This is a genomic window from Marinobacter caseinilyticus, from assembly GCF_011074955.1.
GTDB classification, from domain to species: domain Bacteria; phylum Pseudomonadota; class Gammaproteobacteria; order Pseudomonadales; family Oleiphilaceae; genus Marinobacter; species Marinobacter caseinilyticus.
Map to the genome: position 1 here is coordinate 1 of NZ_WUQJ01000004.1, position 230,686 is coordinate 230,686.

The following is a 230,686-nucleotide window of genomic DNA, read 5'->3' on the forward strand; positions in this document are numbered from 1 at the left end:
GGGTTCTACCCCGTTACTGCGGACATTCCTGAAAAGAGGCACACTGTGCCAAAGGAGTGTTCATGTCCAGACGCAGAAAATATAGCCCAGAGTTCAAACGCGAAGCCATTGCTTTAACCCGGCAACCCGGTGTGAGTTGTCGCCAGATAGCTCTGGAGGTTGGAATTAATCCCAACCTGCTATCTCGTTGGCGCAGAGAAGCGGATGAGGAGACGGACAAGGCCTTCAAGGGCTCTGGTTCCCCCAGAGATGAGGAGGTTGCCCGTCTCAAGCGAGAGTTAGCCCGAGTGAAGAAGGAGCGTGATTTTTTGCGCGAAGCGGCAGTGTTCTTCGCAAAGGAGTCGTCCTGAGGTATCAGGCGATTCAACGTTGTCGCAATCATTTCCCCATACGTCTTATGTGCCGATGCCTGAAGGTGTCGGCCAGCGGTTATTACGCTTGGGTATCTCGCCCTGAGTCCGCCAGGGCAAAGGCGAATCAGCACTTGCTGTCGCGCATCAGAGAGATTCATGACGATAGCGGTGGCATGATTGGCTCACCCCGCATGCACGAGGACCTGGTTGCCGAGGGTGCTTCAACCAGTCTGAACCGTGTTGCGCGATTGATGGCCAAACACGGCATTCAGGGTTGGCCACGGAAGAAGCGCGGACGCTTGGGACGTCAATCTTATCGGCCACCGGGTATCCGGAATCATCTGGAGCGGAATTTCTCCGCTCTGGAGCCGGACACCAAGTGGGTGACGGATATAACAGAAATAACCACGCAGGAAGGAAAACTCTTTCTCTGCGTGGTCCTCGACCTGTTCAGCAAGCTGGTCGTTGGTTGGTCCATGCATCACCGGCAGGATCGGTATATGGTGATCAGAGCGGTTGAGATGGCCGTTTGGCAGCGACAGGGGAATATCCCTGTGATCCTGCATTCAGATCGAGGCAGCCAATTCACCAGCGGAGACTATCAACGATATCTCGGCAGTAATCGCTTGGTGAGTAGCATGAGTGCAGTTGGTCATTGTGGCGATAATGCCGCCTGCGAGGGATTCTTCGGGATGCTCAAGCGGGAGCGAATTCACCACCGGCGCTACCGAACTCAGAACGAAGCGCGAGCTGATGTATTCGACTACATTGAGCGGTTCCATAATCCCAGGATGCGACGTAGAGTTGCCGCTCAGGATCTGAAGTTGTCAGCCGTTTTAAAACCGTCCGTGGAAACGGGGTAGAACCCCCCACGAGTATTGTGCGCGAAGTGATCAACTCGACCTACCATGCAATGCCTGGCGATCAAGGGAAGATCACACCCAGGACACTTGCAGCCACACTTAGCGCCACCGGGAACATCCCGAACGTCCACGTACTTTTTCAGTTCAATGTGAAACCCGAATGGTATCTTTGTCTCACTCACGAAAAATCTCCAATTCGAGTGATGTTGGCTGTTGATAGCTAATCGAAATGGGCATTGAGTGTCAACAAAGTATCCAGACTCTTTGTGATCACATATCTGGGGGAGTAGCAATAAATTGATTTTGAGCACCACCTGTTTGCTAGCAAGGTGAAACTCTACGTTCCGAGAATTGGGTTCGAGGCCTATCTTCGGCAAGTTTGTTTAGCGGGTCCTTCCTAAAGTTAATCAAGCACCGGGGGGGTCGCTGAGCGTGGTTTTCACGTGTTTTCACATTTCCCTAGACGCCACAACTTCAGGAATTATCACCAGTGTGGGTCAGTTCGTTTCGCAAGTTCGGTACCCCTAAAGGGGGGTACACCGAGCGAACTTGCAAGACTACCGAACCACCGAACCGAACAAAAAATACCAACGGTGCTAAAACCCTTGGGGTACAAGGGCTCCCGGTTATTCGCTTTTCCGAATTATCGAACCGAACTTGACTGAACTTCCAGACGGGAGAAAAAGATAGTTCGGCTGGATTTCCGAACTATCAGGAGGTTTTTTAACCGAATTCGGGGTCTTTCCGGTAGATTTTTATCGCTTTGCCGTCCTTGCCCACGGTGATTAAATCCTGAACTTCAAAATGTTTTCTGGCTTCACTTACCCGGGCTCTATTGATTCCCTCGTTTTTGCATAATTCGACCAGCGTTTTGTTGTGCAGTATTTCACCACCGGTATTATCCATTGCATGAACCAGGACTTCCCAGATTTTATTCTGTTGTGGTGTCATCCGGGGTTCCGGATCGTCAACAAACTCATCACCCTGAACCACTACAGCACTATTTCCGATTTTCCCCAGATCCACACTGTGAAGCTTCAACAAAACAGCTTCAGGTATTTCCGCATCCTTCATTTTAGTAGTCTGTAATGCGATTGTTCCGCCAGCCCTCGCCTCCACCCGGTGCTCAATGTCTACCGCACCCTTCAGGGCACTGGCACCACGGGCGCGATCTTTATTGCCCTGCCCAGTATGGTGAACAATTAGAACCGTGGTTTGCAATTCGTGTTTTAGCCGGTCCATGTGCTGAACGAAAAGCCCCATGTCTTTGTTGCTGTTCTCATCAAGGCCACCGAAATTTCTAGCCAGGGTATCAACAACAATCAAAGCCGGTGCACCATGATCATTAATCATCTTTATCACTAGCTGCACGGCTTCCCATTCCGTCAGTGGTGCAGCGGTAGTACTGACGTAAATGTTCTCAAGCTTCACTCCTCTATACTTGCACCAGGCTCTGAGCCTGCGGCCTATACCAGCGTGCCCCTCACCGGCTATATAAAACACCGCCCCTTGTTTCACCGGAAAACCCTGCCAAACCTCACCAGTGGCAATACAACAGGCAATGTCCAGAGCAATGAATGATTTGCCCACACCGGGCTCACCAAACATGATCACCATGGTGTTAGCTTCAATGTACCGCTCTACCAGCCACTGAACGGGCTCAATATTGGCTATCAACTCAGCACCAGAAATAAAGCGGAAACCGCGTCGAATCGGTGCCCTCCTTATCGGTTCCAGCGGTGGCAGGTCATCAAACAGGCTAACAACGTTCTGATAGTCCGCCAGCACTTTGGCCAGGGTGTGTTTCCACAACCAGTCCGCTGCCGATTTCCTGTCCCCCCTCCGATCCAGGGCAGCACCGGCCAGAAAGTGTTCTTTATCGGTGAGTACCGTCAGGATTGATTCAACGTTCACACCGGCGCTTTTCATTTCCTGGCACACAACAAGCAGGGCAGCAGAACGGTCCACCTCGTTTGAACCCTGTTTCGGATAGTCCTTTGCCAGCGGTCCTTCACCGTCTCGTATCAGGGCTTTCCAGCGCTCCCCTATTTGCATATCATCCAATGACACCAACGGTGCTTCCGAGTCCCATTCCAGATCACCCACGGTGAGATTTGCGTCAGTGCTGGCGGATTGTCTGAACCAATCCTGATAAAGCGTATTGAGGGCGGCACCGGCTGCTTTAACCGTGCCATGCCCTCCCACCACGTCCGCAGTGATCGTGAAAAACCGGCCATCCTGATACATTTCCCGGCCTGCCTTGTTGTCGCAGTGACCAGCGCCGGGCAACTCTCCTTTGCAGATAATGTGCAGCCCTTTACCGGACGGTGACCTTTCGGTGAATGATTGCAGTTCATCCACTGCCCGCCGGGCGTCATCCCGCAGGTTCCCGGATTCATCAAAGCAGTTATCCAGGTCTACCCCTACAAACGGATCACCAGCGGTGAAAACGAACCCTATACCAGTGTGGCCGTCCATAAGGTACGCTTCGCAAGCTTCATCAAATGTTCCCCAGTCTCCCCGCCTTTTCGTGCTGGCGGGCTTCCCAGTTTTCGGGTTATGCGGAACCTTAGTCACTTTTACGGTGCCGTCCCGCTTTGTCTTTTCCACCGCTTTCCAGACTACCCATTGGGCGCATTCCTGAAGCTCACCGGGAACCCGATCAAAGTTTGGCTGTAGAAGTCCCGGTAATATAGCCGGGGGCTCCTGTTCAATGTTCACTGTAGACATCGGGCACCCCTCCGATGAAAAATTCAGCAGTGCTATCGCTTCCCCTTACTAGCTTGGCAAGCCCTACGTATAACTGCCCGTACGCTGTAGCAGCAACAACCCTATCTACCTCAAAAACTGTCCTGGATGGTTTAAAATTCGCAACCAACCATTCCAAGTCGGCAAAAGACTCTCCATCAATGGTGCAATACGTGGCTTCATAGTCATTCATGTGCAATACACTTGAGATCTGCAATCCCATCAGCAAGGGGTCAACAAACCATTTACCCATTGCATCTTGCACAACGCGGTTGGACGCCTTGGAGAGTGAGTGCGGTAAGAAAATCTCATAAACTTTGATTCGTCGCTTTTCCATGTTCATAACCTACTCCCTCACGCCTTCTGGCTTCCAGTCGGTGCACCAGCCAGCAATTGATCAACAACATCAGCGGGCCAAGCTAAAAAGCGGTTTGGGAGCTTAATTGGACGGATACCACACCAGTGGCCTTTCCGGCATAGAGATGCACGGATTGATCCAGGCTGGACACCGTAACGCATGGCGACTTCTTCGGTGGAATACGCCGAAACAGCCTCGCGGGCAATCTTTAAGATTTCACATTGATGGTTTTCAGTTCGCATGGCTATACCCCTTCATGTTGGTCATTGTTGAACCGTGAAGTGGATATGATCGGCGATACCGGTTTCACCAAGTCAAAGGGTTACTTTGGGTTAGGTGTTTTGGGTTGGGTCTAACTATCGACGCAAGGGTGATTTATTCGGCGACTCTTTGAAAGCCACCCCCAAGCTCGATCAAAAGCCTTGTTGAACTTTTTTTCGTCACCGGACGGAGCAAAGTCTTTAAGAGCTTCCCTGCGAACCTCTTTGCGAGTCTTAACTTTCACTTCGCTCTCGGTGCCCCTCCTGTATGGGGGCAGATTTTCAGGGTCGAAATTCATTTTTTGAAGAACTCGTAAGATGATCTTGCCCCGTTTTTCATTAACTAAAACACGTGGCGCCTTATCCGAGCCTACCTCTCCACCGGCAGCCACTGAAACACTCTCATCAACCACCACGCCATATGGACGCAGGTATCTAGCCAGATCTCGCACCTTCAGCCTATCAGTACCCCTAAACTCGACTCTTCCATCATCAGGAGTAATAGGTTTAGCACCGTAGGGGGTGCGATCAATCAGCGTAATCTCACCGTCACCGACTGCCTTTGATAGCAGCCGAATATGCATACCCGCCAGATAAAGTTGATAGAAATTGTTTCCTGATAATTTGGGCAACACAGCTAATACCGACGGTTCACCCTGGCTTTCCAGAATCGAACGAACCCCTCTTGCCGCGTCAACTTCACTCTGAAAATCCCAACTCATCCGATGCCAAATCCTAGCCGCCAACTGGTAAAAAAGGGCGTCCCTGCCCTCCCATAAATCCCAGTTCTTCGGATGCATAGCTTTTGCCACCATGGCCGGCACTTCAGCAACAGGAACAGACACTTGGTTTACAGGCAAGGGAATCAGATAGACCGCTTCCATAGCCTCACCTCCGCATCCCTTCAAACCGGCTCACCGCTGTTTCCATCAAGCCAATTACCCGCCGGTTGTGCTTCCAAGGCTTCCCGCATACCCGCCAGCGAGTCAGAAACGTAAAGAGGGTCATGTTTTAACTCTTCCTGAACATCATCGTCTGACAGCATCATTAAATCAAAAGCGCCAAGCCTGCCGGATCGCGTTTCCTCTAATGACTGTTCAAGCTGGCAGGCTTCCCATTCGGTGATCACACCGGTGGCTGCTACGTTGTTTTGATTCATGGTCATCATCTCCTATAGTCCCGACTATCGGGTTTCAGTTACACCGCGCGTAGACGCTTACCCGCCACCGGTGGTTCAAACTGAATTCCGGCCTGTTCCAGAATCCACCCTTCAATTTTCTCGTGCCACTGTCGCAACAGGTCTAGCGGGCGCCGGCGGTAATGTTTCTCTACGGTGGCACTAGGCTTGTGCCCTTGGATTTGTGCGACGATACCGGCGGGCACTTCTACCCATTCAGACAAGGTGCCGAACGTCCGCCTCAGACCGTGCAGGGTCAACCCTTCTATAGCGGCAACCGTTAGTGCCCGCTGGTGTTGTGCCCGTGGTTCTACCAGGTGCCCACGCTTTGCAGTAGGGCTAGAGAATACCCATTCATTCCGGCGCGGTAGTGAGTCGATCAGGAAGGCGACATAAGGGGTCAACGGAATAATCCGCTCCCCTTCTACTTTGTCCCGAATCGAAAGACTCTCCCAACGAAAATCAACGTCTGACCATCGCAGGGTTGCCAGTTCGCCGCGTCTTGCACCGGTGAACATCAAGATTTGAAGGTAAGCAGAAATAACGGGATTTTGAATTTGCTGAACGCCCTTGAACCAGGCGGGCAACTGTTCACGCTGCAAGCAATCTGCTTTCACCCCTTTGCGGGGCAACGTCTGCTTAGCAATTCGTTTAGAACAAGCGTCAGTGGTGCATAAGTCCTGATAGCGGGGGTCATCGTCGCACCAGTTCAGGAAGGCTCGAAACAGGGCGAATGCTAACCGGGCACGTGTGGGGCGGGTTTCTACTTCCTTCGCCAGCCACTGTCCCACGATGCCCCCGTTTATGTCCGCCAGCTTCATTTTCATCAGTGGGGCTAATGCTCCGGGTTGTGTCTTTCCCTTTCCACGCTGGCGGGGTAAACCACCAGCCTGACTCATCTTATGATGATCCTTCAGGTGCAACTCACTCCACCGGGGCTTTCTCGACTCGATATAATCATCCCAAGCATCAGCAACGGTGGCATCAGCTCGCTTTGATTCGTTCTGTTCCTGCTTAAGATCATCAAGGCGCTGTTTCTTTTCAAGCCTGGGATCAATCCCTTGATCTAGCAGCGTACCCAGCCTACGAGCTTCCGCGCGGGCCTCGTCGATTCCCCACGTGCGGATGTCACCAATGGTTAACCGGATTGCCTTGGTATCAACCCTCCCCTGATAGATAAAAGCCTTTGCATTGGCGGTGGCACGAACCCCCAAACCCGGCACCGTGGAATCCCAAAGAAAGCATTGCTTGCCATCGGCACCACACTTGAAGCCATCAACCCTTCCGGCTGTCAGATTAACCCGCACTGTGAACCCATCCCTAAATATGAAAGCGCCGTGTAAGCACTATGTAAGCAGATTCAGAGAATACCGGTGCATACGGGTCAATGTAAAGAAGTGTCTTTGTTGTCAACTATTAGTTGAAAATCATAGTTTTACTTACTTTCTGATAGTTCAGGTCAACGCCAAAAAACGTGGACATTTAAGGATTGAAAATCCTCGTGTCGGTGGTTCGATTCCGCCTCCGGGCACCATGATTACTCAACAAAGCTCGCCTTGTGCGGGCTTTGTTGTATCTGACGACTTCTCCCCGCCGAATGCTCAGTAATCACCCACTGGCATCGCCTCACGTGGCGAAGCAGCAAGCCGACCAAACCCCCTTAGCGAATTATCAGGGTCGGCAGCCAACGGCTTTTCAGATTAATCCCGGTCACATCGTATTCGCCAAACGGCGGTACAGTGAGATCGTCGGGCGGCGCCGCCAGATTATTGAGATCCACCGCATGAGCCTCACCGAGGATGGCATCGTCGGTGACGGTCATCCGGTAGTAAATGCCGTTCCAGAAATTGGCACCGAACTCGGTCGGCTTTTTAAACATAAACAGCAGGTCGTGCTCCAGCCAGCGCAGGTCCGAAGCGGTTACGGTTCGGGGATTGTCGTACGGATAGGGAATCCGGCACATGAGCTCCTTCCCTTCCAGGCACTTCATTTCTTTCATCGACAGAAAATGATCACTGAAGTGCTCGGTCTCCACGTTTAACGTATACGCCACTGCTCCGGAATCCGTTGGCTGGGAAAAAGACACCGTGCCAATCCTGTGTTCTTTTTGTCCGGCATCCAACAGGTAAATGGCACGATGCCCCAGTGGAACACCGGCCGACCAGGCTGAGGATTCAACGAGCAACAGCCACCCAATGACAGCGCTCAGCTGCCCCAATCGTCTCAAAACCATTATTACCACTCCACCATGAGGCGCTACACGAGCGCATCCATTCAGTTTAGGGGTGGCGCCATGGCTCTCAATGGTACTTGAGTACCCTTTTCAGGCCTGCGACGCACCCATCACAAGGCGGCCACACAGCCATCACTGCGGGGATCGGCGGCGCCTTCCAGAACTCCATCCGGACGTCGCACCAATGCGCCGGCGTGCCCCATCGTGTCACTGAATGCCTCATCCAGCAGCTCAACCTGGTGACCTGCAGTCCTGAGTTGTTCAACCAGCTCAGGGGCGAAGCGGCTTTCCAGTTTCAAGCTGGTACTGACATCGCCCCAGGTGCGGCCCAACAGCCAGCGGGGTGCGGTTACGGATTGCTGAAGTGATTGGTTGAACATCGCATAGCGGCTGAACACCATTGCCTGCGTTTGCGGCTGGCCTTCACCGCCCATGGTGCCATAGCTCATCACGCGGCCATCGTCGAAATGCGCCAATGCCGGGTTGAGGGTATGAAAGGGTTTGCGGCCGGGGGCCAGGGCCTGCAGTGCGTTTGGATCAAGGGCAAAGCTGATACCTCTGTTCTGCCAGTTCACTCCAGTGTTCCGAAGTACCACGCCAGAACCAAACTCCCAAAATATACTCTGTATAAAACTGACAGCCCGACCATCGCGATCAATACAGCCCATCCAGATTGTGTCTCCCGGGGCGGCCGGATTGGGCCAGGGCATGGCACGGGCCGGGTCAACGTCTTGTGCCAATGCAGCCAGACGTTCCTCCGTCAGATAGTCATCCGGGTTTTCCGGCACCCGATCCGGGTCCGTGACGATCCGGTCCCGGACCCGGAAGGCCCGCTTGGTGGCCTCTACCAGGCCGTGTACGTAGTCGAAACCCTCAGCGTCTTTGATGCCCAGCTTATCGGCAATTCCAAGAATCATGAGCGATGCCAGACCCTGGGTGGGCGGCGGCAGGTTAAAGATACGCGCTCCGGCCACCTTTACCTGTAACGGCGTCACCCGCATTGCCCGGTAGTCCGCCAGATCCGCCGCGGTGAGCGGGCTTCCCAGACTTTGCAGCTCGTCACCCATGGCACGGCCCAGTTCGCCGCGGTAAAAATCATCCAGTCCGGCCCTGGCCAGTTGCTCGAACGTCGTTGCCAGCGTGGACTGTTTGAGGCATGAACCTGGTTCCGGCACGTTGTCACCGGGCATAAAGGCATCAAAAAACCCGGGCGCATTGGTCATTTGACCACTTTTATCACGGGTCAACTGAGACTGGCTCTGCGTCACTACGATGCCGGACTGCGCCTGATCCGTAGCAGGTGCCAACAATCGCGATAAGGGCAGAGGTTTCCCCCACGACGCCGCCACCGCCAGCGCTTCCTGCCAGCCGGCAATGGTGCCCGCCGTGGTTAATGCCGCCAGTGGGCCACGAGACGGAATCTGATCGTAACCCTGGTAGAATTCTGGCGTCGCCGCTTTTGCTGCCCGGCCGCAGGCATCAATGGCAACCGGTGTTTTGCCGGGCTCGTGAATCAGCCAGAAGCCATCACCACCGATGGAATTCATGTGGGGATAAACGGTGGCAATGGATGCGGCTGCGGCCACCATGGCCTCAACCGCGTTGCCGCCGTCGCGCAGCACATCACGACCGGCCTGGGCCGCAAGATGGTGGGGCGCAACAAACATGCCGTTCGCTGCATAGACGGTTTTAAGCATGATCTTTTTCTCCGGAATAGGTCACGACATCGATCTTGTAGGGAGGGCACTGAAAGCTTATCAGCTCATTAATCCATAGAACATCCGCAAGGATGTCATGAAGAGGAACAGCGCGAACAATTGCTTGAGCAAGGTGGCGTTAATGGCATGAGCAACCCGAGCGCCCACCGGCGCCATCAGCATGGTCGCCGGAACAATCAGCGCCAGGCCGATGAGGTTAATGTACCCCACCGTAAGCGGGGGCCGCGACTCAACACCCATGCCGTTGATGAGAAAGCCTATGGCGCCCGGCACACTGATTACAAACCCCAAGGCAGCGCCGGTACCGACGGCCGTAATCATTGGCACGCGCATGGCACTGAGGATCGGCACGCTGAGGGTACCACCCCCGATGCCCATCAGGGTCGAAATGCCACCAATAAACACACCCAGCAGCCCTGAGCCAGAAGCGCCAGGCAGGCCCTCGCGAACCGAGAAGCTGTCTTTCTTGAAGGCCATATTCAACGCAACCAACAAGGCGATGGTGGCGAATACGGCCGTCAGGCCCTGGTCGTCCATAAAACCACTGACGATGGCACCGATGACCACGCCCACGACCACGCCCGGTATCAGTTTCCTGAGAATCTCCGCATCCAGACTTCCTCGTTTGAAATGGGCGCGGGAGGAAATAATAGACGTGGGAATGATCGTTGCCAGCGATGTGCCCACCGCCACATGCATTCGGACGGCTTCATCAATACCCAAAAAGGTAAACAGATGATAAAGCACCGGCACAATCACAATGCCACCGCCAACGCCCAGCAACCCGGCCATCAAGCCAGCGACAATGCCTGTCACCAGCAGGGATAATGCCAATCCGATCAGCCATCCCATGGAATAGTCAGCAAAAAAATCCATATAACAACTCCTGAATGAGGGTTACCAGCCAATGGCTTCCGGCAACCAGGTCACCAGTTCGGGAAACTGAAAGAGCACCACCAACGCCACCAGTTGCAGCGCCACAAATGGCAAAACGCCCACATAGATGTCCCGAGTGCTGATGCCTTTTGGCGCAACGCCTTTCAGAAAGAACAGTGCCCAGCCAAAGGGCGGAGTGAGAAATGACATCTGCAAGTTCATGGCCACCATGATCGCCAGCCACACCATGTCGGTGCCATAGTTCATAAACACGGGCAAGAACATGGGCAGGGCAATATAAGAAATTTCAATCCATTCCAGAAAGAAACCCAACACAAACAACAGCGCCATCAGAAACAGAATCGCCCCGAGCTCGCCACCCGGCAGCAGTTCGAACATGGCATGGACCATCTGTTCGCCTCCCAGCCCCCGAAACGCCAGTGAAAACGGCTGCGCACAGAGCAGGATGAAGAACACCATGGCAGAGATCACCAGCGTGCCATGCAAGGTTTCTCTGAGCATTGCGGAACTGAAGCCTCGGGCTGCAACGGCGATGAGCAATGCACCCAGTGCGCCCATGGAAGCCGCTTCTGTCGGCGCTGCAACGCCCCCGACAATTGACCCCAGCACTGCAAACACCAGCAGCAGGGGTGGCATCACATGAGCAAAGAGGTCTTTGGCAAGCTGTTGGCCACTGATTGCCGCTCGCTCTTCTGCAGGGATTGCCGGTACCAACTCTTTTTTGAACACGCCCAACAGCACCAGGTACAGCATGTAGATCCCGGCCAGGATCAGGCCCGGTATAAAGGCCGCGGCAAACAACGCACCCACCGACTCACCCACTATATCCGACAGCAGGATAAGCACGAGACTGGGAGGAATAATCTGACCCAATGTACCGGAGGCGCAGATGGTCCCGCAGGACACACTCGGCGAATAACCTCGCCGCATCAACGCCGGCAATGTCAGTAAACCGACGGTCACGACCGTCGCACCGACGATGCCGGTGGACGCCCCCATCAACACTCCGACCAGGATGATCGCCAGCCCCATGCCACCATTCAGGCCACCCATGGCCTTGCCTATGGTTTCCAGCATGTTCTCAGCGACTTTCGATTTCTCCAGCATGACCCCCATGAACACAAACAGGGGAATCGCCAATAACGTGTAATTGGTTACGACCCCAAAGAGTCGGGCCGGCATCAGATTGAACAATGTTGTTCCGAAACCGAAATAGCCGGCCACAAAACCGGATACCGCCAACGAGATGGCCACTGGCACGCCGATGATTATCAACGCCAGGAACCCGGCAATCATGCCAATCACCAACCCCTCATTGCCGCTCATGCTGCACCTTCGGCGGTCAACTGTGCCGCGACAGGCAACGCATTGTCAGGATCACGAAACTGGATAAAGGCGCGGAAACAGTCAGCTAACCCCTGCAACAGCAGCAGCCCGAATCCCAGCGGTAGAAAGGCTTTCAATAGATAGCGAAAAGTCAGGCCACCCGGATCTGGCGAGCCTTCATTGAGATTGTACGACTGGATCACGTAGAACATCGCCAGCCAGGTAATGACGCCGCCGATTGCCACTGTGAGCAGCGACGACAGCATATCGACCACCGCCTGCATACGCAGGGAAAAACGCTCATACAGAAAGTCAATCCGCACATCGGCGCGGTGCTTCATCGAATAAGACAGCCCCAACAAGGCAATGGGCGACACCAGATGCCACTCCAGCTCCTGCAGGGACACCGGCCCGATGGAAAACAAATACCGCAATATCACATTGGTCGCCACCAGCAGAACGAGGGCGAGCACGCACAAGCGTGCCAGCCCCCCCATATGCTCCACCAGCCACTCCAGACTCTTGACGCACATCTTCATGGCTTGGCTCCCGTTACAGGTTCAGCAGAGGCTTTTCACTCAGCGCGGCCCAGGAGGCATGCTTGTCCTTAAACGCCATGTAGGAGTCGTAAACCTTTTTCATCTGCTCATCGGCGTTCGCCATGGTCGACAGCGTATCGCTGGTGACTTCCTTGAGGCGGCTGACAATCGGCGCTGGTAGCGGCTTAGCAATAACTCCCTCGTTTTCCACCAGGTCTTTCAAGGCATCGGCATTATTGGCTTCTGACCAGGACAGACTGTCCAGTACGGACGCCTGCGCCGCCATTTTAATGATCATTTGCAGGTCTTTGGGCAGGCTGTCCCAGAGCTTCTTGTTAATCAGCAGTTCCGTGACGTTGGTGGGCTCATGCCAGCCGGTGGTGTAATAGTTTTTGGCCGCCTTGTGCAGACCCAGGCGGCGATCCTGATAGGGGCCGACAAACTCCGCAGCGTCTATCACACCCCGCTCCAAGGCCGGAAAAATTTCACCACCGGGTAGCAGGCGAACAGTGACACCAAGCTCGCTGTAGACTTTGCCCGCCAGACCCGGAATGCGCATTTTCAAGCCATCCAGATCGCTGATGGATTCAACTGGATCACGGAACCAGCCGGTCATCTGCACACCGGTATTACCCATCGGGAACGCGATCAGGCCATAGGGCTCATAGAGTTCGTGCCACAATTCAAGACCGCCACCCTGATAGAGCCAGGACATCATGCCCTGGGTATTCAGTCCGAAAGGCACGGTGGTGAAAAACTGCGCGGCCGGAATTTTACCCGCCCAGAAATAAGCATTCGCCGCATTCATCTCGACCGTGCCTTCGGCCACTGCGTTAAACCCTTCCAGGGCCGGAATCAGTTCACCTGCCGCGAAATGGGAAATATTCAGACGACCGCCAGACATCTCACCCACTTTCTTACAGAAATCCATGGGACTGCCCGGCCCCTGAACATAAAAAGGGGAGCCCGGCGGATAGGCATTGGTCATCTTGAGGCTGAAGGTTTCCTTTGAGGCTGCCGCACTCGCAATGGCCGGCGCGCCAAGCGCAATACCTGCGGTAGTGGATGCCAGAGCTGCACCCAAAAATTTGCGTCGGTTAATAGTCATATCGAAAACTCCTGTGAAATCGTTTTGAGAAAGAACAGCGCCATTCTCGATCACCGTCGTCACAGGGAATTGCAGGTCTTGTGCCATATCGTGGGAACAATATAACTACATGTTTTAAATGTATTATTTTTTTATAATCGCGAATTTCATGTTGGACCGGGATGTATCGCGAAGAAGCACAGAATAAAAAAGGCGGCGACACGTTCGGTATCAACTCGACGGCAGAAAGGCAAAAATAAATGCATTAGGTACTTAATGCGCGGTGCAAAATTAACAAACGGACGTAAAAGGCGATCCGTCCGTACAATTGTCATTTATGCACCAGATCAACACACCCGCCCCAGCCTGGAGCGAAAGCCAATGACCGCGCTCATGCTCAGAGACGAGCACCACCCCGGCGATGTTTAACGCGTTTCAGCAGCGCACTGGATTCAATAGAGAGGATTTCCGGGCGAGCGAACAGATTCTGATTGACGAACGCGTTGAAGGTTTCGTAACTGTCCGTGAGGGTATGAATATGAAGGCTTTTGAGATCGGTCATGATGTACAGACTGACGACTTCTGGCTTGGATGCCAGTTCCTCCGCAATCGCTTCTATCGCATTGGGCGCGACCTTGAGGTCAATAAAGGTGGAAATCACCTTGCCCAGCTTTTCTGGGTTAATCACTGCGGTAAACTGCTCAATGACTCCGGCCTCAACCATCGCCTGAACCCGGGCTCTGGCATGGGCCCTGGAAACATCAAGCTGGCGCGCAATGTCCGCGAAGGAGGCACGTCCATCCTTAATCAGAAGATTCAAAAGTGCCGTATCCAGCTTGTTCATAAGATCAGTTCCGCTTCAGATTCGGTCTTATCATAAATACAAGTTCAACCAGAAGCGACTGCTGTCAATCGAAAACGAGCGGCTTGAATGCGGCTGGCTAATTGGTTACGGGAGCAACCATATCGAGGAACTGGGTGGCCTCGTCCAGAGAGGTAAACGTGTGCAGAACTTCCTGGCCCTCAATTTCGACGTCATAAATGATTTCGCTGGTGGTGAAGTCTCCCTGCCTTTCACTCACCCGGCGAGCCACCACGCAAATCAACCCGCGTTTCACCACAACGTCTTGCGATAGAACCATGAACGCAACCTTATTATCATTGTTAGTTTGTTGAGGATGGGTTTAGTCCGCCCGCCAATGTCAATCGCCGAAGCAAGTGTGCCATAAATTGACCGTCAGAATGTGATCCTTACCTAACGGTCACCATTTTTTACAATGATCAACAATTGACCCATCAGGCCGGGCAATCCAAGTCGTTAACGCCAACTATTGATTTCCAGCGCCACAGTCCGTACAACATTGCGCTTTGGCGTTAGCCTGGAGCGTGGATTCTCCCGAACCGAGTTCGGTCGCTAACCGAGTTACTGGATGATCAAATTCGTGTATGACGCCGATTAACGCTATCTTTAACATTAGAAAAACGTAATCAGTCAATGACGGGTACCCCACGACAGCCCAGGAGTAATACATGGCGGACAATGCGCCTCTGATTTGTAGGGACATCCATAAGAAATTCGATGAATTGGAAGTGCTGAAAGGTGTCTCACTTGAAACCTGCAAAGGTGACGTCGTCTCAATGATCGGCAGTTCCGGTTCTGGCAAAAGCACCTTCTTACGGTGCATCAACCTGCTGGAAACCCCGACGTCGGGCGACGTTATTGTGCACGGCGACCCAATTCGGTTCAAAACCAACCGCAAAGGTGAACGGGTACCGGCAGACAACCGTCAGGTTGAGCTCATCCGAGCCAAGCTTTCCATGGTGTTTCAAAGCTTCAACATGTGGTCCCACATGACGGTGCTGGAGAACATCATCGAAGCCCCGATCCATGTCCTGAAGGTTCCCCGCAAGGAAGCCATCGAGCGCGCTGAGAATTACCTGCATAAGGTGGGTATCTATGAGCGCAAGGATTACTACCCGGCCCAGATGTCAGGCGGCCAGCAGCAGCGTGCGGCCATTGCCCGGGCACTTGCCATGGAGCCTGAGGTCATGTTGTTTGATGAACCTACCTCCGCACTGGATCCCGAGTTGGTCGGCGAGGTTCTCAAGGTCATGCAGGGTCTTGCGGAAGAAGGTCGTACCATGATTGTGGTCACCCACGAAATGGCTTTTGCTCGTGATGTCTCAACACAGGTCCTATTCTTGCATCAAGGCGTCATTGAGGAACAGGGCACCCCAGACAAGGTCTTTGATAACCCGGACTCCGAACGCATGAAGCAGTTTCTAGCCCCTAATTTCTGACGGGGGCGACGAGTGGAACGTCCAATGCTATCTTGATCACATGCCTGGCAGGCTGACCCGTCCACAAAGGTTCACTGTGGAATCCTTGCAAGGTAAATCCATACGGCAGTTAAAACATGCCCATAATAAAGCCATCAGGCTAATAACCGGAGAAGTGACACATGAATAAACTGATTGTTGCAGCAAGCTGCGCACTCGCCCTGGCCGCTGGAAGCGTTCATGCCAAAGAATGGAAAGACATCCGCATTGCATTCGACGTTCCTTATGAGCCGTTCGAATACCGCACACCGGATGGTGAGCTGACAGGCTTTGAAGTCGAGCTGGCGACAGCTATGTGTGCAGAAATGGAAGCCAACTGCGAGTTTGTTGAGCAAGCATGGGATGGGATGATTCCCGGCCTGTTGGCAAGAAAATTCGACGCCATCATGTCTTCCATGTCCATCACACCGGAGCGCGCTGAGCGCGTCCTGTTCTCAAAAGCTTACTACAACACGCCCGGCGGATGGTTTGGCCGGGAAGGCATGGACGTAGACGTCACCGACATGGCGGCCATGAAAGGTAAAATCGTCGGCGTTCAACGCGGCACCACCATGGACACCTACGTAACCGAAAACATGAGCGGTACCGTGACTGTGAAGCGTTATACCACGGCCGACGACATGGTTCTGGACCTCGAAGGCGAGCGCCTGGACCTGGTGTTTGTTGATTACCCGGTTGGCGAACAGACCATTCTTACCCGTGATGGCTTTAAGGAAGTTGGCGACACGGTCAAGCTTGGCGAAGGCGTAGGCGTAGCGATGCGCAAGCGTGATGCGGATCTGGCAGAGCAGGTCAACGCCGCCCTCGAAACGCTGAAAAACGATGGCACGTACGACACCATCATGAAGAAATACTTCAAGTACGACATTAAGATGTAAACCCCGGTCGCCACCGGTGACCCAGGGTTGCCGGTGGCCACTGCACCTGGACCTGGACCTCTCTCCATGCTTGACCTGAAAGGCTACGGCCCGTCGTTGCTCGACGGCGCGGTCATTACCATTGAACTGGCCTTCCTGTCCCTTGCCCTGTCACTTGTGCTCGGGTTAGTGGGGGCATCATCCAAGCTGTCTAACAGCCGCTTTCTGCGGATTACGGCGACGACCTATACAACGCTCATCCGGGGTGTCCCTGATCTCGTCATGATGCTGTTGCTCTATTACGGCGGCCAAGTAGCCGTAAACAATATTTCTGATTACCTCTACAAAGTGTATGAGGTGGACTTCTTCTTCCAGTTTGACCCGTTTATTTCCGGTGTGCTGACCATTGGATTGATTTTTGGCGCCTACATGACCGAAACCTTTCGCGGCGCCTTCCTCGCAGTGGACAATGGACAAATTGAGGCCGCCAAAGCCTATGGCTTTAATCGCTGGCACACGTTCCGCCGAATTATCATCCCGCAAATGCTTCGTCACGCGTTACCCGGGCTTGGCAACAACTGGCAGGTATTGCTGAAAACCACAGCGCTGGTATCCATCATCGGCTTGACCGATATGGTGCGAGTGGCAGAACAGGCGGCCAAGGCCGAACGCTCCCCCTTCCTGTTCTTTATTCCGGTCGCCCTGATGTATCTCCTGGTCACCGCAGGTTCGGAAATTCTTATCAAGTGGCTCAACAAACGAGCCAACGTCGGCGTGATAAGGGGAGACTGACGCCATGACAGAACTGATTACACAATGGCTTGACCAGCATGACATTTTCACCACCACGACCATGCTGCATTACTGGGGCGGGCTGGTCACCACGGTTCAACTGGTCTTCCTGTCACTGGTGCTCGGCCTGGTGCTTGCGCTGCCACTGGCCATCATGCGGACATCGAGAAACCCTCTGATCAATGGCCCGGTGTGGCTGTACACCTATCTGTTCCGCGGCACGCCTCTTCTGATCCAGCTTTACGTCATTTATTACGGCATTGCGCAGGTCGAAGGCATTCAGGACACTTTTTGGTGGGATATTTTCAAGGCCCCGTTCTACCCGGCCCTGCTGGCCTTCACGCTGAACACCGCGGCCTACACCACGGAAATAATCCGGGGCGCCATCATTGCGACACCGCAAGGTGAGATAGAAGCCGCGAAAGCCTACGGTATGTCCTGGGCGCTTCGGGTTCGGCGCATACTGCTGCCAAGCGCCGCACGCCGCGCGGTTCAGGCTTACTCCAATGAAGTGATTTTCATGCTTCATGCCAGCGCCATTGCGAGCGTCGTCACCATTGTCGACCTGACCGGTGCGGCACGGGATATTTACTCACGATTTTACGCTCCGTTCGATGCGTTTATTGCCGTTGCACTGATCTATATGGCATTGACCTTTTCTCTGGTCTACGGTTTCAAGCGCCTCGAGAAGCACCTGCTAAAACACCTTAAACCCGCAAATGGCTGATCAGCATGACCCCTCACGAGCAATTGTTTGGAGCGTATCCGGACTGGCTCAGCCATACCCTCGCGCTCGCTGGCCAGGAATCGAAAGCCGCTTCAGCCACCCTTGTTGACGGCACTCAAATCGAACGCTTGGGTACTGGAGTGCTCGCACTCACACCGAGCCAGGACACATCAGACCATCGCCTGATTGTGTCCGCCGGTGTCCATGGCAATGAAACCGCGCCAATAGAAGTCCTGAACCATCTGGTGACCGAACTTCTGGATGCTCGCTGGCAGGTGCGGCGACCAACTCTGTTGATCCTTGGCAACCCGCCGGCCATGGTCGCAGGCTCGCGGTTTATTGAGCACAACCTGAACAGATTATTCAGCGGCGCGCACCAAAGCCCCCCCCATGCAGGGAGTGCCGAGGCGGCACGCGCGAGCTGGATTGAGCGCACCTGCAAACGCTTTACCGGCCAGGCGCAGGTCGTGCATTACGACTTACACACCGCCATCAGGCCATCCATGCGGGAAAAATTTGCCCTGTACCCCTATATCCCGGACCGCGAAGTATCCCGCGACCAACTGGAGTTCTTGCTGGCCTCAGAGGTGCCCACACTGCTGCTCCAGCATAAAGCAGGCACCACCTTTGCGTCGTTTTCGTCCACCGAACTGGGCGCGGAGAGCTTTACCATTGAACTCGGCCAGGTGCACCCGTTTGGCGAAAATGACCTGAGCCGTTTTGCGGGCATTCAGGACAGCTTGAGGCAGCTCATGCGCAATCAGCCACCGGCAGCGGCTGGCAAGTACGATGTTAGCGAAATGGTTGTGTTTGAGGTGGTGGAAGAAATCATCAAAACCGACCATCACTTCCAATTCCATGTTCCGGACGATGTCGCCAACTTTACCGAATACGCACCGGGCGAAATCATCTGGCAGGACGATCATCGCTGCTACCGGGTTGGTAACCAACCCGAAGCCATCGTGTTTCCCAATCGCGACGTACCTGTCGGGCAGCGTGTGGGATTACTGGTGCGCAAACGGCAGCCGTAGCAAGAGGAGCTTCCCTGCCCCGGTGCCTGCTATAGCCGCGGTTCGGGGAGATCGGCTGCCAACTCAAACGCGACCGAAGCCGTATTTACAAGCACCTTGAACCCCGAAGCTGAGAGCTCTGGCACCTGGGCGCCCTGCTCAACATCCTTACCCACGTGACGTGGGAACCGGTTCTACTGCGGGGACATCGTCGTGCACAACACCGGGTGTCTTGATCACCAGTCGACAGAGCGCGGGCACAACCAGTAACGTCAGTACTGTCGAAGCCAGCAGGCCGGAAATAATGGCCCAGGCCATGGGCGGCCAGAGAGTTGAACTGGAGAACGCCAACGGTAAAAGACCGGCCACGGTGGTGGCGGTGGTCAGCAGGATAGGACGTGTGCGTTGCTCCACGGCAATGCGTACGGAGTCGGCAATGCTGGCGCCCCCGGCGAGCTGACGATCCATTACGTCGAGCAATACAATGGCGTTATTCACCACGATCCCCACCAGGGCAATCACGCCGAGCAACGACTGAAAACCAAAAGGCGAGCCCGACAGCACCAGCCCAGGGATAATGCCCACCGTTGCCAGTGGTACAGTCAGCAGGACAATACCGACACGGCGGAAGGAGTTGAATTGCAGCAACAGGAAGAACAGCAGCAACAGTATGCCAATCGGCGCAGTGGTCAGGATCGCGCTGTTAGCGTTCTCGGAACCTTGGGCGTCACCGCCGTACTCAATGCGGGTACCTTCCGGTAATGGATTTTCAGCAAGACGAGTCTCAAGACTGCCAAGCACGTCACTGAAGCTGTGCCCACCCTGGAGATTCGACGTCACTGTGTTGACCAGAACACCGTTGCGAAGGTAGCGGGCCGCCGGCTCCCACGTCGTCTCGCTAGTCGCCAAGGCAGACAGTGGCACAGCATCGCCCCGACTGTTGTAGATATTGATCGACAGCAACCGAGCTAATGACAGCTCAGTGCCCTCCCGGGATCTCAGCACCATCGGTATCGGGTCGGCTTCCTGGCGGTACTGCTCGGCCACCACACCAAAACTCTGACCGTAGAGACTTTGTGCCACATCGGAGCGATTGATACCGTAACGGGCCGCAACGCCATCATCGACATTGATCGCCACGCTTGGTACGCCCAGGTCTTTATCATGGCGGACATCCACGGCGCCCGGGCTCAATCTGAGCGCACTGTAGACAAGCCCGGTCGCCTCGGCGCGCATTTCATCATTGGGGTGATAGACCCGCACTTCAATCGGCGCAGCACGGGGCGGCCCCTGACCCAGAATTCCGACCGTCAGGTCCAGCTCTGGCATCTCGGTGACGCCATAATGTCGCACCCAGCGAATCAGCCCTGCGGTGGCGGCCAGGTCGGGAGTTTCCACCACCAAACGGCCGCGATTCGGCGCTTGTGGCGCCCGCATCAGGTTGTAATAGAAACTGGGGCCGGTGAACCCCACAAAACGGTGTACCTTTACCGTCTCGGGCTGAGTCCGCAGTGCCCGTTCAAGCCGCTCGGCCACCGCGGATGTCCTGGCCTGGTCGGTACCTTCCGGCATGAACAGCTCGATAACCACCTGCGGCCGATCGGCGTTGGGAAAGAACTGAAGCTTCATGAATGACGCCAGCGCGATACTGCCTGCGACCATAAACAGGCTGACCACCACCAACGTTCGCGGTGCCCTGGAGACCAGATTGCCCAAAAGCTTGGCAAGCCCAGCAATGCGGTCCCGGGCACTGACCTTTCGAGGCTTTAGAAAACGCGAGGCCAGCAAAGGAACGACCGAGATCGCCAGCAGGTAACTGACTGATAGCGTCAGCATGATCATCACCGGGATTCCACGGGTAAAATCGGCGGTGCCGCCCTTGGATAACAACAACGGCGCAAAGGCCGCCAAAGTGGTACCGGTCGACGCACCCAACGGACCGGCCAGCTCCTTGATCGCGCCCACCAACGCTTCCCGCCGCTGGTGGCCGCCGTCCAATCGGGTTTGAATATTTTCGACCACCACAATGGCGTTATCGATCAGGATACCGAGGGAAATCACCATGCCAATGACGGCAATCTGATGCAGAACCCCCCCCCCCAGATCATAGAAACCAATACTGATCAGGGTTACCATCGGCAGGATCGAAGCAACCAATACACCCATTCGCAGGCCCATACCAACGAACACAACGGCGACAATGATCGCCACGCTCGCCAGCAGACTCCAGGCCAGATTGTCCAGCCGGGCCGACACCTGGTCGGGCTGGAAGAACATCTCCTCCACTGTGTAGGGCGCCAACTCAGGCCTTACCGTCTGCAGGCGCTCACGGACACGCTCCCCGAACCGGATAGCATCCGTTGTCCCCTCCTGCATGGTGATTGAAACCAGGACCACCCGCTCACCATCCGCCCAGGTCTCCGGCTCTCTTGGCTCGGCTGGCCCGCGCCAAATTTGCGCTGCCGCCGCCAGCGGCACCTGACTGCCATCCGGCAGTTCGATGGGGGTCGCTCGAATGGCGTCCAGGTCCTTGAATTCGCTGTTGGGCAGAATCGATAGGCGTCGCCCATCCGACACCACAAATCCGCCAGGTGTGACCTGATTGCGACTTGCCAAGGTATTAAGGATTGCGGCGGGTGGTATGCCCAATCGGTAAAGCGCGGCGTTATCCAGCGCCAGGGTGATTTGCTCCGTAACGTCGCCTTCGAGCTCAATCCGCGACACGCCCGCGATGTCTGCAAGTTCGTATTTCAAGCGTTCAGCGGCACTCGACAAGTCCGTCACCGATGGTGAGCCACCAACGGCCAGCACAATAGCCGGTATATCAATCAAACGATCATCCAGCGCCATCTGGCCAACGCCATCGGGGAACTCCAAACGGGCGCGATCCATCGCTTGTCGCACCCGGTCCCAGGCCGCGTCGGTATCGTAGATGGTGTCCTCCAGCCGAATACGCACCAGCGCCACGCCCGTTCGGGCTGTGCCTGAGGCGGTATCCACCTCTTCCACCTGCTGCAGTTCGTCCGCCAGGGGTCTGAGCACCAATCGCTCCACCGCATCGGCACTGGCGCCGGGGTAACTGACACTGACCAGACCGGCACGCTGAGGAAAGGAAGGGTCCTCCTGGCGAGGCATAGTGTTGTACGCCGCGATGCCCAGCAGGCACAGCATGACCACCACCATGCCCAGCAACCGGCGGCAGCCAAGGAGGTAACGGATCATGGCAGCAGCTCCACCGGATCACCGTCGGCCAGACGGGTTAAGCCGGCATACACGACCTGGTCACCTTGTCCCAGGTGATCGGACGACACCACCACCCGCTCACCCACAATACGATGCACCGTCACCGGCACCTGCTCCACTGTTTGGCCGGACACCCGGAACACACTGTTACCACCGGTGGCGCGCATAATGGCCAATACCGGCACACTGAGCTGACCACGAATCCGGGGCACGATGCCCACCTCAACGGGTTCTCCGGGCTCAAGTGTATCGTCCGGCAACCCGACCAGTACCGGGTGCAATTCGCCGCGAATGGCGCTGGCCTGGGCAATTTCATTGACCGTACCCATGACCGCCTCGCCCTGATGGTATTGCACCGACCAAACCGGTAGCGATTGCGTCAGGGCGACCTGGCTCAACAAGAATGCCGGTACCCTGACCTCCACTTCACGACCCTCGGGCGATGACAGCCGAAGGACTGGCCGGCCGGCGGTCACAAATTCATCCCGCTCGACCAGCAGGGCTTCAACCCGACCGGCAAACGGAGCCTTGAGCACGCTTTCCTGGAGCATCTGGCTGGCCTGCGCCAGCGACGCTTGTGCGGTGGCAACACTGGCCCGCAAACCATCCCGGCGCGCGGCCAGTTGTTCCAGTGCCTGCTCCGACACCACGCCTTTCTTGCGCAGGCTACTGGCGCGCTCCCATTCCCGTTGCGCCTGATCGAGTTGCGTCCCAAGTTCAGCCAAACGGGCTTTGGCCGAGGCTTTTGCCGGTTCCAACCCTGGATTGTAGAGTTTGGCCAAAACCTGCCCGGCTTCAACCCGCGCCCCTAATTCGACCTCTCGCTCGGTCAGGGTGCCGCTGACCTGAAAGGTCAGGGTTGCCCGTTGTTGGGCCTGGACGATGCCGGAAAACCGGAGCGGTTCGGCTACCTGATCCCCCATGACGACCGAAGCGGCCCTGACCGTCACTGGCGACTGAACCGGCATCGGTGCCGATTCGCTCGGACTGCAGCCTGACAAGCCAAGTGCCAGCACAACCCCCAGCACCAGCAGTGAACTTTGTTTCAAGGTTGTCATAGCCATGGTCTCCCTTTCATCCCTAAGGAACCTCTGATCAAGTCCATCCAGTGGTCGTTGGTTCGAGTGTATTTCGACATCATGTCACTCTTTGACATTTTGTCAATGACAAATCATGGAAGTGGTGTAAACTATCCACAAATGCTGTTACTGGAACGATCCGCGAAACATGGAAAACGATCTTAAGTCACGTCGCGAGCAGGAAAAGCTCGCTCGCCATGCCGCCATTCTTGATGCGGCGGAACAGGTGTTTTCCGAAAAGGGGTACGAGCGTACTTCAATGGATGACATTGCCCGCACCGCCAATTTGAGCCGTGCGCTGCTTTATGTTTACTTCAAAGACAAGTCAGCAATTCAGAGGGGCATCATGCTGCGGGCGGGCGAGAGCCTCCGACAGCGCTTTGCTGAGGCCTGCAGCACAGCAACCACCGGTCTCGGCAAGGTCAGTGCGATTGGCCAGGCCTATTACAGCTTCTATCAGGAACAGCCCGATTATTTTGCCGCCCTTACCCAGGCCGCCACGGCCATGCAGGACGCCGACGACGTTCAGGCCGAACAAATGTCGTGCTGTGAAGGCAAAACAATGGAACTCATGGTGCAGGCAATTCGTGATGGACTTGACGACGGCTCGCTCTGTCGTGAGCGAATTCACGACCCACTGCAGACCGCGCTGTACCTCAGGGGCGCATTGCATGGTGTGGTTATGTTGTGCCAGCAAGAAATGGCTGAGCCCGGACCTCTGGCCAATTACCCCAGTCAGAGCTTGATCGAACACACCATGGTGATGCTGATGTCGTCGATTGCTGCCTGACGTAACCCGGTCAACACTGACAGTACCGATCTTGCGGGCACAACAACTGAAGAGGCACCACTAACGCTGGAAATCGTAAATGGAGCCGAGCCCGAGAATCCCGGTTAACTCATCCAACGCGTGTCGGCTCTCATCCAGTAACATCGGATCGGCCAGGTCGGCCTGGCTAAGCTCATCCCTGTAATGGCCTTCCACCCAAATGTTAAGCCGCTCAAACAGCCCGTCGCTCAGCAGCACGCCGGGATGCATGGCACCCAGTTCCTCGTCTGTCAGCGCGACCCGAAGCCTGAGACAGGCCGGCCCGCCGCCATTGCGCATCGATTGTTTTACATCGAAGACTTCAACCGCTTTAATTGGACCACCCGACGCCACCAGCCTGTCGAGGAAATGACTGACCGACGCGATCTCCCGGCACTCCCCTGGCACGGCCAGCAACATGTCACCCTGCGGGGTCGTCAGAAGCTGACTGTTGAACAAATAGGAGGCCACAGCATCGGTCAGCGGCACATCAGATTCCATCACTTTGATGGCCTCAAGTTGTGTTCCTTTGAGTTTTGATCGCACATCTGACAGCAAGCGCTGCTCATCCAGGAAGGCCTGCTCGTGATAGAACAGCACGTTGCCATTGCCCACTGCGATCACATCGTTATGGAACACGCCGAAGTCAATGGCGGCCGGGTTTTGCTGGGCGAACACCCGGTGATCGTCGGTCAGTCCATGAAGCCGGGCAATGGCCTGGGAGGCTTCCAGCGTCTGTCGCGCGGGGAACCGCACCGGTGCCGGCAGGGACTCGTCAAACGCCGCCTGGCCGTAAACAAACAGTTCGACGCCAGGCTCACCATGGGCCGAACACAAGCGGGTGTGATTGGCCGCCCCTTCATCGCCAAACTGACTCACGGACGGAAGGGCATGGTGATGCGCAAAATAGGCCTCGTCAGTGAAAATGGATTTCAGGGCGCGGCCGGTCACTTCATGCTCGATCGACCGGTGAAACTTGGCGCTCAGGTTTGCCGGTGTAAAGTGCACGCGACGATCGGCGGTATCCGCGCTCGGTGATACCGTTGCCGCGTTTGCCGTCCACATGCAGGATGCCGAGGCGATGGCCGCCAGCACCACGGGATTCTCCGCCGCAACGGCCTTGAGAATGTCTGCATCCGACCCGCTGAAACCCAGCGCTTTGAGCGTGGGAATATGGGGGCGTTCATGCGGTGGCAGAATGCCCTGCACATAACCCCGGTCCGCCAGCCGTTTCATCTTCTGCAAGCCTTGCAGCGCAGCCTCTTTGGGATTTGATACGGCATTGACGTTGGATTTTGACGCCACATTGCCCCAGGACAGACCCGCATAATTATGAGTGGGCCCAACCAATCCGTCGAAGTTAGCTTCAATTGCGTGCCTTGACATGACAGCTCTCATTGTTGTGTGTCGAATTTCACCTTCATTCGCGTCGGCCTCACCCCGGCAGGACTCAATCGAACGTCAGACCTGGTGCCAAACTTGGGGGTAACTCGCTTTTGTCGGCTTCCAGCGACGCCATCGGCCAGGCGCAGTAATCCGCGGCATAATAGGCACTGGCACGATGGTTACCGCTGGCCCCAACGCCGCCAAACGGCGCAGCACTGCTGGCGCCGGTAAGCGGTCGGTTCCAGTTCACAATACCGGCACGCACTTCTTCCACCAATCGCTCATACAGTGCCCGGTCGTCGGTCAGAATGCCGGCAGAGAGGCCATAGCGAGTGTCATTGGCCAGCGCCAGCGCTTCATCGAAATCCTGGTAGCGATAAACGGTCAGCAAGGGGCCAAAAAATTCTTCGTCGACAGTCTCAACGCCGGTTGCATCGATAATGCCCGGTGACAGCAACGCGGTCCCGTCTTCAACACGCTTCATCTCCAACAGGCTCTTACCTCCGGAGCTCACCAGATTCGCCTGCGCTTCGAGCAGTTTGTCTGCGGCCGCAACAGACACCACCGACCCCATAAAGGGCTGGGGCTCGGCATCGAAGGGACCCACCTGAATCTTACCGGCAACTTCGACCAGGCGATTCAGGAAGCGGTCGCCCTGCTCGCCATTCGGCACCAGCAAGCGGCGCGCGCAGGTACAGCGCTGGCCGGCCGACAGAAAAGCCGACTGCAGTGCGTGGTGAACGGCTCCGTCAATATCCGAAACATCCTGCACAATTAATGGGTTATTACCGCCCATTTCAAGCGCCAGAATTTTTTCTGGCTGGCCGCCGAACTGCTGATGCAGCATATGACCCACCGTCGAGCTGCCGGTGAAGAACAGCCCGTCGATCCCCGGGTGCCCCGCCAACGCAACGCCGGTATCCCGCGCGCCCTGCACCAGGTTGATAACCCCATTGGGCAACCCGGCCCGCTGCCATAGCTGAACCGTCAGCTCCGCAACACCCGGCGTCAGTTCGCTGGGTTTGTAGACGACGGTATTGCCCGCCAGTAGTGCCGGGACAATGTGACCATTCGGTAGGTGCCCCGGGAAATTGTAGGGGCCGAATACACCAACCACGCCATGGGGCCGGTGCCTGAGCACGGCGTGCCCTGCCGCCACATCGGATTCCGAGTGGCCGGTACGCTCATCGTAAGCTTTGACGGAAATTCCGATCTTACCGATCATGGCGCCCACCTCGGTCCGGGACTCCCACAAGGGCTTACCGGTTTCCAGCCCAATCTGGTGGGCCAACGTTTCTTTTTCCTGCTCCAGCAGCGTCCCGAAGGATTCAATTATCGTGCGGCGCTCCGCAAGACTTAACCGACGCCAGGCAGGAAAAGCATCCCGGGCAGCGCGAACCGCCGCATCGACGTCCGCCAGGCTGGCACTGTCGCCCTGCCACACAATCTTGCCGGTCACGGGCTGGATGGATTCAATCTCGGGGCCATGACCTTCCAGCCACATCCCGTTAATCATCAGTTCGCCGGTTAATTTTTCGGACATCATTGCACCTCCCGGGCACTTGAAAATAGAGTTTGCCGCGCTCAGGCGGAACGGCTTGCCATAGACTGGATGGGGGAGTGGCCGCCGTCTTTCAGGGGCGCTAAACGGACCACGTCTCCCGATGTCACCTGCAAGGCCTCAGCCACCTCCGCCGGCACACTCACGGTATCCGGATTGATACAGTGCATGGGCAGGGTGGTGACACGGAAATCCCGGAAGGACCGGTTCGAGACCATCACCCGCTCCTCTGATGGCACATCCAGATCCACGGATTTACGGCTGATCAGCACGTGCCGGTTGAGGCTTTCCCGAACGGTACGAACGTTGTGGATAAACGCTTCCACAACGGGGCCGCCGTCAAAAATATCGACCTGCCCGTTAAAGTTAAACCCTTCCGCCTGTAACATCCGCAAAGCCGGCGCGGTGTTGTCATGGACACAGCCGATCACCGCCCGGGCATCGGCGGGCAAGAGCGGTAAATAAATAGGAAACTTCGGCATCAGCTCGGCGATGAACGATTTGTTCCCGACACCCGACAGGTAATCGGCCTCACTGAATTCCATGTCGAAGAAGCGTCGACCCAACGCATCCCAAAGCGGGCTTTGGCCGTTGGCATCCGAGACGCCCCGCATTTCGGCAAAGACCTTTTCCGAGAAGTGACGGCCAAAATCATCAAGGTACATAAACCGACTGCGGGACAGCAACAGACCGTTGCCCCCTTTGCGATGGGTGTCCGACAGCAGCAGCGAACATATTTCCGTGGTGTCGGTCATATCGTTGTTGAGGTTAAGCGTCGGCGTGCGGACATGCACCCCCAATTCACGGGATGCGTTCACGGTCGTGCTCAGGCGGTAGTTGTAGAACACTTCCTCTAGTCCGACCCGCGCCTCAATGCCGCTGATTCCCACGCACTTCTTTAATACAGTGTCTTCCAGCGCAAACAGGTACATGCCGGCTTCCGGCGCGCTGCGCTGATTGAACGACTCGGTCGCTCTGCGGATTTTTTTCGCCAGCAGTTCCCGGTTCGCAGGCAGCGATGTCAGCCCCTTGCCGGCGCCTTGGGCCATCACGTACAGATCCTCGAGATCACTGTCCTGAATGGGGCGGATTACCAGCATATAACGTCTCCCCGGTCTGCCCCTGAGCAAGGACTTATCATCGTGAATGTCATAATGGTGCCACCAATAACTCATCGCCCTGAGCACAGGCCAGCAGCTTCTGGTTGGCCCTGGTCATCTTTACGGTTTCGTCCAGGCCTTCATCCAGCGTCACCAAACCGCAACGGAAATGCAGCCCCTCACCGGCCCCCGCAAGATAACTATCGCCGTCCACGTCTTCTTCTGAGCGCACCGTCTTCCTGAGGCTGCTGACAATGGTTTTCAACATGTCGGTGCGGGCCTCCAGAACCGGCCCTCCGTCAAAGATGTCCACGTAGGCGCCACTCTGGAAGCCCTCACGCTCAAGCAACTCAAACGTCTTCCTGGCCAGATCGTGAGGTTGCCCCAAGGCCGCCTGAGCCGCCTCGCTGAGCAGGTCAACATAAATCGGGTTGGGCGGCATCAGTTCGGCGATAAACGTTTTACTCAGCATGCCCGAGTAGCTGTCAGCGGTCGCAAAGTCCATGTTAAAAAAGTGACGTCCGAGACTGTCCCAAAAGGGCACGCTGCCGCTTTCTGTCTGCACACCCTGCACTTCCACCACCATGCTGTTGGCAAACATCGCCCGCTGGCGAGCCACAAACAGCAGACGTGAGCGAGACAGCAATTCAAACGCATCCGTCCCGCGCAGTTCCGGTGCAATCATCAGTGAACACAGCAGCGTACGATCGGTCAGCGCATGGGATGGGTAAAGCACCTCCACCCGACGCGATACTTTCAATTCGTGGGAGGCGTGTATCAAGGCGTCTTGCCGGTAGTTGTAAAAGGGCTGGCCATTGCCTGCCCGGGCATCGATTCCCGCGGTCCCCTGCACTTTGCCGGTTGCGGTATTGACCAGGACAAACAGCATCCGCTCGGTGCCTTTAACGTCCTGGTCGCCTGCCAGCGAGCGCTTCGAGTAATCGATTTTCTCTGCCAGCTTGCCTTTGTCCTTGGGGACGGTCGAGGACACGCGAGCGCTCAACACCGAAGCCAATTCAACGATGTCAGACAAATCCTCCTGCTGTGCCGGGCGAACAACCCACATACAGCTTGCTCCTCTAATGGTGATCTCCGGGGCAAGAATCCGAAACAGTTCCGCCCCACATCACCAGGTATTGAATGTCGTTTACGCGCACACTTTTTTAACAGCGCGTTCAAACCGTGTTAATGCCTCGTCAATATCCGATTCCGGAATGATCAGGGACGGTGCGAGACGAATGACATTGGGGCCTGCGATCAGCACCATCACTCCCTCGTCAATGCCGGCATTCAGGAAGTCCTTCGCCTTGCCTTTCCAGGCATCGGTCAACACGCCCCCCAGCAACAAACCGGCACCACGCACCTCGCTGAATACGCCATAGCGCTCGCCAATGGACATCAAGCCCTTTTTCAATCGCTCGGAGCGCACCTTGACGCCTTTCAGTATTTCCGGCTGGCTGACGGTATCAATCACTTTTTGCGCCACCGCGCAGGCCAGCGGGTTACCACCATAGGTGCTGCCGTGCGTACCGACCCCCAGGCTCGCTGCGATCCCGGACGTGGTCAACATGGCGCCCACCGGGAACCCACCGCCCAACGATTTCGCCGTCGACAAGATGTCCGGCGTCACGCCATACATTTGGTAGGCATACAAATGACCCGCTCGGCCAACCCCCGTCTGCACCTCGTCAAACACCAGCAGAGCGTTGTGCTTATCACACAGGGCGCGCAGGCCCTCCAGGAACGCCTGGGTACCCGGCATAATGCCGCCTTCACCCTGAATCGGTTCGACCACTATGGCGCAGGTTTTGTCGGAGATCAGCGCCTCCACCGACGCCAGGTCGTTGAAATCGGCGTGGTGTATGCCACCAGGCGCGGGCTCAAACCCTTCGAGGTATTTAGGTTGCCCACCCACACTGACGGTGAACAGGGTGCGGCCATGGAAGCTGTTGCGGAAAGAAATGATTTCATTTTTCTCAGCGCCGTAATGCTCCCAGGCGTATCGGCGTGCAAGCTTGAACGCCGCCTCATTAGCTTCACCGCCGGAGTTGGCAAAAAACACACGGTCGGCAAAGGTCAGATCACACAGCGTTTTTGCCAGTTTCAGCGCCGGTTCATTGGTGAGCACATTGGACAAATGCCACAGTTTCTCGGCCTGATCCTGAAGTGCACTTACCAGGCCCGGGTGAGCGTGGCCAAGGGATGTCACCGCGATTCCTCCAGCCAAATCCACGAATTCCCGACCATCCTGATCCCAAACCCGTGAGCCTTTGCCCTTGACGGGGATGATTTTGCCCGGCGCATAGTTGGGCACCATCACGTCATCAAATAATTCGCGGTTGATCTCTTGTTTTGTCATTCCATCCTCACAGTAAAAACAGCCTAGACTTACAGTCTAGCTGCCCTAGGGGTTAATGGGTATGGGGATTGTACGCACAGCGGTACTCCCAGCCAGACTCTCAGCCGGGCTCACAAACTGGCGACAACAAAGCCTCAACCCTTTAGGGCATCACGACATCGGGCTGGCCAACGTCCGGCAACTCAATCAGGCGCAACGCGCGTCCGTCCTGCCCCATCAAGGTCTTGACGACCAGCTTGTAGGAGTCCAGGTCAAAGGTGACACTCAAGCCGTCTAACGACAGGTCATAAAGTGCGGACTCTTCATGCACGGTGGTGATATGCACCCAGTTGTAGATCACCAGGATATCGGTCACACCGGTACGTTCATCAATCTCCACCACCCCCACAGGGCCCTGCCAGGGCCAGGTTTTTAACCGTAAGGCGTGGAAAGCAATCTGAGCCCTCAGGTTATAGCGAACCACGTCTTCACCGCCATCACAGGCGCCCTTGCAACGCCCCAGCGTCCGCTGAAAACAGGGGCCGCTGCGCTCCGGCTCCAGGCCGAGCAACCGGTTGCATAAATCATTTTTTTGCGCGATGCCACTGAGGGCTTTTTCCGCATCCCGCTTGCTCCGAAACAGCCCGTAATAGTCTCCCAGTCGGTGCGGTTCGATTTCACGCACCAGGCGGGCTTGCAGATAGCCCTCCGGGTTCGCTGCCAGCTCAATACTGACCAGCGTTTTGGCCGCTCGGGAGCGCCGGTTGAACAACGGCTTCAAGGCTTTGATCTGTTTGAGCTCAAGCAACAAGGCACCCAACTCGCCTGCCGTCTCGGTCCAATCGACACGACGAAGACTTTCGGAGATGCGAACGCCCCGGCTGGTATTATGATCACCGGAAAAATGTGAAGCCACCCGCTGCAGAATATTGGTGCTCTTACCCACGTATAGCAGCACGTCGTTTTCACCGTAAAACCGATAGACTCCCGCGCTTTGGGGGAGGTCGGACAGGACGTCAAAGGGCAGATGCGACGGCACGCTGGGCCGCTTCATCAACTCCGATAGCGCCTGTTCGAAGCGCTCCTGACCGACGTCTTTCAAGGCATGCTGAAAGAATTCAAACATGGCTGACACGTCGCCCATGGCGCGATGCCGCTCCACCCGGGCCAAGCCGTGACGCTCAATAATCGTATCCATGTTGTGACGCCGGTAGGCCGGATACAGGTTTCTGGAAAGTTTGACGGTGCACAACACTTGCGCTGAAAACGGCTGCCCAAGCCGGCGAAACTCGGATTTTACAAAGCCATAATCGAAGCGTGCGTTGTGCGCCACAAACACCACGTCTTCCAGCTGTGAACGAAACTCGTCCGCAATATCGGCAAACAGCGGCTTGTCGGCAACCATCGCGTTGGTGATGCCGGTAAAGTGTTCGATAAACGGCGAAATACGGGTTTCCGGGTTGAGCAGGGTCTGCCACTCGCCCACTGTCTCACCGGCCCGCCAGAACCGAATACCGATCTCTGTAATGCGGTCGTACGCGGCACTACCACCCGTCGTTTCGAGGTCCAGAAAGGCAAACATTGCGGTTTTAAGAGGAGAGAATTTCGACACCATTATTTCATTATACGCCACCCAACGTTGAGAAAGTCTTACAACATTCGCGCCTAAGGGTATGTGACTGTTTAGACATTCGTCTAATTTTTACTCAAATTAATTTGCTCTGTCACGGAAACGTAACTAGCTTGTATGGAGACCCTACAACAAGAAAAGGTGGAGATAACAAAAATGCAAAACAATAGACTTAGAACAGCGATTCGTGCGACGGCTGCAGTGGCCGTTATGGGTGTGGCAGGACAGGTTGGCGCCGTTACATTCGACGCCGGCGGTTATGAAACGAGCGTTTACGGCTACGCGCGCCTAAACGCGACCTACGACATCGATGAGAACATCGCAACCTCTCGAGGCACCCGTTCCGCCAACTACGGCTCCATCAATACCGGCGCTGCAGAAGACAACGAAGTGACCGGCCATTTTGGCGCTGACGCGGTTCAAAGCCGTTTGGGCTTCAAGGTTATGACCCCAGAGGGCGTGAAGGTCAATCTTGAAGGTGATTTCCGTGGCGCCAGCGGCTCGTCCAACGGCAACATTCGGATCCGTCATGCCTACGGTGAGTACAATGGCGTCCTCTTGGGCCGTACCTGGTCCAACTACACCAGCTTCACCGCCAACACCTCACAACTCGACTTCGACGGCGTACCCGGCGCAGCCGGCCTGCAAGGCCGTGTAAGCCAGGCTCGCTACACCACCGGCGGTTTGTCTGTATCCCTCGAGCAGCCTCTTGCCTCACTGGGCACGAATGGCACAGAATCCGTCAAAGATTCCATGCCCGCAGCTACCGTCAAATTTGAAGGCGGGGCGGACGGATTCAAGTTCGGCGCCGGTGCGCTGGTCCGACAGGTCGGTTATGACACCGGAACCACAGACGATGCAGCAGTCGGTGTGGCCGCCTTCCTCGGCGCAAAACTGTCCGTCACCGATACCATCTCCATCCAGGGCAGCGCCAACTACTCTGACGGTGCCAACGCTTACCTCTACCGCTCAGGCAACAACTTTGCCGCCATCGATGCCTACGTCGATGCCAACGGAGACGTTGAGACAGTATCAGGCATCGGCGCCAGCGTGGGTGCATCGTTCGACCTGGGCGGTGGCCGCTCAGTCAACGCAGTCTACGGCATGACCGATGTGGATCTGGAAGATGCTTTCAACGCCGGAGTAGCGGCCGCAACTGATAACGAAACCAACACCATGATGGCGGTTAACTATCAGTGGACTCCGGTCAAGAATGTGATGATGGGCGTCCAGTATGCTTACCATCAGGTTGACGATGTAAACGGCGATGACGGCGATGCCAGCCGTGTACACTTCGCAGCACAGTACAACTTCTAAGCGTCTTTAGAAGTTAACAAAGAAGAGCCCCGGCCATGCCGGGGCTTTTTTTGTTCATAGCCCGCAATAGTGCACTGGTTTGGCCCACGCAATGCGACTATCGAACAGCCAAGAGACCGCACTAAATAGCTTACCCTTTGTATTGAAAGAATAATTATCGGTTGGCATAGCCGATGCTTAGGAATGGTCACAGGTGACGGACTCCACCGCCACATTCGTCGGATGAACGAGGTGATACCATGAAAAAAGCACAGAACCACAGCTTCCTGTTTGAATTGACTCACCCTTTTGAAGCCAGCGCCATGCAGGATCTGCACGACTATTTCGACTGGATGTACTTCGCCAACTGAAGCAATAACCACCTGCCACTGGCAAGTGCTGGGCCCCAACTCCGGATGGCCACACCAGGGTTGGGCCCTTACTTCTGACTGGCGGTACAGTCGATCGCACGCGTACCGACCTTATCAGCGCTCTCATACCAGCGAACAGTTCACTGACAATCCTTTTCAAGGAGAAGCTACTGAACCACCCGCCTTCGCCTTAACCCTTCCCGGAACCCCCTGAACAACCAGTGACAGCCTCCACCGTCGCACCCCAGGGATTCAGCCACCGGCTATCCGCCTATATTTGGATACCGGTCAAACGGTTGTACGCCGCACCGAGAATCACCGTCTCTGGGCCTTAAATGACCCTGACTCGCTGCAACGGCTTTGTCCCGCCGCCAAGGCTCCATCCACTACCCGGACCCGAGCCGCCTGCTTATCATCAGGCGTTTGTAAACAAGCCGATGAGCGACGCTGCCGATATCGGTTGTCGCGCGCTGGACTTTAACCATGCCCTGAACGTTGGCCCACCGACTGGCTCCCATCACCTCACGGCGCCGGTAAACGTCGACCTGATCAGCGTGGAAAAAACGGTCAATGTGTGACTTGTCGTTTAAACAAAGACATGCAAAAAAGCTTGGTCACTTTTTTGATGTAGCCTTGGCAGGAAATCCCGGTATTTCGTTGGAGGGTTATGCAGACGGCGTTTCGGCTTCGGAGGTTCCATCAGGGGCCTGAAGGTTGCCTGGGCTTGCCACGGGCCTGCTCTGACGCTGAATCGTCGGCCACAGTGGCAGGCCGTCAGGTTTTGCCACAGACAGTGCTTTCTATAGGATTAAAAAAAGCAAAACGGCCTGGACACATCAAATTCAATGTCCGGATGCATCCAGGCCCACTCAGATGATTTCAATATTCACTACAACAGCAAGTGGCGTATGTCCCCCAGCAGCTCACTCAACCGTGCAGTAAACCTTGCGGCATCCGCACCATTGACGGCTCGGTGGTCATAGGACAATGACAGTGGCAGCATCAACCGGGGCTGGAACTGACTGCCATCCCAGACCGGCTTCATGGCCGCTTTCGATAAGCCCAGGATCGCCACTTCGGGTGCGTTCACAATGGGCGTGAAGGCCGTACCACCGATGCCACCCAGGCTGGTGATGGAAAAGCAGGCACCTTGCATTTCATTCGGCTTGAGCTTTTTGTCGCGCGCTTTGCCGGCCAGTTCCATGGCTTCATCCGCCAATTCCCACAGGCCTTTCTGATCCACATTCCGGATCACGGGCACCATCAAGCCATTCGGTGTGTCCACGGCAATGCCAATATGAATGTACTTCTTCCGCACGATTTCCTTCTTGTCCATATCCAGCGCCACATTGAACTGCGGCAACTCCGCCAGCGCCTGAGCGCAGGCTTTGAGCAGGAATGGCAGCGGCGTGAGTTTCGAGCCACGCTTCTCACCGGCCGCCTTCTGGCCCTTCCGGAAAGTTTCCATATCCGTAATATCAGCATCGTCAAACTGAGTGACGTGAGGCACATTGAGCCAGCTGCGAGACATATTATTGGCAGTCGCAATCTGCATCCGCGACATGGGCTCACGGGTTATATCACCAAACTGGCTGAAGTCCGGAAGCTTGATGCCGGGAATGCCCGAGCCACCGCCGGCTGCGACTTCGCCACCGGCTTGCGCTTGCTTCAGCTGGCTTTTGACATAGGCATGCACATCGTCCTTCAGAATCCGGTTTTTCGGCCCACTGCCTTTCACGCGCGTCAGGTCGGCACCCAGCTCGCGCGCAATTTTGCGCACGGCGGGCCCAGCGTGGACTTTGGTGCCTGGCGCCGGCAATTCCGCCTCCACCGTGGTCTCGCGATCAGCGGCGCTCGGAGCCGCTGCTTTCTGCTGCTTATCCGATTGGTCCGATGGTTCTGGCTTGGCTTCAGCTTTCTCGCTGCCACCATCATCGCCCTCAGCTTCGGCCTCTTTTTCACCAGCGTCGGACACCGTCATTTCCAACAAATCATCGCCTTGGGAGATCTTGTCGCCCTCGGCCACCAGCAGTTTGCCGATTTTACCCGCAAACGGAGATGGAATTTCCATTGTGGCCTTGTCGGATTCGACCGTCACCAACGGATCGTCCTCACTGACCTCATCGCCTTCTTTGACATTAATCTCGATGATCGGAACGTTCTCGGAGCCACCCATGTCGGGCACCTGAACTTTTTCCTTGCGAGATCCACCACCAGACGCCGCTTTTCTCGGCTTACTTTCGGTATCGTCTGACTTTTTGCCGGAAGACTCACTGGCCTCGGTTTTTGCGTCAGAACCGCCCTTTGTTTCGTCTTGTGCAGGCACATCATCGTCGGCCTGGGCTTCATCGGCTCCCCCAGACGCGGCTTCCATCATGCCAACAACATCACCCTCTTTGACTTTATCGCCAACTTTAACGGTGATTTTAGTGATTTTACCGGCTGCCGGTGACGGCAGTTCAACGGAGGCCTTGTCGGATTCGACCGTCAAAATCGGATCCTCTTCCTCAACGGAGTCTCCCGCGCTGACGGTGATTTCGATAATCTCGACTTCATCCGCGCCGCCGAGATCCGGAACCTTAATTTCCTGTTCACTCATGGCGGTCTCCTTAGCTCTGCACCGGGTTCGATTTATTGCGATCAATGCCGTACTTGCGCATTGCCTCGAGAACCTGGTCCTGTTTGACCTCGCCGTCACGAACCAGCGCCGTCAGAGCAGCCACCACAACGTGATAACGATCCACCTCGAAGAAGCTGCGCAGCTTCTCGCGGGTATCGCTTCGCCCAAAGCCATCGGTTCCCAATGTCAGGTAGGTGCCTGGCACAAACGCCCTGACCTGCTCGGAATAAAGTCTCATGTAATCCGTAGACGACACCACTGGCCCCTGCTGCTTCTCCAGACACTGGGTGATGTAGGGAACCTTGGGCTTGTCTTCCGGGTGAAGTCTGTTCCAGCGCTCCACGTGCTGACCATCACGGGTCAGTTCGTTGAAGCTGGTCACACTCCATACATCACTGGCAATACCGAAATCTTCCTTAAGCAATTCAGCGCCGGCCCGCACTTCATTCAGGATGGCACCGGAGCCCAGCAACTGAACTCTCGGGGACTTCTTTTTACCCTTGGTTTCCAGCGACTCGAGCTTGTACATACCTTTGATGATGCCGTCTTCGACACCTTCCGGCATCGCCGGCTGCTCGTAATTTTCATTCATCATGGTGACGTAGTAGAAGACGTTTTCATTGCGCTCGAACATGCGCTTCATGCCGTCATGAATCACCACCGCCATCTCATAGCCGTAGGTTGGGTCGTAAGCCACGCAATTGGGGATGGTCTGCGCCAGAATGTGGCTGTGACCGTCCTGATGCTGCAGCCCTTCACCGTTCAATGTCGTACGCCCGGCTGTGCCACCAATCAGGAAGCCACGGGCCTGAATGTCGCCAGAGGCCCAGGCCAAATCGCCAACCCGCTGGAAACCAAACATTGAATAGAAGGCGTAAAAGGGTATCAGAGGGAAATCGTTGGTGCTGTAGGAGGTGGCGCATGCCATCCAGGCTGCCATCGAACCGTCCTCGTTAATACCTTCCTCCAGAATCTGACCTTTTTTGTCTTCCTTGTAGTACATGATCTGTTCGCGATCCTGAGGCACGTACTTCTGACCCTCAGACGTGTAGATACCCAGTTGGCGGAACATGCCTTCCATACCAAACGTGCGCGCCTCATCTGGCACAATCGGTACTATCCGCTTACCGATGCGTTTGTCTTTCGTCAGTGCGGTCAGCAACCGGACAAAGGCCATGGTCGTTGAAATGGCGCGGCCATCGGAGCCATCCAGCAAGCTTTTAAAAATGCTCAGCTCAGGAATCTGTAGCGGCTGACAATCCTTGCGGCGTGAGGGCAGCGGGCCACCCAAATCCTGCCTGCGCTTCTTCATATAGACCATTTCCGGACTATCGGCATCAGGCCGGTAGTAAGGCACCGCCTCAAGTTCATCGTCCTTCAATGGCACCGCAAACCGGTCCCGGAAACTTTTGAGCTCATTGATGTCGAGCTTTTTAAGGGAGTGAGTGGTGTTCTGCGCTTCCCCAGCACCGCCGAAACCATAGCCCTTAATGGTATGAGCCAGAATTACCGTAGGCTTGCCATTGTTGTTGTGCACGGCGTGGTGATAAGCCGCATACACCTTGTAAGGGTCATGACCGCCGCGGTTCAGCTTGTTGATATCGTCGTCTGACAGATTCTCAACCAGGCTCGCCAACTCAGGGTAGCGGCCAAAGAAATTCTTTCGGGTGTAGGCGGCCCCATTGCTCTTGAAGTTCTGCAGTTCGCCGTCGCAAACCTCGTCCATTACGCGCTGCATGATGCCGTCTTTGTCTTTGGCAAACAGCGGATCCCACATGCGCCCCCAAACGACTTTAAGCACATTCCAACCCGCACCGCGGAAGATCCCTTCAAGCTCCTGGATTATTTTACCGTTACCCCGTACAGGACCGTCCAGGCGCTGCAGGTTGCAGTTGACGACAAAAATAAGGTTATCCAGATTCTCACGGCCAGCCTTGGAAATGGAGCCCAGGGTTTCCGGCTCATCACACTCACCGTCGCCCACAAAGCACCAGACTTTTCGTTCGCCCTTATCGATCAGCTCCCGGCTGTCGAGGTACTTCATTACGTGGGCCTGATAGATAGCCTGCATGGGACCCAGCCCCATGGACACGGTAGGGAACTGCCAATAGTCTGGCATCAGCCACGGGTGGGGATAGGAGGACAGACCACTGCCGTCCGACTCTTCCCGGTAGCTGTCCAGTTGTTCTTCGTCAAAGCGACCTTCAAGGAAGGAGCGCGCATAGATGCCAGGTGCAGAGTGACCCTGGAAATACACCAGGTCCGACTCGCGCTTCTCGTCGCCGCCGTGGAAAAAATAATTGAAACCGACGTCATATAGCGTTGCCGCCGAGGAGAACGACGATATGTGACCGCCAAGGTCGCCCGGCCGTTTGCCGGCACGAACCACCATCGCCATCGCGTTCCAGCGAATCAATGACCGGATTCGTCGCTCCATGAACAAGTCGCCGGGCATGCGCGACTCCCGGACCGAAGCAATGGTGTTCCGGAAAGGTGTGGTGATAGCGTAGGGCAGCTCGGTACCGTCCCGGCTCGCTCTCTGAGAGAGGCGTTCCAGGATGTATTTGGCGCGGTCCACACCTTCCTGTTCAATCAACGATTCCAGTGCATCCAACCATTCACTGGTTTCAACGGGATCATCATCCTGGTACATCAAACCCTCCCCTAAACTTCAATAGTGCGCTGACTGTCGACGAACAAGGCGATCAGTCATGCGATGTTTTACGAGCGATCGCGTCAGTGCAGATGTTGTGCTGGTGTGTCATTTGAATACAGCATAGAACAGGATCGCTAACTTGCCTGCCTGAAGCAGAATACAAAATGCTGGCACGCGCCCTTTTTTCGGTCTAACTGACGCCGGGTGCGTGCACGGGAACAGATACGCCTCAAAGCTGTAGTATTATTACTACAAATTGGATCACGCGATTAACGTTTAGTAGGAAATAATGACCTTTATTCGAGTCTCTAACAACCTGCCTTAGACCAATGTCGTAGCTTTACTACGGACACTTAGATGTTTTAACCACTACTCAGATGTTTTAACCACTAAACAATCCACCCCCGATGACGGGTTAATTTTTAGGCGACAACTTCCCCTGCGTCTTTCGACAGCGCACCAACAAAGCGCTGGCAGACGATTTTCACACGAACACCCGACGCCGTTTTAATTAGACCTGAAAGTATTCCCCAATTTCTGTATACTTTGCCGCCTGTTTTTCGTTGGTGTGGTGCGATGTCGATCGATCCGCGCGCACCTGAAACCCGACGCAACCAAAGGGCGGCCCATGAATTCCATCGTCACCTTTCCAAATCGTATTCCGGCAGTCGAATTTGAAGAGCGACGCTTCAAAGTCTTTACTGACCGCCAGCTCGACAAGATCGAGATTATTCAAAGCTTGCCCGCCGACACCCTGTTCGAAATGAAAGTGGTGGCCAGCGTACTGCCCTTCCGCGTCAACGAATATGTCATTAACGAGCTTATTGACTGGCAGCAAGTACCCAACGACCCAATCTACCAGCTCGTATTTCCGCAAAAAGGCATGCTGAAAGACCAGCACTTTGAGCGGATGGCCGAATTGCACCGAGAGGGTGCCGATAAAAAACTGATCCAGTCCGTGGCCAAGGAAATCCGGGACGAACTGAACCCCCACCCTGCCGGGCAGATGGAAATGAACCTGCCCGAGCTGGACGGCGAGATGCTGGACGGTGTGCAGCACAAATACCGCGAGACGGTTTTGTTCTTCCCGGCCCAGGGCCAGACCTGCCACTCATACTGCACCTTCTGCTTTCGCTGGGCGCAATTTGTCGGCGACAAAGACCTTAAGATGGCCAGCACGGACGCCGAAAAACTCCACGGGTATTTGCAACAGCACCCGGAAGTCAGCGATTTGCTGGTGACGGGCGGCGACCCGATGGTGATGAAGACGAAACATCTGGTGCAGTATCTGGAACCGCTGCTGGAACCGGAGTTTGATCACATACAAACGATCCGCATCGGCACCAAGGCCCTGACTTTCTGGCCCTATCGCTTTGTGACCGACAAGGACGCAGAAGAACTGCTGGACCTGTTTGCCCGCCTGGTTGATGGCGGCAAACACATCGCCATCATGGCGCACTACAACCACTGGCAGGAAATCACCACCGACATTGCCGAGGAAGCCATTCGCCGCATCCGCTCAACCGGTGCCGAGATCCGCGCCCAGGGCCCTATCATCAAGCACGTCAATGATGACGCCGACGCGTGGGCAAAAATGTGGAAGAAACAGGTACAGCTGGGCATCATCCCCTACTACATGTTTGTAGAACGGGACACCGGGGCTAAAAATTACTTCGAAATCCCCCTGGTCAAAGCTTATGAGATCTATCGGGAGGCCATGAAACAGGTATCCGGTCTGGCCCGCACCGCTCGCGGTCCCTCAATGAGTGCCGGTCCCGGCAAGGTCGAGATCCAGGGCATTGCTGACATCAAGGGCGAGAAGGTCTTTGTTCTGCGGTTCCTGCAAGGTCGCAACCCAGATTGGGTGCAACGTCCTTTCTTTGCCAAGTACAGCGAAACCGCAACCTGGCTGCACGAGCTTGAGCCGGCCTTTGGGGAAGACAAATTTTTCTTCGAGGAAGAATACGACCGGATGAGACAGGGCAACGGCTGACAAGCACGGCCACTGTCAAACCTCGTCGCTCTAATCGGGAGACCCTGCGGCATACCGAGGGTGGGCGACCACTGCCGTCTGGAAGACGTCGCTTCAGCTTGGGAAGGCTCATCTGGCAGACCCGAGGCCTGCTCCGAAGCTGAAGCATCGGCTACAGTGGCAAACAACAGCCTTTGGCGGCAGGATTCACGACTGGCGCTTTCGCGCCACTTCACTACGCACATAAAAAAACCGGGCGCTGGCCCGGTTTTTTGCGCTGTCGCCCGGTCAGTGCATCAGGGCATAGAGCTTACGCCGATACACCCGCACATCGGGATTGTTGTTCCCCAGTTTGTCGAATAACTCGACTAACGTGGTTTTTGCGATCCCGTCCTTATAGCCGGCATCCACTTGCATAAGCCGGATTAATAGTGACATCGCTTCGGCGTTGTTTTCTTTCAGCACGTGCTGAAGTGCCAACTGGTGCAGGGCCGCAGGATCGCCCGGATTGGCGTCCAGTGTTTTTTCGAGCTCCTGCATTGGCGGCAGCTCACCTGCCTGCTTCATAAACTTCAAGCGAGCGGCCAGTTGTTTGGCCTGGGTTTGCATTTTTTCTTCTGGCGGCAAGCTCTCAAGCACTTGTTCCGCGGCGTCAACATCACCCAACTCGGCTTTGATCTGCGCAAGGTCTATCAGCACCGTGAGATCGTCGGGATCGTTCTGGTTCATCTCCGTCAATACCGCCAGCGCCCCATCCAGGTCACCCGCCTCCCAAAGACGGTGAGCCGTATCGTAAGGATTCTCTGCGGGCGCCTCGACGTGCTTGTCCAGCACCTTGCGAACTTCACCTTCCGGCAAGGCTCCATTAAACCCGTCGACCGCCTGCCCGTTCTTCACCAGAATCACCGTAGGCAAACTCCGCACACCCAGGCTGCCAGTCAACTCCTGCTGTTCGTCGGCATTGACTTTGGCGAGCAAAAAACCGCCTTTGTAGTCTTCTGCCAGCTTTTCCAGTATCGGGGTGAGCTGCTTACAGGGCTCACACCAGTCCGCCCATACGTCAACCAGGATCGGCGTCTGCGCAGACGCCTGCATGACCTTGTCCTGAAAATTCTCGATGGTGGCGTCAAAGATATACGGCGAGCTGCTCATGAGCGGGTCCTGATCCGTGAAAACGTGAATGATACCCAGTAAGTAGAGGCTAGACGAAGAAATTCAAGCCCAGTCACCCGATTCGGCAGACAGACAAACCCGCGCGCCCTGCCTTGAATTACCGAAAGCCGCCGTCACATAACGTTCATAACCGCACTAAACCAATCATGGGATGGATGTTGATACGGCATGAGCGACGATAGCCTTCACGAGTCTTTCGAAGATGTTACCGAGTACATTGGCAAGGACGAAAACAAGACCAACCTTGCGCTGACTCAGCAGGCCTTACCGGGGCGCATGTACGTGTTGCCCATTTCTAACCGACCGTTCTTCCCGGCCCAGGTTCAGCCGGTCATGGTAAATCAACAACCATGGCACGAGACGCTCAAGCGCGTCAGAGAAACCGACCACCATATTCTAGGCCTTTGTTTTGTCGACAACCCGGAACAGGAACACCCTGTGCCGGGGAGCGATGAGCTTGAGATAATGGGGTGCGCCGTGCGCGTCCACCAAGCCCAAATAGTCGGCGGTAAAATCCAGTTTATCGCCCAGGGTGTTCAGCGCTTTCGCATCACCCAATGGTTACGGCGAAAACCGCCCTATCTGGTTGAGGTGGAGTACCCCGATGAGCCCAAAGAGCCCAAAGAAGAACTCAAGGCTTACACCCTGGCCATCATCAGCTCGATCAAGGAACTGCTGCGGACCAACCCGCTATATGGCGAAGACGTCAAACAGTACCTATCGCGTTTTGGACCGGAAGACAGCTCACCGTTGGCCGATTTTGGCGCCTCAATGACCAGCGCCCCCGGCACCGACCTGCAAGATGTGCTGAACACAGTCCCGCTGCTTCGTCGAATGGAGAAGGTGCTGCTGTTGATGCGCAAAGAGCAGGAAGTCGCCCGCCTTCAGGCACAAATTGATGAGGAGGTGAACGACACGGTCCAGAAACATCAGCGCGAATTCTTTCTACGGGAGCAGCTCAAAGTCATCCAACGTGAACTTGGCATGGCCAAAGACGATAAGACCGCCGATGCGGAGCGGTTCGAGGCCCGCATGGCCCAGCTCTTACCGCCCGACCATGTGACCGAACGCTTTCAGGACGAGCTGCAAAAGCTTCAGGTACTGGAACTGGGGTCACCCGAGTACGGCGTGACCCGAAATTACCTGGACTGGCTGACCCTGGTGCCATGGGGAAAAACCTCTCAGGATCACTTCGATCTGGTGGCCGCCCGCCGCATCTTGGACCGCGATCACGATGGCCTGGACGACGTTAAGGACCGCATTATCGAATTTCTCGCCGAGGGCGCCTTCAAAGGCGAAGTGTCTGGCTCAATCCTGCTTTTAGTGGGGCCGCCGGGGGTGGGAAAGACCTCCATCGGGCATTCTGTGGCTGCGGCACTGGGGCGAGAATTCTACCGCTTCAGCCTCGGCGGCATGCGCGACGAAGCCGAGATCAAAGGCCATCGACGCACTTACATTGGCGCCATGCCGGGTAAGTTTGTACAGGCATTGAAAGACGCAAAAGTTGCCAACCCGGTGATCATGTTGGACGAGATCGACAAGATTGGCGCCTCGTTCCAGGGTGACCCCGCCTCTGCGCTGCTGGAAACCCTGGACCCTGAACAGAATCGGGAGTTTCTCGACCATTACCTGGACGTGCGGATGGACTTGTCCAAAGTGCTGTTTATCTGCACCGCCAATCAACTGGATACCATTCCCAGACCGCTACTGGACCGCATGGATACCATCCGGTTGTCCGGTTACATTGGCGAAGAGAAACTGGTGATCGCAAAACATCACTTGCTGCCGCGACTGCTAAAACGGGCTGGCTTGCTTAAGAAACAGTTCAACGTGACCGACGCCGCCATTCGTCAAATCATTGAGGGCTATGCGCGTGAAGCCGGGGTTCGCAACCTTGAAAAATTGCTCCACAAACTCGTCCGGAAAGGCATCGTAAAACTTCTGGAGGCACCGGAAATGGCGGTCCGCGTTGGGGTATCCGACCTGGTGGGTTATCTCGGCCAGCCGCCGTTCAAACGCGAGAAAGCCATGAAGGGCACCGGCGTTGTCACCGGGCTAGCCTGGACGGCCATGGGCGGCGTCACCTTGAGCATTGAAGCTTCGCGCATTCACAGCAATCAGCGCGGCTTCAAACTGACCGGCCAATTGGGGGACGTCATGAAAGAGTCCGCCGAAATTGCCTACAGTTATGTCGCCTCCAACCTGAAGCGCTTCAAAGGTGACCCGACCTTCTTCGATAAATCGTTTGTCCATGTCCACGTGCCGGAGGGCGCCACACCCAAAGACGGCCCCAGTGCCGGTATTACGATGGCGACCGCCTTGCTCTCCATTGCCCGGGGCGAAGCACCCCAGCAATCCATTGCCATGACAGGCGAACTCACCCTGACCGGTCAGGTTCTGGCCATAGGCGGCGTCCGGGAGAAGATCATTGCGGCCAGACGGCAGAAGATCGACACCCTGATCCTGCCCGATGCCAATCGCAGTGATTATGAGGAGCTGCCCAGCTATTTAAAAGAAGGGCTCACGGTCCACTTTGCCAAACACTACAGCGACGTGTTTCAGGTCTGCTTTGGCAACAACCCCAGAAAAGGCACGGCCGTCCACTGATGCGCAACCCCCATGTTTCAGTACCAAGCCGCACTGGGGGGCGGTTGCAAGCGCCAGGGAGCCCACGGGCCGGACCCGGGATCGCGGCGAGCTCCGCGCCAAGCCGGCGCTTACTTCAAGGTTGAAGCCACTGCCGGCGAGCCGCTCAGGCCCCCGCTTTCTTCTTGGTCTCTTTCCAGCCGTCTTCCCGTAAGACCGCGCCTACATCCAGAACCGGCGATGCATCGATGTCATCGGCATCCATCATGTTGGCGACTCGCTGCAGCGAAGCGATAATCATGGACTGCTCCCACTCGTGCAGACTCTGAAATTTACCAATAAATTCTTCCTGTAACGGCTCCGGCGCACGCGCCAAAATGTCCGCACCGTCTTCGGTCAAATGGGCATGCACCTTGCGTTTATCCTGCGTACTGCGAACCCGATAAACCAGATTGCGATGCTCCAGACGATCGAGAATCGTCGTGACCGTCGCCTGACTCAGGCTTACCTTGTCAGCAATGGTGCCAATGGTGACTTCACCGAGGTCGCGGATGGTTCTCATGATCAGTAACTGTGGCCCGGTCAAACCTGCGTTCTTGCTCAGGCGCTTTGAATGCAGGTCCGTGGCACGAATTACCCGCCGTAACGCGACCAAAACCTTTTCGTAATTATTCACAGAAGCATTCCATCCCGCCTTTGGCGTCAAGTCAGAATTACAGGCATTGAGCTTTTTCGAGTATAAAACCTTTTGACCCGACATCATGCTGAAGCCTCCTTACGGCCAATCGCCTCCGGCACCCCGCCTTCCATTCAGCATTGTGCAGGGCGCTACAATTCGACCGGCCGAACATTTCTTTATACCACTAAGTATTAGAGGTCTTTGCTCTCAGGATTGCAAGCCGTAGTAATTCTGGCGTATTACCTCGTTTCTGTTCGCACTCGCTATGGTATGGTCTGCACCCTTTTGATTCACAGAACACCTGGACACGACATGATTAACCCCTTCGCGGCCCGATTGGCCGCTCTGCTTTTTCTATTTACAGCCCTGACCGCTGCAACCTCCGTAAGCGCCCAGCAACCCGCGCCGACCGCAGCGACGGCGACCGATGTCAGTGACCGCATTGATCAACTTGAAGAGCCACTTTATAACCCGTTTGTGGAACGCTACCTGCTTGATGAGGTCAAAGCGCTGCGCACCGAACTGCTTAACACGCGCGCAGAACTCATCGAAAAAGTCGTGGATAAGGAGCTGTCCGTTGCCGATAAGACCATGTCATACGCGACCGATACCGTGACTTACTTTTTCTATCTGATTGCCGGCGCCACCTCCATCCTGGTGGTCATCGGCTGGAACTCTATCCGCGACATGCGGAGTCAGCTCACCAGCCTGGCGGAAAAGCGGGTGAACGAATTGGTCGTGGAATACGAGAAGCGGCTCAAATTCATTGAGGTTCAGCTACAGCAAAAATCCGACATCATCAATCGCAATCAGGAAGAGATCGAGCGCACCAACGAAGTGCACTCCTTGTGGCTCAAAGCCAGCCAGGAGACCTCGCAGCAAAACAAAATCACCGCCTATGATCAGATTCTGGATTTGCGTCCAGACGATGTCGAAGCCCTCAGTTACAAGGCCGACGCGGTTCTGGAGATGCAGGAGCCATTATGGGCCATCAGTCTTTGCCTGCGCGCGCTGAAGCTTGCACCGGATAATGGCCATCCGCACTATCAATTGGCCTGCGCCTATGCTGAGATCGGTCGCTGGGAAGACGCCATCCATTCACTGGCCAAAGCAATTGAAATTTCCGACGCCTACCGGGATGATGCATCAGTAGATCCGAGCTTTTCGCGATTACGGGACTATGAGGCATTCAATCTGGCAGTACACCCAGAAGAGCCGGAAACAACCGATAGCTAATCAAGGTTTGGTAAAAGCCATCACGAACACCCATGCGGCGCCATACGCTGAAAGCAGCCCTGGCACCGGTTTACTGGGGAACCCGGGCCTTCAAGCTTGACAACAAGCCGGGGCTGGTGTTCTTTTATCTCCTTGAGAACATAAGAATAACCCTGACCCAAAGTAGGACAGACCCATGAAAACATCAGTGAAAAAACTTGTTACAGGCATCAGCGCTTCCATCGCATTGATGGGTACGGGCAGCGCACTCGCTGAAATCAAGGTCGGCATTGCCGGCCCCATGACCGGACCCGTTGCGCAATATGGCGACATGCAGTTCTCCGGTGCGCGCATGGCAATTGAGCGAATCAATGCCGATGGCGGCGTAATGGGCGAGCAGCTCGTAGCAGTGGAAGTCGATGACGTGTGCGACCCCAAGCAGGCCGTAACAGTTGCTAACCGGCTGGTCAACGACGGCGTCCGGTTCGTGATCGGTCACCTGTGCTCCAGTTCGACTCAGCCCGCATCAGACATCTATGAAGATGAAGGCATCCTGATGGTAACGCCGGCGTCTACCAGCCCGGACATCACCGAGCGCGGCTATGAGCTGGTTTTCCGCACCATCGGCCTGGACAGCATGCAGGGTCCGGTCGCGGCCAACTACCTGGTCAGCCTCAACCCCGAGCGCGTTGCCGTTATTCACGACAAGCAGCAGTATGGTGAAGGCATAGCAACTGCGGTTCGCGACACGCTGAAAGAAGCGGGCGTTGAAGTGGCGATGTTTGAAGGCATCACCGCCGGTGACAAGGACTTTTCGTCGCTGGTCACCAAACTCCGCGACGCCGGTGTGGACTATGTCTACTACGGTGGCTATCACCCAGAGCTCGGCCTGATTCTACGCCAAGCCCGTCAAGCCAACCTGGACGCCACTTTCATGGGTCCTGAAGGGGTGGGCAACAAAGACATCAACACCATCGCAGGCGAAGCTGCCGAAGGTCTGTTGGTCACTCTGCCACCGAGCTTTGACGAGAAAGCCGAGAACCAGGCATTGGTCAGTGCTTTTAAAGAGAAAGGCGAAGATCCTTCCGGTCCGTTCGTGCTGACCTCATACGCCGCGGTTCAGCTGGTTGCCGAAGGCATCGAGGCCGCCGGTTCAATTGATCCATTTGACGTTGCAAAGGCGCTGCGTGCCGGCACGTTTAGCACGCCAATCGGCACGGTTGAGTACGACGACAAGGGCGATATGGAGTCGTTTGAGTTTGTTGTTTACGAATGGCATTCAGATGGCAGCAAAACTCCGGTAAACTAAGCCGCAATCGTTAAAAAACGGTAATGGAACACCTTCCCACCGCGATCCGGGGGAAGGTGTTTTTTTAAGCACACAGACGTTTCTGTTTTATCTGCATCCGGCACCCCGGCGCAGGTTGGACGTTAACTGAAGGTGCAGGTTTTCGGAGCCCCACAACCATGCAAGACCTCCTGTATTTTGTTCAGCAGCTCATCAACGGGCTGACGATCGGGAGCGCCTATGCCCTGATCGCCATCGGCTACACGATGGTTTACGGCATTATTGGCATGATCAACTTCGCCCACGGCGAGGTGTACATGATCGGTGCCTACACCGCGCTCATCGCTATTACCGGCCTTGCCGCTTTCGGCATAGCCTGGCTGCCACTTGTCCTTCTCGTTGCACTGGTGTGTGCCGTGATAGTCTCCAGCGCCATGGGCTGGGCCGTTGAACGGGTTGCCTACCGACCGGTTCGGGGTCGCCATCGCTTGATCCCTCTGATTTCAGCCATTGGCATGTCCATCTTTCTTCAGAACTACGTGCACTTGGCACAGGGCTCAAGAAACATGGGCTTTCCGCTGTTAATCGAAGGCGGTTTCCGGTTTGGCGCTGCCGACTCTTTTCAAACCTCTATTTCCTACATGCAGATCACAATCTTTATCACCACCCTTGTCTGCATGACAGCGCTGTCGCTGTTTATCTCCCGGTCGCGCACCGGGCGTGCCTGTCGTGCCGTATCGCAGGATCTGGGCATGTCGAACCTGCTGGGCATCGACACCAATAAAATAATCGCCGCCACCTTTGTCATTGGGGCCGCATTGGCCGCCGTGGCCGGCCTGCTATTGGGCATGTATTACGGATCGATTGACCCACTGTTTGGCTTCATTGCCGGTCTGAAGGCATTCACTGCCGCCGTTCTGGGCGGCATCGGCAGCATCCCCGGAGCCATGCTGGGCGGCATCATACTGGGCATATCCGAGAGCATGACGTCCGGCTACCTGAGTGGTGAATATAAAGACGTGGTGTCCTTTGGGCTGCTTATCCTGATTCTGCTGTTCAAACCCACTGGCTTACTTGGCAAGCCAGAGGTGGAGAAGATCTGATGGCGACTCAAAATATCAAACACGCACTGTTTTGTGCATTCATCACCCTGCTTATTTCCTTCCCCATCCTGGGACTGAACCTGGAATCAGCCGGCACCACGCTCGAACTGACCGGTGCCGATAGCGCGACCATCGTTGCCATTCTGGTGGCAGCTATTGTGGTTTTCCTGTTCCAGACGTTTCGGGACTCCATTCTGACGGCTGCGGGCAAGATGCCGAAGCTGAACCGATGGTCCGACCGCCAACCAATGCCGCAGGAAAAGCGCCTCAAACTGGAAAATCTGTTCATGACGCTGATCATGATCAGCGCCCTAATCTGGCCTTTTATTGTCTCCCGCGGCTCCGTTGATCTGTCCACGCTGGTACTGATTTACGTCATGCTCGCCCTCGGTCTCAATGTGGTCGTGGGCCTCGCCGGACTGTTGGACCTTGGTTACGTGGCTTTCTATGCCGTCGGCGCTTACACCTTTGCGTTATTGTCGCAGTACCTTGGTGTGTCCTTCTGGATTGCGTTGCCGGCTGGCGCTCTACTGGCTGCCTTGTTCGGCCTGGCGCTGGGGTTTCCGGTGTTACGGCTGCGGGGCGACTATCTGGCCATAGTTACCTTGGGCTTCGGCGAAATTATCCGCATTCTACTGAATAACTGGACATCCCTAACCGGCGGCCCGAATGGCATTGGCGGCATCCCCGATCCTACGCTCTTCGGTATGGAATTCGGTCGCAGAATCAAGGAAGAGGGCAATATTTCGTTTCACGATTTCTTCGGCATCCCCTACGACAGCACACACAAGATCATCTTTTTGTACCTGATTGCTCTGGTGCTTGCGTTCATCTCCTTCCTGGCCATTCGCCGCCTGATGAGCATGCCGGTAGGCCGGTCTTGGGAGGCCCTTCGCGAAGATGAGATTGCTGCCCGCTCGCTGGGCCTGAGTCGTACCGGCGTTAAATTGTCAGCCTTTACCATTGGCGCTTTTTTCGCTGGTTTCGCCGGTACGGTGTTCGCATCCAAACAAGGCTTCATCAGCCCGGAGTCCTTCGTATTCCTGGAATCCGCCATTGTGCTCGCGATTGTCGTGCTGGGCGGCATGGGGTCACAAGTGGGCGTTATTCTGGCGGCCATTGCAGTGACCATCCTACCCGAGCTGGCGCGTGAGTTTTCCGAGTATCGGATGCTGATCTTCGGTGCCGCTATGGTTCTGATGATGGTCTGGCGGCCCCAAGGCCTGATGCCGATGCGACGCGTTCATATTAACCTACAGAAGCAGGAGTGACGGAGATGCTAGAAGTACGCAATCTGTCCATGCGCTTTGGCGGACTCCTCGCAGTTGACCAGGTGTCACTGAACGTCCAGGAGCATGAGATCGTTTCCATCATCGGCCCAAATGGGGCCGGAAAGACCACCGTCTTTAACTGCATGAGTGGTTTTTACGCCCCGACCGGTGGTGAGATTCTTTTTCAAGGCAGGGAAATTCAGGGCACACCGGATTACAAGATCTCTCGTCTGGGTTTGGTCCGAACCTTTCAGCATGTGCGACTGTTCAACAAGATGACGGTGGTTGAGAACCTGCTGGTTGCTCAACACCGGCACCTGAACACCAACCTGCTGTCAGGCCTGATCAAGACGCCAAACTACCGCGAACGTGAGCAGAAGTCGCTTGATCGCGCGGCTTACTGGCTGGATCGCGTCGGCCTACTGGAGTTGGCCAATCGGGAGGCGGGCAACCTTGCCTATGGCCAGCAGCGACGCCTTGAAATTGCCCGTTGCATGGTGACTGAACCTCAACTTCTGATGCTGGATGAACCAGCCGCTGGCCTCAACCCGGCTGAAACCCGGGAACTGAACCAGCTCATTATCAGCCTGAAGGAAGACTATCGCGTCTCGGTTGTGTTGATTGAGCATGATATGAGCCTGGTGATGGAAATTTCAGACCGCATCAACGTCATAAATCAGGGCAAGCCGCTTGCGAGTGGCACGCCAGACGAGATTCGCCACAATGACGATGTCATCAAAGCCTATCTGGGTGAGGCCTAAGGAAATCACATGCTAGTACTCGAAGATGTCCATACTCACTACGGCAAAATAGAAGCCCTGCACGGCGTTTCCGTTGAGGTTAAGCAAGGCGAGATTGTCTCGCTGATTGGCGCCAATGGCGCGGGCAAAACCACGTTGTTGATGACGGTGTGCGGCAACCCCCAGGCCACATCCGGCCGGGTGATCCTGAATGGCAAAGATATCAGCCGGGATAAAACCTCCGATATCATGCGCTCAGGCATTGCTATCGTGCCCGAAGGTCGCCGGGTATTCCCTGGCCTGACCGTTGAGGAGAACCTTCACATGGGTGGGTTCTTCAACAACAAAAGCGAGATTCGCAAAAGCCAGGACCACGTCTATGAGCTGTTTCCCCGTCTGAAAGAGCGTGAACTGCAACGCGCCGGCACCATGTCCGGCGGCGAGCAGCAAATGCTGGCGATCGGCCGGGCCCTGATGAGCAAACCCAAGATGATCATTCTGGACGAGCCGTCACTTGGCCTGGCGCCACTGATCATCAAGCAGATTTTTGAAATCATCGGACAGCTGCGAGACGAAGGTATTACTGTCTTTCTGGTCGAGCAAAATGCGCATCAGGCGTTAAAGCTCGCCGATCGGGGTTATGTGCTGGAGACGGGCAAGATCCGCCTCCAGGATACCGGCGCTAATCTGTTGGCCAATCCGGATGTGCAAAACGCCTATCTCGGTGGGTAAGTAAATCGAAATCATAAAAAAGCCGGGCGAGCCCGGCTTTTTTATGCAGCCATCAGCGCTCACTAAACGCGCTTGCTGGTGCAGCTATCGTCTTCACCTGCTACGTCAATCACGTCGTAAACAACGTTGTCGTTCTCTTTGAGCATGTCGCGCGGTGTGACAATAATATTCACTCCCGATGCCGAGACTGTGGCATCTGCAGAGGTAAATCGTGCGGTCGCAGCCGAATTCGGACCAGTCATACTTAAAGCACTGGTACTCCCGTTGGCAGACGCACATACCCGCTGCGCATTCTCTGTCATCGCTTGTGGTAGACATCACAATGCTGGATACGACAAGTTCATTTGTATAGAACGGCCTCCATATGTTAGGTGAGGGCGTTGATGGCCGGGCGCACCAAATCCAATCAAATACCCTATGATGGGACTGAAGCTCTGAAGAAATTTTTAGTTCTTCATGAAGTATAAAGCCGCAGTAACCACCTTTTTTGCTCAACAATTCACTTGGCTGCCTTAAAAATCCACACCGACAAGGTCAAACGGTTGGCCTTTCTGGTTTCTAAGCTATACTCAATCCGACGGTCACCCCCCTCTTGAAAAACATCGAGTCAGGGCCGTTAACGTGTTGTTTTAGATAATAGGTTTTAACAACGTCCTTGCGACGGAACAACACGATTGCGACGACAGCTAAAATTAATCAAGGAGTGGACAATGAAAAAACTGATCGCAGGTGCAATGCTTCTGGGTGCTTCTACCTTGGCTTTTGCTCAACCAGGCTGTGGTGTTGGCGCCATGATCTGGAAAGGCCAGTCCGGTATTGCACCCCACGTGCTAGCGGCGACCACCAACGGTACGTTTGGTAACCAGACGTTCGGTATGACCACGGGAACCCTGGGCTGCCAGACCAATGAGTCAGTCCAGTCCATGGCCATGTACATGGATAGCAACATCGACAAAATTGCTCGCGATATGTCTCGCGGCAGTGGCGAAAACCTTGAAACCCTCGCGGTTTTGTTGCGCGTGGAAGAGGCCGATCGTGCCGCGTTCCGCAGCACCCTTCAGGACAATTTCGCAACCATTTTCCCATCGTCGGATACAACCTCGGACCAAGCCGTCAGTGCCATTGTTGCACTGCTGGAAAAGCACGATTCACTGAGCAAGTACGTAGCAGCCTGATAGGCTAATACGGAAGGATCACCAAGCGCCAAGGATGGCGCGCGACGCCAACCCATTTCCAATACTCGGGCATCCATGCGCTTATTGCTCTGTTATGGGCTGATTTTTTTTGGCCTGGCAACCAGTTCAGCCGCTCTCGCCGCGTCTACTGAGTCCGTCTCTACCCTGTACGATGACCCAGCCTGGTTGATGCTGGGCCACTACCAAAACAACCCGGTCCGCCCTGGCTATACCAGCCAAGCGGACGATCCAGGCTTTTTTGTTAGCCCGACCGGCAAACGCTCGCCAAAAGCGGAGATGGAGGCCACCCTGGCCGCCATCCAGGCGCCGGCAACTGGCGACCGGCATGCCCGCTGCCGGTTTCCAGCGCGGGACCACTGGCTCAGATCGAAACTTGACCTACCGCCGAACTCGGTGAGCTGTGATGACTACCAGCAATGGCGACAAACGCTGAATACGGAAACCGTTACTTTGGTGTTCGCGGCCTCCTACCTCAATAGTCCGTCGTCCATGTTTGGCCATACCTTTCTTCGGCTTGATCCGCCTCCCGGCGAGAAAGGCACCGACTTACTGCTCGCCAACACCATTTCCTATGCGGCCGACGCCGCCGCCCATGACAGCGAGCTTCTGTTTGCCTACCGAGGCATATTTGGTGGCTATCCCGGCATCACCACGATTCAGCCCTACTACGAAAAGATTCGTCTGTACTCGGATATTGAAAACCGCGATCTGTGGGAGTATCGGCTCAACCTGACCCCTTCCGAAGTCGATCTGCTGCTCGCCCATGCCTGGGAAATCAGGGAGCACAATTTTGACTATTACTTTTTTGACGAGAATTGCGCCTACCGGCTTCTGGCACTGATCGACGTGGCGCGGCCTGGCACCGACCTGCTGCATCAAGTCGGCACCCATGCCATTCCCTCCGACACCGTACGATGGGTCGTGGACAAAGACCTGGTTCAGGCCGTCCACTACCGACCTTCGGCGGCCACCGGTGTCAGCCATGCCCTCAACCAATTATCGGATGAAGACCAGACCCTGGCGGCCGCCATGGCCAATGGCTATGTCAAAGTCAGCGATCCAGAGGTGACGCAATTGCCGCCAGACCGGCGCGCACGGCTATTGGACGCAACCTACGACTATGTGCGCTATCAAAGTGAAGCGGAAGGCTGGCCTCGCGAACAGGCCGCGCCCCTGTCTCATGACTTGCTAACGGCTCGCAGCCGCATTGAGACCGACAAAGCCAGGTCACAGCCCGCCGCGCCCGAGGTAAGGGACGATCAGGGTCATAATACCTTCAGACTCAGTGTGGCCGGCGGCCGTCTTGATGACCGCAATTTCACCCAACTGACCGTGCGGCCCGCTTACCATGATGTTCTGGACCCGCCAGAGGGCTACCGGCTCGGCGCGCAACTCCAGTTTTTGCGACTCGATGCCCGCTACTATACAAACAATGACGAGCTCCAGGTGGAGCACATCACGGGAGTCGAGATTCGTTCGCTGTCCCCCAGAAATGCCTTCTTTTCCCCGTTGTCCTGGCAGGTCGGGTTTGGTGGTCGCCGATCCGAACTAGCGTCCGGGCAGCGCGTGTTTACACCCTACCTGGACGGTGGCGCCGGCGGCAGTTGGCGATTGGGAGAACAAACCCAGGCCTTAGCCATCGCCACCGCCGACGTCGAGATTGATGACGATTTCCGGCGCGGCTATGACTTCGCACCCGGCGCAGATATCGGTGTGCTTCATCAGGACCGCCATTTCAGCTTGCTCGGCGGCCTGCGAACCAAGGCCTGGATCGTCAGCTCCCAGCATCGGCAGGACACGCTGTATTTAAACGGTGGTTGGCATTTTGGCCGCGCCTTCAGTGTGGCGGCGGAGGTCAAGCGGGAACATCACTACGAAAGGTATCAGACAACATGGCAGCTCGGCCTCAACACCTATTTTTAAACGCCCTGCTACTGACGGGCTTGTTTCTCCAGGCCGGCTGCAGCGGGATGTTCTTTTACCCTGATCATGCGGTCTATATAACGCCAGACCGACTGAATCTGGCCTACGAGGATGTGCACCTGAAGACCGACGACGGTGAAACGTTGCATGGCTGGTGGCTACCGGCCGTGGTGCCCCCAGAAGAAACCGCCAGGGGTCAGGTCTATTTCCTGCACGGCAATGCCCAAAACATCAGCAGCCACCTGTTAAACGTCGCCTGGCTGCCAGCGAGAGGGTATAACGTCTTCCTGATCGATTATCGGGGCTACGGACAGTCAACGGGGGAACCTGACCTGGAGGGCGCGCTGCATGATGCCGAAACTGGCCTGCGCTGGCTGACTCAGCGTCAGAATGGACCGCAACAACCCCTGTACTTGCTCGGCCAAAGCCTCGGTGGCGCGCTGTCCATTGCCCTCGCGGGGGCTTGGACGCAACGGGGGGAAATACCCCCCCTGTCGGCCGTGATGGTGGACGGCACCTTTTCAGGATTTCGTGCCATTGCACGCGAAAAGCTCGGCAGTTTTTGGCTTACCTGGCCGTTTCAGGTGCCTTTCAGCTGGACCATACCCAATGACTACGAAGGCGTGGAACATATCGCCGACATCGGGCCGGTGCCTGTCATGGTCATCCACAGCACGCGGGACACCATCATTCCATTCGATCATGGCCAAACCCTCTACAACGCAGCCCGAGAACCCAAGGCGTTTCTGCAGACCGATACGCCTCATGCCGCGACGTTTTTGATACCGGCCTACCAGACCGCGATCATTGAATTTATGGAGCAAGCCTCGGACGGCTTACCGGCCCGTTGACTCCCTGAATACTGTAGTGGGTCGTCCCAACCCGGCTTGTGGCAATTGCCATACCCTTGCAGCCTGACTCCACCGCTACGTTCGAACGTCATAAAAAAACCGCCGTCCGTTTCCGGAGGGCGGTTTTTTCACGCGGCTAATTAGATAGCGGCGAGGTCGGTTGGCTGTTCGCCTTCCTTCACTTCTTTCATGGACAGCTTCACGCGGCCACGGGCATCAACATCCAACACCTTGACCAGAACTTCCTGGCCTTCGCTGAGCTCGTCGGTAACGTTCTCGATACGACGATCCGAAATCTGCGAGATGTGGACCAGACCGTCTTTACCCGGCAGGATGTTAACAAAGGCACCGAAATCGACAATGCGCTCTACCTTACCCTTGTAGATCGCGCCCACTTCGATTTCTGCGGTGATTTCCATCACGCGCTTCATCGCAGCTTGTGCCGCAACCTGGGTGTCCGCATAAATCTTAACGTAGCCGTCGTCATCCAGATCGATAGACGCTCCGGTCTCATCACAAATACCGCGGATCGTCGCGCCACCTTTACCGATCACGTCACGGATCTTGTCCGGATTGATCTTGATGGTGGTGATGCTCGGCGCACGGTCTGACAACTCGGCACGTGGCGCAGAAATCACCTTCGCCATTTCACCCAGGATGTGCAAGCGCGCACCGTGGGCCTGCTCAAGCGCCAGCTCCATGATTTCATCAGTGATGCCGTTGATCTTGATGTCCATCTGCAGGGCCGTGATGCCCTCAGCGGTACCGGCCACTTTAAAGTCCATATCACCCAAGTGGTCTTCATCACCCAGGATATCGGTCAGGATCGCAAACTTGTCGCCTTCCTTGACCAGACCCATGGCAATACCTGCTACCGGTGCCTTGATCGGAACACCAGCGTCCATCAGCGCCAGGCTTGAGCCACAAACCGATGCCATTGAGCTGGAACCGTTGGATTCAGTAATCTCAGACACCGCACGAATGGTGTACGGAAATTCTTCGATGGTCGGCATAACCGCAGCAACACCACGCTTCGCCAGACGACCATGACCCACTTCACGACGGCCAGGCGTGCCAACACGGCCCGCTTCACCAACCGAGTACGGGGGGAAGTTGTAGTGGAACAGGAACGGGTCTTTGCGCTCACCTTCAAGTGCATCGATGATCTGCATATCACGCGCGGTCCCCAGCGTCGTGGTAACGATCGCCTGGGTTTCACCCCGGGTAAACAGTGCCGAGCCGTGAGTGCTTGGCAACACGCCCACTTCGATTTGAATCGGACGAACGGTCTTGGTGTCACGACCATCAATCCGGGGCTTACCTTCGATCACCTGATTGCGCACGATGGATTTTTCCACCTTGGCAAAGTTTTTCTTAACGTCTTCAGCAGACGGCTGGCCTTCTTCGTCACCGGCCAGCTTCTCGACGGCGGCCGCTTTGACCGTGCTGAGACGGGCGTAACGATCCATCTTGTCATGAATGGCATAAGCCTCTTCGATCGCCGGAGCGAAATTGGCCTTGATAGCATCCAGCAACTCGGTCTGCTCGGCGGCAGGCTGCCAGTCCCAGCGAGGTTTACCGACTTCGTCGGCAAGTTCCTGAATCGCGGTCACAGCGGTTTGCATTTCCTGATGGGCAAACAGTACGCCACCCAGCATCTGGTCTTCAGACAGGCCCTTGGCTTCGGACTCAACCATCAATACCGCGTCTTTAGTGCCCGCAACAACCATGTCCAGCAGCGAAGATTGCAGCTCTTCGAAGGTCGGATTCAGGAAGTATCCGCGCTCATTGGTGTAGCCCACGCGGGACGCACCAACCGGGCCGTCAAAAGGAATGCCTGAAATAGACAGCGCAGCAGAGGCCGCCAACATGCCTGCAATATCAGGATCCTGATTCTTGCTGGAGGACATGACCGTGCAGATAACCTGCGTTTCATTCATGTAGCCATTCGGGAACAGCGGACGAATCGGACGGTCGATTAGACGCGATGTCAGAGTTTCTTTCTCGGAAGGACGACCCTCACGCTTGAAAAAACCACCCGGAATTTTACCAACAGCGTAGGTTTTCTCGAAGTAGTTAACCGTCAGCGGGAAAAATGGCTGACCTGGTTTTGCTTCTTTGGCACCCACAACCGTGCCGAGAACCGAAATGTCATCGATGGTAACCAGCACTGAACCGGTTGCTTGTCGAGCGATACGGCCTGTTTCGATAGTGACGGTCTTGCCGCCCAATTCAAAAGTCTTTTTTACCGGATTCACGGTAACTCCTTAATATTCATATTGTCAGTTCAGTCAGATAGCCCGCCCATGCGAACCATCTCCGTCACCATGCGCCACCCTACAAAGTCATCAGCGTAGGCAAGCCAGTCTGAAAGCTAACAGGCTGTTGCAAAGACCCGGCGCCACTGTGCCAGCCGGATTTTTCAACAACCTGCTATTGTTTTGGCTTTCCGTTACGACGGGCATCCTGCGGATTTCAACGAGTAAAACCGGAACACGGCGTTGCTGGAGGTGCGTTATTTTGTCATCAAGACACTGTCACTGCACAATCAGCACGTTAAGCAGCCCTCCTGTTGAATCCGGAAAGGCCGAATGGCGAGAAGCACACACAGCGGGGACAAGCCCCGCAGTGCGCTAAGCGGTGCCGCAGACGCGGCACCGCTCGACAGGTCGTCAGATCCAAAGGGATCAGCGACGCAGACCCAGACGCTTGATCAGCTCAAGATAGCGATCAGCGTTTTTCTTCTTCAGATAGTCAAGCAGCTTACGACGCTGGTTAACCATTCTGATCAGGCCACGGCGGGAATGGTGATCCTGCTTGTTAGCCTTGAAGTGACCCTGCAGCTTATCGATGTTGGCGCTCAGCAGTGCGACCTGAACTTCAGGGGAGCCGGTATCACCATCACCTTGCTTATAGTCTTCAACAATCTGTGACTTCTCTGTGGCAGAAAGTGCCATAATTCACCTCTAGTGTTTGCGATGCGTGTGTGTCATCCGGCCGAACCGCGCATCTCTGCAGCCCGGCTAGACAGTGACGATCTCCCAGGAGACGTCAGCTGTTTTTTACCAGACGGCGAGGAACGATATTCATGCCCTCACCCTCAGGAAATCCCTCACCCAGGCCAATGAAGCGACCGTCGCCGTACAGGCGAATGGGCCCTGTCATTGTCTGGTCCGACATTCTAACGGGTTGTCCGTTCAATATCGACCGTAACCGATCACCGTCCAGTTCCAGCTCTGGAAACATCGACAGTGCGGCATCAGGTTCTACCAGCAGATGGTCCAGGGATTCACCCTGTTCCCGCAGGGTTTCCAGCGACTCTACCGGGTGTGCCACGTCCAGGTTGAATCCTGACGCCATGGTGCGCCTTAGCGCTATCACATGGGCACCACAACCCAAGGCCTCGCCAATATCTTCAACCAGTGACCGGATATAGGTTCCCTTGGTGCAGCTAACCGCTATGTCGAACTCGGTTTCCCGCAGTGCCAGCAACTGTAAGTTATAAATGGTCACCGGTCGGGCCGGCCGTTCGATTTCGATGCCTTCACGGGCGTATTCGTAGAGCGGTCGCCCTTTATGCTTGAGTGCCGAATACATCGACGGTACCTGCTGGATATCGCCCCGAAAATGCTCCAGCACCGGCTCAAGCGTGGCCTCGGTCAGGTCCGCAGGGACCGTCGACTCGCGCACGACCTTGCCTTCACTGTCACCGGTCTCGGTCACCACACCCAATCGCGCGGTTGCAATGTAGGCTTTGTCACTGTCCAGCATCATCTGGGAAAACTTGGTTGCTTCACCGAAACACAGCGGCAGCACTCCGGTTGCCAGTGGGTCCAGAGCACCAGTATGACCGGCTTTTGCGGCACCAAACAAACGCTTAACCTGCTGGAGAATGCCATTGGAGGTCAACCCAATAGGCTTATCAATCACCAGAATGCCGTTGACTTCACGCCCTTTACGACGCCGGCTCAATCTTCCGGCTCCGCATCGCTGGGCGTCTTGTCGTCACCGATAACCGCCGATGTTTTACCCACCGCCTGATTGATCAGCGCGTCCATGTGTCGGCTTTTACCCAGCAAGGTATCGAAGTGGAATCTCAGGTGCGGCACCATGCGCAGCTTCATCGCACGGCCAATCTGGCCGCGCAGGAAGCCCGAGGCTTTGTTCAGGACAGCCAGTGACTCTTTCACCGGCTCTGACTCCGCAGTCAGTTCCTCGGTGGTCAACAGAGATACATAAATATCAGCATAGCCCATGTCACGGCTGACTTTGACCGCATTGATCGTGACCATTCCAACGCGCGGATCTTTAATATCACGCTGGATCATCTGGGCTAGTTCGCGCTGTATCTGATCGCCAATGCGATCAATACGGCTAAATTCCTTGGGCATATTATCGCCTGTATAGAGCAGAGTGCCCCGCAAGCGAGGCACTCTTTATCTTCAGTTATCGTGGGGCTGGATTAGCCTGCGGATTCCAGCTTACGTTCAACCCGTACTCGGTCGAACACCTCAATCTGGTCACCCACTTTGACGTCGTAACCCTTAACACCGATACCGCATTCAACACCATTACGCACTTCGGGTACGTCGTCCTTGAAGCGGCGCAATGACTCCAGCTCGCCTTCAAAGATCACCACGTGATCCCGCAATACACGAATCGGCTTGTTACGATATACCGTGCCTTCAGTCACCATGCAGCCGGCTACCTGACCAAACTTCGGCGACCGGAAGGTGTCGCGCACATCCGCGATACCCACAATGTCTTCCCGGAATTCCGGTGCCAACATGCCGGTCAACGCCGCTCGGCAGTCGTCGATCATGTTATAGATGATGCTGTAGTAGCGCAGATCCAGGCCTTCCTGCTCAACCAGGCGCTTGGACGCGGCGTCGGCACGAACATTGAAACCAAAGATAACGGAGTTGGTCGCCATGGCCAGGCTGACGTCTGTTTCGGCGATACCGCCCACCCCAGACGACACAATCTTGACCTGCACCTCTTCGTTACCCATTTCCTGGAGCGCTTTGGTGATCGCTTCCAGTGAGCCACGAACGTCTGTTTTGAGCACAACGTTGAGGGTTTTCACCTCATCTTTACCCATGTTCTCGAACAGGTTTTCGAGCTTGGCCGCTTGCTGGCGCTGCAATCTGCTCTCTCGCTCACGAACCTGGCGGTACTCAGCCAGTTCTTTCGCTTTACGTTCGTCGGCAACCGCAAAGAACTCATCACCGGCATCCGGCGTACCGTTCAAGCCCAGAATTTCCACTGGAATCGATGGACCTGCCTCTTTGGTCTGCTTACCGGCTTCGTCGGTCATAGCCCGCACTTTACCGAAGTAAGCGCCCGCTACAACCATGTCGCCTTGGCGCAAGGTACCGTTCTGGACCAGCACGGTGGCAACCGAGCCACGTCCGCGCTCGAGACTGGATTCAACGACAACACCCTTGGCCGGTGCATCAGGTACCGCCCCGAGTTCAAGGACCTCTGCCTGCAGCAGAACTGCTTCCAGCAGGTTTTCAATGCCCTCACCGGTGTGCGCAGAGACGGGTATGAACTGAACATCGCCACCCCAGTCTTCGGGAATGACTTCCATGCCCGCCAGCTCGGTCTTGATACGGTCAGGGTCCGCGCCTTCTTTGTCCATTTTGTTGATGGCAACGACCAGCGGCACACCCGCAGAGCGAGCATGTTGCACCGCTTCTTTGGTCTGTGGCATAACGCCATCGTCAGCGGCCACGACCAGAATGACAATGTCGGTACACTGGGCACCACGGGCACGCATCGCCGTAAAGGCCGCGTGTCCAGGCGTATCCAGGAACGAGATCATGCCGTGGTCGGTTTCAACATGGTACGCGCCAATATGCTGCGTAATACCACCGGACTCTCCGCTCGCCACTTTGGTGCGACGGATATAATCCAGCAGAGATGTCTTACCATGGTCAACGTGGCCCATCACACTGACCACCGGCGCACGCTTGACCTTGTCACCTTCAAACGATATTTCGCTTAACACAGACTCTTCAAACGCATCATCACTGACCGGTTTGGGTGTGTGGCCCAACTCTTCCGTAACCAGTATGGCGCTTTCCTGATCCAAAGGCTGGTTGATGGTGGCCATGACGCCCATACCCATCAAAGTTTTGATCACGTCGGCGGATTTGACCGCCATGCGCTGCGCCAAATCACCCACTGTGATGATTTCAGGAATTTCTACTTCTCTTACCATCGGCTTGGTCGGCCTCTCGAAGCCATGTCGCTTCTCTTTGGGTTTCTTTTTCGCGCGCAGCGGCTTGCGAAGCGTCGTGTCTTCTTCGTCCTCAGAAAGCACTACTTTCGGCTCTTCGGCCGGCCGGTTTCTGGGGCCACGATGACCCGCCGACTTCTTCTTCGGCTTACCATCGTCTGTTTCGTCCACAGTGCGCTCGCGAGCCTTCTCTTTCTTCTTCTTCGGCTTGCGGTCTTTATCCTTCGCATTTTCAGGATCGGGCGGCGGGATAGGCATATCCGGATCGATCAAGGCTTCCGGCTTTTCTGCAACCGGTGCAGATTCCGCAGCTTTGGGCTCAGCCGAAACGGGCGCTTCCGCCACTGCCTCATCGACCGCTGGCACTTCACTCGGCGCCTCCGCTTGCGCAGTGACCGACTGTTCTGGAACGTCGGTTGCTTTCACGGCCACCGCTTCCTGATCCGCCACTTCCGACTCGCCATCCTGCTGAGCTTCCGCCCGCTTGATGTACGTCCGTTTTTTACGGACTTCTACATTGACTGTTTTTGCTCGACCGGCACCACTACCCGCCTTAAGGGTTGTGGTGGTTTTACGCTTCAGCGTAATCTTCCGCGGCTCCGAGTCAGATTCACCATGATTCTTTCGCAAAAATGCCAGCAGCTGCTGCTTCTCATCGCTGGACACAGAATCATTTTCAGAGCGGGCTTTCAGGCCAGCCTCTACAATCTGACGCAGCAAACGATCCACGGGAGCGCCTACATCATCGGCCAGTTGTTTTACCGTTACTTCAGCCATACTGGTCCTCCTCCCGATTAAGCCTGGTCCAAAAACCAGGGTGCACGTGCAGTCATAATAAGTTGACCAGCACGCTCTTCATCCATTCCATCAATTTCGAGCAGGTCATCTACAGACTGCTCAGCAAGGTCTTCCATGGTACGGACGCCCATGCCTGCCAGCTTAAACGCCAGCGACCGGTCCATTCCGTCCATTGTCAGCAGGTCTTCGGCCGGCTCTTTGCCCTCAAGGGCCTCTTCGCTGGCCAATGCCTGATTCAACAATACGTCTTTTGCCCGGCGACGAAGCTCTGTAACAGTGTCTTCGTCAAAGCCGTCGATGGCCAACATCTCTTCCATCGGCACGTACGCGACTTCTTCTATCGAGGTGAAACCCTCTTCAATCAGCACGCTGGCAAAGCCTTCATCAACATCGAGGTTGCTGGTGAAATGCTCAAGCAGACGATTGAGTTCCTGCTCCTGACGCGCTCCCGCCTCTTCTTCGGTCATGACGTTGAGCGTCCACTCGGTCAGCTCACTGGCCAACCGAACGTTTTGGCCATTGCGCCCAATCGCCTGCGCCAGATTGTCCTCAGCGACAGCGACTTCCATGGTGTGTCCGTCTTCATCCATCACGATGGAGGCCACTTCGGCTGGCGCCATGGCATTGATCACCAACTGTGCGGGGTTATCATCCCACAGTACGATGTCGACTCGTTCACCGCCGAGTTCGTTCGAAACAGCCTGCACTCGCGAGCCGCGCATACCTACGCAGGCACCCACGGGATCGATACGACGATCGTTGGTTTTCACTGCGATTTTGGCCCTTGAACCGGGATCGCGGGCGGCGCCCCGAATTTCAATTAACTCTTCCGCAATTTCAGGCACTTCAATCCGGAACAGTTCAATCAGCATCGCAGGGCTGGTCCGGCTAAGAATCAACTGAGGACCGCGGTGATCCGTACGAATTTCCAGCAGCAGTGACCGGACCCGGTCGCCCATGCGGAACGTCTCACGCGGGATCAGCTGATCCCGCGGCAACAACGCCTCGGCATTGGCGCCCAGATCAACAATAACATTGTCTCGGGTTACCTTCTTTACCGTGCCGGACACCAATTCGCCCACCCGGTCCCGATAACTGTCCACAATTTTGGCCCGTTCAGCCTCACGCACTTTCTGAAAAATAATCTGCTTCGCAGCCTGCGCACCAATACGGCCAAAGGCAACCGACTCGACTTTTTCTTCGTGGGTGTCGCCTGGCTGAAGCGCAGTGTCAATTTCTTCCGCTTCTTGCAATGTCAGTTCACTGCCTAGCGCAGGCACGGCCTCGTTATCAACAACCAGCCAGCGACGGAACGTTTCATATTCTCCTGTACGACGGTCAATGGAGACACGGATATCGGCGTCCTCATCGTCGTAGCGCTTTTTGGCGGCAGTGGCCAACGCCAACTCTATGGCCTCAAAAATCACGTCTTTGTCAACGCCCTTCTCATTCGAGACGGCCTCAACCACCAGCAATATCTCTTTACTCATTAGATTGCCCTGCCTTTAACAATTAGACTCGCAGTCAAACGATTTACTCGAAAACCGGAATGATGTTTGCCCGCTCAATACTGTCGAACGGAAGCAGGTACTCATGGTCATCCACAACGACCACAACATCCTGTTCCTCAACCCCTTTGAGCAGTCCTAGAAATTTTCGGCGTCCTTCAAACGCCATGCGGAGGCGGATCTGGACTTTGTGACCGACAAACGCCTCGAATTGCTCAAGGCGAAATAGTGGCCGATCCATACCAGGTGACGACACCTCAAGGGTGTACTCCGACTGAATGGGGTCTTCGACGTCCATCACGCTGCTGACCTGGCGACTGACTTTTTCGCAGTCCTCCACGCCAATGCCGTCGTTGGCATCGTCGATAAAAATACGCAGCAGTGACTGATAGCCCTGCGAGCGAAATTCAAGACCCCAGAATTCGTATCCCAAGCCTTCGACCACTGGTCTCAGAAGGGTTTCAAGTTGCTGTAACTTAGCTGACAAGTGACTTTTGTCTCCATAACTGGTTTTGGTGCCCCAAAAACAAAAAAAGGGCTGTGTATCAGCCCTTTTTATGCACCAGGGCCTGCTGCGCCAGGCCCCGTAATCAAAAAGCCCCTGAAACTCAGACGTGTCGAGCATGCTCAACACGGCCTGCACTGGGGCCTTTTGCAGCAAGAACTAACAGGGACCCGTATGCCGCCCCTGCCGACAGACACCTGGCCTGCCTAGCGAGCGCCCAAACTCCGGAAACCCGCTATATCAATCGCCGGAGTATAAGGATGCCGGCCATACTGGTCAAGGACTGACCAAAAAAAACGGCTTGGGACTGCCAAGCCGTTCTTCATCAATGGTGCCGATGGCCGGACTCGAACCGGCACGGCTTTCGCCACTACCCCCTCAAGATAGCGTGTCTACCAGTTCCACCACATCGGCAATCAACTTCATTCGAGCTCAGGAATAGCTGGGCCATCCCCACTCTCGTCTTCACTGGTCATCGCGTCACTAGCCACAGGCGCTTGCTCGGGTGTTGCAGGCGATTCCTGAACACTCGGAATGCCGGTTTGGCCGGCCACTTCAGCACGATGCTTGGCGAAGACTGCCAGCGAAAAACTGGTCACAAAGAACACAATCGCCAGAAGTGTTGTAGTGCGGGTGAGAAAACTGCCGCTACCCTGACTTCCGAAAACCGTTTGTGATGCTCCGCCGCCAAACGCTGCGCCCGCATCAGCCCCTTTGCCTTGCTGGATCAGGACAAGACCCACCAGCGCCACCGCAATCACGACGTGCACAACGACTACCAGTGTTTCCATCCAATCCATAACTATTCTCTCGCAACTCAGTGCATGTGTTTCAAAGCGACTTGCAAATACTTATGAAGTCGTCTGAATTCAGCGATGCGCCACCAATCAGGCCACCGTCAATGTCAGGCTCGGCAAATAATTCGGCCGCATTATCCGGCTTTACGCTGCCCCCGTAAAGGAGGGTTATATCTTCAGCCGGCGCGCCTAATTCCGCCAGGAGCTGCCGCATGTGCTTATGCATCGCCTGGGCGTCTTTGGCTGTCGCCGTCTTGCCAGTCCCTATTGCCCAAACCGGCTCATAGGCGACCACTATGTTCTTCCACTGCGCTCCGTCAACGCCTTGCAAGCACCCCTGCAACTGCTGCGCAACAACAGCGTTGGCACTGCCCGAATTGCGCTCTTCCAGAGTCTCACCGACACAAACAATGGCGACCAGGCCGTGACACATTGCCTGACGCACTTTGTCGGCGACCGCTTCATCGGTCTCGCCAAACAACTGCCTGCGCTCCGAGTGTCCTACCAATGCAAAGCCGCAACCGGAATCTGCTGCCATTGCCGATGAAATCTCACCGGTATAGGCGCCTTGTTCCCAGCGCGCAATGTTTTGGACACCAAACCCACACTGGGTTTCGGCAAGCTCACGCTGAACGTCGGCGATATACAGTGCGGGAGGAATGATAGCAATGTTGACGTCATTTTCAAGTGACGGCAAACCTGCCTTCAAACCTTCAGCTAACGATTGGACCAGGGCTTTTGACCCGTTCATTTTCCAATTCGCTGCGACCAATTTTTTGCGCATGACAACCCCATAAATCAAGGGAGGCGGAACTATACAGCAGTCAAATCAAACAGACAACCGGATTCACGCCTTCGAATTAGAGACAACATCGGCCAAAGTCTGCGCGACCTGGTCGATCACAGCCTTGTCCTGGCCCTCCGCCATAACGCGAATCAAAGGCTCTGTGCCGGAAGCTCGCAACAACACACGGCCACTGCCTCCCAAGCTCGCCTCCGCCGCACTCACGGCCTCGGCAATATCCTGCCGGGAGAATGGATCAAAGCGCTTGGATACCCGGACATTGATCATGGTCTGAGGCAGCTTGGCCATCCCCTGTCGCAGCTCACCCAGGGATTTTCCCGAACGCCATACCGCCAGCAAGACCTGCAGCGCAGAGACAATGCCATCCCCGGTGGACGTGCAATCACGAAGCACCAGATGACCCGAACCTTCGCCGCCGAGCACCCAACCTCTCTTCACAAGGCATTCCATCACGTAGCGGTCACCCACATTGGCGCGCTCGAAGTCAATCCCCTGCTCCTGCAGGGCAAGCTCAACACCCAAATTGGTCATGAGTGTACCCACCACGCCCCCCTTCAGGGTTCCAGAAGCCTGGCGTTGCGCCGCAATGATGAACAGCAATTCGTCACCATCCACCTCCGAACCGTCCCGGTCAATCATCAAGACGCGGTCACCATCGCCATCAAATGCGATGCCCAGGTCAGCGCCGCTATCCAGCACCGCCCGACGCAGCCCATCCATATGGGTTGAACCCACATTGAGGTTGATGTTCAGGCCATTCGGCTCAACACCGATAACGGAAATACTTGCCCCCAGCTCCTTAAACACCTTGGGCGCAACGTGATAGGTGGCACCGTGCGCACAGTCCAACACTATGCTAAGCCCGTCCAGGGTAAACTCGTTCGGAACCGTACTCTTACAAAACTCGACGTATCGGCCAGGCGCATCGTCAACCCGGGAGGCCTTGCCCAGATCATCCGACTCACAGACCTGAATGGGCTGGTCCAGCCAGTACTCTATTTCTTCCTCAAGCCTGTCATCCAGCTTGGTCCCGGCCGCGGAGAAGAACTTGATGCCATTGTCGTGATGGGGATTGTGGGAGGCACTGATGACAATGCCCGCTGAGGCTCGAAACGTGCGGGTCAAATAGGCGATAGCCGGCGTTGGCATCGGGCCCAGCAGTTTTACGTCCACGCCCGCCGCCGAGAGCCCGGCCTCCAGCGCACTTTCAAACATGTAACCGGACAACCGTGTGTCCTTGCCGATCAAGACGCTGTTGCGCTGACCACTCCGTTTGAAGGCCTGCCCCGCCGCCCAGCCAAGCTTGAGCATAAACTCCGGCGTGATCGGTGACTCACCGACTCGCCCACGGATGCCGTCGGTCCCAAAATATTTACGTCCTGCCATTGAAACACCCCTCCATAGCCGCGACGACCTTCAAGGCGTCGACGGTCTCCCTGACATCATGAACGCGCACAATCGATGCGCCTTTAATGGCTGCTATTGTCGCGGCTGCAAGGCTGGCGGGCAACCTTTCCGAAACATCCCGACCCGTAATATGGCCAAGCATACTTTTACGCGACATCCCGACCAGCAAGGGATATCCCAGCACTCTCATCTGATCAAGACCCCGCAATAACTCCAGATTATGATCGACACTTTTGCCAAACCCGAAGCCCGGGTCCAACAGGATGCTCTCCGCGGCAAAACCGGCTTCTTCCAGCACCCGAACCCGCGCCATCAAGAACTGAGTCACGTCGGTCATGACGCTCTGGTATTCCGGGCTCGACTGCATGCTTTCCGGGCACCCCTGCATGTGCATCAAGCATACCGGCACACCGGCCGCCACTGCCGTGGCAAGAGCATCTTCACGTTGCAGCGCCCTCACATCGTTGATCAACCCGGCCCCCAGACGAACCACCTCGCGCATGACTTCGGGCGTACTGGTATCAACTGAAACCACTGTATCCAGTTCGGCGGCAATCGCCTCAACGGCCGGGCACACTCGATCCAACTCTTCCTGAACCGATACCGGAGCCGCACCCGGGCGGGTTGACTCGCCGCCTACATCAACAAAAGATGCACCCTCCAACACCATGCGCCTCGCATGCACCAGAGCGGCGTCCCGCTGATTAAAACAGCCACCGTCTGAAAACGAATCCGGAGTGACGTTCAACACTCCCATTACATGGCAGTGGGCCATATCCAGGCGGCGCCCGGCAAAGTTCATCATCATGTCCAAGACCCCGGAGCATCCCTCAAAAAAAAACCGCCCATAACCAGGGCGGCGTAGATTTCATACTATTTGATCAACACTGACGAGTGGCACCTCTGCCGCGGCAGGGGCTGCTCAGTGCTCGCCGGCGGGGCGACCAACATTGCCACCGGTAGCCCGATCATCATCGGATGCATCGGCGCTGCTGCCGTCGGAATCGTCCACCGGAACACCGCCGCTTGGGCCTCGATCGTCCCAGCCTTTCGGTGGGCGCGGCGTCTTGCCCTCCATGATGTCGTCGATCTGGTGACGGTCGATGGTCTCATAACGCATAAGCGCATCGGCCATGCTGTCCAACTTGTCGCGATTATCGGTCAACAGCTGACGGGCCTTCTCATAGCACTCATCGATGATAGTACGAATCTCTTCATCGATCCGCTGCGCCGTCTCCGGCGAATAAACCGTCTGCGCCTGGCCGGCAGACCGACCCAGGAATGGCTCTTCCGTGTCGGTGTCATACTGCAGCGGCCCCAACTTTTCAGAGAGCCCCCAGCGGGTGACCATATTGCGGGCCAGCTTGGTGGCACGCTCAATATCGTTCGATGCGCCAGTTGTGACACCGTCAAAGCCCAGGGTTAACTCTTCCGCCAAACGGCCGCCAAACAGGCTGCAAATCTGACCGATTAGGTAACGCTTGCTGTGGCTGTATTTGTCCTCTTCCGGCAAGAACATAGTGACACCCAGCGCCCGGCCGCGCGGAATGATGCTCACCTTATAAACCGGGTCGTGCTCAGGCATCAAACGACCGATGATGGCATGACCCGACTCATGGTAAGCAGTATTCAGCTTTTCTTTCTCGTTCATCACCATGGACTTGCGTTCAGCGCCCATCATGATTTTGTCTTTCGCCAGTTCGAGTTCTTCCATTGACACCAGACGCTGATTCCGACGCGCCGCAAACAACGCCGCCTCGTTAATCAGATTCGCCAGATCGGCACCGGAAAAACCCGGTGTGCCGCGAGCAATCAGCGACGGCTCAACGCCATCCGCCAGCGGCACTTTCTTCATGTGCACTTTCAGGATTTGTTCGCGACCAATGATGTCTGGCAACCCAACCACTACCTGGCGGTCAAACCGGCCAGGTCGAAGCAAGGCCGGGTCCAGAACATCCGGACGGTTAGTGGCAGCGATAACGATAACGCCTTCGTTACCCTCAAAACCGTCCATTTCGACCAGTAACTGGTTCAGTGTCTGTTCGCGCTCGTCGTGACCACCGCCCATGCCAGCGCCGCGATGGCGGCCCACAGCGTCGATTTCATCGATAAAGATGATGCAAGGGCTCTGCTTCTTGGCCTGCTCGAACATGTCCCGTACCCGGGAGGCACCAACACCCACAAACATTTCCACAAAGTCGGAGCCGGAGATGGAAAAGAACGGAACTTTCGCCTCTCCCGCAATCGCCTTTGCAAGCAATGTCTTACCGGTACCTGGTGAGCCGACCATCAACACGCCTTTGGGAATACGGCCACCCAGACGCTGAAACTTGCTGGGGTCGCGCAGGAAGTCGACGATTTCTTTCACGTCTTCCTTGGCCTCATCCACACCCGCGACGTCTGCGAAGGTGGTCTTGATCTGATCTTCACTCATCAGGCGGGCTTTGCTTTTGCCAAAGGACATAGGCCCTTTGCCACCGCCGCCACCTTGCATCTGCCGCATAAAGAACACGAACAGCGCAATGATGATGAGAATCGGGAATGCGGCAACCAGCAATTGAGTCCAAATGCTTTGGCGCTCAGGCTCCTTACCGATTATCTCCACATCGTTCGCCAACAAGTCATCCATCAACTTGTTGTCTGGTACCTGTGGGCGAATTGTCTCAAATTTGGAGTTGTCGCCGAGCGTACCCTGAATTTCGAGTCCGTCGATTGTAACCTGACGCACCTGCCCCTGTTGCACCATCTGCACAAACTGGGAGTAATTAACTTGCTGCCCGCTGGTTGTCGGTGTGAAATTCTGAAACACCATCAGCAGTACGGCGGCTATGATTAGCCATAAAACCAGATTTTTTGCCATATCGTTCAAGGATCGTCACCTGTGAATTGAAAGGCCGCTTGTCAGACAGACCTCTTTCGACACCTTACACCAATTGTACGCCTGTCCACCAGAAACAGCCCATCCGTATCGACCTCAAGGTGCACATCACCCCTTGAAACCTTTACAGACCTGATACACCTCCCTGGACCGTGCCCGGGAGGAGTCGGGCTTTCGGCTCACCACGCTGCTGAAAGATTGACGCATATCCGCCAGCAACGTATCGAACCCTTCTCCCTGAAAGACCTTGGCAACAAATACCCCACCGGGGTTCAGAACTTGCTTGGCCATATCCAGAGCCAATTCAATCAAACCCATGGCGTTTGGTATATCCACCGCAGCCATACCACTCATATTGGGTGCCATATCTGAAATTACAATGTCCGCCCGGCGATCACCCAGTAAATGCAACAATTCGTCCAGCACGGATTGCTCGGTGAAGTCGCCCTGCACGAAGTCCACCCCTGCTATCGGATTCATCGGGAGGATATCGCTGGCGATCACCACACCGTTGCCACCCACGCGCTCAACCGCTACCTGGGACCACCCCCCGGGGGCCGCGCCGAGATCCACTACCGTCTGACCGGGGCGAAACAGGCGGTCCTTCTGATCCAGCTCAATCAGCTTGTAGCTGGCCCTGGACCGATAGCCATCGGCTTGGGAGCGTTTGACCCAGGCGTCGTCGAAATGTTCCTTTAGCCAGCGGTCACTGGACTTTGAACGGGCCAAACCGCACCTCCTGACGTTTTTGCAAACGATGAGCGACCATAAGTGGTATCGACAATTTAACCGTCGGTCTTATCTGATACAATCGCGCTATTATACGGCTTCGGCAGCCTTCGCGCCGTCGACGTTTTGTTAATACACCCCATTAAGAGACTGCATTATGAGCCTGTCGCCTGAACAGCGTCGCGAGTACCGGACCATCGCCCACAACCTGAAACCGGTGGTTATCATTGGCGACAAGGGCCTGACAGAGGGACTGCAGCAGGAGCTCGACCGGGCACTGAACGATCACGAACTGATCAAGGTCAAAATTGCGAACCCAGACCGCGAACAACGCCAAGAGGCCATCCAGGCACTTTGCAAAACCTCGGGTGCGCAATTGGTGCAGACCATCGGCAAAATTGCCGTCATCATGCGTCGTGCTGCCAAGCCCAACCCCAAGCTGTCCAACTTACAACGCAATAAATAAATCCGTTGCTGACCTGTCGCGAAAAAGCCGGCTCAGGGTTGCCTGAGCCGGCTTTTTACTGACCAAAGTGCGGCCAGTGGTTTAGACGTGCTGGACCTCTTCAACTTCATACTCAACGGTACCGGAAGGAACCCGGATGGCCACCACATCGCCGGTGCTTTTGCCAATCAGGGCACGGGCGATCGGTGATGACACGGAAATTCGGCCTGCCTTAATATCCGCTTCATCTTCGCCGCATATCTGATAGCTAACCTGCTCTTCGGTATCGATGTTCAGCAAATAAACCGTGACACCGAAGATCACCTTGCCGGTATTCTCAAGGGCGGTGACATCGATAATCTGGGCGGCCGACAGTTTGGCCTCTATTTCCTGAATCCGCCCCTCAATGAAGCTCTGCTGGTCACGTGCAGCATGATACTCGGCGTTTTCCTTCAAATCGCCATGCTCACGCGCTTCCGCAATGGAGGCAATAACCCGTGGGCGCTCAACCGATTTCAATTGCTTAAGCTCATCCCGCAGGTTGGCCTCGCCATTCACAGTCATGGGTACTCGGGTTGTCATAACGTTCACTTTCCTGCGTGCAATTCCTGAAGGCGGCGCACTGTCCGCTCAGGACCAAATTTAATCGCCCGACAGAAGGCTTCACCGCCTGCCAGAGTCGTCGTATAGGCTACTTTGTGCTGCAAGGCAGATTGGCGAATTTGCGCCGAATCAGAAATAGCCTTGCGACCCTCGGTGGTGTTGATAATCAACTGAACCAGGCCATTCTTGATGGCATCCACAATGTGGGGCCGTCCTTCACGCACCTTGTTCACGCGCTCCACCTCAATGCCGGCCGCCCGAAGCGACTTGGCGGTGCCGGTGGTTGCGAGCAGCTTGAAGCCAGCCTCAACCAGGTCTCCGGCCACTTTTATGGCGCCAGCCTTATCCACATCCCGGACCGAGATGAACGCGGTACCCTGAACGGGCAAACACTCTCCCGCGGCCAGGGCTGCCTTGGCGAATGCTTCGTCAAAGCTGTCGCCCAACCCCATCACCTCGCCAGTGGACTTCATTTCAGGGCCCAGAATTGGGTCCACCGCCGGGAACTTGCTGAACGGGAACACCGATTCCTTAACCGCATAATAAGACGGAATGACCTCTTTGGTGAATGCCTGCTCCACCAACGAGGTACCCGCCATGCAACGTGCCGCCACCTTGGCCAGGGATACCCCGATGGCCTTGGAGACAAAGGGCACGGTTCGGGAAGCCCTGGGGTTAACCTCAATGACGTAGACCTTGCCATCCTGCCAGGCCAACTGCACATTCATCAGGCCAACCACATCCAGTTCGAGCGCCATCTTGCGTACGGTTTCCCGCATCTCGTCCTGAACCTTGGCTGACAAGGTGTAAGGTGGCAATGAGCACGCCGAATCACCGGAGTGCACCCCGGCCTGCTCGATGTGCTGCATAATGCCGCCAATGACCACATCCTTTCCGTCACAAATGGCGTCAATATCGACTTCAATCGCGGCATTCAGGAAGTGGTCCAGCAATACCGGGCTGTCGTTGGACACCAGCACGGCGTTGCGCATGTAACGCACCAACTCCACCTCGTCATACACGATTTCCATGGCCCGGCCACCCAGCACATAGGATGGGCGTACAACCAGCGGATAGCCGATGTCACGGGCCGCCACAATGCCTTCCTCGTGGCTGCGAACCGTTGCGTTTTCAGGCTGCAACAGGTTGAGCCGGGTAATCATCTGCTGGAAACGCTCGCGGTCTTCGGCGCGATCAATAGCGTCCGGGCTGGTGCCAATGATGGGCACTCCGGCCGCTTCAAGCCCTCTCGCCAGCTTCAGCGGGGTTTGGCCACCGTACTGGACAATCACGCCCTTGGGTTGCTCGATATTGATAATCTCGAGCACATCCTCCAGCGTCACCGGCTCAAAATAGAGTCGATCAGACGTATCATAATCGGTCGATACGGTTTCCGGGTTGCAATTGATCATGATGGTTTCGTAACCATCTTCCCGCATGGCCAGAGCCGCATGCACGCAGCAATAATCGAACTCAATACCCTGGCCAATCCGGTTCGGGCCACCGCCGATAACGACGATTTTTTCCCGGTCCGAAGGCAGCGCTTCGCACTCTTCCTCATAGGTCGAGTACATGTAAGCCGTCGAAGACGCGAACTCGGCCGCACACGTGTCGACGCGCTTATACACCGGGCGAATATCAAAATCGTGTCGAAGCTTGCGCAGGCTGGCTTCGGAGATGCTCAGCAGTTTGGCCAGCCTCGCGTCGGAGAAGCCCTTACGTTTGAGGCGCAGCAAGGTGGCTTTATCAACGTCTGATTTACCCGCTGTTTTCAGTTCGGCTTCTTCCCGAATCAGATCCTGAATCTGCGCCAGGTACCAGGGATCAACCTTGGTGTGCTGGAAAACGTCGTCAATACTCATACCTTTACGGAAGGCATCCCCGATGTACCAGATCCGCTCCGCACCCGGCACATTGAGCTCACGGGTCAGGGTTTCACAACCATCGACCGTGTCGAGATCGACCATTTCCTCAAACCCGTCCGAACCCACTTCCAGGCCACGCAGGGCCTTCTGGACCGACTCCTGGAAGGTCCGGCCAATGGCCATCACCTCGCCGACAGACTTCATCTGTGTGGTCAGGCGGGCATCAGCCTGAGGAAATTTTTCGAACGTAAAGCGCGGTATCTTGGTGACAACATAGTCGATGCTGGGCTCAAACGACGCCGGCGTGACACCCCCGGTAATTTCGTTCTGAAGCTCGTCCAGGGTGTACCCGATGGCCAGCTTAGCCGCCACCTTTGCAATCGGAAAACCGGTCGCCTTTGAAGCCAGTGCCGAGGAGCGCGACACCCGTGGGTTCATCTCGATCACTACCATGCGACCGTTTTCGGGATTGATGCCGAACTGAACGTTGGAGCCACCGGTCTCGACACCGATCTCACGCAGAACCGCCAGCGAGGCGTTCCGCATGATCTGGTATTCCTTATCGGTCAGTGTCTGGGCTGGCGCGACCGTAATGGAATCCCCTGTGTGCACCCCCATGGCATCAAAGTTTTCGATGGTACAGATAATGATGCAGTTGTCGTTACGATCCCGCACCACCTCCATCTCATACTCTTTCCAACCGATCAGCGACTCGTCAATCAGCAGCTCATTAGTAGGCGACAGGTCCAGGCCGCGGGTACAGATCTCTTCGAACTCGTCGCGGTTGTATGCGATACCGCCCCCCGAGCCGCCCATGGTAAAGGACGGCCGGATAATGCAGGGAAACCCGATGTCTTCCAAAACCCGGAACGCCTCTGCCATGGAGTGGGCAATGGACGCTCTAGGGGTATCCAGGTTGATGGCCTTCATGGCCTTGTCGAAACGGTCGCGGTCTTCGGCCTTATCAATGGTATCGGCATTGGCACCGATCATTTCAACGCCGTGTTCCTGCAGCACGCCGTGCTTCTCAAGATCCAGTGCGCAGTTCAGTGCGGTCTGCCCGCCCATGGTTGGTAGCAATGCGTCTGGCTTTTCGCGCTCAATGATCTTGGCTACAGTTTTCCAGGTGATCGGCTCGATGTAAGTCGCGTCCGCCATTGCCGGGTCGGTCATGATGGTTGCGGGATTGGAGTTCACCAGAATGACCCGATAACCTTCTTCGCGCAGGGCTTTGCATGCTTGGGCACCGGAGTAATCAAACTCACAGGCCTGCCCGATGACGATGGGGCCGGCACCCAGGATAAGAACACTTTTGATGTCGGTACGCTTTGGCATTTCTTTGTAAACCTGTCAGCAACTTAAAAGTTCGTCCAGTGCAAACCGCGGCTCTGGGACGGTGGCGGGCTCGAATTCAGGCCGCCCGCTCTTCCATCAATCGAATGAATTCATCAAACAGCGGCGCCACATCATGCGGTCCCGGGCTGGCTTCCGGATGCCCCTGGAAGCTGAACGCCGGCTTGTCTTTGCGGCGAATACCCTGGAGCGTGCCATCAAACAGTGATTTGTGGGTGGCCTCCAGCGTGTCCGGCAAGCTGGTTTCATCAACCGCAAAACCGTGGTTTTGGCTGGTGATCATCACCGAGCCGTCGGCCAGGTTCTGTACCGGGTGGTTGGCACCGTGATGGCCATGACCCATCTTCAGGGTCTTGGCACCGCTGGCCAGAGCCAGCAACTGGTGCCCCAGGCAAATACCGAATACGGGCACCTCGGTTTCCAGAATTTCCCTGATCGCCGCAATGGCGTAATCGCAAGGCTCCGGATCACCCGGGCCATTGGAGAGGAAGATACCGTCCGGCGCCATTGCCAAAACGTCAGCCGCGGGCGTGGTCGCGGGCACCACTGTCACGTCGCAACCGCGCGAGGCCAGCATACGTAAGATATTGAACTTGATGCCGTAGTCGTAGGCCACTACCTTGAACCGTGGCTCGACCAGCGTGCCGTAACCGGAGTCCAGGCTCCACTCGGTCTGGCTCCAGCGACGGATCGAGGGGGAACTGACCTCCTTCGCCAGGTCCATGCCCTTCAAGCCCGGGAAAGCGCTCGCCAGCTCCAGCGCGCGTTCTGCGGTCACGCCGGCGCCAGCAACAATGGCACCACCCTGGGAGCCTTTCTCCCGCAGGATACGGGTCAGGCGCCGGGTATCGATGTCGGCAATGCCCACCACATGGCTGTCGCGCAGGTAGTCATCCAGAGACTGCGTGGAGCGCCAGTTGCTGGCCATCAACGGCAAGTCACGAATGACCAGACCAGCGGCCTGAATGCGGTCGGACTCGACATCTTCCTCGTTAACCCCGGTATTTCCAATGTGTGGATAGGTCAGGGTGACGATTTGGCGGGAATAAGACGGATCGGTCAGGATTTCCTGATAGCCGGTCATTGCCGTGTTGAAGACAACCTCGCCGCTGGTTTCACCGTCTGCGCCAATGGCGATTCCGTAAAACAGGCTTCCGTCTGCGAGTGCAAGGATTGCTGGTGTACTCAAGGCTTGTATCCTCATCGAGTGTCGTATCGTCAGTTCCGAATTGAGCCCTGCCAGTCTGGCGGCCTCTAACGTCACGAACAGGAACGCAAGCGCAAATTCAGGTCGCAAAAAAGCGAGAGGGGTACTGAAACCTCTCTCGCTTTTTGGTTGCTAGCATGTTGGGCTACGCTTGGTGCAGTTAAACCGCCTTATTGTAAGAAAATGGGCGGCTGGTGTCCATGGCTAAAGACAATACTCACTTCAGCGCCAACACATCCTGCATATCATAGAGCCCGACCGGCTTTCCGGCCAGCCATTGCGCCGCGCGGATCGCGCCCTTGGCAAAGGTCATCCGGCTGCTGGCTTTGTGGGTGATTTCAATGCGCTCGCCAATGCCCGCAAACAACACCGTATGGTCTCCAACCACGTCACCGGCTCGCACGGTCTCAAACCCAATCTCGGTCCTGGAACGCTCACCGGTAAAGCCTTCCCGACCATAGACAGCACATTCTGACAGGTCGCGCCCCAACGCATCGGCAACCACTTCCCCCATCCGCAGCGCCGTGCCGGAAGGCGCATCCTTCTTATGGCGATGGTGGGTCTCGATGATCTCCACGTCGTAGTCGTCACCCAGAACCTGAGCCGCCGTTTTCAACAGATTCAGTGCCACGTTGACACCCACGCTCATGTTGGGCGCAAATACCACCGGCACAGCTTCCGCCGCCAGTGCCAACTGCTGCTTCTCGGCCTCGGTCAGGCCGGTGGTTCCGATGACCATCTGCTTGCCATGAGCTTTGCAGAAGACCAGATTCTCTAACGTGAGATCCGGGAACGTGAAATCCACCAACACATCAAAGCTGTCGACGGCCTCCGCCAGACTGCCAACCATTGCCACGCCGAGCTTGCCAACGCCGGCCACTTCACCGGCATCGGCCCCGATCAGCGAACTGTCGGGATTCACGATCGCCGCGCCCAGAGCTACGCCGTCCGCATCCTGCACCGCTTCAACCAGCACCTTGCCCATCCGGCCTGCAGCGCCGGTTATCGCTACCCTGATCATGGCTTCCCTTAGAATTTCATTTCATCAAAGAAACTTTTTACACCCTCAAACCAGGAGGTTTTCTTGGGCCCATGCTCGTTGCCATTGGAGGCGTCCAGCGTCTGCTGAAACTCTTCCAGCAATTCCTTTTGACGCTTGGTCAGGTTGACCGGCGTTTCGACCACGACACGGCATAGCAAGTCGCCAGCGGGACCGCCCCGAACCGGTGCAACACCTTTGTTGCGCAACCGGAACAGCTTACCGGTTTGAGTCTCCGTCGGTATCTTCAGCTTTACCCGGCCATCCAATGTCGGCACTTCGAGCTCACCGCCCAACGTAGCATCCACAATGCTGATTGGCACCTCGCAATAAAGATTGCGGCCATCGCGCGTGAAGATCGAATGCTCACGCACCGCTACCTGGACGTACAAATCGCCTGGCGGACCGCCATCCATGCCCATTTCGCCTTCGCCGGACAACCGGATACGGTCGCCGGTATCGACTCCGGGCGGCACTTTCACAGACAGGGTTTTCTGTTCTTCAACGCGCCCCGCACCACGACACACTTTACAGGGGTTCTTGATGATCTGGCCCGAACCGCGGCAGGTCGGACAGGCCTGCTGAACCGTAAAGAAACCCTGCTGCATCCGCACCTGGCCGATACCGTTACAGGTGGAACACGCTTCTGGGCGGGAGCCTTTTTCCGCGCCTGCGCCATCACAGGCTTCACACTCCACATGGCCCGGCACCCGTATTTTGACGGTCGTGCCCTTAACGGCCTCCTCCAGGTCAAGCTCTAGCGTGTAACGCAGGTCCGAGCCACGGGTATTGCGTCCCCGACCTCCGCCACCAAAAATATCGCCAAACACATCGCCAAAGATGTCGGAGAAGCTGCCGCCTCCACCGCCACCGCCGAAACCACCGGCGCCGGCCTGGCCATCAACACCGGCATGCCCAAATTGGTCGTAGGCGCCGCGCTTCGAGGAATCTGCGAGTATTTCATAGGCCTCACTGGCCTCTTTGAACTTGTTCTCAGAGTCAGCGTCATCCGAATTTCTATCGGGGTGATATTTCATTGCGAGCTTGCGGTAGGCCCGTTTGATCTCTTTGTCATCCGCATCCCGGGAGACCCCAAGTATCTCGTAATAATCGCGCTTGGCCATGCTGTAAACCTTGTTTTTAGCCCCCTCATTAGTCGGGAGCCGGTGACATCTCAATACTGATCAAATCCCGGCAAAGTAACGCCTGCTTGCTGCCGATTACCTGCCGCTCCGGGGCTCAAATGTTCGCCCTTTTATAACGCGGAAAAACGCGGAGAGATTCTCTCCGCGCTTTCCGGTGACACTCAAACGCCCATGTTAACGCTTGTCGTCTTCTTTCACTTCCTCGAACTCGGCATCCACGGCGTCATCACCGGTGCCGGCCTTACCCGCTTCCTGGCTCTCGCCGCCTTGTGCCTGCTCGGCCTGATCGGCGTACATCTTCTGCGCCATCTCAGACGACGCTTCAGTCAACTTCTGAGTCTTGGCTTCGATGTCGTCCTTATCAGATCCGGTCAACGCTTCCTCAAGGTCTTTGATGGCCGCTTCGATGGTCTCTTTTTCGCTGTCGCTCACCTTGTCGCCAGCTTCCGTGAGCGTCTTGCGCACACCGTGCACCATGGCATCGCCCTGGTTGCGTGCGGTGACCAGCTCTTCGAACTTACGATCTTCGTCCGCATTGGCTTCCGCGTCACGCACCATCTTTTCAATTTCGTCTTCGTTCAGGCCTGAAGACGCCTTGATAACGATGGACTGCTCTTTACCGGTGGCCTTGTCCTTCGCCGACACGTTCAGAATACCGTTGGCATCGATATCGAAAGTCACTTCGATCTGCGGTACACCGCGAGCGGCCGGTGGGATGTCCGCCAGATCAAAACGGCCCAGCGACTTGTTCTGGGTCGCTTGCTTCCGCTCACCCTGAACGACGTGAATGGTCACGGCAGTCTGGTTGTCGTCTGCGGTCGAGAAAGTCTGCGATTTCTTGGTCGGAATCGTCGTGTTCTTCTCGATCAGCGGCGTTGCGACACCACCCATGGTTTCAATGCCCAGGGTCAACGGTGTTACGTCGAGCAACAACACGTCTTTAACATCCCCTGACAGAACGGCGGCCTGGATAGCAGCGCCAACGGCCACGGCCTCGTCCGGGTTAACGTCTTTGCGGGCTTCTTTACCGAAGAACGCTTTTACTTTTTCCTGAACCAGCGGCATGCGAGTCTGGCCACCCACCAGGATGACTTCCTCAATTTCGCTGGTCTTCAAACCAGAATCTTCCAACGCGATCTTACACGGCGCAAGACTGCGCTCAACCAACTCTTCCACCAGCGATTCCAGCTTGGCGCGGGTCAGCTTGACGTTCATGTGCTTGGGACCACTGGCATCCGCAGTCACGTAGGGCAGATTGACGTCAGTCTGCTGACTGCTGGACAACTCAATTTTGGCTTTTTCCGCGGCTTCTTTCAGACGCTGCATCGCCAGCGAGTCGCCACGCAGGTCGATGCCGCTGTCTTTTTTGAATTGGTCGGCAAGGTATTCGATGACTTTCATATCGAAGTCTTCGCCACCCAGGAAGGTGTCACCGTTGGTCGCCAGAACTTCGAACTGGTGTTCACCGTCCACATCGGCAATTTCGATAATGGAAATATCAAAAGTACCACCACCCAGGTCATAAACAGCTACGGTGCGGTCACCGCTCTTCTTATCCATGCCGTAGGCCAGTGCGGCTGCCGTTGGCTCGTTGATGATACGCTTAACATCCAGACCCGCGATTTTACCGGCGTCCTTGGTGGCCTGACGCTGGCTATCGTTAAAGTAAGCCGGCACGGTAATAACCGCTTCGGTGACCTTTTCGCCCAGATAGTCTTCAGCCGTCTTCTTCATCTTCTTCAGGATTTCGGCAGCCACCTGTGGCGGGGCCATTTTCTCACCTTTCACTTCAACCCAGGCGTCACCGTTGTCCGCCTTGGCAATCTTGTAAGGCACCATCTTGATGTCTTTCTGTACGACGCTGTCTTCAAACCGGCGACCGATCAGGCGCTTGATAGCATACAGAGTGTTGCTGGGGTTGGTGACGGCCTGACGCTTGGCGGACTGACCCACCAGCGTTTCACCATCATCGGTATAGGCAATGATGGACGGCGTGGTGCGATCACCTTCTGCGTTTTCAATAACTTTAACCTTGTCACCATCCATGATAGCTACACAGGAGTTAGTCGTTCCCAGGTCAATACCGATAATCTTACTCATGAATTTGCTCCAATTCGTTGTTCAATCTGATTCGGGCTGATCTAAATTTTGCGCCGGACCAAATCTGCCGACGATGTTTCTATTTACTGCCTATATTGGCGCCAGCTTTAACTTTTCAAGCCTGCTCATCAATTTTTGGCGCGTCTTCTGCCTTCGCCACCACCACCATCGCAGGACGAACCAAACGATCGTTCAACGTGTAGCCTTTCTGGACAACGGCCACCACACTATTGGGCTCCGCATCCGGTGACGGCACCATCGACATGGCCTCGTGCAACTGTGGATCAAAGGGCTCGCCCAAGGGGTTCAGCTGCTCCACATTGAATTTTTTGAGGCTGTTCATAAACAGGTTCAGCGTCATCTCTGCACCTTCGCGAATGGTCGCGACCAAATCACTGCCGGCGTCTTTGCCTTCCGTGTTCTCGACGGCCTTTTCCAGGCTGTCGGCCACTGGAAGCAGTTCTTTTACAAACTTTTCAAGCGCGAATTTATGGGCTTTCTGAACATCGATCTCGGCGCGGCGGCGGACATTCTGCATTTCTGCCTGTGACCGCAGCATTTGCTCCTGAAACCCCTGCGCTTGTTCACGCAGCGCGTCCAGTTCGCCACCCTGATCTTCCGCAGCTTCCTCAGGCGCTTCCGAGGGTGTTTCCGTGCCTGCCTCGTTCAATTCGCCCTCTACGTGTTCGTTGCGGTTTTCATCAGCGCTCATGGGTTACTCCTGCTCAATCATGGTCGACCCGGTTGATCGCGGGGCCGTGTTAACAACTTGGTGACCGATATGGGGCCGGTTCGCGATGTTTCAACCTTACCAATGCCAAAAATTGATCATTTGCAAACCGTAAAAACACTGTATATATTCACATGTACTGTATGTAAGAACAGTTATTATCGAGAACGACCTCGGCATTGCCCGGGTTTATAGTTGCCAGTCGAAGGGGACCTGCATGCTCACACAACTGACCGTATCCAACTACGCCATCGCCGAGCGAGTCGAATTACAGTTCGACCGCGGTATGACCGCACTGACGGGCGAAACCGGCGCCGGTAAATCCATTGTTCTGGATGCACTTGGGTTGGCGATGGGCGGCAGAGCGGACGCCGGTGCCGTCCGGCATGGCGCCAAACGCGCCGACATCACCGCCACCTTCGATGTCAGCCGGATACCGGACGCAAAGACCTGGCTCGAGCGGCACGACCTGGACGACGAAACCCACTGCATACTGCGCCGCGTGATCAGCAAAGACGGACGCAGCCGCGCCTACATCAATGGCCAGCCCTGCCCATTGGGTCATTTGCGGGACCTGGGCAGTGAGCTGATGGACATTCACAGCCAGCACCAACACCAGTCGTTGCTCTCCAAAGACACCCATCGCAAATTACTGGATGAGTTTGCCGGTGTCGAAGCCCTCGGCGATCAGACCCGAGCCGCCTGGAAAGACTGGCACAAAACCAAAAGCCGGCTGAGTGAACGGCAGCAGAACGCCGAGGAGTCCGAGGCACGGCTTCAACTCTTGCGCTATCAGGTAGAAGAACTGGACCGGCTGGCGCTTGAGCCGGAAGAACAATCCCGACTGGAACACGAGCAGGCTCAGCTGAGCCATGCCGATGACGTGCTGCAGCGTAGCCAGCAAGCGGCGCTGCTTTGCACTGAAGATGACAGTAGCGCCGCCGATATGGTGCGCCAGGCGCTAAACCATCTGGAGCAATTGCCGGTTGAGGTGCCTGCCCTGAAGGAAACCCTGCAGATGCTGAATGAGGCCCACATTCAGTTGACGGAAGCCGGCGACAACCTGAGACACTTTGTCGAAGATTACGACGCCGATCCGCAGCGCTTGACCGAAGTGGAAGCGCGTCTCAGTGCAATGTATCAAATGGCCAGAAAACACCGCATTCAGCCGGAAGAATTGACCGAATTTCACCAGCGGCTTGCCGATGAGCTGGCGTCACTCGACCAGGGCGAAGGCAGCATTGAACAACTGGAAGCGGACCTGGACGGTCAGTTGGGCGTTTACAATCAGCTTGCCGGGCAACTGTCCGAACAGCGCCAGCAGGCAGCGGCCGAACTTGACCAGAAAATAGCCCTGGAGCTGAGCGAGCTGAGCATGCCCTCGGTCCAGTTCATAACACACCTGAACACCCAGCCTGACGCCGAACCGTCTGCCCACGGTCACGAAGACATTGAGTTTCTGGTCAGCGCCAACCCCGGACAACCGGCTCGCCCGCTGGCGAAAGTAGCGTCTGGCGGTGAGTTGTCCCGCATCAGTCTCGCTATTCAGGTGGTGGTTGCGCAAACCTCGACCACACCCACGCTGGTGTTTGACGAAGTGGATGTTGGCATTGGGGGCGGCACCGCAGAAGTTGTCGGGCGCTTGCTAAGAACGCTGGGCTCAGACGGCCAGGTATTGTGCGTCACTCACCTGCCGCAGGTAGCCGCCCAGTGCCACCAGCATCTGTTCGTGAGCAAATTTACCCAGCACGACGCGACCTATTCCAAGATTGAGATTCTTGATGACAGCGGACGGGTCAGTGAAGTGGCGAGAATGTTAGGCGGCGTGGACATGACAGACCAGACCATTGCTCACGCTCGGGAAATGTTCAGCAAAGGCCAGGCGACCCATCACTGACGAATAACGACCCTATTCCCCTCTCGACCCTGAGAGCTTTACAGGCAGACCCATGGTCTGCCTTTTTTTATTCAGTATGAAGCGGCCAGCGGTTGGTGCGGATCAGGCTTTTCGCGGTTTCACATACAGGATCAAGCTATGGTCCATGATTTCGAAGCCATGCTCTTCGGCGATCTTCTTTTGGCGCTCTTCAATGATGGGGTCGCAAAACTCAATCACCTGGCCGGTCTGAGTACAGACCATGTGGTCGTGGTGATCATCACCCGCCATTTCGAAAACAGCGTGACCGCCCTCAAAATTATGGCGCAGCACCAGGCCTGCGGCTTCAAATTGCGTGAGTACTCGATACACCGTCGCCAAACCTACGTCGTCACCGTGTTCGAGCAATTTTTTGTAGACATCCTCCGCGCTCAGGTGGTGTTCCTCAGCGTTCTCGAGAATGTTAAAAATCTTGACTCGCGGCAGCGTAACCTTGAGACCGACTTTGCGTAATTCGGCATTTTCAGATGACATGTTGCTATTCACTCTTTGGTGTACCCTTGGCTTCCGGTATCATGCAGTTGTCCAATAACGGTTAGCCCGTGTCACACCTGCTCCTGGCAGGCGATTCAAAGATAGAGGATTTCCCCGACCGATGCAAAAGCTTGCAGCACTTCTGCTCACGACTCTGATGATGGCTGGCTGTGCGTTCCCCGGCGTGTACAAGATCAATGTACAGCAGGGCAACATCCTGTCAGAGGAGGAGCTGACCCAGCTTGAGAAAGGCATGTCCCGACAGCAAGTCCAGTCTGTCCTTGGCTCCCCGATCATGCTGAACCCGGTAGACCCGACCCGAGAGTATTATGTTTACACCTTTCAGCGCGGTGGCGGAGACATCAAGGAACAGCGGGTCATTGTTTACTATGAAAACGAACGCTTCTCCCATTACGAAGCCAACTTGCTGGAAGAAACCCCCGCGTATTGATTCGCACTGGACCGCACTCGAAAAATCAGGCCGGTTTCTTTTTGGCACGATTCAGCCGTGCCTGCTTGGGGTCAATCTTGAGCGGGCGGTACAGCTCTATCCGGTCACCGTCTCTTAACTCGTGACTTTTCGGCAATTTGACTACCTTGCCGAAAATACCCATGTCGATGGCGTCCGGATCAATCTCCGGAAACACGTCCACAATCCGCGATTGCACGACCGCATCGAAAACCGAGGTGCCTGCCGCCACCTCAACCGAGACGATTTCTTGCTTGTCCGGCGTTGCATACGCAACTTCAATGTCCATGGTTCCTCCAGACCGGCTCATAGCGCTATTTGTACAACTCATCCGCGCGGCGACAAAAGGCATCCACCATCGTGCTCGCCGCCTGATTAAACACCGGGCCAAACGTCATTTTGGACAGCGAACCCGAGAACTCGAACTCCAGCCTCAACATCACTTTGCAGGCGCCTTCCGCCAGCGATTGAAAATGCCAGCTTCCACTCAAATTCTGGAAGGGCCCCTCCACAAGGGTCATGTTGATGGTTTGGTCGGACACCAAATGGTTGCACGTCGTCAAGCGCTGGCGGATGCCACCCTTGGCCACTTCAAGCGAGGCCGTAATTTCACTCTCGTCCTGTTGATGAACCTGGGCATCGGCACACCATGGGAGAAATTCTGGATAACGCGTTATGTCGTTAACCAGCGCGTACATGCGCTCGGCTGAGTGCATGACCAACGCACTTTTATCAATCTGGTGGGGCATGGAGCCTATGTATCCTGATCAGAGCTTACAGGGCGTCATTATCACACGCTTTGATAACGCAATTCACCCCTGTGGTAGACGTCGTCCACCCGGCGACCTTCCTCCTCTGTTGGCGGCATGAATTTATTCAACTCCAGCAGCGGATGAATCAGCGGTTCCGGCAACGGTTCATCAGGGCCGGGCGGGCGCAGTAAAATCGGCGCAGGATCAAGGGCCTCGCCCGGCGCCGGTAGCGCTGGTTCGACGCCCGTTGCTGGCCGACACCAGGGCGCCACCTGGCCGGCTTCACACAACGAGCCCAGTGATGTGATCGCGTAGCTGCCACCGATGTAAAGAATGACCAACGGTAACACCAGCCTCAACACCCAAAACCAGACCTGCGCAATCAGCCTGTGCGCCTGACCGATCAACACAAACGCCCGTCGCCGCCCAAGATACCACCCCACGAACAGCGCCAGTGCCACGCTGACGAGCGGTATTAGCAAACCGCTGGCAATCAGTTCGACCCAGCGAAACGGCGTCCCTCCCGCCAGGGTCGCGTCCGCCCAGATGTTAAAGGAGTACAGACTGCCAAGTCCGGCCACCCAGGTTGCCACGCCCATCAAAACGGCCGACCACCCCCTGGGCGCCCCAAACCACTCCTGAAACCAGCCAATCACCGGTTCCAGCAGTGCCAGCGAAGACGTCCACGCAACCAGAAGAATCAATACGAAAATGGCGGTGGCAACAAATTGTCCTGCCGGGGCATCCGCCAGCGCCGAAGGCAATGCCAGAAACACCAGGGCGAACCCCTGACCGGCTCCGTCACCCCCGTCCCGGAAGACCAGTGCGTAAATCATCAGTCCGGCCATCATGGCCACCCAGGTATCCATCAGCGCGACGGCGAAAACAGACCGCTTCAGTGGCGCGATGGAGGGCATGTACGAGCCAAACACAACCCAGACGCCCATACCCAGCCCCAGGGTGTAAAAGGCATGGGTTAACGCGAGCTGAAGACTTTGCCAGGTAAGTTGCTGCGGCCGGAGGCCCAATATAAGGTCTGTTGCACCGTTCAGATCCCCATACACGGCGCTATAGCCCAGCAACCCCACCAACAGCATTAAAAAGGCCGGCACCACTACGCGGAACGCGCGCTCGAGTCCGCCCATCACACCTTGGATGGCAACAGTCACCACCAGTCCCAGGAAAATGGCGTGCCACGCCATAAAGTTCCGGTAGCCGGCGGGATGCTCAACCAGCCCGGATAATGTGCCGGCAATGTCTTGTGCGGAGGCACCCACAAAGAAACCCAGCGCACCGTAAAAGACATAAGCCAGGCAAATGGCACCAATCACTGCGGTAAACGACAACACCAGAAAGCCCGCCAGGATGCTGAGCCGGCCAGCCCAGACCCAGTGACGCGACCCCGACGCCGACCGGATCAAGCCATCCAGCGCCAACACCATGCCATGACGGGTGCTTCGCCCGATGGAGGTCTCTGTCAACATCAGCGGCAATGTGACCAGCAACAAGCAGGCGAGGTACATCAGCACGAACAAGCCGCCGCCGTTTTGGCTGGCCAGATAAGGAAATTTCCACAGATTGCTCAGGCCAACCGTTGCGCCGGTTGCGGCCCAGAAAAAGGTAGAACGCTTGGTCCAGGAGCCAATGGCCGTTTCGTAGGGTGAAAGCATCCAACATCCCGAGTCGTAAACAGCTAACAGTGTAGCCGAAAGCAAGGTGCCCGTTAATTGGCGATCAACGTCGATTTCGTGACCAGCCCTGTAGGACTGCGCTACAATGCGCGTTTTTACAGCGGAATTCACGAATCCCGCGCCTTATTCCGCAACCCCAGATCAGGCATCCATGAGCAAGCAGAAATCAGGTAACTCGGGCGGCACCATTGCCCTCAATAAAAAAGCCAAGCACGAATACCACATTGAGGAACGCTTTGAGGCGGGCATGGTCCTGCTTGGCTGGGAAGTGAAATCCCTTCGTGCCGGCAAGGGCCAACTGACTGACGCCTATGTGTTGCTCAAAGATGGTGAAGCGTTTCTGCTGGGCTCTCATTTTATGCCGCTGACCACCGCATCCACCCACGTGATCGCGGACCCGACCCGCACGCGCAAATTGCTGCTGCACGCCAAAGAACTGAGCAAACTGATCGCGCTGGTCAACCAAACTGGTCACACTTGTGTGCCGCTCGCGTTATACTGGAAAAAGAACAAGGTAAAGTGCGAGATCGCACTGGTAAAAGGTAAAAAACAATTCGACAAACGCGCTACTGAAAAGGAACGCGACTGGAACCGCCAGAAGCAACGCATCCTCCGTGACACCAACGCGTCCTAATGTCTCGACTGTTTGGCGCATTACCCTGACGAGACACTACGTGTAGCCGATGTCCCCTCTTTGCGAGCATCCATGACAGGACTATACTTTTTCGTCTCGGGTGGGGGCGCGTTTTCCTGCCGTATCTGATGTATCAAAACGCCTGACTCACTCTCTCACTCATGGATTGAAGAGAGGGATACATGAACTCTTTAGGTACCGCACACTTAAGTATAGACACGTCTCAGTACACCAGAATGGCCGCAGTCGACCGATCGTGGCTCAGGATGGAGTGCGTCGAAAATCCCATGATGATCTCCGCCGTGCTCATCTTTGAGCAGCCGATTAAAATTGCTCGCCTCAAGCAGGTGTTGCACGATCGTTTTCTCAGTTTTCGCCGGTTTCGACAACGCATTGTCGACCGGGGTAGCCGGGTTGAGTGGCACGACGACCCGCTGTTTGACCTGGACAACCACCTCCACGTGGTTGCCCTCGCGGGCAAGGGCGACCAAAAAAGCCTGCAACGACTGACCAGCGACCTCAACAGCACGCCCCTGGACTTCAACCATCCGCTGTGGCAAATCCACTATATCGACAATTACGATGGTGGCTGCGCCCTGCTGATCCGCATTCACCATTGCATTGCCGATGGCATTTCGCTGGTTCGGGTACTGCTGTCTCTGACCGACCCAACGGCAGAACCGGGCGACGCGCGAATCTACCAACTGGTTCCGATCAAACCACCGCGTGCACCGGTCAGATATACATTGAAAGACCTGGCCGCCCGTGTAACCGGCTTGGGCCGCACCGCCGTGCATCAGGTCAAACGATTGAGCAGCGCAATCCCTCAGGACGTCCGCTCGCCGCTCAAGCTGGCCGACACCGCCGGCAAAGTAGCTTTCGACTGCCTGAAGCTCGCCCTGCTGCCAGCCGAGCCTGAGACTGCACTGACAACCGAACTGTGCGGCCGCAAGCGCGTGGCCTGGGCCGACCCGCTGGAGCTCGCTGACGTGAAGGCCTGTGCCCGGGCACTGGGCGGCACCGTCAACGACATCCTGATGGCAACCGCCGCGGGCGCCTTGCACCGGCACTTCAAAGCGGCCGGTGAACCCATTCCGGACTGCGGCATTCGGGTAGCGGTGCCATTCAACCTGCGCCCCCCGAGAGAACCGCTGGAGACCCTAGGCAACCGGTTCGGCCTGGTACTCGTCACACTGCCAGTCGAGGTGGACTGCCCCCTCATGCGCTTTCGCCAGGTTCAGGAAAACATGAACCGCCTCAAACGCTCCTACCAGGCCCAAGTGACCTACAGCCTGCTGGAACTGTTCGGTCGCGGCCCTGACTCGCTCGAGCGCCGCGCCCTCAAGTTACTGAGCCAAAAGGCCTCGGCGGTACTGACCAACGTACCCGGGCCGAAGAATCCGGTTTACCTGGCCGGGGTCAAACTCAAGCAGCCCATGTTCTGGGTCCCCCAGACCGGAGGCATCGGCATTGGCATGAGCATCTTCAGTTACGCCGGCACCGTGCAATTCGGCATGAGCGTGGATAAGAGCATCCGGGCCAACCCCGTCGAGATCATGGGGCACTTCCGGGACAGTTTCCAGCGGTTGCGGGAGCACGCGCTTACACTGCAGGATGCCGAGGGCAACTTCCGGCGGCGACACGCCGGTTAATCCGGGAAAATAGGTGTAATCCGCAACCGTCTACGCGAAACGCTGCGGGTTATACCTTGAAGTTGCCCCAGCCGCCCGCATATACTGTCGGTGAGGGGACGACATGGCTTCGACGCTGGTTGCGAACCCTAGGGTGCATGTCGAGATGGCAGCCAATCTCGTTAATCCAAAGCTGCAATTTAATAGTCGCAAACGACGAAAACTACTCACTAGCAGCGTAAGCTGCTAGTCGTCCTGACTGGGGCACCTGTAACCCAGAAGCTACATCTCAGGACGTCATCGCTTACAGGTTGCTTCGTTATCCAGAGTTCACTGGCTAACGACTAAGATTTAAAGAACTCGTCTCTTACACCCTGACCTTCGGGTCGTTTGAGATTAAATCAATAGAAGGAAGCTAAGCATGTAGATCTCGAGGCAGAGTACTGGCGGACGCGGGTTCAATTCCCGCCGTCTCCACCAAACATAGATACAAATCAAGCACCTAAGGGTGCTTTTTTTGTTTTACCATCCAAAATACCATCCAAAATAAAATGGCAGTTTCTAGTCCTCAAAGATGCCAAAAAGGTCCTAAACGGACGAACTCAATCCCCTAAGCCCTCAATCCTTCTGGGTCGCGCATATACTTGTCTCAAAATCATCACTTTATTTCCCGTGGCGCTCATTTTCGTGCCGCTGATCGCCAGCAAAATTCCGCTCTAATTGCGACTCTAGGTGAACTACATGAGATACTCGAGATCGCTTCAGTTCCTATTTAGCCTCTGTCACATAAGCGGCCAGCCAGCCCGTTACCCTATTCCCAACCACCCATTCGAGAAATAATCATCCTTTCTGCTTTTAAAGATAGGCCGACACCCGCAAGATTTTGCCATCACTTGCCCACGCAAAAACAGCAACCTACACTGCATGCAGTGTATGCATAGGAGGCCAATGCGATGGCGATGCTGACTGTTCGCAATCTACCCGAAGAAGTCCATAAGGCTCTACGTGTGAAAGCAGCCATCAACGGCCGCAGCATGGAAGCAGAAGCCCGAGCGATTCTGAAGAATGCTGTGCTGGCCGGTGACCCGAACCAACCCGAGAAGGCGGTCACCAGTGAAATGGTCAAAGCTCAGTAGCATTGTCCTTGGCGGTCCAAAGAGACGGGTCACCTAAATAGAAAAACAGTAAATCGAGCCGGCATGCCCATAGGAGGGCAGATTTTGAAGATGATCGACAACATCAACCGTCTGCTGGGTGATGATTTAAAAGAAACCATCACACCGGGTGCCCGCCTGAAAATCGCGGCTTCTTGCTTCTCTATATACGCATTCGAGGCACTCAAGGCCGAGCTGGCTGATGTGGAAAGCCTGCAGTTCGTATTCACCGCGCCCACGTTTGTACCCACCGAGGTGACCGACCGCCTTAAAAAAGAGCGCCGGGAGTTCTTTATCCCCAAATCCCAGCGTGAGAGCGGACTTTACGGCACCGAGTTTGAAATCCAGCTGCGTAACAAGCTCACCCAGCGGGCGGTGGCTCGGGAATGCGCTCAATGGATACGCGAAAAAGCGAGGTTTCGCTCCAATAAAACGAAGGCCCCCATGCAGTCCTTTGTCCACGTGACCGGGGGCGATAGCCGTGTTGCTTACATGCCGGTCAACGGCTTTACCGCCGTGGATCTGGGATATCAGCAGGGCAACGCTGTATCCAACTTCGTTACCCGCATGGACGAGCCGGCCCACGCGCAAATGTACCTGCAACTGTTCGACCAAATCTGGAGCGACCCCGATAAGGTTGAAGACGTTACTAATGCGATTTGCGACCACATCGAGTCCGTCTACCAGGAGAACGGTCCCGAGCGCATCTACTTCATCATGCTCTACAATATCTTCCACGACTTCCTGGAAGATGTAGATGAAGACGTATTGCCCAACGACCTCACGGGATACCGTGAAAGTCTTGTCTGGAACAAACTGTTCAACTACCAGAAAGATGCCGCAACCGGGATTATCAACAAGCTGGAAACTTATAGCGGTTGTATCCTGGCGGACAGCGTCGGCTTGGGTAAGACGTTTACTGCCCTGGCGGTAGTCAAATACTACGAGCTCCGCAACAAGTCGGTATTGGTACTGTGCCCGAAGAAGCTCGCGGACAATTGGCGGAATTTCAACAGCAATCTCACAACGAACATCTTCGCCAAAGACCGCTTCAACTACGATGTGCTTTGCCACACCGACCTTTCACGCACTGGCGGGGAATCCTTTGGCATTCCCCTGAACCGAGTCAACTGGGGCAACTACGACCTGGTCGTCATCGACGAGTCCCACAACTTCCGCAATAACGACGTTTATAAAGACCGGGAAACGCGATACCAGAAGCTGATGAACAAAGTCATCCGCGCCGGTGTAAAAACCAAAGTGCTGATGCTGTCAGCCACCCCGGTCAACAATCGCTTCAACGATCTGCGTAACCAACTGGCTTTGGCATACGAGGGACAATCGGAAACACTTGGCAAACACCTAAAAACTGAAACCAGCGTCGAAGAGATCTTCCGTCGGGCTCAAAAGGCATTTAACGAGTGGTCCGCACTGCCACCGGAAGAGCGCACGGCAGCCACCATCCTGCGGGCTCTGGATTTCGACTTTTTCGAGCTCCTGGACAGCGTAACCATTGCCCGGTCACGGAAGCACATCCAGACCTTCTACGACACCACGGATATCGGGCCATTTCCAGAACGGCGCAAGCCATTATCGTTCCATTGTCCGATTACTGAGCGCACGGATGTCGCCGACCTCAACCATATTTTCACCGAGCTATCCCTGCTCAAACTGGCCGTGTATGCGCCCATTAGCTACATCCTGCCAAGCCGCATCCGCAAATACGAAGAACTGTATGACACCCATGTCGAGGGTGGTAAAGGCAAGCTGCGCCAGGCTGATCGCGAACACAGCCTGCAGGCATTGATGACAACCAACCTGCTCAAGCGGTTGGAAAGCTCTGTCGCAGCCTTTCGATTAACGCTGGCATCCCTCAGAGCCAATATCACCCGCACCCTGGATGCTATAGAGGGGTTTGAGTCCAGTGGCCAGGCGATTCAAATTGGTGACTACCTGGATAACCCGGGCGGCTTTGATAGTGATGACGAAGATCTGAGCGGGCTGGACGAATTCACTGTCGGCAAAAAAGTACAGATCAGCCTCGCCGACATGGATCTGCCCTCATGGCGTCATGACCTGGATGCCGATCTGCTCCTGATCGACGGGCTGCTGGAAGCCATGCGCAAAGTGACGCCGGCCGATGATGCCAAGCTCCAACACCTGCTAAAACTGATCAATGATAAGCTCGAAAATCCACTCAACCCCGGCAACCGCAAAGTTCTGATCTTCACCGCCTTTGCCGATACCGCCGACTACCTCTATGACAACCTGGCCCCCATGGCGCGGAAATTGGGGCTTCACGTCGGTAAAGTGACCGGATCGGCCGCGCCCAAGTCAACGCTGCACAAGGCTTACGATTTCCAGAGCCTGCTCACCCTGTTCTCGCCCCGCTCCAAGGAGAAGGCCATCGCACTCCCGAACGAGCCGGCTGAACTGGATATTCTGATTGGTACTGATTGCATTTCCGAGGGTCAAAACCTTCAGGACTGCGATTACCTGATCAACTACGACATTCACTGGAACCCCGTGCGCATTATCCAGCGCTTCGGCCGGATCGACCGTATCGGCTCGCCCAACCAACAGATACAGCTGGTCAATTATTGGCCGGACATCAGCCTGGACGAGTACATCAACCTGAAGGAGCGGGTGGAAAACCGCATGGTGATTGCGGATGTAACCGCCACCGGTGACGACAACGTGCTTACGGCCAAGTCCAGTGAAATTGCTTACCGGAAAGAGCAGCTCAAACGCATGCAGGAGGAAGTGATTGAACTGGAAGACGTCAAAGCCGGTGTGTCGATTACCGACCTGGGCCTCAATGACTTCCGCATGGACCTACTCAACTACGTTAAAGAGCACGGCGAGCTGGAAAACGTGCCCTACGGTATGCACGCTCTCGTGCCAGCCCAACCGCAACTTGGCATAGAGCCCGGCGTCATCTTCGCCCTGAAAAACATCCACGACAGTGTCAACGTCAACCAGCAGAATCGCTTGCACCCCTATTACCTGGTGTATATTGGCGACGACGGTGACGTGGTCGCAGACCACACCGAAGTCAAGCGCTTGCTCGACCTGGTCCGTAGCAGCTGCAAAGGCAAAGTAGAACCGATTCCCGACCTGTGCCACAAGTTCAATGCACACACGGATGATGGGCGCAACATGAAGCGCTACTCAGATCTGCTCAGCCAGGCCATCCGCAGCATGATCGACGTTAAAGACGAAAAAGACATCGACAGCCTGTTCGGTGGTGGCCGCACCACTGCTTTGACCAATACCATCAAAGGGCTGGATGACTTCGAACTCATTGCCTTCCTGGTCATCGAAAGGCAAGGTGCATGACCCTGTTTGCCTGGCCAAAGAAAGCGGCCTTTGACCGTGTAGTGCCCAAGAGCAAGATATACGAGCGCGGACCCGTTGGGAGCGCCCTGAAAGAGCGGTTTGTACAGCAGGTGGAGCAGATTACCTGGGCCTATAAACTGGCCCCGGAGACGGTCAACCTGCCCGCCACTAAGACAGTCACTGAGATTCAGGTGTTTCGTGTCACGCTCAAGGGCGCCGAGCTGGATCGGGGTGTGCTCAAGGCCATTGACCGCGCAATCCCCTTCCCACTGATTTTCGAGTTGATACAAGGCACCCGTATTAAGGTCGCAGCAGCCTACAAGCAAAGCTCGCGTTCTCAGAAAAGCGAAGGCGATAGCAGCCGCTGGCGGATAGGCAACTATTTTGAAACCGACTGGCAGCCAGAACACACAACACGCCAACCCTTGCCAGTAGCATTGGATATGAGCAGCCTCTACGAGCAACTGCTGGGGCCGCTCGTGCAGGATGGGATTACACGCGTTAAAGAGCAGAGCTCAGTATCTGAAGCCAGAGAGCCACCGGCGGCTATTTATTCAGTGACCGCGACAAGCGAACAAGCGGACAGAGTGACGCTGGAGCAGCGCATCGAACTGGCTGAAGCCATAGCCGCACAGCAGAAAGAGATTCAGCGGATCAATGCAAGGCTGAGTCGTGAGAAACAATTCAACAAGCGCGTGGCCATCAACGCCGAGCTGCGCGATGCCAAACAGAAACTGGAGCGGCTGACGCAACGGCAAGGCGCTTCCAAAAGTTATTGAGAGAGATGTAATGGACAAATTGAAAATGCACAGCCCCGACCTGAGCCAGGAGAACATTGCAAAGATTCAGGAGCTGTTTCCCGGTTGTGTGACGGAAGTTCGTGATGAGGTAACGGGAAAGCCACGATTGGCTGTGGATTTTGATCAGCTACGGCAGGAGCTGAGTGATTCTGTTGTAGAAGGTCCGCAGGAACGGTATCGGTTGGACTGGCCGGGGAAGCGGGAGTCGTTGGTCACGGCAAATACTCCGATTGTAAGCACTCTCCGACCCTACATCGACGAAAGTGTCGACTTCGATGCCACGAAGAACCTGTTCATCGAAGGCGACAACTTGGAGGCCTTAAAACTTCTCCAGGAAACATATCTTGGAGAGGTGAAGCTCATATACATCGACCCACCTTACAACACTGGGAAAGACTTCATTTACAAAGACGATTTCTCAACGTCGGTGCGGGAGTTTGAAGAGCAGTCAGGCGCGAGGAGCGATAGCGGGGGACGCCTCGTCGCGAATTTTGAGAGCCGTGGCCGATATCATTCCGATTGGATGTCGATGATCTACCCACGACTGACAGTCGCGAAACGACTGCTCAAGGATGACGGGATCATAATGGTCAGCATTGACGACTCTGAGCAGTCAGCACTGCGAAAGCTGATGGATCAGGTGTTCGGAGAAAAAAACTTCGTTGCACAGCTTGTTTGGGAGAAAGGCAGAAAGAACGACGCCAAATTCTTTTCCGTTGGGCACGAATACATCATCATTTATGCAAAGAACGTCGCACACCTACGGGAGAAGAAAGAGGTTTGGAGAGAAGAAAAACCCGGTGCGAGGGAAATCTGGGAAGAGTTTCTGCGCCTTCGCGGTATCCACGGAGAGGACTACAAGGCCATAGAGGCGGACCTGTCACAGTGGTATTCTGACCTTCCCAAGTCTCATCCTGCTAAAAAGTGGGCGCGCTACAAGCGTGTTGACAAACATGGTCCATGGCGAGACCGCGACATCTCTTGGCCAGGCGGAGACGGACCTCGTTACGATGTGATCCACCCTGATACCGGCCTTCCATGTGAAGTTCCAGAAGCAGGTTGGAGGTATTCATCGCCAGAGGAGATGCAACGGCAGATCAAGCTCGGTCTCGTCGAATTTCGCGAAGATCATACTCAGCCTCCATTTCGAAAAGCGCATATCAGACCGATCCCAGAGGAAGCAGATGGTAGTCAAGCTGACTCGAATGACATTGACGATGAGGGCAACGACGAAACCGAGTTCGCAACGCAGGTACGCGGCTCGTACTTCTATAAGCAGTCTCAGGTATCGGTGAAATATCTCCGCAAACTGATGGGCGCAAAAGTCTTCACAAACCCAAAGGATCATGAGGAGCTGGCGAAGCTTATAGAGTATACAACGCCGAATGACCGCTCTGCCTTGATCTTGGATTTCTTTGCAGGTTCAGCCAGCACAGCCGAGGCAGTGTTCAAGGCCAATGCAACCTACGGAACAAATCATCGGTTCATCATGGTTCAGCTACCCGAGGATTTGAAGGAGGCAGAGGCCACGACGACCGGGACCGCCAAGAAAACAGTTCAGGCCGCGATGAAGCTAATGAAGAAGAACGAGCGACCATTAGTTCTTTCCGAAGTTTCAAAAGAACGGGTTAGAAAAGCCGGTAAAACCGCTGCTGCCGACGTTTGTGATCCCGGCTGGCAAAAAGATATCGGCTTCCGCGTCCTTAAGGTCGACTCCTCCAATATGAAGGACATCTACTACCGCCCCGACGAACTCTCTCAGGGTGATCTGCTAGAAGCGGTGGACAACGTCAAACCCGACCGGACCCCAGAGGATCTACTGTTCCAGGTGCTCGTAGACTGGGGTGTAGATCTTACCCTGCCGATTCGTCGCGAAACCCTGCACGACAAGACCGTTTTTTTCGTCGATGACAATGCGCTGGTCGCTTGTTTCGACAGCGGCGTCACCGAGAATCTGGTTAAAGAGCTGGCCAAGCACGAGCCACTGCGAGTGGTATTTCGAGACAATGGCTTTGTCTCCGATGCGGTGAAAATCAACGTCGAGCAGATTTTCCGCCAGCTTTCGCCCAGCACCGAAGTCAGAAGCCTTTAAGGAATTACGGCATGGACCAATCAGCCTTGAACACGCTGCTTGAAGGCTTGATCCGCACCTGGGAAAACGAGGTGGCCGAGTTCAAGGAAGCGGGCAATGACTACGACACCAACAAGATTGGTGCGTATTTCTCTGCCCTCAGCAACGAAGCCAACCTGCGGGGGCTGGAACGTGCCTGGCTGGTGTTTGGCGTGAGCAACAAGACCCGGGAGGTGGTGGGAACAAACTACCGCAGCGAATCCGAGCGGCTGCATAGCCTGAAGTTGCAGGTGGCACAAAGTACCGAGCCCAGCATTACCTTTCGTGATATCCATGAACTACAACACGCAGATGGGCGGGTGTTGTTGTTTGAAATCCCCGCGGCGCCGAGGGGCATTCCAATCTCCTGGAAGGGTCACTACCACGCCCGGGCCGGGGAAAGTCTGGTCTCCCTCAGCCTGGACAAGCTGGACGAAATTCGTCAGCAAACTCTCGCTCAGGACTGGAGCGCGCAATTGGTGCCGGCCGCCAGCCTGACCGATCTGGACGAGGCGGCTCTTGCAAGAGCACGGGAGGCGTTCGCAAAAAAGTATGCCAACCGCTTTAATGCCGAGGAAGTCATGGCCTGGCCGTTGCCAACCTTTCTTGATCGAGCACGGGTCACCCAAAACGGTCAGATCACCCGAACTGCACTCCTGTTGCTGGGCAAGCCCGAGGCAGCTTGGCACCTGTCGCCACACCCGGCGCAGATGACTTGGAAGCTGGAGGGCGCAGAGCGGGCCTATCAGCACTTTGCTCCGCCCTTTCTGCTGACTACCACCCAGCTGTATCAATGCATCCGTAATATCCAGCTGCGCCTGCTACCAGAAGATGAATTGTTGCCGATTGAGGTGTCCAAATACGACCAGAAGATAGTGTTGGAAGCCTTGCATAACTGCATTGCTCATCAGGACTACACCCTCCATGGTCGGGTGGTGGTGATCGAACAGTCCGACAGGCTGATTTTTGAGAATGAAGGAAACTTCTACGAAGGCACGCCGGGTGATTACCTTGAGGGCAATCGCACACCCCACCGCTACCGCAATCCCTTTCTTGCCCAGGCCATGTCCGAGCTGAACATGATCGATACCATGGGCTACGGCATTCACGACATGTATGCCCGTCAGGCCCGGCGCTATTTCCCCATGCCAGACTACGACCTGGAGAAACCCAGTGCGGTCAGGCTAACGATCTATGGTGGTGTGGTTGACCCGGCCTATAGCCGCCTGTTGATCCAGAAAACCGACCTGCCGCTGGCGGATGTACTGGCGCTGGACCGGGTGCAGAAAAAGCTGCCGATACCGGACGAGGCGGTGACCCGCTTGAAGCGCGCCGGCCTGATTGAAGGTCGTAAGCCCCGTTTCCATGTATCGGCCAGTGTGGCCAAGGCGACTGGGAGCATGGCGGATTACATCCGTACTCGCGCTCAGGATGATGAGTTTTACGCCAAGCTGGTCACCGATTATCTCCAACAGTCCGGCCAGGCAAGCCGTGCAGATATCGATAAATTACTGGTCGACAAGCTCAGCGATGCGCTGACCCCGGAACAGAAGCAGCGCAAGATCGGCAACCTGCTGACGAAGTTGAGGCGATCTGGCCGGATTTACAACGAGGGATCCAAGAAGGTCCCAGTGTGGCGGTGTGCAGATTAAATGCAGAATAAAACGCCAGGGATTCATGCTCGCGATCAGAGTATTTGTATATTTTTCAAAGATCTGCGTTTTCTTTAGTCACGCGCATTGCAGAAAGAATGCAGAATATTTATGAAGTGCCGTGAGTATTTCCGGCGGAACAAACTATCGGGAGCACTGAGCGAATGAAGCTCAAATTCAAAACCCAGGCCTACCAAACTAATGCCGTTGAATCCGTGGTGGACTGCTTTGCCGGTCAGCCTATGCGTGACGGCCTGGCCTACCGTATCGACCCCGGCCAACAGGCTCAGACTGGCGCCTTTGACGCGGAGGGCTTCAAGAATGCCGACCTGGCACTAAGTGAAACCCAAGTACTAGAGAACATTCAGGCCGTTCAGCGTCGGCAGAATCTCCCGACATCATCGTCACTGACGGACTTCACCACCTACGACTCCAAGAACAACCGTGTACCGGCTAAGGCCGCCTACAAAAAAGATGCCCTGGCCGCCACACGCATCCATCTGGACGTGGAGATGGAGACCGGCACCGGCAAGACCTACTGCTACATCAAGACCATCTTTGAGATGAATAAGCGCTATGGCTGGAGCAAGTTCATCATCATGGTGCCCTCGATTGCTATCCGTGAGGGCGTGTATAAGTCGCTGCAGATCACCGCTGAGCATTTCACCGAGAGCTACGGTAAAAAGGCACGGTTCTTTATCTACAACTCCAAGCGGCTGCATGAGCTGGAGAGCTTCTCTTCCGACGCCGGCATCAATGTGATGATTATGAACATCCAGGCCTTCAACGCCCGAGGAGCCGATAACAGGCGTATCTATGACGAGCTCGATGACTTTCAGTCACGGAAACCCATCGATGTCATTGCCGCAAACCGGCCCATCCTGATTCTGGACGAGCCGCAGAAGATGGAAGGTAGAGCCACCATGGAGGCCCTACCCCAATTTAAGCCGCTAGCGATTCTCCGCTACTCGGCCACTCACCGTACCCAGCACAACCGCATTCACCGCCTGGATGCCCTGGACGCCTACAACCAGAAACTGGTCAAAAAGATCGCTGTACGTGGCATCCAGACACGTGGCCTGGCCGGCACCAACGCCTACCTCTATCTTGAAGGTATCGACATCTCCAAGGATGCACCGGTTGCGCGCATAGAGCTGGAAGTAAAACTCAAATCCGGTGAGATCAAGCGTCAGCTCAGGCGACTTCGGTTTAAAGATGATCTGTTTGCGGAATCGGGTGAACTGGATCAATACCGGGACGGCTTCACCATCAGCCAGATTGACGCTACCAACGACACCGTGGAGTTCACTAATGGGCTGGTGCTCACGGCTGGAGAGGCCAGTGGCGACGTTTCCGAAGGCGACATCCGTCGTATCCAGATCCGCGAGACCATCAAGGCGCATCTGGATCGGGAGAAACAGCTGTTCGGGCAGGGCATCAAGGTACTGTCATTGTTCTTTATCGACGAGGTGGCCAAGTATCGTGACTACGATCAGGAAGATGACAATGGCGAGTACGCCCGCATCTTTGAGGAAGAGTATCAGCTACTGAAGAATGAATACCTGTCTGAACTGGCCATAGACAATCAGGCCTACCGCCAGTACCTGGAGGGCATTGACCCAGCCAGCACTCACAATGGCTACTTCGCCATTGATAAGAAGACCAATCGTTTGAAGAATCCTGCTCTGGGAAAAAAGGCCGTCGACTCCGACGATGTGGACGCCTACGACTTGATCCTGAAAGACAAAGAGCGCCTGCTCTCCTTCCAGGAACCTACGAGGTTCATCTTCTCCCACTCGGCGTTGCGTGAAGGCTGGGACAACCCCAACGTGTTTATTATGTGCATGCTTAAGCACAGCGACAACATGATATCCCGGCGCCAAGAGGTGGGGCGCGGCCTGCGATTGTCGGTCGACAGGCACGGCGACCGCATGGATAACCCTGCCGTCGTTCATGACATCAACGTACTGACGGTGATCGCCAGTGAGAGCTACAAGGATTTCGTTACCGGGCTACAACAGGAAATCAGTGAAAATCTGAGTGCCCGGCCAAGACAGGCGACAGCTGCTTTCTTTACTGGCAAGGTGCTGAACACTGAGCAAGGTCAGGTAGAGGTTAGTGCAGATATGGGCGCAGGCATCGAGTTTTATCTGGTGCAAAACGGATATGTAGACCGCCAAAAAAATATTCTCGACAAGTACCATGAAGCTAAAGCGGCAGGGACAATAGCCGAGCTCCCAGAAGATCTGAAGCCCTATTCTGACCAGGTATTCGCTCTGATCGACACCGTGTTCAGTGAAGGCCAGCTACCCAAAATCGAGGATGGCCGCAAACCGAAGACCAACCCGCTCAATGCCAACTTCGACAGGAAGGAATTTCAGGCGCTTTGGCAGCGAATCAACCGCAAGGCCGTGTATCGCGTCGACTTTGACTCCGTGGAACTGGTGCGCAAGTGTATTGCAACGCTGGACAAGGAGCTGCGCGTAACGCCCCTGCAGTACACCGTACAGAAGGGTATTCAGCAAGATGCGCTGACTGACGAGCAATTGCGCAAGGGCGATGGCTTCAAGGTCGAAGAAACGGCGACCGAGTACGGCGACTCGATCCACTCAAGGGTCCGGTATGACCTGTTGGGTAAGGTGTCAGAAAATGCCCACCTGACCCGCGGGACCGCCGCCAGCATTCTGCAGGGCATTCAGGCCGCCGTGTTCAACCAGTTCCGCCAGAACCCGGAACACTTCATTGCCGAAGCCTCACGACTTATCACGGAACAAAAAGCGGCAATGGTGATTGAGCGCCTGGCCTACAATGAAGTTGATGAGCGCTACGATGTGGATATCTTCACCGCCAACCAGACCGGCCAGGATTTCTCCCGTGCCACGGAGAAGCTGAAGAACCACGTATATGACTACGCGATTACGGATTCGGAGGTCGAGCGCCGTTTCGTTAATGAGCTGGATACGAGCAGTGAAGTGGTGGTTTACGCCAAGCTGCCGAGAGGCTTTCTGATTCCTACCCCCGTGGGCGATTACAATCCAGACTGGGCGATCTCCTTCCAGGCTGACAACATCAAGCACATCTACTTTGTCGCTGAGACCAAAGGCTCGATGTCGTCCATGAAACTGCGGGAAATCGAAAAGACCAAGATCGAATGTGCAAGAAAGTTTTTCGACGAGATCAATCTGAAGGTCGCTCAAGACAAGGTGAAGTATGATGTCGTGACTGACTATGCGAAGCTTATGGACGTGGTGGGTGGGACTGGCCCTAGACAGTCGTAAGCTGTGTTTACGGCCTAATCGCAAGCTGCGTGTTTTGCCTGACGGTCTCCGTGGCTGTCCTCCCGACGCCCAAGAAACTGCTCCACAGATGGTTATCAAGCAAGCCGAGTTAATGGCAGAAACCGTCATGGGTGAGATTTAGTGGGCTAGTTGATTCACTCTAGTTCAATGAGCCATGAGGCGTCTAACCTCATGGTTTTCAATGTCGCGCCCCTTTATCACTATCGTTATTTACAGAAACTATTTACTTACATCGCGCCAGCTCATTTTCGATAGCCCGACGAACAAACTCTGCTCGATTTCGATGCCCGTGAAAACGTCCGGAGTGCATTAGGGTATCTATCGCAGACACGGTCTCCTGTTCAACGCTGACTATCAACCTAACGATATTTGTTCCTTCAAATTTACGGGGATTCGTACTCATAAAGTTTCCTCATGGGCGCTCAACTTAGTCCTTGCATGCATATCCGAATATGTATTTTCGTGAAATCCACCAAGGTGCTCACTGACAAGACTGACAAGATTGGTTTTGTCAGTCTTGTCAGTAGATAAACCAGTACGTTTGGCAGGTTTGCCCCAGCCAGATTCATTCACGCGCTCCATTGCTCAGCAGCATTGGGTTCCAGTGGTACTCCTTTTTATGATGGCCTTGGGGGCCCATAAACTCCCGCTCATGAACGTATCGATGATCAAGTAATACCTCGAGACTCTCAAATACTGACCTATTGTCACTCAATCCAGTCCATTGCTTTCGCTGAACGTCCCTTAGCGTGAACGGGTCAGGTAATTTGTCACGTCGACTATAAATGAGGTTAGCCCCTGCTATCCCTGCATCACTCACAACGCTGTAGAGTCTCTCAGCGTGGCTTCGCAAATAACTTGCCCAGGCCAGCGCCTTATCGGTCGAATCCTGGCCAACCTGATCGTGCTCGCCATCGATGAGGGCAAATAAGAGCGCCAAGCCGCAGATTGTTTTAGGCATTTTCAACAAGTGAGACGCAAGAATTGAGGGCAACTCTCCTTTAAGTACCTCAGTGTGGAGTTCTTCCATCCAATTAATAAATGTCAGCTGAGCTTCAGTTGTGAAGTGCAAACATATGGGCTCTCCAGTCGCATCATTAGATTCCAGCGCATGAAGGTATTTAAATATTTCGAGGTAACGCTCTTTTCGATATACATCTGCGGGACGATCGATCCAGTGCCAACCGTTTAACGAGTCAGGCCAAACGGCAAGTTGAAACCTCTGGATTAGACCGTCATCACCCACTCCATTTACTGCTCCTCTGACAATCGGCGCGATTTTAGACGGCTGAATACCACCAACAATGGACAGATTGCAGTGCTGAATGTTTATCGTACCCCGACCAATTCGATCGTAGGTATAGCGACCATCTCCGTTGAAACACTCCAAATAGAAGGCTCGATCAGCGGCATATTCCTCGAAATTCATTTTCGCCAGCCAACCAGCCAGCTCATCGCGGATGAGGATCAAGCCATTGGGATTTTCATTCAGCCGTTCACCCAGCGCTTCCACTGTTGCGTCGTTGATGACTAGCCGGCCCAATTTACCTGGACCTATTGCGCTCTTTACTTTCCGTAACTCCTGACGTGCCCCTTCTCTATCACCGTTTTCAGTCTTCTTTTTGGCACTTCTTTTAGCCGCGGCACGCTCCATCTCGATTATTTCTGAGTCGAACTCATGTTCTGCAACCGCGTTTTCATATTTTTCCCTCAAGTCTGCTTCGATTATTTCCAAAGGAAACGTCATGGCTTTCAAAGCTGGCGATTTCATGGCTGAAGGTCCGCCAATTAATGCTCCCCACTGATTGGGTGTGACCACCCAATCTTTATCATTTTGTTTAGGGTGCAAGAGAGCCTTGCGACCTAAGACTCCCGAAAGCGCTACAATCGCAGCTACCGCACAATAGTCAGGAGGGCATTGCTGCCGAGTCGACACATCCATTACGTAACCGCGTATCGCGTCAGGCAGCATTTCTGGAAGCAGGGCATCAACAGGAGGGAGTCCTGCAGGCAGAGGCACTGGCTCTTCAGTTGCGCAATATGAACTAAGCTCCTTTAACAGAATGTTCATAGGACCGCTCCCACGCGTAGACATGCCGCCAGGTCATTAAAATCAGTGCAACGACAACCTTTGCAGGGGAACTCCGGCCAGACCAGACGGACGTCTAATGTTCGCGCAACCTCACACGCAGCGGTTAAGCCTGGGTTTTTAAGAGTGAACCGATCGTTATCAGCTGCAAGGACAACGCCCACATTCGGCGCAAGTCGACTGCGCAATACACGAGCAACGGGTAGCAAATTGCCACAATTCATTGCGACGACAACGGGGTGGCCAGAGATCTCGTGAATCGTGGCTCCAGTGCTCCAACCCTCAACTAAGAAAACGTGCCCAGCCTCATGGATCGCACCGATAGTTGCAAAGCTCCCTTTTACTGTCCCCCCAGCCAAAAAACGTTTAGTTCCATCCGGCCAAATCTTCTGCAGGTTAACGAGCGTTCCATTTTTATACATAGGAACAACTAACACCTCGCCAATCTGACGGACGCCGTGTGGCTTTACATTCTTCGCCCTTAAATAGGCATGGTCAGCACTCGCGGTGACGGTTTGACGCCAGCAAAAACGGGCCCTATGAGCTGCTTGATTACGAACTCGCCGTGCTTCAGCCTCGAGGTAACGCCTACGGCGAGCACCCTCGCATTTCAACTCCAATGCCCTTATTTCGGCTTTTGGCGCACACCAAGTCCGTGAATGACTGCCCCCCTGTAGACCGGGTATCCCAAGTCTATGAGCAATCATTTGAGCAGCGATTGATTGCTGGACGCCTTGAAGGTATGCCAGCAAACCGACGAGATCTCTCCCTCCATCTTGACTCGCGAAATCGCACCATTGGCCGGTTTCTGTGTTGATAGAAAACGACCCAGGCGTCCTATCACCTCGCGTAGGGTTAGTTGGCCAATATTCTCTGCCTTTTAGCCTGCCATCAGGCAACCACTCTTTGAGCAGCACTTCCGAAAATTGAAGAGCACAGGTGGCAATTCGTCTAATCTCCGAAACAATGTCCACTTGCGGCCTGGCGCCTTCAGTTTTCACTACCTGTGAATCACATTGTTGACGGTCGTCGATTCTGGAATTTTGTATTGCCACCCTCATGCCAAATCCCCCTTTTTCTTCTCCCAAGCTTCGATTTCAGAAAGTCGCCATCGAGTCGAGGCAGGACCCAAGCGGAAAGGCGCTGGGAGTCGATTCTCACGACTCCAACGCCAAACAGTGGGTACGGAAATGGAATAACGGTCAGCTATTTGTCTGACGGTTAGGAAAGTCTGCTCTTTCATTGATATGCACCTCGTATCACTGGGGATCACGAGAGCATGTTGGCGGGCGATGTTTCAGATTGGAGGGGAAGAAATTTCAGAAATATTTTCCCCTATCGCCTTTCTCCTTTTAAATCATCTTCGACTTCAGGTATCAATTCAGCGACCTGCAGCCACACTTCTTGTCCACTTTTATGCGGACCGAGATTATCCCAAACGCTAAAAAACTGAGATTCTCTTCCTGTTTGACGAAATTGCTTGAGATACTCCTGCTGAAGACTGCTCGCTTTGTATGGTTTGAAATCCGAATAAAGCTCCCGGTATGCATTCGCAGCCAAGCGCGAAGACTGTTCTAGCGTCTTGCCCACGTAGATAAGACTTACCATCAATCGCAACACACTCTCCTTCGCATGATCCTTGAGAATCTTAACCCGGCTGCCTAAAGCCTCCTCACCCCCATGACGACGCACGGCCTGGGTACAGGCTAATCGCCATAACGTGTCGGTCGATGGCACTCCCCTTTGAAAGCAATATGTTAGTGCCCAATCCAAATAATGAGGATTCCGCTCTTTGAGCCACCTGCGGACGAGGGCGGCCACTGTCCGCCCAGCAACCGGCCCGGAGACATGCTCGACCTCCTTTCTCACAAGAGAATCTTCTTGGTCTCCAGGCAATGGATCTGCATAAACCTCGAGGTCGTTTTCTAAGAGTCGCAGCTTCATCTCTGCTTTGAATGCGTCCCGCCCTGAATCAGGACCCATTGTAAATATCCCTTCGAATTGGAATAACACTGTTGTCGTTTTCTGCAGCAGAACAGTATGAAGCCCAATCTGCCATCAACTGGGCACGTTGCTCCAGTAACTCATCTCTCGCATAAGCCGCGCGTGTTGCATCACTGCTCACATGGGCTAAAGCCAGCTCACTCACCTCATCTGGAAAGTGAGTCATATTTCGACACCAATCTTTGAAACTGCTCCGGAACCCATGCGGAACAACCACTTTTTGATTCTTGGGGTCGGTATATCCAGACCCTCCGGCCTTCAAGCTTGCGAGATGCATACGCTTAACCGTAGCCAGAACCGTGACATCGCTAATTCGCCCGCCCTGAGGAGCGGGGAATACCCACGGCTGACCAATCATGCGAGGAAGTTTTTTCAATAAGCCCAAGGCGTCATCAGAAAGCGGAACACGACGGGCTTTCTGATTTTTCATTCTGTCGGCGAGAAGCGTCCAAACACCAGCCTCCAAATCGATCTCATCCCAGCGAGCTTCTCGCACCTCTTTCGATCGTGCAGCGGTCAAGATCGCGAACTCCAGAGCTTTTGCTCCCATCCCTTCCTTTGTTCGGAGATCCGCCATAAATTCTGGAATTCGTTGCCAAGGCAATGCAGGAAAATGCTGAGTCTTTCTAACTTTTGAGGGCTTAGCCAAGACAGCGTCGAGATTACCCTTCCAACGAGCTGGGTTTTCACCTTGCCGATGTCCCGACACCGTCGCCCACGCTAATACGCTCTCTAGACGCTGACGAACTCTAGTCGCGGTTTCTGTGCGTGTTTTCCATATCGGTTCTAGCACTTTCAGCACATGGACTAGCTCCACGTCAGAAATGGCTATCTTTCCAATATGAGGGAAAGCATAGCGAATCATTGATGACATCCAATCGTTGCGATGTTTAACGCTCCGGAATTCGGATTCCTTAGCCTCAAAACATTTGAGCGTCGCATCTTCAAAAGATAAGTTCTTTGCCTGTGCGGCTAGCTGGGCAGATCTTATTGCTTCTCGCTCAACGATTGGATCTATGCCTTCATCCAGTTTGGACCGTAAAGCGCGAGCTTTATCACGAGCTTCAGCCAAACCAACAGTGGGGAATCCTCCTAAACCAAAATCCCGACGACGCTCACCAACTCTCACCCGTAATATCCAAGAACGACCTTTATTCTTGCTTACGACCATCATGAGGCCGGCACACCCTCCTACAGCGTGTGCACCAGGTTTTTCGAGTCGCCGGACTTCTGCAGCACTGAGCTCTTTTGCAACTTTTGGCATCACCAAGCCTTACCATCCAATATCCCATCCAAAAATATAACATCAGATGATACTGCCTGATACTATATGAGACACAAATATTTTATAGACAGTTGTTTTTACTGTTAAAAAAATACGGAGTGATATGAAATGATATGCGGACATGGTGGACGCCGTCTCCACCAACCACCACCAACAAAGCCGCTGAAACCAGCGGCTTTGTTGTATCTGACCATTTGCTATTTCGCTGTAGTCAGGCCATCCACAACACACCCCTGACCCACTGACCGATCTCCCACTAAAACCCCAGATACCGAAACCCAAGTTCGTGCTGATACGGGCTGATGTATTTTTCATTGATGTCGCCGATGATGCCCTGTTTATAGGCTTCGTCGAAGCATCCATCGAAGGCTTTGGCCAAGAGCGGATCGCGAAAGACCATTTTGAAGGGCGAGGGGGTGAAGATGGGGGCAAATCGGAGTTGGGATTCGTCCAGAAAAAGCCGGCTGTTGCCCTCCTGTTCCCTTATGCCCTGATTCACTTTGGCGACAATCAGCCCGTCTGCGAGTATCGAGTCCACCCGGCGTAGCATCAGCAGCCGGGAGTGCACTCGCTGGTCAGAGATTTCCAGCAGGTCGCCCAGGCGTGACTCGATGTCGCTGATATCGAGCAGTTCGACACCGTCTTTGAAGGTCACGACTTTCAGCCCGTAAAGGTCCTCAACGCTGGCAATGTGTGGGGTGATGGCGGAGTCGTAGATTGCGCCGTTCTGGTACCAAATATAGGCGGCGGTGGAGGCTCCTTCAAGCTGCCGGGGCAATGGTACCGTCATGACGGCGGCCGCCACAGCCGATTTGGTGTAGGTGAGAATGTGCCGGCCGAAGGGTTGCAGAATAAAAGTCGTTTCGTACCCGCAAAGCTGGAGCACTCGCTTCACGGTTTCCGCATCCCGGCCGACACCACCGGCCTCCGAGGTCCCTGGCAGATCCGGCGCCAGCACAGTGAGTGTTTCCCCGTGGCTCTCGCCGGACACAGCCAATATCCAGAGTAACCAGGCGCCCATTGAGACACCTTGCAACCCGGGGGTTAATGTCTTAATAACCCGGAAGAAGGAAGGGATAACCTGACTCCAGTGACAGCACTGCGCGTTGTTTCTGTGACGTTGGCATTATCATAATCAATCCCAGCAGGATTGGAATAGAAATAGTGACAGGGAACATCGCTGGGCATGGCTTCGCTATGTTGTCGCTGACTGTGGGCTGCAGGCCAGTGTGAGACCTGGTATTCTTTGCGAACGGTGACCAACCGGGTCAACAACAACGCCCAATGTTCCCACATGTTCTTGCGCTTGAAAGGTAAGATGTTCAGCAAGTCGGGGCATTACCCAAGGCCACCTTATCCCGGGGCGCGATTAGGTCGGAAATGATGCCCAGATGACCCGAAATCAGGGTCACACTGGTTGCATGCTTCACATCTTCAATGCCCCGTTGTGCTAATGTCACCCAACCAGCAATGAGTGGTCAGTCTGGCTTCATAACACAGGACAACCGTTAGAAGGGTGGACAGGGTAACGGCAGCCCACCCCTTGCATGGTATCGAAGTGAGGCACCTATGCCTCGGAGGTTATGAGTCACTCAATGTCCTGGATTGCCATTGCACTCCGGCGTGTTTTGGCCCCCTCTTCCCGCCTTACTGAACCTGAAGCCTTCTGTTACTGGGGCTGAAGAGGTACATAGTCATAACTCGTTTGAGCAACGTAATCCGGGTTCGGAACCGAGTCTTGAACCACCTTCCAGAAGGTGCCTGAGGTATTCTTGGCCTTTGCTTCAAAGAAAACGTAGTTGCCGGTGCCGTTATAGGTATCGAGAACCTTGTCTCGCCCCTGGTAAGCATTGGATATCCGAACCCAGCCATTGCGGGCATCTTCCAGAGCCCAGAACTGGCCGCTGTAGTTGCCGCTTTTGGCCATGTGGGGTTTGGTCGTGTCGCTGTCGACACGGAGCACTTCCCCCAGCGCCTGGTTCCAGAGATGAATGTAACCGTTGTTTCCTTCGACAACATGCCATTGCTGGCGCGGATTCATTTTATCCTTTGTTGCCATCATGAGGCGGTTGCTGGAATCCAAGGTCAACACCTTGTTGTCACCCAGGAAGCTGTTTGATATGAATTTAACCAAGAGGTACGAAGGGACCGAGGGGCCGTCAGAGGTTACATCAGCACTAGTAAGGGCGCTCGTCAAAGCTGTTGAGTCGCCGGATGTTATTCGCGTCGCTGCTTCAGCAGAACTGACCTCCGCGAGTTGATTTACGCCAGCCTGGCCAAAAGCCTGGCCAATGAGCAGTGTCATCGTTACTGCCACAGCGGTAAATGATTTATTAATATTCATGGTCATTTCCCTCGTTGAAATTTTAAGCATTTTGATCATTGCTTTGAACGCGGGCTTACCGGGCTACTATTCGCGCCAACGGCTCATGAGCTTGCGCATGGACATTGAGTATTGGCTAATTCTTATCATTCGGACACTAACCAAAAGAGCTATTTTCACCTCTCCCCGAGTGTTTTCTAAGCCGCTTTAAATCCCTCAATGTCGCCATTCGGGCTAGGGCTCAGAAGGCCGTATTTTTTTGAGGCGGGACCGCTATATCGGTGCCCCAACACATAAAAAGCAAGCAGAACACGCGAACACCTGCCTATCCGCACAACCGATACGCTCTGGCGCTTAAGTTTGGGCGGTCAGAGCCATTAACAGATCCAAAATGGCTTCTGTTACGAACCTATCTGGACTTGTTCAATCATGTTTTTCCACTTCAAGAAGCAAATGGAGCAAACTCTATGCCCACATCGATTAAATGGTTTCTGCCTCTGCTCACGGCGATGCTCGTGACCAATGTCGCCCACAGCGCTGTGCCCATGGCCGGAGAACAGGCCCCGGGTTACTATCGCACCATGGTCGGCTCGTTTGAGGTGACGGCACTGTCCGATGGCACAGTGAAACTGCCGGTCGATAAGTTGCTTCTCAACACCACTGAAGAGCACGTCCACGAGACCCTGGCGGCGAATTTTCAGTCCGCGCCCCTGACCACCTCGGTGAACGGTTATCTGATTAATACTGGAAAGAAGCTGGTGCTGGTTGATACCGGCGCGGGCAGCCTGTTCGGGCCAACTTTGGGTAACCTGGCCAACAATATGGCGGCTTCAGGCTACAAAGCTGGCGACGTGGATGAGGTTTACATCACTCATATGCACCCGGATCACGTCGGCGGCTTGGTATCCGAGGGCGAGAGGGTGTTTCCCAATGCCGTTGTCCGCGCCAACCAGCAGGATGCGGATTTCTGGCTGAGTGATAAGAATCTGAGCGAGGCCGATGAAGGCTCCAAGGGCTTCTTCCAGGGCGCGATGGCATCGTTGAACCCCTATGTCGAGTCCGGCCAGTTCAAGCCGTTCGCATCGGATCAGGAACTGGTGACAGGCGTGTCCGTCATCGCGGCAAAAGGTCACACGCCGGGGCACAGTGTTTACAAAGTCGAGAGCGAGGGCGATACCCTGATGCTTTGGGGTGACCTGATTCACGTCGCCGCGGTGCAGTTTCCAGAACCGGGCATTGCCATCCAGTTTGACACCGACAGCGAAAAGGCGGTGATGACCCGTGCGGACGCGTTTGCTGACGCAGCAGCGAATGGTTATCTGGTCGGGGCCGCCCATCTGGCGTTCCCCGGTCTGGGCCACCTGCGTGACGCCCAGACGGGTTACGACTTCATCCCTGCCAATTATGAGGGGGGTCAGTAAGATCGATAACACCGGGCGGCCTCAGTCGCCCGGTTGCCCTGCCTTCCGGCTCACCTTGGCCGGCTACGGCCTCGGTTCAGCAAGTCATCAGTACCCTGCATTGATCAGAGCGCAAACCAGTTCCGTTTAATGGCTTCGTACTGCTCCTTGGTAATTACCCCCTCGGCAGACAAGCGGCGCATCTCCGAGACCGCCCGTGGAATCCTGCCCTTGCCCTCCGGCAACTGGCGCTGCCCCAAGACAATGCTTGCGCACATGGCCTCGATGAAAGCATTCCTCTTGATGTCGTCCGACGGCCACGCGTCGATCGTGAACAGAACGACGTCGCTGTTCAGTGCCAGAAACTCAAAACAGTGCCGGTGCCGGCGCAGTGCCACTGCAACGAGCACCAGAGCCGCACCGACCGGTGCAATCAGCCACCACCATGAAAGCGGCACAAGGGCAAAGATTGCGGCAGGCAAGATGAGCAGACAGGCCGCAGCGAACCAGAGTTTGTAGTGGTAGTCCTTGATTTCTCTCGGCTGCGGTTCCACAAACGTCAAATCGATGACCTTTTCTGGCAATTCCTTTTTACGCCGATGCATCCGGACCGACAGATAATGCCGGTTGAACCGACTGAACAGGGTACTGGTTTTCGCCCGGACACTGGTTTGCCGAAAACGGCTCTCGATTTGCCAGTTTTCCCGGGCTGGAACGTCCCAACCCGGGCGCTGGAGATCAAGATCGGGGATACCCCAGTTCTCCAGGTCAATGATGTCCGATTGGCCTAATGCAACTGTCACGGTGTTATTCCTCTCAAGGTGCTGGGAGTTCAAATTTGTCCGGGTCGTTGAACAGGTGGGCCCCGCTGTCGAGCCACTCGGCGATCAGGCGCAATTCGGCGTCACTGAGCATACCCATGTGATTACGACGGATCTCGGCCGTCGCCGCAGTCTCCACCTGGTATTCATCGTCATCCGGATCGTTATCAAACAGGCTGAAGAAGCGGGCGCTCGGAATGGCACCGCGTGCGCTCATTAACCGGCGCGCAAAGCAGACACCCGGGTCTGGCAGCACGGTCAGGTCACCCTGAACGCCTTCCGGACAGGCCCCGTCGACGGTCGGGTCCACTTCTATCCACTCGCCGTTCTCTTGCTTCAGGTAATAGTCGGGATTAAACAGCTGCACATAGGATTCCAACTGACGTGCGTCCCAGGAGGCATTGCTACTGCCCAGCAACAGCCCCGTGCTGGCACCACCGCCACCGGTGCCGTCCGGGCAGGATTTGCTCTCCGCGGCACGGTGGCAATTCTGGCAGGACGTCACCACATTCTGGTTCGGATCTATGCGGCAACTGCTCCAGATCGGCTGAATGTGCTCCTGGTAATTGATGGTCGCCTTGCACTCGCTGGTCCAGTTGGTCAGGCAGGTCGCATCGGTCACCGGCATCGGCGTAGTCAGGCCGGCGTAGGGAACCTCGAACGCCAGGGTCTCATCCGGGGGGTTGCCCCAGTAATCCTCGTATCGAACCGTATCCGCCCAGGTCGCAGTCAACTGCGCCAGGGAATTCACCAGGGTTTCGGCCATGGTGTCTTTCCCGTACTGCGCAATGATCGCCGGATTGGCGTTGGGGAACGGCAGGCCCGCGCCGGGCGCACCGGGGTTCGCGGACGCCAGTTCCACATCGGTGCGGGCGTGCGGGATGTCGACGTCAGGATCATGACAGCCGTAACACTTGAGCACTTCGCCGTCTTCCAGCCGCAGCGAGCGCGGATGCTGGGTCAGGTAGTTGTAGTTGAAATCCGGTGTCGCAATCAGCTCCACACGCTTGCCGCGCTTGTTGACAACCTCAAAGGTGAAGTTGGTATCGGCCGGCACTTTCACGAGGGCCGAGCCATCCGGTTCCACCATCGCGTAGGACAGCACGTCGTAAAGCGCACGGTTGCCTGAGCCAACGAGCGGCGTCAGTCCCAGGGGTGGCTGGGAGCCGTCAGTCGGGTTCAAAATCTCGTTGGTCAGGATCGCCTGCTCCAGTTCCGGCGGAATACTGCGCTTGCCCAACACCCGGACAAACCGCTCGGAACGGTCGTCCGGAGAGGTCAGGGAGGGGTCCCGCCGGTTTTCGATACCGCCGTCGTAGAGTTCCGCCATATCTGCGCCGTCCAGGTCGTAAACGCTGCGGATATGGAACAATGCGGTGTTTTCCTCAAGATTCAGCCTGGGTCGCTCGCCGCTATAGGGCTGCGCCAGTTCGTTATAATCCGCAATCACGATGTCGGTATACAGGGCTCTCTCGAAGCCTTGAACCACCGGTAAGCGGGTATTTTCATTAGGGTCTACCATCCAGATGCCGTACTGCGGCTCACTGAGGTTATCCACCGTGGACGAGCCTTCGCAGGCCGCCGTGATAGCAGCGTCAGACGTCAGACACTGGGCCCAACTGCCCAACAATCGGCCCGAGCCATCATTGTAAGGCGCAACGGCGCTGTACCAGCCCGCCGGAGAGACCTGATTGGGGTAGAAGTTAACCAGTCCCGGCGTCATGGATTCTTCGGCTTCACCGATGACACTCTCATCCACGGGCTTGCCCACGGCAAAGAAGTTCTGGCTATTGATTTTCACCAGATCGCCACCGTAGATGGGGCTGTAGATGTGGCGCATGACCGTCAGCAGGTTGCCGTCGTCCAGGGGGATCGGATCCATGTAGTGGATGAACGAGGCATCAGAAAACGCTTCGCTCAGGCTGCCGAAATACCGGTGCACGTTGCCGCCGTTGGGGGTGATCCGATACATGCTGAGCACGTCCTCGACGAAAATTCGCTCACCGTCAACCGCGCTCGCCAGCGACGCGCCGCACTTGTCTTCGACAGTCCATTCCTTGGGCTGTTCCAGCCCCGACGGGAACTTGCCGCCGTTGCCCTGACCGAAACCGCCACCGTGGGGCTGCTGGTTAAAATTGGGGTCATCGATGTTGTCCAGGGTGCAATCCTGGAGCGTCTCATAGATGCGGCCGAAACGAATGAAGACGACGTGCCCGTCGTTCATGGTGCTGGGCTCAATATCGTGGAACTGGCCAAAGGTGATCTGGGTCAGCTCGGTGCCGTCCATATTCATGGAGTGCAGCAGGGATGCCGGTTCATTGAAGTCTTCCAGGTATTCCCGAAGATCAAGGATCCGCCAATCACCCCGCGAGTACTGCCGGGATGACGAGAAGATGATTTTCCCTTCATTGGTGTACGTGGGATTGGTATCCTCCCCGGCATTGGCCAGATCATCCGCCGCCAGAACCCGGCGTACCCGCCCGGTGACAAACGAATACTCGTAGATGTTCCAGGTACTGTGCGCATCACTGCCGGCCGGACCGTGGGCCGCAAAGACCATTCGCTCTCCGTCGGGAGACACATCCAGGTCCTTCACATCGTAGGCACCGCCAAAATAGCCACCCAGGACATTGCGCTCACTGGAGCTCAGGGCGATGCGGTCACGCACCAACAGTTGAGCACCCGGATTGAACGCGTAAGGTGCGCGCGGGTCCAGAGGCGGCCGGATATTCAGGGACGATGTGTCGCCCATGTCCGGATAGTCCCTGACCACGTAGGCAAAAGGCTGATCAGAGAGCATGTTCTGCTCGTTATCGCTGAGCTCGCCCTCAATGCAGCCGCTCAACCCTGTTATGACCATGCCGGCCAGAATCAGGCCGCCCACCTTGCCGCGTAATTTATTCATGATCTTTCTCCCAACCTGCACTGCAGCAGGCAATCGGTCGCGGCCAGTAACAGCCGCAACCGGTTGTCCATCAACCAGGCATGAAATCGAACTTGTAGTTAACCGGTGTTGCCTGAACGTCCTCCGGACCGAAGGAAATCATCTGGATCCGGGCGAGCAGTTTCAGCGCCAGCTTCTTGTCTTCCAGTTGGCTATCCACCAGTTTGATGCTGGAGATGCTGCCATCCGGCTCAATCACTATGTGGAAAACAAACTTACCCTGAAGCCCCGGATCACTGCGCAACGCGCGGTTGTACAGGGCATAGATTGCGCCTTTGTGCTGTTCGAACACCCTCCGGATGGACTCCATGTCACGGCCGCCATCAACGCTTGAACGATGGGAGCCACCGCCGCTGCTGCTGCCGCCACCGCCACCTGTTCCACTGCCGATCGGGCTTTCAACCGCGGTAGAGGAATGGGCTGCGAGTTGCGTGCCGCTGCCAGAGTCGTTCATTACCGAGCTGTTCACACCGCCGCTGGTCTTGGTCGCCGAAGTGGCACCGAGTACCGAGCGCGCGGCCTTGGCCGCCGCACCGGTGGTCACATTGGTGTTACGAGCCTGTAGCTTGGCCACATTCAGAGAACTGCGCAGGGATGACAGTTCCTTGGAGAAGGCTGCCACGCCCATTTTGGACACCTTTTCGCGGGCCTTTTTAACTTCCTTGGCGGGCGCGGGTTTCGGTGCGGCCTTCTTTTCGGTCGGTTCCGGTTCTGCTTTTTCCTCCTGCCTCACCGGTTCCGGTGGCGGCGGCGGTGGCACGACCTTACGTTGCTCAATGAGGACTTTGGCGAGGCTCGGTGGCAAACGCTCTTTTTCCTCACGTTCAATTTCCGGTAAAGGTAGCCACGGAAAAATGACCGCCAGCAACAGAAGCAGCAGCAACAGGCGTTTGAGTATCCGCTTGAAGCGACTGTCCTCTTCGTCACTGGCTTCCCAGGGCAAAGCGAACTCGTAGTGTGTGATTGTCAAAGCTGTCATCGATCCCCTCCGTCAGGCGCCGCTGTTGCCGGAAACGCGTGAAACGGCCATGGAAAGGTCCCGATAATCCGCCTTTGCACAGGTCAGCATCACCCGCTTCAGGAGTTCGTAGGGAATTTCCTGGTCACCCAGAATAGTTACCGCCCGGCCCAGGGTTTTCTCACGCTCGGTCAGTTCGGAGCGCTTGCTGGCCTGGAAACGGAGTTCCTCCATCAGGCCATCAATCAGGCCATTGGACACGATCACCTCGTTGATGGACGCCACCGGCCGACCATCCACCAGGATGTCATCCTCGGTGATCATCACCACGGTGGTCTCTTTCGGACGCTCTTCCGCTGTGGAATCGGGCAGGACCACGTCGTTGACCTTGAGGATTTCATTGCTGCCGGAGTTGAGCAGCAAAAAGAACACCAAAATGGTAAAGATGTCCATCAGCGACACCAGGTTCAGCTTCGCCGGTTTCATGAATGTTTTCTGGCTGCCCTTGAGGCCGAATGAAGTCAGTTTGTCGTTCATGACTTCCCTCCTTTCTTCGGCGCATCCCCGAGGGAGATTTCCGGAAACAGTTCCACGTCCACCGCTTCGGCAACGACAACCGTCTTGGCGGAACGTAAGGTATCCATGGTGGACACCAGGGACTGATAGGTAACCCCCGGTTCAGACAGCAACAGGACGTCTTTCTTGTCGATGCTCTTGGCGGCCAGTCGGCGCTTGATCTCCATCAGGGCATTGGATAAGGCCCGGAAATCATGGCGCGCCGCCTTGCCATCGTCCGTGGCTTCAACCTTGTCGATGGTTTTCACCAGGTTGCCACTGGGGTAATACACCTCGATGACGGCTTCCCGCACAACCACCTCCAACTGCCGGTTGTCCTCAGCACTGGCGGTCTGGGCGCCGGTCAGGTCCGGCAGGTTGAGCTCGAGAATCGAGATGTGGTTGAACACCATGCTCATCAGCAGCACCGGCACCAGGACGATCATGAGGTTCATGAACGCGGTGATATCAATGTCCGGCTCTTCCAGTTCTCTGCGTTTTGTAAACATAACAAATTACCCGCTTGGATCAGGCGTCGGATTCACGCGTGTTAACAGAACGACGGTTGCTGCGAACGATGGTGTTCATGGCTTTCACTCCCGCCATCTCAATGCTCTCAACAATTTCCAGCGTCTTGTTCTGCAACAGTGAGTGGATCAGCAGCAGCGGAATGGCGGCGATCAGACCAAACGCCGTCGTGTTCATGGCGACTGATATCGACTGCGACAGCAGGGTGGCCTTGTCAGCCGGATCCGCGTTGGCAACCGCGGTAAACGCAGCAATCAGACCGATGATGGTGCCGAGCAGACCCAGCAGCGTCGACACGTTGGCGAGGATGGCCAGATAGTTGGTGCGTTTGGAAAGGCGCGGAATACTTTCCATCACGCCTTCCTGCATCGCGGCATGAATGTCATCCCGACGAGGAGACGAGCGCATAGTGTCCAGTGCCACCGCAATGAGGCGGCCAATAGCGGAACCGTTGTCCTGTGCCACTTGCTCGGCCTCGTCGAACTTCTTCTCGTTCATCAGCGGCAACAGTTGGGTGTAGGCTTTTTTGTTGGAATGATAGGCCCGCTTGAGGAAAATCCACCGTTCCGCCGAAATGGCAAGACCCACCATCAGAACTAGTGCAATTGGGAACATGAAGGCTCCGCCTTCCTGGAAGAATGAAACTATGCTTGAGTAAAAATTCATGTCAGGTACTCCACACGTCGCTGTTTGATTAATTCGTTTTTGGTGTTTGCTTTACTCGGCCGGGCCTGCGGGCACTTCCAGAGAAAGTTCGTCGTAGAACCTCATGGTTCTTGCGTGAACATCCCGGTCCACCACTTCAAACACCCTGCCGGACACAGAGGTGATTGAACGGTAGAGCCGTTCCGGCCCTTCCGGCGGTTTCCACGGGATGAAATAACTGACTGAAGGTTGCTCCTTGTCACCGACAAAGGTGCTCTCCAGGTCAATGTCCTCCTGTCCCAGGGCGGTCTGCGCCAGGGCCAGGGACACAAAGGCGGTGATAACGGCAAGCCGTGATCTGAATATTGTCATGACACTCTCCTAGCCGTTCTCTTCGGTTTGTTCTGCGGCCGGACTTTTGTCCGCCGCCATCGGCTCGGAAGCCGCCGCTTCACCGGTGGTTTCTGGTGGCGGCGGCGGAATGTCGATGAAGCTGGTTTCAATGCCGGTCCGGCGCCGGACCTCAATCAACCAGTCAGCCACTCGCGGATCTTCATCGCCGACCAGGAATTGGTAAGCCTCGTAATGGGGCTGCGCCTTCTTCGGCTGGTTCAGGTAGAGGTCATACAGAATGGCCAGGTTCAGGTGGGCACCGGGAAAGTCACTCCAGAGCTGGAGGGCCGACAGATAGGTTGCCCGGGCACCGTCAAAGTCACCCGTCCGGCGCTGGAACAGCGCCAGGGACAGGTAGGCATTTACGTTGTCTGGATTGACCTCGAGCGCCTTGCGGTATGACTTCTCGGCCCGCTCCATCCGCTCTCCGATTTCCGCCAGCTCACCCAGCTTGACCCAGGGCCCGGACAAGTCCGGATAATCACGGGTGATGGCCTCAAAGGCCTTGCGGGCATCCCGATGCTGCTCTTCCACCATTAGTTCGTTGGCACGCTGGAACCGGGCGATCACTTCGGATGGCACAGCAACGGGCGCGGTGGTGTAGGGATTGGGTGCTGGAACATAGGTCACTTTTTCTCCTTGGGCATCGTAGGCCTGGCGTGGGAGATACCGATGCTCCGATCCCGGAGCAGACTCAACTTGAGTGACCGCAGCGGCCACAACGTCCACTTCCGGTTTTTCCGGAGCGGAGACGGGGTCGTTCATTGAACCCAGCCCGGCACAGCCAGAAAGCAGGATTGTCGTGATCAGTGCGCCTCTGCGCGCGGGATTAACGAATACCATCGCCATACGCCACCTGTACTTCCTGTTTGTCGAATCGTGCCGGGTTCAGCTTCGCCATAGCGCCAAAGCTTCGTTCAATCCAGGGGTTGAACATGCCCCCCCAGGAACGGTCGATGTTGGCCTGATGCACTTCAATCGCGAGATCTTCAAAGGGAATGGCCTGTTCTTCGAGCACCAGCTCGTATTGCATGACTTCCAGTTCGCTCAGGCCCTTGGGTCTGGGTGCGTCCATGAGTTCCCTGGCAAACTGCCCGTACAAGTCGGCAATGTTGAAAGTGGCCCGAGTGGTCTGATCCAGCACACTGTATTCGACCGCCTGCTGGTAACGATCAAGCGCGTTCTTCATCTTTTCATTCTTGCGGGGAATGCTCTTGTTCAAAGGATGACGGAGCCGGACCCGATCGAACTCGGTACGCCAGTAATCGCCGTATTCGTTGTTTGCCCAGGCTGCCAGCCAGGACGAGCGATCGCTCTGCCAGTTGGATGGCGCCTTGTCGTGGCCATCGATCACCCGGCGCAGCCAGTACAGATGACGGTTGAGATCATCCACGCGCTTGTAGAGGTAGGCCACGTGGTAACGGGCTTCCATCCGGGTATCAAACGGTTCTTCGTAATCAAACGCCCATTTCTTGAAGTAGGTGAGTGCCTGTTCATCATCGCCGGCCTTTTCATACAGCTCGGCGGACAGAAACAGTGCGTCCCGCCGGGTCGTCGCCTTGGCATCGCTCCGGTAGATGGCGTCATACTCACGTGCCGCCAGCAGCCACTGCTCGTCCTGCTCGTAGGCCCAGGCGATCTTCTGGGGCAGGTCTGCCGCCAGCTTGTGGTTCGGGAACAGGCGACGCAGTTCGTTCATCTCCGCCAGCGCAGGGTCCCAGTCTTCCAGGGTCAGCAGATGGGTAGCGGCATCAAATTGAGCAATCACGCGGACATCGGTATTGGGGGCCACGTTCTTGATACGCAGGAACTGTTCGACAGCACCGGCCAGATCTTTCGCCGCCAGGGCCTGTTCGCCCTGTTTGTAGATGGTGACCGCCATACGCTCGGTGACTCCGTCATACTCCTGGTCGGCGGTGTCGATGTAACGGAGTTGATTGCGATAGCCGGTTTCTGCGGCGGGAAAATCACCCAGTTCGTACTGACTGTGCGCGATGACACCCCAGGCCGTTCGATTGAGCTCGCGATCCACGTCGCCGTCGCGGCTGACGATGCCGGTGGCCACTTCAAGGGCTTTTTCATACCGCCCGAGCGCAAACAGTTCTTCAGAGGTTTTGGCCAGTACCGAACCGGAACGTTCGTCATCCCGGAACGCCTGCACAAAACGCAACTGACTGTCGACGCCTTTGCTGCGCCAGGCGCGCAGCTGTTCACTGCCCTCACCGGCCGTTGCCATCAGGCGCTCGGCCTCTTTCTGGTAGGCGATGATGGCCGCGTAGCCCGCATCGGCCCCGAAGCCGGAGGTCTTGAATTCGTAGGCGGTGCGTTCGTAGTGGGTGATGGAGGTCGGATAATCGCCGCCATCGAAGGCCGCTTCCGCGCGCATGTACACCATTTCCGGCACTTTCGGGTCATCCGGAAAGGTCTGCTCAAATTCACCGTAGAATTCGGACGCTTTCAGGAAGCTGGCACGCTGCTCGGCAACACTGGCCACCGCGCCTTCAGCCAACTCACGCTTCAGGCGTTGTCCGGTGGCATGATAATGCCGGGCCAGTTCCTCAATGTAGGTCTTGATATTGGGTATGACTTTGGCACGGATATCTGCGGGCTTGGTCTTCCAGAACTCGGAGCGGATGCCATAGTTTTGGACGTAGGTTTCCTTCTCAGGCAGTACCTGCTGGGAAAACTCGCCATCCACGTAGGCGCGGATCATGTCCGCATGCATCTCCGGAGCCCGGTCAGAGTCCGGGTTCTGTACCACGAATGCCCGGAATGACGACGCCGAATCCTCGTACCGCTCCTTCTCGAGGTAGTGCTTGCCCAGACTCGAGTAAAGAATCCAGGTGTATTTCGCACTCGCTGGACGCTGGGCAAACATGCTGTCGATCTTCGTCGCGCCACCGGCATAGGCCAGCCCCACACTCATGATTCTCAGCGTGTCGTCGACCAGCGAACGGTTAACATTATCCAGCTTTTCGATCTTGCCATCTGCCGGCACCAGCCGGTCCAGCACCTGCGAAAATGCCATCAGGCTGTTGTCGTAATCCGACAGCTTGTACTGGGACCAGCCCAACAAGTAGTACGAATTGTTCAAAAACACCGAATCCTGGCCCAGGTTGATGACCGCCTGATAAGCCTGCTCCGCGTCCTCGTACTCTTCGTGCCGGAAATGAATATCGCCCTTGCGGAAATAGACCTCGGCCAACCGCCCGGACTCTGAATGATCCTGGATGAATTGCTTGAGAACCGCCTTCGCGTCCTGGTCACGGCCGTCCAGGTCATAGGCCTTGGCCAACTGGTACATGGCCTCGGCATTGTCGCTGGAGTCCGGATATTTCTTCAGCAGCTCCTGGTAGGCAGTAATGGCATCCGGGAAATAGCCCTTATCTCCAGGCAACACGTCGATAAGCTGGTTGTAGTCACCTTCGAGCATGTAGACGCTGGCAATACGGCGCTCAATCTGCTCCTTGAGTTTCCGGTCCTCAATGGTTTTCAACAGCTCCCGATACTCACGGCGAACGTCCTCGTGCATCACACGGGGCAACGGTATGTCCGCCAAGGGCTGATGGCTATCCTGTATACGACCAATAGTCTTACCGTCGTCGAAGCCGGCGCAACCGCTGAGCAATAGCGCAAGCACTAGAATATTAGATCGCATGATCATCCCCTTCTTCACCGGCAGAGGCTGCCTCTGCCTCCACTTCAGCCCCGTCCAGGGTCTGCAGGGATCGATCAAGAATCCGAACTTTGGCCAACTGGGCTTCAACCTGATATTGCTTCAGCCGCTGCTCGTGGATATCCAGCTCGGTAGACACGAGCGTGCGCATGACGTCTTCAAGCCTGACGACCAGGCTTTCCGTATGCACCATCTCCGCGTCTACCTGAGCCATCATGCGAACCACGCCCTGCTCAAAATCAGCCCCGTCAGACAGCTCGCCGGCGCCATTCACCGCCTGCAACATCTGCTCGCCGCGGGTAATATCGAACGCCAGCTCGTCCAGCTGCCACTGAAGCTTTTCCCGATCTTCCGGTGCAAGCGCCAACATGCGCGTCGACAACCTCTGTTTCTGTTCGCGGCTCTGTGACAACTGACGACCGAGCCCCGCCAGTGCCATACCGTGGCTTTCGCCGTCCAGGCTGCCGGCTCTTGCGGCCAGAATCACATCAAAGTCGTTCCGGCGGGCTTGCCAGCGCTCAAGGTTGTTGCGAATGGCGTAAAGGTCCCGCAGATCCTTGAGCAGGGATTGGAAACTGTGGTCCGACATCAACTCCACCAAAAATGGCGACAGGTGATTCACTGACACTGACGGTGCCTGACCGAACCAGTCGCTCTCGCCAAGGACCTCGTCAAGATTTTGGACGAACAACTCCATGACATCGGCATGACCAAGGGACTGCCGGGCTTTGTCCAGCCAGTCCAGAGCATCACGAAATTTGCTGTCGGCCTCGATAAACCCCTGCGCAGCACGGCCGTTTAACCCCAGTTGTTCGTATACATGGGGCTGCAAAAGAGTGGCTTCCTGAACTTCCGGCAACGCAATAGAACGTTTCGCCAGCTCATTCAACGGACCCAGGGCATCCCGGAACGCCCCGTCGTTAATCGCCATCCAGCTCGCACCGAGCAGGCCTCGGTTGGAATAGGCGCCGGTACTGCTGATACGGGACAACTGCAGGCCGGCGTTGACCTGGTCTTCCCGACGAGAGTAGAGGAAAGACAGCGCCATTCGCGCCCGGTCCGCCAGACGCCGGAGCTCCTCACTGCCATCATTGAGGGCAATGACTTTTTCCAGGGCAGCAATGGCGCGGTCTGATTCTTCCTGAGCACCAAAGGCAATGGCCAGGTTGAAATAAAAGTAAGGTGCGAACGGGCTGTCTATGTCGATGGTGTCGGCGACGGATTCACCCGCAGAAAAGTAGCCGAGCTTCACATTGACCAGCGCAGCGAGGTAACGGTATTCGGCGTCAACCGCCTCTGGAAGGCCGCCCTGAACGTTCCCAAGGTTGGTGGCAGCGGCGTTGGTATCGCCCCGCAGGTATTGCATTTTCCCGAGGTAAAACCAGGCCCGGTTGCGAACCTCCTCCGTCAGGTTGCCACGGGCAACGCGGCTGAAGATTTCTTCAGCTTGCGTATCGAGACCATAGGACAGACTGACCCCCCCTTTGAGCAGCTCAGGATAAGTGCCGTGATTCTGGACACCGCCCTTTTCTTCCGCCCACGCATACTCGACCAACGCTTCGAAGTAGTGCTGTTGGTAGAACTCGAACAGAATGGCGCCGTACTTAAGGTCATGTACTTCCGTGACGGCCGATGCGGTGCCACTGTGGCTGGCCAGCACGCCAGTGGTCAGGCACAGGATGACTTGCCGGAACATCCGGCTGGCGGAGTGACGACGCGACATGGCTTACCACTCCCGAACGGAGAATTCCGCCTGCTGCCGTGCTTCGGAATCGGCAATACTCAGCTCGACATACTTCGGACCTTGCCCTTTGGTGAAACGGAGACTGCTGCCCTGCTTATATTCACGGCCGTTGGGCCCCTGTCCGATAAAGAACGCGGACAACGTGTGCTCGCCGGCACTGACGTTGCCCATGTGCAGGCGATGCATACCGCCTTTAGCCAGGGCCTGGCGCTCGTCTTCGCTGTACAGATACGAGGTGACGGTTTCATTGTCCAGCCGCAGCTCAACGCCTTCCAGGCGGAAAAACTCACCGACGTTCAGGGACAGGAACACGTGAAACCGGGTATTCGCCGGAAACAGCAGGTCTTCTTCCAGAACCCTCAGATTCTTATTAAGCACCACGACGGACTGCTTCAGGCCTTGAATATCCCGGGACAGTTCGTTCACGGCACGCTGAGCCCGTTCCCGGCTCTTGCGAACCGACAATGGCGTTTCGATGATCTGGTCGAGCGCTGCCGCAGGGGCACCTGCCGCTGCCCTGTCGCGGTTTTCGGCCGTGTCTTCGCTGGCCACTGCGTGGCTGCCACAGACCGCCCATAGAACCACGGCCAGAAAAACGGACAGCGTTCTGCGCGATTGGATGTTTGCTGACCTGCGACCAGATCCCTGCTTTTGAAAAGTCACCATCTTGCTCCTGGGCCAGGACGCCGGTGTGGCGCTGACCAATAACCGTGAACAATCAGGGGACGGACTTTTGAGTTGTCTGATTTTGTCCGGAGAGCTCTTTTGTTTGCGGCTCGGTTTTTAGCGGACGATCAGTTTTCTAGGGAATTGTTTCATTCGTTAAATACTGTCAAATAAGCTAGCACAAGAATTCATTAATGGAACGGCTAATTTTTTATTGAATTGGATTCTGTGATCCACTGCTCGAAATTGAATGCGGGCTATTGCCCAATGGCAAAGCGGTCGTCAGAGTCGCTCTTGCGAACCCATTTTTTTTCAATAAAAACATATATTTACAATATTTTACACAATTTTACACAAGCAAAAAGCATCGGTTCCATAGTTATGACCGCGATCACAAATACGAACATCAGGGGTCCGTCCCTGTTTTCAGGAAGCCTCAGCCGGGACATCGTGTTCTCAATGGTATTGCTGACGCTTCCGCTGTCCCACGTCGGCGCTCAGACCGCCTTCGACGATGACAGTGCGGTACTTGAAGTAGTCGATCCGTTCATCGAGCTTCATACCGCGCCGGGCCGTGGTTATCCCGTGTTTCATGTCATCGAAAAGGGCGAACAGGTCGAACTCCTCAAACGCAAAACGAACTGGTACAAAGTGCGCTCCACAACGGGCGAGGAAGGCTGGACAAAAGCGGCCCAACTGGGCCACACGCTACAGCCCACCGGGCTGCCAGCGGATCTTCCGGAGGTCGGGCATGGGGAGTACCTGGCCTCAAACTGGCGGGTTGGCTTCACCACCGGTGTGTTTGAAAAATCCGCAAGCTTCAGTCTGACCCTTGGTTACCGCCCTCTCACCTGGATGGGCGCAGAGCTCGAAGCTGGCAAGATATACAACCAGTCCGTTACCAGTGACTACTACAGCGCCAACCTGATCTTCGAGCCGTTTCATCGCTGGAAGCTGACGCCTTACGCGCTGGTGGGGGTGTCACGATTTTCCTTCGACGCCCGTCAGAAAGTCTTGCTGGGCGATCTCGGCGACGCCGATGCCCTGGCCTTCGGCGGCGGCCTTAGTTACTACATCGGACGAAACTTCCTGGTTCGGGCCGAGTACCGGCTGTACTCGGTATCTTCCAATTCAGACAGCACAGGCTTAAGCGAATGGAAAATCGGATTGAACACCTTCTTCTAATGCCAGCACTGACTGGTATACGGTCTGGAAAAGCGCTGTTACTGGCGTGTTTGTTGATGCTGCCACAACTGTCGGCGGCCCAGGCATCCGGCGATACGACAAAACCGGCTCCGATTCAGGTTATTACGCCAGAAGTAGAGCCCCGCACTATCCGCGAAGCGGATATTGACGCGGAGTTCTTCGAAATCGGTGTTTTTGGTGGACTGATGAGCATTGACAACTTCAGCAGCGAGCCGTTGCTGGGTGTCAGTGCCGCGTTCCACGCCACCGAGGACTTTTTCCTGCAGTTCAACTATGGTTTCACCGAGGCTGGCCTGACCTCCTTCGAGGAACTCAGCGGCAGCAATGTACGCCTGCTAACGGACTCGGATCGAGAATACAGCTACTACGATTTCCTGGTGGGCTATAACATCTTTCCGGGCGAGATCTTCTTCAGCGACTCGCTGACGTTCAACTCGGCCTTTTATCTGGTCGGGGGTGTTGGAAACACCGAGTTCGGGGGAGAAAACAATTTCACCACCACCCTGGGCACAGGCTTCAGAATCGTGTTGCTGGACTGGCTGACCGTACACGTTGATTTTCGGGACCACATGTTCACCAGCGACCTCATTCGCGAATCCCAGTTGACCCACAACATAGAGCTCTCCTCCGGCTTCACCCTGTTTTTCTGACGGGGAGTCGAGGAGCACCGGCGCCGACCGCACGACCGGGGCCGGCAGGTCTGTGCCGTCGGTATGCCCCAAAGACACGCCAACTCTCGGCGCAATCAATGCGCCGGCACGCCCTCAATGAAACAGCACTTCTATCAACGACTGGCCCTGAACCCTCGCCCCGGTCTGACGCGACAGAGTCAATAGACACGCGCAACAGTCAGAGACTCGCACCAAACTAGACAGCCTCGATAAATAGACACCCTCAATGTCGAATTTCATTCTAAAATTAAGGAGTGAAGACAACGGCCACTTTGACGGTTAAACCGCCAATCCGAACATCATTGGAGGACTCGGCCATGAGCAATCTTATGGAACACCTGGAGCAGGACTGCCTGTTTGTGCCGGCCCCTTGCCACGCCATTGAGCTGATTATTGAGCCCAGGGTGAAGGATATTGGCGGTTTTTCGGTGCGCCGTGTCCTGCCGACACTGAAGCGCAGGAAGGTTGGCCCCTGGGTCTTTTTCGACCACATGGGCCCCGTCCACTTCCCCATTGGACAGGGTCTGAACGTTCGCCCTCACCCACACATCAACCTGGCGACCGTGACTTACCTGTTCAAAGGCGAAATTCTGCATCGGGATTCCCTTGGCAGCCTGCAGACCATTCAACCGGGTGATATCAATCTGATGGTTGCCGGGCGCGGCATTGCGCACTCCGAGCGCGAGCGACCCGAGGTCACGGACAGCGACCACGACCTGCATGGCTTACAGCTGTGGTTGGCGCTGCCCGAACAGGATGAAGAAACCGACCCCGCGTTCTATCACTACCCTGAGCAGGAGATACCTTCTGTGACGGTGGAGGGGGTCCCTGTGAGGGTGCTGATGGGCTCGGCCTACGGCGTGACTTCACCGGTCAAAACGTTCGCCGAAACGCTGTATGTTGAAGCCAACCTGAGCGAGGGCCAGTCCATTACGTTGCCCGAGGCAGCAGAACGTGCGGTCTATGTCGCCCAGGGCCACCTGAGAGCCGGCGGCACTGACATTTCGGCGCACTCGATGGCGGTGTTCAGCGCCGACGGCGGCATTGCCCTGGAGGCAACCGAGGCGTCCCGCATCGCGATCATCGGCGGCGAGACCATGCCTGACCGCTACATCGAGTGGAATTTCGTCTCCAGCCGCAAGGAGCGGATTGAACAGGCCAAGGAAGACTGGAAGGCAGGCCGCTTTGCCAAGGTTGCCGGAGACGAGGACGAGTTTATCCCGTTGCCGGAATAATACCGTCGGTCGCGGCGATGTCGCGTGCATAACCGGCCGACGCCGAAACCCATACCGTGATCGCGAAAACACGAGCGAATCCAGGCACGGGCATCAAGCAGCGGACAGACCGACCATTTTTTCCGAGACGGCCCAGAGTTGTTCTGCGGCATTGTCATCCCGGGCACTGGACTTGGTTTTCTGGGGTTTGCAGTCCTGATAATACCCACCGGTTTCACCTTCGAGCTCAGGGGCACTGGCCAGCCAGGTGGTGGTTCTGGAGCCCTCATCGGCGGAAATGGTAAATAACCGTATCACACTGCTCACAACTTTTTCGTACCAACGGTTGCCCGGCCAGATATTGGTGTTGACGGCGCCCGGATGGAGCGCATTGACCGTGACCCCAGCGCCGTCGAGGCGTTTGGCCAGTGCCCGGGTGAACAGCATGTTAGCCAGCTTTGATTGCGAGTAGGCTCTCATCACTCGATAGCCTTTGGTCAGATTCAGGTCATCAAAGTGTATTTTGCCCATTGTGTGCGCCACTGACGCCACATTGATGATACGACCACCAGGTGATTTAACGGCCTGCAGCAGCAGGTTGGTCAGCAAAAACGGTCCGAGGTGATTGGTGGCCAGCGTCATTTCAAAACCGTCCACCGATTCTTCCCGACGAACCTTGGCCACGCCGGCATTGTTCACCAAAACGTCCAATGTCGGAAAGCGCTCAAGTATTTCAGCGGCGGCGGTACGAACGGACTCCAGTGACGACACATCCAATTGGACACTGTCCAACTGGGCATGGGGATGTATGACCCGAATGGCGGCCATCGCGTCATCCGCCGCCTCCGGACGCCGGCAGGCCAGGACGACCCTTGCCCCCTTGCCCGCCAAGTCCCGAGCCGCACAAAACCCAATGCCGCTATTGGCACCGGTAATCAGCACAACTTTGTCCATCATCACCGTGGTCATACCTTCGCTCCTGCTGTGTTAGTACCGCATCCGTGTCGGCAATTCGGGGCGCGCGCAGAGCGCTGCAACCGGGGCTGTTACGCCAACGCTTGCGGTAAGAACAATTCAACGCATCGATCAGCATCCAACCCTTGAACATCCACTATGACTCAGTGCGGCCCCCGTGATTCGCCCATAAAAAAGCCCCTGAAGTCAGAGGCTTGTTTTACCAGCTCAACACGCAGACCCGAGCAAGGATTCACACCGCATACCCGGGCCGCCCGCTTTACACACCGGGGTCGGCCTGGAGTTCCTTGGCGGGCACCCGGTCGGCACCCCAGCTGCGATGCACCCGGTCTATGACGCGCTGCAATTCTTCATTACTGACATTGGCCAACTCACCGCGCTCAAGCGGGTCAAAATGGAAAATATACAGTCGGGAGGCGAACTGCTCGAAAGGCAGGGATGACTCACCGAACCGCTCGCCATGCCCGGCCGTGCTGACGACCACTTCATCGCCCCAATTCTGACCGCTGTCATTGTTCGGGTTGAAAAAGTAGACCCGCATCACTTCCTGCGGATCCAGCGACACTCTCAACACAGTAATTGCGTGCCAACCAATAAACCGGGCCGCACTGTCTGTTACTGCGATGCCCGCCGGCTGCGGGTGGATGAGGGGCTGGTTACCGTTGTAGTACGGGTGATAGCTGGCATAAAAGTGCCGCAGAAAGTCTTCCAGTTTGTCCAGCTTGCCGGTTGCCACATCGACATTGATGCGGAAACCACGCCCGGACCACCAGCCATGAAACTCCGGGTTGACCCAGCGATGTGGGTCACCCTCCCGGCCGATGCATCGGCGTCCCATCTCAGCGTAAATTCTGTCGAGGTGCGGCACCACTATCAGCGACACCGGGTCCAGATCGAAAGGCAATTCCTTGGCAACCCCGGACACACTGTCCCTGGAGGAAATCGGCTGACCTTCAAAATGGATAATGATCTCATCATCCCGGGCAGCCCACACCACCATTTGCAACAGGTAATCGGGATCGTTGTACGCCCACATGGACAACGCACGCGCCGACTGGCAGGTCGGATTATTACCCTGACCCACACCCAGTGGCTGCCCCAGCATGCACAACACACCCTCCAGCAACCGGGCCCGGGGCGACGGCTCGTAACCATAGGCCAGCGTCAGACGCTCTTTCGAATAGACCGACAATGGCAAAGAAATCTGCCGCCATAGCGCCGGTGCCACGGGCGGCTGGTAAAGAATACCGCGCTCAAGCATCAGGGCAAGGCCATAAATGCCCTGCGCGGTTTGCGCAAAGATGCCCTCCTTGATGATGGCGTGCACCAGATCGTCATAGCACAGCAGGCAGTCCCGCCCCGTGCTCGACAGCCCGAGGGCCTCTGACAACAGGTAGCTGCCCTGGTTCTGCAGGTGCCGAACGAGGACCGCGTGGTAGGGCGACACCAACCCGGTGTCATGCATGGCGCGCGCAAATCCGGAGGCTTCATACTGCAGGGCCCCCGAATCCATGCTGTCCAGGCGTTCCTGGTAGACCACCACACCGGGGTCCTCACGGCACGCTTGCGTGGTGCCGTAAAGGCTGCTGATCAATCGATCGGCGCCTTGACCGCTATTGCCCAGATCGATGTCCGGATTGCCGCGAGTGGCCGCAATCTGGGTCACCATTTTCTTGATGTTATCGACCTGGATCGGACGCTGCTGAAGAATGCGCCAGATCTCGTCCACCAACTGGTCGATGACGTGCTCATAGCCGATTCGTTGCGCAAGATGACGGAGCAATAAGCGCGTCGCCAATGCCAGACGTCCCTGCTGCTCACGCTCCGCTTCGCTCGGCGTGCCAAACAGCAAGTCAAGATTCAGTGCCATCACCTGGGTCAGATAATGGTGTGCCTGTTCGGCCGACATGGCCGGGTGGTCAAAGTCACCCATGGCAATGGCCAGCAACCGCAGCTCACTGATGGCCTCGATAATGACGGTGTCCGCCACCGGGCTTTTCAGCGAGAGAGAGGCCAGGGCCGGTAATAATATCTGGGGATACATCCAGTCCGAGCCGTTGAAAACACCCGACGCCTCGAATTGTGCTGCACGGCTTTCGAGCACCGCGCAGCCCCCTTCCACCATCAGCAATCGGCGGGCGGCATCAAACACACGCCGGACCTTGCCTGGCTTCGCGTAATTGGGCGCATCCGCCAGCCATTGGATTGCTTCGTCCAGTCTTACGGACAGACTCTCCAATTTGCTGGCATTGGCCTCATCGTTGAGCTCTGTGTGACTCAAGCTGACTCCTTGTATGAATTACGACACTAACGTGCATGTCGCGCCTCTCGATTATACATAGAAATCGAGTTCTTCCTGATGCTTGAGCAGGTCTCTCATGGTGTGCGCGTCGTCACCGAAGAAGTAAATCAGACCCCAGTGGGTACCGAACGCGGTCCGCTTGGTGACCGTTTCTTCAACCGGCGGCGTCAGTTCATGAGACTCGAAATACTCGTGATCTTCGGTCTCCGCCGGAATCTCCAGACGGCTGACCACACGACGACGTGGGTACACACCGAAGCACCCAGCGACGCCCTTGGCATCGACCACTTCTTTCGGGAAAAAGTTTGTTATCTCTTCTTCTGTGGTTTTGGGGTCAAAGGACAGAATCAGACCCTGATAGGCGTTAAAGCCATACGCTCGCTCGAGCAGCTCGAACACCTTGAACCCTGGTGGACGATACGCCACTTCACCGAAGTACATTTCTCCATCGCTGGTTACGAAGTACTCGGGGTGAATAAAGCCAAACTCGATATCGAAGGTTTTAATCAGCTTCTCGATCTGGACGGTGATGGCATCCCGATACTTTTCCAGTTCCGGTGTCGCGGGGACAAACACTGAGTAGCCCAGCGTGACGTACTCGGAGATATTCAGGAATCGGATCTTGCCATTATGTATCCAGGCTTCAACCGCAAACTCCCAACCGTCCAGGTGCGATTCCATCAACACCGGGAATTCTTCGTCCGGAATGGTATCCACTTCATCCGGCGTCCGAATGACACGGTGCCCGAGACAGCCGGCTTTATCGAAGGCTTTCAAGTGAATGGGATCGTTGGGGTCACCGTCCAGCTTCAGCAAAGTCTGGTTAACGCGCTTCAGGAAGCGGACTACATCGGCCTTGTCGTGAGCTTCTTCGAATATACCGACCCGAATACCACCCAACTGGGCACGACGCTTCATCAGTGCTTTGTCGCGGAGCAGCAAGGATTGACCGAACAAACGCGGGTTGTCGAGCAATACCGAGTTAATCGCACCCGCCCACTCAACTGTCTCCTCAAATAAGGGGATAGAGACGTCCACGCCCATGTCCTTCAGCGTCTGCGCAATTTCCATCGAGCGATCATTCAGCCGTTCAAAGTTCCAGGGCACGTAGGGAATATCGTGCTCTTTGCAATAAGCTTCGGCCCAGTCCGGCGCCACCACAACGTAGCGGCGATCGAATTTGTCGGCAGCTTCAACTGCACTCAAACTCCAACCCAAGAGAGCTACATAGCCTTTATTGGGATCACGTTTTGCTGATTTTTGCTCTGTCATTCGCAGTTCCTCCGCTTCGACAAGTTAGGTCACCAACCTACACCTTTAGGGGAAAGTTAGAAACACGATGGCTCCTGTTCAGTATAGAAGAAGCCCTGAACGCCGCCAGACGTCAGGGCTGTAGAGGAATAAGAGTTTTAATAGATTTTGGCTATGGAGAGCATTTAGTCGGTATTTTTCCGCAAGCCAAGAGTTCTGAGCGTCCGGGCCCGAATATCGACCAGCAGTGATTCATTGTCCACCAGTGACTCACCGTACGACGGAACCATGGCTTTCATCCGGCCGTGCCACTCGGCATCCCTCATCCGTTGCGGGAAGCACCGCTCTATGACATCGATCATCGCATGCGCTGCGGTGGATGCCCCAGGAGATGCCCCCAGCAAGGCCGACAGCGTACCGTCTTTGGAGGCGACTATTTCGGTACCGAACTCCAGTTTACCCTCGCCGCCCGGGCCTTTTTTAATGATCTGCACCCGCTGACCCGCCATCCGTAGCTTCCAGTCTTCCTCGTTGGCATCCGGATAGAAGTTTTTAAGCGCCGCAACCCGGTCTTCGTGCGACTGAAACACTTCGCCAATCAGATACCGGGTCAGATCCATATTGCTTTTGCCCGCCGTCATCATTGACCGGATGTTGTTGGGCTTTACCGAGCCAAACAGATCAAACATTGAGCCCTGCTTCAGGAAACGGGTCGTGAACCCGGCGAAGGGCCCAAACAGCAGCGCCGGCGTGCCATTGATAATTCGAGTGTCCAGGTGGGGCACCGACATCGGAGGCGCCCCCAGCGGCGCCTTACCGTATACCTTGGACTGGTGCTGCTGGACGATGTCCGGTTTCTGACAGTACAACCATTGGCCGCTGACCGGGAACCCGCCGTAGCCGTTGGCTTCTTCGATACCCGACTTCTGCAGCAGCGGCAGAGCGCCACCGCCGGCGCCCAGGAAGACAAACCCGGCTTCCAGTTTTTTGGTCACTCCGGTTTTTTCATCCCGGACCCGGACTTTCCAGCGACCATTATCTCGCTGGGCCAGTGAGCGCACCGGGTGCCCGAGCATCAATTCAAAATTCGGCTGGCTCTGCAGACAGTCCACCAGGCTCCGCGTCAAGGACCCGAAATCCACATCGGAGCCATGCTCTACCCGCGTGGCGGCAACGGCCTGCATCGGGTCCCGGTGATTCACCACCAACGGCATCCATTCTTTAAGCTGCTCCGGGGAGTCGCTGAATTGCATCTCGCGAAACAGATGGTGAGCGCTCAGATTCTGAAAGCGCTTGCGCAGGAACTCGACATTTTCTGCGCCCCACACAAAGCTCTGGTGCGGCGTGGCGTTAATAAAGGTGGAAGGTTGCGGCAGCATGCCCTGCTCCACAAGGTAGGACCAGAACTGCAGAGAAACCTCGAACGAGGCGTTAATTTTCAGAGCGCGTTCAATTTCGACGTCGCCATCGTCGGTCTCCGGCGTGTAATTGAGTTCGCAATAGCCGGCATGTCCTGTACCGGCATTATTCCATCCGTCTGTGCTTTCATGGGCCACGTGATCGAGACGTTCTACCATGATGATGTCCAGGGACGGGTCGAGCTGCCTGAGCATCATGCCGAGGGTGGCGCTCATGACGCCACCGCCGACCAGCACTACATCTGCTTGTCTAGCGGACATTACGTTCTCACCTTAGCAAGTTTAAATTGCGGCGATTATCCCGTGTTTCCACGCGAGAATAAATTGTGATTCACATATGAATTCGGACGAGCCAACGACCAACTTGGCGAATTCTATAACGTGTTACCAAGTAATACTGTCGAAACACTGGTCGCAGGCCAGCCTAAAGACTAAAATCCGGCCGCTATTACAACCTCAATCTCGTCCGCATCAACTCAGGCTGTTTTATGTCACCGTTGGATATTACGCTCGTGGGTCTTGCACTGGCTGCACTGGGCGGCGTCATTTTTGAAGAAGTCACGCACGTCAATAAAGCCAAAGTCACGCTGTTTTTTGGCACCTTTGCCTGGATTCTTCTGTTTACCTTCAGTGATACCCCGGCTGAAACGCTCCGGATATCGAATGGGTTGGCGGAGAGCATTGCGGAGATCGCCGGCCTTTGGCTGTTCCTGGTAGCCGCCATGACTTTTGTGGCCTACCTCAACAAAAAAGGCATGATCGAGAACATCATTTACCTGGTACTCCCGCGACAAATCAGCGAGCGCACACTGCTCTTCTTCACCGGACTGTTCTGCTTTATTTTCTCCTCTTTGGCGGACAACATCACTGCCACATTGGTCTCGGCTGCGCTCATACTTTCGCTGGACATCAGCCTTAAAAAACGCCTTCGATTTATCACCTTGGCGGTGTTTGCTGTCAACTCCGGCGGTGTCGCGCTGATCACCGGTGACGTCACCACCCTGATGATTTTTCTTGCCGACAAAGTTGAAATCCTGACCCTGCTGACCTTGGCCGCACCCGCCTTTGCGGGCGTATGCATGCTCGCACTGCTGCTGTCCCGGGGCATGACCGGCACCGTGAATCTCCACCATAAAATGAGCCCTGTGCGCCGGGTGGACGTCGTCATCAGCCTGCTGTTTTTGCTCACAATCCTGGCCACCATCGTATGCAATGTATTGTTCAGCATTCCACCGGTTCTGATGTTCCTGTTCGGCCTCTCCATTATGTTTCTGGTTTCCCGTTTTATGAGCGACGATACCGACCTGGACCCGATCCTGGAGTATGTTCGGGCGATTGAGTTTGAGACCTTGCTGTTTTTCCTTGGCATTCTGTTGCTGGTCGGCATGCTGCAGGAAATTCGGGCGCTGTCGTCCCTGGTCGCGATATACGACCTGATGCCACCGCTGGCAGCGAACTATTTGATGGGTATTTTCTCTGCCTTTATCGACAACGTGCCGCTTACCGCCGCGCTGTTGAAGTCCGGTATCCAGATGTCAGCGGGCGAGTGGATGGGGCTGACGTACGCCGTCGGTGTCGGTGGCTCGCTGCTGATTATCGGTTCGGCGGCCGGCATTGTGGCGATGAGCAAAATACCGGGGCTTACCTTTGCCAACTATCTGCGGTACTTTGCGTTTCTTCTCATTGCCTACACCCTGGGTTATTCGGGAGTCTTTTTACTTGGCCAATTCGTAAATTGAGGTTTTAACAATGACACTGGCAATTTTCGCCATTCTGGGCGGTCTTTTGCTGCTGGTCTGGAGCGCCGACCGGTTCGTCGACGGCGCCGCGGCCACCGCCAAACACGCAGGCATGCCGCCGCTGCTGATCGGCATGGTCATCATCGGATTTGGCACCTCGGCGCCTGAAATGGTGGTGTCGGCCATTGCGGCCTCCGAAGGCAACCCCGGACTCGCACTGGGCAACGCCTACGGCTCAAACATCGCCAATATCGCCCTGGTGATTGGTTTGGTGGCGCTCATCAGCCCCATCAGTGTCCACTCCCAGGTGCTGCGAAAAGAGCTGCCACTGCTGTTTGGAGTGTCCTTGCTGGCCGGCTGGCAATTGTTCGACGGCACCCTCACCCGGCTCGACGCCTGGGTGTTGCTGGCGGTTTTTGCGGTGGTGATGGGCTGGTCGATCATTCAAGGCCTGCGTAAAGATCCCGACACCCTGGCCGGTGATGTGGACAGCGAGTTGGTCTCACACCCCATGCCCTTGCCCAAGGCCCTGACGTGGCTGCTGCTCGGGCTGGTGCTGCTGGTGGTGAGTTCGCGCATTCTGGTCTGGGGGGCGGTGTTTGTCGCCCAAAGCCTTGGTGTCAGCGACCTGGTGATCGGCCTGACCATTGTGGCCGTTGGCACCTCACTGCCGGAACTGGCGTCATCCATCGCCGCCATCAAAAAAGGCGAACACGATCTGGCGCTCGGCAACATACTGGGGTCAGGGATTTTCAATACTTTGGCGGTGGTGGGGATTGCAGCGGCCATTCACCCGCTGGCTGTCGAATCGGTGGTGCTTTATCGGGACTGGCTGCTGATGACGGCGCTGACGGTGGCGCTGTTTGCGATGGGCTTCGGCTTTTCCGGACGCCAGGGTCGCATCAACCGCCTTGAAGGCCTGATACTCCTGGGCATTTATGCCCTTTATACCGGCTACCTGATCACCACGGTTCTGGCCTAGTTCACCGCCCCCAACCTCGCCACGGGGTCCTTCGGCGGTTATAGGCCCATCCCTGGGCTCCATAAATAACGACCGTTGCCGGCCTTAATGCACTGGCGGCTCCGTTGATGCCCGGGGCTGCCAGTATAGACGACCGGCAATGGGCGTCGGCGCCTCGTCCGCCAGGGCGATGGCGATTTGCCACGCTCCGACGGCGGTTCGCTCGGCACTTGGGGCCGGTGCCTGGTCAAGCCGCAGACGCGGGTCCATCCAGCCGTAGCTGGACGATCCGGACACCTGCTTCCACTGACCGTCGCCGTTGTCGCGGGCCTTCATGGCCGCACTCTGGCTGGCACGCCAGGTGACACTGCCGGTGTTCACCATAACCCCGTCAGCGTCAAAGCGTAGGAAGGGCTCGCCCTCCAGGCCCTGAACCACCAGTTCGCGGTCACCGTGGTAGCTGACCAAAATGCCCTGGGGCACACCGTCCAGCAACATCACCCGCAAACCGTCGATCTCAGGCAGAGTCTCAAGATCGGCGACCACCCGGCCGGGCGGCACCTCCTTGATCTCCTCAACCCCATGCGCCGCGGCCGTGCCGCTGCAGAGAACAACGGTACCGATCGCCAACAGACCGACGCACCGGCGAACTGCATATGTCATCGAAGAGGACATATCACAGCCCCAACAGACCATCGACGGTGCCTTCGATCAGGCCATCGTCGGTGGTGTCTGTCAGCATCGGATCGTCCAATGCTGTTGCCATGCACTGCAATTCAGTGTTGACCACCGTGATGGGTGCCGACACCGAGGGCACATAACCATCAGCTGTTTTCTTGCTGACGAACAGCATGTACTTACCGGCCGGCACGACACTGTGCTTGTCCGGCATTTGCAGGGTCAGCATATTGCCACTGGCCGACTGGATCGGGAGCTCGATGGCGCGCTGATCACCGTCGACCAGGTGCGTCATCACCGTTCGGCGAACCAACAACACCTTATCAACGTCAACGCTATCCATCTTGACCCGGAACTGGTCGCCGACCGTCAGTGCCGATGGTGCCTTTTCGATCACCGGGCGATCATCACGCTCTGCGTATGGCGGCGTATAGATCTCGAAGCTCGGATCACGGCCATCGTTGGGCGAGAAGCCAAAGTCTTCCAGGTTAATGCTGGACAGGTAGGCGGTGTTGATTGGCGCATGACCGCCCACTAACACACGGCCATCAGGCAGCAAAATGGCGGTATTGTGGTAGGTCCGTGGCCGGATCGTGCTGGCCATCTGAGTCCATTGGCTGGTTTCCGGATCAAAGCGCTCGGTGACATAAACCGGGCTATCGAGGCCGGGGCCAACCACACCATCGCGATTACCGCCGTTGAACACCATCACCGTGCCATCGGCCATCACCACATTGGTACCGAACCACCGCGGCTGGTGCAATGAGCCGGTCAGTCGTGACTCATAGTCGATTTGGTCACCGTTGGTGGAGACTGTATCGATGCGACTCTGGTCCGTTGGCAGGTAGCCGCCGGGGTTGGTCAGCACGGCGTAACTGGGCACACCGCCGGCGGTCAGGATCTCAACATCCGTATACTCACCGTTGGCGTTGGGCTTGAGCGGCAGCATGGTGGACGATGTCGAACCCCGCATACCACCGGCAACCGCCATTTCCAGCTGGTCAGCATCGACATTGAACCCGTCGAAGCTGGTCAGCAGATCGTCGGAGCTGTTGATCACATCGCCGAGCAGGCTGCTAATCTGGTCCGCCGACAGGTTGGTGATGTTCAGCGTGCTGGTCAGCTCAGCGAGGCCAATTTCATCCAGTCGCAACGGCAGACCGGCGTAGCCAATATCGCTCCAGCTCTGGGTGTCGGGATTGTAGGTCCCCGCAATGTTCCACAGTGCCTGATCGTAGCCCTGCCCGAATGGGTTGAAGGCTTGGCCACCGGCGTTGTAGAGCACATGTCCGTTGGGCAGCAAGTGCATTCGTGGGTACAGCGGCAGCGTGCGATCGGCGCTGGCCGGATTCTGAGCCCAGACACCCGCACACTGGTCGTAGATTTCTGTCTGTACGACATTGCGACCACTATTGATGGGATCTTCCGGGTACACCGGCTTCAAGAGCTTGGTCACGCCACTGGCGACAAAAATGCGGCTGTCCGCCAGGGTAATGGTGGACGGATACCATCGGCCAAACGTCATGTCACCGCTTTGGGTCCAGGTGTCGGTGTCCGCTTCAAAAATACGGGCGTTTTTCAGGCCCTCAAGCTCTGCAACCCCCAGGGGCAGTCCATCAACGCCCGGTTCCGAATAGTAATCGGTACCGCCGACGGCCATTATATTGCCGTTAGCGAGACCAATAACGTCGGCGCAAAACAGCGCACCATCGTTCTTGGTGGTGTTGTCCGCCGTATCGATCGAGCCGTCCAGTGAGGTGTCGTTCAGCAAGGTCTCGCTGTCGTTACCATCAGGGTTGGCACCGCCACGAAGCGGCGTTGGCATCACCCAGGAGGGCAGATCATTCTCATCAAGGGACAGTACGCGAGTCTGGTCGTTGATAGACACTTCGCCGAAGTTGGCGACGATGGACAACTCTACGTTTTCGGTGCCTTCCAGTGCGTTATGGTAGAGAATCCGGCCGTCTTCGAGCAGGGCCAGAGTGCCCGCTGCCGGTTTACATTCACGATCTCCAGCCGCATTGATCACGCATTTATCGGATGTCGTGACCGTTTCGCCATCGACAATGATGGTCGGCTCTGCGAAGGGTTCGCTGAACGTGCCTTTCGATGGCTCGGCATGAGCCATCACCGCCAGCGAGGCGATAGGTAACCCCAGTGCCAAACGAGTGGCAATAGAAAGTTTTGTTCTCATTTACTGCATCTCCGTGTTCCGGGCTTTTGTTTTTGATTCGCCCGTGAAGTGGATAGACACATGTGCAGGATGCACATGCTCAACACGTAAACGAACGAAAACCAGGAACGGATGCACCGAAGGAGAAACTTTTTTTACATTATTTAATAATTAACCGCTCAGGCAAGAGGCTGTCCGGCATGAAGCCGGCCTTCCATGGCAATCGCCGGATATCCATGTCCATTAAACCGCAATTGGTGATGGGCAGTCCGCAATGCAGATAACGCGAACCTGGGCCGTAAGAACGACAACGGCGTGACACGCGTTCATTAAGAGGTGGCATTATTCCCCAGTTCTGAAATCCAGTGCGACGGAGTTCAGACAGAACCGTTGACCGGTCGGCGCTGGCCCATCGGGAAACACATGGCCTAAATGGCTGTCACAGCGTGGGCATCGGATCTCCGTGCGGGCCATACCGAGACTGTTGTCTTCCAATGAGCGCACATGGTCCGGGTCGAAGGGCTGGAAAAAGCTCGGCCACCCTGTCCCGGAGTCAAACTTGGCGTCAGACCGGAACAACGGCAGATCGCACAGGCGACAGTGGTAGACGCCGTCTTTTTTGTTGTCGAGCAGGGTGCCGCAGAACGGCCGCTCTGTGCCGTGATCCAACAATACCGTGCGCTCCTCCGGGCTGAGGCTTGTGGCGTGCTGGTCAATCTCGGCTTTGGTCAACGGCGTAAGGTCATAGCCGGATGCGGATATAGTCATAGGGGCCTCCTCAGGCTATGGATTGCGGTTGAATTCCGGCTTGAGCTGGTCAGCAAAGCCGGCTTTGAGTTTTTCAATCTTGGGTGTCGCCACCGCTCTTACGTAGGGCTGGGAGGGATTTCGGGCGGCAAAATTCTGGTGGTAGTCTTCCGCCGGGTAAAATGCCTCCAGAGGCTCCAGCGTGGTCACGACGGGGTCCGGATACACCCCGGCGTCATTCAACTGCTGGATGTAGGCCTCGGCAACCTGCTTTTGCTCCTCGGATTCAAAAAAGATCGCCGACCGGTATTGAGTCCCGCGATCGTTACCTTGCCGGTTAAGCTGGGTGGGATCGTGGGCGACCGAAAAAAACACCTTCAGCAGTTCACCAAAGCTGACCTTTGCCGGGTCGTAGTGAACGTCGATCACCTCCGCATGGCCCGTCTGGCCGGAACACACACTGGTGTAATTGGCGGTTGCTGCCTGGCCGCCCGCGTAGCCGGACACCACACGACTCACGCCGTTGATTGCCAGATAAACAGCCTCCACGCACCAGAAACAACCGCCAGCCAGCACCAGGCGCTGTTCGCCAACGGTGCCGGTAACCATCAGATCCCGCTGCGGGTCCGGAAAACGGCTTTTGGGCACGGTGAGGCCCGGTAAGTTGCAGGATGTGGTCATAAAAATTCCCTCGTTGCCTGATGACTTGGCAGAACAGTCTGCGCCCAATTCATGACAGCCACTGCTGCCTTTGTAAATCACCACACGCCCTTTAGGCCGACGCGCCTCCGCCGGTCTGGAGCCGATTGCCGATAGTTACCAGCCGTCGACCAGCCTGCGGTACACGCTCATAACACAGGCGCTGTCTGGTTTAAGGAGGAGTATACGGTGCGCCAATCAACCGGATCATACGCACTCGCAAGGCTCCATCGGACCTGAGGAACCGTTGAACAAGTCTATTGCCGATTCAGGGGGTCCGGGGCGCCCGGGCGTCCAGTCTAGACCAAAAAGCAACGACGGAGTTCCACACCTGGTAAAGGGCTTTGCCCACGCCGCAGGGCATTGGATCCAGGAGCAGGCCAGGCATCGCTCACGGTCAATCGGATTTTAAACGTTACCATGTGGGGAATACCGGTTGCGTCCTCACCTGAGCCAACCATACTTAAAAGAAAGGCCACTTTCGATCTCGATCTATCATTCGCTTCGGCAATCAGAGCAATTTATGACGGCGCAGGAACCGATATCGGCATCCCAAGATGAGCTACTCGAGTACCGGTTGAGTTTACGTCTCGGCGCGGTGCATGCTCGCCAGCGCCTGGGGCTGGAACAGGCCTCCGAAGCCCTGATCTTCGGCCAGGACCATCATTCGTTCCACTTGGAAAACCTGGCCTCTGCACCGCGATTCATTCGGGCCTGCCTGCGACTCTCAGGTATGCTCGGCCGCGGCCAGGCCAACAGCCGACGCCTGAGCACCGTGCAGCATCGGTTTTGCCTGCCTCGCTTACCGCCAGCGTTTGAAGGCTTCCGGTTATTGCACCTGACCGACCTCCACGTCGACATGGACGAGGCCAACCTGGTGGCGGTCATTGAGCAAATCAAACCCCTCGACTACGACCTGTGCGTGTTAACCGGCGATTACCGACGCCATACATGGGGCGCCATCGACGGCGCCATGGCCGGAATGAAGCGCTTGCGAGAAGCCATCCACGGCGACGCCATCGCCATTCTGGGCAATCACGACAGCATTCGCATGGTGCCAGGACTGGAGGATATGGGTTACCAATTATTGTTGAATGAGCACCTCTGTCTGAAACGTGGTGGAGAGCAGGTCTATATTGCCGGGGTCGACGACGCCCATTTTTACAAGGCTCACAATCTGCACAAAGCCGGCAGCCAAATTCCCCCGCACGCCCTCTCTGTATTGCTCAGTCACACCCCGGAAATTTGGCGGGAAGCAGCCCACGCCGGTTACGATGTGTTTTTGTGCGGGCACACCCACGGCGGCCAGATTTGCCTGCCGGGTGGCATTCCGCTGACGCTCGACGCCAATTGTCCCAGAGCCTTGGGCCGGGGCTATTGGCAACGCCAGCACATGCAGGGTTACACCTCGCCCGGATCCGGTACCTCCGTGGTGAACGTGCGCATTAACTGCCCCCCGGAAGTCACCATTCACACACTGTCCCGGCATTCCGCCTAATGGGGTTGACGCCGGATGCCAAGGCGGTGCAAAACCGGCGATAGCAGGATGTTGGCCGCAACAAACAACCCCATGACCAACAGTATCGACAGCCAGCCCAGGCTGAACCACCAAACCGCCAACAGCAGTGGCAGCACGGCTTCGGGGATCTGATCCAACCCGGTTGCCCGAGCCCCGGGCGGCAGATTCAGACGACGCTTGATGAAGCTGCTGAGCGCATCCCCCGTGAGCGCCAGAAACCCGAACAGCAGCCCAAAGTAAACTCCCATGCCCACCAGACCGGATACAAGTCCGGTGGCAGCCACGCCCGCCACCAAACCCCGCCAGGTCTTATGCGCACCCAGCAGACGACGCTGATCGGTCCACAACCGGCCGCCGTCGATTGGCGCTGACCATCGCCAGCGAAACAGACGCCGGGCGATGACCGGCGCCCCATTGGCAACAATCAGTAAAACCAACAACAGCGCAAGCATGAAACTCCTTTTAAAAACCGCTCGTCAATTCAGCCCGCCGTGCGTTAATTTCAACGGGTCCAGTAGAGCTTCAAGCTGTATTCGGTTCAGGTCGCAACGCTCCTGCGCCACGTCGATAATCGGCCGCCCGGTTCTATAGGCTTCTTTTGCGATTTCAGCGGACAAGGCATAACCGATCTCCGGGTTAAGCGCCGTCACCAACACTGGGTTCTTGCCAACGGCCGCATCCAGGGTATCGGTGTTAGCCGTGAAACCCCTGATGGCCTTGTCAGCCAAGACATTGGAGGCGCTGGCTAACAGCGCCATCATATCCAGAAGATTGGCCCCCACCAACGGCAACATCACATTGAGCTGAAAATTACCGGACTGCCCGGCAATGGCGACGGCGCTGTCCAGCCCCATGACCTGCGCCGATACCATCGCGACCGATTCCGGAATCACCGGATTGACCTTGCCCGGCATGATGCTGCTGCCCGGCTGCAGCGCCGGCAGACTGATCTCGGCCAGGCCATGGATGGGGCCGCTGTTCATCCATCGTAAGTCATTGGCGATTTTGGCTAACACAATGGCCACACCCCGCAGTTGGGCTGACATGGCCACCGGCGCGTCCACGGCGCTCTGGGCCACAAACTTATGGCCCAGCGAGCGGAAATGGTAGCCGGTATGCTCGCTGAGCGCCGCCACAAAGCGCTCGGCAAACAGCTTATGGGCATTGACCCCGGTGCCAACAGCCGTGCCGCCCTGAGGAATAGCCAAAAGCTCCTCGCAAGCCTGCTCGATGCGTTTTTCGGCACTGTGCAGTTGCTCCCGCCAGGTACGCAGTTCCTGGCCCAGGGTCACGGGCATAGCGTCCATCAAATGGGTGCGCCCGGTCTTGACCTGATCCTTAAAGAGCCCCTCACGTTCGTAGAGCACCCCTTGCAAATGAGTCAGCGCGGGCAACAGTTGTTGGTAGGCCTGGGTCACGGCGCTCAGGTGAATCGCGGTGGGTATGACGTCGTTGGAGCTTTGACTCATATTGACGTGATCGTTCGGGTTCACCTCATGACCATTCTGGCGGGCGAGCTGGGCAATCACCTCGTTGACGTTCATGTTGGTGCTGGTGCCTGATCCGGTCTGGTAGCGATCAATGGGGAACTGGTCCGGATGATCGCCCGCCAGCAGTGAATCACAGGCCGCCACGATGGCGGATCGGTGAATTTCGTCCAGCAGATCCAGCGACTTATTCGCTTCAGCCGCAGCGCGCTTGATCCGCACGACGGCGTCAATGAACGCCGCAGGCATGGGCTGGCCACTGACCGGAAAATTGTTGATCGCGCGTTGGGTCTGGGCCCCCCACAAGGCCGTGGCGGGCACTTCCACTTCCCCCATACTGTCTTTTTCTATTCGGTATTCGCTCATGACAGCTGCCTCCCTCGGGTCGTTTGCCTGTTGCATCCTGGTGTTACGCAGCCGGGCGCTGAAGATCTCAGCTGTGTCTCAACCGTACGTGGTCGCAAATACCCGTCACTTGCTCAAATTTGATGATCAGCGTGTGCACTGTGTTGGTGTATGAGTCGTGCAGGTGGAATTTGAACCGCCGCTGCTTTTCTCCCTGCAAAAAGCCGTCGTACTCCCGGACCAACTCCCGCACATCGCCACCCTCATCCTTGGACCAGGTCGCGTTGAAAGGCCCCAGTACAGCACCACCGGACAGACACACGGTGACTTCATGATTGGTTAGCGCATTTTCTGTTGTTTGCATGGTAGACCCCTTAAACACCGATTGGTTCAGGTTATACCCACCAGTGTAGACCCGAAATCAGCCAATCCAGTAAAACTCTGCGGACACGGTGGTTGCCGACGTCAGAGCGGCAACTCGCTGGGGGACACCAGGCTCGACAATAACGCACGCAGCCGGTTGGGTTTTACCGGTTTGTTCAATACCGGCAAATTTTTGAGTTGCAGGGTCTGACGACAGAGGTCACTGCGGTCCGCCGTGATGATTGCCGCCGGGATGTGCGCTGCCAGGGCATGGCGCACGGTGTCAATGGCCTCGCACCCGGTACGCCCGTGATCGAGGTGGAAGTCCGCCAGAATAGCCTGTGGTTCGAAGCTCAGCGCCCGGCATACGGCGACCGCCGCCTCTGCACTGGCGGCCACGGCGACTCGGCAACCCCAGCGTTCCAGCAGCGCTTCCATACTGACCAGGATGGCGGGCTCATTGTCGATCACCAGCACCCGGCTGCCCTCCAGCGAGCCACTTGCAACCACCGGCGCTATAACCGGTCCCGGCTGGGCATTCACGGCGGGTTCCAGGGGTAAAGTGAGGACGAAGCGCGAGCCCTTGCCTGGAATCGAGTCGACCGTAATGCTGCAGTCCAGCATCCGGGCCATCCGCTCCACAATGGCCAACCCCAGGCCCACGCCTTTGCGGCCTCCGGACTCCGGCGGCAGGAGCTGATGAAATTCAGTGAAAATGTCCGACAACTTCTCTTGGGCAATGCCCACGCCGGTATCCCACACTTCAATGCGCAGCTGATCCTGGCGACGGCGCATGGCCAGTAGCACGTGCCCCGATGGGGTGTAGCGAAAAGCATTACTGAGCAGGTTGCGCAATATGCGTGTCAGCATGCGGGGGTCGGTTCGCACGACACCGTTGGTCAGTCGCTGACGGAAACCCAGCCTGGCGGCACGCGCAACCGGGTCAAATTCCTCAGCCAGGCCATACACGAGCTCATAGGCGTCAATGTTAGTGAGATCCGGTTGCATTGCGTGTTGGTCAAGCTTGGAGATATCCAACAGATCGGCGAGCAGGTCTTCGGCGCCCTCCAGGGCGCGATGCACCTGTTCAATCAGACGGCTTTCCCGCACGGGCAAGGGGCTATCCTGAAGGGTTGAAACCAACAGACGGGCGGCGTTCAAGGGCTGCAACAGGTCATGGCTGGCGGCGGCCAGGTATTTGTCTTTGCTGCGGTTGGCTTCTTCCGCGGCATTGACCGCGATGGTGAGTTCCCGTTCGGTCTTTTCACGCTCTTCGATGTGGTAGCGCAACCCCACGTTGGCGTTCTGCAGTGCCTCCGTGCGCTCTTCGACCCGACGCTCCAGGTCCGCGTTCAACTGCTCCAGTTTGAGGCGGGCCTGGTGCCGTTCGGTGATGTCCGCGACAAACGCTTCCACCACTTCAACGCCCAGATCCGGCCGGCGTAGCACTGTGATTGCCACATTCACCGGCCGCCCGTCCGCACGTCGCAGCACGACTTCCCGAACGTTCAGTTTGCCGATGGCCAGCAATTCATGCCGCAGTTGGTCAAACTCGCTGACTTGCCAGAAAAACTGCTCACGCAGGCGAATTACCCGCTGGCTCAGGTGTTCCGGGCTGTCATACCCGACAATGCGTGCCATGGCCGGGTTAACCGAGAGGAAACCGCCCTTCAGGTCGCCCTGAAAAATGCCGTGCAACGCGTTTTCAAACAGCCATTTGTAACGATTGCGCTCACTTTCAAGCTCTTCTATACGGTCCTGCAGCGCCGGGTAATAACTTTTCCGCGCCGACTGGCTGCCAAGACCGAGTAAGTCACCGACATCGTAGCTCCCCGCTATCGGGTCAGAGGGCTTCTTCATACACGACTTCAACATCACGCTGGGAGGATTTCCGGGGATTGGTCAGAATGCAGGGGTCCTGCATCGCAAACCCGGAAAGCGATGGAATGTCCGACGTTTTCACCCCCAGTTCTGCCAGTTTCGCCTCCAGGCCCACCGCCCGCTTGAGCAACACTACCCGCGCCAGCAACCGGGCCTTGACCGTCGCCATGGTCATGCCGCGGGTATCAATGCCCATGGTCTCCGCCACGCGCTTAAAGCGCTCCTCTGCCGACGGAAAATTGTAGGCAATCACATGCTCCAGCAACATGGCATTGCACAAGCCATGGGGCAGGTCCAGAAAACCGCCCAAACTGTGGGACATGGCATGCACAGCGCCCAGGATGGCATTGGAAAACGCCAGTCCGGCCTGCATCGACGCCAACATGATGTGTTCTCGCAGCTGGCTGTCTGACGGGTTGCTAACCAGTGGTTCGAGGTATTGATTAATCAGCCGGATCGCTTCCAGGGCATGGCTGTCGGTAAGCGGGCCACTGCCGGTCGAGACGTAGGCTTCAATGGCGTGCACGAGCGCATCGACGCCGGTGCAAGCGGTCAGAAAATCGTCCATGGTTTCGGTCACTTCCGGATCGATCAGCGACACATCCGGCACCACCGCTTTGCTGATGATCGAAAACTTAAAACGCCGGAGCGGGTCCGAAATGATGGCGAACTGAGACACATCGGCGGAAGTGCCGGCCGTGGTTGGAATGAGTATTAACGGGGGTGACGGTACCCGGATGGTGTCCACCCCTTCGAAATCCAGGATGCTTCGGCCATGGGCACTGACGATACCAATGCCCTTGGCGCAGTCCATCGGGCTACCGCCACCGATGGCCACAATGATGTCGCAATTAGCGGACTGGTAAAGCTCCGCGCCGGCCATGACCTCATCCACTTTTGGGTTGGACGTCACGCCCAGGTAGGTAACAAATTCGAGCCCGCCCATGCGCAGCAGGTCTTCAATCTCGGCCACCCAACCCGCGGCCTGCACCCCCGGGTCAGACACCAGCAGCACTTTGCGGGCACCAAAATTGCTGGCGAAGTTCGCCACCGCTTTGCGTGCCCCGGCACCAAATACGATTTCTGGCGAAACAAACTTACGGAGAGTTGTAATATCTTGAGTCATCAGTACTGTCGGTCCGTTTCTTGTTGTAGTTGCAACTATCGGCGGCAACGTATGCTTGCGACGCCCAGTTCCGTGGACACGGTTTCCTCGGTACAGTCTACTCCAAGCCAGCAGTCTGGCCACTGCTGTTTTTCCTTTGATCCTGATAGAACGCCAGTAGCTGCTCCAGCATAAAAGTCTGGCGCCGGGCATTGCGAAAGCCATGCCCCTCTTCTTCAAAATAATGGTATTGCGGTGCCAGCCCCCTGGATTCCAGGGCAGCCACCATAACGGCCGTCTGTTCGGGCACCACGACCGCGTCCTGGCCACCCTGAAAGAAGATAACAGGGCGATGAATATGATCTGCCAACAGTGCCGGGGTGCGGTCCAGCCAGCGTTGATGGTGCGCATCCGGCGCACCCAGAAGCCAGTCAAGATAGCCTGATTCGAACCGATGTGTGCGTGCTCTCAGACGGGCCGGATCGCTGACCCCAAACAGGCTGGCACCGGCCAGGAACACCGTGCTGCGCACCAACGCCAACAACGCGGTGAACCCACCGGCACTGCGGCCCTGAATAAAGGCGGTGGCGGCATCCACCCAGCCCAATCCGGCCAGATGGCCAACCGCATCCCGGATGTCTGCCACGTCCGCCTCGCCCCAACGACCGGCGAGTGAGTGTCGGAAGGCGCGACCAAATCCGCTGCTGCCACGATAGTTGACGGCGGCGACGGCAAAGCCCTGCTGGACCCAGAACTGAACCTGGGAATCAAACACCGGATACGCCGCTGAGGTTGGCCCACCATGGACCAACAGGATCACCGGTGGCGCGGGTTTGGGTGAGCTCTCCCCCAGTGACGGACACGCGGGTGCCTGCGGTGGGTAAAACAGACCACTGACCGGCTGACCATCGGCGGCTTCAAACTCGAAGGTTTGCGCCGACACGCAGACACTGGCCGCCAGCGGTTGTTCCCCGCCGGCCAGGACTCGCACATCGCCGGAGGCTGGGGCAATCTGCAACACACTGTCTAAATGCGTCTGGCTGCGGCCAATGCAGTAAACCCAACCGTTATCCGCCTGCAGCGAGCGGAAATCCGAGTAGTCTTCCGCCAGCCGGCTCTGGCGGTGCAGGGCATCGGACCACCACAACTGGCCAAAGCCCTGGTCATAGTGCACCCGGACCCAGCCATCATCCATCACTGCGGCATGATGTTCCGCCAATTGCCAGGGGGCATTGGCGTGGTCGGCCTGCCGACCAGCGAGCGCGACCCATTGTCCGGCCGTCGCGCTCACCGCCACCGACCGTTCAATCCGGTACGGCTGCCACCAACCGCCGTGATCCGACAAGGCAGTCAGTTGCGCCCCCACGAACAATGGCTGCTGAACTGACCCAGCTTCCGGCGTGGGCCAGTCCCGGATCGGGCCCAGCGCACCGGAACGGTCAACCGTGGCAGTCCAGAGCCGGGACTTTACCCAGGGCATGTCGGGCAGTTGCCAGCTCACCCATGCGATTTCATGCCCCTCACTCGCGACTGTGGGCGCGCCAAAAAAGTCCTCGCCCCAGGTCAGCACCGTTACGTCCCCGGTGACGCAGTCGATAGCCACCAGTTGCTGGCGGATGGCGTCATCGCGGGTTACCTCCTGAACCGCCAGCACCCGCCGGTGATGCTCATCCGCTGCCAGACCGCCAAACCGGCTGCCGGGCTCACGCGTCAGTTCGGCCCGCGCTCCGGTCAGGGTATCGACACACTCAATCTGTTGCGTGGCCTCATTGACCACATAAACCTGAGTACCCATCAAGCACAGAGCGCCACCGCCATAACCATTGACCTTGCTGGCAACGCTGAACTGCGGTGGAGTGATGCGATGGGGGCGGTGGTGGCGGAGTGTCCATAGCTGGTGGGCGGCACTCTGGGGGTCAAATTCGAGCCAGACGACCACACCGGCCCGCACACGCACTGTGTCCCGTCGGCGCAGAACCCCCGCCGCCGCCTCGGCGGACAGGGCTTGCAGCGGTCTAGCTTCGGAAGAAGAGTCGGGAATTGTTGGCGTTTCGATAGGTTAGGTCCTCCAGCCCCGCCGTGGCATGATCGGCCGCGCGTCGGGCTGCCAGAATACGGTCGTGATGCGGTGATTTGTCGCACACCGGGTCGGCGTTGTCTGCGTTACCGGTTAGCAGGTAGGCCTGGCATCGGCAGCCGCCAAAATCCTTGCCCTTCTCATCACAGGACCGGCAAGGCTCCGGCATCCACTGATCGCCACGGTAGTGATTAAACCCCGGGCTGTCGTACCAGATGGACCGCAAGGACTGTGTACTCACATTGGGAAACTCAATGGGCAACAACCGGGCACTGTGGCACGGCAACGCGGTGCCGTCGGGTGCAACCGTCAGAAACAGGCTGCCCCAGCCATTCATGCAGGCTTTCGGGCGTTCTTCGTAATAGTCGGGGGTCACAAAAATCAGCTTCATGGCCGACCCACTGTCGCCCAGTTGTCGGCGATAGTCGTTCACCTCACGCTCGGCAAGTTCCAGCTGCTGGGCCGACGGCATCAGCCCCTCCCGGTTCTTGAAGGCCCAACCGTAATACTGGCAGGTGGCCAGCTCGACAAAGTCAGCACCGAGGCGTTCACACAGCGAGATGATGTCACTCATTTGGTGAATATTGTGGCGATGAATGACAAAGTTCAGCACCATCGGGTAGCCGGCGTCCTTGATCGCCCGGGCCATGGCGAGCTTTTGCTCAAATGCCTTGCGGGAACCCGCCACGGCATTGTTCAGTTCCGGGTCCGAGGCCTGAAAACTGACCTGAATGTGGTCCAGCCCAGCATCGCGGAAGGCATCCACCTTGGCGTCCGTCAGGCCGATGCCGGAGGTGATCAGGTTGCTGTAATAGCCCAAGTGCCGGGCTTCGGCAATCAGTTCGGGCAGGTCCTGACGCACCAACGGCTCGCCTCCGGAGAAACCCAGTTGAGCCGCGCCCATTTCGCGCCCCTGGCGCAACACACTGACCCACTGGTCAGTGGTCAGCTCGTCCTTGCTCTGGGCAAAGTCCAGCGGATTGGAGCAATAGGGGCACTGTAAAGGGCAGCGGTAGGTCAATTCGGCCAGTAACCAAAGCGGCGGGCCGACGCCCTGATCGTTCACCGGCATCATGTCAGTATTACCCAGTGTTGTTGCAACGCATCTTGCAGGAAATCACAGACGTCGACCGCCAACGGACCGGCCTCGGGGAATTTCTGTTCCAGGCGCGCCACAATTTGCTCAATATTCCGCTGACCGTCCACTTCCGCCAAAATCGCCGAAGCGCTGTCATTCAAACGCACCATGCCTTCGGGGTACAACAGCACATGGGCGTTTTGAACCGGCTCCCACTGGAACCGGAAGCCGGGCCTCAGACGAGGCGTTTTGGCCATCATCAACTCAGCCCCCGATGATAAACCTGCTGATCGGTGACGGTATGGTACGGCGGCGTCTGGTGGACATACGCCATAGTCAGGGCATCCAACAAAGACCATAAAATATCCAGTTTGAATTGCAGTATATCAAGTGCCCGAGCTTGCTCCTGCCCGGTATGAAAATGGTCCAGGGTGATGGCCAGACCATGCTCCACATCCCGGCGAGCCTCGGATAATCGCTTGCGAAAATAGCTGTAACCCTGGGGGTCAATCCACGGGTAATGGGTGGGCCAGCTCTGCAATCGGGATTGATGAATTTCCGGGGCGAACAGTTCGGTCAATGACGAACAGGCCGCTTCCTGCCAACTGGCGCGGCGGGCAAAATTGAGATACGCATCGACAGCAAAACGAACCCCGGGCAGCACGTGGCGCTGGTCAACGACCTCTTCCCGACTCAACCCGACCGCCTCGGCCAGGGCAAGCCACGCCTCGATACCGCCGTCTTCGTGACCATCGCCGTCGTGGTCCAGTACCCGCTGGAGCCATAGCCGGCGCACACTCGCATCCGGACAGTTGGCCATGATGGCGGCGTCTTTGCGGGGAATATTGACCTGATAATAATACCGATTGGCTACCCAGCCCCGAATCTGATCGGGGCTGCACTGGCCACTGTACATCGCCTGATGATAGGGGTGATGGATATGATAATACTGGCCCTTGGCCCGCAATGCCTGCTCAAACTCAGTCCGGTTCATGGCCTCACCGATTCCGGTACTCATGGGGCACCGGACAAATCTAAACTCATTCCGTCCCACGCAACATCGATGCCGTGGTCGGCCAGCTCCGCCCGCTCGGGCGAGTCTTCGTCCAGAATGGGGTTGGTGTTGTTGATGTGAATCAGGATTTTGTAGCGTGCCGATAACGAGTCCAGCAGCTCAATCATGCCACCGGGGCCGCTCTGGGCCAAGTGCCCCATCGCCTGACCGGTCTTGGTGCCCACTTCCCGGCGCTGCATTTCATCGTCGTGCCAGACGGTACCGTCGACCAGTAAGGTATCAGCCCGGCTCATCCAGTCCTTGACTCGCTGATCGGGCTGACCCAGTCCCGGAGCATAGAGTAAGGTCTGACCGGTGCGGGTATCTTCCACAAACAGGCCGACGTTGTCGCCGGGATGGGTTTTGTCACGCCGGGGCGAGTATGGCGGTGCATTGCTGAGCAAGGGAATCGCCGTCAGCTTCAGTGCCGGGGCACAGGGAATGACAAAAGACGCGTCATCCTCACACGGCATCGGTTGCCACTGCAGGCCGCCGTTCCAATGCTTGAGCATGGGAAACAAGGGAAATCCGGTACTGAGGTCTTCGTGCACTTGCGCCGTGCACCAGACATCCAACGGACAACCTTCCCGCAACGACAGCAGGCCGGTGGTATGGTCCACCTGGCTATCCATTAATAAAATCGCGTTGATGCCGGTATCGCGTATCGCCCGCTCGGGTTGCATGGGTGCAAAGTCGGCTAATTGGGCGCGAATATCCGGTGAAGCATTACAGAGTATCCAGTGCTCGCCGTCTTCGCTGATGGCGATGGACGACTGGGTTCGGGCTCGGGCATTCAGGGTGCCGTTGCGCATGCCATTACAATTGGCACAATTGCAGTTCCACTGAGGGAACCCTCCACCGGCGGCGGAACCGAGAATCTGGACGTACATTCGGGCTCTCCGAAATGGCAACGGCCAACACCGAGGTGCTGGCCGTTAACGGTTAGCGGTTGGCGAAATACATAGTAACTTCAAAGCCAATCCGCAGATCTTCATAAGCTGGTTTGGTCCACATAGTGCTTTCCTCTTGTTGTATCACTGGAGCATTACCCCTTTCATGAGTAACGTCCCCCAATCCTAGTGGCTCCGGTACACTTACTACATGGTACTTTGGAACAAGTTTTAAGGTGCCTTCAGCGGATACGCCCACCGATCGGTCCTGCCCAGGCAAAAAAAACGGCCCCCGAAAGGACCGAAAAATAGCAGGAAGACCCAACACCCTCCGGGTTCAGACGCAAACCCTACCCCGAAGGCTGCCCGCCTCACGACGGGCCCAAAGCCACCTCCTTGTGCCTACTCGCTATAACACTGGCCTTGCGGCCAGCTTGCACAACAACGTTTGTTAAGCCGTCAGCCTTAGAAGAAGCCCAACGGATTGGTGTCGTAGCTGACCAACAGGTTCTTGGTCTGCTGATAGTGATCGAGCGCCATCTTGTGGTTCTCACGGCCGACACCGGACTTCTTGTAGCCACCAAAGGCCGCATGGGCAGGGTACTGGTGGTAGCAGTTAGTCCACACACGACCGGCCTGAATGGCGCGGCCCATGCGATAGGCGCGGTTAATGTCGCGGGTCCACAGACCTGCACCAAGACCAAACTCAGTGTCGTTGGCGATGGCAAGCGCTTCTTCCTCGTCCTTGAACGTGGTGACACCCACGACCGGTCCGAAGATTTCCTCCTGGAAGGTACGCATGTCATTGCGGCCCTTCAGCAGGGTCGGCTGGATGTAGAAGCCGTTGTTGTACTCTCCGCCCATCTCGTGACGACCGCCGCCGGTGAGCACTTCCGCGCCCTCCTGCTTGCCAATCTCAAGATAAGACATGATTTTGTCGAACTGCTCTTTGCTGGCCTGTGCCCCAACCTGCACATCGGTGTCCAGCGGATTGCCGCGCTTGATGCTCTTGGTGCGTTCGATAACCATGGCCATGAACTCGTCGTACATGTCTTCCTGCACCAGAGCACGGGACGGACAGGTGCAGACTTCGCCCTGGTTGAAGAATGCCAGTACCAGACCTTCGACACACTTGCTGATGAACTCTGGCTCAGCCTTCATCACGTCGGAGAAGTAGATGTTTGGTGACTTGCCACCCAGCTCAACGGTTGACGGGATAATGTTCTCAGCCGCGCACTTCATGATGTGCGAGCCGACCGGCGTGGAGCCGGTAAAAGCAATTTTCGCGATACGCTTGTTGCTCGCCAGTGCCTGGCCAGCCTCAGTGCCATAACCGTTAACGATGTTCACAACGCCCGGTGGCAACAGATCACCGATCAGCTCCATCAATACCAGGATGCTCGCAGGTGTTTGCTCGGCTGGCTTCATCACCGTGCAGTTGCCGGCGGCCAGGCAGGGCGCCAATTTCCAGACGGCCATCAGGATCGGGAAGTTCCAGGGGATGATCTGACCAACCACACCCAGAGGCTCGTGGTAGTGGTAGGCGACGGTGTTGTTGTCGATGGCGCTGGAGGTGTCCTCCTGAGCACGGATACAACCGGCGAAGTAACGGAAGTGGTCAACCGCCAGCGGGATGTCGGCATTAAGGGTTTCGCGCACCGCCTTACCGTTGTCCCAGGTTTCTGCGACCGACAGCATTTCGAGGTTTTGCTCAATGCGGTCAGCAATTTTCAACAGAATGTTAGAGCGTTCGGTCGTTGACGTCTTGCCCCAGGCCGGTGCGGCCTTGTGTGCAGCGTCCAGTGCCAGCTCGATGTCTTCAGCGCTGGAGCGTGGAATCTTGCAAAACACGTCGCCGGTAATAGGGGTGACGTTGTCGAAGTACTGACCCTTCAACGGAGCAACCCACTCGCCGCCGATGTAGTTTTCATATTGTGCTTTGTAGGAGACGACAGAGCCTTCCTTACCAGGGTTTGCGTAGATCATGATTTTGGCCTCTTGTTCTGATTGATGCTGGGCAACGCAGTTCTAGCGTTCTCAATTTCACTGTAGGCGTGTAAGCACTCAGTCGAAATGATCCCTTCGGTGTGTAAAACTCGTTATTTGGTATTAGACAGAACTGATACTGCGGTAACGAAAAGGGGGCCGATCAACGGCCCCCTTATTACCACTGTAGATCAAGACGGCAAATTAGCGCGCCGCAACCCGATCTTTCGGCAATTTGAACGTCCAGACCATACCCCCCTGGTTAAAGTCCTTGACCACCTTGGCGACCTCGCCCCCCCAAAGAGGAACGGCGCCACCCCAGCCAGAAGCTACGGAGACATACTGCTCGCCATCCATAGTCCAGGTGATGGGCGTACCAACGACACCGGAGCCGGTGTTGAACTTATAGAGTTCTTCGCCGGTCTTGGCATCAAACGCTTTCAGGTAACCTTCCGGTGTACCGGTAAAGACCAGGTTGCCAGCAGTTGCCATGACGCCGCCCCACAGTGGAGCCGGGTTGTTGTAACGCCATACTTCTTTACCGGTCTTCGGGTCCATCGCTCGCAGCACACCGATGAACTTGTCATTGGTCGGCTTGATGGTGAAGCCGGCGCCCAGGAACGCAGCACCCTTCTTGTAAGACACGGCTTCGTTCCAGATGTCCATTGACCATTCGTTGGACGGCACGTAGAACAAGCCGGTGTCCTGACTGTAAGCCATTGGCTGCCAGTTCTTACCGCCGAGGAACGAGGGTTGTGCAACGACCGCTTCACCCTTGTCACCCTTCATGTCGGCAGGATTGCCAGGACGGCCGTCCTTGGTGTTGTAGATCGGACGACCTTTCTTATCGAGACCGGTTGCCCAGGTGATCTTGTCAACGAACGGGAAGCCACGAATGAATGCGCCGTTGGTGCGATCCAGTACGTAGAAGAACCCGTTACGGTCAGCGGTGGCGGCCGCTTTGACCATCTTGCCGTTCTTGCCCTTGTAATCGAACGAAATCAGCTCGTTAACACCGTCGTAGTCCCAGCCGTCGTGAGGCGTAGTCTGGAAGTGCCACTTGATGCTGCCGTCATCCGGGTCGATCGCCAACCGTGATGAAGAAAACAGGTTGTCACCAGGGCGCAGGTGCGAGTTCCAGGGTGCCGGGTTACCGGTGCCAAAAAACAGCGAGTCGGTGCTGGCGTCATAAGTACCGCCCAGCCATGTGGCCGCGCCGCCGTTCTTCCACATGTCGCCAGGCCAGGTCAGACCCGCTTGACCACCGGAAATGCCATTTTCAACGGCTTTGCCGTCCTTGTAGACATAACCCATATGACCTTCGACCGTTGGACGTGTCCACACCAGGTCGCCGGTCTTGGCATCATAGGCTTCCACTTTACCGACAATGCCGAATTCGCCACCGGACACACCGGTAATGACTTTGCCTTTAACAATCGTAGGCGCCGCGGTGATGGCGTAGCCGGCCTGATAATCGGCGACTTTCTTGATCCAGACCACGTTGCCGGTGTCTTTGTTCAGTGCGACCAGTTTGGCGTCGAGCGTGCCGAAAATAACCATGTCGCCGTACAACGCAACACCCCGGTTAACAACGTCGCAGCACGGCATGATGCCGTCTGGAAGACGCGCATCGTACTGCCAGATTTCCTCACCGGTCTTGGCATCAATCGCGTAAACGCGCGAGTAAGAAGCCGTGACATACATTACGCCGTCTTTGATCATCGGCTGGGATTCCTGGCCGCGCATTTTCTCGCTACCAAATGAAAAGGCCCAAACCGGTTGCAGGCTTTTTACGTTGCTGTCATTCAGGGTTGTAATCGGGCTGTAGCGTTGACCTTGCTGCCCCATGCCATAGCTGACGACATCCTCAGCGGTGGCCTGGTCATTCATGATGTCCTTGTCGGTGACCGCTTGGGCACCGAATGAAACAGCCAATGCAAGGGCACTGGCAGCAAATTGTTTACCGATCGTGTTCGATCTCATGGTTGCGCTCTCCAAGTCTCTTGTTTTCTGATTAAGCGGCGAACCGGGAAGACTTCCCGCCTCTGCACCAATTCTTGGCCGTGGCGCCGTTCTCAACAATTAACCCCCCGACCAACTTCTCTCATCACTTGGTAGTACGCCCCCCCTGAAACAAAAAACCCGCAGGGCTAGCTGCGGGTTCCAGGCGAACACTCTGAAGCGTCAGGACGCCGATTCGTCAATGGTATTTGTCACTCTATGCCCTGTGCCCACGCCGACCAACGTTCCCTGCCGGGGCGCAGCGCGTCTCACTCAGCCTGCGCGCCCAGAACTTCAGCGTAATAACCCGGTATCGAATACCGGGCGCCATAGCGGGCAAACAAAGCCTCCATCTCCCCGCCCCTCACGAGTTCGTCAACGATCGCTTCGATCGCATACCCGAGCTGGCGATGGGTATGTTTGACCGCCATACCCACATCCCACACCTGTTTGGTCAACCCGGGAAAGCCATTAGTGGCCGGCACCATGCCGTCGTCAGGGTGCTCCGCCAATTCAAAATCGACTTCCGCCCGCATCCCCATGACGGCACTCACATCGCCAGCCAACATGCCATCAAAGGCCGCGCCGACGTTATTGTAGTGTTTAACCTGAGACCGAATACTGCCATTAAAACTCGAACTCAGATAAAAGTCGGGCAGCGTATCAATCTCGACGCCGATGGGGTGATAGCGAAACACTGCAATGGTTGAGACCGGATCAAGCTTGGCGGGGTTGTAGGCGATCTGCCACTGTTCCTGCTGGTACGGCCCGAACAAGACCACCTGCTCGTTCATGTATTCGCCGGTGGAATCCTGCATGTAAGCGAACTTTTTGTCGTAGGGCACGCGCATCATCACGTCCGCCAAACGCCGCTTGGCGAGGTAATGCCCCTTCCAGACGTTATTGCGCAGATCGTCTCCCAGGGTTTCATCCGGCACAATCCAGTGGGGCTGGAACTCAACCCCCAGACGTTCGGCAATCCGTCGCCCGAGGTCCGCATCAATGCCTTTGGCAACACCATCCTGCTCGTAGGAATATGGCGGGAAGTTCTGGTACATCCCGACCTTCAGGAATCCCGACGCGATCACTGCATCGTAGGTGCGCTCCGGCGGGCGGTCGAGGATACCTTCCTGGCCAATGGCCGCGCCGGTAAACATCGTCAGCACCAGCGCCATGTAATACCGGGTTATTGTCACTATGCCCCCTTCTGGTCCCCCGCCAAGGCGGGTACTATTCATTTCATTGCTGGTTGTTGGTCGTTGCTGGATCACTCCGGCTCGGGGAGCGACTCGACGTAGGTCTTGATAGCCCATATCGCGTTTTGATCCAGCGTGCCCTTGAACGAAGGCATGTTGCCATAGCCGCCCAGCACACGACCGATGAAGTACTCGTCGTCCCAAGCTTCAAGTTCACGGAGATCGGGTGTCATGCCGCCCGACATTGCCTGAATACCGTGACAGGCAGCACAGTTGCCAGCGTAACCACTTTCGCCCACGTTGACGGCCTGCGCGTTCATGTCGCCGTGCTGACCACCTTCACGAAAAGGATTTTCCATCAGCGGTTCGGCACCCAGTTCCGGTAACGAGCCGGTGTCGACGCCTTGCGGTGTCACGTTACCGTGGCCCATCGCAATGGACGCCAGCCCAAACAGGCCAGCCAACGCCATCCCTTTCACAATTCTGGAAACTGCCATAATCATTTCTCCACTGAAGCCTATTACGCTCTTTGGATATCAGAAAGAGCATTTACTATTGATCATTCCAGTGTAGAAACCTGATCTCCCATTCCGAATGCCACTTTCGAGCCTTCGCTCTAGTTCCTTAGTCCTATACCTGGCCGTCACGGCCTGGTATCGGCCCTTGCTGGCGGCGCTGAACCCCCTGCGCCGGGCGGGACGAGCCCGCCGATATAGTGCTTTGGTACTGCCAAATTCCTACTTTATGAATATTTCAGGGATCAGGCGCCTTCTCTAAGCTCGGTTGATAGATCTTGTTAATGAGGAATTCATGTCCAACATTCGCCTACTCGCCGCCGCTTTGTGTTTTGGGTGGGTATTGCCGGCGGCCGGCTTCAGTGCCGACATTCGGATCGGATACATTCAATGGGTACCGGACCAAGGCCCGGTGCTGTCCAACATTCTTCCCGAACCGGACGACGCCGGCCAGCGGGGCGCCGAACTGGCGCTGGCGGACAACAACACCACCGGGCGATTTCTCAATCATAGCTACCGGCTCGAGTCGGTGGTGGCAGACTCTGCCTCCGACGCTCAGGAGGCGTTGGCAGGCCTGATGGATCAGGGCATTGAGCTGTTCATTCTGAACGTACCCGCGACCACCCTGCGTGAGATGGCGACCCAGGCGAACGATCGGGCCCTGCTGTTTAACGCCGGCGCCAGCGACAACGCGCTTCGGGTACGCGATTGCGCACCCAACGTGCTCCACACAATTGCCAGCTACGGCATGCTGACCGATGCGTTGGGTCAGTGGCTCAGCGCGCGCCGGTGGCAAAAAATCTTCCTGATCACCGGCCCGACCGAGCAGGACCAGCAGTGGGCGGACAGCTTCCGCAGGGCCAGCAAACGCTTCAACCTCAAGATCATCGCCGACAAACCCTGGTCGTTCGAGGGCGACTTACGCCGGACCGCGTCCCGTGAATTGCCGCTATTCACCCAAGCGTCCGATTACGACGCCGTGGTGGTGGCTGACGTGCGCGGTGATTTTGGCGAATACGTACCATTCAACACATGGCTGCCAAGGCCGGTCACCGGCACCCAGGGCATGACACCGGTGACGTGGCATCGGGTGGTGGAAGCCTGGGGTGCCGCTCAGCTTCAACGCCGTTTCACCGGGCTGGCGCACCGCGATATGACGGACATTGACTACGCGGCCTGGCTTGGCGTGCGGGCCGTGGGCGAAGCGGTGACCCGAACCGCCAAAGTCCGCTCGAAAGCCGTTCGCACCTACCTGCTATCCGATCAGCTGCAGTTGGATGGTTTTAAGGGTCGCCAGTTGAGTTTTCGCACCTGGAACGGCCAGTTACGCCAACCAATCCCGCTGGTTCACCCGCGGGCTTTGGTCGGACAGACTCCGATTGAGGGTTTCCTCCATCCTAAAACCGACCTGGACACCCTGGGCTTCGACGCACCGGAAAGCCAATGCCGGATCGTCAAGTGACTATCACATAAGACCGGGGGTCGTGACGCCAGCGTCGCCAGCCACGCGCCCCCACAAGGAGAATCAACAATGGGTTTGATACGCACCCTGGCGCTCTGTGCCGTCTGCAGTTTCACCGCCGTCCCGGCCATGGCCAGCCTGGCCTATGTTTCCAATGAAAAAGACAACAGCCTGTCGGTCATCGACATGGATACCCTGGAGGTGGTGGACACCATTGCCGTAGGACAACGCCCCAGGGGCATCTTGCTGTCAAAGGACAACAGCAAGCTCTACATCTGCGCCAGCGATGACGATACCGTTCAGATCCTGGATCTCGCGACCCGGACGATTATCGATGATCTGCCTTCTGGCGAAGACCCCGAGCAGTTCGCCCTGCACCCCAACGATCGTCACCTCTACATCGCCAATGAAGACGATGCCATCGTGACGGTGGTGGACATACAGACCAAGGAAGTCCTGGCCCAGACCGAAGTAGGGGTCGAACCCGAGGGCATGGCAGTCAGTCCCGATGGCCGCTGGGCGGTGAGCAGCAGTGAGACCACCAGCATGCTGCACTGGATCAACACCGAAACCTTCAAGATCGAGAAAAACATCGTCGTCGGCCAGCGTCCGCGTCACGTCGAATTCAGTGACGACAACAAGACCGCCTGGGCATCGGCGGAAATTGGCGGCACGGTGCACGTCATCGACGTCGACCGCCTGTCTGAGATAAAAACCCTGGATTTCAGCATCCGCGGTGTTCATCAGGACAAAGTACAGCCCGTCGGTATTGAGCTGACCTCCGACGGTAAACTCGCGTTTGTTGCACTGGGCCCCGCCAATCACGTGGCGGTGGTGGATGCGCAGAGCTATGAAATCCTGGATTACCTGCTGGTGGGCAGCCGGGTCTGGCACTTGGAGCTGAACGAGGACGAGTCCCAACTACTGACCACCAACGGCGTCAGTGGCGATGTCTCGGTGATCGACGTGGCCGACCGCAAGGTGATCAAGTCCATCAAAGTCGGTCGCTATCCCTGGGGCGTGGTTATCGCGCCTTCACCCTGAGGTCTGACATGTCCATTGAAGCCCGTGACATTCATTTCCGTTATGGCCGGACGCCGGTTCTCAAAGACGTCAGTTTCAGCCTGGTCAGGGGGCGCTTCCATGCTCTGCTCGGACCCAACGGAGCCGGCAAATCCACCCTGTTCGGTCTGATGACACGACTGCTGGCACTGCAGTCCGGCGAGTTGATGATGGCGGGGCAGTCCCTGCGCAAACAACCGGCAGCGGCGATGCGCGAGATGGGGGTGGTGTTCCAGCAAAACGCCCTCGACCTGGACCTGACCGTGCAGCAGAACCTGCTTTACCATGCCGCCTTGCACGGCCTGTCTCGCCGCGAAGCGCGCGCGCGCAGTGACCGCGAGCTGGCGCGATTCAACCTGTCGGAGCGGGCCGACGATCCGGTCCGAAAGCTCAACGGCGGCCATCGCCGTCGGGTGGAAATCGCCCGCGCCCTGCTCCATCAACCCAGCCTCCTGTTGCTGGACGAACCCACTGTCGGGCTCGACGTGGCAAGCCGCCAGACCCTCAACGAGCATGTTCGCCACCTGTGCGCCGAGGACGGCCTGACGGTGTTGTGGGCCACCCACCTGATCGAGGAAGTCCAGCCCGACGACCGGGTACTGATCCTCCACCGGGGTTCTTTGCGAGCTAATGGTGAGGGCCGCGATCTCTCGGAGGCGGCCGACCGAGACGGCATTGCCGAGACCTTTCACGCGCTGACAGGAGCAGGACAATCATGAAAGCCGCCCACTACTGGCACTGCTTTGTTGGCATCCAATCCCGCGAATGGCTGCGGTTCTGGCAACAGCGCACCCGGTTTTTCAGTGCGCTGGTGCGCCCGCTGCTGTGGCTGGCGGTGTTCGCGGCCGGCTTCCGTGCGGTCCTGGGAGTGTCCATCATCCCGCCCTACCAAACCTACATTACCTACGAAACCTACATTGCGCCCGGCCTGTGCGGCATGATCGTGCTGTTCAACAGCATGCAAGGCGCGCTGTCGATGGTGTACGACCGGGAACTGGGCAGTATGCGGGTATTGCTGATGAGCCCACTGCCACGACCGTTTCTGCTGATTACCAAACTGCTGTCCATGGGTCTGGTATCAATCGGACAAGTCTACATTTTCCTGCTGGTGGCCCGGCTGTTTGACATCGAGCCACCGACACTGGGTTACCTTGCGGTGCTGCCGGCCCTGATGCTGACGTCGCTCATGCTGGGCGCACTGGGCCTGCTGATTGCGACCTGGGTGAAACAGCTGGAAAACTTTGCCGGCGTGATGAATTTCGTCATTTTCCCGATGTTTTTCCTGTCCTCGGCGCTGTACCCCCTGTGGAAAATGCAGGAAGCCAGCCCGTGGCTGTATTGGCTGTGCCAGATCAACCCTTTCACCCACGCCGTTGAAGCCATCCGGTTTGCCCTGTACTTGCAGTGGAACCCGGCCGCGTTCGGCATCACGCTCGCGGTCACCCTGGTGCTGGCAAGCCTGGCCACGGCCGGCTTCCGACCCCAGCGCACCAAAATCTTACCCGGCGTAGCCTGATCCCGTCGCCATGCAAAACGCCGCCCCGCAGGCGGCGTTTGTGAGATTGCACACCGTCGGCTCACACCGTTTCGGTGCGCGCCTCTTGGCGCAGACGACCGGTGATGGACTCGGCCGAAGCGTCCGACCGTAGTGTGCCATCCCACTGCAGTTGTGCGGGACGCCCTGCCAGGTACCACAGCCGGTTGGCCAGGTAATCGGCATCCTTCGGGTCATGGGTGACGCAAATCATCGCCATGGCGGGGTGGGCGTCAAGCAAGGCCAGAATCAGGCTCCGTAACTCATGGGCCCGATCCGGGTCCAGCGACGCAAACGGCTCGTCCAGCAGTAACAAGTCGGGGCTGATCGCGAGGCACCGGGCCAATGCGGCCCGACGCGCCATGCCGGTGGACAGTTGATTCGGCAGGTACTGTTCGTAACCCGACAACCCCACGTCGACCATTGACCGCGTCACCGCCTCCGGGGTTGCCCCGACCAGGGCCAGGTTTTGTTGTACCGTCCGCCAGGGCAATAGCCGGTGTTCCTGGAACAGGTAGCCCACGCGCAGGTCGTCACGGCTGGCTATTGCGCCTTTGGACAGCCGGGGATCCAATCCGGCCAGGGTATTGAGCAGCGTCGTTTTGCCGACGCCGGACGGCCCCAGCAGACAAATACGGTCACCGGCGGCAATGGTTACGTCGATATCACCCAATACCGAGTGGCGTTGACGGTGATCGCTCAGTCGCAGTTCAAGCATGCGTCACCCCCGCCGTCCGCCAGCGCGATGCCCGCCGTTCCATCGGTTGCAGCACCACCAGCTCAATCAGTTGCACAACGCCGACAAAGGCCAGACTGTGGGCCAGGATGCTGGCGACATCGAAAACCTGAAAGGCGAGATGGAGCTGAAAACCAATACCGTCAGACCGACCCAGCAGTTCCACCACCAGCACGATTTTCCAGATCAACGCCAGGCCACCCCGGGTCGCCGCCATCAAATAGGGAAACAGCTGTGGTCCCCAGACATGCACTACCCGTTGCCAGTCAGTGAACTGGTAGACCCGGGCCATTTGCTCAAGTTGGGGGTCCAGACTGCGCGCCCCTTCGCGCACCGTCACGGCCACATTGGGCACCTTGTTGATCACCACGGCCATGACCGCCGCCGTCTCCACCAGCCCGAACCAGACATACAACAGGATGATGACGACCAACGCGGGCAAGTTGAGAAACAGCACCAGCAGAGGGTCCAGCAAGGCATTGGCCAGCAGTGACCGGCCCATCCAGACGCCGAGCACCACCCCCAGGACCATGGCCAGCACAAAGCTGATCAGCACCCGGCGCAGGGTCACGCCGAGGTGATGCCCCAGCTCACCGCTCTGAGCCGCTGCGATGAGCGTTTCAAAGACCGTTGCCGGGCCGGGCAATAGCGCAGTATCAAGAATGCGGGCCAGGATGGCCCAAAACACCAGCGCCAATGGCAGCATGACCCAATAGGTCCAGCGCGCAGGCTTCATGGCTGGGGTTGAAAAAATAGTGACACCGGCAGTACGGACTCGCGGTCGGTACCGGTCAGTACCAACAACTGCTGCAGGTCGGCGATTCGGGCGCTGCCCAGCGGTTTCGGCATGCCGGCCACAAAGCCGGAGCGCAGGGCCTCAAACACCGCGTCGTCGTCAGCTCGCATCAGCGGCCGAAGTGGCAACCAGGCCTCCGCAGACTCGCCCAGTTCCGCCTGGGCCTGCATCAGGGCCTGATCAAACCGTGTGACCAGGTCGCGGTGTGCCATCGCCCAGTCTGCCCGAAACACGTACCCCAACACCGGCAGGTCGCGGTCGAGTTCCAACGCTGCCAGCAAGTCCGACATCCGGATCAACGACCGATACCCCCCCTCGGCCTTCAGCTTTGCGGCGAAATGCCAGTAGGTTATCAGCACCTCCACCTGTTCGCGCTTCAGGGCCTGACTCAACAAAGGGGGCGCCGCATACTGCACCGAAGTCTGTCCGGCCAGCTCGATGCCCTGCGCTTTGGCCACTTCCTGGAGCAACACCCAACCCTTGCTGTCTGGTCCGCCCGCGACGCCGATCCGGCGGCCGACCAAATCGGCCAGGGTGCGCACAGGGCTGGTGTCGGCGACCAGGATATCGCCAATTTGGGAGGAAAACGGTAAATACAGATAAGGCGTGCCTGCCTCATAGCGGTGCTGGGTCCAAAGTAAATCGGCAACGGCGCCATCCACACTGGCGCTGGACACTGCCAGGCGCGAGGCGCCCAGATTGGCCACCAATTTGACCTCGAGCTTAAAACCGTGGCGCTGATCGATACCACGACGCTGGATATGAGCCAGTTGCCAGTGCGCGGTCCCGAATTGAAGCACACTCACCGTGACGGCGGGCATGTCGTGCATGCCCGGGCCTTTGGCCGCCGGCCATACCGACGTCAGGGGAAGCATAAGCACGACCAGCAGAACTATGGCAGAGCGTCTGGGAATACGCATAACTGTGAGCAACGATGACATCATGCCCTACGATACGAAGCCCAACGGCCCACAAGAATAGTACTTTAGTGCTTCTTTTTTGCTGCGATGGTCTCATTCAACTGAAGCGCTACATCGCGTGTAATGCAACCATCACAATAATAATCTGAGGCTACCTATAATGTTCAGGCCGCTCATCAGCCTGCCGTCGCTGCCGCATTCCGCATCGCTTCACGCCATGACATTCGTCGCCAATGCCGACGAAACCCTCAGACATCGATGTTATCTGGCCGCCACCTTGGTAAAACAAACCCTGCGCCTTGGCGCTGAGAGTGTCTGGCGCGCGACAAGCGGGCGCTACCCGGAATGGCCGGCCACCAGGAACACAAGGCCCGTCAATTTGACTAAGCGGATTATAAACAGATCAACTAAAATGATCCTATTGCTACATGGAAGAGCGCGAGCTGACCGACAACCGCCGCTGGCCTTGTCGAATCAATCTAACGTCCATTTTGTTACTGAGTGAGGCCCTCCATGTCCATTGCGAATGCCGCAGCAAGCGCACCAACGCCTGTGAGTGATCCGGTCTATAAAATCCTGATTGCCGACGACCACCCGCTGTTCCGGGAAGCCATAACGAGTGTTATCGAATCCGGCTTTGCCGGCAGTGAAGTGTTTGAAACGGCCGATCTGGACAGTGCCCTGGCGATTACGCAGCAAAACGACGACCTGGACTTGATTCTTCTCGACCTCAATATGCCCGGCATGCATGGCCTCAATGGGTTGATTTCCCTGCGCAATGAGGCACCCACGATCCCGGTCGTCATTGTCTCCGCGGAAGAGGACAAACAAGTGGTGCTGCAGGCGATCACCTACGGCGCCATCGGTTTTATCACCAAATCCTCGGCACGGTCCCAGATGACCGAGGCCATTCAGCAAATTCTCAACGGCAACGTGTATCTGCCACCGGATATTATTCGTACCGGCAAGGACAGCACCCAGCGCCGCCACCGCAATGAAGACGATCCGATATCGCCCGAGCTGCTGAATTCGTTGACACGGCGTCAGTTGCTGGTGCTGGAACGTATGTCCAAGGGTGAGTCAAACAAGCAGATTGCCTACCACCTGAGCATTGCGGAGACCACCGTGAAGGCGCACGTTTCGGCAATCTTGCGGAAACTCAATGTGCACAACCGGGTTCAGGCCATCCTGTCAGCCAGTGACGTGGACTTCAGCCAGTATCTGCGGCGCTGAATCCGCTCAGCTTTCGGCCGTTCGATCGCGCTGCAACATATGGTTCAGCGCACTGCGCAACTTCAGTGGTTTGACGGGTTTGTTCATCAGGACGTAGCCCTGCCCGCGGATGTGGCGCTTCAACTCATTGCTGTAATTCGCAGTGATCATCAGCACCGGTAACGGTTGCGGGCGCTGACGATTGATGGCGGTAACCACGTCGACGCCATTCTCATCATTGTCCAGGTGATAGTCGGCCAGAATCACTTCCACATCGGTCGAAGCCAGCTCCACCTGAGCCTCCAGATCCGCCAGCGACACCGCCGTCACCACCTCGCACCCCCAGCCCTCCAGCAGAGTCTGCATACCACTGCAAATCGACCGGTCATTGTCCACCACCCAGATTCGCGCACCCTGCAGGTCGTATTGGTGTTTGGGCGTCATTGCGACGCCCTGCTGCGGCCGCTGAGTCTTCAGCACACCCAGCGGAACCTCGACCGCAAACACCGAACCTTTACCTTCGATCGAATCAACCGTGACCGGATGGCCCAGCATGCGGGCTATTTTATCGACAATGGCCAACCCCAGTCCCAGCCCCTTGTCCGGCGGTGAACCGGCGGGGCGAATGCGCTTGAATTCGAGAAATATCTCAGCCAGCTTATCTTGCGGAATACCGGGACCGGTGTCCCAAACCTGCATCAGTATCCGCCCCGGAAGACGTCGGCAGCCCAACACAATGCGACCCTTTCCGGTATAGCGGATCGCATTGGTCAGGAAATTGCGCAGAATTCTGGCCAACAACTGCGAGTCCGACTCGACGACCGCCGAACAGGGTATGAAAGCCAACTCCAGGCCTTCCGCCGACGCCATTTGGCGAAATTCCCGGGCAATGTTGTTGAGCAGGTCACGCAGATCGAATGCGGTGACATCGGGCTTGATGACTCCGGCATCAAGCTTGGAAATATCGACCAGTGTGCCCAACAGATTTTCGACATCGTCCAGTGACGTGCTGACCGAGCGCACGAGACTCTCGGCCTTGGGACCAAAAGACTGTTCCAGTAGCGAGCTGGTGAACAGCCGCGCAGCGTTGAGCGGCTGCAACAAATCGTGGCTGACCGCCGCCAGAAACTTGGTTTTCGACAGGTTCGCCCGCTCGGCCTCCAGCTTGGCTTCTCGCATGCGTGCCTCGACCGCTGCACGCTCGTCGATTTCCTGGCGCAGCTGGTCGTTGAGATCGGTCAACGCGGACGTCCGCTCGGTTACCCGACGTTCGAGATTGTCGTAAGCCTGTTGCAGCGCCAGGGCCGTGCGTCGCCGATCGGTAATGTCACGCACCATGACAAAGAAGCCCACGACCGCGCCCTGGGAATCGGTATTCGGCACATAAGAACGCAGCATGTAGCGCTCTTCACCCAGGGCATTGGTCTCTTCAAATTCGAACGTCACGCTCTTACCGGCCAGCGCTTCCAGCATCCGCGGTAACAACCGGGCATACAGCGCTGGCTCGTGGATATCGGCCAGACTGCTACCCAGCACGGATTCATAATCCGTGCCGTACCAGGCTTCATACACTTTGTTGCAGAACTGCACGGTAAGATCCGCACCCACATAGGCAATCAGTGCGGGCACGTGGTCGGTGACCACTCGCACCCAACGTTCACTTTCTTTCAGTGTCTCGGCGTAGCGGTACTGCTCGGTGATATCCGTGTAAGTGTTCACAAACCCGCCGTCGGGCATTGGGTGGGTCTTGATCTCGATGACCGAGCCGTCCGGCCGGTGATGAATCTGTTCCCCATCCTGGGGCTTACCCGGCGACAACGAGGTGGGTGTGAGGAGCGGCACATCCGAGGTGGTCATCAGTTGGGTGAGAACCCGATCGGTGGCGACCAACGCCCTGCTCAATCCGGTAAGACTCAGGAACCGGTCGTTCCAGATTTCCGGATACCCGCCGCCATTGACCAACACCACGCCCTGGGACAGGTTGTCGACCGTGGTCTGTAACAGCCTGGATTTTTCAGCCAGCGCCTGCTCGCGTCGGGCGGTTTCACTGTTTTTTATATCGGTGATGTCCGAGTACAACACCACCAGGCCACCTTCCCGGGTGGGACGCTCCGTCATTTGCACCCAGCGGCCATTCGACAGCAGAAACACCGAGCCCTCAGATGCCGGGTCGTTGTGCTCTTCAACAATCAGCCCGCTGGTGAACGCCCGCGCCTTTACGTCCGAAATGGAGGTGCCGGGATCGATGGCTTCACCGGCGGTGCTCCAGTAGCTCCGAAACCGGCTGTTGGTCTGAATCAGGCGGTGTTGGTGATCAAACAGGACGAAACCGTCGGCAATGCTTTCGATGGCATCGATCAGGCGCAGGCGGGTCGTTTCAGCTTCGTTGCGCGCTTTGCTCAACGCTTTGTTACTGGACTTCAGGTCGCCCATCGCAATGTTCAGCGCCTCGGTGCGCTCGCGCACCTGCTCGGCCAGAATCACCGAGTGTTCAAACGCCGCATACGGTTGTGGTTTGTGATCCGGACTGGCCTCAACCCGGGTAATCAGTGCATCCCGAATGCTGCGCAGGCGGGCGTTCTCCAATTCCAGAGCTTCGATACGCTCGTCTCGAGGGTCTCGCTCGTCCATGGCGGACGAGTCAGGAACGGATACTAGGTTGGCCAATCACCACCCCCGTAAACGTCTGATTGATGTGCATGCCCTCGAATTGTTCACCGTAGGTGTTAAATCCAATCACCCGGTGGTGCTGGAGAAATTGCGAGGTTTCATCGAACACACCGGTCAATTCGGCCTCCAGACGCCGCAAAAAACAATCACAGCCAATGGTCAGCAGCGGCGGGCCTACGTGGTTTTCAGCGTCCTCCAATTGTTGGCGCAGATTGTCCAGCAGCGGCCCCGGCTGCATCGCGGTCATCACGATGCCGGTTTCCACCGCACAATAAAAAGTCAGGCTTTTGTCCGCATTGACACGCTGGACGGAGCGAACAAAATAGTGCTCGCCAATTTTAACGGCCATCGGGCGGAGCGCGAAGGTTTTGCGGTCCAAATCGGCGAACGCCACACCCGCCGCTCGGGCATAGGCCTCGGCCGCGGGTTCGGCATTCAGCTCGTATACGGTGCGGCTGTCGCTGTCGGCGGCGGTCACCACCAGTTTTTCGTTCCGCTCTTCCATGTGATGGGTCGAGAAAACGCGAAAATCTAGCGAGGTATTCACCAGCAACACGGTGGCGGCGCTGGTGTGAAAGGTGCCATTAAAGAAGACGTGGGTATTGGCCAGGCGTTCGTCATCCCCCGCCGAACCGCCGAAATGCGGGATTGTTCCCAGGGCGGCGTTGAGCGTGGTGAGCACCAACTCTTCACGGCTGGACAGACCGTCCAGCAAGGTGATGGCAAAGGTGTTGTTTTTGATCGGCGCCACCCGGGCTTGCCGGCAAGTGGTGAGCAACCCGTCAATCAGCTCCTGGGCATCCTGCAGACCAAAACTCTCAAGTTCACTGATCAGGCCGCACTCAATGGCGAAATACCGTCGGTCAAAACCGATCGCCGTGATGCTGCCGCGATCGTACCCTTGGGGCGTGATCTCCCCTGCCGATGTGCAGCCACAAATACGGATACCCGCAAAGACATGTTCCAGGGCGATACCCAGCCGGCCCAGATCGTATTCAGCGGAACAGAAAAACAGCACACAACCGAGGTTGTCGTGATTCAATTGGCGGGCCAGAGTGGTGGCTGCCAACATCGGGTCGCGGACATTGGAACTGGCCACCCGTACGGCTGACTGTGTGGTTGCAGGGTTCATTACCACGGATTCCGGCTTTGGCAGAGGTACTATTGATTGTACGTCTTCCCGCTGCCGGGCCAATGCGACTTCAGTGCTTTTGATTGGCGCGCCAAAACTGTCGTAAGCCATTGATTTAAAGGCTCCATATTGATACCCCAAAGATCCATGATAAACATCATGGCTCAAAGCAGTACTTTAGTCTTGGCTCATATAAACGTGGTCGGTGCCTGATGATCGTTGGCACTGCAAGCCATCCTGCCCACAGTGCCGATTTCTCTAAACTCAGAAGGTTACAACAGCACCCAATGCGATGGTATCGGCATCCGTTGTGGTCGCACCGGCGGTATTGGTGGTTTCGAACATGTTGTACTCAGCCACCAACTTGAAATTGCTATTCACGTCATGGAACAGAGCAACCGAAGTGCTCTCGGATTCAAAATCACCCGTGTCCAGCGCGTCGGTTTCGCCGTAGGACAGCACAAAACGGTTCGCGCCAAGGGTATAGGAGCCCTGGACCAGGAAGCCGTCGGACTTTTCTTCAGCCGCAGCCGCGTTGACAATCAGGACCGGGTTGTTGCCATCCGACGTGTAACCGGACGCCGCCAGCGACAGACCTGCCATTGACGCTTTCAGACCATAACCCACCGCAGTCGAATCGACGGAGGCGGTAGTACTTTCAGACTTTTGTGAGCGCCCATTAACCCACCCGGTCAGAGCCACGCCGCCCAAGTCAGCGCTGTAAGTCACTTCAGCTTCAAACCGCGGCGCTGATTGCTCAGACCCGGCTCCGGGTGTGGTGTTTGCCGGCTCGAAAATACCAGCGGCCACTTTCAAACCGCTCATGTCAGGCGAGCGATAAGTAATCTGGGCAGAAGGCGTGGGGTATTCATAGCCGGCGCGAATATTGCCGAAAGACACGCCACCGGGCAGGCCCGGCGAGCCGAAGCCCATTAGGATTTCATCCAGGAAAATGTTGGACCGGGAATACAGTCCGAAGTCTTTACCAATCAACACCTGGCCAAAGTTGCCATCAACGGTGGCATAGAACTGACGTACGTCGATCTGGGTATCAGTGGCGGATCCTGGGGCCTCTCCCAGTGCGTCATTGATGGTCGTCCAGAACGAAGAACGGCCACCCATAGTCAGATCGCCCACCTGCTTGCTGAAATTGAAGCCAATGGTGTTGGGCAGAAAACCCATTTTGACGTCAGAGTTGGTGACATCATTTAGTTTGTCGTCACGATTGACGTAAAAAGCGTTGAAGTAACCGTCGACTGAAAAGGTGGTGCCTTCGTCGTTATAGAGTTCGACCGCCGCTTGGGTACTGGCGCTCATACCCGTCATAGCGGCCAGCGCTACGGCCAGTCCAGACAGCTTGAATTTTTTGTTGTTCATAATTCCCCCGGAATTTAGTTGTGTTCTCGATCATCAGGTTGAGCGCTCAGATTCCATGGAATCTGAAATCCTGGCTAAACCAGACCTACACAGCAGGCCCAACAAATATGATCGGACAAGCACGATGACGGCGGAATGCGCCAAGGGGGGCGGTTCTGTGCTCATTTAGGAGGCTATGAAACCGACACTTAGGGAGTAAGACTCACCGCCTCACCATCGAGAATCAGCCATTTAGACTGGCCGCCAGGCTCCGGTTAGCCGGCAGTGAACTGATTGAGCGCCTGCAGGCAGGCAGCCAGGAAGGTGGCAGGGTCTGGCATGACGGCTTCGTCGGCTACAACTCCGAACTGCACGTGGCCGGCGTAACTGACGATGCTGATGCCGAGCCCGATATCACCGGCCTGTGGCACCCAGCACATCTGCTCCAGTATGCGGCAGCCGGCAAGGTAGCGTGGCTCTGCCGTGCCCGGCACGTTGGACACCACGGCGCTGGCTTTCTTGCACAGTGTGTCGGTGAGTGAGTCTCGCCAACCACACGGGAGCAAGCTGGCGCCGCTGGTCAGGCCCCAGGCAATACCCGGCTGCCAGCTTTGTTTGAGCTTTCGTGTTTCATGTTTGACCCGGTAAAGTCGCTCCAGCGGACTGTCGCCGTCCACCGGCAAGGGCACAAACACCGTACCGAAATAATTACCCAACGTGCCCGGGGCGGGCTCGATGCCTTCGGGCAGCCGGCCGCGAATATCGACTGGTACCGCCGCGTGCAGGATCGACTCCGCCAATTCCATGCCGGTCGAGACCAAGTGCTGCCTGACCGCGCCGGCAACACAGGCCAGCAACACATCGTTAATAGTGCAGCCGGTTTCCTTGGCGGTGCTTCGAAAGGCCGCCAGGGCAAGGGGCCGGGACCATCGGCAAACGCGGCGCCCCAGCAGAGGCACTTTCAAGGGTGAAGGCGTATCGTCGGGTTCGATCAGGAATTGGCTGAGTTCGTTAACCAGTTTCAACCCTGTCATCGCCGCCCGTTCGATAGGGTTCGATAGGGGCGCTTTTGACAAGTCCTCGACTGCCCCACTGCAGGCGTCGGCATCCTTGGCCTGCAAGGACCGGAACCAGGCCTGTGCGGCCTGTGCCCAGCGCCGCATATCACCATTTTCCCGGGCGCCATAAAGGATCGGGTGTTGCTGTGGCGACGGCGTGCAGATCCGGTCAAACACCCCCATCAGCGACAGGCCGTCGCCGTAACAATGGTGAATTCGAAGCAGCAGCGCCGCGCCACCTTCCGCTTCCGGTAGCAGCCAGAACTTCCAGCGCGGCCGGTATTCCGGCAAGGGTTGGTTCAGGCGGGCTGATACCCAGGCCTGCAACTGTGCCTCATCCATTGGTTCGGTGACGGTTTCAACATGGTGGTGCAAAGCAAAGGTAGGATCAGGCTCCCAGCGCCAGCCAGGTGCCCGCCAGACAGGCATTAACCGAAAGCGCTCCCAGGCCAGCCAATAGGTGGCCAGAAACTCCGCCAGGCGGTCCGCTGTCAGGGACTCGACCCGCATCAGCACCGTAATGGTCATCGGATTGTTGGGCCGCTCCAGTGACAACCAGGCCGAATCCACAGGCAACAGTAAACTCGATTCCTCGTGACTCAAGGCCTAACTACCCCAACCTAGGTGATGACGTATAAGAACGGAAAAGCAACCACGCATTGTGCCAGACATGCACGGAAGGCTCCACACGATCGGCGTTACAAAAAATTACACAGATGCAATCCTCCCCCCTTATACTGATCTAACAAGCTGTATTCGCGATCATTCTTAAAAAATAGAGTTTTAAAACTGGCTGCAATGAGGCAAAGACCGTGCCCCCGGCGCCAATACAATCGCCAGCTTGAACAGATACAAAGGCAGGCACTGCACCAACAAATAAACGACAAAGCAGACACAGTGCCAATGGGAGAGCAGTCATGAAAGCGAGCCATGTCCGCAAGCTGATAAAGCCAATCGACAGCGCCTATTCGGAAATGTTTTCCGGGCGCGTATACCGCGTCGGGCGCGGGGCTGTCTCTGTGCGCAACCACAGCGGCGAGGCCCGGCAGACGGTTATTGGTGTCCATGGCTTTCTTGAAAACCACTGCTACTTTACCCAGGCCTATGAGTCCCCAACCACACAGCTCATCCTGCTGACCTGTAGCAATTACCATATCCCGGTCAACGGTGTCACACCCGAAACGCCAGAGTGGGAAGTGGCTATCAAACACGTGGAGGCGACCATTGAGTATGACGCCTGCATTCTTAATCAGGCCCTGCAAAATCTGCCGACCACTGAAAACATTCGTATTCACGGCCATTCCCGTGGTGGCGCCGTGATTCTGGAAGCGGTATCCCAACACCCCGAGCTATTTGAAAATGTTGAAATTGTGCTGGAGGCGCCAGTATTGCCTCAGGCCAAACTGCATGCCCTGGTGACCACATTACTGGAGCCCGTCAGTCACGGTATGTGGCCTTGGCTCATTCGACTGATTAACAGCGCCCCGTCTTCCGCTTATGGCCAGACCTTCTTCGGCAAGATGAACCCGCGCAAGAAGCAGTTGCTCAGCAAAATGTTCTCGGCAACCCAGGATCACCTCACCATTGTCCGCAACATTGAGAACCTGATGGCCTGGATGTCGCAGACCGAAACCAGTGTCTTTGACCATGTTCGCCACGGCACCTTCCTGATACCCCAGGTGGACCGGATTCTTGACCGTACGGCGATGCTGGCCAGTGCGCGCCAGAGTCCCACCACCATGCGGATCATAGAAACCGAGGCACCCAGTCACTTCATCACCCTGGACAGTCAGGAGTGGATACCCGGTTTTGAGACTCTGCCGGTGATTGTGCAGGGCTGAACCGGCGCTGACATTCCGACCCTCAGTCCGGTAAACTCGGCACTTCACACACCGAATACCGGAGGCCGGCCTCTCATGTACCGTGAGCGCCTGACAACAACGTCCGTTCATTCCGAGAGCGCGCAGCGTTTGCAACGGCACCTGCTGGCCTATCACGATTTTCGCAACGCCAAGGCACAGCATCCGATTGCCCGATGGCTCCCGACACTGGCTCGGTGGCAAGCCGAGCGCCTGAAAGCGACCCACGAGGACCTGTTCAACCACCCAGGCTATCGGGATGGCCTGGTATTCCTGTTGACCGACCTGTACGCACCTGAAAGCATTTCCCGCCGGGACGACGATATCGATCGCATCTTCCCGAAAATGGTGAAGTGGCTACCGGATACACTGCTGGACACATTTGCAGGCCTGGTGGAGCTCAACCACAGCACCCAATACCTGGACCTATGCCTGCTTGAAACGTTGCAGGATCACGACGTAAACCCCGACACCCTCACCGACAGTCAGTACTGCGAGGCCTTTCGCGACAGTGACAGCCGGCCCCAGCGACAGCGACAAATTGACCTGGTAGCCGACGTCGGGCGTCAGTTGAATCGCTACGTCAAAAACCGCAGTCTGGGCTGGCTGCTGGGCATGAGCCGAGGCCCCGCCGACATGGCCGGGCTGGAGGACTTGCACTCATTTTTACACCGCGGCTTTCAGGCCTTTCAGACCATGGACCGGGTGGACACGCTGATTAATGAGGTGGTTGCACGGGAGACCCGGGTGCTGGATCAGATACTGGCAGTACACCCTCAGCCATTCCGGGTGGCACCCAGCCTGGCCCGGCACGCCAATGTGGTTTGACTGAAAGCTGGCCAGTGTTCCGCCTGGTTCATTCGTTAACCTATTGCAGGACACTAGTCCTGACCGGTCAAGCCATCGAGTTGACTGTGAATTTCCTTTTCAATCCGGGACTTGAAGGGACGCAACAGCATGCCGAGCTCAAGGTACACCCGAATATCGCCCGGGCTGACGGTCAGATGCCCTTTTACACCGCTGCGCTTGAACCGCATCACGTCACCCTCCCACTGATAGTTAACGTCAAACTCACGAGATAGATCCTGGGCCAGGGACTCGGCAGCCTCCCGGGCGTGCTCGTGATCAAGGCTATGGGTACGGCGAACATCAATGGCGGACATGGTGGTGACTTCCCGGTAAGCGGAGTTTCTCCTCAGTTTAAGAAACTGGCGTTGAAGCGCAAATATAAAACCAAACGGTTCCATTTGAAGTAATCTGCTTGTAGCCAGCCCTGTGACCGTTAGAATACAGGGTTCAGACTCGGACAGGACCCTGAAATGACTCAAGAACACCCCTCCACGCCACCGAAAAGCGATCCGCCGGCCCAGGACGACACCACGCATTTTGGTTTCCGCTCCGTCGCCAAGGGCCAGAAAGCCAGTCAGGTCGCCGACGTGTTTCATTCGGTCGCAGGCAAATACGACCTGATGAACGACCTGATGTCCATGGGTGTGCACCGACTCTGGAAGCGTTTCACCATTGAGCTCAGCGGCGTCCGGCCGGGCCACCGTGTGCTCGACATTGCCGGCGGCACCGGCGATCTCACCATGAAGTTCTCCGACCTGGTCGGCCCTGCAGGCCAGGTGGTGCTGGCCGATATCAACGCGTCCATGCTACAAGTCGGTCGCGGCCGCCTTGTGGATCGGGGCTATGTCGGCAACATCGAATACGTTCAGGCGGATGCGGAACACCTGCCGTTTCCGGACAACCATTTCAACGCGGTCAGTATTGCTTTCGGCTTGCGCAATGTGACCGATAAAGATCAGGCCCTGCGTGATATGGCGAGGGTACTGAAACCCGGTGGCAAATTGATGGTGTTGGAGTTTTCCAAACCCACCAACCCGTTACTCAGCAAAGCCTATGATCTCTATTCGTTTAATGCCCTGCCGCTTATGGGCCAGCTGATTGCCGGCGACTCGGCCAGTTACCAGTACCTTGCCGAGTCAATTCGCATGCACCCGAATCAGGACACCCTGAAGGGCATGATGGAAGACGCCGGGCTGGTCAATTGCAAGTACCACAACATGACCGGGGGCGTGGTTGCCCTGCACGTTGGGATCAAGCCCTGATGTTTCCCGGGCCTACCCTGCAGGCGGCGATGACCCGAGTCATCGAAGGCGCCATCAACCGGGCACTGTTATTGGACCCGGTTGGGCGTCGCGCGCTGCTCGAAGCCCTCACTGGCACCGTCCAGTTTCATATAACGGCGCCCCTTGCGCTTACCCTCACCCTGCAACGGCGTAACGACGCAGTGGCTGTGGGCAGTACACCGGTTACCGATGCCGCTTTGGAGTTTGCTGGCCCGCCGCTGGCGTTTGCCGCATTAGCGGCGGGCGACCACCAGGTGTTTGCGCAAGGCCGCCTGGCCGTTACCGGCGATGCGGGGCAGGCTCATCAGTTCCAGCGAGCGCTGGACCGGCTTCAGCCTGACTGGGAAAGCGCTCTGGCTCACCACATCGGCGACGTTCCGGCGCACTTCCTTGGCCAGCGGATACGAGCGGCCGTGCGCTGGAGCCGTCACGCGTCGGCAACACTGAACGCCAATATCGAAGAATATATCCACGAAGAGAGCAGCCACCTCCCCGGCCGCGCGGAACTGGAAGCCACCTTTGAGGACATAGATCGCCTGAACCTGCAAACCGAACGATTGCAGGCCAGGATTGAACAGCTGGAGCAACGTCCCAACTCTCCCGACCCACAAACTTCGGAGTCACTGTGACCCGCGTGCAACGCCTGTTTCGTATTGCCTGGGTACTCTGCAAGTACCGGCTGGATGAATTTCTGCCACTGGCAGAGCTACCGCCCGCCCTGAGAGTCCTGTTCGTACTCGCGCCCTGGCACCTGTTTCCAAAACCAAAGCTCGACCGGGGCGACAGGCTCCGCCTGGCACTAGAAGAACTGGGGCCTATTTTTGTCAAGTTTGGCCAGATCCTCTCCACCCGCCGCGACCTGCTGCCCGATGACATGGCCCTCTCGCTGCAACAATTGCAGGATCGCGTGCCCCCGTTTCCGGGCGCTCAGGCCCAGGCCATCATCGAGCGCTCGCTGGCCGCTCCCGTGGGCGAGCTGTTTGCCGAGTTTGACCAGGCTCCGATGGCATCAGCCTCTGTGGCCCAGGTCCACGCCGCCACAATGCCCGATGGGCGCCGGGTGGTGGTAAAGGTTATCCGCCCCAGCATTGAGCGCACCATCCGCCAGGACATTGCCCTGATGTATCTCATGGCGCGTGGTCTGGAGCGCTACTGGTCCGAGGGCCGCCGACTCCGGCCGATAGAAGTGGTACAGGACTACGAGGCCACCATCTACGACGAGCTGGACCTGCAGCGCGAAGCCGCCAACGCCAGCCAGCTGCGCCGAAATTTTGATCAGTCGTCACTGATCTACATCCCCTCCATCGACTGGCAACACACGCGCAAATCCGTGTTGGTCATGGAACGCATCCAGGGCATACCGGTCGCCGATGTTGACGCCCTCAATGCAGCAGGCGTCAACATGAAAGTGCTGGCGGAGAAAGGTGTGGAGATTTTTTTCACACAAGTTTTCCGGGACAGTTTTTTCCATGCCGACATGCATCCGGGCAACATCTTCGTGGACGCCACCAACCCTCAGGACCCTCGATACATTGCCATCGATTTCGGTATCGTCGGGACGCTGGCGCCGGATGACCAGAGCTACCTTGCGCGAAATCTGCTGGCGTTTTTCCGCCGCGATTATCGCCAGGTCGCCGAACTGCACATTCAATCCGGCTGGGTACCGCCCCACACCCGGGTAAACGAGTTTGAAGCCGCCATTCGCACGGTCAGCGAGCCCATTTTCGAGCGCCCGTTGAAAGATATTTCCTTTGGCCAATTCCTGTTGCGCTTGTTTCAAACCGCTCGCCGCTTCGAAATGGAAGTCCAGCCGCAGCTGGTGCTGTTGCAAAAGACTTTGCTTAATGTGGAAGGGCTCGGCCGCCAGCTGTATCCAGAGCTGGACCTGTGGAGCACCGCGCAACCGTTTTTGGAAACCTGGATGCGCAAGCGCATTGGACCGGCCGGGCTGTTACAATCATTGCAGTCGCATTTGCCGGCCTGGCTGGAACAGTCCCCGGAAATGCCGCAGCTGGTCCACGATGCACTGTTGCAGATACGCAACACCCAGTCTGGCGGGGCCCAACAAGCCGCGCACCTGGAACAGCTGAGGCAGCAGCAGGCTCTCACTGACAAGCGCTGGCGCCGCACGGGGTTGGCAGCTGTTCTGGTCACCGCGGCAATTTTAACCAGCCGGGAGGACGTGCTGGTATTGGCGCAGGACGTCCCGACCCACGGCTGGATTTTGCTGGGCGCGGCCGCCTTGCTGGTGTTTAAACGCACACGTTGATTTTTTATCGATCGGTTCAGGATTCACAGAAATGCAAGATTCATCACCTACAGTTGGGACCCTGGCTTGGCTGGACAGTGTACGCTGGACTGCTGACGGCCTCGTCCCGGCCATTGCCCAAGACGCCGCAACCGGCGCCATACTGATGATGGCCTGGATGAATCGCGAGGCATTGGCGTTGACGGCGACAGAAGGTCATGCGGTTTACTGGTCCCGTTCGCGGTCTCAGCTCTGGCGTAAGGGTGAGTCCTCGGGGCACAATCAGAAAGTGCTCGAAATTCGTCTCGATTGTGACGAAGATGTGATTCTGCTGAAAGTCGAGCAGCAAGGCGGTATCGCCTGCCACACCGGTCGCAAAAGCTGTTTCTACCGCCGCCTGGAAGGCGATCAGTGGGTCAGTGTGGAGCCGGTTTTACGGGACCCGAACGACATTTACCGCAAGGACTGACGTCTCGCCCGGGTAACCCGTTTACCCAGTGAGGCCTTTGGCCACGCAGCAGATTAAGAGATTAACCGGACGAGACACTTGGGAGACTACCGGAATGAATGATGTACTGGAGCAACTGGCCAAAGTGCTCGAAGCGCGTAAAGCCGCCGCCCCGGATACCTCCTACGTTGCCAGCCTCCACGCCAAGGGCCTTAACAAGATTCTGGAGAAGGTCGGTGAGGAGTGCACGGAAACACTGCTGGCGGCAAAGGATGCCGAGCACAATGGGGACACCGACCACCTGGTTTATGAAACCGCCGATCTGTGGTTTCATACTCTGGTGATGCTGTCCAATCTCGGTCTGGGACCGGACGCGGTGCTGGGCGAACTGGCCCGCCGGTTTGATCTATCAGGGCTGGATGAGAAAGCCGCCAGAAGCGGACAAAACACAGACTGACACACCCGCTACAACACCGGAATGTTCGATTATTGGTTCCGGTAGCGTACAATCAAAACAATAGCGTATTCATGTTGATGAGGAATCCACTATGGGCATCAGTATCTGGCAACTGTTAATCGTACTTGGCATTGTGGTTCTACTGTTCGGAACCAAAAAACTGCGCAACATCGGCACCGACCTGGGCGGCGCCATCCGTGGCTTCAAGAAATCCATGGGTGAAGATGACACGGCCAAGAGCGACGCCAACATTGAGAGCAAGTCCGGTGGCCAGGTTTATGAGGCCAAGGCAGAACAGGCAGAAAAGGCCGAAGACAAACCCCGCACCTGAGTAAGGCCTGAATGTTCGATATCGGCTTTCTTGAGATTGTGATCTGCGGCGTCATTGCGTTGCTGGTTCTCGGCCCCGAGCGTCTTCCTACGGCTGCCCGGGCGGCGGGACGCTGGGTAGGAAAAAGTCGCCGCATGGTCAGCCACTTCACCTCGGAACTCGACCGTCAACTGAAAGCGGACGAGTTGCGTGAGCAGTTGCGTAAGGCCGGTGACGTCGGTCTTGAGGATGTGGAAAAGAATGTGCGTGGCGCTCTGGATGAGGCTAAGAAATACGAGCACATGATTCTACCCGACAACGTCGCCAAGGCCCCCAGACCTGCACCGGCCAGTCGCCGGCAAGCAGTTCAATCCAATGAGGATCAACCGACACCGGATGCCGTGGCCGTTGACAGCCCGGCGAGAGAATCCCGGGACGACCAGACCCAAAGCGGGGCAACCGAAAACCTCGAAACAGAGCCTGCCATCAAAGAACACACGTCGGATAACCGGCCATGAGCGAGAACCCAACAGACGCCCAGTCGCCTGATCCGGCACTGGAACCGCAAGAGATGCCGCTGGTCGAGCATTTGCTGGAACTGCGCAATCGCCTGCTAAAGGTTGTCCTGTCAGTGCTGCTGTGTTTCGCCGTTATTTATCCGTTTGCCAACGAGCTGTACCTCTGGCTCTCGCAGCCGCTGCGGGACCTGCTACCCGAAGGCCAGATGATGATCGCTACCGACATCACCTCGCCGTTCTTTGCGCCCCTGAAGCTGGCGCTGGTGGTGGCCGTCTTTGCCGCGATCCCGTTCATTCTCTACCAGGTCTGGAGCTTCATCGCGCCGGGCCTGTACAAACATGAGAAAAAGCTCGCTTTTCCCTTGCTCGCCACCTCGGTGCTGCTGTTTTACCTCGGCGCGGCGTTCGCCTATTTCGTGGTGTTTCCACTGGTCTTTGGTTTTTTTACCGCCATCGGTCCGGAAGGCATCGTGGAATTGCCAGACATTAGCAGTTACCTGAACTTTGTCCTGAAGATGTTTTTTGCCTTCGGGGTCGCCTTTGAAATCCCCATTGCCACCATTCTGATGATTCTGTCCGGCGTGACGACGCCGTCCGACCTGGCGGCCAAACGTCCCTACGTGGTGGTGGGCTGCTTCGTCATCGGTATGCTGTTAACCCCACCGGACATCATCTCCCAGACTTTGCTCGCCGTGCCCATGTGGATTCTGTTTGAGCTTGGCATCCTGTTTGGCCATCTGGCGCAACGCCGCCGTACCTCCGACCCACTGGATTCGCCCGACGAATGAACCTGGCGCTCCTGTTTGATGACGATTTTATCGCGCCAGACCGGGTGCGCCTGACCGGTCGCCGCTATGGCCATCTCACCACCGTCCTGAAGGCCGCCATCGGGGATCGCGTCACGGTCGGCAAGGCCAATGGCCTGATTGGCGAAGGCTGCATCACTCACCTTGATCATCACAACGCCGAGCTGCAGGTGGTACTGGACCGGCCGCCCCCACCGCCATTGCCTCTCTCCCTGGTGCTGGCGATGCCGCGCCCGAAAATGCTGCGGCGGGTCCTACAGACCTGCGCGGCTCTAGGCGTCAAGGATATCTGGCTGATCAACGCCTACAAGGTCGAGAAAAGCTTCTGGCAGACGCCCTGGTTGTCCGAGGCCAGTCTGCAGGAAAACCTGACCCTGGGTCTTGAGCAGGCCCGGGATACCTGGATGCCGACCGTGCAGATTCGCAAACTGTTCAAACCGTTTGTGGAGGACGAACTGCCGGCCTTGCTGGCAAAACGGCCCGGCCTGGTCGCCCACCCCGGCACCGAAACTCCTTGCCCGACCCACAGCAATACACCGGCGACCCTGTGCATTGGGCCTGAAGGCGGGTTCACACACTATGAAGTGGACAAATTGGAGAGTGCCGGCGCCAAACCCGTCCATCTCGGCCCCAGAATCCTCCGCGTCGAAACCGCCGTGCCGGTTCTGGTCAGTCGCCTGTTTGATCTGGCTGGCTTCTGAGCCCCATCGCCTCAATGGCGAATCGATTTCGAAGCCCAGGGGTGCGGTTCAGCCACCGCATACCGGTATTGCGCAACCAGCGAAGCGATAATTCATCCCGGGCAAACAGCCGCTTGAAGCCTTCCATAGCAGCCATCATGGCCAGGTTTTCGCCTTTACGCCGGCGCTGGTAGCGGTGCAAGACGGCATCATCCGATGCGGGTCGCTGGGTGATTCGGGCCTGGGCCAACTCATCCAGCAGGACCCTCACATCGCTGAAACCCAGGTTTGCCCCCTGCCCGGCCAACGGATGAATACTGTGGGCGGCGTCGCCTACCAACACCACACCGGCGTCAACATAATCCTTGGCGTGACACTGCCTGAGGGCGAAACTGTACCGTTTGGAAACCCCAAGGATGGCGCCCAGGCGATGCTCAAAGGCCCGGCCAATGGCCACGCAAAAGGCCTGATCATCCAGCGCCATCAGACGTCGGGCTTCGTCGGTGTCTTGCGACCAGACCACGGAACAGAACCGGGAGGCACCGGATTCCGTCAATAACGGCAACAACGCCAGCGGCCCGGTTTGGGTAAAACGTTGCCAGGCCGTGAATTGATGATCCAGCTCCGTTTCCACAGTGCACACGACGGCGTGCTGATCATAATCCCATTCCCGGGTCGGCAAGCCTGACCATTGCCTGATTCGGGAGTGGGCGCCGTCCGACGCCACCACCAGATCTGCGGTCAGTACCTGGCCACTGTCGAGGCCAACAACGCGGCGACCGTCTGACATCGCCATGCTCTTTATTCGGACCCCACTGAACAGCGCCACTTTGCTGCGTGTCAGGGCCTGGAACAGCGCTTGGGTCAGAATCCGGTTTTCAACAATCACGCCCAGCTCCGGAGCGTGCAGTTCGTCCGCGTCAAAACGGATACGACCGGTCCCATCGCCGTCCCAGACCTCCATCGCCTGATACGCACAATGGCGTTGCGTCAGAACGTCCGACCATACCCCAAGACGGGAGAGCAAGGCTGCACTGGCCGGTGAAATGGCACTGACCCGGGGCTCGAAGTCTGCTGCTGTACCCGCGTCCGCCACCGCGCTGACCAATGCTTCCAAAGGCTGACTTTCCACCAGTGCCACGCGCCACCCCTGGGCAATCAGACCGAGCGCCATCGAACTGCCCACCATGCCTCCGCCGGCCACCAGAATGTCGAACTGCGAGTTGTCTGCGCTCATTGGCCTGCGTCGCCTTTTGGTTCGCCAGCCGACATACCGGGCATGCGGGTTTGGCGGCGCCCTAAGCCCATGGCCTGCTCGCTGAACCAACGCTTGGCACCCGGCAATAGGTCCAACCCGACCAGCCCGGCATCTCGCACCGCTGCCACCCATCGCGATTCGTGCCCGAACAGCTGAATCAGGGAATTGGAAAAACGCACGGTCTGGCGCCAGTCCTGCCGGTGTTCGGCCTGAAACTGCTGAAGGATACCCAGCGTGCCCAGAGGCTGGCCCTCACGGACCGCCCGGGCGAAGGTGTCGGTCAGCACCATTAATCCGCGCAATGCCAAATTGAAGCCTTGACCCGCCACCGGGTGCAGAGTGTGAGCCGCGTTGCCCACGAGCACTACGCCCTGGCGAACAGGCTCGGCAACGGTGGTCAGTGTCAGCGGGTAATGGGAGCACTCGCCCACGTGTTCAATCCGCCCCAGACGCCAACCAAAACGCGCCTGCAGCCGCGCACACTTATCCGCATCGGATGCCGCCAGCACTTCGGACAACTGGGCGTCGGACAACGTCCACACCAGTGTTGATTCACCGCTGGCGTGATTCGGGTTACCCCGGGGCAAAAGCGCCATCGGGCCGGCATCCGTAAAACGCTCATAGGCCACAAAGTCGTGGGCACGGGCGGTGGTCACATTGGCAATCAGTGCATGTTGCTGATAGTCCGCGTGGTGCGCCCGGAAGCCCAGCGCTTCCCGCAAGCCGGACCGGCCACCGTCTGCGACGACCAGACACTGTGTGTCAACGGAATCAGGAACGCCATCGATCGTGACGGAAACCCGAACGCCGCGCTCTGTTGGCTCGACCTGTTCAACCTTAGCAGGGGCCTGCCACTGCACACTGGGGCAGTGAGCCAATGCCCGGACCAGGGTTTGGCCGAGCCAGCGATTGTCCACCACGTAGCCCAGCGCCGGCTTCTGATGCTCTGCGGCACTGAGCCGACTGGCGCCAAAATGGCCTTTGTCGGAGACGTGGATATTCCGGATGGGGGTGGCATGACGGGACAGCTCGGGCCAAAGGCCCAATCGCTCGTATATTTTTCGCGATCCCCAGGAGAGCGCGGTGGAGCGAGCGTCATAACTGGGCTGGTAATGGCTGTCGCTGCTCTCGCTGGCAAGTGGAAAATGTTCAATTACTCGAACACTCAGCGAGGGTGCATGCCGGGCCAGCGCCAATGCCAGCGTTGCACCTGCCATACCACCGCCAGCAATGACTATGTCACTGAATTGTTCAGCCACGGGATTCACCGTCTCAGGAAGCCATCAAGGCTTCGATCTCACTGATTTCCTTCGGCACACCGTCACTCAACACCCGGCAGCCATCCTTTGTCACCACGACATCGTCCTCAATACGGATGCCAATGCCACGCCATTGCTCATTGACCTCGGTATTGCCCGGCGCGATGTACAGACCGGGTTCAACCGTCAAGGCCATGCCCGGCTCCAGCACGCGCCAGGCGCCGCCGACCTTGTAATCCCCGACATCGTGCACGTCCAGACCCAGCCAGTGCCCCGTGCGGTGCATGAAGAACGGCCGGTAGGCTTCCTGCGCCAGGGCATCGTCCAGTGACAGGTTAATCAACCCCAGATCCACCAGTCCCTGAGTCAGCGCTCGCAATGCCGCTTCGTGGGGGTGATTCCAGTGGTTGCCCGGTCGTACGGCATCGATGGCTGCGTACTGGGCGGCCAACACCACCTCGTACAGCGCCCGCTGAGGCTCACTGAAACGCCCGCTGACCGGGAAAGTGCGGGTGATGTCCGAAGCGTAGCACTCAAGCTCACAACCGGCATCGATCAGCACCAGGTCGCCCTCGGCCAGCGGGGCACTGTTTTCAATGTAATGCAGAATACAGCCATTGGTGCCGCCACCAACGATGGACGGATACGCCGTGGAGCGCGCGCCATGCTCCATGAAGGTATGGATCAGCGTGGCTTCCAGGTTGTACTCATGGCCACCCTGACGGGCACGCACCATGGCATTGCAATGAGCTTGCGCACTGATTTCCCCTGCCCGGGCCATGGCCTTGATTTCATTCGCGCTTTTATACAGTCGAAGATCGTGGAGCATGTGCTCCAGGGCCACAAACTCCCCTGGGGGCTGTGCACCGGAACGGACCTTGCTCCGAATGATGTGGATCCAGTCCATGACCTGGGTATCAAACGCCTGATCCTTACCCAGTGGGTAGTAGACCCGGCTGCGCCCTTCGATCATGCCAGGCAGAATTTCATCAATATCGGCAATGGGAAAGGCATCGTCTAGGCCAAAACGCTCAATGGCGCCTTCCGGACCGGCGAGAAACCCATCCCAAAGTTCTTTCTCCGGGTTGCGCTCCTTGCAAAACAGGACCGACTCCCCGTGTTCCCGGCCGGGAATCAGCGCCAGCACCGCATCCGATTCACCAAAACCGGTCAGATACTGAAAATCACTGTCCTGACGAAACGGATGCAATACGTCCCGGTTGCGCGTGCGCTCGGGTGCCGCCGCCACAATGGCAATGCTGTCTGGGGCCATCTGTTCCATCAGTCTACGGCGACGGTCGGCAAACTCGGACATGGGAATAAACGGCTTCATGGATGCTCCCGCAACACGAATGATTCATTAATGCAGTGTATTTTCACCAGCGGGTGCCTTCACCGGCTCGTTGAACTCGGTAAACACGGCCAGGGCACCCAACCGTACATACTCGGTGATCTCGGTAAACTGGTATTCACCCTCGTCGCTGTCCTCTTCGGATTCCGCGACCTGACTGATGGCCACAAAATCCTCAATGAGTTCGCGAATCTCTTCCGGTGCCTGGCCCAAAGACTCGCTTGCGACCAGAGCCATGCCTTCGAGGAAGCCCCGCACCCACGCTGACAGCGCCTGCAGTCGCTGGTCAAGGGCGTACTCGTCATCCGGCAGCAAGGGCTTGAAACTCATATCCGCCGCATTCAGTTGCACCAGGGCCCGGTCGTAAGCGCCCGACATAAACGATGCCAGCTCCGGTGACTCGTCCGCCACAGAGGTCGCCAGTCCCATATGCTCACAGACAATGGTCATCCAGGCGTCCTCATCCATACGCTTACCCGCAGTCAAACGGCCACACAAACTGCCATGCAACTCCGAGGGATGGCTGAACGCCTTGTGGACTGTATACACATTGGCCCAGGACTCAAAGCCTGTGGGGTCAACGTCGACGTCGTCGATGTGGCGCATACGAAAAAGGTTTCCTGTGTTCGTTGAATGAATAGCCTATCCTACCATTCGCCGCCGCCATTCTCACCTTCGGCACCCGGGAGAAAGACCGTGGCGATGCTCTCAAAATGACCATAAATGTCCAAGTGACAACGCTGTAAATTGACCACTTAAGGGTCCGCACTTATAGTTAGTCACAATCCATTGAAACGATGTTGGATACGCCATGGAACAGCCCGAATTGCAAGCGCTGGCAGACAAGCTTGACCGTCTGATTGAGCGCTGCCAAAAATTGGAGCAAGACAATGCGGCCCTGCGGGAGCTGCAGGACGACTGGAACCGGGAACGGTCGCAGCTCAACCAGAAAAATGATCTCGCAAAAAATAAAATTGAAGCCATGATTGGCCGCCTCAGAGCCCTGGAGCAACACTGATGTCCCAACAGCCGACAACCGTAGAAGTCGATATTCTCGACAAGGAATACCTCGTCGCCTGTCCAGATGAAGCCCGCGACGCCCTGCGCCAGGCCGCTCGACACCTGGACGCCAAAATGCGGGAGATCCGCGCCAGCGGTAAAGTATTTGGCACCGAACGCATTGCGGTGATGGCGGCACTCAACATCACACACGACATGCTTGAGCAACACAGCATGTCCGATTCGGCCGCGGGCTTACTGCACGCCATGGACGCCAAGTTGAGCAAGGCGCTGGGCGAGTCTGAAGCCGATTCCTGAACATTAATCCACGATCGCATTTGCAATTCGCCCCGGTTATCCACGTATAATGATCCAACTTCCTGGGCTGTTCGCTGGTCGGATACGTCCTCGAGCCGATGCGCATTACCCAGGTGGCTACTTCAGGGCATTGTGAGCATGTCCCCCACGAGGGGAAAGCCTAATATGTCACAGCGGCCACCAACCTTGAACTTTGGGTTCAAGGGCAACATCCGATAACGGCAGTTCGGGAAGCTTTAATTTTTCAACCAGTTACACAGCCTCCGGCATTACCTCGCGAAATCCGCACAAGTTTCAAAGACCGCTTGGCAGCCGCCATCCCGTTCGTCCCTTAAGCCCGCGAAGTGTTTCCGCCCCCATGCGGAAATAATGCGACCAAGAATCCCCCAGTGGCCGACCCGTGAACGCAAGCCCTTGCGAATTGCCCCATCATTTGCAATAACAGCGGTATTGAAAAGCCCCAGGTCCCGTCAAAAGGAAATATTGCATGCGGTTCCCGCTTAACCGAGCCCTCAAAATGGTGGTAGCAGTCGCACTGTGGATGCCCCTGCCGAGCATTGCAGGCATCACCGAAGTCGTGCTGTTCCCCGATCAGGCAACCGTTACCCGCGCAGAGTCGCGAGCCGTAACCGCGGGCGGCGGACAACTTACGATCCCCGACTTGCCAGCCGGACTGATCGATTCGTCTCTGCGGGTGTCATTGTCCGGCAAAGGGGTTGCGCTGGGCCAAACATCGTTGCACACGGAACAGCGCGCCAACCCGGTGGCCGAACGCATAATAAGCCTCGAAGCGGCGCTGCTCAGCGTCGTGGATGACCTGCAAGTACTGGACGATGATATCCGGGCCGCCCAATATCGACTGACCCTGCTCGATAACCTGACGACACGACCGGGCGACACCCTGAACGCTGCAGACATCAATACCACGGCGGATACCATTCACCAACAGGCCCGCGACGCACTGGCATCCATTCGTCGGGTAGGGATTCAGAAACGCGACCTGCTCAAAGAGCGCAGCCGTCTTGAACGGGAGCTCGCGGCCATCCAGCACAGTGCCAAGGCGGTTAAGCACCTGACCCTGACCTACCAGGCCGCGGCCGCTTCCGATGTGGTGGTGTCCGTCACTTATCAAACCCGTCAGGCCGGTTGGGACAGCCAGTACGATGCCCGCCTGGACACCGAAGCCGGAACCCTTGATTTGAGTCATCTGGCGGTGATCCACCAGAACACTGGGGAGGACTGGACCGGCGTGGCGTTGTGGCTTTCAACCGCCAACACCGATGCCGGAGGCCAATTGCCCGAACTGTCGTCCTGGTTCGTCGCGCCCCGCCAGCCCGCGATGGCTCCGCGTCAACGTGAGGCCGCGAGCATTGCGATGGAATCGGATGCATTCAACAAAGGCGCAACGCAACCGCAAACCGCAAATCTGGAGCAAGCAGGACTGAGTCAGCGGTTTCGCATCCCCGGCACGGTGACGATTCATGACGGCAGCCGGCAACGGCGACTATCCGTGGCACACTACCCACTGGCCGCCGATGTCAGCACCCACATGGTCCCGGCTTTGTCGAGCCGGGGGTATATCCATGCCAGCGCGCAGTATGATGGCGCTGTCACGCTACCAGCGGCGCCCGTTTGGCTCTATCAGGACAATCAGTTTACCGGCCACAGCCGATTGGCTCAGGTGCAGCCAAACGAAACTCTCGCACTGGCGTTCGGTGTCGATGACAAGGTATCGGTGGCAATCACCCGGGACGCCGATCAGCGCGGGGAAAAAGGCCTGATCAATGGCGAAAAGTACCTCCAACGCCTGAACCGCTACACCATCGCCAACAATCATCCACAACCGGTTAAATTGCGGGTATTGGACCGGTTGCCGGTATCGCGAAACGATGACATCACGATCACCTACCAGTCGATTTCCACCCCGGTCCAGGAAAATGTCGATGACAACCAAGGTGTCATCGCCTGGGATCGCTTGTTACAGGCGGGACAAACCCTGGTGCTTAGCGCCGGATTTGAACTGCGCGTGCCCGAGGAGCAGGAGTTACCGTGGCTACCCTGATGACACACACCACCATGCCGATGCTGGCCAATGCCGACACCCTCTCGCGGACACAGCTTCGTAATGAGTTGCGACAACGGCGCCAGGCACTGACCCTCTCGCAGCAAACGCTCGCCGCCAAGCGGCTGGCGCGCCGCCTGCTGGGCGACCCGACCTTGTTCCGGGCGCGTCATATCGGCGTGTATCTGCCCAACGATGGTGAAATCGACCCGTCACTGTTTGTGGCGCAGGCACGGTTGCGAGGCATTCAATTCTATCTGCCGGTACTGCATCCGATTCATAAAGGACGGCTGGTGTTTAGCCCATTCGACCCGGACACGCCATTGCGCGAAAACCGCTTTGGCATTCCGGAGCCGGAATTCGATGACGGTCTGAGGCGACCGGCGTGGGCATTGGATGCGGTGTTGATGCCGCTGGTAGGCTTTGACTCGGAAGGCGGCAGACTGGGCATGGGAGGCGGTTTTTATGACCGCACCTTTGCCTTTTCACGCCGTGTCTGTGACCTAGCACCGAAACTGATCGGTCTAGCCCACCACAGCCAACAGGTAGACAAACTTCCGATCGCGTCCTGGGATATCCCGTTACACGCCATCGTCAGCGACCAAGGCAAGTATCGCATCGGGCACTGAATCCCGGTGCCGTCAATCCGCGAAGAAAGACACCAGCGGAGCGTCGGCTGCCGGTTCCGACACTTGCCGGTCATCGTCAGAGAACTGGATCGACGTCAAACCCGTGATGGCCAAACCGATAAAGAAAATTAAAACGACGGCCCGGATCATATCAGGCTTGCGTTCCATGAGGCGTATACTCCATTGCTCAGGCGTTAAAGCCTTGCAAAATCAGACAGCTATTTTAGATAAGTAGAATCAGCTGAAAGACTAACATGCATCATGGATTTTACAATTTTTCACAGATTAAAAAATTTTAATCTCACTCGCGAATCGCCGTTTTGCGTTATCCATTGCCATTGCCGGCCCCCAGAAAAAGTTTGTAGGCTTCGTTTTCGGTGACATTTTCATAGCGAAAACCCACCTTATCCAGCATGGATTCAAGCGCATCCGATTCATCATCGGAGACCTGAACGCCCATCAGCACACGGCTGTAGGCCGACCCGTGATTGCGGTAGTGGAACATGGAAATATTCCAGCGAGTGCCCAATGACATCAAGAACTTGAGCAAAGCACCCGGGCGCTCGGGAAACTCGAACTGATACACCTTTTCGCGGCCCACATTGGGCGCATGTCCGCCCACCATGTGACGAATATGCTGCTTGGCCAGGTCACTGTCGGTCAGGTCCAGAACGCCATAGCCTGTTTCGCGCAGGTCCTGCACCAACTCGTCGCGCCCCAGACCGCCATGCTGAATCTGGATACCAACAAAAATGCAGGCTTCCTCAGCATTGGAATAACGATAATTGAACTCGGTAATGTTGCGCTTGTGCAAGGCATTGATAAACGATTTGAAAGCACCCGGACGCTCGGGAATCGTGACCGCCAGAATCGCCTCGCGCTTCTCGCCAATTTCCGTGCGCTCAGAGATATAGCGCAGGCGGTCAAAATTCATATTGGCGCCGCTGAGCGTACCGATCAGGTTTTCACCTTCAATCTGCTCGCGCTCGACGTATTTCTTGATGCCCGCCACCGCCAACGCCCCGGCTGGCTCGGAAATCGACCGGGTATCTTCGAACACGTCCTTGATGGCCGCACAGATCTCATCGGTTGATACGGTAATCACCTCGTCCACCAGATCCTTACAGATCTCCCAGGGGTATGCGCCGATCTGTTTCACCGCGACACCGTCGGCGAAAATACCCACTTCATCCAGCACCACCCGCTCACCGGCGGCCATGGCGGCTTGCAGACAGTTGGAGTCATCGGGCTCGACCCCGATCACCTTTATTTCGGGCCGAAGGTACTTGATGTAAGCCGCGATGCCGGCGATCAGGCCGCCACCGCCAACGCACACGAAAATCGCATGAATAGGCCGGGTAAACTGCCACATCAACTCCATGGCAATGGTGCCCTGACCTGCAATCACATCTGGATCGTCGTAGGGGGGAATATAGGTGTATCCGTGTTTCTTGATCAATTCCTGCGCATGGGCGGCCGCCTCATCGAAGGCATCGCCTCTCAAAACCACTTTGGCGCCGTGATCCCGTACCGACCGGACTTTGATTTCAGGCGTGGTCTGGGGCATCACGATGACCGCCTTGATGCCCAGTTTTTTCGCCGCCAATGCGACGCCCTGGGCGTGGTTGCCTGCCGATGCACAGATGACGCCTTTTGCCTGCTGCTCCTCAGTCAGTTGGACGATCGCATTGTAAGCGCCGCGAATCTTGAACGAGAACACCGGCTGCAAATCCTCACGCTTGAGCAGCACCGTGTTATTCAGGCGCTTGGACAGGCTGCGCGCTTCGGTCAATGGCGTCTCAATCGCCACATCGTAGACTCGGGCATCGAGGATTTTTTTGATGTAGCGTTGAGGCATCGTGTTCACGTCCATGGGTCATCCATACAAATAGCGAAAACCGGGTGCACATCCGGCGAAAATAAGCGCACAGTGTAGAAAGTTTGCAGAGCTGCCGTCTACAACCCTTGCCGCCCGGCCGGTATAATAACCAAGAAAATCGTCTTCCCCCCCTACTCCTGGAGCCAATCAATGAATCAGGACGAGCTTAAACAGGCCGTCGCGCAAGCAGCCCTCGACTATATCGCACCCAAGCTGAAAAGTGACAGCATCATCGGTGTCGGGACGGGCAGCACTGCCAATTTCTTTATCGACCTTCTGGCCGATCGACGAACCGACTTTGAAGGCGCCGTTGCCAGCTCCGATGCCACTGCGGAGCGTCTGAAGGGCCACGGCATCCCGGTGTATGAGCTCAACAGTGCATCGGAAATAGAATTCTATGTCGATGGGGCCGATGAGACCAATGCCCGTCTGGAACTGATCAAAGGCGGCGGTGCCGCGCTGACCCGCGAGAAAATTGTTGCCGCGGTTGCTGAAACCTTTATCTGTATCGCTGACGAATCCAAGATGGTGGATGTGCTCGGCCGGTTTCCATTGCCCCTGGAAGTCATCCCCATGGCACGCAGTTATGTCGGTCGGGAAATTGTGAAACTCGGAGGCGATCCGGTTTACCGCGAGGGCGTGACAACCGACAACGGCAACATCATCATCGACGTCCATAACATGGACCTCAGCCGTCCGATTCTGGTGGAAGAGAAAATCAACCAAATCGTTGGCGTGGTCACCAATGGCTTGTTTGCCCGCCGCCCGGCGGACGTACTGTTACTGGGCACGGACAAAGGCGTCGACACTATTCACCGCGCAGGTATTTAAAGCACTGCACGCCAAGCGGCTGCAGACAGCATAGCGTTCCTGACTCAGTGAGTGACAGGCTGGATCAGGAAGGCGTACATGTACCACAATTTTCTGCACTCGATTATAACCAAGCGCTTGCTTGGTTAAAATGATTCAGCGACACTGACTCTCACACCCAACTGCGGAGCGTCTGACCGTGTCTGATTATTTTAACGAAACCCACCAGCAGGCGCGCCTGAGCGCTCGTAGATTCGTCACCACACACGTGCTGCCACATATTGATGACTGGGAAGAGGCCGGTGGGTTTCCCCGAGATCTCTATCGTCAGGCCGGCGCGGATGGCCTCCTCGGCATCGGCTTCCCGGAGGCCCTTGGAGGCAGTGGCGAACACGATGTTTTCCTGAAGATTGCGGTCTCCGAGGAATTAATGCGTTCCACCTCCGGCGGCCTGGTGTCGAGCCTGGGGTCGCTCGATATTGCCCTGCCCCCCGTCGTAAAATGGGCCAGGCCAGAGCTTCGTGAGCAGGTCGTGCCCGACGTGCTTCGTGGTGACAAAATTGCGGCCCTGGCCATCACCGAGCCCGGTGGCGGCTCCGACGTGGCCAACCTGACCACGCGGGCGGTGAACAAAGGTGACCACTACGTCGTCAATGGCAGCAAGACCTTTATTACCAGCGGCCACCGAGCCGATCACTACACCGTAGCGGTGCGCACCGGCGGGCCAGGACATGCCGGTATCAGCCTACTTCTCGTGGACCGGGGCATGCCCGGTTTTAGCACCGGCAACAAACTTCGCAAGATGGGCTGGTGGGCCAGCGATACCGCCGAATTGTTTTTCGATGACTGCCGGGTGCCCGTCGACCGCCTCATTGGCGCTGAAAACACCGGTTTTGCCGCCATCATGAGCAATTTTCTGCGCGAGCGTTTGATGCTCACGGTCATGGCCTATATGACGGCAGAGATAGCCCTCGAAGCGTCACTGGAATACGCCCGCAGCCGTGAAGCGTTTGGCCGCCCGATCAATGGCTTTCAGGTCACCCGCCACAAGCTGGTTGACATGGCAACCCAGGTTGATGTCGCACGGGAATACACCTATCGCTGCGCCGCCTTGATGGAGGCCGGCAAAAATCCCATCAAGCAAGTCGCGATGGCGAAGAATTTTGCCACCGACATCTGCGAGAAGGTGACTCGAGAGGCGGTGCAGATTCATGGCGGCGCGGGCTATATGCGGGAGTCGGTGGTCGAGCGCCTTTACCGGGATGGCAAAATTCTCTCCATTGGCGGCGGTACCACTGAAATCATGAAAGAGCTGATTGGCAAACAAATGGGGCTGTGAACCCCTGCCATTGGCGTCACCCTGAAGCCGATGGCACCCTACACCATGGTTTAGTTTCGATTGTGTGCAGATACCCGTATAATTGCGCCCACTTTTTAACCGCAGTTATAACGCACCGCATACAGAGGATCGGCTATGAACTTTGATCACATCCCCGCAGGCAAAAATCCGCCGGAAGACATTTACGTTGCCATCGAAATTCCCGCCAACAGCTCACCAGTCAAGTATGAAATTGACAAAGACATGGGGGCGCTGCTGGTCGACCGCTTTATGGCCACGCCGATGTTCTACCCGGCCAACTACGGTTTTATTCCGCACACCCTGGCCGACGATGGCGACCCGCTGGATGTGTTGGTGGTCACTCCCTACCCGGTGCAGGCCGGATCAGTGATCCGCTGCCGTCCAGTGGGCGTGCTGAATATGGAAGACGAAGCCGGCGGCGATGCCAAGCTGGTTGCGGTTCCTCATGACAAGCTGACCAAGGCCTACACCGACGTCAAAGACATTGACGATCTGCCGCAGTTGCTGCGCGACCAGATCAAACATTTCTTCGAAAATTACAAAACCCTGGAAGCGGGCAAATGGGTCAAGGTTCAGGGCTGGGCGGACGCGGCCGCCGCGCGGAAAGCCATTGAAGACTCCATTGCCAACTACAAAGGCTGATGCTTTGCAGATAAAAAAACCGGGCCTTGGCGCCCGGTTTTTTTGTTTCCCACTTTGGTGACTTCGACGGGGTCAGTTACCCGGTCAGCCCTGGGACAGCAGTTCACGTAAATCGATGATGGCCGCATTGGCTCGCGACAGGTAAGCAGCCATAGTCAGGGAGTGGTTGGCCAACACTCCAAACCCGCTGCCATTCAGAATCACCGGGCTCCACATGCTGCCCTGGGTCCCTTCCAACTCAATGATGACCTGGCGCACGCTGGTCAAAGCATTCTTATCATTCAGCACCTTGCGGAAGTCTACCTCAATGGCCTTGAAAATATGCACCAGCGCCCAGGAAGTGCCGCGAGCCTCGTAAAAGGCATCGTCGAGTTTGGTCCATGGGGTTTTGATCTCTTCGCCTTTAACCGCTTCCTGTAGCGGATCGCTGTTATCGGACATTGTCATGGAGTCCTGGACCGATTGCTTGCCAACGCTCTCACCCAGTGTCCGAGACAGACTGCCGAGTCGGGTCTGCAAGTCCGCCAGCCAATTGTTGAGGTTGTCCGCCCGCGCAAAAAACTGGGCATCGGGCTGGTCTGGACGGGACAGCCGGTTCAGGTAACTTTTCAAGCCATTGATGCCGCGACGGTACTCACCCTCAGTGGAGGGAATCGCCCAACTGCCACTGTCGAAGTGGAACTGGGGCTCGGCAATGGTTAAATCCGGGTCTTCGGCCGACTGACTCTGCGACCGGCTGATGTCCTTGCGCATGGCGCGGGACAGATCCCGCAACTGCACCAGAACGCCGAACTCCCAGGCGGGCATGTTGTCCATCCACAGGCCCGGCGGAAAAATATCGTTCGAAATATAGCCGCCGGGCTTGTCGAGCAGAGTTTCAGCAATACGAATCATCGTGGCAGTGGTGGCAAACCCTGTCACCGGCTCCCGATTCATCTCGCTTGACAGGCTTCGGGTATACTCACGCACAGAGAAGGTATCAGGCTCACTGCTCCAGTACATACCAAGCACCATGGTTACAAGCAGGTAAACAATCACCAAGAGCAGGATCAGCTTGCCCAGCCGGCCGCCGGTGTAATCCTCGACGTCTTCCCTTCGCTCACGAAAATAGCCTTTTACTCTGCTCAACATATTGTCTTTTCCTGATGTCCTATTGAAAAAACGGCCGCGCCCGAGGCACCAACCACGCCACTTAGGCCCGGCTCACCATGACGCAATGATAAACAATCTGCAATAAGCGCCACTCAAGAAGCATCGCCTCTGTGGTCAACGGCTTCGGGCCTGCCAAGGTGAAACCCGGACGCGCCATCAATATTCAGTGTTTGCAGCAATGCCCATTCCTGCGCAGTTTCCACACCGGAGACAAAAACCTCGACACCACGGCTGTGAGCGATCGCCACAATGGATTCCAGATAGAAATTGTTGTCCTCATGGCGGTGGATCTCATGAATGAAGCTATGGTCAATACGCAGGGCCTTGAACGGCAGATTCCTGAGGTAGTTAAAGGGCACCCCCCCAACCCCGAATCGTTCAACGATAAAGCCCACGCCCAGCTTTCGTAAGGCCTTGACCAACTGACCAATTTCGATTCGATGGTGGCTCAACGCCTGTTCTGGAAGACCCACCCAAAACCGATCCTGGAACGTTGTGGCCTGAAGCCTGGCCACCACACCCTGCAAGAACGCAGGGTCGGCCAGCGACGAGTGCCCCAGCGTCATGCTGAGCGCCAGTCCGGGGTCCCGCGCTAACCAGGCCAGCGCCCGATCCATCACCATGAGATCAAGCCGGGCCATAAGACCAAAGCGTTCCGCCATGGGCACAAACACGGCCCCTTTAATCCACTCGCCATCTACTCGCAGCCGCGAAAATACCTGGCGATGCATCACCGTGACACCATCGCTCGCCAAGACCGGTTGCTGCCAGAGACTGACCTGCTCATCATCCATCGCCTTTATCAGCAATTCACGCCAGGCTTCGGCACCATGGTGATGGGTAATGGCCGTATCGGCACTGAAACAGCCACTGCCGTTTTCCAACTGGGCACGGCGCAGGGCCTCGTCGCAAGCCGCGAGTAAGTCACTGGCATCCATGCCCTCTTCGACCTGAGCGACACCGCCGTGGACCGCAATTTTTACCGGGTCGGCAAAATCCGAATAGACGCTATCCAGTTCGACAATCAATTGCTCCGACCAATAAAGCCCATCAGCCAACGACACCCCTGGCATAAAAACCGCAAACTCCGCGCCGGTGCGGCGGCCAGAAAAAGCACCGGCGTGGCCTTGCTCAAAGGCCTTGATGACGTCTGCCAGACACACCAGCAACCGATCGGCTTCTTCTCGACCGAAGCGCTGATTAATATCGGCAAATCCGGCCAACTGCAGCAACAACAACGATCCAATAAACGCGGTCTCTTTGGATTCCACTTCGACTTTGAGTCGTTGATCGAACGCCTGATGGCTTGCCAGCCCGGTGACGTTGTCCTCGTTGTTCAAGCGCCGCAAATGCTGGATCAGCTTGGCCTGACCATCGAATAGTTCACCCAGGTGACCTGCCATCTGATTCATGGCTTCGGTCACACGATTGAGCTCACGGGTAGATGCGCGGCTGACACGCTGACGAAAATCCCGTCGACCTATCGCCTCTGCCTGGGCTTCAAGTACCTTTAAAGGCGCCAGTGTTCGCGTCAACAGCCACCACAGGATGACCAACGCCAACCCGCCAATCAGAACCGTGCCCACGACAATGGCTCCAGTGATACGCCACAGATCCTGGTAGGCCGGTCCCGGGTGACTGACCACCTGAACGATGCCCAACTGCTGCCAACCCCGAACCACCTGAGCCTCCCCCATCGATGGCGGCAAGGCCGCCAGCGAAACGAACCACGCCGGCACCGGCAGGCCGTCCTGCGAAGCCTCCCGACCGGCAATGAGATTACCCCGGTGATCGTAGTAGTGAATTGACAGGTATCGGCCGCCGCCACTGTCGAACGCCGCATCAATGAGCGAAGACGATGCCACGGGATCGCGCCCGTCGATGGCATTGGAGAGCGACAAGCCAACCGCAGTCGCCGCATCCTGGGCGTGACCCTGCATTTGCGTGGCAATGTAATCCCGGAATCGATCAAAACTGATCGAGACGCTGGCCAACAACAACGTCAGGATCAGGCTGCCGGTAAAAATCAGCAGCACCGAACGCAGCGACATCATGCACTTTTGATAGTGCGGTTGCCTGTATTGCATCCTTGCCGCGCCTCGCTTGACTGATGGAGCACCCTGATGAAGCCCCTGCACCTGGAGCACTATAACGGCAGGGGATTTGACAAAGATTTACATAGACTCACCTACGCCGACAACATTAAACACTATAGACTCTGTAAAACGATTAGTGTTGATAATTAAAAGAAACCAGGCCAAAGCTCAATGACCGATGAGACCCAGAAGGACAAGCTCAGACAACACTTCGCCCGCCGAGTCACCACTCAGGCGCGAGTGGTGCTCGACACTTGGCAAAAACTGCGTGAGTCTCCCCGCGAAGCGCCTGCGTTTCAGGGCGACATCGCGGCCGCCACCGACAAACTGGTTCGTTATGCCCAGCGCTTTGAAATGGAAAAACACGCGGTAGCCGGACAGCGCTTGGCCGACACCCTTGCCCAATGGCCTGCGGGCACGCCTTTGAACGACGAGATCACCAATACCATCCAGCGCTCGATCGATGAATTGGGCCAAAGTACGTTACGGCGCACAGACCAGGACCAGGCAAACACGCCCCGCACTTTTCGGCGCACACCGGTCTATGTGGCACTGGGCAACATGGAAATAGCAAACCGTCTGATCAAGCAACTGGAATTTTTCGGGTTCCGGGCTTCGGCATTCCCGACACCGGACGCCTTGATGGATGCCTGCGCTCTCCACAAGCCGGAAACCATTCTGATGGATGTCAGTTTTGGCGGTGAAGAGCATCAGGGCATTGCCACCGTGGAGCGCTTGCAGGCCCGTCACGACACGCCAATCCCCATCGTTTTCGTGAGCGATGACGACGGCACCATTGAAACCCGCCTGCGGGCCTCACGCTGCGGCGGAGAGGAATTTTTCTATCCCGCCGTTGACCCCGGGCAGCTGATTGAAAAAATCGAAACCTACACCCACGGCAATACCGTCGAACCCTATCGGGTGCTGGTCCTGGACGACTCCCGTGCGCAAGCCAAGTTCATGGAGACAGTGCTTAAAAAGGCGGGCATGACGGCGCACATCATCACCGATCCCATGCAGATCATCCACGCACTGGAGGCTTTCACTCCCGAAATCATCATTCTTGACATGTACATGCCCGGCTGCACCGGCATGGAGATCGCCCGGGTCATTCGCCAGCAGGACCGACTTCACAGTGTGCCCATCATCTACCTGTCGGCCGAAGACGATGTGGGTAAACAGCTGCATGCGATGAGTTTGGGTGGCGATGATTTTTTGACCAAACCCATTGACCCGAAGCATCTGGTTGCCACCATTCACAATCGTGGCCGTCGCGCCCGCTCCCTGCTCGCACTGATGATTCGGGACAGCCTCACCGGCTTGTACAACCACACCCACACCCTGCACTTACTGGATCAGGAAATTGTCAAAGCCAGACAAAAACACCAGCCGCTGTGCTTTGCCATGATGGACATCGATTACTTCAAGAAGGTCAACGACACCTTTGGCCACCCGATTGGTGACCGGGTGTTGCGCAGCCTGTCGATGTTTCTCAAACAACGGTTACGCAAAACCGATCACATCGGCCGCTACGGTGGTGAGGAGTTCGCCATCATCCTGCCGGATACCCGAGAAGGCGATGCGCGCAGCGTATTGAACGAGATTCGTGAACGCTTCTCCGAGCTGGTCCAGCCCGCCGGCGATCGCGAGTTCAACGTGACCTTCAGCTGCGGCATTGCTTGCTGGGACGGCGAAATGTCGCCAACACTGTGTGAGCGTGCAGACCGGGCACTCTACAAGGCCAAGGCCGAGGGCCGGAATTGCGTGATCGCTGAATCAACCTGAACCGCCATACCAGGACCGTTGCAGAACCCTGACCTGCCAGCCAGGACAATCCATCCAAGGCATCCTCACAACGTCGCCCACCCTTGCCGATCTCAATCCGACCGGACTCTTTCAGACCATCAGCCGGAAAGTACCGCGGCAAGCTTGGTGACAGGTGCAACTTTCCTGTTCTTCGTCGATAACGACCTAAAACACCGGGAAGCGTTCGGAACCGGATATGAAACCAACGTCTTATGGACTCCGCCACCCGGCTTCTCGACAATGGTGGTCTTGGCGCCGATTATTACCGGCTTACAGGCCAAAAAGTATTGAATTGAAATGTTTTAGTACGCACCATGACTGGAAAATGTCGCTATTCTCGGCGATCCTGTTAAAAAACAACCGCAAGGCGCGAATAGACCATGGCAACGATTCTCGTTCTTCATGGCCCCAACCTGAACATGCTCGGTGTTCGGGAACCTGAGGTGTATGGTCATGAAACGCTCACTGACATCAATGAGCGACTGCACCGGCAAGCGGCTGATCTGGGCCATCATCTGTTGCATTTACAGTCGAATGCGGAATACGAGCTGATTGAGCGTGTTCATGAGGCACGATCCGAAGGCGTCGACTATATTCTGATCAATCCGGCCGCGTTTACCCACACCAGCGTCGCCCTTCGGGATGCCTTGCTCGCATCTGACATCCCGTTTATCGAGGTGCACCTTTCCAACGTGCACGCGCGGGAAGCCTTCCGCCACCACTCATATTTTTCAGACATTGCCGACGGTGTGATTTGCGGCCTCGGTAGCATTGGCTATGACCTGGCGCTGCAGGCAGCGCTTAAACGAATTCACTGACAAGACAGAAACGGGACAGATTATGGATATTCGCAAAATCAAGAAACTGATTGAGCTGATCGAGGAATCCGACGTTGAGGAGCTCGAGATCAAGGAAGGTGACGACTCTGTTCGTATCTCGCGCCGTCGGGAGCAACTTGCCGGCGGCCAGATGATGAGTCACTACGCCCCGGCTCCACAGCCTTACCAGGCGGACCCGACACCCCCATCGGCCGCTGACGCTGCCGCGTCGAAAGCAGAGGCAGACCCGTCTTCCCGGGGGCATGTGATCAAGTCACCGATGGTCGGCACTTTCTATGAAGCCGCCTCGCCCACCTCCAAAGCCTTTGTCACCGAAGGCCAAACCGTCAAGGCGGGTGATGTTGTCTGTATTATCGAAGCCATGAAAATGATGAACCAGATTGAAGCCGACAAGAGCGGCACAATCTCTGAGATTCTGGTGGAAAACGGCCAGCCGGTCGAGTTCGATCAGCCCCTCTTTATCATCACCTGAAAGAGCAGCTGACCCATGGCCATGATTGATAAAGTACTCATAGCAAACCGGGGCGAAATCGCGCTCCGGATATTACGCGCCTGTAAAGAGCTCGGCATACGTACCGTTGCCGTTCACTCCCAGGTGGATCGTGATCTCATGCACGTCCGGCTCGCCGATGAAACCGTCTGCATCGGGCCGAACAGCGCGACCGACAGCTACTTGAATGTGCCGGCCCTGATCAGCGCGGCGGAGGTCACTGACTCGGTTGCCATTCACCCCGGTTACGGCTTCCTGGCCGAAAATGCCGACTTTGCCGAGCAGGTCGAGAAAAGCGGCTTTCGGTTTATTGGCCCGCCCGCAGACGTCATCCGGCTGATGGGCAACAAAGTGTCTGCGATCAACTCCATGATCAAGGCCGGCGTGCCCACGGTTCCGGGTTCCGATGGTCCTATCGACGGCGATGACGAACGCACGATGAAAATTGCGCGCAGAATCGGCTATCCGGTGATTATCAAAGCGGCTTCCGGCGGCGGCGGTCGCGGCATGCAGGTCGTGCACTCAGAGGCTGCCCTGCTGAAGAGCATCCAGATTACCCAGACCGAAGCCCGCAACTCGTTCGGCGACGAGACGGTGTATCTGGAAAAATACCTGGAACGCCCCCGCCACGTGGAAGTGCAGGTACTGGCCGACACCCACGGGAACGTCATCCATCTCGGTGACCGGGACTGCTCCATGCAGCGCCGCCACCAGAAGGTGATGGAAGAAGCTCCCGCGCCAAACATCGACCAGAAAGCTCGCGAGAAAACCCTGAAGGCCTGCGTCGAAGCGTGTAAAACCATTGGCTACGTTGGCGCCGGCACCTTCGAATTTCTATATCAGGATGGCGAGTTCTACTTCATCGAAATGAATACCCGCGTGCAGGTCGAGCATCCGGTGTCTGAAATGGTCACCGGTGTGGATATCGTTCGGGAACAACTTCGCATTGCCAGCGGCCTGCCCCTGCAGTACAGCCAGGAGGAGATTAAAATCTCCGGCCATGCCATCGAATGCCGAATCAACGCGGAAGACCCGCAAACCTTTGTGCCAAGCCCAGGCAAGGTCAAGCACTACCATGCGCCGGGCGGCAATGGCGTGCGTGTCGACTCGCACCTTTACAGCGGCTACACCGTGCCACCCTATTACGATTCGCTGATAGCCAAACTGATCACCTGGGGTGATGACCGCGACATCGCCCGTCGGCGTATGAAAAATGCCCTGGACGAGCTGGTGGTGGAAGGCATCAAGACCAACCAGCCACTGCACCGAAAACTGTTGCGCGACGGTGGCTTTAAAAAGGTAGACTTCACCATTCACTACCTTGAACACCTGATACGGAAGAGCCATGCCCTGGATTCAACTACAGATACCGGCTGATCCGGACAACGCGGACCAGCTCGAAGATCTGCTCATGGAGCTCGGCGCCGATGCCGTCTCCATGGAGGACGCGGCCGACCAGCCCCTCTATGAACCGGATCCCGGCACCACGCCGCTGTGGCACGAAACCCGTGTTACCGGGCTGTTTGACTCGGATCGCAATATTGAACAATTGTGCGCCGAGATCAGCAGCCGCTGGCACCAGGAAACCCAACAGTCGTTGTCTGACATCGAGGTGACACTGGTCGAGGACAAAGACTGGGAACGTGTCTGGATGGACGATTTCACCCCACTGCGTTTTGGCGAGCGCCTGTGGATAGTCCCAAGCTGGCATGAGGCGCCCGACCCCAAGGGCGCGAACCTGCTGCTGGACCCGGGCCTGGCCTTTGGCACGGGCACTCACCCAACCACCGCGCTTTGCCTGGAATGGCTTGACGGTCACCCAGTGGCTGATAAACAGGTCATTGATTATGGTTGCGGGTCAGGCATTCTGGGGCTCGCGGCCTTGCTGCTGGGCGCCAACCATGTCATCGCCGTCGATACCGACCCACAGGCACTGGAAGCGAGCCGGGAAAATGCCCGGCGCAACGAGGTCGACGATGACCGGCTTGACCTCTACCTGCCTGCGGATGAACCCGATGCCGTCGCCCAAGTCCTGCTGGCCAACATTCTCGCTCAACCCCTGATCGGCCTTGCCCCACACCTTGCTGCCCGGGTCGTAACCGGCGGCGACATTGTGTTGTCGGGCATCCTGTCAAACCAGGCCAGAGACGTTATGGAAGCGTACGAGCCCTGGTTTATTATGGACGAACCAGAACAACGCGATGAATGGGTTCGGCTAACGGGACGCAGACGCGACAGATGACGAACACCCGCTGAGCGTCTAAACTGCCTCACTCATAGCGCTGCCCGCAACAGGATATAAGGATGACTGAAAGTACCTTGCTGACCCGCTGTCCACATTGTGACACCCGTTTCCGGGTCACCGATGAGCAGCTTGGCGTGGCCAAAGGCAAAGTACGTTGTGGCAACTGCATGAACGTGTTCAACGCCCTTGAGCACCGGCAGGAGTCGCCCCCCGAGTCCCCTTCGGCTACACCGGCACAGCCGGTCAAAGCCACACCGTCACCGAGCCCCGTTCAGGCCGGGCCCGAGTCATCCGACGGTGGCAAGCCCGCATCCGAAGACAATTTTGTTTTCCAGGACAATCCGGACGAAGATGCCACAGAGGGGCGCTACGCCGGCACCAAACTGACCTTCTCCGATGACGAGCTGAGCGACAGCTTTCGCTCGTTCGATGAGAAGGCGCCGTCCGGGTTTGACCAGCAAGACGATGGCAGCGACACCAAGTCAGTGGATGAGAGCTGGGCCGAGGCGATGCTGTTCGACGATACCGAGCCGACCCGCCGGCCAAAGCAACAACCGGCTGCCCCAGCCCCCAAGCCTAAGCCGGAATCGGCTGCCCCAGCCCCTAAACCGGAACCGGAACCGGCGATCGAATTCGAACCTGAGCCAGACCTCAAGACGCCGGAGCCAGCAGCCGACGATGATTTTTTCACCGTACCTGCGGGCAAGGACGAATCTTTCGCCGCAACCGATGACCTGGACCAACCTGGGGACAACGCCCCGCTGACGGCTGGGCAAGCCGATGAACCCTGGGACACCCCCTACCATAGCCTCGGGCATGAACCGATTGCGGTACGGCACAAACCCTCGCGAGGCTGGCTCAGCCGAATCTTCTGGGTTTTGGTCATCATCGGCCTCATCGGAGCGCTGGTATCGCAGGTGGTTTTCTATCAATTTGAGCGCCTGTCCAGCATTCCTGAGCTGCGCCCGTTTTACGAGAAAGGCTGCGAACTGGCTGGATGCGAACTCAGCCCATTGACGGCGATTGATCAAATTCAAAGCCGAAAACTGGTGGTTCGAACGGCGCCTGAAGATCGCAATTCCCTCATTGTGGATGCGGTCATTCTCAATGAGGCGGAATTTGAGCAGCCGTTTCCTGCGATTGGCCTGACGTTCTCCAATCTCAATGGCGATGTGGTCGCACAAAGCCTCTTTACGCCGGAGGAATACCTCGCCGGAGATGCCATGAATCTGTCCGCCATGCCGCCCGAGACGCCCATTCGCATTGCGATCACGATTCGGGACCCCGGCCGGGATGCAGTGAACTATAACATCACGTTTCAGCCGAACCGCCGGTAAGCGAAGACTTACCGACTCGACTCAACCAGGCTGGAATGAGCAAAAGTCAACCAAAAAGAACGAAAAATAATCAACTTTTTCACCCATCTACCTCTTCAAACCCTCAGTCCTCAGCGGTATCATTGTCGCCCCTTGTCATCTGGTGATCATTAATTCACCAGCAACACGGAATGAGACCATGTTGCCGACGGCAAAAATAGGGCCATACACGCTCCCCAACCCGCTCATTGCTGCGCCCATGGCCGGTGTGACCGACCGTCCCTTCCGTCTGCTGTGCAGGCGCCTTGGTGCGGGCCTTGCGGTGTCGGAAATGGTCATCGCCGACAGCAGTTTGTGGCATACTCGCAAATCCCGTCTCCGACTGGATCATACCGGGGAGCCGGAACCGCGCTCCGTGCAAATCGCCGGCGGCGACCCTGACATGCTGGCCAATGCCGCCAGAGTGAATGCGGCCCACGGTGCTCAGATCATCGACATCAACATGGGGTGCCCGGCCAAAAAAGTCTGCAACAAAGCGGCCGGCTCCGCACTGATGAAAGACGAGGGGCTGGTCAGGGAAATTCTGGCCGCCGTGGTCGCAGCAGTGGATGTGCCCGTTACCCTGAAAATGCGGACCGGTTGGGACAGTGAACATCGAAACGCGCCATTGATTGCTCGAATGGCGGAAGATGCCGGCATTCAGGCGCTGGCCATTCACGGCAGAACCCGGTCCGACGCTTACAAGGGCGACGCCGAATACGACACCATCGCAATGGTTAAATCGCAGGTGAGTATTCCGGTGTTTGCCAATGGCGACATTACATCGCCTCAAACGGCCCGGCAGGTGTTGGACCACACCGGTGCAGACGGCTTGTTGATTGGTCGGGGTGCCCAGGGCAGTCCCTGGATATTTCGGGAGATTCTGCACTTTCTCAAGACCGGCGAGGTGATGACACCACCGGCATTGGAAGAGGTAGAGCAGATACTCACCGAACATCTGACGGCGTTGCATGAGTTTTACGGTGATTTGATGGGCGTTCGCATCGCGCGAAAACACGTGGGCTGGTACCTGCAGTCCCATGATGAAAACAAGCAGTACAGAAAACGCTTCAACGCCATTGATTGTGCGCAGGAGCAGCAAGATTCGATTCAACAGTACTTTGCAGGCTTACGAAATGGAGAGGTATTCGCAGCATGACCGCTGAGACTTTGGCAAATGACAATCTGGCGCAACCCGCCAACGATGACGTTCATCAACTTCAAACCATTAACAGCAGCGGTAACACCGTCACCCTGCGTGACAGCGTTGAAGTGGCTTTGAAGAATTATTTCGCTCAACTCGAAGACGCACCGGTGACCGAAGTCTACCAGCTGGTGCTCTCCGAAGTAGAAGCGCCGCTGTTGGAGCAGGTCATGAAATACACCCGCAACAACCAGACCAAAGCATCGACCATGCTGGGTCTCAACCGCGGCACCCTGCGCAAGAAACTTAAGCAGTACGGTTTGCTATAATCCGTGCCAACAAAGTGAGGAGGGCCTCCCGGACAGCATCTGCGAGGCCCTTGTTCTTAGTGACCACCGAGCTTTTAAACACCACGGGGTGTGAACCGTACGCGGCGACACGACCTCTGCGCCAACGCGATCTGTCTGTTTTCACAGCGTGTTGTGCAATGGCTCATTCCTGTGTGAACCTACTCTAAAGCTTTCAAACGAAAAGTGACCCATGGCCAATCAAGCGAACACCTCTGTCCACCGCGCACTCATCAGTGTTTCCGATAAAACCGGTATCGTCGATTTCGCCCGCCAGTTAACCGGGCGGGGCATCGAATTGTTGTCCACCGGTGGCACCTTTCGGCTGCTTAAAGACAACCAGATTCCGGTCACCGAGGTGAGCGATCACACCGGTTTCCCCGAGATGATGGACGGCCGCGTAAAAACCTTGCACCCCAAGATCCACGGAGGCATTCTCGGCCGCCGGGGCACCGATGATGACGTCATGGCACAGCACGACATAGCCCCGATCGACATGGTGATTGTCAATTTGTACCCGTTCGAGGCAGCGGTCGCTAAACCGGGCTGCGACCTCGACACAGCCATAGAAAATATCGACATTGGCGGCCCCACCATGGTGCGTGCTGCCGCGAAGAACCACAACGACGTCGCCATTGTGGTCAATGCTTCCGACTATGGCCGCGTGCTGGACGAATTGGCGGATAACAAGGGCCAGCTCACCTATCAAACCCGGTTCGATCTGGCCGTGAAAGCGTTCGAGCACACCGCCGGCTATGACGGCGCCATCGCCAATTACCTGGGTGGGCGAACCGCTGATAATGACAACCCTGAGTTCCCCCGCACCTTTAACACCCAGTTCATCAAGGTGCAGGACATGCGCTACGGCGAGAACCCCCACCAAAGTGCGGCGTTCTATGTTGAGCGGGACCAGAAAGAAGCCTGTGTGGCAACGGCCAGGCAGATCCAGGGCAAAGCGTTGTCGTTCAATAACGTCGCAGACACCGATGCGGCTCTTGAGTGTGTTAAGCCATTTGCCGATCCCGCCTGCGTTATCGTCAAGCACGCCAACCCCTGCGGCGTCGCCATTGGCACTGACATTCTGCAAGCGTACGAACTTGCCTTCGCCACCGACCCGACGTCGGCGTTCGGCGGTATCATCGCATTTAACCGTGACCTGGACGCTGACACCGCCCAAGCAATCATTGAGCGCCAGTTTGTTGAAGTGATTATTGCGCCTTCAGTGACCCCCCAAGCAGCAGAGTTGGTCGCCAGCAAAAAGAACGTACGCCTGTTGGCGTGCGGTGATCTCAGTGACGAACGCGCCAAAGCCAAAGACTTCAAGCGGGTGACCGGCGGGCTGCTGGTTCAGGACCGGGATCTTGGCATGGTGGCCATGGAAGACGTCAAGGTCGTCACGGAGCGTCAACCCAGTGAGGCCGAGCTCAATGACCTGCTGTTCGCCTGGGAAGTGGCAAAATACGTAAAATCCAACGCCATTGTTTACGCCCGTGCGGGCCGCACCATCGGCATTGGCGCCGGCCAGATGAGCCGCGTTTACAGTGCGCGCATCGCTGGCATCAAAGCCGCGGACGAAGGTCTGGAAGTCAAAGGCTCGGTGATGTCCTCCGATGCCTTCTTTCCATTCCGGGATGGCATCGACGCCGCTGCCGCTGCCGGCATTACCGCAGTCATCCAACCGGGTGGTTCCATGCGCGACCAGGAAGTCATTGACGCCGCCAATGAGCATGGCATTGCCATGGTCTTCACCGGCATGCGCCATTTCCGACACTGAACCGAAGCCAGTCCGGCACAAGAGGAAACATCATGAACATTCTGATTATTGGCAACGGCGGTCGGGAACATGCTCTGGCCTGGAAAGCCGCACAATCGCCCCAGGCTGACCGTGTCTTTGTTGCCCCCGGTAATGCGGGCACCGCCCGGGAACCGGGGATTGAGAACGTTGCCATTGACGTTAATGACCTCGACGCGCTGGCCAATTTTGCGGCCACTCACCAGGTAGGCCTGACCATCGTGGGGCCAGAGGCACCGCTGGTAAGTGGCATTGTCGACCTGTTTGAAAGCCGTCAACTGAGAGTGTTTGGACCCTCCAAGGGTGCCGCCCAGCTCGAAGGCTCCAAGGCCTTTACCAAGGATTTTCTCGACCGCCACAAGATACCGACCGCCGGTTATGGCAACTTCACCGACGTTGACCAGGCACTGGCCTATGTCCGCCAGCAGGGCGCACCGATTGTCGTCAAGGCGGATGGTCTGGCCGCGGGCAAAGGCGTGATTGTCGCGATGAGCCTGGCCGAAGCCGAAGACGCCATTCGCGACATGCTGGCCGGCAATGCCTTTGGCGACGCCGGCAGCCGCGTGGTGATCGAGGAATTTCTGGAGGGCGAAGAAGCCAGCTTTATCGTGATGGTCGATGGCCAGAATGTCCTGGCCATGGCGACATCCCAGGATCACAAGCGGGTTGGTGATGGTGATACCGGTCCCAACACCGGCGGCATGGGCGCTTATTCGCCCGCGCCCGTGGTCACGGCAACCGTCCATCAACGCATCATGGATGAAGTCATCTACCCCACCGTTAACGGCATGGCAGCCGAGGGACACCCCTACTCTGGGTTTCTTTACGCTGGCCTGATGATTGACCCGGCGGGCAACCCAAAAGTCATTGAGTTCAACTGCCGGTTTGGCGACCCGGAAACCCAGCCCATCATGCTGCGCATGAAATCGGACCTGGTGGCACTGTGCGATGCCGCCATCGACGGCAAGCTGGATCAGTGCACCTCGGAATGGGATGACCGTGCCTCAGTGGGCATCGTGATGGCGGCCGGAGGTTATCCTGCGGCGTACACGAGGGGCGACGTGATTACCGGCTTGCCGGAACAGGAAACCCCGGGGCAAAAAGTCTTTCACGCCGGCACTCGACTCAATGGCGACCACGTGGTCACCAATGGCGGGCGTGTACTTTGTGCCACCGCCCTGGGCATGACGGTGACCGCCGCGCAACGCAGCGCTTACCAGCTCGCCGAACGCATTCACTGGAACGGCGCCTTTTACCGCAGCGATATCGCTTACCGCGCCATCGCCCGTGAGACCTGACGCACAGCGCTGAGACATACCGCACCACCGGCCGAACTTTATGGGTGGTCGGGCAGCCCGGTCATTGACCGGGCTTTTTTTTGCGCTAGTGTAAACGCTCACTCTTACATTGATGATGCCCGCATGACGACCCCTCGCCCTGGAATCCTACTTGCCATTGCCCTGCTATCACTGCTGCTGTCGGCCTGCACCCGCATGGACATTTACGATACGGCTATCGATTACGAACGACACTCCGCCGGACTGGCAATGCACACCGTGGACGTTAACGGACTTTCGATTGCGTATTTGCGCAACCCTCCTATTCGCGGAGCCGATACGCTGGTGATGCTGCACGGATTCGGTGCCAACAAGGATAACTGGGTCCGAATGGCCGGGTACCTGAGCGATCATTACAACGTCTACGCCATAGATCTTCCGGGCCATGGTGATAGCACCAAGACACTCGATCTGGGCTACAGCATCGCCGATCAGGTCCGGTATCTGGATTCGATACTGGCCGCGCTGGCGATCAAGCGGCCGCACCTGATCGGCAACTCCATGGGCGGCGCCATCACCGCCCTCTATGCCGCCACCTTCCCCGATAATGTGCAGTCCGCTACGCTGTTCGATCCCGCCGGAGTATTCCAGTACGACAGCGAGCTGGTCGAGCTGGTCAAGAGCGGGCAGAACCCGCTGATTGTGGAGAAGCCGGGCGACTTCGAGAAGCTGGTTAACTTCGCGCTTGAAAAGAAGCCCCTTGTTCCCTGGCCGATTTATAGTGTGATGGAAGACAAGGCATTGGCCAACTACACGGTGAACACGCAAATTTTCGCTGCCATCCGGGATTCCGGCTATCAACCCGAGTTCCGCCAGGCCCTGAGCCGTATTTCGGCTCCTGTTCTGATTGTCTGGGGCCGCGAAGACCGGGTCATTAACTACCGCAATTCGGAAGTGTTCGATGCCGAAGTTCCGCGCTCCCGGGTTCTGATTCTGGACGGTGTTGGCCATGGCCCGATGGTTGAAGTGCCGGAACAGGCCGCCGGTCTGGTTCGAGCATTGGTCGAGCAACCGCATGTCACTGTGGCCATCAAACCCGCTGCGATGATCAACTGACAGGGCCCGTAATCATGAGCCAGGACAACCAGACCGTTCAGGTCGAATGCAAAAACTCGGTGTGCACGATCATTCTGAACCGTCCGGACAAGCGAAATGCCGTCGATCGCCCGACGGCGGATGCGCTTCGATCGGCTTTCGAGCGGTTTGAAGCCGATGAGTCACTGCGTGTTGCCGTGCTCTGCGGGGCCGGTGGTCACTTTTGCGGAGGCGCCGATCTCGCCGCGTTGAATGATCCCGACACCCGTAACGAAATAGATCCCGAGGGGACCGGGCCCGGCCCCATGGGACCGACCCGGATGGTATTAAGAAAGCCGGTCATCGCCGCGGTTTCCGGTTATGCCGTAGCCGGAGGGCTGGAACTGGCGCTCATGTGTGATCTCCGGGTGGCGGAAGTTTCCGCGGTGTTTGGCGTTTTCTGCCGTCGCTGGGGTGTTCCGCTGATTGATGGCGGCACCGTCCGGCTCCCTCGCCTGATCGGCCAGAGTCGCGCGCTTGACATGATTTTGACCGGGCGCCCCGTGGACGCAGCCGAAGCCCTGCAATTCGGGCTGGCCAATCGTCTGGTTCCAGACGGTGAAGCCCGGCAGGCGGCCGAGGCCCTGGCCGCTGACATTGCCAATTTTCCCCAACAATGCCTGCAGGCCGATCGTGCGTCGGCCCTGGCGCAGTGGGCCCTGCCCGAAGACGCCGCCTTAATGGCCGAAGGCAAACGGGGGTTCCCGGTCATTTTCCAGGAAGCGCTGGTCGGCGCCGAACGCTTCGCCGCGGGCGCGGGTCGCCATGGCGACTTTTTAGCCGACAAAGAGTGACAAAATCATCTAATATTTAAAATTCACACACATTAACCGGCCCCCTCCATGAAGTGTCTATCCTTCGTGCTGACGATGTTGGCACTGACACCGGCGCCACTGCCCGCAGACACCATCGTATTAGCGGCGGACCCTTGGTGCCCGTTCAACTGCGTCCCGGGCAGTGACAAACCGGGTTTTCTGGTGGACGTTGCGCGGCTGGCGTTTGCGCGCAACCACCACACCGTGATCTACAAGACCCTGCCCTGGAGTCGGGCGATAGCGGACGCCCGGATCGGGCATTTTGCCGGCATTATTGGCGCCAGCAAGCGTGAAGCAGCCGATTTTATCTTCCCCGCCACGCCCCAAATGGTGGCACAGCACACCCTGTTCACCCTGACCGATAGCCGGTGGCACTACGACAATCCGTCGTCACTGGAAACCATCCGGCTCGGTGCCATCGACGACTATTCCTATGGCAGCCTGGCTGAGCGTTACATTGAACTCAACCGCAACCGTCCTGACCGGTTGATCCTGTTGAGTGGGCCTCACATCATTCCACGCTTGATCGCGATGCTGAACTTAAGGCGCATCGATGCCTTTATCGCCGAACGGGCAGTGCTCTATCATACACTGTCCTCGGCACGCGGTTCCGCAGTCATGCTCCGGGAAGCCGGCCAGGCTGGAACCGAATCACTGTACATAGCGTTTTCCCCCGCGCTTGAACAGGCAACACAATATGCCCGGGAACTCGAAGAAGGTATTGATGCGATGCATAAAAGCGGAGAATGGGAACGGCTCATGGCCGACTATGGTCTCAAATCGCCAGCCCTCCAACCGACGTCGGACGCCCTGTAGTTCGCCATGATGACTCAAATGACATCGTTGCACGAAGAGCGACTGGACCACGTCCTGTCTGTCCTGAAGCGCTCGGGCGCTCGCCGTATACTGGACCTGGGGTGCGGTTCCGGTTCCTTGCTGTACCGAATGGTGCGCGAGCCTCAGTTTACCCAGATCACTGGCCTGGAAATGTCCGGTGTGTCGTTGGCGCAGGCGCGTACGATGCTGGCGGCGCCCTTGCGGGAGGAACCCTCCCGATTACGCCTGCTGCGAGGGTCCTATGCCGAAAAGAACGACCAGCTGACCGGCTTCGATATGGCCGCCATGGTGGAAACCATTGAGCATGTCCACCCCAACTGCTTGTCCAATGTTGAACTGGCGGTGTTCGGTCAATATCGGCCGGGCAAGCTATTCATGACCACCCCGAATCGGGAATACAACCCACTGTTCGACCTGGAGCCGGGCGAGTTTCGCGAACCGGACCATAAATTCGAATGGGACAGAGCCCGATTCCATCGCTGGGCCAGCGGCGTTGCGCAACGGAACCGTTACACGGTAACGTTTGGGGGTATTGGCGCATTCCATCCGGATTTCGGCGAACCCACGCAGACGGCCCTGTTTGTCCGACAGGACTGAAACCGCTTCCAACGCGACCTGTTATTGACGACGCATGACGACGCAAGGAGCCACTGGTCAACCATGTTCGAAACCATCTGGATCGTATTTGCGTTCATAATGGGGCTGGCAGTCAAAACGATCGGCTTACCCCCGCTCGTTGGTTATCTGGCGGCAGGCTTTGTCCTGAGTGGATTGAGCACTTACGCCAGCCTGCCGGTGGAGGATGGTCGGGCGCTGGAGCATTTGGCCCACTTAGGCGTGCTGCTGCTGCTGTTCACGGTCGGCCTGAAACTGAAAATACGGTCCGTTCTGAGGCCGGAGGTCATCGGCGGCAGCCTGCTGCACTTTGGCATCACCTGCGTGGTATTCACTCCGGGGATTTACTGGCTGGCCGGACTGGACTGGCCAACCGCATTGCTGCTTGCTGTTGCACTGTCCTTCTCAAGCACCGTATTGGCCGCCAAGGTATTGGAAAGCAAACGCGAACTTCGCGCTTTCCACGGCCGGGTCGCGATTGGCATCCTGGTGATGCAGGACCTGATTGCCCTGGCGGTGATGAGCATCGCGTCCGGCAAGACCCCATCTGCATTTGCACTGTTAATCTTCGGCCTGCCCTTACTCAGACCTATGCTCTATCGTCTGCTCGATGCCAGTGGCCATGACGAGTTGCTGATACTGCTGGGATTGCTGCTGGCCTTGGCTCTGGGTGGTTATGGCTTCGAAGTGGTGGGGTTGAGTTCCGAGTTGGGCGCACTTCTGTTCGGTGCCATGCTGGCCGCGCACCCCCGCTCGACCGAGCTGTCCAAATCGCTCTGGAGCATCAAGGAAGTGTTTTTGGTCGGCTTCTTCCTGCAAATCGGCATGAGCGGTCTGCCCGACTCCGATGCGATGATGTTTGCCCTGGTGGCATCACTGGTGCTGCCGCTCAAAGGCATTCTGTTCTTTTTCTTACTGCTGATCTTCCGTCTGCGCGCCCGCAGCAGTTTCCTGACCAGCCTGTCGCTGACCAACTACAGCGAGTTCGGTCTCATTGTGGCAAGCGTTGCGCTGCAGGAATGGCTGGTGCCATTGGCCATTACCGTGGCGTTGTCCTTTGTGTTTTCGGCGCCGATCAACCGATTGTCCCATGTCCTATACGAACGCCTGTCGCGGCGGCTGATCCCACTGGAGAGTGATCGGCGCCATCCCGATGAGCAACCGGTGTCTCTGGACGGAACCCGAGTGCTTGTGGCCGGAATGGGGCGCACCGGCAGTGCCGCGTACGATCAGATGCGGCTGTCCGAATCACAGGTGACCGGGCTTGATTCTGACCCGGCCAAAGTCGAAAAACACCTGAAGGAAGGGCGCCACGTGCTGTTCGCGGATGCAGAAGACACCGCGTTCTGGCAGGAGCTGCAAATACCCCGGTTGCAAGCGGTCATCCTGTCAATGGGTGACATCGAGGGCAAGATCATCGCTACCCGGATGCTCCGGGAGAAAGGCTTCACCGGGTATATCGTTGCTCACACCATGTACAATGACGAAGCCGAAAAAATACGCGACGCCGGTGCCGATGAGGCTTACCTCTCAATGAACGAAACCGGGGTCGCGTTGGCCACCCACGTGACCGATATCACCGGCGCCGCCGTTTAGGCCGTTCGGCGCCAGGCGGTCAGCTCTGCCACCGTATGCTGATATTTGCGTTTGGTTTCCCGAATAACGAAGGGCAGGTCCTCGGGCTCCCGCAACAACTCAAAATGCGGGGCCAGCACTTCTTTCAAGCCATCCAGCACGGTGAAGGGCACTCCGTTGCGCAAATACCCACCGAGCCACTGCGACCTCGGAGTGAACTCGTCCATCAGGGTGTAAGGCGTGCTCAGCACCAGCACCCCGTCATCCGCCAGGTGTCGGTGCACCGACGCCAGAAAGGCCCGGGGATCGCGCAGTCGATCAATCAGGTTACCGGCAAAAATCAGATTGAATCCGCTGTATTCCGAGCCCAGATTACAGGCGTCCGCTACTGCAAACGTCACCCGGGCAGCGGCTTTTTCAAGGTTCGAGTCCGCCAGTGAGGCTGTTACCGTTGCGCCCAACTCACCCTCATCGCGCAGAAAATACGCCAGCTCACCATCGGTTTTCAACGTATTGGCAGCCTCAATAAACCGGTTCGAAAGGTCCAGCCCCACCACCCGCTCGAAGACCCGCCCCAGCTCCAGAGTGCTGCGGCCAACCGCGCAACCGAGATCCAGTGCCGACTGTTTGTCCCGGCCTGCCATCAATTCCTGGCACACACCGGCACAGCGGGACGGGTAGTTGCCGACGCCAAAATAACTCTCACCATAATGGAAGGCCATGTACTGACCCAGTAGTTCATCGGATTCATAGTGACTCATGGCGGTTAGCCCTCACAGTGCACAGGTTCGAAAACCGGTATAGGCATCGTTTCGTTGTGGCAGGTAGGCCTGACGATAGCTGCCTCGGATTAGCATGGATGACGTGGCGCACCCGCCGCCCTTGGCGACTTTATGATCGCCAAATTGCAGTGTCGACATGTATGGGTACATGTCCACTGAAAAACCGTCATAAGGCAGAAACTGGCTGCAGGTCCACTCCCAGGCGGTACCCAGCATCTGGCGGCAACCGAATGGACTGTCGCCGGCGGGCAGGGCCGACACCGGCAGCTGCGCCATGAGGCCAGCGTCCATATCGACCCGCTGAGCATCCGGCCCATCGCCCCAGGGAAATCGCCGGAACGGCTCACCTGGTCGGTTGCCCAGCGCAGCCGCTTCCCATTCATACTCGCTTGGGAGTCGACGACCGGCCCAGGCACAATAGGCTTCCGCCTCCCAGTAGCTGACGTGCGTGACTGGAAACTCAGTCTGCAGGGGTCGCCATTGATCGAACAGTTTTTCCTGCCACTGACCGTCTTGCAAACGCCAGTACAAGGGGTGCTCTGCCTGTCGTGGCAGTGGTTGTCGCTGCCCTTCCACCAGCGCAACGTCCTGTTCCGTCGCCAGCCATTTACGCCCTCCGAATGACCAGAACTCAGGACGTTGATAACCCCCCGCTTCAACAAACGCCAGAAACTGCCCGTTGGACACCAGGGTGCGTGCGATCTCAAACGGCGCCAGTGCCACGGTGAATCGTGGTTTCTCGTTATCGAAGGCAAAATCGTCGGTGGCGAAAGCCGGCGACTGCGCCGGCATGCCGATCACATACTCGCCGCCAGGAATCCGGGCATCGCCCTCGGGCAATTCGGCCGGCACTGGCGTCGCCGTATGGGTGCCCGGTGGCGCTGGGTAGCCGACGGTCTGGCGGCACCAGGTCATTGATTCGATGTGCATATTCTGATGCATAATGGCATAGCGATACAGGTAGCTGTCAGCGTCGGTCAATGGCGTCGAGATCAGTCGCTGCTCAATCCGATCAAAGATGGCATTGGCGTAATGCCGGGTATCGGCTTTGCCGGGAAACAGCCCCGGCTGCCATCGGTCTTTGTGGTCGATGTGAAAGGAGTCCCATAGCTCATCCATTGCTGGATCAAAACTGGGCACGCCATCCAGTTTGGCCAGAATAAAGACCTCATAGAAGAACGCCGCATGCCCGAGTTCCCACAGCGGCGGGTTTACACCCGGATGATAGGGCACCAGCAATTGATCATCGGACAAGCTGTCGACCAGCGCCAGTGATCGCGCCCGAGTTGTATTCAGGGCGTCCAGCAACAACTCTTGTTCGTGCATGGCTCGTCAACCACCTCAATTCCGCGGGTTTCCGCCGCACCGTGGCGGCAGCTGTTGTACCTACGCTCAGATTATCACAGTGGATTCCGTGGATTACCGCTCAATCGCAGGTCGCTCGCCCGGTTCAGTCCACAACATTGGCCCACCGCCCACCGTGTTTGGACCGCCAGGTCGCTGTTCATTCTAGCGAGCCGCCCCGGTGCGGGCCATGTCTGCCCGGCACAGGGCTACCGCGTCGGTTACCCTGCCCGCCCTTGTCGCTTGTATTCGCCGGGGCCATGCGGCCCAGTTCGTCGAGAATACCCCAATCACGGGTCGCTCGATCGCGCCCGCACGGGGCCCGAATCCACTGTAACGGTGATGTCAGCGGCGTCAGCTCCCACATGCGCAAGCGAACAGGCTCGGGGTGGTCGTCCAGCAATGCATTGACGTCACCACAGCGCGCCTCGGGATTGTCCCTCAGCGCCAACAGCTGACGCACCGCATCAAGGGTCCTGTCGAGCGAGCGGCAATTGCCAATAAACCGAAGGCGGTTAACGTACCCTGAGCGGTAGTCACGATAATTGCTTGCGCTGCGCGTGGGCGCAACCAATAGCCCGTTACGCTCATAGTACCGGATGGTTTCCTGGCTGTGGCCCGTTTTACGAGCCAGTTTGCCTTTACGAACAGTAGGTGTCCCGTTGGGCAATACCGCGGCCATCACCCTGTGCCACTGTCGCTGTTCAATATTGTCGCTATGTCCAAACCCACAAAATGACGGGGATGGCACTGGCGGCCACCAGCAGTGATAACGGCAGGCCCAGGCGCCAGTAATCACCAAACTGGTAGCCTCCGGGCTCCATCACCAACGCATTCGATTGGTGGCCAATCGGGGTCATAAAGGCGCAGGACGCGCCAATGGCGACCGCCATCAGTACCGGGTCGGCCGAGATCGCCAGTTGCTTGGAGAGACTGATCGCAATGGGTGCCACGATAATGGCTGCCGCCGCGTTATTGACGATGTTGGACAGCAGCATGGTGCCGATCAAGACCATGCCAAGCACCCCGGCGAGCGACAGGTTGCCACCGAGTGCGAACATCTGATCGGCGATCAAGTCGGCCCCGCCGGTGGTTTCCAGTGCCTGGCCAACCGGAATCATGGCCGCCAGCAGTACGATAATCGACCAATCAATGCTCCGGTAGGCCTCCACCGGGGTGATCAGCCCCACCAATACCATAGCGACACCCGCCCCCACCAGCGCAATGGCTGCCGGCAGCCAACCCGCGACAATGATGACCAGAGCCGCCGCAAATACACCCGTCGCAAGCAAGGTTCTGCGGGGGCTGCCAAACCGCAAACCGCGTTCCGCCAGCGGCAAACAGCCCAGTGCCGACATCGCATCCGGTAGGGTGTCTTCGGGACCTTGCACCAGCAGGATATCCCCGGCGTTGAAGTTGATATTGCCGACCCGCTTGTTCAGGCGCTGACCCTGACGAGCGACGGCAATGACGTTCATGCCATAACGCTCGCGCAGATTAAGCCGGTTGGAGCTGTGTCCTATCAGCTGGGAATCGGTGGTGATCACCACTTCCGCCAGAGTCACATCGCCCTCACCCAGGCTGTCGCGGTCATCGTCACTGTCTTCCGCCAGCTCCAGCCCCGGCACCTCGAGCAGTTGCTGCAAACTGGCCGTATCGGCCTGCACCAGGAGAATATCCCCGGCTCGCAAGACCTCGAACGTTGACGGCGCCAATTGGCGCTGCTTGTCCCGTACCAGCCCCACCGCCACGACATCCGCGTCGCTGTCCGTGCGCTTCAACAAGCCGTGCAATGTCTGGCCGGCCACCGCCGATTTCTCGGTCAGTCTGATTTCGGTAATGTAGTCCCCTACGCTGAACAGATCGCTACCCTCGGAATGTTCTCGCCGGCACGGCGTAAAGCGCCACCCAAGCAGCGCAATAAATACCAGGCCTGCCAGGGTAATCGCCGCCCCGACCGGTAAGAAATCAAACATGCCAAACGGCTCGCCCGCTACTTGTTGACGGTACGAGGCGATAATGATGTTCGGGGGCGTGCCGATTAGTGTCATGGTGCCACCCAGCAACGAGCCAAATGCCAGCGGCATCAGCAGTAACGACGGTGAACGACCGGCCTGACGCGACATCCAGACCGCCACGGGCATCAACAATGCCAGAGCACCCACGTTGTTCATGAACCCGGAGCAAAGCGCCACAATGGCCGTCAACGTGGTGACCTGAGCCACCGGGTGGTGGCCTACCCTGCCGAGAAACTTGGCAATGCTGTCGACCACGCCGGCCTGTATCAGCCCCTGACTGATCACCAGCACTGCCGCCACGGTGATCACTGCCGGATGTCCAAAACCTGCAAAAACGGCATCCCGGGGCACCAGCCCGGCAACGGCAACCGTTAACAACGCCAGCAGAGCGACCACGTCAAATCGCCACCGATTCCAGGCGAACAAGCCCAGGGTTGCCGCCAATACTCCAAACACAATACCCTGCTCCGCGGTCAATGCAGCCTCCCAAATGACGATGAATGGTGTACGCTAAAGCCCTGTTTCAAAAGCAAGGTGAACCCGACCCATGACCGAACGACACGCCAAGCCCGTCGCCGCATCCGCCATCGAGAAACACGTCTACAAGGTGTTTCCCAACGACATGAATGCGCACAACACCGTGTTTGGCGGCATGATTATGGCCAAATGCGACCGTTTGGCACTGGTTGTGGCCGAGCGCCATTCCGGTCACGTCTGCGTGACCGCCTCGGTCGACTCTATCCATTTTCGCGCCCCCGCCAAAGGCAATGATACGTTGTTGTTCAGCCTAGCCCTGAATCGCAGTTGGCGCTCGTCGATGGAAATCGGGGCCCGGGTCATGGCCGAGAACAGCTACACCGGAGAAGTGCGCCACATCCTGTCGGCCTTCTTTACCTTTGTCGCGCTTGATAAGGACGACAAGCCCGTGGACGTTGTCGAGGTCTTACCGGAAACCGACGAGCAGCAACGACGCTTCGACAATGCGGACATTCGTCGCAACCACCGTCTGGCCATGCGCAACGAATTGTCGGAAACCAACGGAGCCGGTCGCAAGCCTGCGCCCTCGTAAGTGTCAACATTTCTTACATATTTCGCACCGCACAACCGCACACCGCACGCAGGCTCATAAAACTAAAAGACTTTCTGGAATGGCATGTAAAATGCTCGACTACTTGTCGCGTATTCGGCCTGTTATGCCGCGGCGTAGTCGCGGATGTTGCTCGGGCGGCAGGATACGCGACAGTCATGTTTCAGACAGAGGTTGCCGATAAGCAGCAGTACCTGACAACGGATGTTTTAGGAGGTCGTGCCATGCTGGCAAAAAGACCGCTGCTTTGGCTGTCCCCCAGCCCCGGCCGGACGCTTTCGGACCTGCCCCGGCTGCCCGGCTGGGAAATCAGTTCGTTTGATCTGCTTGGTCCGCCTCCCGCTGTTTTACCGACTCTTCCTGACATTCGGGTTGGTCTGCTCGACCTGCGCCAATACCAAACCAGTCGCTCGGCGCACCTTGAGAAGTGGATCGAAAGCCTTGCACCGGCTACCTGGGCGGCTTTGCTCAGCCAACCACCAGCAGAAGACGCCCAACTCCAATCGGTGATCGCTTCCCATTGCGCGGATTACCACACCTGGCCCTGCGACTCTGAACGGCTGGCGGCGGTACTCGGCCATTTTTGGGGCATGGCCGATCTCAAGGCCCACATCAACGACTCGGCGGAGGAGAGTTTTCAAAAATACTCGCTGTCGGGGCGCTCATCGGCTATTCGTAACACCCGGGCGCGGTTACAGCGTTTTGCCCAGACCCTGGAACCGGTGCTTATTTTTGGTGAAAGCGGCACCGGCAGAACCGCCGCCGCCCACTTCATCCATCGTCGCTCGCCCGTTCGCCAGGGGCCACTGGTGACGGTCAACTGCGCCACGTTGCCGACGTCTTTGACTCAAAGTGAATTGTTCGGCTATGAAAAAGGCGCATTTACCCACGCCTTTTCATCCCGTCCCGGCCGCATTGAAGCCGCACACGGGGGCACATTGCTGCTGCTGGGTATCGATGAGTTGACGCTGGAGCAGCAGTCCATTTTGCTGCGGTTTTTGCAGGAAGGTCAGGTTGAACGGATCGGCAGTCAGCAGGTTCGCACCGTCAATGCCCGCATCATTGCAACCAGTTCCACATCGCTGCAGAGCCTGATCGAGGCCGGTCGTTTTCGGGCTGACGTCTTTTATCGCCTGGGCGGGCTGGATATTCGACTGCCGGCACTCCGGGAACGTCTTGACGATGTGCCCATGCTCACCGAATTCATCACCCGATTGCATTCGGACACCGCCCCCAAGCCACCCGGAAACTCAGTAAGGCGGCGCTGCGCTGTCTCTGCAGGTACCAATGGCCCGGCAACCTCCATGAACTTCGAAACTGCCTGCGTCAGGCCATGCTGCTCAGCGACCACCCGATTCTGCACCCGGAAGACCTGAGCGTCACCACCTATCCGGCAACGGTTACCACCCCGACGAAAGTGACTCTGGCGGAGTACCGGGCGCGTGCCGAACAAGAAGCGGTGGCACACTGCCTGGCGTTGACCCGTCATAACGTCTCAGCGGCCGCAAGATTGCTGGATATCTCACGCGTGTCGCTCTACCGCATGATGAAACGGCAGGAAACGAAACCGGCCTGCAGGCCGACCACAAAACCTCTCATTTACTCATCGCAGCAAGGAGAATCCACATGACTCAGTGGCAACGATGTTCTGTTGTGGTCGTCGTGGGGCTCGCCTCCACCGTCGTCATGGCAGCGCCCGAAGACAGCGATTCCAACGAAAGCCAGCGAGCGGAAAAGGCCAGCGAAATAGCCTCTATCACCACGGATCGGGGCATCGTCACCGAACCGGGCAGGTTCATCATCGAGCCGTCTTTTTCCCACGCCCACAGCAACTCCACACTGGTGGCCATAGAAGGTTACACCGTAATACCCGCCCTGCTGGTCGGATTGATCAACATTTCTGAGGTTCAACGAGACATCTTCGTGGGCGCCCTGTCGCTCAAGTACGGTTTTACCAGCCGGTTCGAAGCCAGTGTCCGCATCCCCTACCTGTCCGTTCATGAGGACCTGCGCGAGCGACAGGCGTTTCAGGGCACGCCAGTGGACACTTTGAGAGAGTCTTCCGGCGAAGGGCTGGGCGACATTGAAGCCTCCATCCGGTATCAATTCAACGATGGCCTGGATGGCTGGCCCTATACCATTGGCAACTTCCGGGTCAAAGCACCCACCGGCGAAGGGCCTTTTGATGTGGAGCAGCGCACGCTTGAGGACAGCCAGGGCAACCCGATTGGCGTTGCGTTCGCGGAACGGCCCACTGGGTCCGGATTCTGGTCCTTCGAACCCGGACTTTCCTTTATTTTTCCCTCCGATCCCGCCGTTTTGTTCGGCAATATCAGTTATGTATGGACATTAAAACAGGACGAAGGCTTTGCCAACGGCGGCACCGTCAATCCCGGCAACATCGTGCGGTTTGGCTTTGGCATGGGGTTCGCGTTCAATGAAAAAACGTCGTTCAGCCTTGGCTACGATCACGCTGTGATTCAGAAAACCGATCGCGAGTTTGACCAGAATTTTCTGGATACCAGCTTTGAGCGCATTCAAGTCGGCTCACTCGCATTCGGGCTCTCGCAACGATTGACCCCAGACACGAGCTTGAGTCTGACGGTTAGCATTGGTGTCACAGAACAGGCACCCAACAGCGAAATCACGGTCCGGCTGCCTATCGCTTTTTAAATGGCACACCTGACGCTCCGCTCTTCGTAATCGCCGCCATCGCGGAATCCGCTTCAGCGACCGGGCGATTGCAGGAAAGGATCACCGAACGTTTCGGGCATCCGCTGGAAGGTGCCAACATTGTTCAATTCGATATTGAGCGCACGGATATTCTGAATAACCGCGCCATCAAGATTGTTCTGTATTTGGGTCAGCCAGCCGGAGTTGAGGGTCCTATTGGTTGCAACGAGGGTGCTTTGTTCATGTTGCGAGCCAGGCACCACAACGAATGTTTCAAGATTGTGTTTAATCTGCGCTTGCGAGGGCGACAGCGCCTGATTCAGATTTGGAATCATCAAGCGGTTCACGACCAGCGTTTCACCATTGACCGAAACAACCTGCTCCAGGCCGATGGAGATTTCCAGGTTATCCAGCAGAAATCCTCCGCGCTGGGTATCCAGCACCGCATCGTCCAGTGCCGGAGTGGGCAGTGGCAGCTCGGCGTGCGCCGGCGGCAATAAAACCATGCCCGCAATCACCGTGAGCAACAGCGCGGGCGAAATGCGCGGTAGCCTGCTGGCGCTTATTGATGTGCATTGACTGTCCATTGTCATCACCAATCGATACTTGAAGACCATTGAGGGAGTATGTACCCCAACGACTGTCCGTTGGGGTCGCCACCATGATACACCGGGGCTCTGGCAACCTGCTGCCAGTCTTCACGCCGATTAAAGGCGCCGCGGCCCTGAGTTAATTGGTTGCGAATGGCAAAGGCAATGCCATCCCACTGGCGTGCGAAGGCATCCCGGGAATACACCTTGAGACCACGCGCCGGATCGCCGACCAAAACGTCCTGATCGCTGATGCCTTTGACCACCACAAAGTGGCGGAAACCATCCACATTCATCAATACGATCAGCGGCAATCCAACCTGTTGCCGAAGCCCCGACAACGACAGCCTGAAACCATCGGCCCGATACCCCTGACCAGCAAGATAACGCTTCATGTCGAGCATGGAGAAGCCTTCCTGGCGAACCTTGTCCTTGTCGGCGTTCGCCAGCATGGATTCAAATACGGCGTGTTCCGTGACCTGCTGCCCATAGTGGAATGACAGCAGCGACGCCAGCGCCGCAGATCCACAGCTGTAGTCGTATTCTTGCCGCATGATGGTTGAGAAACGCTGTTCCTGGAAACTGACCACGTCCATTGTGATCTGTCCGCCAATGCCGGGGACCTGAACCGAGCCCCCATAGGCGCAGGGCCATGGCAGGCAAAACAGCAAACTCATTGCGACCACTGTTTTCCCGTCCACGGCCCCCTCCTTCAGCGGTTGATTAACACGTTAATCTGGGTACTTTCCTGGATCACAACCTGGTTGCCTGTATTCTGAATAACCGTGGCTACGCCGTTCATGTGTTCAAACGCATTGCCCGCAATCGTGTTGTCTCCGGTAACGACCTGGCCGGACAGACTGTTGTTTGACAGCGTTGCATTCTGCTCGGTGTCATTCACCTGCCACTGCACCGGCAACCCCTGTCGCCCACTGGCCTCGGCCAACTGATGTTGCGACACCGGTACAATATCCAACAACTCCTCGGCAACCAGCCAATCCACCGGCACGATCATCAGTGCGATCAGGATGAAACTGCGTTTCAATCCGCCAGCTTTGCCCATGACGGTTCCTCCCGAACCGGTGGCCGCACCCATTACCGGGTGCGGCCAAACAGCGCTTAGTTACCGGTCGTCAGATTGGACATCACGCTGACGTTGGCCTGGGTCACACTGGCATTACCCGCATTCTGGGCAATGGCGCCCACCCCGGTGAAGTTCGCTGAACCACCGGAAAACTCGTTGCGATGGGTAACCTCGGTATAGGAACCGCCTCCAATGGCATCGCCATAAGTGGTGGTAATACCAGACACGGAGCCCTCAAGATCGGCATTGTTGAGGAATACACTCACATTCAGGTCCAACATGCTGGTGCTGCTGTCGGAATTATCTGAATTGTCGTTGCCACTGTCTTTAATCTTGAAGGAGTCGCTAACATCAGTGCTGTTATCCGAATTGTCATTGCCGCTGTCTTTAATCTTGAAGGAGTCGCTGACGTCAGTGCTGTTATCCGAATTGTCATTGCCGCTGTCTGCAATCTTGAACGAGTCGGCAACATCGGTGCTGTTATCCGCATTGTTGGAATTGTCATTGCCGGAGTGGGTATTTCCGGAATGATCGTTATTCGCGGTTGAGAAGTCGTCGGCGTTGGTGTTTGGGTCACCATCACCGCCCTGGTCTGCTACGGCATATCCAGACAACCCAAGACTCAAAGCAATAGCCATCGCTAGCAAGTTTTTTTGAGTTTTCATCGTCATCATTCCCTTTGGCATAGTTTTGTTTTCCCTCGACGTCTCCCCGGTTTCCGTACAGACCAGTCGCTCACCAGGGCCGCCTGACTGAACCATTGCGATTTCCATGCCAAAACAACAATAAAAATGCAGGCAATTGATATTCATAAACTATTCAATAAAGCCGTGGTTAAGCTCCCGGGCATCCGCGCCTGGGTGTTTCAGGCCTGCAACACCTGTTGCCGATGCACCGGCAGTGCAAACAAATAATTATTTTTATTCAATGAGATAGAAGTCATCAAAGCGTCAGTAATTTTAACGCTGGTGAAGTGTCATACCTGCTGACAGCAGTTTGCGACGGCGTGCCCGGCCCGGCACGCCTGGTCTGGGATGCCTGCCGGTCGTTTCCACTTTCTGCTAGTCTCTGACTTTTCTTACCGGAAATTCCGTCATCATGCGCAGCCTTGCAACGGCTCCCGACATGGAAGCCCACCAGCTCAGCTGGAAGACACTCAAAAGCCTCTGGCCCTATTTGCTGGAGTTTCGTGGCCGTATTGTTGTCGCAATGCTGTGTCTGATTGGCGCCAAATTGGCGACCGTGGGGGTGCCCTTCATCCTCAAATACATTGTGGACGGTCTCGATCAGGACACCCTGCAGGATACCGCCGTAGCACTCCCGCTCGGGCTGCTACTGGCCTATGGCACAGCGCGGCTCGCCACCACGCTGTTCGGCGAACTGCGCGACACGGTGTTCGGACGGGTAACCGAGCGGGCAATGCGCCGCATAGGGCTGCAGGTTTTCGAGCACTTGCATGCGCTGGAACTGAACTTCCATCTCAACCGCCGCACCGGAGGGTTGTCCCGGGACATTGAGCGGGGGGTTACCGGGGTCGGCTTCCTGCTGCGCATCATGGTGTTCAATATCGTGCCAACGCTGCTGGAACTGGCGATGGTGACCGGCATTCTGCTGATCAACTACAACATCGGGTTCGCACTGATCACTCTGGCGGCGGTCGTGGCCTATATTATTTTCTCTGTCATTGTCACTAACTGGCGGCTGGGTTTCGTGAGGGAAGCCAATCTCGCGGACTCCACCAGCAATACTCGCGCGATCGACAGCCTGCTGAACTATGAAACCGTGAAGTATTTTGGCAACGAACGCTTTGAGGCCAAGCGCTACGACGAAGACCTCGCCCACTGGGAGCAGGCCCGGCGCAAGAATCGCCTGTCGCTGTTTCTCCTCAACGGCGGTCAGGCGATGATTATCGCGGTAGCGGTGACCGCCATGACGGTGCTCGCCGCCAGTCAGGTTATTGCCGGCAAGATTACCCTGGGCGATTTCGTACTGATCAACGCCTTTACCATGCAGCTGTTTATTCCCCTGGGATTTCTCGGATTTGTGTATCGAGAATTGAAAAGTGCCATGACCAACATCGAGCGCATGTTCAAACTGCTGGAACAGTCCCCCGAGATTGTCGATCAGCCGGGCGCCCGCACACTGGAGGTCAGCGACGGCGCCATTGAGTTTGATGACGTCAGTTTCAGGTACCAGAACCGACGTCCCATTCTGCATGGGGTCAGCTTCCAGGTCCGGCCCCATCAGAAAGTGGCGGTGGTGGGCAGCAGCGGTGCCGGTAAGTCCACCCTGGTCAAACTGCTGTTTCGTTTTTACGACATCAGTGGGGGCAGCATCCGGATCGACGGCCAGGACATTCGCCATGTCACGCAGGCATCCCTTCGCCAGGCGATCGGTATTGTGCCTCAGGATACGGTGTTGTTTAACACCTCCCTGTTCGAGAACGTTCGCTACGGACGCATCGACGCCAGCGAGGCCGAGGTCCGCCAGGCCATCCGCATGGCCCACCTGGACCAATTCATTGACGGCCTGCCGGATGGCGCCGATACGGTGGTCGGTGAGCGAGGATTAAAGCTCAGTGGCGGTGAGAAGCAACGGGTCGCCATTGCCCGCACCATTCTGAAGCGACCACCGATTCTGGTGTTTGATGAAGCGACGTCGTCTCTGGACAGCGAATCCGAACGCAGCATCCTGGAAGCTATCCGGGAGGTTTCACGCGGCCAAACCAGCCTGGTGATTGCCCATCGGCTGTCGACCATCGTGGACGCCGACATCATTCTGGTCATGAGTCAGGGCAGAATCGTCGAACTCGGTACTCATGACGCCCTACTGAACCGGGACGGCACCTACGCCAATTTGTGGCGAATTCAACACCGGGATCAAGCAGTGACATAAATTTGACAATCCAGACCGATAAAACGTGACGCAATCCTCTAACCCAGCATGAAATTCTGGTAACTTTTGCATGCGACCATGGCACACGCGCAAGGAAGCAATCTCGTTGGGGCAGCACCACGCCCTTGTTATCAGGACATACCGTAAACAAGGTTCAGCATGACAACAGAACTCTACCAAATCACCTTCAACGGCGGCATTCTCGACGGGTTTGAACCTGCCGATGTAAGGCGTGACATCCAGGCCCTTTTTCGGATTTCAGACGAGCGCCTGGAGCGCCTGTTTGACTCTTCCACCTCCATCATCAAGTCCGGCGTTTCCCTACAAGAGGCACTGCGATACCAGGAGCGGCTGATCAGCTCGGGGGCCGACGTAACCATGAGCGCCCTTGCCGCTCAGTCCCAAGCCATGGCCCCTCAGGCCGCTGAATCGGAGCCCTCGACATCCGGGAATCTGTCGCTGGAGCAATCCGCAACGCCCGAAGCAACGGGTGCCACCAACAGTCCGAAAACGCCTGCCGCGTCGTCAGAGCGTGGTTTGTTACGACAGGCGCCACTGACCTTTAATGGCCGCGGTGGCGAGTACTTTGGCATCTGGATTGTCAATATCCTGCTGACCATCGTCACCCTGGGCATATACTCCGCCTGGGCGACCGTGCGCAACAAACAATATTTTTACGGCAACACCGAGCTCGACGGCTCCAGTTTCCAGTACCTGGCCTCCCCGATCACCATCCTTAAGGGACGCTTGATCGCCCTGGCGGTGCTGGTCATTTTCACTATGATCTCTGAATTCTACGCCAAGGCCGGTCTGGCGCTGGCTATTGGCTTTATTTTTATCGTGCCCTGGATTGTCATCCGTTCATTGCGCTTCAACGCCATCAACAGCGCCTACCGTAATGTGCGGTTCAATTTTCAGGCCAGCTATGGTCATGCCCTCATGGTCGTGTTTGTCTGGCCACTGCTCAACTTGCTGACGCTGTTGATTCTGGTTCCTTTCAGCGCATTGAAATCCCATCAATTTATTGCCAATGGCAGTCGCTATGGCACCACACCCTTTCAACTCAACAACACCGTCGGCGAGTACTACCGCTTCTTCGGCAAAGGCCTGCTGATCGGTCTTGGCTTTGGGGTGATCGCTGGCGTGCTGGGCTATTTTGTGCACCAGGTGGCCGGAATGGCGGTTACTTTCGCCGCCTATCTTGTGCTCTTTGGTTACTTCTCGGCGGGTATCACCAACCTGTTCATGAACGGCACCACCCTGGACAACCACCAGTTTGAGTCAAACCTGGAAGGCACCCGGATGGTCTGGATATATGTCAGCAACAGTGTGTTGGTTGCGCTGACACTGGGCCTGTATACCCCGTGGGCGAAAGTACGGATGGTCCAGTACCGCGCCTCCCGTACCGCGCTGACCGTTGACGGTGATCTGGACCATTTTGTCGCCGCAGAGGCGGAACGCACCAGCGCATTGGGGCAAGAACTGGGGGATGCTTTTGACGTCGAATTCGCCGCCATCTGACGTCACGCTGCAAGGCCAGTATTTTCAAGGCAAGGACTCCCGCCGTCGCGCCGCCGTGCTGCGCTCGGCAGCGGGAGTCTTGGCTCTGGATGCGGGTGACGAACGTCGCTCGCTGCGCTGGCCCGACATTCGGGTTTCCCCCCGAATCGGCAACACACCCCGATACCTCTACCTCCCGGATGGCGGTGTCTTCGAGACCCACGACAACAACGGTATCGATGCCCTCAGCCGCCAATTGAGCAAAGGTCGTGTCAACCGTTGGCTTCATCGACTCGAAAACCACCTCGGCCTGATTCTGGTGGCATCGGTTGTCACCATAGCCTCGGTGGCCTTCACCTTTGTCTATGGTATCCCGTGGACGGCTCGAGCTATTGCAACGGCCCTGCCCGCGTCAGTGGCCACCCAGCTCGGGGAAGCCACGCTGGATACCCTGGACGCCCACTGGCTGTCGCCGTCGCAGCTACCCGAAGCCCGCCAGCGGAACCTGCGCACCACCTTTGCAGCGTTTCTCCGCCCGGTTAACGGGCAAGCGCTACGGGTCGAGTTTCGCGCCAGCCCTGTGATCGGCGCCAACGCCCTGGCCCTGCCCGATGGTACGCTGATCTTCACCGACGACCTGGTCACACTGGCCACTCGGGACGAAGAACTGATCGCCATTCTGGCCCACGAGGTGGGTCACGTATCTCACAACCATGGTTTGCAGGGTGTCGTTCAGTCCTCGCTGACCGCCTGGATTGCAGTGATGATGACCGGCGACCTGTCGTCATTTTCCGACGCTACGGTACTGGGACCAGCCACACTGGCGAACCTGGCGTATTCACGGAGCATGGAAAGCGAAGCCGACCATTACGCGCTGCAGGTATTGCTCAACAACGGCATTGACCCCATTCATTTCGCCAACATCATGACCCGGATGCAGCAACAGCATGAGGGCATCGAACCGCACTCCCCCGAGCATCCTACTGCCCCTGAACCAACGGAGACCGACCGCGACGCCGGCTGGCAGGAAACCCTGGGGGGCCTGTTGTCGTCACACCCATTGTCTCGAGAACGCATTCGCGTGTTTGAGGACGCGTCCGATAACAGGTAAGCACTCACTGCCGCCCAAAGGCACGTAGCAGCCGACGCTTCGGCCTCAAAGGGGCTGCCACCTCACTGGGCGTCAGTTGGCCGGGCTCCGACGCTGAACGCTGCCTGCAGCCATCTTTGGTGGCCGCCGGGAAATCTGTACGCTCTCGGCTCTCCCCGGTAAGCAAAAAAAAACCCGCCGTGGCGGGGTTTTTTTGGGTGCAACCGGGCCTCTGGCCGAGCTGCACCCCCAGTCCGTTCGATTAACCGAACTGGTTCATGGTGTTGTCTTTACCACCCGCCTTCAGCGCGGCTTCACCGGCAAAGAACTCTTTGTGGTCATCACCGATGTTCGAACCAGCCATGTCCTGGTGCTTAACGGTGGCGATGCCCTGACGCAGTTCCTTACGCTGAACACCGGCAACATAGGCCAGCATGCCTTCGTCACCGAAGTAGCCTTTCGCCAGGTTGTCGGTAGACAACGCTGCAGTGTGGTAGGTCGGCAGTGTGATCAGGTGATGGAAGATACCGGCTTCACGAGCGGCATCGCGCTGGAAGTTACGAGTCCACTCATCGGCCAACTGGCCCAGTTCGGTTTCGTCGTACTCGGCACTCATCAGTGCAGCGCGTTCGTAGGCTGAAACGTCTTTACCTTCTTCCTTCCAGGCATCAAAGACCTGCTGACGGAAATTCAAGGTCCAGTTAAACGACGGGCTGTTGTTGTAAACCAGTTTGGCGTCGGGAACCACGTCACGGATGCGGTTAACCATGGCCGCGATTTGGCCAACGTGCGGCTTCTCGGTTTCGATCCAAAGCAGATCGGCGCCGTTCTGCAGGCTGGTGATACAGTCCAGCACGACACGGTCTTCGCCGGAGCCTTTCTTGAATTCGTACAGGCCGCTGGCCAGACGCTTCGGCTTGACCAGCTTGCCGCCTTGCTTGATCACAACATCGCCGTTCTCAATCGCCTCAGCGGAGGTGATTTCGTCGCCCTCAATGAAGCTGTTGTACTGATCGCCAAGATCGCCCGGCTCTTTGGTAACCGCAATCTTCTGGGTCAGGCCCGCGCCCAAGGAATCGGTACGGGCGACAATTACACCGTCGTCCACACCCAGCTCAAGGAACGCGTAACGCACGGCGTTGATCTTGGCAATAAAATCGGCGTGAGGAACGGTGACTTTTCCGTCCTGGTGGCCACACTGCTTCTCGTCGGATACCTGGTTCTCAAGCTGAATACAGCACGCACCGGCTTCGATCATCTTCTTGGCCAGCAAGTACGTGGCTTCCGGGTTACCGAAGCCGGCGTCGATGTCAGCAATGATCGGCACGATGTGCGTTTCATGATTGTCGATCTTGCTTTCGAGGTCTTTGGCCCTGGTGGAATCGCCCGCGTTGTTGGCTTCTTCCAGATCACGGAACAGGTGGTTCAGTTCCCAGGAGTCGGCTTGACGCAAAAAGGTGTACAGCTCTTCGATCAAGCTGGAGACCGAGGTTTTCTCGTGCATCGACTGGTCAGGCAGCGGGCCGAATTCAGAGCGCAGGGCGGCAACCATCCAGCCTGACAGGTACAGATAACGACGCTTGGTACTACCGAAATGCTTCTTGATGGCGATCATTTTCTGCTGACCGATGAAACCGTGCCAGCAACCCAGGGACTGGGTGTACTGAGCGGTGTCAGCGTCGTAGTTCGCCATGTCTTCACGCATGATTTTCGCGGTGTACTTGGCGATGTCCAGACCGGTCTTGAAGCGGTTCTGGGCACGCATGCGAGCTACGTGTTCCGGATTGATGTTAGCCCAGCTTGGACCGTTTGCTTCCAGCAGCTGCTTGGCAGCCAGAACGTCGTTTGAATATGGCATTGAATCTGTCCTGTCTCGTGCGATTTAAGGATCATTGGACAACCAGCTCAACCGCTCAAAAAATGAGCAAATAGCCGATGTTGGAAGTTACTTTAGAGGCTTTGAACTTATAATTGAAATTTATAATATCTATTCCCGCCATTTTTTGCATGAATGATGAAAATGACGCCCCGGGAATTCATACAACCGTTTGAAAACCCGGCATTAAGTGTCAGCCCATGTGGCCCAACACGACCAACTGGTCGCCTGGCTGGAGATCCAGAAACGCGCGCCGCTCCGGGTTGAGCTGCACATGCTTACCCGACTCACCCGGTGTCGCCCGCAACACCCCCAACGCAATATCACCCTGAGCCGCCGCTATTTTCTCCAACGCCAGAAAGTCCGCGCTGGCGGGCAGTGGGTAGTCTTCCTGGCGCCGAAACACAATTTCCGCCCCCCCTACCGTAAACAGTTCGTCGAACACCACTCGCAGTTCGCGCCGCAGCGCTACCTGAGCCAACACGTGACTGAGGATCATCGG

General features: G+C 56.7%; 200 protein-coding genes, 1 tRNA gene and 2 other RNA genes (1 of these 203 cut by a window edge). 85 read left to right on the forward strand and 118 right to left on the reverse strand.

The window, feature by feature from the left end:
* Positions 1-62: 62 nt before the first annotated feature.
* A protein-coding gene (locus GRX64_RS00240) for an IS3 family transposase (protein WP_166263181.1) occupies positions 63-1,216 on the forward strand; the annotation gives its coding sequence in 2 pieces (ribosomal slippage) (positions 63-303 and positions 303-1,216; 1,155 coding nt in all).
* Between the two features lie 723 nt (positions 1,217-1,939).
* Here GRX64_RS00240 and GRX64_RS00245 read toward each other — a convergent pair.
* From GRX64_RS00245 to GRX64_RS00310, 14 genes are all read right to left on the reverse strand, one after another.
* Positions 1,940-3,184, reverse strand: a complete 1,245-nt coding sequence (locus GRX64_RS00245; RefSeq protein WP_166263182.1) for an AAA family ATPase — start codon at positions 3,182-3,184, stop codon at positions 1,940-1,942.
* A 742-nt stretch (positions 3,185-3,926) separates the two neighbouring features.
* Positions 3,927-4,307, reverse strand: coding sequence for a hypothetical protein (locus tag GRX64_RS00250; protein ID WP_166263183.1), 381 nt, complete (start codon positions 4,305-4,307; stop codon positions 3,927-3,929).
* Positions 4,308-4,318: 11 nt separating this feature from the next.
* Positions 4,319-4,564 carry a hypothetical protein gene (locus GRX64_RS00255; protein WP_207308678.1) on the reverse strand — a complete coding sequence of 82 codons (246 nt, stop codon included), beginning with the start codon at positions 4,562-4,564 and terminating at the stop codon, positions 4,319-4,321.
* Positions 4,565-4,674: 110 nt separating this feature from the next.
* Entirely contained in the window at positions 4,675-5,466 is a 792-nt protein-coding gene (locus GRX64_RS00260; protein WP_166263184.1) for a hypothetical protein, read from the reverse strand.
* Between the two features lie 20 nt (positions 5,467-5,486).
* The gene (locus GRX64_RS00265; RefSeq protein ID WP_166263185.1) at positions 5,487-5,741 is read right to left on the reverse strand and encodes a hypothetical protein; all 255 of its coding nucleotides are present in this window, start codon (positions 5,739-5,741) and stop codon (positions 5,487-5,489) included.
* Positions 5,742-5,779: 38 nt separating this feature from the next.
* Complete coding sequence (locus GRX64_RS00270) at positions 5,780-7,066, reverse strand: tyrosine-type recombinase/integrase (RefSeq protein WP_166263186.1); 1,287 nt, start codon at positions 7,064-7,066, stop codon at positions 5,780-5,782.
* Between the two features lie 353 nt (positions 7,067-7,419).
* Complete coding sequence (locus GRX64_RS00275) at positions 7,420-7,992, reverse strand: hypothetical protein (RefSeq protein WP_166263187.1); 573 nt, start codon at positions 7,990-7,992, stop codon at positions 7,420-7,422.
* Between the two features lie 110 nt (positions 7,993-8,102).
* The gene (locus tag GRX64_RS00280) at positions 8,103-9,689 is read right to left on the reverse strand and encodes a gamma-glutamyltransferase family protein (protein ID WP_166263188.1); all 1,587 of its coding nucleotides are present in this window, start codon (positions 9,687-9,689) and stop codon (positions 8,103-8,105) included.
* Between the two features lie 60 nt (positions 9,690-9,749).
* A complete protein-coding gene (locus GRX64_RS00285) occupies positions 9,750-10,586 on the reverse strand; it encodes a sulfite exporter TauE/SafE family protein (protein WP_166263189.1) in 837 nt (278 codons plus the stop codon).
* A gap of 21 nt (positions 10,587-10,607) precedes the next feature.
* Positions 10,608-11,933 carry a TRAP transporter large permease gene (locus GRX64_RS00290; RefSeq protein ID WP_166263190.1) on the reverse strand — a complete coding sequence of 442 codons (1,326 nt, stop codon included), beginning with the start codon at positions 11,931-11,933 and terminating at the stop codon, positions 10,608-10,610.
* Complete coding sequence (locus GRX64_RS00295; RefSeq protein ID WP_166263191.1) at positions 11,930-12,472, reverse strand: TRAP transporter small permease subunit; 543 nt, start codon at positions 12,470-12,472, stop codon at positions 11,930-11,932. The genes GRX64_RS00290 and GRX64_RS00295 overlap by 4 nt, the downstream gene beginning before the upstream one ends.
* A gap of 13 nt (positions 12,473-12,485) precedes the next feature.
* Positions 12,486-13,580 carry a TRAP transporter substrate-binding protein gene (locus GRX64_RS00300; RefSeq protein WP_166263192.1) on the reverse strand — a complete coding sequence of 365 codons (1,095 nt, stop codon included), beginning with the start codon at positions 13,578-13,580 and terminating at the stop codon, positions 12,486-12,488.
* A 376-nt stretch (positions 13,581-13,956) separates the two neighbouring features.
* Entirely contained in the window at positions 13,957-14,403 is a 447-nt protein-coding gene (locus GRX64_RS00305; protein WP_166263193.1) for an Lrp/AsnC family transcriptional regulator, read from the reverse strand.
* A 97-nt stretch (positions 14,404-14,500) separates the two neighbouring features.
* A complete protein-coding gene (locus GRX64_RS00310; protein WP_166263194.1) occupies positions 14,501-14,701 on the reverse strand; it encodes a hypothetical protein in 201 nt (66 codons plus the stop codon).
* A gap of 388 nt (positions 14,702-15,089) precedes the next feature.
* Here GRX64_RS00310 and GRX64_RS00315 point away from each other — a divergent pair, with 388 nt between their 5' ends.
* From GRX64_RS00315 to astE, 5 genes are all read left to right on the forward strand, one after another.
* A complete protein-coding gene (locus GRX64_RS00315; protein ID WP_166263195.1) occupies positions 15,090-15,860 on the forward strand; it encodes an ABC transporter ATP-binding protein in 771 nt (256 codons plus the stop codon).
* Positions 15,861-16,021: 161 nt separating this feature from the next.
* Entirely contained in the window at positions 16,022-16,777 is a 756-nt protein-coding gene (locus GRX64_RS00320; RefSeq protein WP_166263196.1) for a transporter substrate-binding domain-containing protein, read from the forward strand.
* 66 nt (positions 16,778-16,843) lie between these two features.
* Positions 16,844-17,548: an ABC transporter permease gene (locus GRX64_RS00325; RefSeq protein ID WP_166263197.1), complete on the forward strand. Its 705-nt coding sequence runs from the start codon at positions 16,844-16,846 to the stop codon at positions 17,546-17,548.
* A 4-nt stretch (positions 17,549-17,552) separates the two neighbouring features.
* Positions 17,553-18,275: an ABC transporter permease gene (locus GRX64_RS00330; protein ID WP_166263198.1), complete on the forward strand. Its 723-nt coding sequence runs from the start codon at positions 17,553-17,555 to the stop codon at positions 18,273-18,275.
* Between the two features lie 5 nt (positions 18,276-18,280).
* Positions 18,281-19,306, forward strand: a complete 1,026-nt coding sequence (astE, locus tag GRX64_RS00335) for a succinylglutamate desuccinylase (protein WP_166263199.1) — start codon at positions 18,281-18,283, stop codon at positions 19,304-19,306.
* A gap of 147 nt (positions 19,307-19,453) precedes the next feature.
* Here the strand turns inward: astE and GRX64_RS00340 are convergent, their stop codons facing one another.
* Together GRX64_RS00340 and GRX64_RS00345 are read right to left on the reverse strand one after the other, a co-directional pair.
* Positions 19,454-22,507 (reverse strand): efflux RND transporter permease subunit, encoded by a 3,054-nt coding sequence (locus GRX64_RS00340; protein ID WP_166263200.1) that lies wholly within the window; start codon positions 22,505-22,507, stop codon positions 19,454-19,456.
* A complete protein-coding gene (locus tag GRX64_RS00345) occupies positions 22,504-23,586 on the reverse strand; it encodes an efflux RND transporter periplasmic adaptor subunit (protein WP_166263201.1) in 1,083 nt (360 codons plus the stop codon). Before GRX64_RS00345 ends, GRX64_RS00340 begins: the two co-directional genes overlap by 4 nt.
* Before the next feature lie 169 nt (positions 23,587-23,755).
* On the opposite strand from GRX64_RS00345, the gene GRX64_RS00350 reads away from it, so the two are divergent.
* Positions 23,756-24,397: a TetR/AcrR family transcriptional regulator gene (locus GRX64_RS00350; RefSeq protein ID WP_166263202.1), complete on the forward strand. Its 642-nt coding sequence runs from the start codon at positions 23,756-23,758 to the stop codon at positions 24,395-24,397.
* Positions 24,398-24,457: 60 nt separating this feature from the next.
* On the opposite strand, the gene astB is transcribed toward GRX64_RS00350, so the two are convergent.
* The 6 genes from astB to GRX64_RS00380 form a co-directional block, all read right to left on the reverse strand.
* A complete protein-coding gene (gene astB / locus GRX64_RS00355; RefSeq protein WP_166263203.1) occupies positions 24,458-25,801 on the reverse strand; it encodes an N-succinylarginine dihydrolase in 1,344 nt (447 codons plus the stop codon).
* Positions 25,802-25,865: 64 nt separating this feature from the next.
* Positions 25,866-27,347, reverse strand: a complete 1,482-nt coding sequence (gene astD, locus GRX64_RS00360; protein ID WP_235937465.1) for a succinylglutamate-semialdehyde dehydrogenase — start codon at positions 27,345-27,347, stop codon at positions 25,866-25,868.
* A gap of 38 nt (positions 27,348-27,385) precedes the next feature.
* Positions 27,386-28,462, reverse strand: a complete 1,077-nt coding sequence (astA, locus tag GRX64_RS00365) for an arginine N-succinyltransferase (RefSeq protein ID WP_166263204.1) — start codon at positions 28,460-28,462, stop codon at positions 27,386-27,388.
* A 49-nt stretch (positions 28,463-28,511) separates the two neighbouring features.
* Positions 28,512-29,528 carry an arginine N-succinyltransferase gene (locus GRX64_RS00370; RefSeq protein WP_166263205.1) on the reverse strand — a complete coding sequence of 339 codons (1,017 nt, stop codon included), beginning with the start codon at positions 29,526-29,528 and terminating at the stop codon, positions 28,512-28,514.
* 81 nt (positions 29,529-29,609) lie between these two features.
* On the reverse strand, positions 29,610-30,821 hold the full coding sequence (locus tag GRX64_RS00375; RefSeq protein WP_166263206.1) for an aspartate aminotransferase family protein: 1,212 nt from the start codon (positions 30,819-30,821) through the stop codon (positions 29,610-29,612).
* Positions 30,822-30,963: 142 nt separating this feature from the next.
* Positions 30,964-32,415 (reverse strand): exonuclease domain-containing protein, encoded by a 1,452-nt coding sequence (locus GRX64_RS00380; RefSeq protein ID WP_166263207.1) that lies wholly within the window; start codon positions 32,413-32,415, stop codon positions 30,964-30,966.
* A 171-nt stretch (positions 32,416-32,586) separates the two neighbouring features.
* On the opposite strand from GRX64_RS00380, the gene GRX64_RS00385 reads away from it, so the two are divergent.
* Entirely contained in the window at positions 32,587-33,747 is a 1,161-nt protein-coding gene (locus GRX64_RS00385) for a DcaP family trimeric outer membrane transporter (RefSeq protein ID WP_166263208.1), read from the forward strand.
* Positions 33,748-34,432: 685 nt separating this feature from the next.
* Positions 34,433-34,675: a hypothetical protein gene (locus GRX64_RS00390; protein WP_166263209.1), complete on the forward strand. Its 243-nt coding sequence runs from the start codon at positions 34,433-34,435 to the stop codon at positions 34,673-34,675.
* Positions 34,676-34,986: 311 nt separating this feature from the next.
* On the opposite strand, the gene aceF is transcribed toward GRX64_RS00390, so the two are convergent.
* Together aceF and aceE are read right to left on the reverse strand one after the other, a co-directional pair.
* Positions 34,987-36,696 (reverse strand): dihydrolipoyllysine-residue acetyltransferase, encoded by a 1,710-nt coding sequence (gene aceF / locus GRX64_RS00395; protein WP_166263210.1) that lies wholly within the window; start codon positions 36,694-36,696, stop codon positions 34,987-34,989.
* Positions 36,697-36,706: 10 nt separating this feature from the next.
* Entirely contained in the window at positions 36,707-39,370 is a 2,664-nt protein-coding gene (gene aceE / locus GRX64_RS00400) for a pyruvate dehydrogenase (acetyl-transferring), homodimeric type (RefSeq protein ID WP_166263211.1), read from the reverse strand.
* 631 nt (positions 39,371-40,001) lie between these two features.
* On the opposite strand from aceE, the gene GRX64_RS00405 reads away from it, so the two are divergent.
* Entirely contained in the window at positions 40,002-41,366 is a 1,365-nt protein-coding gene (locus tag GRX64_RS00405) for a KamA family radical SAM protein (RefSeq protein ID WP_166263212.1), read from the forward strand.
* A 267-nt stretch (positions 41,367-41,633) separates the two neighbouring features.
* On the opposite strand, the gene GRX64_RS00410 is transcribed toward GRX64_RS00405, so the two are convergent.
* Positions 41,634-42,497 (reverse strand): thioredoxin family protein, encoded by an 864-nt coding sequence (locus tag GRX64_RS00410; RefSeq protein WP_166263213.1) that lies wholly within the window; start codon positions 42,495-42,497, stop codon positions 41,634-41,636.
* A gap of 189 nt (positions 42,498-42,686) precedes the next feature.
* Between GRX64_RS00410 and lon the strand changes: the two genes are divergently transcribed.
* Positions 42,687-45,125 (forward strand): endopeptidase La, encoded by a 2,439-nt coding sequence (gene lon / locus GRX64_RS00415; RefSeq protein WP_166263214.1) that lies wholly within the window; start codon positions 42,687-42,689, stop codon positions 45,123-45,125.
* Between the two features lie 145 nt (positions 45,126-45,270).
* On the opposite strand, the gene GRX64_RS00420 is transcribed toward lon, so the two are convergent.
* The gene (locus tag GRX64_RS00420; protein ID WP_166263215.1) at positions 45,271-45,780 is read right to left on the reverse strand and encodes a MarR family winged helix-turn-helix transcriptional regulator; all 510 of its coding nucleotides are present in this window, start codon (positions 45,778-45,780) and stop codon (positions 45,271-45,273) included.
* A 315-nt stretch (positions 45,781-46,095) separates the two neighbouring features.
* Here GRX64_RS00420 and GRX64_RS00425 point away from each other — a divergent pair, with 315 nt between their 5' ends.
* The 9 genes from GRX64_RS00425 to GRX64_RS00465 all read left to right on the forward strand — a co-directional run bounded on the left by GRX64_RS00425 (position 46,096) and on the right by GRX64_RS00465 (position 56,102).
* Positions 46,096-47,019 (forward strand): TPR end-of-group domain-containing protein, encoded by a 924-nt coding sequence (locus GRX64_RS00425; protein ID WP_166263216.1) that lies wholly within the window; start codon positions 46,096-46,098, stop codon positions 47,017-47,019.
* 175 nt (positions 47,020-47,194) lie between these two features.
* Positions 47,195-48,307 carry a branched-chain amino acid ABC transporter substrate-binding protein gene (locus GRX64_RS00430; protein ID WP_166263217.1) on the forward strand — a complete coding sequence of 371 codons (1,113 nt, stop codon included), beginning with the start codon at positions 47,195-47,197 and terminating at the stop codon, positions 48,305-48,307.
* 158 nt (positions 48,308-48,465) lie between these two features.
* Entirely contained in the window at positions 48,466-49,389 is a 924-nt protein-coding gene (gene livH / locus GRX64_RS00435) for a high-affinity branched-chain amino acid ABC transporter permease LivH (RefSeq protein WP_166263218.1), read from the forward strand.
* Positions 49,389-50,660 (forward strand): high-affinity branched-chain amino acid ABC transporter permease LivM, encoded by a 1,272-nt coding sequence (gene livM, locus GRX64_RS00440; RefSeq protein ID WP_166263219.1) that lies wholly within the window; start codon positions 49,389-49,391, stop codon positions 50,658-50,660. Before livH ends, livM begins: the two co-directional genes overlap by 1 nt.
* A 5-nt stretch (positions 50,661-50,665) precedes the next feature.
* Entirely contained in the window at positions 50,666-51,421 is a 756-nt protein-coding gene (gene livG, locus GRX64_RS00445; protein WP_166263220.1) for a high-affinity branched-chain amino acid ABC transporter ATP-binding protein LivG, read from the forward strand.
* Positions 51,422-51,430: 9 nt separating this feature from the next.
* Positions 51,431-52,132, forward strand: a complete 702-nt coding sequence (locus GRX64_RS00450) for an ABC transporter ATP-binding protein (protein ID WP_166263221.1) — start codon at positions 51,431-51,433, stop codon at positions 52,130-52,132.
* 710 nt (positions 52,133-52,842) lie between these two features.
* Positions 52,843-53,307 carry a DUF3015 domain-containing protein gene (locus GRX64_RS00455; protein WP_166263222.1) on the forward strand — a complete coding sequence of 155 codons (465 nt, stop codon included), beginning with the start codon at positions 52,843-52,845 and terminating at the stop codon, positions 53,305-53,307.
* A 75-nt stretch (positions 53,308-53,382) separates the two neighbouring features.
* A complete protein-coding gene (locus GRX64_RS00460) occupies positions 53,383-55,251 on the forward strand; it encodes an Lnb N-terminal periplasmic domain-containing protein (protein WP_166263223.1) in 1,869 nt (622 codons plus the stop codon).
* A complete protein-coding gene (locus tag GRX64_RS00465) occupies positions 55,221-56,102 on the forward strand; it encodes an alpha/beta hydrolase (protein WP_166263224.1) in 882 nt (293 codons plus the stop codon). Before GRX64_RS00460 ends, GRX64_RS00465 begins: the two co-directional genes overlap by 31 nt.
* 140 nt (positions 56,103-56,242) lie before the next feature.
* On the opposite strand, the gene pnp is transcribed toward GRX64_RS00465, so the two are convergent.
* The 14 genes from pnp to rlmE all read right to left on the reverse strand — a co-directional run bounded on the left by pnp (position 56,243) and on the right by rlmE (position 71,773).
* On the reverse strand, positions 56,243-58,360 hold the full coding sequence (pnp, locus tag GRX64_RS00470) for a polyribonucleotide nucleotidyltransferase (protein ID WP_166263225.1): 2,118 nt from the start codon (positions 58,358-58,360) through the stop codon (positions 56,243-56,245).
* A gap of 429 nt (positions 58,361-58,789) precedes the next feature.
* The gene (gene rpsO / locus GRX64_RS00475; protein ID WP_166263226.1) at positions 58,790-59,059 is read right to left on the reverse strand and encodes a 30S ribosomal protein S15; all 270 of its coding nucleotides are present in this window, start codon (positions 59,057-59,059) and stop codon (positions 58,790-58,792) included.
* Positions 59,060-59,153: 94 nt separating this feature from the next.
* Positions 59,154-60,074, reverse strand: coding sequence for a tRNA pseudouridine(55) synthase TruB (gene truB, locus GRX64_RS00480; protein ID WP_166263227.1), 921 nt, complete (start codon positions 60,072-60,074; stop codon positions 59,154-59,156).
* Complete coding sequence (gene rbfA, locus GRX64_RS00485) at positions 60,071-60,493, reverse strand: 30S ribosome-binding factor RbfA (protein WP_166263228.1); 423 nt, start codon at positions 60,491-60,493, stop codon at positions 60,071-60,073. Before rbfA ends, truB begins: the two co-directional genes overlap by 4 nt.
* A gap of 71 nt (positions 60,494-60,564) precedes the next feature.
* Positions 60,565-63,123, reverse strand: coding sequence for a translation initiation factor IF-2 (gene infB, locus GRX64_RS00490; protein WP_166263229.1), 2,559 nt, complete (start codon positions 63,121-63,123; stop codon positions 60,565-60,567).
* 17 nt (positions 63,124-63,140) lie between these two features.
* The gene (nusA, locus tag GRX64_RS00495; protein ID WP_166263230.1) at positions 63,141-64,634 is read right to left on the reverse strand and encodes a transcription termination factor NusA; all 1,494 of its coding nucleotides are present in this window, start codon (positions 64,632-64,634) and stop codon (positions 63,141-63,143) included.
* Positions 64,635-64,677: 43 nt separating this feature from the next.
* Positions 64,678-65,139 carry a ribosome maturation factor RimP gene (gene rimP / locus GRX64_RS00500; RefSeq protein ID WP_166263231.1) on the reverse strand — a complete coding sequence of 154 codons (462 nt, stop codon included), beginning with the start codon at positions 65,137-65,139 and terminating at the stop codon, positions 64,678-64,680.
* Positions 65,140-65,486: 347 nt separating this feature from the next.
* Positions 65,487-65,571: transfer RNA gene (locus GRX64_RS00505), tRNA-Leu, on the reverse strand.
* A gap of 8 nt (positions 65,572-65,579) precedes the next feature.
* Positions 65,580-65,957, reverse strand: coding sequence for a preprotein translocase subunit SecG (gene secG, locus GRX64_RS00510; protein WP_166263232.1), 378 nt, complete (start codon positions 65,955-65,957; stop codon positions 65,580-65,582).
* Positions 65,958-65,988: 31 nt separating this feature from the next.
* Positions 65,989-66,738, reverse strand: a complete 750-nt coding sequence (tpiA, locus tag GRX64_RS00515; RefSeq protein ID WP_166263233.1) for a triose-phosphate isomerase — start codon at positions 66,736-66,738, stop codon at positions 65,989-65,991.
* 63 nt (positions 66,739-66,801) lie between these two features.
* On the reverse strand, positions 66,802-68,145 hold the full coding sequence (gene glmM / locus GRX64_RS00520; RefSeq protein WP_166263234.1) for a phosphoglucosamine mutase: 1,344 nt from the start codon (positions 68,143-68,145) through the stop codon (positions 66,802-66,804).
* A complete protein-coding gene (gene folP, locus GRX64_RS00525; protein WP_166263235.1) occupies positions 68,132-68,974 on the reverse strand; it encodes a dihydropteroate synthase in 843 nt (280 codons plus the stop codon). Before folP ends, glmM begins: the two co-directional genes overlap by 14 nt.
* Positions 68,975-69,088: 114 nt before the next feature.
* On the reverse strand, positions 69,089-71,035 hold the full coding sequence (ftsH, locus tag GRX64_RS00530) for an ATP-dependent zinc metalloprotease FtsH (RefSeq protein ID WP_235937466.1): 1,947 nt from the start codon (positions 71,033-71,035) through the stop codon (positions 69,089-69,091).
* Positions 71,036-71,152: 117 nt separating this feature from the next.
* Positions 71,153-71,773, reverse strand: a complete 621-nt coding sequence (rlmE, locus tag GRX64_RS00535; RefSeq protein ID WP_166263236.1) for a 23S rRNA (uridine(2552)-2'-O)-methyltransferase RlmE — start codon at positions 71,771-71,773, stop codon at positions 71,153-71,155.
* A gap of 157 nt (positions 71,774-71,930) precedes the next feature.
* Between rlmE and yhbY the strand changes: the two genes are divergently transcribed.
* Positions 71,931-72,239, forward strand: a complete 309-nt coding sequence (gene yhbY / locus GRX64_RS00540) for a ribosome assembly RNA-binding protein YhbY (protein WP_166263237.1) — start codon at positions 71,931-71,933, stop codon at positions 72,237-72,239.
* Positions 72,240-72,320: 81 nt separating this feature from the next.
* Here the strand turns inward: yhbY and greA are convergent, their stop codons facing one another.
* The 7 genes from greA to grpE all read right to left on the reverse strand — a co-directional run bounded on the left by greA (position 72,321) and on the right by grpE (position 82,242).
* Complete coding sequence (gene greA, locus GRX64_RS00545; RefSeq protein ID WP_166263238.1) at positions 72,321-72,800, reverse strand: transcription elongation factor GreA; 480 nt, start codon at positions 72,798-72,800, stop codon at positions 72,321-72,323.
* A gap of 5 nt (positions 72,801-72,805) precedes the next feature.
* The gene (gene carB / locus GRX64_RS00550) at positions 72,806-76,021 is read right to left on the reverse strand and encodes a carbamoyl-phosphate synthase large subunit (protein ID WP_166263239.1); all 3,216 of its coding nucleotides are present in this window, start codon (positions 76,019-76,021) and stop codon (positions 72,806-72,808) included.
* Positions 76,022-76,097: 76 nt separating this feature from the next.
* Positions 76,098-77,228 (reverse strand): glutamine-hydrolyzing carbamoyl-phosphate synthase small subunit, encoded by a 1,131-nt coding sequence (carA, locus tag GRX64_RS00555; protein WP_166263240.1) that lies wholly within the window; start codon positions 77,226-77,228, stop codon positions 76,098-76,100.
* Between the two features lie 235 nt (positions 77,229-77,463).
* Positions 77,464-78,267, reverse strand: coding sequence for a 4-hydroxy-tetrahydrodipicolinate reductase (gene dapB / locus GRX64_RS00560; RefSeq protein ID WP_235937467.1), 804 nt, complete (start codon positions 78,265-78,267; stop codon positions 77,464-77,466).
* 8 nt (positions 78,268-78,275) lie between these two features.
* Positions 78,276-79,409 (reverse strand): molecular chaperone DnaJ, encoded by a 1,134-nt coding sequence (gene dnaJ, locus GRX64_RS00565; protein ID WP_166263241.1) that lies wholly within the window; start codon positions 79,407-79,409, stop codon positions 78,276-78,278.
* A 195-nt stretch (positions 79,410-79,604) separates the two neighbouring features.
* Positions 79,605-81,530, reverse strand: coding sequence for a molecular chaperone DnaK (gene dnaK / locus GRX64_RS00570; protein WP_166263242.1), 1,926 nt, complete (start codon positions 81,528-81,530; stop codon positions 79,605-79,607).
* A 115-nt stretch (positions 81,531-81,645) separates the two neighbouring features.
* A complete protein-coding gene (grpE, locus tag GRX64_RS00575; protein WP_166263243.1) occupies positions 81,646-82,242 on the reverse strand; it encodes a nucleotide exchange factor GrpE in 597 nt (198 codons plus the stop codon).
* A gap of 235 nt (positions 82,243-82,477) precedes the next feature.
* Between grpE and recN the strand changes: the two genes are divergently transcribed.
* Positions 82,478-84,157: a DNA repair protein RecN gene (gene recN / locus GRX64_RS00580; RefSeq protein WP_166263244.1), complete on the forward strand. Its 1,680-nt coding sequence runs from the start codon at positions 82,478-82,480 to the stop codon at positions 84,155-84,157.
* Between the two features lie 102 nt (positions 84,158-84,259).
* On the opposite strand, the gene fur is transcribed toward recN, so the two are convergent.
* Positions 84,260-84,670: a ferric iron uptake transcriptional regulator gene (gene fur, locus GRX64_RS00585; protein WP_166263245.1), complete on the reverse strand. Its 411-nt coding sequence runs from the start codon at positions 84,668-84,670 to the stop codon at positions 84,260-84,262.
* 121 nt (positions 84,671-84,791) lie between these two features.
* Between fur and GRX64_RS00590 the strand changes: the two genes are divergently transcribed.
* Positions 84,792-85,121: an outer membrane protein assembly factor BamE gene (locus GRX64_RS00590; RefSeq protein ID WP_166263246.1), complete on the forward strand. Its 330-nt coding sequence runs from the start codon at positions 84,792-84,794 to the stop codon at positions 85,119-85,121.
* A gap of 25 nt (positions 85,122-85,146) precedes the next feature.
* Here GRX64_RS00590 and GRX64_RS00595 read toward each other — a convergent pair whose 3' ends face one another.
* The 3 genes from GRX64_RS00595 to GRX64_RS00605 are packed head-to-tail and all read right to left on the reverse strand — an operon-like array spanning position 85,147 to position 87,561.
* On the reverse strand, positions 85,147-85,428 hold the full coding sequence (locus GRX64_RS00595; protein WP_166263247.1) for an RnfH family protein: 282 nt from the start codon (positions 85,426-85,428) through the stop codon (positions 85,147-85,149).
* Positions 85,429-85,453: 25 nt separating this feature from the next.
* Entirely contained in the window at positions 85,454-85,888 is a 435-nt protein-coding gene (locus tag GRX64_RS00600; protein ID WP_166263248.1) for a type II toxin-antitoxin system RatA family toxin, read from the reverse strand.
* 41 nt (positions 85,889-85,929) lie between these two features.
* The gene (locus GRX64_RS00605; protein WP_207308679.1) at positions 85,930-87,561 is read right to left on the reverse strand and encodes a sodium-dependent transporter; all 1,632 of its coding nucleotides are present in this window, start codon (positions 87,559-87,561) and stop codon (positions 85,930-85,932) included.
* Between the two features lie 172 nt (positions 87,562-87,733).
* On the opposite strand from GRX64_RS00605, the gene smpB reads away from it, so the two are divergent.
* From smpB to GRX64_RS00650, 9 genes are all read left to right on the forward strand, one after another.
* Positions 87,734-88,216, forward strand: a complete 483-nt coding sequence (gene smpB / locus GRX64_RS00610; RefSeq protein WP_166263249.1) for an SsrA-binding protein SmpB — start codon at positions 87,734-87,736, stop codon at positions 88,214-88,216.
* Between the two features lie 236 nt (positions 88,217-88,452).
* Complete coding sequence (locus GRX64_RS00615) at positions 88,453-89,868, forward strand: wax ester/triacylglycerol synthase family O-acyltransferase (RefSeq protein ID WP_282433917.1); 1,416 nt, start codon at positions 88,453-88,455, stop codon at positions 89,866-89,868.
* A gap of 94 nt (positions 89,869-89,962) precedes the next feature.
* Positions 89,963-90,327: a transfer-messenger RNA gene (ssrA, locus tag GRX64_RS00620) on the forward strand.
* A 473-nt stretch (positions 90,328-90,800) separates the two neighbouring features.
* Positions 90,801-90,983 carry a FitA-like ribbon-helix-helix domain-containing protein gene (locus GRX64_RS00625; RefSeq protein ID WP_166263251.1) on the forward strand — a complete coding sequence of 61 codons (183 nt, stop codon included), beginning with the start codon at positions 90,801-90,803 and terminating at the stop codon, positions 90,981-90,983.
* An 84-nt stretch (positions 90,984-91,067) separates the two neighbouring features.
* Positions 91,068-94,340, forward strand: coding sequence for a helicase-related protein (locus tag GRX64_RS00630; protein ID WP_166263252.1), 3,273 nt, complete (start codon positions 91,068-91,070; stop codon positions 94,338-94,340).
* On the forward strand, positions 94,337-95,119 hold the full coding sequence (locus GRX64_RS00635) for a DUF4391 domain-containing protein (protein ID WP_166263253.1): 783 nt from the start codon (positions 94,337-94,339) through the stop codon (positions 95,117-95,119). The genes GRX64_RS00630 and GRX64_RS00635 overlap by 4 nt, the downstream gene beginning before the upstream one ends.
* 10 nt (positions 95,120-95,129) lie before the next feature.
* Positions 95,130-97,232 carry a site-specific DNA-methyltransferase gene (locus GRX64_RS00640; RefSeq protein ID WP_166263254.1) on the forward strand — a complete coding sequence of 701 codons (2,103 nt, stop codon included), beginning with the start codon at positions 95,130-95,132 and terminating at the stop codon, positions 97,230-97,232.
* Between the two features lie 11 nt (positions 97,233-97,243).
* Complete coding sequence (locus GRX64_RS00645) at positions 97,244-98,902, forward strand: RNA-binding domain-containing protein (protein ID WP_166263255.1); 1,659 nt, start codon at positions 97,244-97,246, stop codon at positions 98,900-98,902.
* Positions 98,903-99,066: 164 nt separating this feature from the next.
* Positions 99,067-102,180: a type III restriction-modification system endonuclease gene (locus GRX64_RS00650; RefSeq protein ID WP_166263256.1), complete on the forward strand. Its 3,114-nt coding sequence runs from the start codon at positions 99,067-99,069 to the stop codon at positions 102,178-102,180.
* Between the two features lie 586 nt (positions 102,181-102,766).
* Here GRX64_RS00650 and GRX64_RS00655 read toward each other — a convergent pair.
* The 7 genes from GRX64_RS00655 to GRX64_RS00680 all read right to left on the reverse strand — a co-directional run bounded on the left by GRX64_RS00655 (position 102,767) and on the right by GRX64_RS00680 (position 109,923).
* A complete protein-coding gene (locus tag GRX64_RS00655) occupies positions 102,767-104,272 on the reverse strand; it encodes a YfjI family protein (RefSeq protein WP_166263257.1) in 1,506 nt (501 codons plus the stop codon).
* The gene (locus tag GRX64_RS19760) at positions 104,269-105,351 is read right to left on the reverse strand and encodes a toprim domain-containing protein (protein ID WP_427901634.1); all 1,083 of its coding nucleotides are present in this window, start codon (positions 105,349-105,351) and stop codon (positions 104,269-104,271) included. The genes GRX64_RS00655 and GRX64_RS19760 overlap by 4 nt, the downstream gene beginning before the upstream one ends.
* On the reverse strand, positions 105,348-105,533 hold the full coding sequence (locus tag GRX64_RS19765; protein WP_166263258.1) for a helix-turn-helix transcriptional regulator: 186 nt from the start codon (positions 105,531-105,533) through the stop codon (positions 105,348-105,350). The genes GRX64_RS19760 and GRX64_RS19765 overlap by 4 nt, the downstream gene beginning before the upstream one ends.
* Before the next feature lie 92 nt (positions 105,534-105,625).
* Positions 105,626-106,273: a hypothetical protein gene (locus GRX64_RS00665; protein ID WP_166263259.1), complete on the reverse strand. Its 648-nt coding sequence runs from the start codon at positions 106,271-106,273 to the stop codon at positions 105,626-105,628.
* Complete coding sequence (locus GRX64_RS00670; protein ID WP_166263260.1) at positions 106,263-107,558, reverse strand: tyrosine-type recombinase/integrase; 1,296 nt, start codon at positions 107,556-107,558, stop codon at positions 106,263-106,265. The genes GRX64_RS00665 and GRX64_RS00670 overlap by 11 nt, the downstream gene beginning before the upstream one ends.
* Positions 107,559-107,835: 277 nt before the next feature.
* The gene (locus GRX64_RS00675; protein ID WP_166263261.1) at positions 107,836-108,600 is read right to left on the reverse strand and encodes a type 2 periplasmic-binding domain-containing protein; all 765 of its coding nucleotides are present in this window, start codon (positions 108,598-108,600) and stop codon (positions 107,836-107,838) included.
* Positions 108,601-109,248: 648 nt separating this feature from the next.
* Positions 109,249-109,923, reverse strand: a complete 675-nt coding sequence (locus tag GRX64_RS00680; RefSeq protein ID WP_166263262.1) for an RICIN domain-containing protein — start codon at positions 109,921-109,923, stop codon at positions 109,249-109,251.
* Positions 109,924-110,369: 446 nt separating this feature from the next.
* On the opposite strand from GRX64_RS00680, the gene GRX64_RS00685 reads away from it, so the two are divergent.
* Positions 110,370-111,323, forward strand: a complete 954-nt coding sequence (locus GRX64_RS00685; RefSeq protein ID WP_166263263.1) for an MBL fold metallo-hydrolase — start codon at positions 110,370-110,372, stop codon at positions 111,321-111,323.
* A gap of 104 nt (positions 111,324-111,427) precedes the next feature.
* Here the strand turns inward: GRX64_RS00685 and GRX64_RS00690 are convergent, their stop codons facing one another.
* The 11 genes from GRX64_RS00690 to GRX64_RS19460 form a co-directional block, all read right to left on the reverse strand.
* Positions 111,428-112,105, reverse strand: coding sequence for a hypothetical protein (locus GRX64_RS00690; protein ID WP_166263264.1), 678 nt, complete (start codon positions 112,103-112,105; stop codon positions 111,428-111,430).
* 13 nt (positions 112,106-112,118) lie between these two features.
* Positions 112,119-115,028, reverse strand: coding sequence for a PD40 domain-containing protein (locus tag GRX64_RS00695; RefSeq protein WP_166263265.1), 2,910 nt, complete (start codon positions 115,026-115,028; stop codon positions 112,119-112,121).
* 70 nt (positions 115,029-115,098) lie between these two features.
* Positions 115,099-116,046: an AgmX/PglI C-terminal domain-containing protein gene (locus GRX64_RS00700; RefSeq protein WP_166263266.1), complete on the reverse strand. Its 948-nt coding sequence runs from the start codon at positions 116,044-116,046 to the stop codon at positions 115,099-115,101.
* Positions 116,047-116,058: 12 nt separating this feature from the next.
* Entirely contained in the window at positions 116,059-116,562 is a 504-nt protein-coding gene (locus tag GRX64_RS00705) for an ExbD/TolR family protein (RefSeq protein WP_207308680.1), read from the reverse strand.
* The gene (locus tag GRX64_RS00710) at positions 116,559-117,089 is read right to left on the reverse strand and encodes an ExbD/TolR family protein (protein ID WP_166263267.1); all 531 of its coding nucleotides are present in this window, start codon (positions 117,087-117,089) and stop codon (positions 116,559-116,561) included. Before GRX64_RS00710 ends, GRX64_RS00705 begins: the two co-directional genes overlap by 4 nt.
* Positions 117,090-117,108: 19 nt before the next feature.
* Positions 117,109-117,774: a MotA/TolQ/ExbB proton channel family protein gene (locus GRX64_RS00715; RefSeq protein WP_166263268.1), complete on the reverse strand. Its 666-nt coding sequence runs from the start codon at positions 117,772-117,774 to the stop codon at positions 117,109-117,111.
* Positions 117,775-117,825: 51 nt separating this feature from the next.
* On the reverse strand, positions 117,826-118,125 hold the full coding sequence (locus GRX64_RS00720) for a hypothetical protein (protein WP_166263269.1): 300 nt from the start codon (positions 118,123-118,125) through the stop codon (positions 117,826-117,828).
* 9 nt (positions 118,126-118,134) lie between these two features.
* Positions 118,135-118,995: a tetratricopeptide repeat protein gene (locus GRX64_RS00725; protein WP_166263270.1), complete on the reverse strand. Its 861-nt coding sequence runs from the start codon at positions 118,993-118,995 to the stop codon at positions 118,135-118,137.
* Positions 118,976-121,804, reverse strand: coding sequence for a tetratricopeptide repeat protein (locus GRX64_RS00730; protein ID WP_166263271.1), 2,829 nt, complete (start codon positions 121,802-121,804; stop codon positions 118,976-118,978). Before GRX64_RS00730 ends, GRX64_RS00725 begins: the two co-directional genes overlap by 20 nt.
* Positions 121,794-123,545, reverse strand: a complete 1,752-nt coding sequence (locus tag GRX64_RS00735; RefSeq protein WP_166263272.1) for a tetratricopeptide repeat protein — start codon at positions 123,543-123,545, stop codon at positions 121,794-121,796. Before GRX64_RS00735 ends, GRX64_RS00730 begins: the two co-directional genes overlap by 11 nt.
* A gap of 3 nt (positions 123,546-123,548) precedes the next feature.
* Positions 123,549-124,232, reverse strand: a complete 684-nt coding sequence (locus GRX64_RS19460) for a hypothetical protein (RefSeq protein ID WP_207308681.1) — start codon at positions 124,230-124,232, stop codon at positions 123,549-123,551.
* 381 nt (positions 124,233-124,613) lie between these two features.
* On the opposite strand from GRX64_RS19460, the gene GRX64_RS00745 reads away from it, so the two are divergent.
* From GRX64_RS00745 to GRX64_RS00755, 3 genes are all read left to right on the forward strand, one after another.
* Positions 124,614-125,417, forward strand: a complete 804-nt coding sequence (locus GRX64_RS00745) for an SH3 domain-containing protein (RefSeq protein WP_166263273.1) — start codon at positions 124,614-124,616, stop codon at positions 125,415-125,417.
* On the forward strand, positions 125,387-126,088 hold the full coding sequence (locus GRX64_RS00750) for an outer membrane beta-barrel domain-containing protein (protein WP_166263274.1): 702 nt from the start codon (positions 125,387-125,389) through the stop codon (positions 126,086-126,088). Before GRX64_RS00745 ends, GRX64_RS00750 begins: the two co-directional genes overlap by 31 nt.
* Positions 126,089-126,426: 338 nt before the next feature.
* Positions 126,427-127,344 (forward strand): pirin family protein, encoded by a 918-nt coding sequence (locus GRX64_RS00755; protein WP_166263275.1) that lies wholly within the window; start codon positions 126,427-126,429, stop codon positions 127,342-127,344.
* 93 nt (positions 127,345-127,437) lie between these two features.
* Here the strand turns inward: GRX64_RS00755 and GRX64_RS00760 are convergent, their stop codons facing one another.
* The 4 genes from GRX64_RS00760 to mqo form a co-directional block, all read right to left on the reverse strand.
* Entirely contained in the window at positions 127,438-128,292 is an 855-nt protein-coding gene (locus GRX64_RS00760) for an SDR family oxidoreductase (protein ID WP_207308682.1), read from the reverse strand.
* A 265-nt stretch (positions 128,293-128,557) separates the two neighbouring features.
* Entirely contained in the window at positions 128,558-130,579 is a 2,022-nt protein-coding gene (locus tag GRX64_RS00765; RefSeq protein WP_166263276.1) for a hypothetical protein, read from the reverse strand.
* A gap of 51 nt (positions 130,580-130,630) precedes the next feature.
* Positions 130,631-131,872, reverse strand: a complete 1,242-nt coding sequence (locus tag GRX64_RS00770; RefSeq protein ID WP_166263277.1) for an ATP-grasp domain-containing protein — start codon at positions 131,870-131,872, stop codon at positions 130,631-130,633.
* A 164-nt stretch (positions 131,873-132,036) separates the two neighbouring features.
* The gene (gene mqo, locus GRX64_RS00775) at positions 132,037-133,530 is read right to left on the reverse strand and encodes a malate dehydrogenase (quinone) (protein WP_166263278.1); all 1,494 of its coding nucleotides are present in this window, start codon (positions 133,528-133,530) and stop codon (positions 132,037-132,039) included.
* A 227-nt stretch (positions 133,531-133,757) separates the two neighbouring features.
* On the opposite strand from mqo, the gene nhaD reads away from it, so the two are divergent.
* Together nhaD and GRX64_RS00785 are read left to right on the forward strand one after the other, a co-directional pair.
* Entirely contained in the window at positions 133,758-135,008 is a 1,251-nt protein-coding gene (gene nhaD / locus GRX64_RS00780; protein ID WP_166263279.1) for a sodium:proton antiporter NhaD, read from the forward strand.
* Between the two features lie 10 nt (positions 135,009-135,018).
* Positions 135,019-135,990, forward strand: coding sequence for a calcium/sodium antiporter (locus GRX64_RS00785; RefSeq protein ID WP_166263280.1), 972 nt, complete (start codon positions 135,019-135,021; stop codon positions 135,988-135,990).
* A gap of 84 nt (positions 135,991-136,074) precedes the next feature.
* Here the strand turns inward: GRX64_RS00785 and GRX64_RS00790 are convergent, their stop codons facing one another.
* The 4 genes from GRX64_RS00790 to msrA form a co-directional block, all read right to left on the reverse strand.
* The gene (locus GRX64_RS00790) at positions 136,075-136,632 is read right to left on the reverse strand and encodes a hypothetical protein (protein ID WP_166263281.1); all 558 of its coding nucleotides are present in this window, start codon (positions 136,630-136,632) and stop codon (positions 136,075-136,077) included.
* Positions 136,633-136,645: 13 nt separating this feature from the next.
* The gene (locus GRX64_RS00795) at positions 136,646-138,841 is read right to left on the reverse strand and encodes a galactose oxidase early set domain-containing protein (RefSeq protein WP_166263282.1); all 2,196 of its coding nucleotides are present in this window, start codon (positions 138,839-138,841) and stop codon (positions 136,646-136,648) included.
* A gap of 321 nt (positions 138,842-139,162) precedes the next feature.
* On the reverse strand, positions 139,163-139,588 hold the full coding sequence (msrB, locus tag GRX64_RS00800) for a peptide-methionine (R)-S-oxide reductase MsrB (RefSeq protein ID WP_166263283.1): 426 nt from the start codon (positions 139,586-139,588) through the stop codon (positions 139,163-139,165).
* A 15-nt stretch (positions 139,589-139,603) separates the two neighbouring features.
* Positions 139,604-140,248 carry a peptide-methionine (S)-S-oxide reductase MsrA gene (gene msrA / locus GRX64_RS00805; RefSeq protein WP_166263284.1) on the reverse strand — a complete coding sequence of 215 codons (645 nt, stop codon included), beginning with the start codon at positions 140,246-140,248 and terminating at the stop codon, positions 139,604-139,606.
* Between the two features lie 541 nt (positions 140,249-140,789).
* Here msrA and GRX64_RS00810 point away from each other — a divergent pair.
* Entirely contained in the window at positions 140,790-141,764 is a 975-nt protein-coding gene (locus GRX64_RS00810) for a metallophosphoesterase (RefSeq protein WP_166263285.1), read from the forward strand.
* Here GRX64_RS00810 and GRX64_RS00815 read toward each other — a convergent pair.
* The 15 genes from GRX64_RS00815 to pedF all read right to left on the reverse strand — a co-directional run bounded on the left by GRX64_RS00815 (position 141,761) and on the right by pedF (position 157,745).
* Positions 141,761-142,237, reverse strand: coding sequence for a CDP-archaeol synthase (locus GRX64_RS00815; RefSeq protein ID WP_166263286.1), 477 nt, complete (start codon positions 142,235-142,237; stop codon positions 141,761-141,763). The genes GRX64_RS00810 and GRX64_RS00815 overlap by 4 nt on opposite strands.
* A 24-nt stretch (positions 142,238-142,261) precedes the next feature.
* A complete protein-coding gene (locus tag GRX64_RS00820; RefSeq protein ID WP_166263287.1) occupies positions 142,262-143,638 on the reverse strand; it encodes a class II fumarate hydratase in 1,377 nt (458 codons plus the stop codon).
* Between the two features lie 67 nt (positions 143,639-143,705).
* Complete coding sequence (locus GRX64_RS00825) at positions 143,706-143,981, reverse strand: hypothetical protein (RefSeq protein WP_166263288.1); 276 nt, start codon at positions 143,979-143,981, stop codon at positions 143,706-143,708.
* 101 nt (positions 143,982-144,082) lie between these two features.
* Complete coding sequence (locus GRX64_RS00830) at positions 144,083-145,840, reverse strand: NahK/ErcS family hybrid sensor histidine kinase/response regulator (RefSeq protein WP_166263289.1); 1,758 nt, start codon at positions 145,838-145,840, stop codon at positions 144,083-144,085.
* Positions 145,824-146,987, reverse strand: coding sequence for an alcohol dehydrogenase-like regulatory protein ErcA (ercA, locus tag GRX64_RS00835; RefSeq protein ID WP_166263290.1), 1,164 nt, complete (start codon positions 146,985-146,987; stop codon positions 145,824-145,826). The genes GRX64_RS00830 and ercA overlap by 17 nt, the downstream gene beginning before the upstream one ends.
* Before the next feature lie 97 nt (positions 146,988-147,084).
* Positions 147,085-148,923 carry an alpha/beta hydrolase family protein gene (locus GRX64_RS00840; protein ID WP_235937469.1) on the reverse strand — a complete coding sequence of 613 codons (1,839 nt, stop codon included), beginning with the start codon at positions 148,921-148,923 and terminating at the stop codon, positions 147,085-147,087.
* Between the two features lie 58 nt (positions 148,924-148,981).
* Positions 148,982-150,118, reverse strand: a complete 1,137-nt coding sequence (gene pqqE / locus GRX64_RS00845) for a pyrroloquinoline quinone biosynthesis protein PqqE (RefSeq protein WP_166263291.1) — start codon at positions 150,116-150,118, stop codon at positions 148,982-148,984.
* Positions 150,115-150,381, reverse strand: a complete 267-nt coding sequence (pqqD, locus tag GRX64_RS00850) for a pyrroloquinoline quinone biosynthesis peptide chaperone PqqD (protein WP_166263292.1) — start codon at positions 150,379-150,381, stop codon at positions 150,115-150,117. The genes pqqE and pqqD overlap by 4 nt, the downstream gene beginning before the upstream one ends.
* Complete coding sequence (gene pqqC, locus GRX64_RS00855; protein ID WP_166263293.1) at positions 150,381-151,139, reverse strand: pyrroloquinoline-quinone synthase PqqC; 759 nt, start codon at positions 151,137-151,139, stop codon at positions 150,381-150,383. The genes pqqD and pqqC overlap by 1 nt, the downstream gene beginning before the upstream one ends.
* Positions 151,136-152,065: a pyrroloquinoline quinone biosynthesis protein PqqB gene (pqqB, locus tag GRX64_RS00860; RefSeq protein ID WP_166263294.1), complete on the reverse strand. Its 930-nt coding sequence runs from the start codon at positions 152,063-152,065 to the stop codon at positions 151,136-151,138. Before pqqB ends, pqqC begins: the two co-directional genes overlap by 4 nt.
* A gap of 52 nt (positions 152,066-152,117) precedes the next feature.
* Positions 152,118-152,189, reverse strand: a complete 72-nt coding sequence (gene pqqA / locus GRX64_RS00865; RefSeq protein WP_007153157.1) for a pyrroloquinoline quinone precursor peptide PqqA — start codon at positions 152,187-152,189, stop codon at positions 152,118-152,120.
* Between the two features lie 341 nt (positions 152,190-152,530).
* Positions 152,531-154,051, reverse strand: a complete 1,521-nt coding sequence (gene exaC / locus GRX64_RS00870) for an acetaldehyde dehydrogenase ExaC (RefSeq protein WP_166263295.1) — start codon at positions 154,049-154,051, stop codon at positions 152,531-152,533.
* Positions 154,052-154,255: 204 nt separating this feature from the next.
* Positions 154,256-156,034 carry a PQQ-dependent methanol/ethanol family dehydrogenase gene (locus GRX64_RS00875; RefSeq protein ID WP_166263296.1) on the reverse strand — a complete coding sequence of 593 codons (1,779 nt, stop codon included), beginning with the start codon at positions 156,032-156,034 and terminating at the stop codon, positions 154,256-154,258.
* A gap of 287 nt (positions 156,035-156,321) precedes the next feature.
* Positions 156,322-157,248, reverse strand: coding sequence for a substrate-binding periplasmic protein (locus GRX64_RS00880; protein WP_427901631.1), 927 nt, complete (start codon positions 157,246-157,248; stop codon positions 156,322-156,324).
* A gap of 71 nt (positions 157,249-157,319) precedes the next feature.
* Complete coding sequence (gene pedF / locus GRX64_RS00885) at positions 157,320-157,745, reverse strand: cytochrome c-550 PedF (protein WP_166263297.1); 426 nt, start codon at positions 157,743-157,745, stop codon at positions 157,320-157,322.
* Between the two features lie 313 nt (positions 157,746-158,058).
* Here pedF and GRX64_RS00890 point away from each other — a divergent pair, with 313 nt between their 5' ends.
* From GRX64_RS00890 to GRX64_RS00905, 4 genes are all read left to right on the forward strand, one after another.
* Positions 158,059-159,225: an ABC transporter substrate-binding protein gene (locus tag GRX64_RS00890; RefSeq protein ID WP_166263298.1), complete on the forward strand. Its 1,167-nt coding sequence runs from the start codon at positions 158,059-158,061 to the stop codon at positions 159,223-159,225.
* Between the two features lie 69 nt (positions 159,226-159,294).
* Positions 159,295-160,269: a YVTN family beta-propeller repeat protein gene (locus GRX64_RS00895; protein ID WP_166263299.1), complete on the forward strand. Its 975-nt coding sequence runs from the start codon at positions 159,295-159,297 to the stop codon at positions 160,267-160,269.
* A gap of 8 nt (positions 160,270-160,277) precedes the next feature.
* Positions 160,278-161,006, forward strand: a complete 729-nt coding sequence (locus GRX64_RS00900) for an ABC transporter ATP-binding protein (protein WP_166263300.1) — start codon at positions 160,278-160,280, stop codon at positions 161,004-161,006.
* Positions 161,003-161,803 carry an ABC transporter permease gene (locus GRX64_RS00905; RefSeq protein WP_166263301.1) on the forward strand — a complete coding sequence of 267 codons (801 nt, stop codon included), beginning with the start codon at positions 161,003-161,005 and terminating at the stop codon, positions 161,801-161,803. The genes GRX64_RS00900 and GRX64_RS00905 overlap by 4 nt, the downstream gene beginning before the upstream one ends.
* 61 nt (positions 161,804-161,864) lie before the next feature.
* Here GRX64_RS00905 and GRX64_RS00910 read toward each other — a convergent pair whose 3' ends face one another.
* From GRX64_RS00910 to GRX64_RS00920, 3 genes are read right to left on the reverse strand one after another with little or no spacing between them, the layout of a single operon-like run.
* On the reverse strand, positions 161,865-162,539 hold the full coding sequence (locus GRX64_RS00910) for an ABC transporter ATP-binding protein (protein WP_166263302.1): 675 nt from the start codon (positions 162,537-162,539) through the stop codon (positions 161,865-161,867).
* Complete coding sequence (locus GRX64_RS00915; RefSeq protein WP_166263303.1) at positions 162,532-163,293, reverse strand: ABC transporter permease; 762 nt, start codon at positions 163,291-163,293, stop codon at positions 162,532-162,534. Before GRX64_RS00915 ends, GRX64_RS00910 begins: the two co-directional genes overlap by 8 nt.
* Positions 163,290-164,228, reverse strand: a complete 939-nt coding sequence (locus GRX64_RS00920) for an ABC transporter substrate-binding protein (protein ID WP_207308683.1) — start codon at positions 164,226-164,228, stop codon at positions 163,290-163,292. Before GRX64_RS00920 ends, GRX64_RS00915 begins: the two co-directional genes overlap by 4 nt.
* A gap of 558 nt (positions 164,229-164,786) precedes the next feature.
* On the opposite strand from GRX64_RS00920, the gene GRX64_RS00925 reads away from it, so the two are divergent.
* Entirely contained in the window at positions 164,787-165,506 is a 720-nt protein-coding gene (locus GRX64_RS00925; RefSeq protein WP_166263305.1) for a response regulator, read from the forward strand.
* Between the two features lie 6 nt (positions 165,507-165,512).
* Here the strand turns inward: GRX64_RS00925 and GRX64_RS00930 are convergent, their stop codons facing one another.
* The 4 genes from GRX64_RS00930 to GRX64_RS00945 all read right to left on the reverse strand — a co-directional run bounded on the left by GRX64_RS00930 (position 165,513) and on the right by GRX64_RS00945 (position 172,304).
* Positions 165,513-168,116 (reverse strand): hybrid sensor histidine kinase/response regulator, encoded by a 2,604-nt coding sequence (locus tag GRX64_RS00930; RefSeq protein WP_166263449.1) that lies wholly within the window; start codon positions 168,114-168,116, stop codon positions 165,513-165,515.
* 10 nt (positions 168,117-168,126) lie between these two features.
* Positions 168,127-169,287: a nitric oxide-sensing protein NosP gene (nosP, locus tag GRX64_RS00935; protein ID WP_166263450.1), complete on the reverse strand. Its 1,161-nt coding sequence runs from the start codon at positions 169,285-169,287 to the stop codon at positions 168,127-168,129.
* A 264-nt stretch (positions 169,288-169,551) separates the two neighbouring features.
* Positions 169,552-170,664: a porin gene (locus GRX64_RS00940; protein WP_166263306.1), complete on the reverse strand. Its 1,113-nt coding sequence runs from the start codon at positions 170,662-170,664 to the stop codon at positions 169,552-169,554.
* Between the two features lie 254 nt (positions 170,665-170,918).
* A complete protein-coding gene (locus GRX64_RS00945) occupies positions 170,919-172,304 on the reverse strand; it encodes a WSD1 family O-acyltransferase (RefSeq protein WP_166263307.1) in 1,386 nt (461 codons plus the stop codon).
* Between the two features lie 314 nt (positions 172,305-172,618).
* Between GRX64_RS00945 and GRX64_RS00950 the strand changes: the two genes are divergently transcribed.
* Positions 172,619-173,542 (forward strand): alpha/beta fold hydrolase, encoded by a 924-nt coding sequence (locus GRX64_RS00950; RefSeq protein ID WP_166263308.1) that lies wholly within the window; start codon positions 172,619-172,621, stop codon positions 173,540-173,542.
* 75 nt (positions 173,543-173,617) lie between these two features.
* Positions 173,618-174,388, forward strand: a complete 771-nt coding sequence (locus tag GRX64_RS00955; RefSeq protein ID WP_166263309.1) for a DUF8198 family protein — start codon at positions 173,618-173,620, stop codon at positions 174,386-174,388.
* Positions 174,389-174,441: 53 nt separating this feature from the next.
* On the opposite strand, the gene GRX64_RS00960 is transcribed toward GRX64_RS00955, so the two are convergent.
* Positions 174,442-174,723 (reverse strand): polyhydroxyalkanoic acid system family protein, encoded by a 282-nt coding sequence (locus GRX64_RS00960; RefSeq protein ID WP_166263451.1) that lies wholly within the window; start codon positions 174,721-174,723, stop codon positions 174,442-174,444.
* Positions 174,724-174,879: 156 nt separating this feature from the next.
* Here GRX64_RS00960 and ubiE point away from each other — a divergent pair, with 156 nt between their 5' ends.
* The 9 genes from ubiE (at position 174,880) to GRX64_RS01005 (ending at position 181,180) form a co-directional block, all read left to right on the forward strand.
* Entirely contained in the window at positions 174,880-175,671 is a 792-nt protein-coding gene (ubiE, locus tag GRX64_RS00965; RefSeq protein ID WP_166263310.1) for a bifunctional demethylmenaquinone methyltransferase/2-methoxy-6-polyprenyl-1,4-benzoquinol methylase UbiE, read from the forward strand.
* A complete protein-coding gene (locus tag GRX64_RS00970) occupies positions 175,671-176,321 on the forward strand; it encodes a ubiquinone biosynthesis accessory factor UbiJ (protein ID WP_166263311.1) in 651 nt (216 codons plus the stop codon). The genes ubiE and GRX64_RS00970 overlap by 1 nt, the downstream gene beginning before the upstream one ends.
* Entirely contained in the window at positions 176,318-177,961 is a 1,644-nt protein-coding gene (ubiB, locus tag GRX64_RS00975) for a ubiquinone biosynthesis regulatory protein kinase UbiB (protein WP_166263312.1), read from the forward strand. Before GRX64_RS00970 ends, ubiB begins: the two co-directional genes overlap by 4 nt.
* Positions 177,962-177,992: 31 nt before the next feature.
* Entirely contained in the window at positions 177,993-178,409 is a 417-nt protein-coding gene (hisI, locus tag GRX64_RS00980; RefSeq protein WP_166263313.1) for a phosphoribosyl-AMP cyclohydrolase, read from the forward strand.
* Between the two features lie 94 nt (positions 178,410-178,503).
* Positions 178,504-178,845, forward strand: a complete 342-nt coding sequence (locus tag GRX64_RS00985) for a phosphoribosyl-ATP diphosphatase (protein ID WP_166263314.1) — start codon at positions 178,504-178,506, stop codon at positions 178,843-178,845.
* A gap of 91 nt (positions 178,846-178,936) precedes the next feature.
* Complete coding sequence (gene tatA / locus GRX64_RS00990) at positions 178,937-179,176, forward strand: twin-arginine translocase TatA/TatE family subunit (protein WP_166263315.1); 240 nt, start codon at positions 178,937-178,939, stop codon at positions 179,174-179,176.
* Positions 179,177-179,187: 11 nt separating this feature from the next.
* Positions 179,188-179,673: a Sec-independent protein translocase protein TatB gene (gene tatB / locus GRX64_RS00995; RefSeq protein WP_166263316.1), complete on the forward strand. Its 486-nt coding sequence runs from the start codon at positions 179,188-179,190 to the stop codon at positions 179,671-179,673.
* Positions 179,670-180,461, forward strand: a complete 792-nt coding sequence (tatC, locus tag GRX64_RS01000) for a twin-arginine translocase subunit TatC (protein ID WP_166263317.1) — start codon at positions 179,670-179,672, stop codon at positions 180,459-180,461. Before tatB ends, tatC begins: the two co-directional genes overlap by 4 nt.
* Complete coding sequence (locus GRX64_RS01005; protein ID WP_166263318.1) at positions 180,458-181,180, forward strand: 16S rRNA (uracil(1498)-N(3))-methyltransferase; 723 nt, start codon at positions 180,458-180,460, stop codon at positions 181,178-181,180. The genes tatC and GRX64_RS01005 overlap by 4 nt, the downstream gene beginning before the upstream one ends.
* Here the strand turns inward: GRX64_RS01005 and GRX64_RS01010 are convergent.
* The 4 genes from GRX64_RS01010 to GRX64_RS01025 are packed head-to-tail and all read right to left on the reverse strand — an operon-like array spanning position 181,149 to position 185,633.
* Complete coding sequence (locus tag GRX64_RS01010) at positions 181,149-182,396, reverse strand: UbiH/UbiF/VisC/COQ6 family ubiquinone biosynthesis hydroxylase (protein ID WP_166263319.1); 1,248 nt, start codon at positions 182,394-182,396, stop codon at positions 181,149-181,151. The genes GRX64_RS01005 and GRX64_RS01010 overlap by 32 nt on opposite strands.
* The gene (gene ubiH / locus GRX64_RS01015; protein WP_166263320.1) at positions 182,393-183,676 is read right to left on the reverse strand and encodes a 2-octaprenyl-6-methoxyphenyl hydroxylase; all 1,284 of its coding nucleotides are present in this window, start codon (positions 183,674-183,676) and stop codon (positions 182,393-182,395) included. The genes GRX64_RS01010 and ubiH overlap by 4 nt, the downstream gene beginning before the upstream one ends.
* Positions 183,677-183,689: 13 nt before the next feature.
* A complete protein-coding gene (gene pepP / locus GRX64_RS01020) occupies positions 183,690-185,009 on the reverse strand; it encodes a Xaa-Pro aminopeptidase (RefSeq protein WP_166263321.1) in 1,320 nt (439 codons plus the stop codon).
* Positions 185,010-185,036: 27 nt separating this feature from the next.
* Positions 185,037-185,633, reverse strand: a complete 597-nt coding sequence (locus GRX64_RS01025; RefSeq protein WP_166263322.1) for a UPF0149 family protein — start codon at positions 185,631-185,633, stop codon at positions 185,037-185,039.
* A gap of 205 nt (positions 185,634-185,838) precedes the next feature.
* Between GRX64_RS01025 and GRX64_RS01030 the strand changes: the two genes are divergently transcribed.
* The 5 genes from GRX64_RS01030 to GRX64_RS01050 all read left to right on the forward strand — a co-directional run bounded on the left by GRX64_RS01030 (position 185,839) and on the right by GRX64_RS01050 (position 189,035).
* Positions 185,839-186,045 (forward strand): TIGR02449 family protein, encoded by a 207-nt coding sequence (locus GRX64_RS01030; RefSeq protein ID WP_166263323.1) that lies wholly within the window; start codon positions 185,839-185,841, stop codon positions 186,043-186,045.
* Positions 186,045-186,344, forward strand: coding sequence for a cell division protein ZapA (locus GRX64_RS01035; protein WP_166263324.1), 300 nt, complete (start codon positions 186,045-186,047; stop codon positions 186,342-186,344). Before GRX64_RS01030 ends, GRX64_RS01035 begins: the two co-directional genes overlap by 1 nt.
* Positions 186,345-186,400: 56 nt before the next feature.
* A non-coding RNA gene (gene ssrS / locus GRX64_RS01040) (6S RNA) lies at positions 186,401-186,581 on the forward strand.
* A gap of 250 nt (positions 186,582-186,831) precedes the next feature.
* Positions 186,832-188,406: a mucoidy inhibitor MuiA family protein gene (locus GRX64_RS01045; RefSeq protein WP_166263325.1), complete on the forward strand. Its 1,575-nt coding sequence runs from the start codon at positions 186,832-186,834 to the stop codon at positions 188,404-188,406.
* Positions 188,394-189,035: a 5-formyltetrahydrofolate cyclo-ligase gene (locus GRX64_RS01050; protein ID WP_427901632.1), complete on the forward strand. Its 642-nt coding sequence runs from the start codon at positions 188,394-188,396 to the stop codon at positions 189,033-189,035. The genes GRX64_RS01045 and GRX64_RS01050 overlap by 13 nt, the downstream gene beginning before the upstream one ends.
* Positions 189,036-189,047: 12 nt before the next feature.
* Here GRX64_RS01050 and GRX64_RS01055 read toward each other — a convergent pair whose 3' ends face one another.
* Positions 189,048-189,203, reverse strand: a complete 156-nt coding sequence (locus tag GRX64_RS01055; protein WP_166263326.1) for a hypothetical protein — start codon at positions 189,201-189,203, stop codon at positions 189,048-189,050.
* A 157-nt stretch (positions 189,204-189,360) separates the two neighbouring features.
* On the reverse strand, positions 189,361-190,893 hold the full coding sequence (gene ilvA, locus GRX64_RS01060) for a threonine ammonia-lyase, biosynthetic (RefSeq protein WP_166263453.1): 1,533 nt from the start codon (positions 190,891-190,893) through the stop codon (positions 189,361-189,363).
* A gap of 171 nt (positions 190,894-191,064) precedes the next feature.
* On the opposite strand from ilvA, the gene rpiA reads away from it, so the two are divergent.
* The 3 genes from rpiA to ppa all read left to right on the forward strand — a co-directional run bounded on the left by rpiA (position 191,065) and on the right by ppa (position 193,726).
* A complete protein-coding gene (rpiA, locus tag GRX64_RS01065) occupies positions 191,065-191,745 on the forward strand; it encodes a ribose-5-phosphate isomerase RpiA (RefSeq protein WP_166263327.1) in 681 nt (226 codons plus the stop codon).
* A gap of 178 nt (positions 191,746-191,923) precedes the next feature.
* The gene (locus GRX64_RS01070) at positions 191,924-193,063 is read left to right on the forward strand and encodes an acyl-CoA dehydrogenase family protein (RefSeq protein WP_166263328.1); all 1,140 of its coding nucleotides are present in this window, start codon (positions 191,924-191,926) and stop codon (positions 193,061-193,063) included.
* Positions 193,064-193,198: 135 nt separating this feature from the next.
* Entirely contained in the window at positions 193,199-193,726 is a 528-nt protein-coding gene (ppa, locus tag GRX64_RS01075; RefSeq protein ID WP_166263329.1) for an inorganic diphosphatase, read from the forward strand.
* Positions 193,727-193,810: 84 nt separating this feature from the next.
* Here ppa and GRX64_RS01080 read toward each other — a convergent pair whose 3' ends face one another.
* Entirely contained in the window at positions 193,811-194,857 is a 1,047-nt protein-coding gene (locus GRX64_RS01080; protein WP_166263330.1) for a DUF2333 family protein, read from the reverse strand.
* A 113-nt stretch (positions 194,858-194,970) separates the two neighbouring features.
* Entirely contained in the window at positions 194,971-196,965 is a 1,995-nt protein-coding gene (locus GRX64_RS01085; RefSeq protein ID WP_166263331.1) for a bifunctional diguanylate cyclase/phosphodiesterase, read from the reverse strand.
* A 180-nt stretch (positions 196,966-197,145) separates the two neighbouring features.
* Here GRX64_RS01085 and GRX64_RS01090 point away from each other — a divergent pair, with 180 nt between their 5' ends.
* From GRX64_RS01090 to GRX64_RS01160, 15 genes are all read left to right on the forward strand, one after another.
* Positions 197,146-198,759, forward strand: a complete 1,614-nt coding sequence (locus GRX64_RS01090; protein WP_166263332.1) for a diguanylate cyclase — start codon at positions 197,146-197,148, stop codon at positions 198,757-198,759.
* 401 nt (positions 198,760-199,160) lie between these two features.
* A complete protein-coding gene (gene aroQ / locus GRX64_RS01095) occupies positions 199,161-199,598 on the forward strand; it encodes a type II 3-dehydroquinate dehydratase (protein WP_166263333.1) in 438 nt (145 codons plus the stop codon).
* A 22-nt stretch (positions 199,599-199,620) separates the two neighbouring features.
* Entirely contained in the window at positions 199,621-200,091 is a 471-nt protein-coding gene (gene accB / locus GRX64_RS01100; RefSeq protein ID WP_166263334.1) for an acetyl-CoA carboxylase biotin carboxyl carrier protein, read from the forward strand.
* A gap of 15 nt (positions 200,092-200,106) precedes the next feature.
* Entirely contained in the window at positions 200,107-201,486 is a 1,380-nt protein-coding gene (accC, locus tag GRX64_RS01105) for an acetyl-CoA carboxylase biotin carboxylase subunit (protein ID WP_166263335.1), read from the forward strand.
* A complete protein-coding gene (gene prmA / locus GRX64_RS01110; protein ID WP_166263336.1) occupies positions 201,455-202,351 on the forward strand; it encodes a 50S ribosomal protein L11 methyltransferase in 897 nt (298 codons plus the stop codon). Before accC ends, prmA begins: the two co-directional genes overlap by 32 nt.
* A gap of 62 nt (positions 202,352-202,413) precedes the next feature.
* The gene (locus GRX64_RS01115) at positions 202,414-203,691 is read left to right on the forward strand and encodes a DUF3426 domain-containing protein (RefSeq protein ID WP_166263337.1); all 1,278 of its coding nucleotides are present in this window, start codon (positions 202,414-202,416) and stop codon (positions 203,689-203,691) included.
* 178 nt (positions 203,692-203,869) lie between these two features.
* On the forward strand, positions 203,870-204,868 hold the full coding sequence (gene dusB, locus GRX64_RS01120; protein ID WP_166263338.1) for a tRNA dihydrouridine synthase DusB: 999 nt from the start codon (positions 203,870-203,872) through the stop codon (positions 204,866-204,868).
* A complete protein-coding gene (gene fis, locus GRX64_RS01125) occupies positions 204,865-205,182 on the forward strand; it encodes a DNA-binding transcriptional regulator Fis (protein WP_166263339.1) in 318 nt (105 codons plus the stop codon). Before dusB ends, fis begins: the two co-directional genes overlap by 4 nt.
* A gap of 211 nt (positions 205,183-205,393) precedes the next feature.
* Complete coding sequence (gene purH, locus GRX64_RS01130; RefSeq protein WP_166263340.1) at positions 205,394-206,974, forward strand: bifunctional phosphoribosylaminoimidazolecarboxamide formyltransferase/IMP cyclohydrolase; 1,581 nt, start codon at positions 205,394-205,396, stop codon at positions 206,972-206,974.
* A 32-nt stretch (positions 206,975-207,006) separates the two neighbouring features.
* The gene (purD, locus tag GRX64_RS01135) at positions 207,007-208,290 is read left to right on the forward strand and encodes a phosphoribosylamine--glycine ligase (RefSeq protein ID WP_166263341.1); all 1,284 of its coding nucleotides are present in this window, start codon (positions 207,007-207,009) and stop codon (positions 208,288-208,290) included.
* Positions 208,291-208,413: 123 nt separating this feature from the next.
* On the forward strand, positions 208,414-209,385 hold the full coding sequence (locus tag GRX64_RS01140) for an alpha/beta fold hydrolase (protein ID WP_166263342.1): 972 nt from the start codon (positions 208,414-208,416) through the stop codon (positions 209,383-209,385).
* Positions 209,386-209,399: 14 nt separating this feature from the next.
* Positions 209,400-210,197 carry a crotonase/enoyl-CoA hydratase family protein gene (locus GRX64_RS01145; RefSeq protein WP_166263343.1) on the forward strand — a complete coding sequence of 266 codons (798 nt, stop codon included), beginning with the start codon at positions 209,400-209,402 and terminating at the stop codon, positions 210,195-210,197.
* A gap of 48 nt (positions 210,198-210,245) precedes the next feature.
* Entirely contained in the window at positions 210,246-211,034 is a 789-nt protein-coding gene (locus tag GRX64_RS01150; protein WP_166263344.1) for a substrate-binding periplasmic protein, read from the forward strand.
* An 18-nt stretch (positions 211,035-211,052) separates the two neighbouring features.
* Positions 211,053-211,652: a methyltransferase domain-containing protein gene (locus GRX64_RS01155; RefSeq protein ID WP_235937470.1), complete on the forward strand. Its 600-nt coding sequence runs from the start codon at positions 211,053-211,055 to the stop codon at positions 211,650-211,652.
* 63 nt (positions 211,653-211,715) lie between these two features.
* Positions 211,716-213,266 (forward strand): cation:proton antiporter family protein, encoded by a 1,551-nt coding sequence (locus tag GRX64_RS01160; protein ID WP_166263345.1) that lies wholly within the window; start codon positions 211,716-211,718, stop codon positions 213,264-213,266.
* On the opposite strand, the gene GRX64_RS01165 is transcribed toward GRX64_RS01160, so the two are convergent.
* The 4 genes from GRX64_RS01165 to GRX64_RS01180 all read right to left on the reverse strand — a co-directional run bounded on the left by GRX64_RS01165 (position 213,263) and on the right by GRX64_RS01180 (position 217,866).
* Positions 213,263-214,006: a putative 4-mercaptohistidine N1-methyltransferase gene (locus GRX64_RS01165; RefSeq protein WP_166263346.1), complete on the reverse strand. Its 744-nt coding sequence runs from the start codon at positions 214,004-214,006 to the stop codon at positions 213,263-213,265. The genes GRX64_RS01160 and GRX64_RS01165 overlap by 4 nt on opposite strands.
* 12 nt (positions 214,007-214,018) lie before the next feature.
* Positions 214,019-215,353: a selenoneine synthase SenA gene (gene senA, locus GRX64_RS01170; RefSeq protein WP_166263347.1), complete on the reverse strand. Its 1,335-nt coding sequence runs from the start codon at positions 215,351-215,353 to the stop codon at positions 214,019-214,021.
* Positions 215,354-215,531: 178 nt separating this feature from the next.
* Positions 215,532-216,053 (reverse strand): MerR family transcriptional regulator, encoded by a 522-nt coding sequence (locus GRX64_RS01175; RefSeq protein WP_166263348.1) that lies wholly within the window; start codon positions 216,051-216,053, stop codon positions 215,532-215,534.
* Positions 216,054-216,087: 34 nt separating this feature from the next.
* Complete coding sequence (locus GRX64_RS01180; protein ID WP_166263349.1) at positions 216,088-217,866, reverse strand: SLC13 family permease; 1,779 nt, start codon at positions 217,864-217,866, stop codon at positions 216,088-216,090.
* Between the two features lie 70 nt (positions 217,867-217,936).
* Here GRX64_RS01180 and GRX64_RS01185 point away from each other — a divergent pair, with 70 nt between their 5' ends.
* The 4 genes from GRX64_RS01185 to GRX64_RS01200 all read left to right on the forward strand — a co-directional run bounded on the left by GRX64_RS01185 (position 217,937) and on the right by GRX64_RS01200 (position 221,149).
* Positions 217,937-218,458: an acyl-CoA thioesterase gene (locus GRX64_RS01185; RefSeq protein ID WP_166263350.1), complete on the forward strand. Its 522-nt coding sequence runs from the start codon at positions 217,937-217,939 to the stop codon at positions 218,456-218,458.
* Between the two features lie 176 nt (positions 218,459-218,634).
* Positions 218,635-219,852, forward strand: coding sequence for a sigma-54 dependent transcriptional regulator (locus GRX64_RS01190; protein WP_166263351.1), 1,218 nt, complete (start codon positions 218,635-218,637; stop codon positions 219,850-219,852).
* Complete coding sequence (locus GRX64_RS01195; protein ID WP_486624550.1) at positions 219,741-220,106, forward strand: AAA-type ATPase lid domain-containing protein; 366 nt, start codon at positions 219,741-219,743, stop codon at positions 220,104-220,106. The genes GRX64_RS01190 and GRX64_RS01195 overlap by 112 nt, the downstream gene beginning before the upstream one ends.
* Positions 220,103-221,149 (forward strand): transporter, encoded by a 1,047-nt coding sequence (locus tag GRX64_RS01200; RefSeq protein WP_166263353.1) that lies wholly within the window; start codon positions 220,103-220,105, stop codon positions 221,147-221,149. The genes GRX64_RS01195 and GRX64_RS01200 overlap by 4 nt, the downstream gene beginning before the upstream one ends.
* A gap of 53 nt (positions 221,150-221,202) precedes the next feature.
* Here the strand turns inward: GRX64_RS01200 and GRX64_RS01205 are convergent, their stop codons facing one another.
* From GRX64_RS01205 to GRX64_RS01220, 4 genes are read right to left on the reverse strand one after another with little or no spacing between them, the layout of a single operon-like run.
* The gene (locus tag GRX64_RS01205; RefSeq protein ID WP_166263354.1) at positions 221,203-221,736 is read right to left on the reverse strand and encodes a hypothetical protein; all 534 of its coding nucleotides are present in this window, start codon (positions 221,734-221,736) and stop codon (positions 221,203-221,205) included.
* 5 nt (positions 221,737-221,741) lie between these two features.
* Positions 221,742-222,440: a C39 family peptidase gene (locus GRX64_RS01210; protein ID WP_235937471.1), complete on the reverse strand. Its 699-nt coding sequence runs from the start codon at positions 222,438-222,440 to the stop codon at positions 221,742-221,744.
* A gap of 11 nt (positions 222,441-222,451) precedes the next feature.
* A complete protein-coding gene (locus GRX64_RS01215; protein ID WP_166263355.1) occupies positions 222,452-222,802 on the reverse strand; it encodes a hypothetical protein in 351 nt (116 codons plus the stop codon).
* A 56-nt stretch (positions 222,803-222,858) separates the two neighbouring features.
* On the reverse strand, positions 222,859-223,488 hold the full coding sequence (locus GRX64_RS01220) for a dentin sialophosphoprotein (RefSeq protein WP_166263356.1): 630 nt from the start codon (positions 223,486-223,488) through the stop codon (positions 222,859-222,861).
* Positions 223,489-223,921: 433 nt separating this feature from the next.
* Between GRX64_RS01220 and GRX64_RS01225 the strand changes: the two genes are divergently transcribed.
* From GRX64_RS01225 to GRX64_RS01235, 3 genes are all read left to right on the forward strand, one after another.
* Positions 223,922-225,718: an ABCB family ABC transporter ATP-binding protein/permease gene (locus tag GRX64_RS01225; protein WP_235937472.1), complete on the forward strand. Its 1,797-nt coding sequence runs from the start codon at positions 223,922-223,924 to the stop codon at positions 225,716-225,718.
* A 159-nt stretch (positions 225,719-225,877) separates the two neighbouring features.
* The gene (locus GRX64_RS01230; protein WP_166263357.1) at positions 225,878-227,239 is read left to right on the forward strand and encodes a YjgN family protein; all 1,362 of its coding nucleotides are present in this window, start codon (positions 225,878-225,880) and stop codon (positions 227,237-227,239) included.
* Positions 227,208-228,329: a M48 family metallopeptidase gene (locus tag GRX64_RS01235; RefSeq protein ID WP_166263358.1), complete on the forward strand. Its 1,122-nt coding sequence runs from the start codon at positions 227,208-227,210 to the stop codon at positions 228,327-228,329. Before GRX64_RS01230 ends, GRX64_RS01235 begins: the two co-directional genes overlap by 32 nt.
* 241 nt (positions 228,330-228,570) lie before the next feature.
* On the opposite strand, the gene GRX64_RS01240 is transcribed toward GRX64_RS01235, so the two are convergent.
* Positions 228,571-230,166, reverse strand: a complete 1,596-nt coding sequence (locus tag GRX64_RS01240; RefSeq protein ID WP_166263359.1) for an isocitrate lyase — start codon at positions 230,164-230,166, stop codon at positions 228,571-228,573.
* Positions 230,167-230,377: 211 nt separating this feature from the next.
* On the reverse strand, positions 230,378-230,686 hold the final stretch of the coding sequence (locus GRX64_RS01245) for a CASTOR/POLLUX-related putative ion channel (RefSeq protein WP_166263360.1). 1,644 nt of this gene lie beyond the right edge of the window; 309 of the gene's 1,953 nt are visible here — the last part of the coding sequence; its start codon lies off the right edge, out of view; it ends in the stop codon at positions 230,378-230,380.

Bases quoted from the DNA above. Each gene is read 5' to 3' on its own strand.
- GRX64_RS00250 (WP_166263183.1), bottom strand. From the start codon at position 4,307: ATGAACATGGAAAAGCGACGAATCAAAGTTTATGAGATTTTCTTACCG.
- GRX64_RS00255 (WP_207308678.1), bottom strand. From the start codon at position 4,564: ATGCGAACTGAAAACCATCAATGTGAAATCTTAAAGATTGCCCGCGAG.
- GRX64_RS00260 (WP_166263184.1), bottom strand. From the start codon at position 5,466: ATGGAAGCGGTCTATCTGATTCCCTTGCCTGTAAACCAAGTGTCTGTT.
- GRX64_RS00265 (WP_166263185.1), bottom strand. From the start codon at position 5,741: ATGAATCAAAACAACGTAGCAGCCACCGGTGTGATCACCGAATGGGAA.
- GRX64_RS00275 (WP_166263187.1), bottom strand. From the start codon at position 7,992: ATGGTTTTGAGACGATTGGGGCAGCTGAGCGCTGTCATTGGGTGGCTG.
- GRX64_RS00280 (WP_166263188.1), bottom strand. From the start codon at position 9,689: ATGCTTAAAACCGTCTATGCAGCGAACGGCATGTTTGTTGCGCCCCAC.
- GRX64_RS00285 (WP_166263189.1), bottom strand. From the start codon at position 10,586: ATGGATTTTTTTGCTGACTATTCCATGGGATGGCTGATCGGATTGGCA.
- GRX64_RS00290 (WP_166263190.1), bottom strand. From the start codon at position 11,933: ATGAGCGGCAATGAGGGGTTGGTGATTGGCATGATTGCCGGGTTCCTG.
- GRX64_RS00295 (WP_166263191.1), bottom strand. From the start codon at position 12,472: ATGAAGATGTGCGTCAAGAGTCTGGAGTGGCTGGTGGAGCATATGGGG.
- GRX64_RS00300 (WP_166263192.1), bottom strand. From the start codon at position 13,580: ATGACTATTAACCGACGCAAATTTTTGGGTGCAGCTCTGGCATCCACT.
- GRX64_RS00305 (WP_166263193.1), bottom strand. From the start codon at position 14,403: ATGAACAAGCTGGATACGGCACTTTTGAATCTTCTGATTAAGGATGGA.
- GRX64_RS00310 (WP_166263194.1), bottom strand. From the start codon at position 14,701: ATGGTTCTATCGCAAGACGTTGTGGTGAAACGCGGGTTGATTTGCGTG.
- GRX64_RS00315 (WP_166263195.1), top strand. From the start codon at position 15,090: ATGGCGGACAATGCGCCTCTGATTTGTAGGGACATCCATAAGAAATTC.
- GRX64_RS00320 (WP_166263196.1), top strand. From the start codon at position 16,022: ATGAATAAACTGATTGTTGCAGCAAGCTGCGCACTCGCCCTGGCCGCT.
- GRX64_RS00325 (WP_166263197.1), top strand. From the start codon at position 16,844: ATGCTTGACCTGAAAGGCTACGGCCCGTCGTTGCTCGACGGCGCGGTC.
- GRX64_RS00330 (WP_166263198.1), top strand. From the start codon at position 17,553: ATGACAGAACTGATTACACAATGGCTTGACCAGCATGACATTTTCACC.
- astE (WP_166263199.1), top strand. From the start codon at position 18,281: ATGACCCCTCACGAGCAATTGTTTGGAGCGTATCCGGACTGGCTCAGC.
- GRX64_RS00340 (WP_166263200.1), bottom strand. From the start codon at position 22,507: ATGATCCGTTACCTCCTTGGCTGCCGCCGGTTGCTGGGCATGGTGGTG.
- GRX64_RS00345 (WP_166263201.1), bottom strand. From the start codon at position 23,586: ATGACAACCTTGAAACAAAGTTCACTGCTGGTGCTGGGGGTTGTGCTG.
- GRX64_RS00350 (WP_166263202.1), top strand. From the start codon at position 23,756: ATGGAAAACGATCTTAAGTCACGTCGCGAGCAGGAAAAGCTCGCTCGC.
- astB (WP_166263203.1), bottom strand. From the start codon at position 25,801: ATGTCAAGGCACGCAATTGAAGCTAACTTCGACGGATTGGTTGGGCCC.
- astD (WP_235937465.1), bottom strand. From the start codon at position 27,347: ATGATGTCCGAAAAATTAACCGGCGAACTGATGATTAACGGGATGTGG.
- astA (WP_166263204.1), bottom strand. From the start codon at position 28,462: ATGCTGGTAATCCGCCCCATTCAGGACAGTGATCTCGAGGATCTGTAC.
- GRX64_RS00370 (WP_166263205.1), bottom strand. From the start codon at position 29,528: ATGTGGGTTGTTCGCCCGGCACAGCAGGAGGATTTGTCTGACATCGTT.
- GRX64_RS00375 (WP_166263206.1), bottom strand. From the start codon at position 30,821: ATGACAAAACAAGAGATCAACCGCGAATTATTTGATGACGTGATGGTG.
- GRX64_RS00380 (WP_166263207.1), bottom strand. From the start codon at position 32,415: ATGGTGTCGAAATTCTCTCCTCTTAAAACCGCAATGTTTGCCTTTCTG.
- GRX64_RS00385 (WP_166263208.1), top strand. From the start codon at position 32,587: ATGCAAAACAATAGACTTAGAACAGCGATTCGTGCGACGGCTGCAGTG.
- GRX64_RS00390 (WP_166263209.1), top strand. From the start codon at position 34,433: ATGACCCTGACTCGCTGCAACGGCTTTGTCCCGCCGCCAAGGCTCCAT.
- aceF (WP_166263210.1), bottom strand. From the start codon at position 36,696: ATGAGTGAACAGGAAATTAAGGTTCCGGATCTCGGCGGCGCGGATGAA.
- aceE (WP_166263211.1), bottom strand. From the start codon at position 39,370: ATGTACCAGGATGATGATCCCGTTGAAACCAGTGAATGGTTGGATGCA.
- GRX64_RS00405 (WP_166263212.1), top strand. From the start codon at position 40,002: ATGAATTCCATCGTCACCTTTCCAAATCGTATTCCGGCAGTCGAATTT.
- GRX64_RS00410 (WP_166263213.1), bottom strand. From the start codon at position 42,497: ATGAGCAGCTCGCCGTATATCTTTGACGCCACCATCGAGAATTTTCAG.
- lon (WP_166263214.1), top strand. From the start codon at position 42,687: ATGAGCGACGATAGCCTTCACGAGTCTTTCGAAGATGTTACCGAGTAC.
- GRX64_RS00425 (WP_166263216.1), top strand. From the start codon at position 46,096: ATGATTAACCCCTTCGCGGCCCGATTGGCCGCTCTGCTTTTTCTATTT.
- GRX64_RS00430 (WP_166263217.1), top strand. From the start codon at position 47,195: ATGAAAACATCAGTGAAAAAACTTGTTACAGGCATCAGCGCTTCCATC.
- livH (WP_166263218.1), top strand. From the start codon at position 48,466: ATGCAAGACCTCCTGTATTTTGTTCAGCAGCTCATCAACGGGCTGACG.
- livM (WP_166263219.1), top strand. From the start codon at position 49,389: ATGGCGACTCAAAATATCAAACACGCACTGTTTTGTGCATTCATCACC.
- livG (WP_166263220.1), top strand. From the start codon at position 50,666: ATGCTAGAAGTACGCAATCTGTCCATGCGCTTTGGCGGACTCCTCGCA.
- GRX64_RS00450 (WP_166263221.1), top strand. From the start codon at position 51,431: ATGCTAGTACTCGAAGATGTCCATACTCACTACGGCAAAATAGAAGCC.
- GRX64_RS00455 (WP_166263222.1), top strand. From the start codon at position 52,843: ATGAAAAAACTGATCGCAGGTGCAATGCTTCTGGGTGCTTCTACCTTG.
- GRX64_RS00460 (WP_166263223.1), top strand. From the start codon at position 53,383: ATGCGCTTATTGCTCTGTTATGGGCTGATTTTTTTTGGCCTGGCAACC.
- GRX64_RS00465 (WP_166263224.1), top strand. From the start codon at position 55,221: ATGGCAGCTCGGCCTCAACACCTATTTTTAAACGCCCTGCTACTGACG.
- rpsO (WP_166263226.1), bottom strand. From the start codon at position 59,059: ATGGCACTTTCTGCCACAGAGAAGTCACAGATTGTTGAAGACTATAAG.
- rbfA (WP_166263228.1), bottom strand. From the start codon at position 60,493: ATGCCCAAGGAATTTAGCCGTATTGATCGCATTGGCGATCAGATACAG.
- infB (WP_166263229.1), bottom strand. From the start codon at position 63,123: ATGGCTGAAGTAACGGTAAAACAACTGGCCGATGATGTAGGCGCTCCC.
- nusA (WP_166263230.1), bottom strand. From the start codon at position 64,634: ATGAGTAAAGAGATATTGCTGGTGGTTGAGGCCGTCTCGAATGAGAAG.
- secG (WP_166263232.1), bottom strand. From the start codon at position 65,957: ATGGATTGGATGGAAACACTGGTAGTCGTTGTGCACGTCGTGATTGCG.
- tpiA (WP_166263233.1), bottom strand. From the start codon at position 66,738: ATGCGCAAAAAATTGGTCGCAGCGAATTGGAAAATGAACGGGTCAAAA.
- glmM (WP_166263234.1), bottom strand. From the start codon at position 68,145: ATGGCAGGACGTAAATATTTTGGGACCGACGGCATCCGTGGGCGAGTC.
- folP (WP_166263235.1), bottom strand. From the start codon at position 68,974: ATGATGATGAACTTTGCCGGGCGCCGCCTGGATATGGCCCACTGCCAT.
- yhbY (WP_166263237.1), top strand. From the start codon at position 71,931: ATGAGCCTGTCGCCTGAACAGCGTCGCGAGTACCGGACCATCGCCCAC.
- greA (WP_166263238.1), bottom strand. From the start codon at position 72,800: ATGACAACCCGAGTACCCATGACTGTGAATGGCGAGGCCAACCTGCGG.
- carB (WP_166263239.1), bottom strand. From the start codon at position 76,021: ATGCCAAAGCGTACCGACATCAAAAGTGTTCTTATCCTGGGTGCCGGC.
- dapB (WP_235937467.1), bottom strand. From the start codon at position 78,267: ATGATCAGGGTAGCGATAACCGGCGCTGCAGGCCGGATGGGCAAGGTG.
- dnaJ (WP_166263241.1), bottom strand. From the start codon at position 79,409: ATGGCCAAGCGCGATTATTACGAGATACTTGGGGTCTCCCGGGATGCG.
- dnaK (WP_166263242.1), bottom strand. From the start codon at position 81,530: ATGAGTAAGATTATCGGTATTGACCTGGGAACGACTAACTCCTGTGTA.
- grpE (WP_166263243.1), bottom strand. From the start codon at position 82,242: ATGAGCGCTGATGAAAACCGCAACGAACACGTAGAGGGCGAATTGAAC.
- recN (WP_166263244.1), top strand. From the start codon at position 82,478: ATGCTCACACAACTGACCGTATCCAACTACGCCATCGCCGAGCGAGTC.
- fur (WP_166263245.1), bottom strand. From the start codon at position 84,670: ATGTCATCTGAAAATGCCGAATTACGCAAAGTCGGTCTCAAGGTTACG.
- GRX64_RS00590 (WP_166263246.1), top strand. From the start codon at position 84,792: ATGCAAAAGCTTGCAGCACTTCTGCTCACGACTCTGATGATGGCTGGC.
- GRX64_RS00595 (WP_166263247.1), bottom strand. From the start codon at position 85,428: ATGGACATTGAAGTTGCGTATGCAACGCCGGACAAGCAAGAAATCGTC.
- GRX64_RS00600 (WP_166263248.1), bottom strand. From the start codon at position 85,888: ATGCCCCACCAGATTGATAAAAGTGCGTTGGTCATGCACTCAGCCGAG.
- GRX64_RS00605 (WP_207308679.1), bottom strand. From the start codon at position 87,561: ATGCTTTCACCCTACGAAACGGCCATTGGCTCCTGGACCAAGCGTTCT.
- smpB (WP_166263249.1), top strand. From the start codon at position 87,734: ATGAGCAAGCAGAAATCAGGTAACTCGGGCGGCACCATTGCCCTCAAT.
- GRX64_RS00615 (WP_282433917.1), top strand. From the start codon at position 88,453: ATGGCCGCAGTCGACCGATCGTGGCTCAGGATGGAGTGCGTCGAAAAT.
- GRX64_RS00625 (WP_166263251.1), top strand. From the start codon at position 90,801: ATGGCGATGCTGACTGTTCGCAATCTACCCGAAGAAGTCCATAAGGCT.
- GRX64_RS00635 (WP_166263253.1), top strand. From the start codon at position 94,337: ATGACCCTGTTTGCCTGGCCAAAGAAAGCGGCCTTTGACCGTGTAGTG.
- GRX64_RS00640 (WP_166263254.1), top strand. From the start codon at position 95,130: ATGGACAAATTGAAAATGCACAGCCCCGACCTGAGCCAGGAGAACATT.
- GRX64_RS00645 (WP_166263255.1), top strand. From the start codon at position 97,244: ATGGACCAATCAGCCTTGAACACGCTGCTTGAAGGCTTGATCCGCACC.
- GRX64_RS00650 (WP_166263256.1), top strand. From the start codon at position 99,067: ATGAAGCTCAAATTCAAAACCCAGGCCTACCAAACTAATGCCGTTGAA.
- GRX64_RS00655 (WP_166263257.1), bottom strand. From the start codon at position 104,272: ATGAACATTCTGTTAAAGGAGCTTAGTTCATATTGCGCAACTGAAGAG.
- GRX64_RS19760 (WP_427901634.1), bottom strand. From the start codon at position 105,351: ATGAGGGTGGCAATACAAAATTCCAGAATCGACGACCGTCAACAATGT.
- GRX64_RS19765 (WP_166263258.1), bottom strand. From the start codon at position 105,533: ATGAAAGAGCAGACTTTCCTAACCGTCAGACAAATAGCTGACCGTTAT.
- GRX64_RS00665 (WP_166263259.1), bottom strand. From the start codon at position 106,273: ATGGGTCCTGATTCAGGGCGGGACGCATTCAAAGCAGAGATGAAGCTG.
- GRX64_RS00670 (WP_166263260.1), bottom strand. From the start codon at position 107,558: ATGCCAAAAGTTGCAAAAGAGCTCAGTGCTGCAGAAGTCCGGCGACTC.
- GRX64_RS00675 (WP_166263261.1), bottom strand. From the start codon at position 108,600: ATGGGCGCCTGGTTACTCTGGATATTGGCTGTGTCCGGCGAGAGCCAC.
- GRX64_RS00680 (WP_166263262.1), bottom strand. From the start codon at position 109,923: ATGAATATTAATAAATCATTTACCGCTGTGGCAGTAACGATGACACTG.
- GRX64_RS00685 (WP_166263263.1), top strand. From the start codon at position 110,370: ATGCCCACATCGATTAAATGGTTTCTGCCTCTGCTCACGGCGATGCTC.
- GRX64_RS00695 (WP_166263265.1), bottom strand. From the start codon at position 115,028: ATGAATAAATTACGCGGCAAGGTGGGCGGCCTGATTCTGGCCGGCATG.
- GRX64_RS00700 (WP_166263266.1), bottom strand. From the start codon at position 116,046: ATGACAGCTTTGACAATCACACACTACGAGTTCGCTTTGCCCTGGGAA.
- GRX64_RS00705 (WP_207308680.1), bottom strand. From the start codon at position 116,562: ATGAACGACAAACTGACTTCATTCGGCCTCAAGGGCAGCCAGAAAACA.
- GRX64_RS00710 (WP_166263267.1), bottom strand. From the start codon at position 117,089: ATGTTTACAAAACGCAGAGAACTGGAAGAGCCGGACATTGATATCACC.
- GRX64_RS00715 (WP_166263268.1), bottom strand. From the start codon at position 117,774: ATGAATTTTTACTCAAGCATAGTTTCATTCTTCCAGGAAGGCGGAGCC.
- GRX64_RS00720 (WP_166263269.1), bottom strand. From the start codon at position 118,125: ATGACAATATTCAGATCACGGCTTGCCGTTATCACCGCCTTTGTGTCC.
- GRX64_RS00725 (WP_166263270.1), bottom strand. From the start codon at position 118,995: ATGGCGATGGTATTCGTTAATCCCGCGCGCAGAGGCGCACTGATCACG.
- GRX64_RS00730 (WP_166263271.1), bottom strand. From the start codon at position 121,804: ATGCGATCTAATATTCTAGTGCTTGCGCTATTGCTCAGCGGTTGCGCC.
- GRX64_RS00735 (WP_166263272.1), bottom strand. From the start codon at position 123,545: ATGTCGCGTCGTCACTCCGCCAGCCGGATGTTCCGGCAAGTCATCCTG.
- GRX64_RS19460 (WP_207308681.1), bottom strand. From the start codon at position 124,232: ATGGTGACTTTTCAAAAGCAGGGATCTGGTCGCAGGTCAGCAAACATC.
- GRX64_RS00745 (WP_166263273.1), top strand. From the start codon at position 124,614: ATGACCGCGATCACAAATACGAACATCAGGGGTCCGTCCCTGTTTTCA.
- GRX64_RS00750 (WP_166263274.1), top strand. From the start codon at position 125,387: ATGGAAAATCGGATTGAACACCTTCTTCTAATGCCAGCACTGACTGGT.
- GRX64_RS00755 (WP_166263275.1), top strand. From the start codon at position 126,427: ATGAGCAATCTTATGGAACACCTGGAGCAGGACTGCCTGTTTGTGCCG.
- GRX64_RS00760 (WP_207308682.1), bottom strand. From the start codon at position 128,292: ATGACCACGGTGATGATGGACAAAGTTGTGCTGATTACCGGTGCCAAT.
- GRX64_RS00770 (WP_166263277.1), bottom strand. From the start codon at position 131,872: ATGACAGAGCAAAAATCAGCAAAACGTGATCCCAATAAAGGCTATGTA.
- mqo (WP_166263278.1), bottom strand. From the start codon at position 133,530: ATGTCCGCTAGACAAGCAGATGTAGTGCTGGTCGGCGGTGGCGTCATG.
- nhaD (WP_166263279.1), top strand. From the start codon at position 133,758: ATGTCACCGTTGGATATTACGCTCGTGGGTCTTGCACTGGCTGCACTG.
- GRX64_RS00785 (WP_166263280.1), top strand. From the start codon at position 135,019: ATGACACTGGCAATTTTCGCCATTCTGGGCGGTCTTTTGCTGCTGGTC.
- GRX64_RS00790 (WP_166263281.1), bottom strand. From the start codon at position 136,632: ATGACATATGCAGTTCGCCGGTGCGTCGGTCTGTTGGCGATCGGTACC.
- GRX64_RS00795 (WP_166263282.1), bottom strand. From the start codon at position 138,841: ATGAGAACAAAACTTTCTATTGCCACTCGTTTGGCACTGGGGTTACCT.
- msrB (WP_166263283.1), bottom strand. From the start codon at position 139,588: ATGACTATATCCGCATCCGGCTATGACCTTACGCCGTTGACCAAAGCC.
- msrA (WP_166263284.1), bottom strand. From the start codon at position 140,248: ATGACCACATCCTGCAACTTACCGGGCCTCACCGTGCCCAAAAGCCGT.
- GRX64_RS00810 (WP_166263285.1), top strand. From the start codon at position 140,790: ATGACGGCGCAGGAACCGATATCGGCATCCCAAGATGAGCTACTCGAG.
- GRX64_RS00815 (WP_166263286.1), bottom strand. From the start codon at position 142,237: ATGCTTGCGCTGTTGTTGGTTTTACTGATTGTTGCCAATGGGGCGCCG.
- GRX64_RS00820 (WP_166263287.1), bottom strand. From the start codon at position 143,638: ATGAGCGAATACCGAATAGAAAAAGACAGTATGGGGGAAGTGGAAGTG.
- GRX64_RS00825 (WP_166263288.1), bottom strand. From the start codon at position 143,981: ATGCAAACAACAGAAAATGCGCTAACCAATCATGAAGTCACCGTGTGT.
- GRX64_RS00830 (WP_166263289.1), bottom strand. From the start codon at position 145,840: ATGAAGAAGCCCTCTGACCCGATAGCGGGGAGCTACGATGTCGGTGAC.
- ercA (WP_166263290.1), bottom strand. From the start codon at position 146,987: ATGACTCAAGATATTACAACTCTCCGTAAGTTTGTTTCGCCAGAAATC.
- pqqE (WP_166263291.1), bottom strand. From the start codon at position 150,118: ATGATGCCGGTGAACGATCAGGGCGTCGGCCCGCCGCTTTGGTTACTG.
- pqqD (WP_166263292.1), bottom strand. From the start codon at position 150,381: ATGATGGCCAAAACGCCTCGTCTGAGGCCCGGCTTCCGGTTCCAGTGG.
- pqqC (WP_166263293.1), bottom strand. From the start codon at position 151,139: ATGAGTACCGGAATCGGTGAGGCCATGAACCGGACTGAGTTTGAGCAG.
- pqqB (WP_166263294.1), bottom strand. From the start codon at position 152,065: ATGTACGTCCAGATTCTCGGTTCCGCCGCCGGTGGAGGGTTCCCTCAG.
- exaC (WP_166263295.1), bottom strand. From the start codon at position 154,051: ATGATCTACGCAAACCCTGGTAAGGAAGGCTCTGTCGTCTCCTACAAA.
- GRX64_RS00875 (WP_166263296.1), bottom strand. From the start codon at position 156,034: ATGAGATCGAACACGATCGGTAAACAATTTGCTGCCAGTGCCCTTGCA.
- pedF (WP_166263297.1), bottom strand. From the start codon at position 157,745: ATGGCAGTTTCCAGAATTGTGAAAGGGATGGCGTTGGCTGGCCTGTTT.
- GRX64_RS00890 (WP_166263298.1), top strand. From the start codon at position 158,059: ATGTCCAACATTCGCCTACTCGCCGCCGCTTTGTGTTTTGGGTGGGTA.
- GRX64_RS00895 (WP_166263299.1), top strand. From the start codon at position 159,295: ATGGGTTTGATACGCACCCTGGCGCTCTGTGCCGTCTGCAGTTTCACC.
- GRX64_RS00900 (WP_166263300.1), top strand. From the start codon at position 160,278: ATGTCCATTGAAGCCCGTGACATTCATTTCCGTTATGGCCGGACGCCG.
- GRX64_RS00905 (WP_166263301.1), top strand. From the start codon at position 161,003: ATGAAAGCCGCCCACTACTGGCACTGCTTTGTTGGCATCCAATCCCGC.
- GRX64_RS00910 (WP_166263302.1), bottom strand. From the start codon at position 162,539: ATGCTTGAACTGCGACTGAGCGATCACCGTCAACGCCACTCGGTATTG.
- GRX64_RS00915 (WP_166263303.1), bottom strand. From the start codon at position 163,293: ATGAAGCCTGCGCGCTGGACCTATTGGGTCATGCTGCCATTGGCGCTG.
- GRX64_RS00920 (WP_207308683.1), bottom strand. From the start codon at position 164,228: ATGCTTCCCCTGACGTCGGTATGGCCGGCGGCCAAAGGCCCGGGCATG.
- GRX64_RS00925 (WP_166263305.1), top strand. From the start codon at position 164,787: ATGTCCATTGCGAATGCCGCAGCAAGCGCACCAACGCCTGTGAGTGAT.
- GRX64_RS00930 (WP_166263449.1), bottom strand. From the start codon at position 168,116: ATGGACGAGCGAGACCCTCGAGACGAGCGTATCGAAGCTCTGGAATTG.
- nosP (WP_166263450.1), bottom strand. From the start codon at position 169,287: ATGAACCCTGCAACCACACAGTCAGCCGTACGGGTGGCCAGTTCCAAT.
- GRX64_RS00940 (WP_166263306.1), bottom strand. From the start codon at position 170,664: ATGAACAACAAAAAATTCAAGCTGTCTGGACTGGCCGTAGCGCTGGCC.
- GRX64_RS00950 (WP_166263308.1), top strand. From the start codon at position 172,619: ATGAAAGCGAGCCATGTCCGCAAGCTGATAAAGCCAATCGACAGCGCC.
- GRX64_RS00955 (WP_166263309.1), top strand. From the start codon at position 173,618: ATGTACCGTGAGCGCCTGACAACAACGTCCGTTCATTCCGAGAGCGCG.
- GRX64_RS00960 (WP_166263451.1), bottom strand. From the start codon at position 174,723: ATGTCCGCCATTGATGTTCGCCGTACCCATAGCCTTGATCACGAGCAC.
- ubiE (WP_166263310.1), top strand. From the start codon at position 174,880: ATGACTCAAGAACACCCCTCCACGCCACCGAAAAGCGATCCGCCGGCC.
- GRX64_RS00970 (WP_166263311.1), top strand. From the start codon at position 175,671: ATGTTTCCCGGGCCTACCCTGCAGGCGGCGATGACCCGAGTCATCGAA.
- hisI (WP_166263313.1), top strand. From the start codon at position 177,993: ATGCAAGATTCATCACCTACAGTTGGGACCCTGGCTTGGCTGGACAGT.
- GRX64_RS00985 (WP_166263314.1), top strand. From the start codon at position 178,504: ATGAATGATGTACTGGAGCAACTGGCCAAAGTGCTCGAAGCGCGTAAA.
- tatA (WP_166263315.1), top strand. From the start codon at position 178,937: ATGGGCATCAGTATCTGGCAACTGTTAATCGTACTTGGCATTGTGGTT.
- tatB (WP_166263316.1), top strand. From the start codon at position 179,188: ATGTTCGATATCGGCTTTCTTGAGATTGTGATCTGCGGCGTCATTGCG.
- tatC (WP_166263317.1), top strand. From the start codon at position 179,670: ATGAGCGAGAACCCAACAGACGCCCAGTCGCCTGATCCGGCACTGGAA.
- GRX64_RS01005 (WP_166263318.1), top strand. From the start codon at position 180,458: ATGAACCTGGCGCTCCTGTTTGATGACGATTTTATCGCGCCAGACCGG.
- GRX64_RS01010 (WP_166263319.1), bottom strand. From the start codon at position 182,396: ATGAGCGCAGACAACTCGCAGTTCGACATTCTGGTGGCCGGCGGAGGC.
- pepP (WP_166263321.1), bottom strand. From the start codon at position 185,009: ATGAAGCCGTTTATTCCCATGTCCGAGTTTGCCGACCGTCGCCGTAGA.
- GRX64_RS01025 (WP_166263322.1), bottom strand. From the start codon at position 185,633: ATGCGCCACATCGACGACGTCGACGTTGACCCCACAGGCTTTGAGTCC.
- GRX64_RS01030 (WP_166263323.1), top strand. From the start codon at position 185,839: ATGGAACAGCCCGAATTGCAAGCGCTGGCAGACAAGCTTGACCGTCTG.
- GRX64_RS01035 (WP_166263324.1), top strand. From the start codon at position 186,045: ATGTCCCAACAGCCGACAACCGTAGAAGTCGATATTCTCGACAAGGAA.
- GRX64_RS01045 (WP_166263325.1), top strand. From the start codon at position 186,832: ATGCGGTTCCCGCTTAACCGAGCCCTCAAAATGGTGGTAGCAGTCGCA.
- GRX64_RS01055 (WP_166263326.1), bottom strand. From the start codon at position 189,203: ATGGAACGCAAGCCTGATATGATCCGGGCCGTCGTTTTAATTTTCTTT.
- ilvA (WP_166263453.1), bottom strand. From the start codon at position 190,893: ATGCCTCAACGCTACATCAAAAAAATCCTCGATGCCCGAGTCTACGAT.
- rpiA (WP_166263327.1), top strand. From the start codon at position 191,065: ATGAATCAGGACGAGCTTAAACAGGCCGTCGCGCAAGCAGCCCTCGAC.
- ppa (WP_166263329.1), top strand. From the start codon at position 193,199: ATGAACTTTGATCACATCCCCGCAGGCAAAAATCCGCCGGAAGACATT.
- GRX64_RS01080 (WP_166263330.1), bottom strand. From the start codon at position 194,857: ATGTTGAGCAGAGTAAAAGGCTATTTTCGTGAGCGAAGGGAAGACGTC.
- GRX64_RS01085 (WP_166263331.1), bottom strand. From the start codon at position 196,965: ATGCAATACAGGCAACCGCACTATCAAAAGTGCATGATGTCGCTGCGT.
- GRX64_RS01090 (WP_166263332.1), top strand. From the start codon at position 197,146: ATGACCGATGAGACCCAGAAGGACAAGCTCAGACAACACTTCGCCCGC.
- aroQ (WP_166263333.1), top strand. From the start codon at position 199,161: ATGGCAACGATTCTCGTTCTTCATGGCCCCAACCTGAACATGCTCGGT.
- accB (WP_166263334.1), top strand. From the start codon at position 199,621: ATGGATATTCGCAAAATCAAGAAACTGATTGAGCTGATCGAGGAATCC.
- accC (WP_166263335.1), top strand. From the start codon at position 200,107: ATGGCCATGATTGATAAAGTACTCATAGCAAACCGGGGCGAAATCGCG.
- prmA (WP_166263336.1), top strand. From the start codon at position 201,455: ATGCCCTGGATTCAACTACAGATACCGGCTGATCCGGACAACGCGGAC.
- GRX64_RS01115 (WP_166263337.1), top strand. From the start codon at position 202,414: ATGACTGAAAGTACCTTGCTGACCCGCTGTCCACATTGTGACACCCGT.
- dusB (WP_166263338.1), top strand. From the start codon at position 203,870: ATGTTGCCGACGGCAAAAATAGGGCCATACACGCTCCCCAACCCGCTC.
- fis (WP_166263339.1), top strand. From the start codon at position 204,865: ATGACCGCTGAGACTTTGGCAAATGACAATCTGGCGCAACCCGCCAAC.
- purH (WP_166263340.1), top strand. From the start codon at position 205,394: ATGGCCAATCAAGCGAACACCTCTGTCCACCGCGCACTCATCAGTGTT.
- purD (WP_166263341.1), top strand. From the start codon at position 207,007: ATGAACATTCTGATTATTGGCAACGGCGGTCGGGAACATGCTCTGGCC.
- GRX64_RS01140 (WP_166263342.1), top strand. From the start codon at position 208,414: ATGACGACCCCTCGCCCTGGAATCCTACTTGCCATTGCCCTGCTATCA.
- GRX64_RS01145 (WP_166263343.1), top strand. From the start codon at position 209,400: ATGAGCCAGGACAACCAGACCGTTCAGGTCGAATGCAAAAACTCGGTG.
- GRX64_RS01150 (WP_166263344.1), top strand. From the start codon at position 210,246: ATGAAGTGTCTATCCTTCGTGCTGACGATGTTGGCACTGACACCGGCG.
- GRX64_RS01155 (WP_235937470.1), top strand. From the start codon at position 211,053: ATGACATCGTTGCACGAAGAGCGACTGGACCACGTCCTGTCTGTCCTG.
- GRX64_RS01160 (WP_166263345.1), top strand. From the start codon at position 211,716: ATGTTCGAAACCATCTGGATCGTATTTGCGTTCATAATGGGGCTGGCA.
- GRX64_RS01165 (WP_166263346.1), bottom strand. From the start codon at position 214,006: ATGAGTCACTATGAATCCGATGAACTACTGGGTCAGTACATGGCCTTC.
- senA (WP_166263347.1), bottom strand. From the start codon at position 215,353: ATGCACGAACAAGAGTTGTTGCTGGACGCCCTGAATACAACTCGGGCG.
- GRX64_RS01175 (WP_166263348.1), bottom strand. From the start codon at position 216,053: ATGGCCGCGGTATTGCCCAACGGGACACCTACTGTTCGTAAAGGCAAA.
- GRX64_RS01185 (WP_166263350.1), top strand. From the start codon at position 217,937: ATGACCGAACGACACGCCAAGCCCGTCGCCGCATCCGCCATCGAGAAA.
- GRX64_RS01190 (WP_166263351.1), top strand. From the start codon at position 218,635: ATGTTTCAGACAGAGGTTGCCGATAAGCAGCAGTACCTGACAACGGAT.
- GRX64_RS01200 (WP_166263353.1), top strand. From the start codon at position 220,103: ATGACTCAGTGGCAACGATGTTCTGTTGTGGTCGTCGTGGGGCTCGCC.
- GRX64_RS01205 (WP_166263354.1), bottom strand. From the start codon at position 221,736: ATGGACAGTCAATGCACATCAATAAGCGCCAGCAGGCTACCGCGCATT.
- GRX64_RS01215 (WP_166263355.1), bottom strand. From the start codon at position 222,802: ATGGGCAAAGCTGGCGGATTGAAACGCAGTTTCATCCTGATCGCACTG.
- GRX64_RS01220 (WP_166263356.1), bottom strand. From the start codon at position 223,488: ATGAAAACTCAAAAAAACTTGCTAGCGATGGCTATTGCTTTGAGTCTT.
- GRX64_RS01225 (WP_235937472.1), top strand. From the start codon at position 223,922: ATGCGCAGCCTTGCAACGGCTCCCGACATGGAAGCCCACCAGCTCAGC.
- GRX64_RS01230 (WP_166263357.1), top strand. From the start codon at position 225,878: ATGACAACAGAACTCTACCAAATCACCTTCAACGGCGGCATTCTCGAC.
- GRX64_RS01235 (WP_166263358.1), top strand. From the start codon at position 227,208: ATGCTTTTGACGTCGAATTCGCCGCCATCTGACGTCACGCTGCAAGGC.
- GRX64_RS01240 (WP_166263359.1), bottom strand. From the start codon at position 230,166: ATGCCATATTCAAACGACGTTCTGGCTGCCAAGCAGCTGCTGGAAGCA.